206 protein-coding genes, 2 tRNA genes and 7 pseudogenes (1 of these 215 cut by a window edge) are annotated in these 216067 nt (G+C 37.2%); 37 read left to right on the top strand and 178 right to left on the bottom strand.

The features are described from left to right. Window positions 1-634: 634 nt before the first annotated feature. From GCWU000282_RS12710 to GCWU000282_RS12700, 3 genes are read left to right on the top strand one after another with little or no spacing between them, the layout of a single operon-like run. Window positions 635-2071, top strand: a complete 1437-nt coding sequence (locus tag GCWU000282_RS12710) for a sulfatase-like hydrolase/transferase (RefSeq protein WP_023355555.1) — start codon at window positions 635-637, stop codon at window positions 2069-2071. A 37-nt stretch (window positions 2072-2108) separates the two neighbouring features. Next, window positions 2109-3926: a sensor histidine kinase gene (locus GCWU000282_RS12705; protein WP_023355554.1), complete on the top strand. Its 1818-nt coding sequence runs from the start codon at window positions 2109-2111 to the stop codon at window positions 3924-3926. After that, on the top strand, window positions 3904-5445 hold the full coding sequence (locus GCWU000282_RS12700) for a response regulator transcription factor (RefSeq protein WP_023355553.1): 1542 nt from the start codon (window positions 3904-3906) through the stop codon (window positions 5443-5445). The genes GCWU000282_RS12705 and GCWU000282_RS12700 overlap by 23 nt, the downstream gene beginning before the upstream one ends. 176 nt (window positions 5446-5621) lie before the next feature. Here GCWU000282_RS12700 and GCWU000282_RS12695 read toward each other — a convergent pair. The 12 genes and pseudogenes from GCWU000282_RS12695 to GCWU000282_RS12640 all read right to left on the bottom strand — a co-directional run. Then, a pseudogene (locus tag GCWU000282_RS12695) lies at window positions 5622-5852 on the bottom strand (DEAD/DEAH box helicase family protein); the annotation flags it as partial. Between the two features lie 289 nt (window positions 5853-6141). Next, window positions 6142-8064 (bottom strand): hypothetical protein, encoded by a 1923-nt coding sequence (locus GCWU000282_RS12690; protein WP_023355551.1) that lies wholly within the window; start codon window positions 8062-8064, stop codon window positions 6142-6144. Window positions 8065-8140: 76 nt separating this feature from the next. Then, window positions 8141-8380, bottom strand: a complete 240-nt coding sequence (locus GCWU000282_RS12685; RefSeq protein ID WP_023355550.1) for a type II toxin-antitoxin system death-on-curing family toxin — start codon at window positions 8378-8380, stop codon at window positions 8141-8143. Further along, on the bottom strand, window positions 8377-8619 hold the full coding sequence (locus GCWU000282_RS12680; protein WP_023355549.1) for a prevent-host-death family protein: 243 nt from the start codon (window positions 8617-8619) through the stop codon (window positions 8377-8379). The genes GCWU000282_RS12685 and GCWU000282_RS12680 overlap by 4 nt, the downstream gene beginning before the upstream one ends. 74 nt (window positions 8620-8693) lie before the next feature. Next, complete coding sequence (locus tag GCWU000282_RS16690) at window positions 8694-8840, bottom strand: hypothetical protein (RefSeq protein WP_156913152.1); 147 nt, start codon at window positions 8838-8840, stop codon at window positions 8694-8696. A gap of 195 nt (window positions 8841-9035) precedes the next feature. Further along, window positions 9036-9392 carry a DUF1016 N-terminal domain-containing protein gene (locus GCWU000282_RS16685; RefSeq protein WP_242828961.1) on the bottom strand — a complete coding sequence of 119 codons (357 nt, stop codon included), beginning with the start codon at window positions 9390-9392 and terminating at the stop codon, window positions 9036-9038. A gap of 237 nt (window positions 9393-9629) precedes the next feature. Then, window positions 9630-10385, bottom strand: a pseudogene (locus GCWU000282_RS12670) (HsdM family class I SAM-dependent methyltransferase); the annotation flags it as partial. 476 nt (window positions 10386-10861) lie between these two features. After that, window positions 10862-11650: a GIY-YIG nuclease family protein gene (locus GCWU000282_RS16085; RefSeq protein ID WP_023355545.1), complete on the bottom strand. Its 789-nt coding sequence runs from the start codon at window positions 11648-11650 to the stop codon at window positions 10862-10864. A gap of 199 nt (window positions 11651-11849) precedes the next feature. Beyond that, window positions 11850-12197, bottom strand: coding sequence for a Fic family protein (locus GCWU000282_RS17710; RefSeq protein ID WP_023355544.1), 348 nt, complete (start codon window positions 12195-12197; stop codon window positions 11850-11852). Window positions 12198-12218: 21 nt separating this feature from the next. Next, window positions 12219-12620 (bottom strand): hypothetical protein, encoded by a 402-nt coding sequence (locus GCWU000282_RS17705; protein ID WP_023355543.1) that lies wholly within the window; start codon window positions 12618-12620, stop codon window positions 12219-12221. A gap of 254 nt (window positions 12621-12874) precedes the next feature. Continuing rightward, window positions 12875-12976, bottom strand: a pseudogene (locus tag GCWU000282_RS17575) (SEC-C metal-binding domain-containing protein); the annotation flags it as partial. Between the two features lie 1892 nt (window positions 12977-14868). Continuing rightward, window positions 14869-15144, bottom strand: a pseudogene (locus GCWU000282_RS12640) (type I restriction-modification system subunit M N-terminal domain-containing protein); the annotation flags it as partial. A 260-nt stretch (window positions 15145-15404) separates the two neighbouring features. Here GCWU000282_RS12640 and trhA point away from each other — a divergent pair. Then, window positions 15405-16115 (top strand): PAQR family membrane homeostasis protein TrhA, encoded by a 711-nt coding sequence (trhA, locus tag GCWU000282_RS12635; RefSeq protein WP_023355540.1) that lies wholly within the window; start codon window positions 15405-15407, stop codon window positions 16113-16115. A gap of 146 nt (window positions 16116-16261) precedes the next feature. On the opposite strand, the gene GCWU000282_RS12630 is transcribed toward trhA, so the two are convergent. The 12 genes from GCWU000282_RS12630 to GCWU000282_RS17165 all read right to left on the bottom strand — a co-directional run bounded on the left by GCWU000282_RS12630 (window position 16262) and on the right by GCWU000282_RS17165 (window position 31863). After that, window positions 16262-19927 (bottom strand): polysaccharide lyase 8 family protein, encoded by a 3666-nt coding sequence (locus GCWU000282_RS12630; protein WP_023355539.1) that lies wholly within the window; start codon window positions 19925-19927, stop codon window positions 16262-16264. A 53-nt stretch (window positions 19928-19980) separates the two neighbouring features. Continuing rightward, the gene (locus GCWU000282_RS12625) at window positions 19981-20784 is read right to left on the bottom strand and encodes a gluconate 5-dehydrogenase (protein ID WP_023355538.1); all 804 of its coding nucleotides are present in this window, start codon (window positions 20782-20784) and stop codon (window positions 19981-19983) included. 9 nt (window positions 20785-20793) lie between these two features. Further along, on the bottom strand, window positions 20794-21636 hold the full coding sequence (gene kduI / locus GCWU000282_RS12620) for a 5-dehydro-4-deoxy-D-glucuronate isomerase (protein WP_023355537.1): 843 nt from the start codon (window positions 21634-21636) through the stop codon (window positions 20794-20796). A 125-nt stretch (window positions 21637-21761) separates the two neighbouring features. Then, entirely contained in the window at window positions 21762-22550 is a 789-nt protein-coding gene (locus GCWU000282_RS12615; RefSeq protein WP_023355536.1) for a hypothetical protein, read from the bottom strand. Between the two features lie 21 nt (window positions 22551-22571). After that, entirely contained in the window at window positions 22572-23777 is a 1206-nt protein-coding gene (locus tag GCWU000282_RS12610; RefSeq protein WP_023355535.1) for a glycoside hydrolase family 88 protein, read from the bottom strand. An 88-nt stretch (window positions 23778-23865) separates the two neighbouring features. Next, window positions 23866-25872: a heparinase II/III family protein gene (locus GCWU000282_RS12605; protein WP_023355534.1), complete on the bottom strand. Its 2007-nt coding sequence runs from the start codon at window positions 25870-25872 to the stop codon at window positions 23866-23868. Then, window positions 25865-27277 carry a sulfatase family protein gene (locus tag GCWU000282_RS12600; RefSeq protein WP_023355533.1) on the bottom strand — a complete coding sequence of 471 codons (1413 nt, stop codon included), beginning with the start codon at window positions 27275-27277 and terminating at the stop codon, window positions 25865-25867. The genes GCWU000282_RS12605 and GCWU000282_RS12600 overlap by 8 nt, the downstream gene beginning before the upstream one ends. Window positions 27278-27358: 81 nt before the next feature. Next, entirely contained in the window at window positions 27359-28252 is an 894-nt protein-coding gene (locus GCWU000282_RS12595; protein WP_035040953.1) for a carbohydrate ABC transporter permease, read from the bottom strand. A 30-nt stretch (window positions 28253-28282) separates the two neighbouring features. Further along, window positions 28283-29191: a carbohydrate ABC transporter permease gene (locus GCWU000282_RS12590; protein WP_035040757.1), complete on the bottom strand. Its 909-nt coding sequence runs from the start codon at window positions 29189-29191 to the stop codon at window positions 28283-28285. Between the two features lie 151 nt (window positions 29192-29342). Further along, a complete protein-coding gene (locus tag GCWU000282_RS12585; RefSeq protein WP_023355530.1) occupies window positions 29343-30680 on the bottom strand; it encodes an ABC transporter substrate-binding protein in 1338 nt (445 codons plus the stop codon). A 105-nt stretch (window positions 30681-30785) separates the two neighbouring features. Further along, a complete protein-coding gene (locus GCWU000282_RS17170; RefSeq protein WP_242828959.1) occupies window positions 30786-31223 on the bottom strand; it encodes a sugar ABC transporter substrate-binding protein in 438 nt (145 codons plus the stop codon). Window positions 31224-31230: 7 nt separating this feature from the next. Beyond that, a complete protein-coding gene (locus GCWU000282_RS17165; RefSeq protein ID WP_242828958.1) occupies window positions 31231-31863 on the bottom strand; it encodes a LacI family DNA-binding transcriptional regulator in 633 nt (210 codons plus the stop codon). Between the two features lie 164 nt (window positions 31864-32027). On the opposite strand from GCWU000282_RS17165, the gene GCWU000282_RS12575 reads away from it, so the two are divergent. After that, complete coding sequence (locus GCWU000282_RS12575) at window positions 32028-32660, top strand: bifunctional 4-hydroxy-2-oxoglutarate aldolase/2-dehydro-3-deoxy-phosphogluconate aldolase (RefSeq protein ID WP_023355527.1); 633 nt, start codon at window positions 32028-32030, stop codon at window positions 32658-32660. 125 nt (window positions 32661-32785) lie between these two features. Beyond that, window positions 32786-33883 (top strand): sugar kinase, encoded by a 1098-nt coding sequence (locus tag GCWU000282_RS12570; RefSeq protein WP_035040754.1) that lies wholly within the window; start codon window positions 32786-32788, stop codon window positions 33881-33883. Window positions 33884-34040: 157 nt separating this feature from the next. Here the strand turns inward: GCWU000282_RS12570 and GCWU000282_RS12565 are convergent, their stop codons facing one another. From GCWU000282_RS12565 to GCWU000282_RS17290, 17 genes are all read right to left on the bottom strand, one after another. Beyond that, window positions 34041-35126 (bottom strand): glycoside hydrolase family 172 protein, encoded by a 1086-nt coding sequence (locus GCWU000282_RS12565; protein WP_023355525.1) that lies wholly within the window; start codon window positions 35124-35126, stop codon window positions 34041-34043. Between the two features lie 30 nt (window positions 35127-35156). After that, complete coding sequence (locus tag GCWU000282_RS12560; RefSeq protein WP_023355524.1) at window positions 35157-35972, bottom strand: carbohydrate ABC transporter permease; 816 nt, start codon at window positions 35970-35972, stop codon at window positions 35157-35159. After that, window positions 35969-36862, bottom strand: a complete 894-nt coding sequence (locus tag GCWU000282_RS12555) for a carbohydrate ABC transporter permease (protein WP_242828957.1) — start codon at window positions 36860-36862, stop codon at window positions 35969-35971. The genes GCWU000282_RS12560 and GCWU000282_RS12555 overlap by 4 nt, the downstream gene beginning before the upstream one ends. A 68-nt stretch (window positions 36863-36930) precedes the next feature. Then, window positions 36931-38304, bottom strand: a complete 1374-nt coding sequence (locus GCWU000282_RS12550; protein ID WP_023355522.1) for an ABC transporter substrate-binding protein — start codon at window positions 38302-38304, stop codon at window positions 36931-36933. Between the two features lie 263 nt (window positions 38305-38567). Further along, window positions 38568-39584: a LacI family DNA-binding transcriptional regulator gene (locus tag GCWU000282_RS12545; RefSeq protein WP_023355521.1), complete on the bottom strand. Its 1017-nt coding sequence runs from the start codon at window positions 39582-39584 to the stop codon at window positions 38568-38570. A gap of 155 nt (window positions 39585-39739) precedes the next feature. Continuing rightward, window positions 39740-41119 (bottom strand): aldehyde dehydrogenase, encoded by a 1380-nt coding sequence (locus GCWU000282_RS12540; RefSeq protein WP_023355520.1) that lies wholly within the window; start codon window positions 41117-41119, stop codon window positions 39740-39742. Window positions 41120-41191: 72 nt separating this feature from the next. After that, window positions 41192-42304 (bottom strand): DUF2804 domain-containing protein, encoded by a 1113-nt coding sequence (locus GCWU000282_RS12535; protein WP_023355519.1) that lies wholly within the window; start codon window positions 42302-42304, stop codon window positions 41192-41194. Between the two features lie 66 nt (window positions 42305-42370). After that, window positions 42371-43381, bottom strand: a complete 1011-nt coding sequence (locus GCWU000282_RS12530) for a hypothetical protein (RefSeq protein WP_023355518.1) — start codon at window positions 43379-43381, stop codon at window positions 42371-42373. A 72-nt stretch (window positions 43382-43453) separates the two neighbouring features. Beyond that, entirely contained in the window at window positions 43454-44668 is a 1215-nt protein-coding gene (locus tag GCWU000282_RS12525) for a HEPN-associated N-terminal domain-containing protein (RefSeq protein ID WP_023355517.1), read from the bottom strand. Window positions 44669-44869: 201 nt separating this feature from the next. Beyond that, window positions 44870-48169, bottom strand: a complete 3300-nt coding sequence (locus GCWU000282_RS17295; RefSeq protein WP_035040751.1) for a S8 family serine peptidase — start codon at window positions 48167-48169, stop codon at window positions 44870-44872. After that, a complete protein-coding gene (locus GCWU000282_RS12515) occupies window positions 48157-48480 on the bottom strand; it encodes a hypothetical protein (RefSeq protein ID WP_023355515.1) in 324 nt (107 codons plus the stop codon). The genes GCWU000282_RS17295 and GCWU000282_RS12515 overlap by 13 nt, the downstream gene beginning before the upstream one ends. Before the next feature lie 341 nt (window positions 48481-48821). Beyond that, the gene (locus GCWU000282_RS12510; protein WP_023355514.1) at window positions 48822-49043 is read right to left on the bottom strand and encodes a DUF1648 domain-containing protein; all 222 of its coding nucleotides are present in this window, start codon (window positions 49041-49043) and stop codon (window positions 48822-48824) included. 19 nt (window positions 49044-49062) lie between these two features. Further along, a complete protein-coding gene (locus GCWU000282_RS12505) occupies window positions 49063-50622 on the bottom strand; it encodes an ABC transporter permease (RefSeq protein ID WP_023355513.1) in 1560 nt (519 codons plus the stop codon). Further along, complete coding sequence (locus tag GCWU000282_RS12500; RefSeq protein ID WP_035040748.1) at window positions 50609-51325, bottom strand: ABC transporter ATP-binding protein; 717 nt, start codon at window positions 51323-51325, stop codon at window positions 50609-50611. Before GCWU000282_RS12500 ends, GCWU000282_RS12505 begins: the two co-directional genes overlap by 14 nt. A 98-nt stretch (window positions 51326-51423) precedes the next feature. After that, window positions 51424-52050: a TetR/AcrR family transcriptional regulator gene (locus tag GCWU000282_RS12495; protein ID WP_023355511.1), complete on the bottom strand. Its 627-nt coding sequence runs from the start codon at window positions 52048-52050 to the stop codon at window positions 51424-51426. A gap of 198 nt (window positions 52051-52248) precedes the next feature. Further along, window positions 52249-53043, bottom strand: a complete 795-nt coding sequence (locus tag GCWU000282_RS12490; protein WP_023355510.1) for a CPBP family glutamic-type intramembrane protease — start codon at window positions 53041-53043, stop codon at window positions 52249-52251. Window positions 53044-53091: 48 nt separating this feature from the next. Then, window positions 53092-53214, bottom strand: a complete 123-nt coding sequence (locus tag GCWU000282_RS17290) for a hypothetical protein (protein WP_023355509.1) — start codon at window positions 53212-53214, stop codon at window positions 53092-53094. A 133-nt stretch (window positions 53215-53347) separates the two neighbouring features. On the opposite strand from GCWU000282_RS17290, the gene GCWU000282_RS12485 reads away from it, so the two are divergent. Next, entirely contained in the window at window positions 53348-53893 is a 546-nt protein-coding gene (locus tag GCWU000282_RS12485) for a flavodoxin family protein (protein WP_023355508.1), read from the top strand. A gap of 4 nt (window positions 53894-53897) precedes the next feature. Here GCWU000282_RS12485 and GCWU000282_RS12480 read toward each other — a convergent pair whose 3' ends face one another. From GCWU000282_RS12480 to GCWU000282_RS12465, 4 genes are all read right to left on the bottom strand, one after another. Next, the gene (locus tag GCWU000282_RS12480) at window positions 53898-54440 is read right to left on the bottom strand and encodes a hypothetical protein (protein ID WP_023355507.1); all 543 of its coding nucleotides are present in this window, start codon (window positions 54438-54440) and stop codon (window positions 53898-53900) included. Continuing rightward, complete coding sequence (locus tag GCWU000282_RS16425; RefSeq protein WP_023355506.1) at window positions 54433-55191, bottom strand: ImmA/IrrE family metallo-endopeptidase; 759 nt, start codon at window positions 55189-55191, stop codon at window positions 54433-54435. The genes GCWU000282_RS12480 and GCWU000282_RS16425 overlap by 8 nt, the downstream gene beginning before the upstream one ends. Beyond that, the gene (locus GCWU000282_RS12470; protein ID WP_035040744.1) at window positions 55188-55529 is read right to left on the bottom strand and encodes a helix-turn-helix domain-containing protein; all 342 of its coding nucleotides are present in this window, start codon (window positions 55527-55529) and stop codon (window positions 55188-55190) included. The genes GCWU000282_RS16425 and GCWU000282_RS12470 overlap by 4 nt, the downstream gene beginning before the upstream one ends. Window positions 55530-55761: 232 nt before the next feature. Further along, window positions 55762-56019, bottom strand: coding sequence for a hypothetical protein (locus GCWU000282_RS12465; protein ID WP_035040741.1), 258 nt, complete (start codon window positions 56017-56019; stop codon window positions 55762-55764). Window positions 56020-56682: 663 nt separating this feature from the next. On the opposite strand from GCWU000282_RS12465, the gene garR reads away from it, so the two are divergent. Beyond that, window positions 56683-57609: a 2-hydroxy-3-oxopropionate reductase gene (garR, locus tag GCWU000282_RS12460; protein WP_023355502.1), complete on the top strand. Its 927-nt coding sequence runs from the start codon at window positions 56683-56685 to the stop codon at window positions 57607-57609. 175 nt (window positions 57610-57784) lie between these two features. Here garR and GCWU000282_RS12455 read toward each other — a convergent pair whose 3' ends face one another. Further along, window positions 57785-58885 carry a CdaR family transcriptional regulator gene (locus GCWU000282_RS12455; protein ID WP_023355501.1) on the bottom strand — a complete coding sequence of 367 codons (1101 nt, stop codon included), beginning with the start codon at window positions 58883-58885 and terminating at the stop codon, window positions 57785-57787. Between the two features lie 237 nt (window positions 58886-59122). Here GCWU000282_RS12455 and GCWU000282_RS12450 point away from each other — a divergent pair, with 237 nt between their 5' ends. Further along, window positions 59123-60265: a glycerate kinase family protein gene (locus GCWU000282_RS12450; protein ID WP_023355500.1), complete on the top strand. Its 1143-nt coding sequence runs from the start codon at window positions 59123-59125 to the stop codon at window positions 60263-60265. 153 nt (window positions 60266-60418) lie between these two features. Here the strand turns inward: GCWU000282_RS12450 and GCWU000282_RS12445 are convergent, their stop codons facing one another. The 9 genes from GCWU000282_RS12445 to GCWU000282_RS12405 form a co-directional block, all read right to left on the bottom strand. After that, entirely contained in the window at window positions 60419-61252 is an 834-nt protein-coding gene (locus tag GCWU000282_RS12445) for an SDR family NAD(P)-dependent oxidoreductase (RefSeq protein ID WP_023355499.1), read from the bottom strand. Between the two features lie 68 nt (window positions 61253-61320). Then, entirely contained in the window at window positions 61321-62349 is a 1029-nt protein-coding gene (locus GCWU000282_RS12440) for a substrate-binding domain-containing protein (RefSeq protein WP_023355498.1), read from the bottom strand. A 75-nt stretch (window positions 62350-62424) separates the two neighbouring features. Continuing rightward, on the bottom strand, window positions 62425-63390 hold the full coding sequence (locus tag GCWU000282_RS12435) for an ABC transporter permease (protein ID WP_051384190.1): 966 nt from the start codon (window positions 63388-63390) through the stop codon (window positions 62425-62427). A 19-nt stretch (window positions 63391-63409) separates the two neighbouring features. Further along, window positions 63410-64927, bottom strand: a complete 1518-nt coding sequence (locus GCWU000282_RS12430; protein WP_023355496.1) for a sugar ABC transporter ATP-binding protein — start codon at window positions 64925-64927, stop codon at window positions 63410-63412. Window positions 64928-64956: 29 nt separating this feature from the next. Then, a complete protein-coding gene (locus tag GCWU000282_RS12425; protein WP_023355495.1) occupies window positions 64957-65628 on the bottom strand; it encodes a cyclase family protein in 672 nt (223 codons plus the stop codon). 11 nt (window positions 65629-65639) lie between these two features. Next, entirely contained in the window at window positions 65640-66569 is a 930-nt protein-coding gene (locus tag GCWU000282_RS12420) for a transketolase family protein (RefSeq protein ID WP_023355494.1), read from the bottom strand. Window positions 66570-66573: 4 nt separating this feature from the next. Continuing rightward, window positions 66574-67407, bottom strand: coding sequence for a transketolase (locus tag GCWU000282_RS12415; RefSeq protein WP_023355493.1), 834 nt, complete (start codon window positions 67405-67407; stop codon window positions 66574-66576). 36 nt (window positions 67408-67443) lie between these two features. Further along, window positions 67444-68247: a sugar phosphate isomerase/epimerase family protein gene (locus tag GCWU000282_RS12410; protein ID WP_035040737.1), complete on the bottom strand. Its 804-nt coding sequence runs from the start codon at window positions 68245-68247 to the stop codon at window positions 67444-67446. 170 nt (window positions 68248-68417) lie between these two features. Then, window positions 68418-69458 (bottom strand): zinc-dependent alcohol dehydrogenase, encoded by a 1041-nt coding sequence (locus GCWU000282_RS12405; RefSeq protein WP_023355491.1) that lies wholly within the window; start codon window positions 69456-69458, stop codon window positions 68418-68420. A gap of 468 nt (window positions 69459-69926) precedes the next feature. On the opposite strand from GCWU000282_RS12405, the gene GCWU000282_RS12400 reads away from it, so the two are divergent. Then, window positions 69927-70646 carry a FadR/GntR family transcriptional regulator gene (locus GCWU000282_RS12400; RefSeq protein WP_023355490.1) on the top strand — a complete coding sequence of 240 codons (720 nt, stop codon included), beginning with the start codon at window positions 69927-69929 and terminating at the stop codon, window positions 70644-70646. 592 nt (window positions 70647-71238) lie between these two features. Here GCWU000282_RS12400 and GCWU000282_RS12395 read toward each other — a convergent pair. The 5 genes from GCWU000282_RS12395 to GCWU000282_RS12375 all read right to left on the bottom strand — a co-directional run bounded on the left by GCWU000282_RS12395 (window position 71239) and on the right by GCWU000282_RS12375 (window position 77694). After that, window positions 71239-72987 carry an ABC transporter ATP-binding protein gene (locus tag GCWU000282_RS12395; protein ID WP_023355488.1) on the bottom strand — a complete coding sequence of 583 codons (1749 nt, stop codon included), beginning with the start codon at window positions 72985-72987 and terminating at the stop codon, window positions 71239-71241. Window positions 72988-72992: 5 nt separating this feature from the next. Then, complete coding sequence (locus tag GCWU000282_RS12390; RefSeq protein WP_023355487.1) at window positions 72993-74741, bottom strand: ABC transporter ATP-binding protein; 1749 nt, start codon at window positions 74739-74741, stop codon at window positions 72993-72995. Between the two features lie 160 nt (window positions 74742-74901). Continuing rightward, the gene (locus GCWU000282_RS12385; RefSeq protein ID WP_023355486.1) at window positions 74902-75486 is read right to left on the bottom strand and encodes an MptD family putative ECF transporter S component; all 585 of its coding nucleotides are present in this window, start codon (window positions 75484-75486) and stop codon (window positions 74902-74904) included. A 12-nt stretch (window positions 75487-75498) separates the two neighbouring features. Continuing rightward, window positions 75499-76965, bottom strand: coding sequence for an ABC transporter ATP-binding protein (locus GCWU000282_RS12380; RefSeq protein WP_023355485.1), 1467 nt, complete (start codon window positions 76963-76965; stop codon window positions 75499-75501). A 6-nt stretch (window positions 76966-76971) separates the two neighbouring features. Beyond that, window positions 76972-77694 (bottom strand): energy-coupling factor transporter transmembrane component T, encoded by a 723-nt coding sequence (locus tag GCWU000282_RS12375; RefSeq protein ID WP_023355484.1) that lies wholly within the window; start codon window positions 77692-77694, stop codon window positions 76972-76974. 359 nt (window positions 77695-78053) lie between these two features. Between GCWU000282_RS12375 and GCWU000282_RS12370 the strand changes: the two genes are divergently transcribed. After that, window positions 78054-79001, top strand: coding sequence for a helix-turn-helix domain-containing protein (locus GCWU000282_RS12370; protein WP_023355483.1), 948 nt, complete (start codon window positions 78054-78056; stop codon window positions 78999-79001). Between the two features lie 170 nt (window positions 79002-79171). On the opposite strand, the pseudogene GCWU000282_RS17570 reads toward GCWU000282_RS12370, so the two are convergent. The 8 genes and pseudogenes from GCWU000282_RS17570 to GCWU000282_RS12330 all read right to left on the bottom strand — a co-directional run. Continuing rightward, window positions 79172-79502, bottom strand: a pseudogene (locus GCWU000282_RS17570) (IS1634 family transposase); the annotation flags it as partial. 353 nt (window positions 79503-79855) lie between these two features. Next, window positions 79856-80899, bottom strand: a complete 1044-nt coding sequence (locus tag GCWU000282_RS12360) for an ORF6N domain-containing protein (RefSeq protein WP_035040735.1) — start codon at window positions 80897-80899, stop codon at window positions 79856-79858. A 712-nt stretch (window positions 80900-81611) separates the two neighbouring features. Further along, on the bottom strand, window positions 81612-82319 hold the full coding sequence (locus GCWU000282_RS12355; RefSeq protein ID WP_035040733.1) for an ABC transporter ATP-binding protein: 708 nt from the start codon (window positions 82317-82319) through the stop codon (window positions 81612-81614). A gap of 36 nt (window positions 82320-82355) precedes the next feature. Next, window positions 82356-84239, bottom strand: a complete 1884-nt coding sequence (locus GCWU000282_RS12350; protein ID WP_023355480.1) for an FtsX-like permease family protein — start codon at window positions 84237-84239, stop codon at window positions 82356-82358. Window positions 84240-84383: 144 nt separating this feature from the next. Continuing rightward, window positions 84384-86213: a helix-turn-helix domain-containing protein gene (locus GCWU000282_RS12345; protein ID WP_023355479.1), complete on the bottom strand. Its 1830-nt coding sequence runs from the start codon at window positions 86211-86213 to the stop codon at window positions 84384-84386. Window positions 86214-86391: 178 nt separating this feature from the next. Beyond that, on the bottom strand, window positions 86392-87444 hold the full coding sequence (locus GCWU000282_RS12340; RefSeq protein WP_023355478.1) for an alpha/beta fold hydrolase: 1053 nt from the start codon (window positions 87442-87444) through the stop codon (window positions 86392-86394). Between the two features lie 248 nt (window positions 87445-87692). Further along, entirely contained in the window at window positions 87693-88436 is a 744-nt protein-coding gene (locus GCWU000282_RS12335) for a DNA alkylation repair protein (protein WP_023355477.1), read from the bottom strand. Between the two features lie 58 nt (window positions 88437-88494). Continuing rightward, window positions 88495-89040: a DUF1697 domain-containing protein gene (locus GCWU000282_RS12330; protein ID WP_035040729.1), complete on the bottom strand. Its 546-nt coding sequence runs from the start codon at window positions 89038-89040 to the stop codon at window positions 88495-88497. A 362-nt stretch (window positions 89041-89402) separates the two neighbouring features. Here GCWU000282_RS12330 and GCWU000282_RS12325 point away from each other — a divergent pair, with 362 nt between their 5' ends. The 7 genes from GCWU000282_RS12325 to GCWU000282_RS16075 all read left to right on the top strand — a co-directional run bounded on the left by GCWU000282_RS12325 (window position 89403) and on the right by GCWU000282_RS16075 (window position 96052). Continuing rightward, complete coding sequence (locus tag GCWU000282_RS12325; protein WP_023355474.1) at window positions 89403-90023, top strand: TetR/AcrR family transcriptional regulator; 621 nt, start codon at window positions 89403-89405, stop codon at window positions 90021-90023. 178 nt (window positions 90024-90201) lie between these two features. Beyond that, a complete protein-coding gene (locus tag GCWU000282_RS12320; RefSeq protein ID WP_035040726.1) occupies window positions 90202-90786 on the top strand; it encodes an MptD family putative ECF transporter S component in 585 nt (194 codons plus the stop codon). Further along, window positions 90787-91518, top strand: a complete 732-nt coding sequence (locus GCWU000282_RS12315) for an energy-coupling factor transporter transmembrane component T (RefSeq protein WP_023355472.1) — start codon at window positions 90787-90789, stop codon at window positions 91516-91518. A 3-nt stretch (window positions 91519-91521) separates the two neighbouring features. After that, complete coding sequence (locus tag GCWU000282_RS12310; protein WP_023355471.1) at window positions 91522-92982, top strand: ABC transporter ATP-binding protein; 1461 nt, start codon at window positions 91522-91524, stop codon at window positions 92980-92982. A 186-nt stretch (window positions 92983-93168) separates the two neighbouring features. Beyond that, the gene (locus tag GCWU000282_RS12305; protein ID WP_023355470.1) at window positions 93169-93474 is read left to right on the top strand and encodes a hypothetical protein; all 306 of its coding nucleotides are present in this window, start codon (window positions 93169-93171) and stop codon (window positions 93472-93474) included. Between the two features lie 183 nt (window positions 93475-93657). Next, window positions 93658-94947: an MFS transporter gene (locus GCWU000282_RS12300; protein WP_023355469.1), complete on the top strand. Its 1290-nt coding sequence runs from the start codon at window positions 93658-93660 to the stop codon at window positions 94945-94947. Beyond that, the gene (locus tag GCWU000282_RS16075) at window positions 94937-96052 is read left to right on the top strand and encodes a helix-turn-helix domain-containing protein (protein WP_023355468.1); all 1116 of its coding nucleotides are present in this window, start codon (window positions 94937-94939) and stop codon (window positions 96050-96052) included. The genes GCWU000282_RS12300 and GCWU000282_RS16075 overlap by 11 nt, the downstream gene beginning before the upstream one ends. 217 nt (window positions 96053-96269) lie before the next feature. Here GCWU000282_RS16075 and GCWU000282_RS12290 read toward each other — a convergent pair whose 3' ends face one another. From GCWU000282_RS12290 to GCWU000282_RS12250, 9 genes are all read right to left on the bottom strand, one after another. After that, complete coding sequence (locus GCWU000282_RS12290; RefSeq protein WP_023355467.1) at window positions 96270-97565, bottom strand: ATP-binding protein; 1296 nt, start codon at window positions 97563-97565, stop codon at window positions 96270-96272. A 222-nt stretch (window positions 97566-97787) separates the two neighbouring features. Further along, a complete protein-coding gene (locus GCWU000282_RS12285) occupies window positions 97788-98300 on the bottom strand; it encodes a hypothetical protein (protein WP_023355466.1) in 513 nt (170 codons plus the stop codon). Between the two features lie 224 nt (window positions 98301-98524). Next, the gene (locus GCWU000282_RS12280) at window positions 98525-98878 is read right to left on the bottom strand and encodes a hypothetical protein (RefSeq protein ID WP_023355465.1); all 354 of its coding nucleotides are present in this window, start codon (window positions 98876-98878) and stop codon (window positions 98525-98527) included. A 350-nt stretch (window positions 98879-99228) separates the two neighbouring features. Continuing rightward, window positions 99229-99471: a hypothetical protein gene (locus GCWU000282_RS12275; RefSeq protein ID WP_035040723.1), complete on the bottom strand. Its 243-nt coding sequence runs from the start codon at window positions 99469-99471 to the stop codon at window positions 99229-99231. A 119-nt stretch (window positions 99472-99590) separates the two neighbouring features. Further along, window positions 99591-99818, bottom strand: a complete 228-nt coding sequence (locus GCWU000282_RS12270; RefSeq protein WP_023355463.1) for a GHKL domain-containing protein — start codon at window positions 99816-99818, stop codon at window positions 99591-99593. A gap of 22 nt (window positions 99819-99840) precedes the next feature. Further along, the gene (locus tag GCWU000282_RS12265; RefSeq protein ID WP_023355462.1) at window positions 99841-100518 is read right to left on the bottom strand and encodes a LytR/AlgR family response regulator transcription factor; all 678 of its coding nucleotides are present in this window, start codon (window positions 100516-100518) and stop codon (window positions 99841-99843) included. A gap of 52 nt (window positions 100519-100570) precedes the next feature. Continuing rightward, a complete protein-coding gene (locus GCWU000282_RS12260; protein ID WP_023355461.1) occupies window positions 100571-100858 on the bottom strand; it encodes a hypothetical protein in 288 nt (95 codons plus the stop codon). Between the two features lie 444 nt (window positions 100859-101302). Beyond that, window positions 101303-101917 (bottom strand): superoxide dismutase, encoded by a 615-nt coding sequence (locus GCWU000282_RS12255; protein ID WP_023355460.1) that lies wholly within the window; start codon window positions 101915-101917, stop codon window positions 101303-101305. 36 nt (window positions 101918-101953) lie between these two features. Beyond that, window positions 101954-102157, bottom strand: coding sequence for a CsbD family protein (locus GCWU000282_RS12250; protein ID WP_023355459.1), 204 nt, complete (start codon window positions 102155-102157; stop codon window positions 101954-101956). Window positions 102158-102872: 715 nt separating this feature from the next. On the opposite strand from GCWU000282_RS12250, the gene GCWU000282_RS12245 reads away from it, so the two are divergent. The 5 genes from GCWU000282_RS12245 (at window position 102873) to GCWU000282_RS12225 (ending at window position 107711) form a co-directional block, all read left to right on the top strand. Beyond that, window positions 102873-103277 carry a YbgA family protein gene (locus GCWU000282_RS12245; RefSeq protein WP_023355458.1) on the top strand — a complete coding sequence of 135 codons (405 nt, stop codon included), beginning with the start codon at window positions 102873-102875 and terminating at the stop codon, window positions 103275-103277. Beyond that, window positions 103261-103629, top strand: coding sequence for a TIGR02328 family protein (locus GCWU000282_RS12240; protein WP_023355457.1), 369 nt, complete (start codon window positions 103261-103263; stop codon window positions 103627-103629). Before GCWU000282_RS12245 ends, GCWU000282_RS12240 begins: the two co-directional genes overlap by 17 nt. A gap of 112 nt (window positions 103630-103741) precedes the next feature. Continuing rightward, window positions 103742-105250: a phytoene desaturase family protein gene (locus GCWU000282_RS12235; protein WP_023355456.1), complete on the top strand. Its 1509-nt coding sequence runs from the start codon at window positions 103742-103744 to the stop codon at window positions 105248-105250. Further along, on the top strand, window positions 105247-106212 hold the full coding sequence (locus GCWU000282_RS16070; RefSeq protein WP_023355455.1) for a phytoene/squalene synthase family protein: 966 nt from the start codon (window positions 105247-105249) through the stop codon (window positions 106210-106212). The genes GCWU000282_RS12235 and GCWU000282_RS16070 overlap by 4 nt, the downstream gene beginning before the upstream one ends. Window positions 106213-106259: 47 nt before the next feature. Next, window positions 106260-107711 (top strand): DUF92 domain-containing protein, encoded by a 1452-nt coding sequence (locus GCWU000282_RS12225; RefSeq protein WP_023355454.1) that lies wholly within the window; start codon window positions 106260-106262, stop codon window positions 107709-107711. Between the two features lie 58 nt (window positions 107712-107769). On the opposite strand, the gene GCWU000282_RS12220 is transcribed toward GCWU000282_RS12225, so the two are convergent. From GCWU000282_RS12220 to GCWU000282_RS16055, 15 genes are all read right to left on the bottom strand, one after another. Continuing rightward, the gene (locus GCWU000282_RS12220; RefSeq protein WP_084295392.1) at window positions 107770-108018 is read right to left on the bottom strand and encodes a methyltransferase; all 249 of its coding nucleotides are present in this window, start codon (window positions 108016-108018) and stop codon (window positions 107770-107772) included. Window positions 108019-108361: 343 nt separating this feature from the next. Further along, the gene (locus tag GCWU000282_RS16065) at window positions 108362-108727 is read right to left on the bottom strand and encodes a hypothetical protein (RefSeq protein ID WP_051384189.1); all 366 of its coding nucleotides are present in this window, start codon (window positions 108725-108727) and stop codon (window positions 108362-108364) included. A gap of 41 nt (window positions 108728-108768) precedes the next feature. Further along, window positions 108769-109377, bottom strand: coding sequence for a helix-turn-helix domain-containing protein (locus tag GCWU000282_RS12210; RefSeq protein ID WP_023355451.1), 609 nt, complete (start codon window positions 109375-109377; stop codon window positions 108769-108771). Between the two features lie 431 nt (window positions 109378-109808). Beyond that, the gene (locus GCWU000282_RS12205) at window positions 109809-111569 is read right to left on the bottom strand and encodes an ABC transporter ATP-binding protein (protein ID WP_023355449.1); all 1761 of its coding nucleotides are present in this window, start codon (window positions 111567-111569) and stop codon (window positions 109809-109811) included. Continuing rightward, a complete protein-coding gene (locus GCWU000282_RS12200; protein WP_023355448.1) occupies window positions 111562-113349 on the bottom strand; it encodes an ABC transporter ATP-binding protein in 1788 nt (595 codons plus the stop codon). Before GCWU000282_RS12200 ends, GCWU000282_RS12205 begins: the two co-directional genes overlap by 8 nt. Then, complete coding sequence (locus GCWU000282_RS12195) at window positions 113309-114739, bottom strand: ABC transporter ATP-binding protein (protein WP_023355447.1); 1431 nt, start codon at window positions 114737-114739, stop codon at window positions 113309-113311. The genes GCWU000282_RS12200 and GCWU000282_RS12195 overlap by 41 nt, the downstream gene beginning before the upstream one ends. 1 nt (window position 114740) lies before the next feature. After that, window positions 114741-115412, bottom strand: coding sequence for an energy-coupling factor transporter transmembrane component T (locus GCWU000282_RS12190; protein WP_023355446.1), 672 nt, complete (start codon window positions 115410-115412; stop codon window positions 114741-114743). Next, window positions 115413-116009, bottom strand: a complete 597-nt coding sequence (locus tag GCWU000282_RS12185; protein WP_035040717.1) for an MptD family putative ECF transporter S component — start codon at window positions 116007-116009, stop codon at window positions 115413-115415. Between the two features lie 94 nt (window positions 116010-116103). Next, entirely contained in the window at window positions 116104-117087 is a 984-nt protein-coding gene (locus GCWU000282_RS12180) for a helix-turn-helix domain-containing protein (RefSeq protein ID WP_051384188.1), read from the bottom strand. Window positions 117088-117512: 425 nt separating this feature from the next. Continuing rightward, the gene (locus GCWU000282_RS16060) at window positions 117513-119105 is read right to left on the bottom strand and encodes a M28 family peptidase (RefSeq protein ID WP_023355442.1); all 1593 of its coding nucleotides are present in this window, start codon (window positions 119103-119105) and stop codon (window positions 117513-117515) included. A 322-nt stretch (window positions 119106-119427) separates the two neighbouring features. Next, window positions 119428-120453 carry a PDDEXK nuclease domain-containing protein gene (locus tag GCWU000282_RS12170; protein ID WP_023355441.1) on the bottom strand — a complete coding sequence of 342 codons (1026 nt, stop codon included), beginning with the start codon at window positions 120451-120453 and terminating at the stop codon, window positions 119428-119430. Window positions 120454-120804: 351 nt separating this feature from the next. Further along, window positions 120805-121260, bottom strand: a complete 456-nt coding sequence (locus GCWU000282_RS12165; protein ID WP_023355440.1) for an ATP-binding protein — start codon at window positions 121258-121260, stop codon at window positions 120805-120807. A 978-nt stretch (window positions 121261-122238) separates the two neighbouring features. Continuing rightward, window positions 122239-122469 (bottom strand): winged helix-turn-helix transcriptional regulator, encoded by a 231-nt coding sequence (locus tag GCWU000282_RS17670; RefSeq protein ID WP_023355437.1) that lies wholly within the window; start codon window positions 122467-122469, stop codon window positions 122239-122241. Between the two features lie 431 nt (window positions 122470-122900). Further along, window positions 122901-123212 carry a hypothetical protein gene (locus tag GCWU000282_RS12155; RefSeq protein ID WP_023355436.1) on the bottom strand — a complete coding sequence of 104 codons (312 nt, stop codon included), beginning with the start codon at window positions 123210-123212 and terminating at the stop codon, window positions 122901-122903. Further along, on the bottom strand, window positions 123209-123613 hold the full coding sequence (locus tag GCWU000282_RS16055; RefSeq protein WP_023355435.1) for a MerR family transcriptional regulator: 405 nt from the start codon (window positions 123611-123613) through the stop codon (window positions 123209-123211). The genes GCWU000282_RS12155 and GCWU000282_RS16055 overlap by 4 nt, the downstream gene beginning before the upstream one ends. Window positions 123614-124206: 593 nt before the next feature. Between GCWU000282_RS16055 and GCWU000282_RS12140 the strand changes: the two genes are divergently transcribed. Genes GCWU000282_RS12140 through GCWU000282_RS12130 form a run of 3 tightly spaced genes read left to right on the top strand, consistent with a single transcriptional unit; the run spans window position 124207 to window position 125487 of the window. After that, window positions 124207-124761 carry a hypothetical protein gene (locus tag GCWU000282_RS12140; RefSeq protein ID WP_156913151.1) on the top strand — a complete coding sequence of 185 codons (555 nt, stop codon included), beginning with the start codon at window positions 124207-124209 and terminating at the stop codon, window positions 124759-124761. Then, window positions 124758-125267: a nucleotidyl transferase AbiEii/AbiGii toxin family protein gene (locus tag GCWU000282_RS16050; RefSeq protein ID WP_023355432.1), complete on the top strand. Its 510-nt coding sequence runs from the start codon at window positions 124758-124760 to the stop codon at window positions 125265-125267. Before GCWU000282_RS12140 ends, GCWU000282_RS16050 begins: the two co-directional genes overlap by 4 nt. Next, window positions 125218-125487 (top strand): hypothetical protein, encoded by a 270-nt coding sequence (locus GCWU000282_RS12130; RefSeq protein WP_156913150.1) that lies wholly within the window; start codon window positions 125218-125220, stop codon window positions 125485-125487. The genes GCWU000282_RS16050 and GCWU000282_RS12130 overlap by 50 nt, the downstream gene beginning before the upstream one ends. 247 nt (window positions 125488-125734) lie before the next feature. Here the strand turns inward: GCWU000282_RS12130 and GCWU000282_RS12125 are convergent, their stop codons facing one another. The 6 genes from GCWU000282_RS12125 to GCWU000282_RS16840 all read right to left on the bottom strand — a co-directional run bounded on the left by GCWU000282_RS12125 (window position 125735) and on the right by GCWU000282_RS16840 (window position 130408). After that, window positions 125735-126766 carry a DUF4179 domain-containing protein gene (locus GCWU000282_RS12125; RefSeq protein WP_023355430.1) on the bottom strand — a complete coding sequence of 344 codons (1032 nt, stop codon included), beginning with the start codon at window positions 126764-126766 and terminating at the stop codon, window positions 125735-125737. Then, complete coding sequence (locus tag GCWU000282_RS12120; protein ID WP_023355429.1) at window positions 126759-127328, bottom strand: RNA polymerase sigma factor; 570 nt, start codon at window positions 127326-127328, stop codon at window positions 126759-126761. Before GCWU000282_RS12120 ends, GCWU000282_RS12125 begins: the two co-directional genes overlap by 8 nt. A gap of 263 nt (window positions 127329-127591) precedes the next feature. Further along, complete coding sequence (locus GCWU000282_RS12115) at window positions 127592-128098, bottom strand: DUF2004 domain-containing protein (protein ID WP_023355428.1); 507 nt, start codon at window positions 128096-128098, stop codon at window positions 127592-127594. After that, a complete protein-coding gene (locus tag GCWU000282_RS12110; protein WP_156913149.1) occupies window positions 128095-128328 on the bottom strand; it encodes a hypothetical protein in 234 nt (77 codons plus the stop codon). The genes GCWU000282_RS12115 and GCWU000282_RS12110 overlap by 4 nt, the downstream gene beginning before the upstream one ends. Window positions 128329-128751: 423 nt before the next feature. Next, the gene (locus GCWU000282_RS12105; protein WP_035040703.1) at window positions 128752-130164 is read right to left on the bottom strand and encodes an ATP-binding protein; all 1413 of its coding nucleotides are present in this window, start codon (window positions 130162-130164) and stop codon (window positions 128752-128754) included. Between the two features lie 79 nt (window positions 130165-130243). Continuing rightward, window positions 130244-130408, bottom strand: coding sequence for a hypothetical protein (locus GCWU000282_RS16840; RefSeq protein WP_023355424.1), 165 nt, complete (start codon window positions 130406-130408; stop codon window positions 130244-130246). 282 nt (window positions 130409-130690) lie between these two features. On the opposite strand from GCWU000282_RS16840, the gene GCWU000282_RS12100 reads away from it, so the two are divergent. Continuing rightward, window positions 130691-131131: a S24 family peptidase gene (locus GCWU000282_RS12100; protein ID WP_023355423.1), complete on the top strand. Its 441-nt coding sequence runs from the start codon at window positions 130691-130693 to the stop codon at window positions 131129-131131. Between the two features lie 24 nt (window positions 131132-131155). Further along, on the top strand, window positions 131156-131377 hold the full coding sequence (locus GCWU000282_RS12095) for a helix-turn-helix transcriptional regulator (protein WP_023355422.1): 222 nt from the start codon (window positions 131156-131158) through the stop codon (window positions 131375-131377). 28 nt (window positions 131378-131405) lie between these two features. Here the strand turns inward: GCWU000282_RS12095 and GCWU000282_RS12090 are convergent, their stop codons facing one another. From GCWU000282_RS12090 to GCWU000282_RS12070, 5 genes and pseudogenes are all read right to left on the bottom strand, one after another. Continuing rightward, window positions 131406-132974 (bottom strand): ATP-binding cassette domain-containing protein, encoded by a 1569-nt coding sequence (locus tag GCWU000282_RS12090; protein ID WP_023355421.1) that lies wholly within the window; start codon window positions 132972-132974, stop codon window positions 131406-131408. A 127-nt stretch (window positions 132975-133101) separates the two neighbouring features. Next, window positions 133102-133407 (bottom strand): hypothetical protein, encoded by a 306-nt coding sequence (locus GCWU000282_RS12085; protein WP_023355420.1) that lies wholly within the window; start codon window positions 133405-133407, stop codon window positions 133102-133104. A gap of 201 nt (window positions 133408-133608) precedes the next feature. Further along, the gene (locus GCWU000282_RS12080; protein WP_023355418.1) at window positions 133609-135435 is read right to left on the bottom strand and encodes a helix-turn-helix transcriptional regulator; all 1827 of its coding nucleotides are present in this window, start codon (window positions 135433-135435) and stop codon (window positions 133609-133611) included. 116 nt (window positions 135436-135551) lie between these two features. Then, window positions 135552-136258, bottom strand: a pseudogene (locus tag GCWU000282_RS12075) (DNA-binding protein). 126 nt (window positions 136259-136384) lie between these two features. Next, window positions 136385-136456, bottom strand: a tRNA-Arg gene (locus tag GCWU000282_RS12070). 661 nt (window positions 136457-137117) lie between these two features. Here GCWU000282_RS12070 and GCWU000282_RS12065 point away from each other — a divergent pair. Both GCWU000282_RS12065 and GCWU000282_RS12060 read left to right on the top strand, forming a co-directional pair. Next, window positions 137118-137774 (top strand): hypothetical protein, encoded by a 657-nt coding sequence (locus GCWU000282_RS12065; RefSeq protein ID WP_023355414.1) that lies wholly within the window; start codon window positions 137118-137120, stop codon window positions 137772-137774. After that, window positions 137771-138751 carry a nucleotidyl transferase AbiEii/AbiGii toxin family protein gene (locus GCWU000282_RS12060; RefSeq protein WP_023355413.1) on the top strand — a complete coding sequence of 327 codons (981 nt, stop codon included), beginning with the start codon at window positions 137771-137773 and terminating at the stop codon, window positions 138749-138751. Before GCWU000282_RS12065 ends, GCWU000282_RS12060 begins: the two co-directional genes overlap by 4 nt. Window positions 138752-138918: 167 nt before the next feature. On the opposite strand, the gene GCWU000282_RS12055 is transcribed toward GCWU000282_RS12060, so the two are convergent. The 8 genes from GCWU000282_RS12055 to dinB form a co-directional block, all read right to left on the bottom strand. Further along, on the bottom strand, window positions 138919-140319 hold the full coding sequence (locus GCWU000282_RS12055) for a site-specific integrase (RefSeq protein WP_023355412.1): 1401 nt from the start codon (window positions 140317-140319) through the stop codon (window positions 138919-138921). Window position 140320: 1 nt separating this feature from the next. Continuing rightward, window positions 140321-141199: a helix-turn-helix domain-containing protein gene (locus tag GCWU000282_RS12050; protein ID WP_156913148.1), complete on the bottom strand. Its 879-nt coding sequence runs from the start codon at window positions 141197-141199 to the stop codon at window positions 140321-140323. A 62-nt stretch (window positions 141200-141261) separates the two neighbouring features. Continuing rightward, on the bottom strand, window positions 141262-141441 hold the full coding sequence (locus GCWU000282_RS12045; RefSeq protein ID WP_035040899.1) for a helix-turn-helix domain-containing protein: 180 nt from the start codon (window positions 141439-141441) through the stop codon (window positions 141262-141264). Between the two features lie 8 nt (window positions 141442-141449). Beyond that, the gene (locus GCWU000282_RS12040; protein ID WP_023355409.1) at window positions 141450-142016 is read right to left on the bottom strand and encodes a sigma-70 RNA polymerase sigma factor region 4 domain-containing protein; all 567 of its coding nucleotides are present in this window, start codon (window positions 142014-142016) and stop codon (window positions 141450-141452) included. A 139-nt stretch (window positions 142017-142155) separates the two neighbouring features. Further along, entirely contained in the window at window positions 142156-142473 is a 318-nt protein-coding gene (locus GCWU000282_RS12035) for a helix-turn-helix transcriptional regulator (protein WP_035040700.1), read from the bottom strand. A gap of 231 nt (window positions 142474-142704) precedes the next feature. After that, the gene (locus GCWU000282_RS12030) at window positions 142705-142971 is read right to left on the bottom strand and encodes a hypothetical protein (RefSeq protein WP_035040695.1); all 267 of its coding nucleotides are present in this window, start codon (window positions 142969-142971) and stop codon (window positions 142705-142707) included. 156 nt (window positions 142972-143127) lie between these two features. Further along, entirely contained in the window at window positions 143128-143370 is a 243-nt protein-coding gene (locus tag GCWU000282_RS12025) for a hypothetical protein (RefSeq protein WP_035040693.1), read from the bottom strand. A gap of 19 nt (window positions 143371-143389) precedes the next feature. Beyond that, window positions 143390-144679, bottom strand: a complete 1290-nt coding sequence (dinB, locus tag GCWU000282_RS12020) for a DNA polymerase IV (RefSeq protein WP_035040690.1) — start codon at window positions 144677-144679, stop codon at window positions 143390-143392. A 399-nt stretch (window positions 144680-145078) separates the two neighbouring features. On the opposite strand from dinB, the gene GCWU000282_RS12015 reads away from it, so the two are divergent. Next, a complete protein-coding gene (locus tag GCWU000282_RS12015) occupies window positions 145079-145774 on the top strand; it encodes an XRE family transcriptional regulator (protein ID WP_023355403.1) in 696 nt (231 codons plus the stop codon). Between the two features lie 40 nt (window positions 145775-145814). Beyond that, window positions 145815-146021 carry a helix-turn-helix transcriptional regulator gene (locus GCWU000282_RS16835; RefSeq protein ID WP_035040688.1) on the top strand — a complete coding sequence of 69 codons (207 nt, stop codon included), beginning with the start codon at window positions 145815-145817 and terminating at the stop codon, window positions 146019-146021. Between the two features lie 4 nt (window positions 146022-146025). Here GCWU000282_RS16835 and GCWU000282_RS12005 read toward each other — a convergent pair whose 3' ends face one another. The 64 genes and pseudogenes from GCWU000282_RS12005 to GCWU000282_RS11705 all read right to left on the bottom strand — a co-directional run bounded on the left by GCWU000282_RS12005 (window position 146026) and on the right by GCWU000282_RS11705 (window position 204212). Further along, window positions 146026-146775: an MFS transporter gene (locus GCWU000282_RS12005; protein WP_156913146.1), complete on the bottom strand. Its 750-nt coding sequence runs from the start codon at window positions 146773-146775 to the stop codon at window positions 146026-146028. A 12-nt stretch (window positions 146776-146787) separates the two neighbouring features. Then, the gene (locus tag GCWU000282_RS12000; RefSeq protein WP_023355400.1) at window positions 146788-147294 is read right to left on the bottom strand and encodes an MFS transporter; all 507 of its coding nucleotides are present in this window, start codon (window positions 147292-147294) and stop codon (window positions 146788-146790) included. Continuing rightward, a complete protein-coding gene (locus GCWU000282_RS11995) occupies window positions 147281-149035 on the bottom strand; it encodes an ABC transporter ATP-binding protein (RefSeq protein ID WP_035040895.1) in 1755 nt (584 codons plus the stop codon). The genes GCWU000282_RS12000 and GCWU000282_RS11995 overlap by 14 nt, the downstream gene beginning before the upstream one ends. Before the next feature lie 2 nt (window positions 149036-149037). Continuing rightward, window positions 149038-150756, bottom strand: a complete 1719-nt coding sequence (locus GCWU000282_RS11990) for an ABC transporter ATP-binding protein/permease (RefSeq protein ID WP_330365894.1) — start codon at window positions 150754-150756, stop codon at window positions 149038-149040. A gap of 77 nt (window positions 150757-150833) precedes the next feature. Beyond that, entirely contained in the window at window positions 150834-151607 is a 774-nt protein-coding gene (locus GCWU000282_RS11985; RefSeq protein ID WP_023355397.1) for an ABC transporter ATP-binding protein, read from the bottom strand. 3 nt (window positions 151608-151610) lie between these two features. Beyond that, window positions 151611-152624: a FecCD family ABC transporter permease gene (locus GCWU000282_RS11980; RefSeq protein WP_051384187.1), complete on the bottom strand. Its 1014-nt coding sequence runs from the start codon at window positions 152622-152624 to the stop codon at window positions 151611-151613. 23 nt (window positions 152625-152647) lie between these two features. Continuing rightward, window positions 152648-153676 (bottom strand): ABC transporter substrate-binding protein, encoded by a 1029-nt coding sequence (locus GCWU000282_RS11975; RefSeq protein WP_023355395.1) that lies wholly within the window; start codon window positions 153674-153676, stop codon window positions 152648-152650. A 53-nt stretch (window positions 153677-153729) separates the two neighbouring features. Next, window positions 153730-154017, bottom strand: a complete 288-nt coding sequence (locus GCWU000282_RS11970) for a hypothetical protein (protein WP_156913145.1) — start codon at window positions 154015-154017, stop codon at window positions 153730-153732. A 58-nt stretch (window positions 154018-154075) separates the two neighbouring features. Then, window positions 154076-154336 carry a YcaO-like family protein gene (locus GCWU000282_RS17665; protein ID WP_084295382.1) on the bottom strand — a complete coding sequence of 87 codons (261 nt, stop codon included), beginning with the start codon at window positions 154334-154336 and terminating at the stop codon, window positions 154076-154078. A gap of 318 nt (window positions 154337-154654) precedes the next feature. Beyond that, a complete protein-coding gene (locus GCWU000282_RS11965) occupies window positions 154655-155380 on the bottom strand; it encodes a hypothetical protein (RefSeq protein ID WP_023355393.1) in 726 nt (241 codons plus the stop codon). Between the two features lie 288 nt (window positions 155381-155668). After that, on the bottom strand, window positions 155669-157093 hold the full coding sequence (locus GCWU000282_RS11960) for a relaxase/mobilization nuclease domain-containing protein (RefSeq protein WP_023355392.1): 1425 nt from the start codon (window positions 157091-157093) through the stop codon (window positions 155669-155671). A 13-nt stretch (window positions 157094-157106) separates the two neighbouring features. Then, on the bottom strand, window positions 157107-157439 hold the full coding sequence (locus tag GCWU000282_RS11955) for a plasmid mobilization protein (RefSeq protein ID WP_023355391.1): 333 nt from the start codon (window positions 157437-157439) through the stop codon (window positions 157107-157109). Continuing rightward, window positions 157433-157810 (bottom strand): DUF4316 domain-containing protein, encoded by a 378-nt coding sequence (locus GCWU000282_RS11950; protein WP_023355390.1) that lies wholly within the window; start codon window positions 157808-157810, stop codon window positions 157433-157435. The genes GCWU000282_RS11955 and GCWU000282_RS11950 overlap by 7 nt, the downstream gene beginning before the upstream one ends. A gap of 61 nt (window positions 157811-157871) precedes the next feature. After that, window positions 157872-158282 (bottom strand): dUTP diphosphatase, encoded by a 411-nt coding sequence (locus GCWU000282_RS11945; protein ID WP_023355389.1) that lies wholly within the window; start codon window positions 158280-158282, stop codon window positions 157872-157874. Continuing rightward, a complete protein-coding gene (locus GCWU000282_RS11940) occupies window positions 158257-159045 on the bottom strand; it encodes an FAD-dependent thymidylate synthase (protein WP_023355388.1) in 789 nt (262 codons plus the stop codon). The genes GCWU000282_RS11945 and GCWU000282_RS11940 overlap by 26 nt, the downstream gene beginning before the upstream one ends. After that, window positions 159032-159352 (bottom strand): hypothetical protein, encoded by a 321-nt coding sequence (locus GCWU000282_RS11935; RefSeq protein ID WP_023355387.1) that lies wholly within the window; start codon window positions 159350-159352, stop codon window positions 159032-159034. Before GCWU000282_RS11935 ends, GCWU000282_RS11940 begins: the two co-directional genes overlap by 14 nt. 33 nt (window positions 159353-159385) lie before the next feature. Then, window positions 159386-160330: a JAB domain-containing protein gene (locus tag GCWU000282_RS16045; RefSeq protein ID WP_023355386.1), complete on the bottom strand. Its 945-nt coding sequence runs from the start codon at window positions 160328-160330 to the stop codon at window positions 159386-159388. Then, window positions 160320-160490, bottom strand: coding sequence for a hypothetical protein (locus tag GCWU000282_RS16680; RefSeq protein ID WP_156913144.1), 171 nt, complete (start codon window positions 160488-160490; stop codon window positions 160320-160322). The genes GCWU000282_RS16045 and GCWU000282_RS16680 overlap by 11 nt, the downstream gene beginning before the upstream one ends. Window position 160491: 1 nt before the next feature. Then, complete coding sequence (locus tag GCWU000282_RS11925; RefSeq protein ID WP_023355384.1) at window positions 160492-161388, bottom strand: DUF4366 domain-containing protein; 897 nt, start codon at window positions 161386-161388, stop codon at window positions 160492-160494. Further along, the gene (locus tag GCWU000282_RS16405; RefSeq protein WP_023355383.1) at window positions 161372-161719 is read right to left on the bottom strand and encodes a DUF4315 family protein; all 348 of its coding nucleotides are present in this window, start codon (window positions 161717-161719) and stop codon (window positions 161372-161374) included. The genes GCWU000282_RS11925 and GCWU000282_RS16405 overlap by 17 nt, the downstream gene beginning before the upstream one ends. A gap of 62 nt (window positions 161720-161781) precedes the next feature. Beyond that, window positions 161782-163419 carry a C40 family peptidase gene (locus GCWU000282_RS11915; RefSeq protein WP_023355382.1) on the bottom strand — a complete coding sequence of 546 codons (1638 nt, stop codon included), beginning with the start codon at window positions 163417-163419 and terminating at the stop codon, window positions 161782-161784. Between the two features lie 27 nt (window positions 163420-163446). Next, window positions 163447-165843, bottom strand: a complete 2397-nt coding sequence (locus tag GCWU000282_RS11910) for a VirB4-like conjugal transfer ATPase, CD1110 family (RefSeq protein WP_035040684.1) — start codon at window positions 165841-165843, stop codon at window positions 163447-163449. Beyond that, the gene (locus GCWU000282_RS11905) at window positions 165773-166249 is read right to left on the bottom strand and encodes a PrgI family protein (RefSeq protein ID WP_035040681.1); all 477 of its coding nucleotides are present in this window, start codon (window positions 166247-166249) and stop codon (window positions 165773-165775) included. The genes GCWU000282_RS11910 and GCWU000282_RS11905 overlap by 71 nt, the downstream gene beginning before the upstream one ends. Before the next feature lie 10 nt (window positions 166250-166259). Then, the gene (locus GCWU000282_RS11900) at window positions 166260-167126 is read right to left on the bottom strand and encodes a VirB6/TrbL-like conjugal transfer protein, CD1112 family (RefSeq protein WP_023355379.1); all 867 of its coding nucleotides are present in this window, start codon (window positions 167124-167126) and stop codon (window positions 166260-166262) included. Between the two features lie 54 nt (window positions 167127-167180). Beyond that, window positions 167181-167342, bottom strand: a complete 162-nt coding sequence (locus tag GCWU000282_RS17660; RefSeq protein ID WP_023355378.1) for a Maff2 family mobile element protein — start codon at window positions 167340-167342, stop codon at window positions 167181-167183. Between the two features lie 21 nt (window positions 167343-167363). Continuing rightward, window positions 167364-168974 carry a recombinase family protein gene (locus tag GCWU000282_RS11895; protein ID WP_002605633.1) on the bottom strand — a complete coding sequence of 537 codons (1611 nt, stop codon included), beginning with the start codon at window positions 168972-168974 and terminating at the stop codon, window positions 167364-167366. Between the two features lie 100 nt (window positions 168975-169074). Next, window positions 169075-169257 (bottom strand): transposon-encoded TnpW family protein, encoded by a 183-nt coding sequence (locus GCWU000282_RS11890; protein WP_002605634.1) that lies wholly within the window; start codon window positions 169255-169257, stop codon window positions 169075-169077. After that, window positions 169254-170111: an ATP-binding protein gene (locus GCWU000282_RS11885; protein WP_002605635.1), complete on the bottom strand. Its 858-nt coding sequence runs from the start codon at window positions 170109-170111 to the stop codon at window positions 169254-169256. The genes GCWU000282_RS11890 and GCWU000282_RS11885 overlap by 4 nt, the downstream gene beginning before the upstream one ends. Then, window positions 170108-170866 (bottom strand): phage replisome organizer N-terminal domain-containing protein, encoded by a 759-nt coding sequence (locus tag GCWU000282_RS11880; protein WP_002605636.1) that lies wholly within the window; start codon window positions 170864-170866, stop codon window positions 170108-170110. The genes GCWU000282_RS11885 and GCWU000282_RS11880 overlap by 4 nt, the downstream gene beginning before the upstream one ends. Beyond that, window positions 170856-171047: a hypothetical protein gene (locus GCWU000282_RS16935; RefSeq protein WP_006058351.1), complete on the bottom strand. Its 192-nt coding sequence runs from the start codon at window positions 171045-171047 to the stop codon at window positions 170856-170858. The genes GCWU000282_RS11880 and GCWU000282_RS16935 overlap by 11 nt, the downstream gene beginning before the upstream one ends. A 186-nt stretch (window positions 171048-171233) precedes the next feature. Continuing rightward, on the bottom strand, window positions 171234-172856 hold the full coding sequence (locus GCWU000282_RS11875; RefSeq protein ID WP_002602093.1) for a relaxase/mobilization nuclease domain-containing protein: 1623 nt from the start codon (window positions 172854-172856) through the stop codon (window positions 171234-171236). Next, window positions 172828-173226 (bottom strand): plasmid mobilization protein, encoded by a 399-nt coding sequence (locus tag GCWU000282_RS11870; protein ID WP_002602094.1) that lies wholly within the window; start codon window positions 173224-173226, stop codon window positions 172828-172830. The genes GCWU000282_RS11875 and GCWU000282_RS11870 overlap by 29 nt, the downstream gene beginning before the upstream one ends. Before the next feature lie 533 nt (window positions 173227-173759). Beyond that, window positions 173760-173963 carry a helix-turn-helix domain-containing protein gene (locus GCWU000282_RS11865; protein WP_002602095.1) on the bottom strand — a complete coding sequence of 68 codons (204 nt, stop codon included), beginning with the start codon at window positions 173961-173963 and terminating at the stop codon, window positions 173760-173762. After that, the gene (locus GCWU000282_RS11860) at window positions 173953-174399 is read right to left on the bottom strand and encodes an RNA polymerase sigma factor (RefSeq protein WP_002602096.1); all 447 of its coding nucleotides are present in this window, start codon (window positions 174397-174399) and stop codon (window positions 173953-173955) included. The genes GCWU000282_RS11865 and GCWU000282_RS11860 overlap by 11 nt, the downstream gene beginning before the upstream one ends. A 204-nt stretch (window positions 174400-174603) precedes the next feature. Continuing rightward, window positions 174604-175371: a class I SAM-dependent methyltransferase gene (locus GCWU000282_RS11855; protein WP_002602097.1), complete on the bottom strand. Its 768-nt coding sequence runs from the start codon at window positions 175369-175371 to the stop codon at window positions 174604-174606. A 213-nt stretch (window positions 175372-175584) separates the two neighbouring features. Further along, a pseudogene (locus GCWU000282_RS11850) lies at window positions 175585-176039 on the bottom strand (helix-turn-helix domain-containing protein). An 81-nt stretch (window positions 176040-176120) separates the two neighbouring features. Then, window positions 176121-178040 carry a tetracycline resistance ribosomal protection protein Tet(32) gene (gene tet(32), locus GCWU000282_RS11845; RefSeq protein ID WP_002602099.1) on the bottom strand — a complete coding sequence of 640 codons (1920 nt, stop codon included), beginning with the start codon at window positions 178038-178040 and terminating at the stop codon, window positions 176121-176123. 835 nt (window positions 178041-178875) lie between these two features. After that, complete coding sequence (locus GCWU000282_RS16380) at window positions 178876-179016, bottom strand: Maff2 family mobile element protein (RefSeq protein ID WP_023355375.1); 141 nt, start codon at window positions 179014-179016, stop codon at window positions 178876-178878. A 223-nt stretch (window positions 179017-179239) separates the two neighbouring features. Beyond that, entirely contained in the window at window positions 179240-181000 is a 1761-nt protein-coding gene (locus GCWU000282_RS11830) for a VirD4-like conjugal transfer protein, CD1115 family (protein ID WP_023355374.1), read from the bottom strand. Then, on the bottom strand, window positions 180997-181527 hold the full coding sequence (locus tag GCWU000282_RS16040) for a PcfB family protein (protein ID WP_023355373.1): 531 nt from the start codon (window positions 181525-181527) through the stop codon (window positions 180997-180999). Before GCWU000282_RS16040 ends, GCWU000282_RS11830 begins: the two co-directional genes overlap by 4 nt. 66 nt (window positions 181528-181593) lie before the next feature. Beyond that, window positions 181594-182010, bottom strand: a complete 417-nt coding sequence (locus tag GCWU000282_RS11820) for a hypothetical protein (protein ID WP_023355372.1) — start codon at window positions 182008-182010, stop codon at window positions 181594-181596. After that, window positions 182001-182879 (bottom strand): DUF6017 domain-containing protein, encoded by an 879-nt coding sequence (locus GCWU000282_RS11815; RefSeq protein WP_035040670.1) that lies wholly within the window; start codon window positions 182877-182879, stop codon window positions 182001-182003. The genes GCWU000282_RS11820 and GCWU000282_RS11815 overlap by 10 nt, the downstream gene beginning before the upstream one ends. Then, window positions 182869-183066: a hypothetical protein gene (locus GCWU000282_RS11810; RefSeq protein ID WP_023355370.1), complete on the bottom strand. Its 198-nt coding sequence runs from the start codon at window positions 183064-183066 to the stop codon at window positions 182869-182871. The genes GCWU000282_RS11815 and GCWU000282_RS11810 overlap by 11 nt, the downstream gene beginning before the upstream one ends. 90 nt (window positions 183067-183156) lie before the next feature. Continuing rightward, window positions 183157-184923 (bottom strand): DUF5688 family protein, encoded by a 1767-nt coding sequence (locus GCWU000282_RS16035; protein WP_023355369.1) that lies wholly within the window; start codon window positions 184921-184923, stop codon window positions 183157-183159. Continuing rightward, window positions 184920-185045, bottom strand: a complete 126-nt coding sequence (locus tag GCWU000282_RS17285; RefSeq protein ID WP_023355368.1) for a hypothetical protein — start codon at window positions 185043-185045, stop codon at window positions 184920-184922. The genes GCWU000282_RS16035 and GCWU000282_RS17285 overlap by 4 nt, the downstream gene beginning before the upstream one ends. 230 nt (window positions 185046-185275) lie before the next feature. Beyond that, on the bottom strand, window positions 185276-186619 hold the full coding sequence (locus GCWU000282_RS11795; RefSeq protein WP_023355367.1) for a CHAT domain-containing protein: 1344 nt from the start codon (window positions 186617-186619) through the stop codon (window positions 185276-185278). Window positions 186620-186659: 40 nt separating this feature from the next. Beyond that, window positions 186660-187358, bottom strand: a complete 699-nt coding sequence (locus GCWU000282_RS11790) for a hypothetical protein (protein ID WP_023355366.1) — start codon at window positions 187356-187358, stop codon at window positions 186660-186662. Between the two features lie 115 nt (window positions 187359-187473). Then, window positions 187474-187767: a hypothetical protein gene (locus GCWU000282_RS11785; RefSeq protein ID WP_023355365.1), complete on the bottom strand. Its 294-nt coding sequence runs from the start codon at window positions 187765-187767 to the stop codon at window positions 187474-187476. Window positions 187768-187770: 3 nt separating this feature from the next. Next, a complete protein-coding gene (locus GCWU000282_RS11780; protein WP_023355364.1) occupies window positions 187771-188043 on the bottom strand; it encodes a helix-turn-helix domain-containing protein in 273 nt (90 codons plus the stop codon). Between the two features lie 77 nt (window positions 188044-188120). After that, on the bottom strand, window positions 188121-189080 hold the full coding sequence (locus GCWU000282_RS11775; RefSeq protein WP_035040867.1) for a DUF6017 domain-containing protein: 960 nt from the start codon (window positions 189078-189080) through the stop codon (window positions 188121-188123). A 58-nt stretch (window positions 189081-189138) separates the two neighbouring features. Next, the gene (locus tag GCWU000282_RS11770; RefSeq protein ID WP_023355362.1) at window positions 189139-190059 is read right to left on the bottom strand and encodes a ParB/RepB/Spo0J family partition protein; all 921 of its coding nucleotides are present in this window, start codon (window positions 190057-190059) and stop codon (window positions 189139-189141) included. A gap of 3 nt (window positions 190060-190062) precedes the next feature. Continuing rightward, a complete protein-coding gene (locus GCWU000282_RS11765) occupies window positions 190063-190845 on the bottom strand; it encodes a ParA family protein (protein WP_023355361.1) in 783 nt (260 codons plus the stop codon). Between the two features lie 14 nt (window positions 190846-190859). Next, on the bottom strand, window positions 190860-191726 hold the full coding sequence (locus GCWU000282_RS11760; RefSeq protein WP_035040666.1) for a ParB/RepB/Spo0J family partition protein: 867 nt from the start codon (window positions 191724-191726) through the stop codon (window positions 190860-190862). Window positions 191727-192057: 331 nt separating this feature from the next. Then, window positions 192058-192129: transfer RNA gene (locus GCWU000282_RS11755), tRNA-Arg, on the bottom strand. 786 nt (window positions 192130-192915) lie between these two features. Next, window positions 192916-193776 (bottom strand): PfkB family carbohydrate kinase, encoded by an 861-nt coding sequence (locus GCWU000282_RS11750; RefSeq protein WP_023355359.1) that lies wholly within the window; start codon window positions 193774-193776, stop codon window positions 192916-192918. An 11-nt stretch (window positions 193777-193787) separates the two neighbouring features. Beyond that, a complete protein-coding gene (locus GCWU000282_RS11745; protein ID WP_023355358.1) occupies window positions 193788-194756 on the bottom strand; it encodes an SIS domain-containing protein in 969 nt (322 codons plus the stop codon). A gap of 36 nt (window positions 194757-194792) precedes the next feature. Beyond that, window positions 194793-196208, bottom strand: a complete 1416-nt coding sequence (locus GCWU000282_RS11740; protein WP_023355357.1) for a YfcC family protein — start codon at window positions 196206-196208, stop codon at window positions 194793-194795. 363 nt (window positions 196209-196571) lie between these two features. Then, the gene (locus GCWU000282_RS11735; protein ID WP_023355356.1) at window positions 196572-197297 is read right to left on the bottom strand and encodes a GntR family transcriptional regulator; all 726 of its coding nucleotides are present in this window, start codon (window positions 197295-197297) and stop codon (window positions 196572-196574) included. A 170-nt stretch (window positions 197298-197467) separates the two neighbouring features. Then, entirely contained in the window at window positions 197468-198628 is a 1161-nt protein-coding gene (locus GCWU000282_RS11730; protein ID WP_023355355.1) for a glycerate kinase family protein, read from the bottom strand. 264 nt (window positions 198629-198892) lie between these two features. Beyond that, window positions 198893-199444: a 6-phospho-3-hexuloisomerase gene (hxlB, locus tag GCWU000282_RS11725; RefSeq protein ID WP_156913143.1), complete on the bottom strand. Its 552-nt coding sequence runs from the start codon at window positions 199442-199444 to the stop codon at window positions 198893-198895. A gap of 57 nt (window positions 199445-199501) precedes the next feature. Then, entirely contained in the window at window positions 199502-200500 is a 999-nt protein-coding gene (locus GCWU000282_RS11720) for an ABC transporter permease (protein ID WP_023355353.1), read from the bottom strand. A 21-nt stretch (window positions 200501-200521) separates the two neighbouring features. After that, window positions 200522-201523 (bottom strand): ABC transporter permease, encoded by a 1002-nt coding sequence (locus tag GCWU000282_RS11715; RefSeq protein ID WP_023355352.1) that lies wholly within the window; start codon window positions 201521-201523, stop codon window positions 200522-200524. Between the two features lie 12 nt (window positions 201524-201535). Beyond that, window positions 201536-203038 carry a sugar ABC transporter ATP-binding protein gene (locus GCWU000282_RS11710; protein ID WP_023355351.1) on the bottom strand — a complete coding sequence of 501 codons (1503 nt, stop codon included), beginning with the start codon at window positions 203036-203038 and terminating at the stop codon, window positions 201536-201538. Window positions 203039-203114: 76 nt separating this feature from the next. Beyond that, window positions 203115-204212, bottom strand: a complete 1098-nt coding sequence (locus tag GCWU000282_RS11705; protein WP_035040659.1) for an autoinducer 2 ABC transporter substrate-binding protein — start codon at window positions 204210-204212, stop codon at window positions 203115-203117. 265 nt (window positions 204213-204477) lie between these two features. On the opposite strand from GCWU000282_RS11705, the gene GCWU000282_RS11700 reads away from it, so the two are divergent. Next, window positions 204478-206238, top strand: a complete 1761-nt coding sequence (locus tag GCWU000282_RS11700; RefSeq protein ID WP_023355349.1) for a sensor histidine kinase — start codon at window positions 204478-204480, stop codon at window positions 206236-206238. Continuing rightward, entirely contained in the window at window positions 206235-207776 is a 1542-nt protein-coding gene (locus tag GCWU000282_RS11695; protein ID WP_023355348.1) for a response regulator transcription factor, read from the top strand. The genes GCWU000282_RS11700 and GCWU000282_RS11695 overlap by 4 nt, the downstream gene beginning before the upstream one ends. A gap of 160 nt (window positions 207777-207936) precedes the next feature. On the opposite strand, the gene GCWU000282_RS11690 is transcribed toward GCWU000282_RS11695, so the two are convergent. The 3 genes from GCWU000282_RS11690 to GCWU000282_RS16030 form a co-directional block, all read right to left on the bottom strand. Further along, window positions 207937-209823 (bottom strand): heavy metal translocating P-type ATPase, encoded by a 1887-nt coding sequence (locus GCWU000282_RS11690; protein WP_023355347.1) that lies wholly within the window; start codon window positions 209821-209823, stop codon window positions 207937-207939. A 45-nt stretch (window positions 209824-209868) separates the two neighbouring features. Continuing rightward, entirely contained in the window at window positions 209869-210087 is a 219-nt protein-coding gene (locus GCWU000282_RS11685; protein WP_023355346.1) for a cation transporter, read from the bottom strand. A 271-nt stretch (window positions 210088-210358) separates the two neighbouring features. Beyond that, window positions 210359-212506, bottom strand: a complete 2148-nt coding sequence (locus tag GCWU000282_RS16030) for a discoidin domain-containing protein (RefSeq protein WP_156913142.1) — start codon at window positions 212504-212506, stop codon at window positions 210359-210361. A 261-nt stretch (window positions 212507-212767) separates the two neighbouring features. Here GCWU000282_RS16030 and GCWU000282_RS16025 point away from each other — a divergent pair, with 261 nt between their 5' ends. From GCWU000282_RS16025 to GCWU000282_RS11665, 3 genes are all read left to right on the top strand, one after another. Next, window positions 212768-214540, top strand: coding sequence for a sensor histidine kinase (locus tag GCWU000282_RS16025; protein WP_156913141.1), 1773 nt, complete (start codon window positions 212768-212770; stop codon window positions 214538-214540). A gap of 2 nt (window positions 214541-214542) precedes the next feature. Next, window positions 214543-215658 (top strand): response regulator, encoded by a 1116-nt coding sequence (locus GCWU000282_RS11670; RefSeq protein WP_023355342.1) that lies wholly within the window; start codon window positions 214543-214545, stop codon window positions 215656-215658. A gap of 137 nt (window positions 215659-215795) precedes the next feature. Further along, a protein-coding gene (locus GCWU000282_RS11665; protein ID WP_035040655.1) for an ABC transporter substrate-binding protein crosses the window boundary here: on the top strand, window positions 215796-216067 show its start. Its footprint extends 1039 nt past the window's final position; the window shows 272 of its 1311 coding nt (coding positions 1-272); its start codon is at window positions 215796-215798; its stop codon lies beyond the right edge, outside the window.

Here is a 216067-nt window from a genome sequence, read left to right as displayed (position 1 = left end):
ATGCAGAATATGCAGATTGCAAATATATCCGACATGGCATATGTGTCACAATATACCGGTTCCAAAGCACTGACAGCACTGGAAGGAGTTTTCGCCCTTGGTCTTGACCGTAAAAATTTTCTACCGAAAGACCTTAATAAAAAATGTCGTAAAAAATTTTAAGATAAGCTTTGGATACAACATTTTTACAGCACTTAAAAAGGCGTAATATCCTTTAATTTTCAAGGGTTTACGCCTTTTAATATTTTTTAACTGTCGAAAACGGGATTATAATAAAATTTCTAAAAACTTTGTTTACGATTATTTTACTTTTCTTTCAAATTATTTTGTTTCTGAAATTTAATTTAGATTTTTCTATAAATATTTTGACATTTCTTTCACTTATTTGTGTTTTTTCACACACTATTGACAACAAAAACCGCCTATTATATGATAATTTAGTATAAAGATACAAGTGTCAAAAGTATAAAAATTCGATGCAAGCTTGCTTGCAAGAGAATTTATTATCTTTTGACATCGTATAAAACATTTGCAAAACATCAAGTAATCACATAATTAAATCGCCTGTCCGGGAAATCTGTGGTATATGGCATGAATAATTAGAATCTGGTACAGGCAAAGAAGGAGAACTGATATGAATACAGAACGCCCAAACATTGTTTTTATTTTATCCGATGACCAGGGAATGTGGTCTATGGGTTGTGCGGGAAATGATGAAATAATAACTCCGAATATGGACAGGCTGGCAAAGGAAGGAATGTTGTTTAACAACTTCTTCTGTGCCTCCCCTGTCTGCTCACCTGCAAGAGCTTCTTTACTTACGGGAAGAATCCCGTCTCAACATGGGGTGCATGACTGGCTTAGAGATGATAATAAAAAGCAGGGAGATATTGAATACTTAAAAGGTATGAAGGCATATACAGAAGTTTTGGCAGAAAACGGCTATGTATGCGGTCTATCAGGTAAATGGCATATGGGCAACAGTGCTGTACCTCAAAAAGGCTTCTCTCACTGGTTTGCTCACAAGTCAGGAGGAGGTCCTTATTATAATGCTCCGCTTATTAAAAACGGAGAGCTTTACAGGGAACCACGCTATGTAACCGATGTAATAACAGATGATGCGATAGAGTTTATAGAAGAACAGGCGGGCAAACAGCCATTTTATCTGACTGTGGGCTATACAGCGCCGCATTCTCCATGGCTAAATAACCATCCGAAGGAATATACTGATTTGTATAAAGACTGCCCTTTTAATTCCATTCCAAAGGAAAAAGAACATCCTGACAGCATTTATTTAACCAAAGAAGTATCAAAAGATGTGCGTGCCAACCTGATAGGATATTTTGCCGCAGTTACTGCTATGGATGCAAACATAGGAAGAATAATAGATAAGATTGAAGATTTAGGTATCAGAGAAAATACCCTGATAATATTTACAAGTGATAACGGCTTTAGCTGTGGGCATCATGGCTTCTGGGGTAAGGGAAACGGTACTTTTCCGATTAATATGTATGACAGCTCTGTTAAAGTGCCTTTCATAGCCTCACAGCCGGGTGTTATTCCTGAAAATAAAGTATGTGATTCTCTTGTTTCAGCCTATGATTTTATGCCTACCTTATTAAACTATATAGGAATCAAAGATTATGAAGATGACAGTCTTCCGGGAAGAAGCTTTGCAAATGCCTTGAAAGGTCTTCTATATGAGCAGGATGATAAAATCGTAGTGCTTGACGAATATGGTCCAAACCGTATGATACGAAGTAAAGAATTTAAGTACATCAAACGCTATCCTTACGGACCTGACGAAATGTATGACTTGATAAATGATCCTGATGAACGAAACAACCTGCTCTTACAGGATAATCACAGTGAAAAAGCCGCTGAACTAAGATATGAGCTTGAAACTTGGTTTAATAAATATGTTAATCCTGAGATTGATGGTGCAAAGGAAGCGGTTTACGGTTCCGGACAGATTAATCTTGCCGGGCTTTGGGCAAAGGGGGAAGTATCTCATAGTTGTGATGATTATATTAAAGAATCTCCAAATTATAAGCCCTATAAGTTAACCTAGATTCCTCATAAAATTTAGGGCTTAAAGCAGGTTATTTATGAAAAATATAAAACTTAAAAAGATATTTCCAAATAAAATCAGGAATCAGTTATTTGCAGTATATATTTTAACAATTACTGCGATAATTATAATTATTTCAACAGTCTTGATAGCACTTTTAAGCAATCTTATGATAGATAAGATTGGTGCTTCAAGACTGGATCTTTTAAAACAGATCGGAGAAAGAGCCAATGCCATTAAAAACAGCAGTATTACCATTTCCAATCTTTACAAGCTAAATACCTCACTTATCTCTGCACTGGATGGCAGGCTTGATGACAGGGAAGAGAAAAAGCTCAAAGTAAAGCTTGATGATATGAAGAAAAATCTTGATGTGGTATTCAGCGAAGTAGGTATAGCATTTGATGTGGTAGTAATCGGAGATAACGGTTTTTCATATTCCTCACAGGCAGGAGATAATTACGATTTTGCTTCTCTTAAAAATCAATTATGGTATAAGACGATTTATGGCAAAGATGATGATATAACCTTTATCAGCAGCTTTAAGGATAATTTCGGTTCAAAAAAGAAACAGTATGTTTTCAGTGCTTCCAGACGAATTTTAGATGCTGAAGGACATGAAATAGCCACTTTATTAATAAATATTGACGAGGTCTATCTCTCTGATATCTACAAGTCTGCATTGAACGGTACTAATATCATCTATATAATTGACATTAACGGTAATATCATATCGCATACAGATAAAAATATGAGGGGAATGAATTTCATCAATGTAGAAAATTTTAAAAAACTTTATGGTGAAAATGAGTTCCGAATTACCAAAAAGTCTAGCGGTAAATACCTTATTTCAAACTATCATGATACACAGACAGGTTGGACAATAATAGAAGAAATGCCTGCCTCCTTTGTATTTTCTGATGTTTACAGAGCCTATATTATTATATTTATAATAATGGGAATTTGCTTTTTCATTGCACTCATTATCTCTTACCTTGTTGCAAGGAAGGTATCAAAGCCTTTACTTAAGCTATGTGACTCTCTAAATCAGGTAAAAGAAGGAAATTTTGATGTTGTAAGCGATGTAAAAGGCTATGATGAGATTAATCTGCTTAAAAATAGTTTTAACAGCATGGCGCAGGAAATAAAAAAATTACTGGAAGACATAAAAATTAAAGAGGCGTATAAACGCCGTATAGAAAATGATTTGTTAAAAGCACAGATTAACCCTCATTTTTTATACAATACCTTGTTTTCTATCAAATGCCTTGTAGAAACCGGACAGCCCGAAGATGTAATCAAGATGATAAGTGCATTTATAGACTTCCTTAAAATGACATTAAGGCAGGATGCAGACCTTATATACCTAAGTGAAGAATTTGCAATTACGGAAAAATATTTAATTTTACAGCAAATCCGCTATGGAGATATGCTAAGTTTTGAATTTGAACCTGATGAGGAAACCAGGGATTGTATGGTTCCTGCTCTGATTCTTCAACCTATAGTTGAAAACGCAATTTTTCATGGCATAGAAGCTAAAAATGAAATGGGAATCATCATAATTACTTCTAAAATACAAAATGAAAAGCTGATTATCTCTGTCAGTGATGATGGCATAGGTATGAACAGTGAAGTCTTGGAACAGGTTATTAGTAAGTGCAATAAAAAAGAATATACAAGAAATGAATCCATTGGAATCGCCAATGTTTCAGGTCGTATCAAAGTTGACTTTGGTGATGAATACGGACTAAATATAGAAAGTGAACCTGATATCGGTACCACAGTCACTCTGGAACTGCCGGCTATCAGTAAAAAGACAAGGATTAGTGACAATGAAAATTTTAATTGCAGATGATGAAAGATTGATTTGTGAATGGTTGCAGTTTTGCATTAAAGAAAACCCCGAATATGAGATTGTCGGAGTTGCAAACAACGGAGAACAGGCATTAAAAATATACAAAGAAACAGAGCCTGATCTGGTACTTACCGATATTAAAATGCCGGTTATGGACGGTCTTAGGCTATTAAAAGAAATTAAGAAAATTAATAGCTCTACCTTTGTAATACTCTTAACCGCATTTTCTGAATTTGATTATGTGCGTGAGGCAATGCGTGAAAATGCTGATGAATACATTTTAAAAACTGAGATAAGCAAACAGTCCTTTCAGGAAATGCTTGCCGCTACCGCTGCTAAAATAAAAGAAAAAAACAGGCAAAACGAAGATGATATGTCCTACAACGGGCACAAACACTCTATTGTAAGAAATATACTGATTAGCGGAAAGCCAATTACAGAAGATGATATCAGCCTCCTAAGAGAGTATAACATAAAATGGCGTGATTCCGGATTGTTTGCTCTAGCTGTATGGAAAAGAAAACTCTTTGATAATTTTACAGTACCAAAACAGGAAAATATAGTGCATGTAATAGGCATAGAATATGATGAGTTTGTCTACGTTTTAATCGGTAATCTTTCAAGAAATCTAAGTGAACTTGAAAAGCTGAACTGCCTGCAGGAATACGCTAATAAAATTATAAACGAAAATAATTGTATGGCAGGTATCAGCAATATTACAGAGAGTTTAGTTAATGTAAGTGAAGCGGCAGAAGAAGCTGTAAATGCCTTATCTCTTGGCTTCTATAAAGAACAGGTAAAGCTGTACCGCCCACTTCTTTCCAATAAGCAACAAGGCGAAGAGAACGAAAAATCTGGCATGGAATTAAAACAGATTTATCAGGACTTTTATTCAGCCTCAGGAAAAGAGCAATATCTACAACTTGAAAAAATCTTAGATTATATTGAATCAAACAACGTTCTACAAATTAAATATATAAAAATGCTCTGCAAAGAATGTCTTGATGTAATATATTTACGATATGTAAATGATAATACTGCATTTACTAAAGACGCTTTAAATCAGGCAAAATCAGGCATTGATGAAACAGTGCACTTTTCTAAAATGAAGCGTATCTCTTTAGAATACGCCGGTGCAAATATACCCGACAATGAAATTAACGAAAAGGAGCTTTCCCAAAGAATATTTAAAGCTGTAGTGTTTATCCAACAGCATTATAATGAGCCAATCAGCTTAGAGCAGATTGCTCAGGAGGCTAATTTAAACCCTGAATACCTTTCCAGAGTGTTTAAAGAGGAAACCGGCTACAATTACAGTGCGTTTTTATCTAATATAAGATTAAAAAAGGCTGAATATTTATTGATTAATACTGTTGAAAAAGTCCAAAATATAGCTGAAATGGTGGGATATTCCAATGTCAGTTATTTTTCCACGATATTTAAGAAGAAGTATGGAGTAAATCCTTACGAATTCAGGCGTAATAATGCAGGGAAGTATGCTGGTGGGGAAAGAAAATAGGTTGAAAAGAAAAGGAGCATTTAGATTATAATATCATAATGCTCCTATCTAAACATGTGGATTTTATTTATTTTCTTTGCTAATCTGAAGGTTATTTTAATAATTTTTTCCTACGCAGCCGCATCCTTATTTACTTTCTCAATAGCCTGTCTTATCCCCTGCCATAAACTCAAATCAGCAAAAATATCCCTGTATTTATTATAAATAGACCTATGGGCTTCATCACAGATCACCAAGTCGAAATGTCCACAGGTAAATAACTTGACTTCATTATCCTTTACTTCATCAATGCAGTTCATCATTGTCTGGTAGGTAGAGAAAGCACAGTGTGCAGTGTAATTATCTTTTTCTTCTACAAGATTAGTACAGGATAAATTTGGCAACATATTTACAAAATTCTTTTTTATATTATTTACAACAAATTTCTGCAAGAGATAACTTATACTAGATTCCATATCTATTTTTGATGTTCAATAACCCAATCCAGCAATTCTTCATAGTTCTTTTTACCAGCTACCACATCAAGAATTGTCTCGTATAACTCTTTTTGAGTATACGAAAACTCTATCCATTTAATGCAAGAAAAACCAGCATTGTATGAACTCCTATCCTTTTATTACCACTCTTGTGTCAAGTATGGGATACATTTTTCGTAAGCACCTCATAAAAAGGAGTCTTATAAGCATACTAAGTCTATTATAAATATACACCTTTCCATATAAAGTAAGGATTTTTCAGAAAATCTACTAATTCCTCAGGTGATACTTTATCATTTTTTCTAAGATATTTGATAATATCTTTTTCTCCATCCCTTATTGTAATTTTTCCATAATTGAATAATACATTTAATGCGCTCATATCTGTAATATAAATATTTTCAATACATTCTCCTGAACGATAAAAACTGTTTGATACATAAAATTTAATTATTTTATATTTACTTAAATCCTCTATTTCGTAAAACTCTAATACCTTTTGTGGATTTTGTTCAAAGTATTCTTCTACATATTTCAACTGCTTTAACACCTTATTTAACTTTCTGTCATAATTCACATACTCTCTCTTTTCTAAAGGCATTGATTTATTTTTTAATTGTGCACAAAAAATATATTTGCCTTTAATTGCCAATATATCTATATCACCTATATGTCCTTCAGCCGTTGTAAAATTCAACTGAGCTTTTCTTGGATTATATACTTTAAAATCATGTTTCTCAAGCATCAACTTTAAATTATCTTCAAAAATATCACCTTGTTTAAAATCTATCTCTAATTTATTTATATGTTCAATAAATACTCTTCCAAAATTTGTTGACATTATAAGCGAAGGCGAGATTGTATAAGTATCACGAATTTTTATAAGAGGACAACAAAATATATCTTTAACTTCATATGAACCAAAAGTATAAAAGTCAATTATTTCATCAATCACATCACTTACAATCACTTTATCAAAACAATAAAAACAAATAGCTTTAATAATTGTATTTAACTCTTTTTTATCTATGTTTATAGCAGATGTAATTGAATGCTTTTGCTTTTGGGCAAAAAATAATTCTTCTCCTAGATAATAATAATTAGCTAATCCCAAAATTGCCATACGAAAATAAAGCAAATCTTTAAAAGTAAATTTCATTTTTTTCCCATATATCACAACATTATCTATAAGTTTATTCACATCAATATAATTGTCTAACAGAATATGTTCTGTAAAGTTCAAAGAATCAGTTATAATAGTTTTGATAATAGTTAGAAATTCTTTTGATAAAAGATCCATTTTAATTTTAAAAGCATTATCACCAAATTCAATATAACAACTAATGCTTTCTTTTTGCAAGATTGTGAGATTTTCTAAATTATTTTTTATATTTTTAAATAACTGATTATGATCATACTTCCTTTGTCTTAATTTCGGCAAATCAAATTTAACTACTCTATCATACGGATATTTTATATGAAACTCTTCTGTTTTAAAATTGTAGTCAATAACATTTACTTCTTTAGACCTCACCATTTCCAATAAATCATCTGTACAATTTAATTTACACATAACATTAATAAAATCGCACTTACTTAATTTTTCAATAACTTTTATATAATCTAGCGTCTTCAGAACATCAGAAAATTCATGTTTTTCAGTATAAATTTTTGCCATAACTCTATTTAAACTATTTATCGCCATTTCTATGTTAGTCTGATTAACAATCACTATCTTTTCCATTATTTTTTTGTCTGTATGTTCCGTTAACCTTTTGTTTAAATCATGTATAAAATTTTCATATTGGCACACAATTCCAAATACCACACATACTATACTTTCTTCTTTACAAATCTTAAAATCTCTTTCCTCCTTTTCCAACAGAGACGCAAAAACTTCATTTATAATACTAATTTGATATATATAGCTTTCTAACTCCGGAAAAGACTCTGCTATCCTTTTAGATAAGGGCTTAATAAATTTTTCATTGTATTCTTTATCCGAGGTTTTACATACTAGAATGTCTTTATATAAAACCAAATTTTCAATTTTTTCTCTTTCGAAACTATATAGTTTTTTCATGACGGTCTCGATACTGTCATCATAATTTTTATTCGATATAATCTCGTCCAAATTCAACATACAATACACCTCCTACATAAAAGCAGATATCCAATACTTAATTCGCGTGCAATATTCTTATGTTCATAATTTATATTTATACCCCCTTCATCACGAGAAACTCCTCAAACATACAATGATTTTTTATAAGCCCATACCCTAGTCTTGCAGCTTTTGCTTGAATTGTAGGATACAACTCATCTCCTCCAAAGGATTGAAAAGGAGCTTCAAGTGCTGATTCTAAAAGGCTGAAATCTCTAACTCCATCTTTACCGCCGGTTTCTTGTATAAGTTGAGAATGTAGCATAAGAATCTGCTCCTTACTTAGTTTTCTCATTTAGCCAATACCGCATACGCTTCCTTATTCTGTGCTATAAGCTTCTTTGAGATACTGAGTACATCATCATCAGATGCAATAATATCAACGTTAGCTTTACTGAAATCAATAATAAGATATCTTGGTACATTGTTTTTTAATATTACAGCTGAACCCTTCTCGTCTACAAGTCTCGCTACTTTTGAAAAATTCTGATTCGCTTCAGAAATGGAAACCATTGTATTTGTATCTATAGTCATGTATAAACCTCCCTCTTTTTCTATAGTATATATAAATATTAGGATAATTTCAACCTAATTATGAGTTCACTTATTCAAGGCATATACTTCTGATGTGCAGTTTTTACATTATTCTGATTTACCATAGACAATACACTCCCTGCCTTCAAAATCAATATCATCTGAGTAATCGGTAAATACTCAGACATTTCATTCAATACAACTACTATTTTTTCTTCCATGCTGGTATCTCCTTCATCTACCAACATCCTTCAACCATAATTTTTTTATAAGAACTTTCTTACCAATTTAGACACTTCTTCTTTATTTTTACTTGATAACAATCTTTCATAGAAAAAACTGTTTATTTGTCTGTCAAGTTGCCTTGTACTCCAATTAGATTTTATAGCTTCTTCTAAATAAAAGTTTCTTGCCTTTTAATTTTCCACACGCATCAAACTGCGGTAATATGTCCAACTCAATTCGCTACGCAGTGCGTAGCCATTTGGGAAAATAATATAAAATTGTCTCATATTCTTAAGATTTGCAACTGTAAAGCCTTTCCCAAAATCTTTAGTCATCTGTTTAGATAACTCTTCAAGCAATCCCTGTCCATATTCTGCTGTATCTTTACCGCCTTGTTCTTCAATAATCTTCTTACCTATATTCCAATATGCCTGAACCATTGCAAAATTAGCGGTATTATAAACTTTATTCCTTGCGTTTACTAAAATACTTTTTATCTCATTATAAAAATCATTTTTTATCCCCTCACCTCCCCGGTTTATCGTCAAAATTCTTTCTATCATAGATAATCTATGCAAAATATTTTTGCATTAATGAGTCAAATAAAACCTGTGTTTCATCAAGTGCTTTCTGCACTGCAACTTTGAATTTGCAAATAACAAAGCTGATATTTTAATATGATTTTTCAATTTACAGCTTCGAATGATTGATTTCTAAGCGAGCGCATTAGGTTTTTCGCAGAAAAACCGGAGCGAATCTGAAATGCTATCATTCGAAGCGTTAACTTTGTTAAATTGCAAATCCACAATTTCCTTCTTAGGAACCATAAATGACTTGTCTGTACGTTTTCTGTCTGACTCTTTATCTAAATTTTTAAATCTCTGAATTATATCAGGAATATCATTATCTGCTACAGGAGAACGCTTATCATCCAAGCTGAAACCATCTGCTGTCATATCATAAAACCATAGATTATCCGTGCCACCATGTTCTGTCTTGGTAAAGATAAGAATAGCTGTTGAAACTCCTGTATATAGCTTAAACACACCGGAAGGCATAGAAATAACAGCAACCAACCTTTGATTTTCCACAATTTCTTTTCTTATATCCTTATGTGCCTTAGATGAGCCAAAAAGTACTCCGTCAGGTACAATACAGGCACAACGCTCGCCTATCTTATGCATACGGATAAATAAAGTTAAAAACAAAAGCTCTGTTTTCTTTGTTTTACATACTTTCAGCAAATCCCCCGAAACCGAATCTGCATCAAGACTTCCCTTAAATGGCGGATTGGCAAGCACCAGCGAATATTTGTCTTTATCAGAGTTCCTGTCTGACAAACTATCCCTATATTCAATAAACGGATTATCAATTCCATGTGTCATCATATTCATCGCATCGATACGGAGCATGGTTCTGTCCATATCATAACCATAAAACATATGATTCATATAATGCTCTTTTTTCTGCCTGTTATAGAAAATTTCTTCCTTCCTGTTTTCTTTTAAATATTCTCCGGCTGCAACCAAAAATCCTGATGTTTCCTCGCGTGTCAATCTAATGACACTATTTTCTTTGGAATTATCTGGATACATTTCTGTTACCTCTTAGGATTCCCTCTCAGCGATCCCTTTCTGTGCATTTTTTTGCTTTAGCCAAACTTCGATGATATCCCTTTCTACTAAGGTTAAGTGTTTGCCTTTTTCTTTCTCTATTATAATTAGTTTGCATCGGTTACCTTCCGTTATTATTGTTTTGTAGCAAATCCAATTATAGCACAGACAATAACTCGATACTTTTTTATTATCTTTTAAGTGTACACTTTATTTTTAACTTATAATCCTTTTTGCTCCCTATAATGCAATCTTCTCCGTCCCGCTTTTCTGAACTTGTAGAGAGAAAACCGAGAAAAGAGTACTGCCTCTAAACTCCATCCGATCAGGCAAGAAGATCATCAAATTCGCACACTCAATTCATGACATCTGTTCCGTTGTCATTTCAATCCGGCATTTTTGTATCAATTATCCTTTACATTATATGGAGTGTAGATCTTGTTCAATAATTCCGACTCGACTCGTTTATAATCTGTTGTCTGATAGAAATAGAGGCTGACAATCTTACCTCTTTCAAAGAGCCCAAGGACAGCTTTATTCATCTTGCAGTTTGTACTCTGTCCACCTACATAGCAGTTACGAGGTGAGATATTTCCATATCCGGCATTAAAACGTTGTCTTAAATTGGCAGTTTCTCCGATATAGATAATCTGACCGTCCACAACCCATAGATAAACACCTGCGCCGCCATCCGCTTCAATGCGGAATCGACAAAAATTACCTTTTCCATAATGTAGTAATTCCACGCTTCCTTTGTTTTCATACGCATCTTGTGGTCTGTACTTTATCACATTGCCATCCTTATTGCGATCAGGGATCAGATCCTGAATAAATGTAAAGGTGTATCCGCAAACATTCATTGTGCTTTCGGCGGATACGGCTTTTCCATAAACCTTTCCATCATTAACGAACACACCGCAAACTTCAGCGGAAAGAGCTTTCTTTGCTGCCGACTTCCCCTTTTTTGAAAAGACAGCTATGTCTGCACCGAGGTTTACCTCTTCAACTTTATATCCTGCATCCAGCCACGCATATGCTTGTGAGTGTCCTCCGTTTGCCCACCATTCCTTATATGTATAAGCACTGTGAGGCAAAGTCTGCCCCAATAGATTTTCAATCTCTGAAAAAGTAAGTCGAACGAAGTCTTTCTCCGAAGAAACCAGAAATTGATTCAGCGGATCGTATTTTCCCATTTTTATTCTCCTTCGCATATTAAAAAATATTGTCCATCTATATTCTTTATTTTTTTCAGCCCAAGTAAGTATTTGTCATAATCAGACATAAACAATTTATTTTGACTCACTAACTATATTTCAATGCTCGTTTTTCAATCTTAATGTCCCTTTAGAAGTTCGCTTACCCGTTCAGTTTTATCAATTCAATGTCCGCTTATCAGTCTTCAATGTTCATTTTTTTATATTTCTGCATCCTACTGTTCGGCTTAGCAGGTATCGTCATTTCAATCTTCCCTGCCTCAAGCAAAGGCTTAATATATTTTTCTGAAAAGTTTCTCCTACCGGCCAGTCCCATAAATTCTTGCATTTCTTTCCTGCTACGAGGTATGGAACAAAATTGAATAAGATCTTGTATCGTGACTTGCTCCTTTACTTGCTCCTTATCTTGTTCCCTTGAATCAACTTCTATAGTCGGCCAAATCGTAGCTGTTGCAGCTTCGGATAGAGAAAAAATAGTCGTAAAGACATCCGCCTTTATAAAGACAGGCTCTCCACCGGAGTACATCTTCGTCTATTTGTTGCTGTTTCACATGCTGCTTCCAAGCTCGTCAGCAAGTCCGATTTCTCGGAACACTTTTGATATCGGCGGATTTTTTGCGAATGATCTGAATGTTTTCAGATTCAGGTTTCCGTGCCCGTGCGCAAGATTCGCATTTTCTGTTGTGATCTTATCTCGCTCAATGACGAGTTTCGGTACATACCCGCTAGAAAAATCACGGTGTATGAGCAGGTTTGAAATGATTTCACGCAGAATTTTATCTCTGGCACTTACCCTCTGGACACCATCCAGTGTAAACACATCATTCAGATGCTTCTTCCCAAATTCCATCAGACGGTCATAGCTTTCAATCAGATTTGTGATCACCACATCCCTGTCATCATAACGATCAATATTGAACACTCTGAAAATAACTTCACTTAATGACATCTATCTCGGTAACTCAACTATCACACTATTTGATCCCAGCCACCATAGATAAGTTACAGCAGCGTGATTATCCACTCTACCTCTTGAAACTGCCTAAAGCAGAAAAACGCCTGAAATCAAGAGCTTTCGTATCTATCACCCTTTGACCCTTGGCATCAATACCACCGTCTCAACATGGCTCGTTGGTAAAGCCGAGGTAATATAGCAGTTGGCTATAACAGGTAACTATGCCGTTTTTATGATTATTCAATTAACTAATCATAAATCCCTTTTCCCAAGCAACACTTTTTATATTTTTTACCACTGCCGCAGGGACAAGAATCATTTCTACCAATTTTCTTTTTTTTATGAATCGTTTGGGTATTTGTAGGAAAATTGTAAGGAATTCCATGTTTTTCAAAATACACCTTATCTACAAGGCTAGGACCATCCGGTGCAAAAAATAACATTGTGTCTTTCTTTCTCGGTATATTGTTCATCAAAAATGACTCAAAAATATCTAGTTCGTCAGATGACATCATTTTAGAATGATTATCGATTCGCCATACTATATAGTCCAAAAAATCTTTATGTGTCTTATTTAAATAAGTTAAAACTTCATATATGTTATCTAAATCATGCCAATTACAAACCCAAGGAAACGGTTGATTATCCTCTTTAACCAAAAGTTCACTAGTATTTACAGCAATATCACCAAATTGATTTAATGTTAACACTAAAGGCAAAATCTTTTTCTTTTGAGTATCAATGATTTTAAACTTTTTGTTCTTATTTTCAAAAAGTTCTATATCACCACGATTTTCAATTAGTTTTTTCAAGATAATCGCCTGTTCATATGCACCACCTATACCCGCATCCGAGTCGAAATGATTTTTTATCCTCCTAAAGCTTTTTTCAGGATTAAAAAAAGGCTCTCTAACCTTAGAAGCTTTCACTTCTGCAATCAATATATAATCATCTATTTCAACTAATAAATCATGTTCTTTTGTTCCTCGTTCTTCACATACACTTTGATGTATCTTAGCTTTATCTCCAAATATTTTTTCAAAAAGTTCACAAAATAATTTTTCAACTACTTCTGCTTTTTTCTTTTTGTATTTGTCAGCAAACGAATTCGTATTCTTTTCCAAGATATCAGTTACATAAGCAAATATAGCGTTAAGCACAAAATTGGGAAGTACAACAAATAGTAATGCATTTTTCTCAATACGGCACAATGGTTTTTCTTCAAAAGGATTATTACCATTATAATAAGAAAAATCCCTTTCTTCTCGTTGTAAACTAAATGTATCAACAAGAATCTGTGCTTTCGTTTCTCCAAATATTTCACAAACACTTTCAATCGAAATAGAATTTAAGTTATCTGCAGCACTCTGTAATTTCTGACTTACCTCTCCTCTCCCATATTCAAGCATTCTGGCATATTCTTCTTCGATATTCGGCGAATTAGGATTTAATGATTGCAAAAAATTCTCTATCTCTTCGTATATTTTTGAAGTAGCATTTTTTGAATTTTCAACCTCATCATATACTAGTTGATAAAAAGAAATGTAATCTTCTAATTCCAGCCCTGTAAGTTTCTGTAATTCGCCATTAAAGTCACCATACAATTTTCTCATCAGTTCTATCGTCTGTTCAGGATATCTTAAAATTCCCATGTCAAAATACGACGTAAAAGCTTTCATAGAAACCATGCTTTGATGAGCCAGTTCACTCTCAGCGTGCATTCCCGCCTCAAAGAAATTCTTAAAATAATCAAATGTTATATTTTGAATATCACTCTCAATACTCTCAAACCATTTTTCATCATGTTTGTTCCCAGTGCTTTTATCCTCTGTACTCATAAGTAATCCAGCAAGATAGATTAGCTGTCTTTGTGGAGACATTAATTCTGTCTTTGCAAATATATCTGCTTGTCTCGCAATATCCGCCCCATTCTGCCCAAATACCAAAAAGCGAGTACTAATCATCCTCAAAAGGTCTATAGTATCAATTTTTTCTAATTTTAATTTTAAATCTTTTATTTTTGCTTCCATTATCACACCCCACTTAGTTTATTTTGCAGGTTCCACTATTCTCGCGCCTGCTTTCTTACTGTTGAAAAGGCATAAGTATTGAATATATTATCAATTTTTTTATCTTTATCTCGATTCACCCTATTATGAAGCTAACACTCAAAATTATGCAAGTCAGCACATTACTCAATGGGATGCTGTTAAGCCTTTACCCCACAAGCTGGATCACAGATTACCTCATCAGCAGAAAAATCATTGAATACTGACCATTTTAGCTGAGAACCGGCAATAATTCGGTCTCCGATTTTTATTTCATCTGAAAATATGCTCTGATAGGGCAACCCAAGCATTTCACTCTCTTTTGCCTTTAAATTATCCGACTCATCTAAATCTTGAATAAACATAAGATAAGTAATCTGTTCAATTACCTCTAAAGGATTAACCAAGCCACCTGCAGCAAATATATCCCATAGGCTGTCAATTTTATTTTTCAATTTTCCTGCAATTATCTGATTCTCTTCTTTCCACACATATTTACTAAATACATATTTGCTTCAGCTTAGCTTCTCGCAATTTTCTAAAAAATATCAGTTCTTGCTATTTTACTAAAGTTTAATTTCATCGTCAACGGTTTGAATCTAGCCATTTATACGTCTATGACTAAATTAAAATCATCCTACACACTTTTAAACTTGAAATCTCCTTAAAAATGATGTAGTATTGTATAACACATCATGTAGTTTTGAAAACTACATTAAGGAGGTAAACTATGAAGGTAAAAAATAGAGAAAAAACCAGATTCGGTGTACTGCCGGGAACTATCTCCATTCAGATACGGGAACCCGGCTCTGCCCTTACACATTTTTTTGGCTTGATTCTTTTATGGATTGGAGCCGGTCCGCTTCTGCAAAGGTCTCTGGAACATGGAAGTACTGCCACAGCTTTGTCAATGTTTGTTTTTATTTTGTCTGCCAGTCTGCTCTACGCAGCCAGTACCTTGTATCACTCTGTGGTTTTAGACCTTAAAAAAACGTTAATCTTCCGTAAAATAGACCATATTATGATATCTGTGCTAATTGCGGGAACATATACACCTGTATGCCTTACTGCACTTAAAGGCCCGGTAGGTTATCTTTTGCTGGGAAGTATATGGACATTGGCTCTGGGAGGAATTTTATTAAAAATCTTTTTTGTACATTGCCCTAAATGGCTTTCCTCCACACTTTATGTAGTGATGGGCTGGCTCTGTGTCTTCGCCATGAAACCTTTGTACAGAATTTTACCTCTCTCCGCTTTTTTATGGCTGTTATTCGGTGGCATTGCCTATACCGTAGGTGCAGTTATCTATGCTTTTAAGTTAAAAGCTTTTAACGAAAAACATATTTACTTCGGTTCCCATGAAATCTTTCACGTTTTCATTATGATAGGAACTTTCTGCCATTATATGGTGCTTTATGGTACTTTGGCTTTTTATGTATAATTTACCTCATTTAAAAAGATAGCCCGTACATAATGTAACGAGCTATCTTTCTCTTTAATTAAAAACAGCTTTTCAGTTATTCAATCCCAAATCAGGATTAGTTTCTAACCTTGAAATCACAGACATTTGCTGCATTAGTGATACTATTAGTTTTTATCTAATTTTTCAGGTAGTACCACATAATCGGAGCCATGTGCTATCTTAAACTCCAGTACGCCTTTCTTTAGGATTTTTCCTCCATCATAATTAGTTTCTTCCAATCTGTTCTTCTTCTCATTGTAATAATATACATAGAGTTTTTTATTCTTAGGATAATTAAATCTTTTAGCATCATAGATTTTTATTGTTGCTGCTGTCGGAAGTTTTCCCTTATATGCGAACGAAACCAAAGTTCCATTTTTACCTTTAAGCAATGACTTCAAGGCTTTTACCTTACTTGACGAAACTACCTTTAATGATAAATTTATATCATTAAACTTACTCTTTGATTTTTGCAAATCCTTTCCCGTAAACGACCAGGAATATAGCACTTTCTTATTTTCATCTCTCACTGAAAGGATTACATCAGTTGACTTCTTTGCCGCTTCCTTCAATACAGATTTTTTAACCAATATCTTTGAGAGGGTTGCAAGACCTTTCTTTAACTCATCCTTTTTAATATTGAAGTTAAGCTTTATCTTTTTAATTGAATCAGTCTTCTTTGCCTCATTTGAGTTCTTTTCTGTATTATTCTGTTCTTTTGCCTGGCCTTCAGGAGTCTTATCTTCAGGAATCTGTACTCCCGGAGCCGGAGCTACAGGATTACTTGGATAACTTGGAGGTGTGGCTGTTTTTAATTTTACCTCAGCCACAGAAGTGTCACCGTTTGTACCTTTAGTATTTACAACAAGGTGAATCTTGCCGTTCTTTTCAGAAACAGCTACATTAGTGTCTGCACTTACAAGCTTACCAAATTCTTTGTCTATTTCTACTTCGATTGTTTCAGTGTTCTTCATTGTTGGATCAGATACACCGATTTCTAAGTTATCTCCTGTCTGCTTTACAATTACAGATGCCTTCTTATTACAGGTTATTCCGCTTACGCTAACTGTTTTATCCTGCCAGAAGTTTGCACCGATTACATTCTTACTCTTATACCTTACAGCCTGTACATCGGTGGTATTCGCTAAGATTTCCACAGTTGGATTCTTCTCGTATTCCTTCATCTCTTCCACAGTCTTGCCCGGAAGCATAACATAAGAATACTCTGCATTCTGAGGATTCTTGCCATGGTCAAACCATAATTCAAAATAGTTCTTCACTACATCTGTAGAAGATGTAATATTAATATTTCCCCAGTTACCTGTACTTGCCACCTTTCTTGCCTTTAGCTGTCCTGATTCCTTTGGAAAATAGTACCCAACAGCTTCCCCTGTGACATTTCCTTCAACATGAATCCATTTTGCGTTATTAACAGCACTTCCTTCCATGGATCCGGTTCCGCCACCTAAACCTTCACTGTTTACTATTTCTGCTACATTTACAGGAACAGTCTGAAGTTCAAGATTATTTCCATTTAAGGTAATCTGATTCGAAGCATCTGCATTCAACTTCCTGTTTTCAACAGTAGTCTCTGTAATGAAATTACTTTCGCTGTCATTAATTCCTGAACCTAAGCATACTACTTCATTATCAAACATAAAGTATGACTTTAATGCTCTAAGATTAGGTGCATATATGGTTTTAGTTCCACAGTCTCCCGAAAGTGACATACCGTTTACACCGTAGCCTTTAAGCTCACTTCCGCCAACCCAAGCCTCTTTTGAAGTATAATCACCTTCCTGATAGAAGTTACTGCTGTCTTTATCACCGTTACCAATGTTCTTTGATACGGTGGTTGTTCCCGGTAAGCGGAACGGATTAATGGTATTCCAGTAATTATCGTTATAGTAAGCCGTATCCTTTCCATAAAGGTAAGTCATACCGTCACCCTGATGCCATCCATACAGATTCTCACCGTTCATAATTTCGGTATTTAAAATTCTTTCGGAAAACATACTTAGGGCGAAAAGCCAGTTGTCTGCTCTGTGAATTGCTCTGTCCATAAGCGGATAATTTTTATGAACGCTTGGAACAACACCTGATATTCCTGCATTTCCAATTATTTCCTGAGCTTTTTGCTTTACAACTATTTCATTCAGTTCTTTTAAGGTGCCGATAAATTCAGGTTCTGCGGTCAACCAGTTCTTAAGATAGCTCAATAAGGTCTGCCTTCCGGCTTCACTGACAGAGTCCAATGACTTAATAATATATGTCATCACTTGGCGGCCGATTGATTTGTCAGTAACCTTTTCTCTTGAAACAGCTCTGCCTCGGAGGGTATCCAGCATTAAACCGTTGTAAACGCCTAATCCATAAGTATTTACAAATATATCTTCCAATATCTTAGCCTTTTCCGGACTAAACTGCCAAGGAGAATTACTCAAAATAGCAGAGATATTCACTATACCCTCTAACACAACTATTCCGTATGAACCCGCATAAGGTGTACGTGAATGGTCTATATAAGAACCGTCTTTATAATATCCGTTTGGATAACCTTTTTCTGCAAGAGTGGTACTATCAGCTACCGATACAAATTCAAGCACGGAAGATGAAGCTAAGCTTGCAAGATGTACAAACTCATTGTCTTCAAGCAATAATCCGAGTCCCAATGCAGTCATTGAATTATCAACTCTGTTGGCTGCATACTGCATACGATATCCCAGTACATGAGTGGAACCTGTACCTATAGCACCTCCGTGAAAAGGATCAGGCTGGAAAAATCTCACTCCCTCAGTAAATTTTATCTTCTGCTCCGGTGTCAATTTATCAGACAGAAGAATAAGCGTAGGAATTATATCTTTTGGAATACCTATCTCCCATGTCCACCAGTTATCCGTCTGTGACTGTGGACGGTAGCAGTTAGCAGTCAGCCATTCAAGGATATTTATCATATCCTTCAATAATTCAGGATTTTTATATAATGCACCATGTTCTAATCGATATGCCTTTGCCATTAGAAGTACATTCTTAAATGTCTGCCTGAATTCAACCGCATCTCTGGTAAACTCAATTGCTTTATTTCCCTTTTTCCCGATTTCCTCAGGCCAAGGTACATCTGTGCAGGCAGGCTGTCCCTTATAACTGTATTTATCCCATACTGCCTGAGCCTGCGCATTTAGACTGTTAATTGTCTCCATAATGGCAGCATCGCTCTTATCCGGATTCTCACCAACCAACTGTGCTGTCCATTTTCCTATAAGTCTCTTGTAATCTTCAGAAGAAACAGTTGGAAGATTTTCTTTTGCCGTATATAATACATTAACCTTCCATTCTTTGGTCTTACCATCTTTATCAACTGCCTTAGCGTAAACCATTCCCTTTTCATACGCTGTTAAGAGGCCGCCTTCCGCAGTCTTCTCTATCTTTGCAATGTGATCTGTCTTTGCAATCCCCTCAGTACGATCTCCGTCTACATCCCCTTCTTTTAATTCATCCTTTTTCTTCTTGCTTCCCACATTTTTGATTGGATTTCCGTCTGCGTTTTTAAACAGTGTAGTCCAGGTGATTGGCTCTGCAAATCCTTCAGGCGTCTGAATTACGGCAGTATTACCTCTGACAACATCAATGTTTGTTATTTCACTTTCTGCAGTGCTGCTTGAATCCAACTTTGCCGCCTCCTCAACCAAAGATGCCTTTGCAATCAACGGAGTTTTTGGAATTATCATTTGTGTGCATAAAATTGCTGTCATCATAAGACTTACTGTTTTTGTTATCCTTCTAAGCTTCATAAGTTACCCCCATAAGTTTGTCTTTTACCTTCTGTCTGTTTAAGAGTATATTATCAAGGCTGCTTTCCTATGTATGCAAGGATTCCTCCGTCTACATAAAGAATATGGCCATTTACAAAATTAGATGCATCCGATGCCAAAAATACTGCAGGACCTGCCAAATCCTCAGGCTCACCCCAACGTGCCGCAGGAGTTTTGGCTATAATAAATGAATCAAAAGGATGTCTTGAACCGTCAGCCTGCTTTTCTCTTAGAGGAGCAGTCTGAGGTGTTGCAATATAGCCCGGTCCTATTCCGTTACACTGGATATTATGCTCACCGAACTCAGATGCAATATTCTTTGTAAGCATTTTAAGACCACCCTTTGCTGCAGCGTATGCACTTACTGTTTCTCTTCCAAGCTCACTCATCATAGAGCAGATATTTATAATCTTCCCATGTCCCTTTTTAATCATGCCAGGAATTGCAGCCTTAGACATTATAAATGGTGCATTGAGGTCTACGTCTATTACCTCTCTGAACTCTGCTGCCTTCATCTCGCACATAGGTATACGCTTAATAATACCTGCGTTATTTACGAGTATGTCAACCACACCCACTTCATTTTCTATTTTCTTTATAAGCTCTTCTACTGCATCCTCATCAGTTACGTCACAAACATAACCATAAGCTTTAATGCCCTCTTCTTTGTAAGCCTCAATGCCTTTTTCCACAAGTTCTTCTTTTCTGTCGTTAAACACTATAGTTGCACCTGCGGAAGCAAGTCCCTTTGCAATAGCAAAGCCTATACCGTAAGAAGCACCTGTAACAAGCGCTACCTTTCCGGTCAAATCATACTGCTTCATTATGTTTTCCATATTTTTCTCCTATCTCAAATCTGTTGTTGCTATATTGTCCATATCATCAAATGCCTGATTTTCTCCGCCCATTGCCCATATAAAGGTGTAGTTTGAAGTTCCAGCACCTGAATGAATACTCCAGGATGGTGAAATAACAGCCTGTTCATTCTGCATAACGATATGTCTTGTTTCTGTACCCTCTCCCATCATATGGAATACCACCTGATTTTCAGGCACTTCAAAGTACATATATACTTCCATTCTGCGTTCATGTGTGTGTGCAGGCATGGTGTTCCATACGCTTCCCGGCTCTAATACAGTCATTCCCATTGAAAGCTGGCAGGTTTTAAGCACATCCGGATGTATGAACTGGTTAATAACTCTTTTATTTGAAGTTTCCATACTTCCGAGAGGTTTTTTGGCTGCCTTTTCTATAGGTATAAAGGTAGTCTTGTAGGAAGTGTGGGCAGGTGCACTTACCATATAAAATTTAGCAGGTGCATCAGGAGAGTTACTTTCAAATGTTACTTCCTTTGTACCCTTTGTAATATAAAGGCAGTCCTTATAGCCCATTTCAAAAACTTCGCCGTCAGCCTTTATCTTACCTGCTCCGCCTATATTGAAAATACCGATTTCACGTCTTTCAAGGAAATAGTCAGTACCGAAGTTTGCCCAGACATCAATTCCCTTACTGATGGAAACTGCTTCTTCCACAGGCATACATCCAAGAGTTACCATTCTGTCCACATGAGAATATACTGCTACTACTTCATCCTTCTTGTATAAATTCTCAATCAGAAATTCTCCTCTGATTTCCTCTGTAGTGTAGCGTTTAAAATCTCTCTGATTTGCTGAATATCTTATATCCATTTCGTCCTCCTTCTATAAATGAAAATTTAACTCAAAGTATTCACACCATAGTTAATAGACTTCTTATTCCACATCAATATATTTAGGATAAACTGTTTTAGGTCTGTGACTATGGGGTGATATTACTATGCTTCAACTCCCCAGGCTTCAATCTGTGTAAGTGCAGGGAAGGGAGATTCGCCCTCTGCCTTTATGAGCTTGTCAAGGACAAAGCTCTTAACCTTCCTTTCCTTTATCTTAAAGCACTGTGGTTTTTCTGATTTTTCAAGCTTTAATACCTCTTTGCTTCCATCATCAAAGCTAACCGTTGCACTTACCCAGTAATTATCGTGAGGATAATCCGCCCTAAGTGTAAGCCTTAGTTCATTGATAAGCACCTCTCTTCCAAAATCTATGGTAAGAGCGGCATTTGGATCTCTGTTGATGCCCCAGCTCTGATATGGGTATCTTCCATGTGAAGAATTGGAATACATTCCGTCTACGGCATTTCTTGCCGCAAACACCGCCTCTCCTCTGGTTTCCACATTTGCTGATGCATGAGGATAAAATGTAGCATTTTCATGCTGATCATATACATTTAATGCCAGGTTTTTTACCTTGCTTATTTCCTCATCCGTTGCATAGCGTGCTTCGATATAGTGCATTGCTCCTGTAAAACTTTTAGGAGAATAATTAGGTCTGTTGTTTGCAGGCGGTATAAAGAATGCCACATTTCTTCCCGGTACATATATAAATGCCTCTCTCATACTGTCTTCAAAACGAACCACACAGTATCTTCCACATCTATCCGTATCAAGCACTATTCTGTCTCCGTCAAGATATTCACTGCAGTACACAAGCTCCGCCTTATCATCTCCTTCAAATCCACAGGCTTTTTCTCTTTCATCTTTACCTACTATTTTTAATTTAATCATCTTTCTACTCCTGTAGTTGATTTACCAGTACATTTCCCAATCCGATCTTACCAGCCTTGTAAGAGCCTCCATAAAGAAGTAATCCCCCCAGATAACACATTCGTTCACACCTCTGTTTTTACAGGTATTATATGGTGTCTTCTTTGCATAGGTTCCATGCAGAAGCTGACCGTTTGATATACTCTTATCCTTTACCTGATAATTCTCTATAAGAGAGTGCATAAGTTTTCTTGCAACTGATGTATAATATGCCGCCTTCTCCTCATCAAGATACTTGCTCATTTCCAAGAAACCGCAGATTGCGATTGCTGCTGATGAAGAGTCTCTTGGCTGCTCAGCCTCATCCCCGTCTCCAAAACTTAAATCCCAGTATGGGCAAAGGTCTTTTGGAAGATGATTGAGAAAATATTTTGATACCCTTTCAAAATACTTAATATATTCTTTATCGCCTGTATTCTTATATGCAATAGCTGTACCATAAATTCCCCAGGCCTGCCCTCTTGCCCAGGCCGAAGCATCCTTATATCCCTGGCAGGTAGCACCATGAGAAAATTCACCACTGTCCGGATCAAAGAATATTGTATGCCAGGTGGAGTCATCATCCCTTATTACATACTTCATTGTTGTAAGGATATGGTTTTTGGCTATATCTGCATAATGTCCGTCCTTTGTTACCTCACTTGCCCAGTATAACAACGGAACATTAAGCATACAGTCTATAATAAGTCTTGCATTATCCCTTGCCCACATTTCTCCCCAGGCCTGAATGTACTTTCCTTCAGGGCGGTATCTGCTTACAAGCTGGTCAGCAGCCTTTATAGCCGCCTCCTTTCCATTCTCATAAGAAAGCAGCTTATATGCGGCAACACAGGACGGTATATATAAAAATCCCATATCGTGGTGGTCTATATAATGCCTTATATTGATTCTCTCTAAAAATGAATCTGCCTGCTTCTTACCTGCTGTTTCAAACAATGCTTTGTCCTCTGCATTTGCGGCATTTTCATAGGCAAGCCATACCTCTCCTGTCCAAAAACCGCTGGTCCAGTCTGTATTAATGTCCTGTTTATAAAAATTTCCTTCACTGTTTGCAGGAGGAAAATGCTCCTCAAATTCAGGAAGATTGTTCTTCACCTGTTTTGTACAGGTATCAAGAGCATTTTTCACCATCTCATCCGAAGCTTCCGGATAATTCTTTAATAAATCAACATCAATCCATTTATCCACTTAACTAATCTCCTTTTATCTTACTAACACAGGTAACATGGCTTCTTATCCCTTTGTTAGCTGTAATCTAAACAAAATACCATATTAACTACCACCTAAGCACTGTCATATACTCAGGCTTTCTATGAAATGCACAAACCATAGTCTGTCCAAGTCCGTATACTCCTTTTATACCGTTTAAGTCTCTTCCGTTTCCCACATCGTTTCTGAGAAGTACTATACCGTATTGCTCTTCTTTCCTTGTAATTAAATATCCCTGTGCTTCATCTTTTCTTAGTACAGCATCATAGGCATAATTATATACTTCCTCTTCTGAAATACCTGCTTTTTCACCCATTACGGTTTTCGCAATTATGGTAGTTAAAAAATATGAGCCTTCCGTATTTATTTTAAGGGCTTCACTTTCTTCTATCTGATTATAATGCCTTGATACCGGAGATTTGACTATATCCTGTGTTACCTCTCCCTTTTCATCAAAGCTTTTTATTATAAATTCACATTTATCCCCTTTGCCTATTATCATGTTACTTTCTCTTCTAAGGCTTATATTTTCAGCAAAGGCAAAGTGCTGTGACAATATATTATCCTTGTTTCCGATAATTTCATCACTGATAATAATTATATCAGACCTTGGTGCTACAACCCTTCTTCTAAGCAGCACTCCCGATTCCATGTACCCACAGTGAACACCTTCAAATAACAAGAAATCACCCTTTTTAGTAAAAATGTTGCCCAGTGAAGGCGGCAGCTTTTTATAAATCCAGGAATCCGCACTAGGTGAGTATTCACTATTATTTATAAGAGGTACATTGTGAGCCTTTGCACCCTTTAGTATGTATCTTTCTTCTACGTCTTTATACGTATATCGTCCACCATCTCTAAGTATCTGCTCTCCGTTAAACCACAGTTCTATATGAAGCTTATCCTGATGTCCATGACCTCCTCCGAGACTGCCGTTTCTAAAATACAGAAAATCTGAATCTTCATTATAGGAATTTCTACAGATTGCTTCACCGCTTTCCGGTAAGGACACAAGTCCTGCTGGAATTTCTAATGCTTCCAGCTTTTCATAATCTTCTATTCCCTTCACTCCGAAAAGCCAGGCTCCTTCAAAATCGAGGTGTGTAAAGCCTGCAAATTTAAGTACCTTATCACCAAATATAACCGCCGCCTGACTTAACAAATCCCTTACATCGGTATCATCTGAATCCCCTGTCATAAGCTGATGATGGTTAGGATAGGTTCTCTTAAAAGTAGCATGAGCCATATTTCTAATAATCTGCTTCTCTACTTCCGTAAACGGCTCATCCCCGTAAAGCTTAGCTACTCTTAAAACTTCAAGGTAAGCAGCCAGTACCTCATTATGATACATAGGAGAGGCTTCCCACTGCATTCCGTCGTCATGTATCTGTGTATGTAATGCCAGTTTTAAGAAATGAACAGAAGTTTCTCTGTACTCTGAATTTTTCAGTATATGGGAGAGTACATACAGTCCTGTGTACTCCATTACACCCCAGTTACTTTTGATTGAAAAGCCCTTTTTAGGATTTTCTGCCAAATGCTTTGCATGTACGGATAAAGCAGAGAAAAACTTTTCCTTTACATCCCCGGTAATAAAGGGACTGTCTGCAAAAAGAGCCATTGCGCGTACCCAATAATCAGTACGCAGTCCTGCCTCAAGGGTTCTCCAAAGCATTTTATCAGTTGTTTCTATCTCAATATTTTCACTTATCCAGTCAAGTAACTGCTCTGTAAATGCTTTTACATACTTATCATCTGAGTAAAGCCTGTAAGCCTGTCCCAGACATATAAAATATCTATGCCTGTTAAGCTGAAAAATAAATTCCTCATCTTCGTTAAGGCAGTAATTCCATTTTATTTTCCCGGCAAAATGTACTGCTTCACTTGTTGCTTCCATATCCCATGGAAGCCTGAATAAGAAGGTATGCTCTGCCGTTTCATCCGCTGTTTTTACAGCTATATCCTTCATTTCTTTGCAGTTTTTATTACAAAAATCTGCAATTTTTAAGTAGTTCTCTTTTTTATATACGAAATGTTTGCAAAAATCATTCCATAACAATTCTGTATTATTCATTATCTGCTTCCTTAAGCCAGTTATCAAGAAAACTGTCATTTTGACGCTTCATCCAGCCTATAACCTCTGCTTCGAGCTTTTTTGCAATCTCTTTATTTTCTTCATCCTCTAAATCAAGCAGATTTTTCTGCTCCGGATCTTTTAATATATCATAAAGATATCTCTTAGGCTTACAAATCACATCATAGCCAAGTTCTAATACAAAGGTATATCTTTTAGTCCTTACTCCGCGCCAGCCATAGGCTGCAGGGTTTTTGCCCGCTTTCTTAAATTTTTCAACAAAATCCGCTCTTCCCGGAGAGGCACAGATAAAGCTTACCCTGTCCTCATCTTCTTCGCCCTTTATAAATCTTGAGCAGTCTTCGCCCTCTACCGTATCAGGTATAGGACAATTTAAGAGCCCTAAGACAGTAGGCATCATATCCTGACTTCCTATACAGGTACAGCATTTTTTATTGTCATTACCCGGCATATGTACTACAAACGGTATTCTGATTGATTCTTCATACCACACATGTTTTCCCATAAGGCCATGCGAACCCATCATATCTCCATGATCCGCAGATAAAATAATAAGGGTATCATCATATAAGTTATTTTCTTTAAGATAATCAATCAATCGTCCAAACTGCCTGTCAAGACCGCTTACAGCCGCATAATACTGCTTCGTTGTAAGAATCATTTCTTCCTCTGTCCTTGCAGCATTTTCTCCCGTATGATGATGTATATCTTTTAAGTTTACATTGCTTTTTAGCTCTACTTTATCATAGAGATTCAGATACTCCTCAGGAACCTCACTGTAAACGCTGTGCGGAGGGTTCCAGGACATATAGAGGGCAAACGGCTTTGATTTATCTCTTTTTTCTGACAGATATTCTATAGCCTTATCGGTTTCATGTTCGGGAGACCACTGTTTTACCTTAATCATCTCATCTGTGTCCTGCCAGTAATGAGGTGATAAATGTGTATCACAGGTTCCATAGGAATACCAGTAGTCAAAGCCATGTCTTCTTACTCCCGGAGGAGTGTATGCATCCCAGTCCCTTGCACCTGACTTTGGCTCCTCACAGTGGTTCTGTTCAGGCTCGTCCAAATGCCATTTTCCTATATAGGCTGTATCATAGCCCGCCTCTTTAAGCACCTGTCCCACACAAATCTCGTCATCACCAAGTCTTAAAGGTAAGCCTCTTTTACAATTTGTAAAAAATCCTGCCGACAGCGGATATTTTCCGGTCATAAGACTTGCCCTATGAGGTGAGCAGACAGGAAATGTACTGAAAGCATGATCACAATAGGTTGACTCTGAACAAAATCTGTCCATCAGAGGAGTTAACACAGGATCTTCATTAGCATAGCCCATGGCTCCGGCTCTCCATTGATCCGCAAAAACAAATAGCAAATTCATATTCTCTACTTCACTCTCCTTTTACCCGGCTCATTACAATAATCTCTAAGCCACTAAACGCATAGCTTGCAAATTACTTTTTTATCCCTTAACTCCTCCTGTTATTCCGCCTATAATCTTCTTAGACAATCCCAGATAAAGCACAAAAGTAGGAATAAATACAATTATTACCGAAGCAAATAAGCCTGACCAGTCTCCGCTGTACTTCATACCGTTAATCATTGAGAACAGTCCTAAGGCTACAGGTCTTAACTTCTCTGAGTTTACGAATAACAGCGAGAGAAAATACTCGTTCCATATTGCTATGAAATTAAAAATTGTTACTGTTACAACACCGCCCTGAGCGAGTGGGAATACTATCTTCCAGAAAGCCTTTACAGGGTGGCAGCCATCAATTGCCGCAGCTTCTTCATAAGCTTTGGAAATATTTGCAAAATATGCCATAAGGAAAGTTGTTGTATATGGTACTTTTACTGCTACAAAAAGAATTATAAGTACAATTCTGTTTGAGAAAGCATTACCGAGTACACCCGTTCTTGCAACCCAGGTATAAAGCGGAATTATAACCATAATAATAGGAATTCCCATAGTTCCCGCTAAAGCAGAGGTAATGGTTTTCCTGCCAAAAAATTCATATCTCTGCAAAACATACGCATAAGGTGCGCAGATAATAATAAGAAATAAACAGGATAAAACGGCATAAATCAACGAATTGGTAAAAAATACCGAAACGTTTGATGATACCCATGCCTTTACGTAGTTTTCAAAATGGATTCCGGTCTTAAAGCTCAAAATATCTCCGGAAAATATATCAGCAGTTGTAGATAAACTTGCTGCTACTACCCAGCCCAAAAGCACTACTGTAAAAAGAATCCATGCAATAATAATTATATACCCCGGCAGAAGCTTAATTTCCTTAGATAAGTTAAAAGGTACAGTATTTTTACTATTTTTTGCAGTTTTTAACTTTTTCATAATCAAACCTTTCATAACTAAATTTAACTTTTAAAATTCCAAATCATCATCCTTAAGAACTTTGTTTGAAATTTTAAATATAAGTAACACTAAAACACAAAGAATTATACCTATTGCCGCACCTGCTCCGGCATCACGAGAAATTATATCTGCAGTTTCCGCTCCAAATACCTTGGTGTACATATATACCATAGGAACTACAGTAGAAGTATCTGCTGTAAGAGGTGAGAAAAGCTGTGACCATATAAAGAAACCTGCTATTCTTATAGACCACATAATAATATTTGTTCTTAAAATACCTCTTAAAAGAGGAAGAGTGACATGAAAAAACTGCTGAACCTTATTTGCCCCATCTATGCCTGAGGCCTCATAATATTCCTTACTTATTCTCTCTATACCGCTTATCCATATGAGCATATGATGCCCTATCATTCCAAAACAGTAGGAAATAAGAAGTGCCCAAAATTTATGTTCTTCATCAAGCCATTGTATCTTTGCAAGGCTTTCTAAACCTAACATTCTAAAAAATGTTGTTAAAAATCCGTAAGAAGAATTAAATACATACTGAATCCACATTGTAGCCATAGCTACCGCACTTATTACGTTTGGCAGATAAATTGCCGCCTGAAAAAATGCTTTTCCTCTTATACCGCTGGTTAAGATAATGGCTAACATCAATGATATTGCGAGTGTAATTATGCCACCTATGGTCCATATCTTACCTATATTAACAAGTGACTGTCTAAATAACGGTGTATTAAACAAGTCCAGATAGTTCCCAAATCCTCTGAATTCCCATTTGTTGACAGGATCCGTAATTTCCACAATCCTAAAAAAGCTCATAATTACGGTTCTTATTATTGGATAGACAAATACTCCAAAAAACAATAATGTTCCGGGAAGAGTAAATGCTAAGATCATACTTTTATTGCGTTTCATAAATATTTTCCCTTCTGATACAGACCACTGTTTTATATACATAATTTACAAAAATGGGCAGGTCAAATAACGTTTGTTACCTGCCTGCCCTATTATGCATATTTACAAGTTCTGCTGCAAATTACATATTATCACAAATAAGGCCTATAGTTTATTTTCCTGCTGCCTTTTTCATGTTTTCAACAAACTCTGCGCCTGTAATTTTTCCGGAGTAAAGCTTAATTAAGTTTTCCTTTAATGCAGGTGTAATTTCAGGATTACTTTCTGCATTACCCATAATCTCCTTGCAATTGTCAAAGTAAGGCTTTACATCCGCAAGCTGCTCAGGCCAATTTTTATTTTCGGTATCGGCAGAAATGCTTATACTTTCTCTGGCCAACTTCGCATCAAATTCTCCTCTTGTCATCTTCTCGATAAATCCAAAAGCAGCTTCCTTATTCTGGCACTTTGATGTGATGGCAAAACTCTGCCCACCTATAACCATTGTTTCTGTTCCGTTAACACCATTATTTACCGCAGGATATGAGAAGAATCCCCATTCGAAATCAGGACCGGTAATATTTTTAACTTCGTTAACCATATATGTTCCTACACAGTACATAGCAACCTTACCTGTTGCAAACTCTGTATTCTGTCCTGTAGGGTATACGTTTGAAGCTACAAGCTCTGAGAAATATCCCTTGGCTGCAAGATCTGCAAGGTCATTAGCTGTCTGTAAAACTTCAGGTCTGTCCCAACCATTTCCGTTTATGATTTCCTTTAAGCCCTTAACTCCGGCAAGTCTTCCAAGGTGCATACCAAATGCCTGAGGTACGTATGCATCATCTGTAGTAATAGGAGTTATTCCTGCATCTTTAAGTTTCTGACAAGCAGTTAAAAACTCATCCCAGTTAGCAGGCGCCTTCTCAATACCTGCCTGTTTGAAAAGCTTTTTGTTGTAAAGGTAAGCATTGGCCCTAAACTGGAAAGGTATCTCTTTCAGTACACCATCATGATAGCTTCTGAAAAGAGCTATCATTGTCGGATTGGTACGAGGCTCATAATTATGCTCCTTAACTAAGTCTTCAAGATTTATAATACGATCACCATAATTGCTCTTATTTCCCTGACCATCAAAGAAGTCTACCTGCTGGTTTGCGTCAAGTGCAGGGATTAAGCCCTCTTTAATACCTTTGCGTCCTTTAAACTCAAGCTCAATGTCAACACCTGTTTCTTTTTCATAAGCCTCAACAGCCTCTGCAACAACCATTCCCTGAGGTTCTGTAGCTTCCCAGCTTGACCAGTATACAAGCTTTACTCCGCTGAACTTCTTTGCATCAGAACCTGTTGCAGCACTGCTTGTCCCTGATTTAGTTGATGCTGATTTAGCTGTGCTGACGGTAGAAGACTTGTCTGTTTTTGCATTATTTCCACATCCTGCCAATGCTGATACCACCATAGCCCCGGAAATTACTGCAACCCCAATTCTCTGTAAAAATTTCTTTTTCATAAAACAATCCTCCTTTTTTGGATATAAAATTATATATATGAGTTTTTTTGCACATCCTTATCAGTCGAAAAAATATGTACAAAACCTTTCATAATCAAACATTAACTATTGTACATTGTAAAGTTCCGCATTATTTTCAAGAACAATATCAATTTTGCAAAACATCACATCCGGTACAGGCAGATTTTTAATAAGACAGTCAACCATGGCATTAAAAGCAATATATCCCTTTTTATAAGGATTTTGGTCTATAACCGCCACCATTTTCTTCTGCTTGAGAAATTCTAAAGTTTCCTCATTTAAGTCTGTACCGATTATGTTTACTTTATTATTCCCTTTCCTTCTTTCAACCGCTTCTACAAAAGCCACATTGTCATGTGAAGTAAGGGCATACATCAGACAAACATCATCATACTTATCAAGTGCTTCACAGGTGTTTTGATAAAGTTCACCCTTAGGATTCATTTTTCTTGTGTAACCTTTTACGAACTCTAATACCAATCCCGGCTTATGTTCTTTTATATAGTTACAAAAGCTGTTCAAACGACCTTCATGTATTTTTGTAATCAGCGCGACCGCTCGATACCAGTATTCTTCCTTTTTCAGGAGTTATAAGCGTAGCAAGCTCAGCCGCTACCTTTCCTACCTGTACTTCTCTCGGATGAATACAGATAAGCCCTTCGGGAATTTCAATATGATCGTCTATAACTAAAACCCTTATATTCTGTGCCAATAATCTCTGCAACTGCATAAGTACTTCAGGGGCTCTGGTAAATGAGATTGTTATAACTCCGCCATATTCACCGGAACCTGCTTCAGCTATTTCTTTAAGCTGTGCAAGCTGTTGATCTTCGTCATCACATACAAAGGGTATGGTTTCCACATTTAACCCCTTCAATTCCTTCGCACTTTTTTTAATTCCAAGCCAAATATAGTCGAAGTACATTTTTTTCTCCCATTTACCTTTCGGGAGAACTACGGCTATTCTCTCAGTCTTTCTTTTAATCGAAGCTGCCGCATAATTTTCCACATACCCCATTTCCTTTGATGTTTTCAGAATCTTGGCACGAAGTTCATCACTTATTCCTTCTTTGCCCTTAAGTGCTCTGTGAACAGAAACCGAAGATATCCCTAATTTTTTTGATATATCCTTTATAGTAACTGTACCTAAAGCGTTCTTCATAAAATCATCCATCTCCAAACTATAGACTTAAAGTAAACTCTTCGTTCAAACAAATTAATGATTAACGTTTACGTAACCGTTTACTTATATCATATTTTATGCTATAATGGCTTCGATGTCAATATCATTTAGTAATTTTTTATAAAAATATTTAGGAGGCGCTTATGTCATTGTACAAAATTATTGAAAACTGTGGGGTAATTCCGGTAGTAGTACTGGAGGATACGGCTAATGCTGTTCCTCTTGCGAAGGCTTTGCTTGCCGGAGGAATTAATATCTGTGAAATTACATTTAGAACTGCTGCTGCTGAGGAAGCTATCAGACAGATAGCCTTAAACGTGCCTGATATGATAGTGGGAGCAGGCACTGTAATTACAAAAGAGCAGGCAAAGGCAGCAACTGATGCAGGAGCAAAATTCATCGTTTCTCCGGGAAGTGACCTTGAAGTAATCAGATATGCCAAAGAACTTGGTGTATATATGCTTCCGGGTGCTGTTACTCCTACAGAAGTAATGCAGCTTATTAAAGAAGATATTAAGGTTATTAAATTCTTCCCTGCTGAAAACTACGGAGGACTTAAAACCATTAAGGCTATTTCCGCTCCTTTCCCTAATCTCAAATTCGTGCCTACCGGCGGAGTTAGTCTGTCTAACCTCACCGCTTATCTTGAATTTGACAAGATTGCAGCTGTCGGTGGCTCTTGGCTTTGTACAAAGGATCTTATAAAAGACGGAAAATGGGATGAAATAACTAGGCTTTCAAAAGAGGCTATGGATATTTTTAAAAGCGTACGTTAATTTTTACTAAATCAGCCAGACGTTAACAAATAAACATAATTATTAAAAACTAAAATCTAAGCTTAAGTGCTCAAATCAAAGATTTTATTACAATTCCAAGTTTGGGGTATATGAATGGAGGACATATGAATTTACAAATTAAAAGTAAAAGTGAATGCACCTATGATGAGGTGTCAATGGGAGAGGTAATGCTGCGCCTTGATCCGGGCGAGGGCAGAATAAGAACCGCAAGAAGCTTCAACGCTTATGAGGGTGGCGGGGAGTACAACGTAGCAAGAGGACTTGCTAAATGCTTCGGACTTAAAACAGCAGTTATAACCTCACTTGCCAAAAATGATGTAGGCTACCTCATAGAAGAAATGATAGATGCCGGCAAGGTAGACTCTGATTTTATCGTATGGAAAGATTTTGACGGTATAGGAAGAGCAGTACGAAACGGACTTAATTTTACCGAAAGAGGATATGGCGCAAGAGGTGCACTCGGCATATCTGACAGAGCAAACACCGCTGCAAGCCAGCTTAAACCGGGAGATTTTGATTTTGACCACCTCTTTGGTAAACTCGGTGTAAGATGGTTTCATACAGGCGGTATTTTTGCAGCTCTTTCTGAAAGCACCGCAGAGTTTACTATAGGAGCTGTTAAAAAGGCTAAAGAGTACGGCACTATTGTAAGTTATGATTTGAACTACCGCCCTTCTCTGTGGAAGCATATAGGCGGTCTGGAAAAGTGCAGGGAAGTTAACCGCGAAATAGCAAAATATGTGGATGTAATGATAGGAAATGAAGAAGATTATACCGCCTGCCTCGGCTTTGAAGTTCCGGGAAATGCTGAAGATTTAACTTCTCTTAATTTAGACGGCTATAAGCTTATGTTAAATGAAGCTACAAAGGTGTATACCAACTGGAAGGCAGCAGGAACTACGCTTCGTGAAGTTAAAACCGCTACTGTAAATGACTGGTCTGCAATGCTTTATGTAGATGGTAAAATATACCACGCTAACGAATATAAAGGGCTTGAAATTCTTGACAGAGTAGGAGGTGGCGACAGCTTTGCTTCCGGTTTAATCTATGGTCTTATGGAAACAGGCGATCCGGCCAAGGCTGTCAACTACGGCGCAGCACATGGTGCACTTGCAATGACTACACCGGGCGATACCTCAATGGCAAGAAAACCTGAGGTTGAAGCCTTGATGTCAGGCCAGTCTGCAAGGGTTAAGAGATAAAACGGATAAGTACTTTGTGTCTATAATTGTTTATAGTAATATCAGATAAAATATCCATACCAAATTCAAATTTTCTCTACTTGATTTTGGTATGGATAATCTACAAAATATATCCCAAATGATTGGCATATGTCTGTCCAATATATAAGTATTTTACCTATTCATCCCATCTCCAACTTTCCTCATCTATAGGAAGTCTTTTTTCAACAGGAAGCAGCTTCGGAAACTTCATATGAGGTTCACTTTGATACCAATATGCTGTGGAACTGATGTCATCACTTCTATTATTATTATGTCCATGTTCAAAAGTCGCTTTAATAGATTTATCGAATACAATCGGATCTTGTATATGATATCTGTAATACGTAATTTTACCCTTCCAATTATCTTCTCCGCCTAATATTAATCCATGATATGGCGCACTATAATTCTGTGTAGGACACCATGCCATGTTTACATAATCTTCCGTTCCTGTACCATGTAGTCTCGGTGGCCAAGGCTCCCCATCAATGAAGAACATGTCATCACCTTCTCCCGGCCAATCCCATAGAGCTGTTTTATTCAAATTATGTATATTTATATTAGCACCTACATAATGCCCATTCCCTTTTGCTTCCATAAGTACGTAATTTTCTTTACCATCAGTATTATTTCCTTCAAAACAGAATGCACGATGTGAGCTGAATTTTTTTGGATTTTTACCTTTGGTTGGATTTTCCCTACGCCATTGTGCATGAAAAGTGAGGACATCTTCAGGCAACTCTTCAACAATTTCATAATCAATATAATAATACAATATTAAGTCCGTGTCACACTCATTTTCTACGGTAATCTGTCCATGTTTTTTAAATGGCATCGGAAACCAACAGTTAAATGCCTGTCCATCTTCCGGGCTCATCTGCAATGGTGCGGAAACAAAATTGCGCGTCATTGCATGGCCCATACCAAAAAAATCACCTATAGGCACTTCCACACTTGGCTCTTTCTCATTATCCCAATACGCTCTTAGAACAGCTTTCCTTAAATTATATTTTTCCTGTATAAATCCCTCATTAGCTAAAGTCATCCATATATGAGTAATAATACCCGGTCCGGTAATGTCCGCAATTGTAGCTATACTTCCCGGTTTTATATAGATTCTGTCATCATTGCCCCCGGTCCGGTCATACGATGACTCTCTCATTCTTTTAACTTCTCTTCTTAAAAATATATTTGACAAATTACTTGTCTGATATTTATACATAATCAGATGCCCCTATTCTTTAAAATATTATTATTTAATTCCACTCATCTTAACACCGTCAACAATTCTTTTTTGTAGGAAAAAGAATATGATGATTACCGGAAGTACCGATGTCACACCTGATGCCATTACCGTATTCCAAGGCGTATCAAGGCGCCCCACAAAATTAGAAAGTGCAACCTGCAGTACCCACATTTCTTTCTTCTGACTTACTATCAGAGGCCAAAGATAATTGTTCCAATTTGCTATAAAAAATGCCACAGCCAGCGTTACAATTATAGGTGACGAAAGCGGCAAATAAATTCGCCTAAATATTCCAAATGCTGAACATCCGTCAATCGCCGCCGCTTCTTCCAAATCGTCAGGAAGTGTCATAAAAAACTGTCTGAATAAGAATATTCCATATGCATGTGGAATAGCCGGAATAATCAATCCTGCATAAGTATTAATCCAACTGAATTCTTTCATCATAATAAACAAAGGAATCATAATAACTGCAAAAGGTACCATCAATGTACTTAATATCCAAAGAAAAATTGTCTGACGTCCCTTAAACTCGACTCTTGCAAGTACATATCCTGCCATAGCATGAAAAATCAATGCAACAACCGTGACGGTCAATGACACAATCAATGAATTTAGGAAATATCTTCCAAAACCCTGCTCCAATACCTTCTGATAACCTTCGAGCGTAATTCTGCGCGGTAATAAGCGCATATCAAATACATCCTTTGATGGTTTAAAAGATGAAATTATCATCAGTATAACAGGAAAAACCATTCCAAAAGATAATATTGATGCAGTAATAATTTTAATTCCCTGAGATAACCCTGTTTGTTTTTTCATTTTTTTGCAACCTCACCTGTCAGTCGTAACTGTATCAGACTAAACAACATAATAAGCACAAAGAGAACAAATGCCATTGCTGAAGAATATCCTAATTTAGTAAAGTCAAACGCATTTTGATATATATAAAATACTGAAACTGTTGTACTTTGTGCAGGGCCTCCGTTTGTCAGTATTTTTACGAGATCAAAAACCTGAAATGATGAAATAGTTGTTACAACAATAACAAACACACTCACTTCTTTTAATAACGGAAAAGTAATATAGAAAAAAGTCTGCAATTCATCAGCTCCATCCAAACAGGCAGCCTCATAGTAGCTTTTCGGAATATCCTTAATTCCTGCCAAAAATATTATTGCATAATAACCGCACAACATCCATACCGAGATAACTGCTATACATAATAATGCCTGTTTGGGATTTCCCAAAAAACCTTGTATCGGTATATGAAAAAATCTAAGTATCTGATTAAAAAATCCATTACGCGGATCCAGCATAAAGCGCCAAATTAGTGCCGCCACCACTGTAGAAACTGAGTATGGCAAAAATAGAACAGTTCGAAATATATGTTGGACTTTGCCTTTAATTGACTGTATTAAAAGCGCTAAACCTAAAGATACACAATACAATAAAGGGACAAATAAAGCTGTATAGCAAACAGTAATCAGCAAAGATTTTTGCCAATCTGTATCTTGCAACATAGCCTTGTAGTTATCCAGTCCTACAAATCTCATTGGTTCAAGCGCATTCCACTCATGAAAGCTTACATAAAGCGCTATCAGAATCGGAATAAATATGAATAAGGCAATGCCCAACATATCAGGCAACAGCATCAGATAAGCAAAAATATTGTTTTTTACCTTTCTGGACAAAAACGATTTATTCTTCATGTCGCCTCTTCTTTCTACTCTATTGTTATGCATACATTACCAATGTCTAAAACAATTAGCAAAACGGATTACATTCCTCCATTAAATTTTTTAAGGAATTCTTCAATTTTACGGTTAGCCTTTTCAGCTTCTTCTTTAGGGTTTCCGCCTGCAAGCATAACATTTTGCAATGCATCTCCGACTGCATTTACTATTTCGGCAGGATATCTTGGTTCTCCTATAGCAGAATCGTATATTTCTTCAGTAAATATTTTTCTAAGTCCCTTACCATAAATATCTTTACCCGCTTCAACTACTGACTTTCTTGGTGAGTAAGCAAATTTTACTTTGGTACACCATTCAAGCGGAATATCCGTATTTTCAGCAAAAGCCCACATAACAAATTTTGCTGCTTCTTCAGCATATTTGCTGTTATTGTTTACCATCATTTTCCATCCGCCTGCACAGGTAGCAGCTTTTCCTCCTTCCGGTACAGGTAGGGGGACAAGACCAATTTGCGAATCCGGATACTGACTTTCTATGGCTGCAATAGCCCATGTCCCGCATTCTTGCATTGCTGTTTCACCATTACCAAGCGGAGTTATATCAGTTGATAGCGGTATCGACAGTTTAGTTGGCGCGCCGGCTTCAACTAAATCATGCCAGAGTTGTAATGCCTTCTCTACACCATCTCCTTTGAATGTAGCTGTTTTTGTCTCAGCATTCAAAACATTGGCGCCGGTCTGCCAAAGGAAAGGATACCACGCAAAGTTTTGATAATATCCTTTGCTTGGTTCAATGGTAAGTCCGCTCACTTCATCGGTAGTTAATTCTTTGGTACATTTTTTGAATTCTTCCCAAGTTTTAGGTGGCGTAAGACCTGCCGATTCAAACATGTCTTTTCTATAGTACAATCCTAACAGTTCCACTTCAAAAGGAACGGCAAGAATTTTATTATCCACTTTTACCGCATCTATAGAACTTGGCAAAAAATCATCAAGCATTTCTTTGGTAAAATAAGGTGTCAAATCTTTAGCCACACCACTATTGGCATATTTAAGAAAATCTCCCGGACTCATAACAAAAACATCAGGTCCTTCCCCGGCAGCAAATGCAGTTGTAAGTTTTGTACTCATATAATCGGATTCAGGGATACTTTCATACACTATTTCTATATTTGGATTAACCTCTGCATATCGCTTACCCAATGATTCCATGAATTCACGCTCGGCATTTGTATGGAAAGTCCAAAAGTGAAGGGTAACCTTTTCTCCGTTTTTATCCGTGCCTGAACTTCCCGTTTGTTTTGAATCAGTGTTCTGCTCCATGCTTGTTTTACTCTTTGTGAGTGAATCGGTTCCCTGTGAAGTTTTTGCACCTGAACATGCAGATACTGAAAATACTGCTGCTAATACCAGGGCTAAAACCATGTTCTTAATACTTTTTTGTTTTAATACTTTCATCAAAATAACTCCTCCTTCCTATGTATCAAACTTTTACGTACTCAACACTGAAGATAACAATATATCCGTATAAATATATTTTTCGTAACATTTTATGACATCGATGTCACACAAATATATAACCTATACCTTGTTTTATCTTCTATGATTCAGAATATATACCATATTGCACAAAAAGTCAATAGTTATTTTATAATATTCAGCCAGTTTATACTATATTTTATGTGATACCGTTTTCACAATATGTATAAAATCATAATTAATTATTTTCGGTGTAGCTCCTTAACTGAGTCCCGTACCACAAGTTCCGGCGAGAGTACTAAAGTCTGTTTATATCTTCTCTCTTTATTAATCTGTTGCAACATACATTGTGCCGCACAAATTCCTATTTGATTTTGCATCATATCAACAGACGTAAGTCTTGGTGTAGTACAGAGACAATAGTCAGTATTATCAAGAGTAACCAACGAAATATCATCCGGTACTTTTTTCCCTTGTTCACGGCAAACATTCATACAGGCAATTCCCATCAAATCATTACAACTAATTACCGCAGAAAAAGAAGTCTCTGATTTGAGTGCAGTTTCAAAGGCTCTCTTTCCTCCTTCTATAGTATAATCCGCTTCTAATACAAGTGATTGATTAAATTTCAATCCTGCTGCACTTAAAGCCGTTTCATATCCCGATAAACGTTCTATACAAGTTTGTTCTTTTTTATTCGCTCCAAGAAATAAAATTTCCTTATGTCCCTTCTTAATACAATATTCAGTAGCAATTTGTGTTGCCTTTTTGTGGTCAATATATACACAGTCAAATACTCCGGCAAAATCCGGATAGTTATAATGATTAAGTAAAACCACCGGCATTTCCAATTCTTTCATCGCATTAAGCAGTTTCTCATTAAAATCAAAAGAAACCATAATCAATCCATCAACATAACGTTCTTTCAATGATTCCATAAGCGAAAGCTCTTTTAACGCATTATGATGAGTATAGGTTAAAATTGTTCTGTATCCGCCATTTTCCATCACATCACAAACATTGCTTATAATATTAAAGTAGTATGGATTTGTAATATCCGGTATACACATCATAATAGTATTGGTTATTTTACTTTTTAATGCCTTAGCTGCATGTATAGGTGTATATTTAAGCTCATCAGCCGCTGACATGACCTTTTCTTTAGCAGCATTGCTGGAATAGCCCCTACCACTTAACACTCTTGCAACAGTTGATGGAGACAGTCCCACTTTCTTAGCAATATCATAAATTGTGCTCATAATTTCAGTAACACTTTCTATTATTTCTATATTATTTCTACGGACAACGAGTCATATTAACAGACTCGCTTACCTGCATGCAACCACAGTAAGACTTGACCTTTTAACAATTCTCTATAATTAAACCCAATTATTTGAGATAAAGTTATATACTATTACTTCAAAAACAACTTCAAAAACTTCTCCTTAATCCCCGTGTAAGGCTGGTAGCGTACAGGCATATCCATCCAGGTTTTCTTGTCTACTATGCTTCTTATATGGCTGAATTCCTCAAAGCCCGCTTTGCCATGGTAACAGCCCATTCCGCTTTCTCCCACTCCGCCAAATGGCATTTCGCTTGTAGCCAGGTGAATTACCACGTCATTTATACAGCCTCCGCCAAATCTGCATTTTTTCAATATACCCTCTTTAACCCTCTTATTCTCAGTAAAGCAATATAATGCCAGAGGGTGTGGGTGGCTTTCAATAACAGAAACAGCCTCGACTAAGGTTTTATAGGTAAGTACCGGAAGCAGAGGTCCAAATATCTCCTCACCCATAACGGCATCCTCCCAGGTTATGTCCGTCATTACTGTAGGCTCTATTCTTTCCATCTCTTCGTCACAAGTTCCGCCACAAACCGTCTTTTCCGGATTAATAAGCCCTTTTAATCTGTTAAAATGCTTCTTGTTAATTATTTTCGCGTAATCAGGATTCTCAAGTGGTTTTTCCCCAAACTGCTTTGCTATTTCCTTTTTGATTGCCGATACAAGCCTGTCCCTTATACTCTCATCACATAAAATATAATCAGGTGCAACACAGGTCTGTCCACAGTTTAAAAATTTCCCGAAGACTATTCTTTTTGCAGCCAGATTTATTTTAGCACTTTTCTCCACTATGCAGGGACTCTTACCGCCAAGTTCAAGAGTTACAGGGGTTAAATACTCTGCGGCACTGCGCATGACTTCCCTGCCCACGTCTTTACTGCCTGTAAAAAATATCTTATCGAATTTCTGTCTTAAAAGTGCCTGATTTTCTGCCCTGCCTCCGGTGACAACAGATACAAGCTCCGATTTAAAACATTCTTTTAACATTCTGCATAATACTTTTGAAGTTTCCGGAGCATAGGCACTTGGCTTTAATACAGCTGTATTCCCTGCCGCAAGTGCATCTGCAAGAGGCTCCAGTGTAAGCAGCACAGGATAATTCCAAGGGCTTATTATAAGCACTGTCCCATAAGGTGACGGGCTTCTGAAGCTTTTAGCCGCAAACTGAGCAAGCGGAGTATGTACTCGCTTTTTCCACATAAGTCCTTTTAAGTGTTTTACAAGCCAGCTTATTTCCGACAGGGTAAGCCCTATTTCACACATAAACGCTTCCGCCCTGCTCTTACCCAAATCTTTCTTTAACGCCTTACACAGTTCATCCTCATTCTTCTCTATTGCTTTTTTCAGGGTTTTAAGCGAAGTCAGCCTCGACTCAAAACTCTTTGTAAGTCCTGAGTTAAAATATTCTTTTTGTCCCTTAAGCAACCTAACTATATCCTGTTCAGTCATTTTAATATCCCCTTCCGCAAAAGCAGATTATACTACAACTGTAGTGCAGTTGTAGATATTACTGTGTTCTTATCAAAACTTATTGTATATATGTTCCGCAGAGCAAAGCACATCCTTAAGCTCTATCTTCCTGCCGTCATCAAGAATGGCTGTACCGCTCATTTTTCCGAATACCTGATGTTGATCCGAGCAAATAAGTTTTAGGTCAATGTTTGCCTTCCTGTCAATAATCGGCTCAAATTCCATCTCAAACCGTCCGTCTGAAGATATGTACTTCCATTTCTCCATATAGTCAATTACCCGTTTGCGGTCTCTGCCACCCGGTTTAACTTCTTCTCCCTTATCCTTAATCGGATCCGGTCCATTGTCACCCGGTATCACAAACATTATATCATCCAGCTTATGGCCTACTCCGTCATAAAACAGGATATTCTCACTTGCGGCCGTTGTATTGCCAAAACCATAGCCTATATTAAAGCCAAAGCTGTGTCCGTCCAAGTCACAGCTGCAGGTTCCCCAGTACCAGGTATTTTCGTAAGTCCATACCCCACGTCCCCAGTCTAAGGTGCCGAAGTCTGTCTGAGGGTTAAATCTATAGATTTTATCATCAAACTGTACTTCTCCCGAAGCTCTCATGCAATTTATTTTTTGGTTATAATAAAAAGCGTGTTTTTTATTCCATGGCGTAGCTATTACCAGGCTGTCCATCTCAGGTTCATCAAGGACTATGTTGCATTTGAAAGGCTTTCCCTTATAAAAGTTTTTAAAATTGCAGATTATATGCCTTTTTCTGCCTTTTCCCGAAGGATTCGGAATAATCTCATAGGACAGAGTCAGCCTTTTATCTTTATAGAAACAGTTTCCTTTAGAGCTTGTTTCCGGCATTTTAAGCTTACCCATAGGAAACGGATTTAAAATCGTTTCCGTATGTTCAAAAGGCTCTCCTGTAAACTTAAGAAAACTTACAGACTGCAAGCCCAGATAACCATTATCAGACATGGTAAGGGCTATGCCGAAATCCTTATTTAATATAAGGTAATAGTCCCATTCTTTAATCCTTGATGCCGGAGCTTTTATATCCTTCCTCCTATACCTCTGGAACTGTTTTCTTGACCATCCGGGCTCGGCAACATTCCCGTTTTTGTCCAAAAGATTTTGTGACCTCGTAATTTCATGATTTCTCATATAGTTTCACCCCCTAAACTTATTACGACAATAAAGTCAGTTTTATACCCCTTTTCACCTCAAGGCTTACTCTCTTGCAATCTCTCCAAACAGTTCAAAGAAAGTCATATGATCCTCCTTATCAAAGCATATTGTTGCATAATACTCATTCCAAAACAGATAACTACTATTGTTTCCCCATTTCAATCCATAGAACATCTGGGTCATATCTGCCTTATTGTCTGGAACCGACCATAAGTGCTCACCGAATTTCTTTTTCAATTTTTCTTTTTTCAGAACAGACAGCAAATCCATACCATTTAATTTATATGAGATTGAGTTTTCTTTTGCAATAGCTATACAATCTTCATCAAGTATGAAGCTAAGAATTTTACAGTCCTCTAATACCATATCTTTCGCCTCATCACCATATAACTGCATGCTTCCAAGAATAACCCCATTTCGGGCAATAATATTAGGATATGGTATAGAGCTATTAGATCGGCGAATGCCTTTTTCAACCATTACACTGCGATTCGCCGGATATTTCTCATAACTTCCCGAAGAAATCAGCTCCTTATACTCCACGTCAGGATTGTCTGTACGCTTGATATAGATATCAAAACCACTATTCAGCAAGTCGGTAACAGTTGTTTTTGTTACTGATATCGGCACATTATTTATAGTCAGTACAGGTGGTTTTTGAGGCAGTCCGATAAGGAGATTTGCCATCATCAAAAACAATGCAATCATAAATGATATTACCAGAGCAAGCATAGCTTTGCCTGTGCGCTTTCTTGCGTTAAAAAGTGCCATAACTGCCGGCAGAAGAATCGCTTTTGCAAGGATGGCAGAACCGCTTCCTCCTTCTTGCATAACAGAAATTGCAAGCAGGGCTGCAATAACAATCAGAGAAACATATACCAACAATTCTCCGATTCCCATTTTATCCGTTCTTGTCTGTTCATTTACAGGCTGGTCTATTATTGGGTGTCCATCAACCATAGTCCGTTTCATCCAATAATACATCCCAAACCCGATACCGATGCAGGCTATTGCAAAAAATGCAAGCAAACCTATGAAAATCATTCTTGCCATCTGTCTTTGTTTCCTCCTGTAAAATAAAACAGACCAAAGTCCTCTGTCAGGGATTTCAATCTATGTAAGTTTTCAAATCCAGCTTATATTATAATTATTATTTTCAATTTCTTTATATGTTTTTGGTTCGGCATATTTATCTTTTATAAGCTGGACTCTTTCCATTGCCACGGAATCACTCTTTTCTATGCAGTCATTTGTATCTACAAAGAGAACTGTATTGAAAGCCGCCCTGGCTTTGGAACTGCCGTATCTGATACCTTTAATGTAGTCTGTTCTTTGAAAGTATTTTGTCAGTACCTGAGTAGGCCTGTATACACTTGATTCACTTTGAGGTTTGGATATTTCTCTGCTGAATTTCTTCATAAAAAGACAGACTTCTCTTTGTTCGGCATTCTCCAAATCAAACAGGCTCGGTACTTTCATCAAATTGACTTTTCGGTACAGGTCTAAAACCTTAATTTTTTTATTTACATGAAATTTTCCGATTGTATACTGTTTTCCTTTATTAATATTCTCAATTTTATTGGCATTGGCTTCAAGCAATATTGTCTTAATATTTCCTGAACCGTAAAACATAGAATCTCCTGCCTCATTCATCCTGTTATCCTTTGAATAAGTCGGTAGCGAAGTCCCTATAAATGATGCCGGAATATAGTCAATACCATATACATCTGAAAAATCACTTCCGATATAATCAACACATTTATAAATACTTTCATCCGGCTTAAAATCTTCAATCAAGTCCAATCGCCTGCAATAATCATAAATATCATCCAGAAACTCGCATATTTTTCTAACCGGATGTTCAAGGGGAACGTGATTTCTGACCGCTATTATCTGTTCGGCTGACAGTCTGGATTTTTCAAGCAGCGAACAATATTCATCCCATTTTGAAAAGCGTTCACTCCTGTCCATTTCCGCAAAAATATTCGACCAGTAGCGGTTTTCCAGTTTTGAATATACTGAGTTTAATACTTTTTCATCCTCAATCCCTGCTTCATACGCGATTTCTTCATGCACCAAATCGTATGTATCAATGGGCTTCGGTCCAAATCCAACCTCTTCTTCACTGTCCGGCGGAAGACTGTTCTCTGCATAATCATATTCTTTTCTGATGCCTCTCATTATTACATCAACAATGCAATCGATACTCACTACTTTCCTTCTCATTAGGCTGAAAGAACAGGTTCCGAATATTCCGTTTTCGTAAATGTATTTTTTTAAGTAATCATCTTCAAAAAAATCCGCACTTATCATTTCATCTGATATATGTTGTATTGCCACTTTTCTGTTTCCCCTCTACTATTAAGTAACTGATTAAATAAAACATACCACAATTTATGGACTATTGCAACTTTGGATAATCTTACGGTTGATTACAAAAAACTATCCTCCACCCAATTTCTCAGGCAGAGGATAGTTATAAATTAACCTCAAGCTACCACACTATTATCTTAGACCTCTTAAACAGTATGATATAACCAATTATTTCTTTTTAGTCTTTTTTCTTAAAACAGCATAATCTCCAGATTTATCTGTCTTAAATACAAGTTCCTTTGTCTTCTTATCATAGGTTGCTTTGTAACGTTTTCCGGTTTTTACATCCGTTGCATAGAATACGTAGCCTTTTACCGCTTTCTTGTATGGAAGTCTTATTTCTATCTTCTCCTTACCTTCGGATACAAGCAATTTAACCTTATAAGCATCCTTTGTGAAAAGAGCCTTAAATTTAGCAGCGATTTTTGCCAATGTACCTTTTGCCTTAATCTTTGTGATTTTGAACTTCTTTTTGGTGCTTTCCGGCTTGGAATCCTTTCCTGTTGCATCACCCTGAGGAGTTTTGTCAGCATCTATATCAAGCTTTTCATCAGTAGGTGTTGGCTTAGGTGTAGGCAGTTCAGAAATCGGCGTTGAAGGTCCCGGTGTTGAAGGTCCCGGATTTGAAGGTACTACAGGTGGGTTTACAGGAGGGTTGGTACCCGGCTGTGGCTTTTCTTTAATTGAATCTGAAAGAGGCGCATCATATGCATTTCCTGCCCAATCCACTATGTACAGATAAATATCTTTAAGTTCCTTGCCTTCACCGGCCGTAGAAGTATCGATTATATATTCTTCTTTATCTTTTTTAACATCCAGATATTTTTCTTTACCATTTTCTTCAACGTATGCCAGTACCTCTTTCACTCCTGCAAGCTCTTCTTTAATCTTGCTGAGTTTAAATTCTCCCTTATTCTTATCATAAGAAGAAAGCTCTACCTCAGGCTTAACCCTGTCTACTATAAAATTATAGGACTTTGTCTGCAAGTCTGCTCCGTCTATAAGAGGACGAACACTTACTTCAAGCACATACTTTCCGTCAGGAGCATCGGCATCACCATTTTTACCTTTCCATACCCAGTCAGAACCTGTTGATACTTTTTCCAAAATGTCTTCATCTTTAACAATAGCATCTCCATGATAATTTTTTACACCTTCTGTATCTTCTTTACTTGTGTAAATTACATCATTGGTTTTTGTATCTTTTATCTTCATTGTCATATCCCTGAAGCCTCTGAGGAAGGTTCCGAAGAATCTGACATAATCATTTACTCCATCTCCGTTAGGTGAAATTGCCAAATGTTCATCGGTGTAAGTTGAATTCTGCGCATCTATTTCCACTTCACCTAAAACAACCGCGTACTTGCCTACAGCACTGCCTAAGTGGGTAAATGTACCGTACGGACTATAGTGTACAGGTCTTTTTCCTGCCTTTTCCAAGGTATATATGTCATCCTCAAGTACAGCGAGATTAGCCCAGTCACCTACGAAACCTGAAACAGGTATGCTTATTTCCACATCTGTATCAGAAGAAAATACTATAAAACCATCCAAATAATTTCCGTTTGGAGCCTCAGGGAAGGTATACTGTGAAACATCTACCGTTGCCTGAACCTTTGTGCTCTTTCCCGCTTCTACGGTAAAACTTCCGATATCGATTGCACCCAAAGTTACAGGCTCAAGCGAAAAATACTTTCCGTTCTTTCCGGCCTCTACTCCGTCTGTAGTAAGATAGAGCTTTGCATTATAGGTAATACTGCTGCCTGTTATATTTTCCAATGTAACATTGATATCAGCTTTTCCGCCTTTTTCTATACTTCCGAGATTTACACTCGATACATGGTCTGCTCCGTACGCAACCGCAGGTGCATAAATAGCATTGTAGAGATTTAATACTCCGGCTCCCTGCTGTCTAGGAGAAGTAAATTCTCCGCTTTTTTCGTTCTTATTAGGTATAGCAGAGCTCATAAGCAGATTCTTTGTAAGTACCTGCTTTGCATCATCTGTAAGATTAGGGAAATCCTTGTTTATTCTCTGCATAATAACGGCAACCGCTCCCGCAACATGAGGAGAAGCCATACTTGTACCGGACATATTGACATATGAGCCGTCATTTACCGTAGAATAAATATTTCCTCCCGGAGCGGTTATATCAGGTTTGAATCCTCCGTCAGATGTAAGTCCCCAGCTACTGAAATCAGACATTCTTCCTGCATTGGCATTCTTTGTGTTCACTGTTTTCTTTGCAAGACGAAGCTTTGATGATAAATTATCTTTTAAATAAAGTCCGTCATCATAAGAAATCATAGTTGTAACCACATCTTTATTATTTGTCAACATGCCTATAAGGTTTGATCCGCCTGCCTTGCTGTTAAAAATGATTACAAACTTGGCCCCATGGGCCTTCGCATTCTTAACCTTTTCTTCAAAAGTGATTTCTCCTCTTCCAATAAGCACAATTTTCCCGGCTAAACTATCTTCACCGTCATTTGCAAAATCATCTTTTTTTCCAAGTCCTCTGTACACAATTTCCATGTAATTATTGTACAGCTCATCTTTATTAGGATAAGCATCTATATTCATAAGGGTTGAATGTATAATTTGCTTACCGGAATTTTCTATTTCCAGATAATTTCTTCTTATTATAGTATTCTCTATAGATGCAACCGTAAGAGCCTCAGGTACTATACCCGGAGAAGCAGCAAGACCGTAATCAGGATAGTTTACATCCGGTTTTGATGTTCCTTTTCCAAAGTATCCGTCATTTCCTTCAGCTATTGCTACGGTTATACCTGCAGCCTTTGCTTTATTTATTACATCGGAAACAGCCGGATCCTGGAATTTTATGGAACCCGCACCTGATCCGAGACTCATGTTGGCTGCATTTACACCCAAAGAAATACAATCCTTCAGAGCGTTTATATAATCTCTTGAACGCGCTCCCTTTGAATTGTCACCAAAAACTTTCATTATAACAAGCTGGGCATTAGGGGCCACACCTTCTACTTCATTTTCTGTAGGATCAACAGGGTTAGCCGCGGTAATACCCGCTACGTGCATACCATGTGACTCTTTATCAGGTTCTTTTACATCATTGTTCCTATCAGCATAATCATAAATAAAAGGAATCTTCTGGTTTACATATTCTCCTTTATTACTGCCCGCTATAAATCCTTTTGCCTTATCTTCACTTATCTTCCCGGTTACCCCTTCATCCAAACGGAAATCCGGACTTTTTACATCAGCTCCAGAGTCGATAATGGCTACAGCCATTCCTCTACCGTCATATTCTGCAGGAACCTTATCTTTTACCATTTGGATATTGCTTGCGATATAGTTCCTGATGCCTGCTCTTCCTGCATCTTCCTTAGGCATTATAACTTTTTTGTAGATTTTTTCCTTGCTTATACTTTCAATCTCAGGCAGAGCGGCAAGTTTAAGTGCATCAGCTTTTGTTATCTTAAGCACGGCTCCCGCGAATTCGGTATTGAAAACCTCTTCGACTTCCCTTCAACTCCAAGGCTCTTTACCTTGTCTGTAAAAGCTGTAACTGCTGCGGCAGGGTTACCGTTATCCTTTAACATAACGATAAAGGAGCCTTTTCCTTCCTCTTCGCCCTTAAGCTGTACTTCCCAGCCGGCAACCGGCGAACTTACAGCATTCCGGTTCGATGTGGCAGTCTTTCCGCCATTTTCATTTGCTAAGGCAACACCCGCCTGAAAAGACGATAAGCTTGTAGCCAAAGCCAGGGTAAGACATAAAACTTTTTTTGAAACCATTACCTTTTCTCCTCCCTAATAATGTGATTTAGAATCATCCTCATAACATAACCCAAACTATTCACGAAACATTAAAAGGTCTGTGACCTAAGGCGTGAATAATTGGAGTTTAATATAGTATAATTATTCATAATAATAGCTATATCAATTTGTTATATAATATTCAGACAACTCTATGCAAGCCAGATTAAATGATGTTAACCTGATAACATATTATACATAATAATTTTATAATTGTCTATAAATATTCATATTTTCTTAATATTTCTCTGTTTTCTTTAAAATGTAACCGGTTTTGGAAGAGATTACCAACAGATGACAGATATATGTTTATTAAGTATTCATTTCATCTTTTTATTTTTCCTTCCTCGCACGAATTTCCAATATATAGAGTACGGAATGACTGTAGCAAACAGAAGATAATTTTTATTAGCAAACATATCCGGGGCTCCTTTTATATTGAAATGGACAGGAATTTCCTCCGGAAGAAATAAGCAAGCAGCAAATATTACAACCATCATGACCAGCAGCACCAAAACATCTTTTAACAGTCCATCTTTCATACAATTTTTCCTCCCGAAATTAAATAAAATTTGACTTACCGGTTTTTATATAAACTCCGCTTGAAATAACAAGCAAAATAACTGATACTATCTGCAAAACAGGTGTTATGTGAATATTAAAAAACCAATTAAGAAGAATCGGAGTAATAAGTACAATTATTCCGATAAGCCCGGATACAATAACAGGCATACTCTGCTTTACTACCATCATCTCACTTTCCCATTCATAGTTAGGATATTTTTTATTTAATGAAACTCCTATCACTGTTATAAAAAGTGAATAACATACAGGAACAATTATCAAGTTAATAACTTGAACAGGGTTCATATCAAGTTTTAGAACAAATACAAGTATGGAAATCAGGTATCCAATCAAATGAAGTGTAAGGTTTACAGCTATCTTTGAATTTAAAATCGTTTTTACCTCAACAGGAGAACTTTGCAAAATCCAAATATTTTTTCCTTCTAAAGATATTGCCGAAGCTGCCGGACAACTAAGCGAGAGCATTGATGCAATAAAAATCGGAGCTAAATTTGAAAGATATTCGTTAATATTTTCAATTCCCGAATATTCCTCTATTTTTTGTAAAGAATTAAAAAGTAAAAACACACTGAAAACACATAAAAGTATCACGCCAAGTCCTGCGTTCAATACTGCCATATATGAGCTTAAAAAACGCCCCATTTCCTTTTTATATAAGGCAAAAAATACCGATTTTCTACTATAAGAACTTTTGTTGTCAGAATATCTTGATGTTGTTTTAGCAAGAGAATTAAGCAATCCATACTTTAATGAAACAATTTTTACAAATATATAAAAAACCACTGTTGAGAGGATAATAAATAATCCCACACCAATATAAGCCGGAACATTATTGTTTTGCATAAATAGCTTAGATAGCGGGTACAGCCCTGTAATTTGCTTAGCAAGGATAATGCCGGCACTGTTTTCATTACCTGATTTCATAGCTGACACTGCAACATATCCGATTATCCCAAGCATCACAAAAGAAAAGATTAAAGCAATAACATTTTTTCTTTTAAAAAAAGATGAAGCGACGACAATAACGATACCCATACAGGCTGCTATGCACATTGGTATCAACGGAACAAAAATTATTGAAAGAAAAAACAGCATAATCTGTAATGCGTTTAAACTTCCATTTAATACCCAAACAATTCCTCCCGGAAGCATAAACATCAATCCTATTAGAAAATTCAATAAATACATAAACATAAACTTGCTACTTATAATATCTGAGCTTTTTAAAGGAAGAGATAAAAGAGTTTCCATGTCATGACTTCCAAACAAAATTCCGTTAGAATAAAATATTGTCAAAAATAAGATTGCAAAGCCGGATACCGCTACCATATATGCCGGTATCAACTCCTGCAGTCCCACTTGCACCAAAGTTTTTGCTGTCATAATATTATAGGCACAAAAGAATATAGCAAGAGTTATTATTCCAAAGCTTGTAATAGCAATAGAACTTTGTTTTTTATTTCCCGGTTCTCTAATTTCGTTGATTGGGAAGAAATTTATCAATTGTGCTCTAATTAATATCCTAATTTTGCTCATTATCCTGTACCTCCATGAAAAAAGTTTCCAAAGATTTATCACCTTTTACTTCTTCTGTATTTCCGCTTGCGATTAACTTCCCATTTTTTATAATGGCAATCTTATTACATAATTTTTCTGCAACATCCAATACATGTGTTGAAAAGAAAATAGCGCCCCCATCTGATACACATTCATGCATTATTTTCTTTAATAAAAAAGCTGCTTTCGGATCAAGCCCGACAAAAGGCTCATCTAAAACCATTAGCTTCGGTGCATGTACCAGTGCTGAAATAATAGCTGTTCTCTGCTTCATGCCATGTGAGTACGAAGATATCATCCTTGAAAGATGCTCAGTCATTTCAAATAAATCGCTGTATTTCCTAATTCTTTCTTTGCGTATTTCAGTGGAAACTTCAAATAAATCCGCAATAAAATTGATGTACTGAAATCCTGTCATATATTCATATAAGTCCGGATTATCCGGAATATAGGCCATCATTTTTTTACAAATAACAGGCTCTGCCTTAATGGAATGCCCATCAACAGTTATACTTCCGTTCTCAAAATCATGGATACCGACTACCGCTTTTATCGTTGTAGTCTTCCCCGCGCCGTTCGCTCCAATAAAACCGTAAACGTCTCCGGACTGCACTGAAATGGACAGTTCATCAACAACCTTTTTGTCTCCGTAAAATTTGCTAAAATTCTTTATCTCCAACATACGTTTTACCTCCATTGACACTTTGTCAGTTATTCTTTGAAATAATACCGATAGCCTAGGTAGCAGCTATCGGCGCATTATTTTTTATTACAAACATTCTACTCTTTTTGATTGCTGAAGAGTTTTTTTGTATTTAAGCTTTGCTCAAGCATTATCTTAAATGCGTTTAAATAATCATTAGCAGGTTCTTTTTCTGAATATCTTATCTTTATGTTATTTGAAACAAAAACATAAGCTGTCATAAGAAATTCCGCTATTTCTACCGGATATTTTACAGAAAAAACTTTTTCTGATATCCCCTGATTTATTATCCTCTCAAAATATATTGTCAGTTTTTCAATAAGCTTATGGGATAACTTATCTATCATATATCTATTTTCTTCAAGATCAACTGTTTTTTGTAATTCACTTTCCTCATCTGTAACACTTTCAGAAGAAATAATGGTTTCGTCAATAAAAGCTCTGATTTTTTCTATTGCATTTTTTTCTTCATCATAAGCAATCAAATGAATACGCCTCAGTAACTTATCTGAATATTGTTCCACAAGACAATATAAAATATCCTCTTTATTTTTGAAATGATAATACAACAGTCCCCTTGATATATTTACTTTATCAACTATATCCTGTGTTGTTGTATTTAAGTATCCTTTCTCCATAAATAACAGCATTGCAGCATTGATAATCTCAGCACGGCGCATTTCAGGTTCTTTAACATCTCGCATTTTACACCTCCCGGTATCTATACTACATCTGAGCTGACAATTTGTCAATCAGTTTTAAATATCCTTATTTTCATTACTTTCTCTTTAACTTTAGTCATCAAAAAAGGAAGTATCGGCTATTTGCTTTTACTTCCTTTTAGCAGTTTTATTAAATTGTTTTACTTTGACAAATTCGAAGTTGCTAATTTTTTTATTATATCACTTTTTCAATAAGGACATAGATATCACATCATAAATAAAATGAACCCCCATGGCAGTAAATAAATCCCGTTTCCAGGCCAAGATAGTGATAGGCGCAGCTACCAAACAGACCTGTATTAAAGCGGGTAAAGAGTGGAAAAATCCATAAACAACTACCTCATCAATAACATGAAGCAGGGCAAAAGGTATAACCATGATCAAAAAAGCCAAAAGTTTTGGCGGCTCTTTCCCCTTGCACATATACACTATAACAGAGAATATAAATAAGCGGAAAATAACTTCCTCTGATACACCGGCTCCAAGAGCTCTAAAAATTGATAAAATATCAAAACTAAATCTAAGCGGATTCTGTCCAAGCCATTCCATAAATATAAAAATACAGCCTATGAATATAATAATAGCAATACTTTTCATAATATCTTTAACTTCACCGAAACGAAGCAAAAGCATTATACTTTCATAATTACAGTTTAATGTTACACTTCCCAAATATGCAAAGAATGCACATATGCCTGAAATAATCCCCATATAATTAACAGGGCTTGTTACACCGATAGACAATAAGCCTAAACATAACGCGATAATATAATCTTTTTTTGCTAATTTTTCAAAGTCAATGATTACCACGGAACAAAGTATAATAAAGGTGTAAATGATGCCGAATAAATGAAAGGTATACGGTTTATATTGAATATTTTTAGTAGGAACGGTTATACAATAAATAGAAATAAGACACACGCAAAGCACAAGAAACATAGCCAGCTTTATTGTTATCGCTCTCCTGTTTTTCATTTGAACCCCTCTTATATAATATTTTCTTAGCGGTTATGTCTAAATGACTTAAAGTCTATTTTTATCGCCCCATTCACACATTCCATCTAAAATCGGAATAAGCGACAATGATAATGTATAACCAAAGCCGGTAGAATTTATACACTCGGCAGAAATACATTTTTCATACATTTTACACTCTCCTATAGGTTAGTATTGAACCTGACTGAAAGTATTGCACTTCAATGTACGTACTTGTTACAAATCTAATTCTAGGCATAATTATAGTATAAGTATTTGGAAAGGTCAATTTTAAGGGATTATTATGAATAAGAAAATTGTGGTTATTACCGGCAGTCCGAGAAAAAACGGAAACAGTCTTACTATGACTAAAGCTTTTATTAAAGTCGCTGCAGACAAAGGGCATTGTGTTACCGTATTTGATGCTACTCAGCTGAATATTGGCGGTTGTCAGGCTTGCGAAACCTGTTTTAAGAGGGGTAAGGCCTGTTCATTTGATGATGACTTCAACTCTATTGCTCCCGCAATCTTAGAAGCAGATATCATCATTTACACAATGCCTGTGTATTGGTACTCTATTCCCGCTAAAATCAAGGCAGTTATCGACAAAACATTTCCTTTCGGTATGGATGATGAGAATGTGGCCGGTAAGGGCTGTGGATTAATATTCTGCTGTGCAGATGACGATATTTCTGTTATGGATGGAGTACGAATTCCGATTGAGCGTACTGCTGCCCTGTTAAAATGGCATATGATAGGCGAGGTTTTAATACCGGGAGTACAAAATCCGGGAGAAATCGAAAAAACTGACGGCTGTGAGCAGGCTATAGCGCTTGCGGAAAGAATATGATTTATTATCTTATCATAATGACTTTACTTTCTTGGAGAAATTCTGTAAATGAATTTGCTCCTATTTTCCTTTTCTTCTTTAACATATTTGCCCAAATAGTATTGCCCTCCTGTTCTGTAATAAGTCCATTTTGGAAAGCTTCAACCAGTATGTCACCTGTTGTAACATGTTTTAATGAATACTTGTTTACATAATAACCAACATCTCTAAGGTTATTACTTCCTAAAACTCCGTTATGCTTTTTAGCAAGAGATATTGACGCAGCTTCTCCACTGCCAATCAATTTATTCCCGGAAAAAGTTGTCAGTTCTCTGTATAGAGAATATTCTTCCGAGTTAATATCCATACTCATAACAATAGCTGAACCATTAGCTATAAGTTGATCTATTCGAGCTTTTAAATGAGGGATCGTTGGTCTGTCAATTTCATTATACACTTCTTTGGGAATAACGATTTTACCTGAATACATTTTTTCTAACAAGCTTTCTTCATTGATCCATAAAAATGCACAGATGCAGTCAGTATCAAAAAATAAGGAATCAGTCAAGAGTTATATCCTCCTCTCCGGCAATTCCATATACTATATCATCTCTGAAAGCATCTAATAACAAACTTTCATATTTGCCTTGTGATATTAGTTCTTCCTCCAATAGCTTTTCAGAAGATGCGATATAATGACCAAGCACAATACCTTTTCTATTTTCAGGTAACGAACGATAAAGGCTTATATCATATCCTAATTTTGCCGCAGTCTCTATAATACCAACTTCCATACCTTTGATTTGTTCACTTTTAAGATAACCCTCATTTAATAATCTATATAACATAGCTTTATGACTTACACCATAATACTGTTCAATTCTTATTACATCTTCAAGTGTAAGACATTCTTTATTCCCGTTTTCTCTTATATCTTCGATCATATCATATAGAGATGAAGAAGGAATTAAAAAATACGAGGCAAATTGGTCTGCCTTTTTTTCGTTCTCATCATTGCTTCCAATCATAATAGGGCTAACTGCATTTACGGCAGAGTCATCAAAATACAAATGATACAACTCATGTGCTAAAGAGAATCTTTGTCTTCCAATAGACATATCTGAGTTTATGGCTATAACATTGGAAGTTTCTCCCTTATAACTTACACCACTGATATTAGTCCCAAGCGGATAAAAAATGAGGGTAAAATTGTCTATTTTTTGAACTAACTTAAAAATATCAACAGGTGTTTCTCCATCCTCTCCAAATCTTTTTCTAAGGTTAGAGGCTTTGTTACTCAAGTCCATTTTATCAATCATTTGTGTACCTCCAACATTTTATCCATTTCAAATTGATTCAACACTATTTTATTGATGATAGCTAAAGCCTTGAGATCATCAGATGTCAAATTATTTGTTCTAAATGAAACTGTACACTTCTGTTCCTGATTTTCTCCAAATAAAAGATAATCTACCGTACAACAAAACAAAGCAGATAATTTTTCAATTACATCCGAAGTTATATTTCTCTCTCCTTTTTCTATTTTTGCAATCATACTTTGATCTAATGATAAGTATTCTGAGAGCTTAGTTTGAGTAAGCTTGGATTCATATCTAAGGGATCTGATTCTTTTTCCAATTTCAACTAAATTCATCATATCCATTACCTCCTACACTTTTATTCACTCATATTATAACAAATTTTTGTCATAAAGTAAATGATTATTCGAAGTATTTTTATGACAGATCTGAATTAGGATAAAAATAGAGAGGAATATTCCTCTCTGCACATTTTAATGTCCGCCATTATTCTAAATTAGCAAAGCTAGTGCAAATAAGGATTTATCCGATATCGCCTCAGGGTTCGCATTGTGCGGTTAGCAGATCTATTTAACATATCATAAATCGATACTCCCATTTCTTCATTAATGACTTTGCAGTAAGTCGAACTTCATCTATAAAAAGATAATACTTTTCATCTTTATTTCCGTATAAAATAGTCTCCACACACTCACATATGTTTATTGGATTTCTGAACTTGTAATTTTTTCTCTGATCCGGTTCAATCTTTATAATATTATCTTCACTTACATTCTCTGAAAGAAGATAATTATAAAAAAGGTCAAAAGCAAAATCGATTTTCCACATCTTCGAATACCGATAATTACCTTGACCTATCCATTCCACGTATTGTGTACAATACGTTTTAAATAAGAATCTTGTTTTATTATGAATTCAGCTTAAATCTGTGACATTTTTATTGCTACTTTTATATATAACATAACATGTTTTCTCAAAACTTCAAGTGAATATTTGGAATATTGCAATGAATTTACCACAATTATATTTATTTTTACAGGTAAGAAATCTAAAATGAACTTTAATAAATAACTTAGAAATTAGCGACAATCAGGCAAATTATTCAGTCACATAGATTGGAGACGACGGCAGAACAGGGCTTCAAGAAGTACCCGCATTTTAACCGTCTTGACGTGAATTTGATAAAAAGACTGCATTTCTACGATGTGTAGCCTTTTATTCAGTTTTAAAGTATCAAAAATTCGTTTAATAATTTTGGTATCTATAACACTCTTATTTACCATAACTCCCAATTATTTATTATCCGTACTATAGAAAAGAAGATTGTAAACATTTATTATGAAATATATAACTATGGTTTGATGCTGATTTTTGGTAGAATTTTAAGTCCGTTTCAAAAAACTTGCTATTTTAAATAAGCACACGTTGACAAGTAAACCTATAAACGTATCCCTGGTTAGTGATATTCGGCTCAACATAAAAAACATAAAGATGCACAATAAAATCATCAAAATACAGGAGGAAAAAGAAATGAAGGTAGGGTTTGTGGGATTAGGAATAATGGGACAGCCGATGGCTAGAAACGTTATGAAAGCCGGTTATGATTTAACCGTATATACGCTTATTCCTGAAACAATCGAACAATTTAAGAAAGAGGGCGCCAGAGGGGCTGCTAATGGTAAAGAACTCGCTGAGAATGTGGATGTGGTTATACTTATGCTTCCAAACTCTCCAGACGTAGATGAGGCTCTTTTCTGCAAAAATGGCTTAGTTGAGGGACTTTCAAGTGGAAAAGCAGTAATAGACATGAGCTCTATAAATCCGGTAGAGTCAAAGAGATTTGCAAAAGTTTTGGCTGAAAAGGGAGTAGATTTTCTTGATGCACCTGTTTCCGGTGGAGAGCCTAAGGCCATAGACGGAACCATTTCCGTTATGGTAGGAGGTAAAGAAGATGTTTATAGCAAGTATTATGACCTTATAAAATCTATGGCAGGGAGTGTTGTAAGGGTAGGAGATGTCGGTGCCGGAAATACTACAAAACTCGCAAACCAGATAGTTGTTGCTCTCAATATCGCTGCGGTAAGCGAGGCATTTACTCTGGCAAAGAAAGCAGGTGTTGATCCTAATCTAGTCTATCAGGCAATCAGGGGCGGTCTTGCCGGCTCCACGGTAATGGATGCCAAGGGTCCTATGATGCTTGAAAAAAGATTTGATCCCGGCTTTAGAATCGATTTACATATCAAGGATTTACAGAATGCGCTTGATACCGCTCATTCCGTGGAAGTTTCACTCCCTCTTACAGCAGGGATTATGGAAATATTACAGGCACTGAGAATAGACGGTCACGGAAAAGAAGATCATTCTGCTATAGTTAAGTATTACGAAAACATTAACAAATTGATTGTTGGTGATAATTAATGCGTAATATTGGAAGTAAAATTTAGGCAAGTTAAGGGCGGTTTGGGTACTGATGTATATGCGTCGCGGATCTAAACCGTCTTTTTTAGTTGCTTCGAATTATTTCGTCCATAAAATCGTAGTGAAAAAAGCCCGCTTCCATATTTTTTTTAATATAAAACTTCAAAAAATATGATTATCGTGCGACATAGGACAATTGTTCTAGCTTCAATGCCATATATAGCACATTTGCCTCTGTAAAAATTCTCGGATTGCAACCGGTAAGTCTTGCAATTTTATCAAGCTTGTACTGCAACGTGTTCTTGTGGATATAAAGCTTTTCACTGGTTTCTTTTAAGGACATATTACTTCCAAAATATATTTTTAATAGACTTCTGTCCTCCTCGTCAAGTGCGGAGAGATTTCTTTTTACAAATAAACTTCCGGCTTCCTCAGATATATTTCCAAGCAGAATTTCAAGATTTAAATCGTCATAAATTGCCAGAGTTTCATCCCCCATCATACAGTTTATAGCAAGCCTCGCATTTTTGTAGGAGCGGTACTGCTTCAATATGGGATAACTGTTTCCTATGCCGACTTTGACTATTGGTTCATATCTGTTTGCGAGACGGGTAAAAAGCCCTATGTAATTCTTTATTTTTATGCTTTCAAGAAGAATTACAAACTCGTTTGATAAATTTGATATAAAGAGTCTTGAGCCAGTTTGCTCAAAGCAGGAATAAACCGCATTTTCGATAAGAGAAATATTTTCCGGATTGTATTTTGTATCAATCTTCACAACTATAGTATTATATTCTACACAATCTGATATTTTTTCTTTCTTAAGTATAGATTCAAGATACTCCTGATTAATATGTTCTTTATGGATTATAGCCCTAATAAGCTGATTTAATTGAGTTTTTTGTATCTGTTCTATCCGTTCAAGCTCGTTCTCTCTTAAAATAATTCCTGAAATTCTTTGTGCAAGATAGGCAAACTTTCTTACTTCATCCGGTATTCCTGAAATCCCTATTACGGCGATAACCTCTCCATGGAAAATAAATGGTATATTGACACCGGGTTTGCTCCCTGAAAAATTATCCGAGGGCTCGACCTCTATTGTTTTTCCCGTTGCCGCAGCCTGTTTTCCTATCTCATGATAATCTCCAACCCTATTTTTGTCGGTACTTGCAAAAATTATCCCCTTCGGATTTATAAAATTTATGTCGTGATTGCATACGTCCTTTACCGCAAGAACTATTTCATCGGCCAATATCCCACTTATTATTTCTGTCATAATTTTTTCCTCTCTGAACGGATGTATTATATAACATATTTTAACATAAAAATAGAACTAAATGTAGTATGGATAACATACATTGAATAAATATTTTTTATTATAATAAAATAAACCCCAATTATTTGGGATAAGCCGTATAGTTACGGAACGTTTTAAAAACCCAGATCAGATCAGACCATACTCTACGGCTTACTGTGGAGTATTTGACTTTAAGCCACAGAAAAGGAGTTTTGTATGAAAGTGACAGTCGCTGTAGATTCTTTTAAAGGAAGCTTAAGTTCCCTAAAAGCAGGTGAAGCCATAAAAAAAGGAATTCTTATATCAATGCCTGAGGTAATGGTAACTGTGAGACCACTTGCAGACGGTGGAGAGGGAACGGTGGAAGCACTTATCTTTGCCATAGGGGGGATTATCGATAATGTTAAGGTCATGGGACCACTCGGAGAAAAAATCGAAGCTCGCTACGGTATAATAAAAGAGAGCAAAACCGCCGTGATAGAAATGTCAGAAGCAGCTGGAATTACACTTATTTCCGAAGAAAAGAGGAACCCCCTTAATACGACGACTTATGGGGTTGGAGAACTTATAAAAGCTGCTGTAAATAAAGGATGCAGAAATTTTATAGTGGGCATAGGAGGAAGTTCTACCAATGACGGCGGAGCAGGAATGCTTCAGGCATTAGGCTTTGGATTGCTTAATAATGACGGAAATCAGATACCCTTAGGGGCTAAAGGGCTTAAAGATTTAGTTATGATAACTGACAATGATGTCTTGCCGGAGCTAAAAGAGTGTAATTTTAAAATTGCCTGCGACGTCACCAATCAACTTTGCGGCAAAAGTGGCTGCAGTACCGTTTTTGGACCTCAAAAGGGAGCAACTTCCGAAATGATAAAGGATATGGACAGTTGGCTTAAGCGATTTGCAAGGCTTACAAAAAATAAATACGCTTCGTCCGATGCAAAACTTCCGGGTACGGGAGCCGCAGGAGGACTCGGATTCGCCTTTTTATCATATACAAATTCTTCTCTCAAATCAGGTATAGACATTGTTATAGAAGAAACAAGACTTGAAGATTATATAAAAGAAGCCGATATTGTAATAACAGGTGAAGGCCGCCTTGATGGACAAACAGTTTTCGGAAAAGCACCTGTGGGAGTGGCGAAGCTTGCAAAAAAATATGAAAAAAAAGTGATTGCCTTTGCAGGCTCGGTCACAAAGGATGCCATCGTTTGTAATGATTACGGAATAGATGCCTTTTTCCCTGTATTGAGGAGAATAACCAGCCTAAAAGAGGCTATGAAATCCGAAAATGCAGCTGAAAATCTCTCCGATACGGTTACTCAGGTATTTAATCTGATCAAAATGAGTACTGATTAAAATCTAAATAAGAATCGCCGAAAGGAACAATTACACGCCATAACATTGTCGCACATAAAAACAGCCGATAGCTTGTTTATGCCTTAGTACGGTTTGTTGCACAAGTATCGGCTATTTTCTTAGTCTCTTATTATGTCAGCTCAGTCTGTTACCTTAAATCTCCCACGGCTGTCCTCCTGCAAGACAACCTCCATCCACAACACAAAGTTGCCCCGACATATATGATGAGGCATCCGAGGCTATAAGCACAGCCATTCCTATCATATCTTCAGGATACCCGGGACGAGCCATTGCTATCCTATCCAGCATATACTTACTGTAGTACGGATCATCCCACAATTGAGCAGTCAACTTCGTACTTATGTGCCCCGGTGTCAGGGCATTAGACCTGAAACCATACTTTGCCCACTCTATTGCCTGGCTGCGTGTCATCGCAGCAATTCCGCTCTTACTCATACCATAAACGGAATTCCCTCCTAGCATCATAACGCTGTTATATGAGGCAACATTCATAATGGACAAATGTATCCTTTCGTTTTCTGCTAATTCCTCGTTTCTCTTAATCATTTCCTTTGCCACTTTTATAGACATCAAATAAGCACCTCTCAAATTTACGCCTATAATCTTGTCAAAAGTATCTTCTGAACCATTAGTCATAAGCAGTCTTTTATTAATTCCCGCAATATTTGCAAGTACATCTATCTTACCGTATTTTTCCATTACGATATCTACAGTCTTGTAAATATCCTCTTTATTCATAAGATTTAGCGATAGTGTCATGCACTCCCCATTATCTTCTTTAATTTGACTTTCCACTTCTTTTAATGCTTCTTCATCTATATCAGCGATTACAACCTTTGCGCCTAACCCGGCGTAAGCTTTGGCGATTACACTGCCGATTTGTCCGGCACCGCCTGTCATCAGTATTACCTTATTTTCCAGCGAAAATAATTTGCACAGGTTTTCCCCTATTTCATTTTTACACATTTTACTATTATGCCTTTCCGTAATATCCAAACATCTTTGTAACCCACAAAGTATTTTTAAATCTTGCTTTACTTATCCGTCAACGCAACTTCTACCAATTTATCGTACACATCATTGATATTATCCTGCGTTACCAAGAGCGTATCAACGGATATCTCTTTTTCAGGTGTTCCACCATCAAGATGAGTCTTTAGGCAGTCAACAGCGGTGCGTCCCATAAAAACCGGTTGCTGTGCCGCAGTCGCTAAAATATCTCCACTTTTTATTGCTTCAACCACTTCCGGAGAACAATCAAAACCGACAATTTTACATTTGTCATTATTTATTTCTTTAAGTGCCGTAACAGCACCCATGCTCGGATCCTCCGAATGACAGAATATACACTTCAGGTTGGGATAAGATGTAATCAAGTCTTGCGTATAACGCACACCCTCATCACGGTTTACCTTTTCCATTTGCCTAAAATCAACTTCTTTTAGCTTTTCCTTTATTCCCTCTTCAAATCCTTCTTTGCGCAGCACACCATTCTTTCTTGCCTGATTTAGGGCTATTTGCGCTATTTCATCTCCTTTATTCAGTTTATCTGCCACATATTCACCCAGTTTTTTTGCGCCTCCTGAATTATCCGTTGAAATAAACGAAACGTATTCACCCGAATCTGTTCCTATATCACAGATTACAACCGGTATTCCCGCCTCTTCCGCAGCAGATAGAACCGCTATGCAAGACGCTGAATCTGTCGGGGAAATAACAATACCGTCTACTTTATTGGTAATAGCGTCCTGCACATTTGCAAGCTGTGTATTTGCATTATCTTTAGAATCATATACTGTAACTTTGACTCCGGGCATTGTATTTTTTGCCTGATCTTCAATTCCATGTTTCATATAGCACCAAAACGGAACATCTAAAGATGGTGTCAGATATGCTATAGATTTGCCCTTGTAATTTCCTGACGACGCGCCGCTTTTTTCAGCAGAAGCATTTTTAGATGTTTTCTCCTGTGAAGCAGAGTCTTTATTACCGCTTCCACAGGCAGCAAGCTGTACTGCTATCGCAAATACAATACCCCATAGTAACACTTTGTTCTTTTTCATACTTTTTCTCCTCCTTGTTCGCTTTTTACAGTTGTCTTAGTTTCATATAATACACAGCGGGTATAAAAAGTAATTTCACGCTTTTTTATGCCTCATACGGGAAATTCGTTCCGCCAGTACCGCAACCACTATTACCGCTCCCAGAGCGCTTCCCTGCCAATATGGGTTGATTCCAAGAAGATTTAGTGCATTTCTTAAAAAACCCACCAAAAATATTCCTACTACCGTACCGCCTATTGTTCCTTTACCTCCGCTCATACTCGTACCGCCTATAACCGCAGCGGCAATAGCATCCATTTCAGCAATGCTTCCATAGGTAGGATCGCAAGCCATCATCCTTGAAGTCATAATCCATGCCGCAATACCGCACATAAATCCGCAAACGATATATGCCGCACACACATTCCATCTTACATTGATTCCCGAAAGCTTGGCTGCATCCGCATTTGAACCGCATGCATATAAAAAACGTCCAAACTTCGTTTTCTGAAGAATAAAAGCAAAAATAATAAAAACAATTACCATAAGAATCAAATACATAGGAATACCCATAACACGTTGCTTACCTATAAATTGCCAGCTTTGGGGAAATCCCGATTGAGTATTTGCATCGGAAATGACATAGTCCAAACTCCTGCAGATATTCATCATACCGAGGGTTACAATAAATGCCGGCATTTTAATATATCCTATCAAAATTCCATTTATCAGTCCACAAATCAAAGCCACTGCCATAATAGTAATAAATCCTACTACTGAGTTCTTTGTCTGCACCATCAGTATTGACCCTATCATTCCTGACAATCCTAAAATTCCACCCACAGATAAATCAATTCCACCTGTAATAATAACGAGTGTCATCCCAACACTAAGCATCGCGTTCGCCGACACCTGTGAGGCAACATTAAGCATGTTCTGTGAGGACAGGAAGTTAGGAGATACAATACTCATAACAGCGAAAAATACACAAAAAACACCGAGCATTGTCAATTCTGTCTTATAATTCTGTACAGCCCGCTTCATTCTGCTTTGCTTGTTCATATATGCCTCCTGTATTGATTTATCCCATTGTAGAAAAATAGCCAATTCTTTCTTCGCTTATCTCGGATGCACTAAGTGAACCGGTAATTCGACCTTCACGCATAACATAAATAGTATTGCATAATCCCATAACTTCAGGCATTTCAGAAGAAATCACCACCACTCCCACTCCTTCTTTTGCAAGATCGTACAGAATCTGATAAATATCCGCCTTTGCCCCTATATCAACCCCTCTGGTAGGTTCGTCAACTATCAATAGTTTAGGTTTCAGCATTAACCATTTTGCTAATAAAACCTTTTGTTGATTTCCACCTGAAAGTGATTGAACCGCGACATCAGGGCTAGTCATTTTAATCCGCAATCCGGAAGCCATCTTTTCGCATAATTCCTGCTCCTTTTTATCACTTATGTAAGCCCCTCCATGTACTGTCAGTTCTTCAATATTAATATTGATACCTATGCTTAATTCCTGGAATAACCCGTCATGTTTTCGATCCTCGGAAACATAGCCGATACCTTCTCTCATTGCGGTTCTGATACTGTTAGGTTTAACTTCCTTACCCAATATCATAACCTTACTGTCTCGACTTCGATTATATGCTCCGAATATGCATTTGGCCATTTCCGTTCTTCCTGCGCCCAAAAGTCCCGAAAACCCTACAATCTCGCCTCTGCGAACCGAAAAGTTGACATTTTTCACAAAGCCTACCGTATCACTTAAGTTTTTTACTTCCAAAACTATTTCTTCTTTATCAAATTCTTTTGAACCGCTTTTCTCTGCTCCGTACAGATTCTCTACTTCTCTGCCGACCATAGCCTTTATCAACGATCTTTCATCAAGTTCCTTTGTTTTTGCGTTCCCCAAAACCTGCTTCCCATCGCGTAATACGGTAATTCTGTCGGAAATCTCATAAATTTCATTTAACTTATGGGATACTATAATAAAGCTTGTTCCTTTCTTTTTCATGTTTCTGATTAAATCAAATAAAAGACTTATCTCTCGTTTAGTTAAAGACGCAGTAGGTTCATCCAAAATTAGGATACTCGCATCTTTTGAAACCGCTTTAATAATTTCAACAATCTGCATCTGCGCAATTGAAAGATTTTCGACCCTCTCATATGGATCAATATAATCTTCCATATTAAAAAGTTTCAGTAATTCCCACGTTTTTTTAACCATCGATTTCTTATCCGAAAAAAATCCCGCCTTATAATAACCCGGAGAAGTAAGGAAAATATTCTCTGCAACGGAAAAATCTTTCATCAAAGAAAATTCCTGCGTAACCATGGCTATTCCTTTTTCATTAGCCTGTCTTACACTACTAAAACTGCATAGCTCGCCACGAATATACATTTCCCCTAAATCTGCCCGATGAATTCCCGTTATTACTTTTGAGAGTGTAGATTTTCCGGCACCGTTCTCTCCCATAAGCGCATGTATTTCTCCCTCCAGCAACTCAAAGGAAACACCTTGTAGTGCCGGTACTCCATAGAAATATTTGGTAATATTTTTCATTTCAACTATAACTTTTGCCATCTTGAAAAATCACCACCCCACTTCAATATTCACTCTACTGCAACTACCGAAGCAACTGCTCTTGCCGGAGCCCCCGAAAATCCCTGTAACTTAATCGGATAAGCACAAAAGTCACATACCTTATAATCCATTAATTCATCTGGAAACAATAACTCCTCCAATGCCCAAATCCCATTTCCCAAAAGAATCTCATGACAAGGTCTACCAGTTCCTTCATGCCAACCGCCGATACTCAGACAATCTATTCCGCAACCTTTTATTCTTTTTTTTGTAAAATATTCAGCCAGCTCACCGGTAATATACGGCCAGTCACGACAGTATTCAGTATCCCAAGCCTTTCTTTTCTGTCCCCAGCCTGTATTTAGCAAAACAATTGATTCCTCTCGAATTAAATCGTCATACTCTTGCAAATTTTCAGAATGTATTCCTTGTGCACATTCAAGTTTACCTCGTAGATCCACAATAACCGCTTCTCCTTGCCAATCCTCAACCGGGATCTCATCTACGGTCTTTCCGTCCGGAAAAAAATGAAATGGTGCATCTACATGTGTTCCGGTATGAGCATTCATATTAATGCGTTCCGCATTGAAACCATTATTCGTATAATTCGCTTCATATGTTACTTTTGTCATCTCATATGTAGGCCACCCCGGACAATTGTGATATACCGGTTGAGATAAATCATAAAATCGTTTTCTCATAGCTGGTCTCCTTACATACCATATATTTTTTCAATAGCATCCGCTATATGATCAGCAGTAAGTCCTAAATTCTCTAAAATATCCTCGTAACTGTGCGCAGATGACCCAAATGTGTCTTCTACTCCTACAAATTCTATTGGCTTGTTATCCTTACACAGTGCCTGTGCTATCGCGCTTCCCAGCCCTCCGATTACACTATGCTCCTCCGCAGTTACAACGCCTTTCATATCTCTTGTAAGTTCCTTGATTTTCTCTGTATTAAGAGGTTTTAATGTACTCACATTCACTACACGTACAGATATTTTCCCTTTTAACAGTTCAGCTGCCTCTACGGCCTTTAATACCATAATTCCGCATGCAAATACCACTACATCTTTTCCCTCTTCTATAATTGTCGGGGTATTAAATGCAAACTCTGTTCCTTCTTTTGTCACATTTTCATAATCATTTCGATTTAACCGCATATACATAGGTCCTTGGTGCTTTGCCATATATTTGGTAGCTGCTTCAGTCTCATTTGCATCTGCCGGTACAATTACCGTCATACCCGGAATAACCCTCATATACGCAAGATCATCAATCGACTGATGTGTAGCTCCGTCACCAAAATCCGAACACCCTGCGGAAGAACCGCAAATCTTCACATTTAAGTGACCGATGGCAATACTTTGGCGTATCTGGTCATAAGCACGGCCTGCAACAAAAACCGCAAATGAATTAGCAAAAGGAATTTTGCCTACTCTTGCAAGCCCTCCTGCTACAGAAGCCATGTTTGCCTCGGCAATTCCCATCTCCAGATGTTGCTTAGGATTATCAGTTTGGACCATTTTTCCCATTGTAGAGCCACCAAGATCTGCGTCTAAAACGATTATGTCTTTATTCTCTCTACAAAGCTTAACTAACGTTTTTCCATATGCTTTTCTCTGGTTTGTTTCCACCATTTCCTCACCTCCCTGAAGAAAGTTCTGTCAATGCCTGATTATACTGTTCCTCTGTTAATGCCTTATTATGAAATCCTACCTGATTTTCTGCAAAACTTATTCCCTTGCCCTTGATAGTATGTGCAATTATTGCGGTAGGTTTATCATTCACCTGTTCCGCTGCATCAAGCGCTTCCACAATTTGTTCCATGTTATGACCATCAATTTCAATAGTATGCCATCCAAATGCCTGCCACTTCTCGGCAACAGGCTCACTGTCCATACAGTCTTTTGTTGTCCCCTGTGCTTGCAACCCGTTACAATCAATAATTGCACACAAACTGTCCACTTTTTTTGCTCCAGCTGCCATGGCCGCCTCCCAGATTTGGCCTTCATCCATCTCCCCGTCTCCTACCAGTACATAAACCCGGTTAGATTTTTGATCCATCCTAAGCCCTAGAGCAATGCCCAGTCCAAGACTTAATCCCTGCCCCAATGAACCTGTGCCGATCTCGATACCCGGTGTCCCAAGATGCGGATGCCCTTGTAAATAGAATCCGATATCTTTGCAATGTTGTAAATCTTCAACAGGGAAAAAACCTGCTTCTGCAAGTGCCGAATACTGTAAAATCGCAACGTGTCCTTTTGATAAAAGAAAATAGTCTCTATCTTCCCAGTCTGGATTTTTAGGATCATATTTCATTTTATAAAAGTATAAAGCGGCCATAAGATCGGCACTTGAACAACTTCCTCCTACATGACCGGCAACGCCCACTCCTATGCACAAGATGCAGTCCTTTCTTAAAAGCTGTCCCTTTTTTCTAAGCATTTCAATAAGCTCTTTACTATACTCACTCATCTGTATCCTCCTATATCTACCCTGTTTTAAACTTAACTATACAAAGTATTTGTGGAAAAACTCAACGGCAGCCGGTGCATCCTTATCAAATCCATTCGGTGAATAAGCCTCACAACTGATTCGGGCATCATATCCGACAGTATGAAGGGCTTCGATAAAAGGACCGTAATCCGCCTCGGTAAATACCTTCGGATATACTCTTCCCACAGGGTTTGCAATATGTACATGACGAAGGAACTCCCTACCATCTTTCACTATATGACTAACAGACTCTTTTTCCTCTGTGAGATGGTAAAAATCAATCAATACTTTCACATTTTCTTCATTGACTGCCTTTGCAAGTTCAACACCTTCCTCAAAAGTATTTATCAGATTACACTCCTCTTTTCTGAGGGGCTCAATCACAATACCGATACCGTTTTTTTGTGCAATTCCCGCAATTTCATGGAGCATGCTCACCACTTGCGATAAACCTTTTTCTTTAGGAAATCCGTCAGGAACATTTTTAGCCGGTCCGCTTCCAAAAACGCAATATTCCACTCCAAGAGAAGCTTCCTTAAAAAAAGCCTTCTCCGCATATTCTTTGATTGTTTCAATATTTGTATCCGGTCCTGTCAAACGCATTGTTACTGGAAAAAGATTGTTGCCGGTTTCACATTGAATCCCGGTTGCCTTCAATCTTTTTTTTAGCGTTTCAAAATCTCCATCCGAAAGTTCCATAAGTTGTGCAATAGGTAATTCGGCATAATCAAAACCATATTCTGCCAATTTCTCAATCCATTCCATTCCTGTTTTATCAGGCTTTGTAGCTACCATATTCAAGCAACATCCAAATCTCATAATATCCTCACTTTATTTTTACCGTTATTTTACCCAAATTATTCGCGAAATGCCTCTCATAGTCACAGGCCGAAGCTGTTTCTACTATCATACTATGCAGAATAAGAGGTCTTTAACTTAGGCGTAAATAATTCCGGTTTTATTATTATCTTTCCTTATCATTCTTGGCTTTAGGCATCCTTATTTTTTGTCGGATCAATAATAATCTTAAGATATTTACCCGGAGTACTTAATAACTCCTCGAAAGCATCAGGTGCTTCCTCCAAAGAAATAACCTTTGAAATCATTTTATCAGCATCAAGTTTACCCGTTCCCAAAAGCTCCACAACTTCTCCGAACTCTGCATGTGTGTAGTTAAAGGAGCCCAGAATATTTCTGGCAGAACAAACGACATCCTGCATATTTAAAGTCATTTCCTTTTGGTGCATGCCCAACCAAACCGCCGTTCCTGCTATATACAATGCTTTAACGGAAAGATTAGCTGTTTCTTCTACCCCTACCGCCTCAAATGATATGTCTATCATATGTCCGTCAGTAAGTTCTCTTATCTTCTCTAATGCATCGGTTTCAGCCGTATTTATTGTATAATCCGCTCCAAACTCTTCAGCCAGTTTTAGACGCTGCTCTGATACATCGGCTACGATAACCATTTTCGGACGATCTGTCAAAATTAACTGCAATAAACAGTCCCCTATTGTACCCGCTCCTATAATCAAAACAATCTTATCCTTAAGATCTCCTGCTTTTTTATATGCGCCGTAAGTTACGGCATATGGCTCAGTTAATGCCCCCCGATAAAAAGTAGTATTTTCAGGTATGCGATATAATAATTTTTCAGGAACCGATACATACTCCGCCATTCCACCGTCAGTCGTCAATACCCCGAAAAAGCTTTTATCCTCACACAACATAGTCAGGCCTCTCCTGCAATTTTCACAATATCCGCAAAAATTAATCGGCTGTGCAATAACCCGATCTCCCAGTCTAAAATTTTTAACCTTACTTCCAATTTCCACTATCTCTCCGCAAAATTCATGACCCATGGTCATCGGGGGTATTCTTCGTCCTGATGTGCCGGTATAACCCGCAGGATCACTTCCGCATATTCCACAGGCTTTCACTTTCAAAAGGCAGGCATCTTCGGCAGGTACCGGCATCGGAACTTCTTGTACTTCCAGATGATATGCTTCCAGAAATCTTAATGCTTTCATTTCATTTCCTCACATTTTTATTATAGTACAGCTATAATACATCTACATATTACTTATTTAGATATATGCTGTCTACTTGTATTACAGATTCTGATTAAAAGTATATATCCAATTCTTTTTTTTGTCAATATCTTTTTGGTGCTTTTGTTAATATTGTTCAATCAATAATTATATTTATGTGCAATTCTTACAGGTACTTTGAATTGCTTAGTTACAATCCGAGTACCTCTATCATATTAAATATGATATAATCAGTATAATATGACAAATATGTAAATACGGTAACAATTAAATTTCTTCACTTGTTAAAGTATTTTCTTAATGTTATATTCTATTATAGAAAAATCACTTCAAAATACTAAGCAGATACATGTATCCCGAGTTCCGATTGTTTTTATATGTACTTAAAAGGATATCATAAAGAGATTTGCGAAAATTAAAACCTAAAATATAACAGGAGAATATAAAATGGGACTTCATACGATAAAAAAAGAAAGTGTAGCGAACCAGGTTTTCGAACAGCTTAAGGGGCAAATATTAAATCAATCATGGCTTCCGGGAAATAAGTTGCCATCCGAAACTGAATTATCATCTATTCTCGGAGTAAGCCGTGTTTCTATTCGCAATGCCCTCCAACGCTTAAATACTCTCGGGTTAATCGAAACACGTTTAGGGGACGGGTCATATGTAAAAGAGGCAAACATCGGAGATCAAATCAAAGCAGCCCTGATTCCGAATATTTATCTCCAAGCTCACAGCGTCAAAGAGGTTTTACAATTCCGCAGTGTAATCGAGGTAGAAACCGCTGCTTTGGCAGCAAGAAACGCTTCGGCACAAAATATTCAAAAAATGAAATCTATCTTTCAAAAACAGCTTAATCACGATAAACAGGATGTTGCTTTTGCCAAATATGATCTTGATTTTCATTTCGCCATTGCCGAAAGCACTGAAAACTCCCTTATTATTGCCATGTATGAAATTTTGAGAGACATTTTAACCAAGACCATGCTAAGAACCGTCAGCTCCATCGGTACGGAAATTGCTCTTCCTTATCATCGCCGACTTATTGAAGCAATTGAGGCCGGTGACGAATTACTTGCCGCTCAAGCAATGAAAGAGCATATGGCCGCTACCTATGAGCAGTTTTCTAAAATCATTGATATAGACGGTAACTGCGAAACCGTTTGAGTTCAATGCCCGACACCATCCTGTATGTATTGCGATTCGAAAAATACGTCGTTTCATTGTTCCGTCAATATATGTGAAGACGTAAAAAACACGTGGATAATGATAAATTTCAACAAATAATCTCGATTTTGCATCAGCTATCGCTAACATTATTCAGTATAGATAATATAATTGCCGGAAATATTATAGTGATTCTGTAGTACCGGCGATAAATCAATCACTGTTTTCTTCACTATATCACGTTCCAATTGATTGTCAGAAGTATGATTCCGGAATGTGTTAAAGCCATGGTAAAACTTTTGAAATCACGTTAATATACGAATAATAGTGTGATGTTTATAAAGTGCGGGAAGCATATCTTCATAATGTGTTAATTCATGAGCACTCATTAAATACCACAACTGTTATTTTGCTAAAAAAAGGCGGTAATGATTTTCTCGTCATTACCGCTTAAACAGGATATTCTTTGCAAAAACAACAGCCGGTTTACAACCAAAAAGTTCATATTGTACCAAATGTCGATTTGCAGATAGCTGATATCCAAATGAAAAGCATAGTATTCGGTTTAAACATAATTCAGACTTTGAAAACTTTATAATTTCCACTGACCGGTACGGTACTGCATATCCCATAATTTTTTATACAGACCTTCTTCTCTGACTAATTCTTTGTGGGTTCCTCTCTGACTGATTCTGCCATCTTTAATAACAAGAATTTGGTCGGAATTCTGCACTGTTGATAATTTATGAGCAATCATAATAACTGTCTTATTTTTTAGAAGTTCCCTCATTGCAGCTTGAATTTTAACTTCATTCTCTACATCCACATTGGCAGTTACCTCATCTAAAAGTACAATCGGAGCATCCTTTATCAGTGCTCTTGCTATTGAAATTCTCTGTTTCTCTCCACCGGAAAGCTTTGCTCCGCCTTCACCTAATATCGTATCATAACCTTCAGGGAGATTCATAATGAAATCGTGACAACCGGCTCTTTTTGCAGCATTGATTACTTCATCTAAGGTGTCATCAGGTTTTCCTATTCTTATATTTCCGGCTACGGAATCTTCAAATAGTACAACATCCTGAAACACAAAGCTTAACTTGCTTAGTAAATATTCATATGACAGGTTTTTAATTTCTATTCCCCCTATTTTTATTTTTCCCTGCTTCACATCCCAAAATCTTCCAAGGAGATTGATAATAGTAGTCTTATCGCTGCCGGATAGTCCTACCAATGCTGTGGTTGTACCTTCCGGAACATTAAAAGATATTCCCTTCAGTACAGGAATGCTGTTATATGCAAAGCTTACGTTTTCATATGAAATATCAGTTTTGTCTGTTTTTTCTGTCCCGGAAATATCTGACATTGGTGGAATATTGTCAATGATATCCATTCGTGAGATGGACTGTTCAGTCATCTTTGCAAATATGCTGAAAATCCCCATAGCTTCTACTCCTTGGAATAGGGCTAAAGATGAAATTGTTAATAAAAATAATTTCATAAAATCTATTTCATTTCCAAGAAACAGCACTCCTGAAAATAAAATAATGCCGGTAGTTATTAAACGAAAACAAAATTGGAAGGAAGCAAGCGGAAAAAGATGTGAAAGTTCATTTCGGATAGATTCTTCCCTGAGCTTTTCAAACATCTGTATGATTTTTGTTCGTTGTGTTTTTTCTGTTTGAAATGATTTCAATACGTGAATACCATGAACAAACTCAAGCGTCTTTTCCGTAACTCTTCCTATCAGTTCCTGTCTGTTTATATCTAAGCGGTCTTGTACAGTAGCAAGGCGGCGATAGAAGATCCAAACAGGTATGAACAAAAAAACGGAAAATAAAAATATCTTGTAATCTATAAAAAATAAAAATAATAATCCAATAACCAGTGCAGGAATTCCAACTGCAGCTTTTTCAATTACAGCTATTCCTTCTATTTCAAGATAAGCAGCATCAGAGGTTATAGTTGAAATAAGATCACCTTGATTCTTTTTGCTAAAGAAGCCTAAAGATGCCTGTTTTAGATGAGAACCTAAAGAAATACGTTTTTCACATAATGCCTCGTAGCCTGCACCTGAGCGCAAATGCATGGTAGCATAACGCAGAATTATTCGAAAAACTATAATTACAGCCATGACTGATATATAAAGCATAACAGTTTGTTCATCAAGTCTTTTTAATGAATTCTGATTAAATTCCGGCATAGCCGCCACCATATAATATGTTAAAATCAAGGGCAGCATAATGAGAATTCCATCTACAAAGTTCAAAAAGAATGACAGATAAAGTTTATTTCTCCGCCCTTTCATTAGATTTAAAAAATTATTTACTGTATTTAACATGCTGTCTATTCACCCTCCTTCTCCTGAATTGCCGGGATTTCAGATAAATAAATCTCCCACATTTTTTTGTATAAGGCGGAATTTCTTAACAATTCATCATGTGTACCCACTGAGTCGAGCTTTCCGGAATCAAGCACAACAATCTTGTCACAGTTAGTAACTGTTGTAAGTCGGTGTGCTATAATAATCAAGGTTTTATTTTTACATAATGACATCAAAGATTCTTGAATTTTATTTTGATTTTCCATGTCGGTATATGCAGTTGCTTCATCAAGAATCAAAATGGGTGCATTTTTTAAAATTGCCCTTGCAATAATAATCCTCTGTCTCTGCCCTCCTGAAAGCTTTGTGCCATCATTACCGACAATAGTATTATAACCCTGCTCCAGTTCTTTGATAAAATCATCACACTGAGCTTTAGCGGCAGCAGCCTTTACTTCTTCATCAGTTGCAGACAGGTTTCCAAGACGAATATTTTCCATAATAGAGGTATTAAACAAAAAAGTATCTTGTGTTACATAACTGATTTTACTCGTTAAGTATGATAATGGAAGATTTTTGTAGTTAACGCCGCCAATTGTAATACTCCCTTTGGTAACATCCCAAAATCTTGCAAGCAGATTGGCTATCGTGGTCTTTCCTGCACCTGACGGACCGACAATTGCTACTTTGCTATTTTCTTCAATCACCAATGAAATATCCTGCAGAACATTTTCCTTTTCATAGGCAAAGGAAATATTATGCAACTCAATACTGTTGTTAAGTATATTATTTTCAGAATCCATCTCTTCTAATTCAGGCGCTGAAAGAATTTCATTAATTAGATTTTTACCATTTCTTATATGATAGAAATTGTCCATGAACTCAGTAAATTTGAGTAAGGATGATCCAATTCCCATAGAAAGCAATGCTGAAAAAAGAAAAACTTGTCCTGAAATATCTTTATGTGCATAAAGATATCCGCCAACACATAAAACACTTATAAGAATAGAAGAAAGAAAAACCATTGCAGGAGCAGAAACAATATACATTTTATAATACAATTTTAAGGTAGAATCTTTATAATCAGTAATTGACTTCTCATACTTAGAATAGGCTCTGCTTTCCTGTCCAAAGATTTTTATTTCTTTATTTCCTCTGATATACTCTATAACCCGCCCGTTCATGCGTTCCAATGACAGATAATAAAAATTTGCAAATTCATTCATAATCCCTACATACATCGGAAGATAAAAAAGCAGTGTGAGCACAGCAGGCAGAAGTACTGCCAATCCCAAATAAAAATTGGTAGTAAACAACAGTCCTATAATACCGATTGGTATTAAAATATTTGATGTTGTTTCAGGTATTGCATGGGCTAATGGAAATTCAAGTCTTTCTGTTCCGTCAATCAGCATATGCTGGAAGTGACCGGTTCCTCTCATCTGAATATAGCCTAATGGCAGCCTTAACATCTTGTTTGTAATGGCAATGCGTATCTGACCTAATATCTTAAAAGCAGTTTTATGGGAAATTGCCGTTGAAAGACTATGACAGACAAGCTGTAAAGTGAATGCAATAAGAATAAAAAGTGAGCCTGTTATAATATTTTTATAGGTAAATTCGGACAAAACTCCAACCAATAGATTATAAAGAATATAATATGGAGCAAGTCCAAAAAATACACTGAAAATCGCCATTATGACAGAAGCTATATATGAAGCTTTATATGGTTTTAAGAAGTCTGAAAATCTTTGCTCATTGCTCTGATACATAATACCTCCTGCTTTTTATATTTCAAATTTATCTGTATCATACAGCCACAGCCATAATAAGATTACTGCTATATTTTCCTAAAATGCAAAGTGAAAATCATAGCAAACCAGACACATGATAGTCGGCTGTGGCTGCCAAATATTTAACCAAATTACTCTATTAAATATTTTTAAAATGCTTTTTCAATATTGTTTTTCCGATATAGACTCCAATGATTCCACATATAATTGAGCTGATTGTACCTAATGCTGCAAATCCACCTGTAAAGTATTTTACATAACCATAGATTTCCTCTTCTCCTAATCCCATTTCCATCCAAGCCTGTACTTCTCTTTCCAAAAAGAAAATGAAAGGAAAACAACCACCGAAAAAGTAAGCGGCTTGTGAAAAACCAAAACCAATACCGATGGCAAGTGTATTAAATTTTGTCTTAAAAATAATAATATCTGCAACGAAGCTTACAATAACAACAAAAATCAGACAGGTAATGCTTCCCATACCGGTAAGGGTGAAAAGAGCAGTTCCTAGACTGACAAGCAATGTAAATGCTCCAAATTTCTCGGTTTTCTTTACAACAAATAAAATAATACTTCCCATGATCAAAGCTGTAATACCGGTAGCAAATACATGCATAATTGGAATCATTATGGCGGTAAGCATCCCGACTCCATATATTACCGCCGCATGAACAGCGGCTAACAAACCGATTAATACAAAATCACTAACTTTCCATTTTTTACACATTTTAATTTTCTCCTATAAATTTTCTTTAAAAATAAAATTAAGCTGTTCAGTATCTTTTAAAGGAAAATCTTTTACTATTTTCCCATTTTCTAAAAGAATTACACGATTACAAACCGATACTATGAATTCATAATCATGTGTAATTATTATTGAGGCATTGCTATTTCCTGTGGCAGCATCAATAAAATCACTGACCTTCTGCATACTATCATAGTCCAAGCCGCTTGTAGGTTCATCAAACACATTAAGTACCTTGTTCTGCAAATAAGATGCAGCCAGAACAAGTCGCTGCTTCTGACCTACTGACAGAGTTGTCGGATGCTGTTCTTTCATATCGGCAAGGTGCAGGATAGAAAGGATTTTCTCTATCTTATTTTCGATATCAGGCACATCCTCATTCCCAAGAAGCAAATCACTATATACACTATAACCAAAAAGCTGAAAATCAACATTCTGCATTACATAACCCACTGTCCTGCTTCGTGACTTTGGAAGCACTTCTTCACCGTTAAGCCTGATACTACCTTTCTGCTCTTTTCTTAAACCACAAAGAAGCTTTGCAAGAGTAGTTTTTCCACATCCGTTTCTTCCAAGCAGGGCTATCTTATCACCGGGGAAAACCGAAAAAGAAATTCCATTTAAGATATCAGCGCCTGTTTTGTACCTGAATGTAATATCTTTTACTTCAAATAGTGGTTTATTAAGCTTTTCTTTTGGAGGATCTCTGACTACGCTTTGAAACAAATGAATCCCACGCAATCCAATTTCATGAAACCTATCGTTATTCATTGCACTTAGTTCTGATTTTTCATATATACAGCTTATTTTGCCCTGCTCCATTACAAGTAATTTGTCACAAAGTTTTTCAAGATAGAAAAGGCGATGTTCAATCACAAGTATGGTATAACCGCTATTTTTGAGCTTTCCCAGCATTTCTGCTAATAAGATAATGGATTGATAGTCCAAATTAGCTGAGGGTTCATCCAAAAGCAGAATATCCGTCTTAAGCATTAAAGCACCGGCAATAGCAACCTTTTGCTTTTCACCCCCTGATAACTCAGATAATTTTTTGCCCAACATCTTATCTATGGACAGCATAGAAACAATTTCTTCCAGACGCTGTTTAATTTCCTGTCTGTTAATTTCATAATTTTCGCAGGCATAGACAAGATCAGATAGTACATCTTCAGTAAAAAACTGATTTTCAGGAGTCTGAAATACAGATGCTGCAATTTGAGATATGTCACATATCCGAAGTGAACTAATGTCTTTATTATCTAAATAAACATTTCCGGACTTTTCACCTTCAAAAAATAGTGGACAAAGCCCATTGATTAAGCGGAATATAGTAGATTTTCCACATCCGCTTCTTCCTGTAAGAACAGTCAGCTCTCCTTTTTGAATGGAAAGGCAGGCATCTTTTATTGTCAGAAATTCATTATCTTTATACCTATAATTAACTTTTTCTAATTGAATCATTAAGGTTTACCTCGTATACAATTTCAGTTTCATGCCTGCTATAAGCATTGCAACGGCAATTACTGAAATAATGATGTCTTTTTTCCGTATTCTGACATCAAAATATGAACTTCGCCTGTTTTTATTCTCTATACCTTTTACAAGTGCCGCACAGGAAAATTCTTCTGCCGTACGCAGACTGCGAAACAGCATAGGCACAAATATATACTCCAACAGACGGAGAGGATGACACACTATTCCTTTACGGGATGTGTCTATTCCCTTCAGCTTCATCGCATCGGATATTGTAAAAAAATCTTCCTTTAAGGATGCAAAATTGCGAAACATTACTGAAATGCTAAGAATTATTCCTTTGGGAAGTCTGCACCTTTCAAGCGCCGTTGTAATCTCAGACAGATTCTTTTGCTTCCTGATAGCCGTACCTAACATCAGAAAAGGAATAATTCTTTGAATTATAAATGCAATGATTCCTAATACAATAAAGATTGGATTACGTAAAAAAGGTATTTTGGCATAAGTTATTATATGATAGTAAAAATAAAGCCCAATAAAAATTACTCCATAACGCTTTAGGGAAATGTATTGTCCTCCTACAGCCAATACTATTGAAGCTATAAAAAAGGATGATAATACTACTTCCGGCCTTCCTGAAAGCAACATGAATATCATAATTATTAAATCCAAAAACAGAATTGTCCTAAAATCAAAAGTATTATGCATATTTTTCATGGTAAATACTCCGAATTTCACTACTTTTTTAATAAATTTTATGATATAATGTGAACACTTAGCGAAATCAAGCCGATAGGCGAAGATTGAGCTTAGTGAGAGCGGTATCTAAGCACTTAGTGAAAACAAGCTTGAAAAGCGAAGTTTGAACTTAGTACTTATGATATAATATCATGATTGTAGTTAGAAATCTCTAACTTTTATGAACTATTGGCTTTAAGCCATATATTTTGGCTTTTTTAATAATTTGTAAATAAAACAGGAAGTATCATTTGTTAGTCGAATTTACCTATACACAAGTTACTTTCGATATATGTATTAATAGCAGATTACTTTAATTGTTAGCTTATGAGGTTTATATGAAAAAAGGTTATCAGAGTTTTATAGAACATACAGACAGTAAATTATCAAAGAATAAGATGTCGGAGAATGCCTTCTTCAAAACATATCAATTTTCATCAGATTTTGGAAAAGGCTATACTTCTATATATGACTTGGATTCTTATGCAAGTATTTGTATTGCAGAGCATTCATATAGCCAGGATTTTGAGTATGCAATTATGTCAGATGAAGGAGTATCCATACAACAGTATGATTCTATTGATTCAGACCGCAGTTATCCAAATGGAGATGTTTATTCAGGATTACAGTATATTGACTATACGACTGAAAATGAAATGCAAAGATATATTATTAAAAAAGATACTCCTGCAAAAGTTATTGGTATTCAGTTAATGCCGGAGTATTATGAAGTATATCTCAAAAAAGAATTTGGTGTACAAGATATTGACCTGAAAAATTTATTGCAAGCCTTCCCAAAAGGAATTAATATCCCGGAAATATCATATATTTTTAACCAGATTCGCAATTTCAAGGGAAATGAAATTAGCACAAAGTTATTTTTTAAAAGCAAAATAGATGAGCTTACAGCAATTATTATACAAAAAGCTGAGGATTTAATTCATCTGTCTGCAAGAGTTTCTCAGGCAGACAGAAACACTATTGCTGAGATTGTAGGGGATGTAGCAGAGAATCTTACTAAAAATTTTTCATTATCTGATTTAGCCACAGCTTCTTACATGAGTGTATCAAAATTCAAATATGTATTTAAAGCTGTGACAGGACAGACATTTTCAGAATATCTTATTCAGAAGAGAATGGAATATGCCTGCGAGCTATTGATTCATAGCAACCTATATGCAGCAGAAATAGCTAATCTTGTCGGATATAAAAATGAAGGGAGCTTTTCAGCTCAGTTTAAAAAATATATGGGTATGCTACCACGAGAATATCGGGTATTAACTTGACCTCTTCATTCCGTTTATTTTGTATAATACCATCTTTGACACTTTTATAATCAAAAATCGTTGTAAACCCTTGTATATAGTGGGTTACACCGATTTTTATCTTTGTCACGGTTTTTAGTATTTTATTACTGTTCTTTGCTTTTACCATACTTTTTGTTTCCTTCTTCCTATTCGTTTTCAAAGTAATAGTCAGAGCAATCATAATAAAGAACCCTATCATTTCTGTTTCCTAAAAAAATGGCTGTTTTTATAAACCTCAGCTTGAATCAGGTCACATTTAGAACCTAAAACACCAAGTGACCTTTAAATATCATGAAGTTCATAAGAGGGTTTTTCTAAAAATTCAGATGTAGTCTTAAAAGATGAGCGTTTACTTGCCGATTCCAAAACTCTGGCGTAAATCAGGTCTGCAAGAATCTTATTTATGTCATATCAAAATTTATGCTTAAGTTTTAATTTACGGCAGATTTTATTCATTCTGAGTTGATAATATAAGGACTCAGTTTTTTATTATGCAACTGTCAAAGCCCCGAGTTTTCCAACAGATTGCAGATATATGTTTATTAAGTATTCATTTCATCTTTTTATTTTTCCTTCCTCGTACAAATTTTCAATATAAGTCAGTTATCGACAAAACATTTCCTTTCGGTATGGATAACGATAATGTTGCAGGGAAGTGCTACGGATTAATGTGCTGCTGTGCAGAAGATGATTTATTATCTTATTTTAATGACTATTGTCTCTTTCTGTAAGCTTTGCTGACGAGGTATCCGATGTTAAATTACAATTAAAAATTCCACCCTTGTGTCAAGTATTGGATACATATTTTTTCAAATTCCCAATCTGCTTTACTTCTATCTTAACTTCAACACCGGATTTTTCAAGAGATTATTGATAATGTCAGTATAAATCATCTGATCAACCACTTCCGTTATGCTTGTGATTCTCTGCCCTGCATCTTTGGAAGATGCTCCACAATGATAGATTCTCTGATGTTCGGTATTCCAATCAATAATAATGTACCTGTCATGAAACTCTCCACCGGATTTTTGGAATGTTATCTTTCTAAACGGATATTCCCTACAGAAATCCTGATATTCAAGGGTATGAAGTCCTTTCCCGATGTTATCGCTGAATATAATGACCTCTACCGATGAAGGGACATCTTTTAACAAGACCAAGGTTTTCACTCCGATGTAGTTATCGACGATATAAATACTCTTTTTCGCTATACTGTAAATATCCTTATAAGCAAGATTTGCTTCGATCGGTTGTCCGTTCAAGAGTAAAAATCCGTATTTGAGTTGCGGATTGCTGAGATCAAGGATCAAATCAGATAGTTCGGATTTATGCACCACATTATTTAAGGTGTCCATCACTTCCGCCACCTGTTCTTCCACATCTCTTAAATCTCGTCTTAAATCCTGCATTTCCACGACATTACTTGTAATCTGCATCGAAAGCTGCAAAAACTCTCTTTTTCCAATCAACCCTTGGTTTTCTACGATATAGTCTTTCATCTTCTTAAAGGTATGAATCAGAGCTTTACTCTGCTTGACCGCAAGCTCTCCTTTGAGAACTGTCATCAGCATATAGATTCCCTGCTCGGTAAAAGCATGAGGATTGTACTTAATATTACTACCTCTTCCTGCACTCTTGTTCAAGGTCACATTTTGTGACCTTGAAAGTTCAGATACTTCCTCGTCAGTTAATCGGAACATAAAATCTTCATCAAATTTCTCAATATTCCTTTTTACTTGCTGATTAAAAGCTTTTGTTTCATACCCATAAATCTCTGCCAGTTCAAAATCAAGCATAACCTTTTGTCCCCTAATAACATAAATCTTTTTTACAAGGGATTCATGATTTACAATCATCATTTCATCTTTTTTATCCATTTCTTTGTCCTCTTTATTCAAATTTCCAAACAATTCATTTTATAGAGCATATTGTGTCATAAATAAAATGTCATTCATCATAAAAACTTTAAAAATTAAAAACTTATATGTATCCCTATCCGACCACAAGACCAAAGCTCTCAAACTTAAGTTTTGAATTAAAACAAACCGTGTTAGTTTTACACCATTTTGAATTAACAAAGCGAGTGCAAATAAGGATTTATCCGATATCGCCTCAGGGTCCGCATTGTGCGGTTAAAAGATCTATTTAATAGGTCTTTTTTTATTTATTTTCAAAACCTTAACACGCTCGAGGAAAAACTAATCAAATTACAACGAAACATCCCATTCTCATTATAAAGTTGTGCGGAGTATTCCCCCTACGAACAAAAACAATTATAAAAGAGGTCAAAAAGTAAAGCCGATTTTCCACATTATCGAATACCGGCGATTACCTTGACCTCTACTCTCAATATATTTTGCATAATGATATTTAAATAACAATTTTGTTTCTTCATAATCTTGCCCAAAACTTGTAATGTTTTTGTTGCTTCTTTTATATATAATATAGCATACTTTCTCAAAACTTCAAGTGAAGTTTTAAAACATCACAATAAAGTTATGACATTTGCGTCATAACTTTGAGGTAAGTTACTTTTAGAGCACTTAGTAATGTCTCCCCTCCCACTTTCATGCATTCTCCTTTATTCCCCTAAACAGTGCGGGCATCAAAAACCGGCTGTTCCCTCTGTTCCTCGTGTAATTCTCCGTCGACGATTGTTATCTTATGATCGCCATGACAGAGTACTCTCGAATCGTGTGTCACTATCACAAAGGTGGAGTCCATTTCTTTCCTTATGTTTTCCAAAGTTTCCATAAAAAGTGCAACATTTTCACTGTCAAGACTCGCTGTAGGCTCATCGCAAAGGATAACCTTCGGATGACCTATCAAAGCTCTGATTATGGCTACTCTTTGCTGTTCTCCTCCCGACAGAGTCTGAATGGATTTATCCTGAATCTGACCCAGTTTCATAAGGTCAAGATAATATTTGATTCTTTCCTTAACCTCCTTATCAATACCTTTACCCGTAAGATAAAGAGGAACCAGTATATTGTCTTCCACATTCATAAAGCTGAACAGATTCAGATTTTGAAAAATCAGACTCATATTGTTCAAGCGATAATCATTTTTCTTTCTGCTGCTAAGACCGGTTATATCCGTTCCGTCAACGACAATACTTCCCTCCACATCATCCAATAAGCCTGCAATAGCGTACAACAGGGTAGTTTTGCCGGAACCGGAAGGCCCCGAAATTATGGATATTTTGCCTTTTTCAAGACTTCCTGTAATATTCTTTAAAAGAGTTCTTTTCTTTCCTCCCTCTTCAATCGAATATGAAACATTTTTCATTTCTATCATACTGTTCTCCGTTTCTTTTAGTTTTTTCATCTGCCGTTATCGGTTCATATCCCTGATAACATTTATATATTCTTTGGAACCGGCCATATTTTTTATGGCTATAATCTGAACTGTGTATGAAACACTGAAAAATGCAACAGCCAGTATAATCATAAGTTCCGGTGTTAAAATAAACGGTCTGAGATAATAAGCCGCATCAAATACCATTGTGCATCCGATTTTGGCAAAAAGTATTGAAGCAGGTATAGCCGCAGCAACAGACCAAAATACGGACAGAACCGCATATGTGCCATATATTTTATATATTTCACTTTTGGAAATTCCCATTCCCCTAAGCTTCGCAATATCTCTTGTGTCCTCTTTTGACGATATCATAATAAAGTTAACCAGCGAAAAAATTGCCGCTAAAATTACAACAACCGATACCATTTCTACCAGTGCCGTACCGCTCACCGCTTTTTCATAACTTTCCATCCTTATATCATCAAAGGTTTCAGTTGTTGTGCCGGCGGTTTCTTTAAGTTGCTCCGCATCGGATTCGTTTTTGAAGTAAGTTATGTTAAAGTCATTCGCATCATATCCAAGCATATTTCTTAAATATTTTCCGCTTACAAGAAAACTCAAATGCGCAAAATTATTGCTGTAGCACGCCCCCGCCACATGAAATCTGATATCTTTTCCGTCTATATTAACCGTTACTTCCTTTCCGATATCACCCTTCTGCAGGTACATATTCGGCATGATGATTCCGTCCCAACCTGAATCATCAAGATATCCCGCAAGGTTATCGGCAATTGCCGCATACTTTTCATCAATTATTACGTCTTCATAATTTGATACGAAACCGGAATCTACCCCATTGATATACCAGGTGGATTCACCTTTCTTACACTTAAATTTTAATGCATTATAGTGTGAATCAGTCATATTCTCCGTTTTTTGAGACTTGTCATACCATACTGTCGCAGCATAATGAACTCTTGCTTCTACTGTATCAGCCCCGGCAAATCTCACATTTCTATAGAGCATCTGAAGTCCGAGAAACATCATAGTACTGAACAGAACCATCGAACATACAACAGAGCTCTTTTTTATATATCCCAGAGTAACAGATTCTGCAAAAACCACTGCTTTGGCTCCTGCTTTTTTTGCTGCTTTTAAGACAGTACTGTGAAGCAGCAGCATCAAAGGATCAAGTACAATAAATATAGCTATCAGTTCACCGAAATACCCGTATGACTGAACATCACCTCCATCCCCACCCATAAGGCTTGCACCGAAAGAGATAATAAATAATACTGTACCGAACACCAGACAAACTCTGTTTTTTTTCGTTAATACCGCAAGTGTCTGATTCGACTCTTTTCCTCTTATTTCATATACAACGCTTCTCTTTATCATCTTAAAATAGGTCAGGGCTACCGAAAGAGATATTACTGTTATATGAATAAACACTGAAACAATAATCTGCGGTAATCCTATGTATCTTTGTCCGCCTCCGAATATTCCCGACAGAATATAGTAAATCGCCTCCGCCGACACAATTCCGCAAATTAACACCGGTGGCTGCATCGAAATCATTTCTCTGATATATACTTTAAGAAGAAAACTTTCGGGAGCTCCCATCAGTCTTATATTGTTGTTGAACTGTTGTCTGCTCATAAATAATGCCCGAAACTGCATAGATACAATCCACTGGAAGAAGGCAACGGCAAGTATCGATACCAGTATGACCGATGACAGAATACTTTCTATCTGTTTAAGATCGTTGCTGTTAAGTGTTTCATTTGTTATATTCTTTATTCCGGTCGCAATCATGAGTAGAATACTTATTACTATGATATTTGCCAGATAAGAGAAATACAGAAAAAATTTTTCTCTGCACTTCAGCTTTAAAATTTTCCTTGCTATTTGTTCCATTTTCAGTTCTCCTAATTAAATCTAAATTATTCACGCCATACGTCACAGTCCTTCTTTTTCCCTTACTTTCTAATTCTATCAGTGTAAATATTAAAAGACTATACCAAAACCGGTCACTTTTCCTGACCGGGTTTTAGTATAGCCTTAGATGTTTAATTCTATTTCTTCACCGTACCACTTTTTAAAAGCCTTCATTATGGGGGCTTTTTGCATTTCACTTTCTTTCATTAATTTTCTGATATAGTAGCTTTGCCTGTACTTTTGCTTACTGCCACTATTGTCACCCGTCTTTCTGTCAGTGGTATAAGTTCTCTCTTCCAACAAAAATCCCAGAAAAGTCCCTCTGAGGCATTCTATTGAATACCTTATGGTTTTATCCGTAAGTGACAAAGCTTTGTCAAATTGGTCTGTCTCTTCATAATAGACACATAGGCTACAATATATTAAGTTCAAAGGAACACAGCGGTATTTGAGTTCTATTTTACTGTTTTCATACGACATTATAAGCTTTTCCAATACTTCTATACTTTTTTTCAGCATACCGTTTCTCTTATAACAGACCGCTATATTGTTTATTATTAATGCTTCCGTCCTGCTCGGAACAAATTCACCAAGTTTGTTAAACCCACTGCGCCCTCTGGTTATGTTAAATGCCTTAATCAGTTTACTAATGGTCTGCTCCGGTCCGCATCTGTTCAACTCAATATCGAATAATGCATCCATAAACTCTACATATTGACTGTTTTTCTTGTATTCAAGCGAAAGTTTTGATTTCAATTCTTTATATAGGAGCTCTGCCTCGTCATTAATATGATATGTCATAAGCTTTGCCACTTCTCTTTCCAATTCGAGCAAATGGAAATCATTTGTTATTATCCTGCTCTCCGCCACCTCTTTCTCTTCATCAAAATATGTCAGTACTCTCTCTAATGTACCTTTTTTCGGCAACACTTTACCGCTTTCAATCCTCGATACGGTTTTAATGTCTATATCCAGGTCTTCAGACAGTTTTTGTTGGGAAAGTCCTCTCAGTATTCTTTCCTGTTTCACAAATTCTGACATAATATTCATGCTTTTCTGCATATATCCGCTGATTAAGCTTATTTTTTCTGTTTCCCATTTTATGCCATACTCTTCGTACAGATCTTTTAAGGCATCTCTCATTTTCTTAAAATCATCATATATTGCCGCCTGCCTATTTTCAGAGAGAAAAAGGATTCTGTCCAGTATCTGTGTGATATTCAGCAAAAGCCCGTTATCTGTCAGCATATCTTCTGCCTCTAAGGTTATTGCCAACGCTTCTTTATATTTATCGTTCTTTATAAAACTGTCACCTATAATCCAGGCAACTCTTCCATAAAGGTTACACTTAATTTCATCATCCTGAAATCGTTTATTTATGTATCCCAATATGGTTTTACCGTATTCAACCAGATAGTTTCTGTCAAATTGCTCTTTATTTCTTAGATACAGCAAGATAATTATAATCTCGTCTTCTCCCATTAGATATTCTTCCATATTCTCTATGGAAAAATTCGGCAATGTCAGATTTACCGCATCAGAAAAAATCTCATCCGCCTTATGATAATCACCAAACTTCTCCGAATACAGCATACCTTTAACAGTTTTAATGTACTGTAATTGTAAAGCATTATTTATATCCGCAATTTTTTCATATTCCACCAATGATTTTTCCACTTTACCGTACTTATTCTCTCTCAGGTCTTCATTCATTATCTCTCTTAATAAGAATAACCTATAGTCATTTTCATCCTGAATGGTCTCAAGTTTATTGCACGATTTCCCAAGACGGCTTATAAGTCTTTCCAGAATGAAGAAATCTCCGCATCTTTCTCCTGACTCTATTCTCCTCAAAACAATTTCAGAACATATTCCTTCTGTTAACTTTTCTCTGCTTATATTCTGTTTACATCGTTCATAATTAATAAGCGACCCTATTGCTGCAACATTCATATATATCTCCCCCAAGCCGATAAAACTAATTATTAAACTCTTTGTTTCTTTTCGTTTAATAATACATTATTGCAGGGATAAAATCAACAAACCTGTAAATGAAGCTGCTGTTTTTGCTTGAAAAAACGGCAATGACTTTATCGTCATTACCGCTCAAATTTACTTCTCAGTGTTTGGTTTATTTATTTCTCGTCCACTCCTCCAAAGTCTTCAATAAGATTTGGTCACTATCGATCTTCGCTGCTTCATTAGCCTCATATTCGCCGCCTACAGACATATTTGACAGTACCGGCGGTCCAAAGAAGATATGCCCCGCTTTTTCGTAAGTAACCAGCTTTTTCTCCGCCGGGTATCTTTTAATGATCTCCTCAGCCATATCGGCCGATGGCCACATTTTATCTTCCTTACCGGCAAAAATCAAGAGGTTTGCTTTTGCCTTACTTACATCAATCTGTGCAGCTTCTTTGTTTTCTGCATTTTCCGTCACCGAGCGATAAATCGGCTCATACTCTATAGGTGCATTTAAGAATATCCGCAACATAAACATACTGTAAGTCGAACCTGATGCTGCCGTAAGATGCAGATAGTCCAATTCCTTTCCCTGAAAGCTCCAGGATGAGCTGACGCTGGAATAATCATATGAAAGTCCCTGGAAGACATAGTTAGACGGTGCGTATAAAACAACGTTATCTACCAGTTCAGGATATTTTCCTGACAAAAGCAGGCACAGCTCTGCCCCCTTAGAACCGCCCAATATAGTCAGCGGTCTGGCTGATACTGCATTTTTTTCAACCTCAGCATAAACCTCCGTGAAAAAGTCTAACGGCACTTTCACCAGTTCTTTTTGCTGATTGTCACGACCGAAAAAGTAGAGGGAATAAACCTCATAGCCCTCCTTAGCCAGCTTTACCGCCATGTTTATATTGCTGCTGCCCTCGCTGCCGCCAAAGGTAATTACAGTTCCCCGGTGAGTAATCTTCTCAGGAATCAAATGATATCCGTTTAAGTAATTGCCCTTAACCACGCTAATCTCTACCCCGGTCAGCTTTGACTTTTCCGGCTCTTCCTGATTGATTTCACGATAGGCAGAATTAGCCTCTAATGTACTTTCCCTGATTTTCTCCTTACCCTTGGTAATTTGACCATTAATCAACCTCACTGCAATCAGCAGAATAAATAGCACTGCTATTGTAATAAAAATGCCTTTAAGTACTTTCCATAATTTCTTCATATTGTCTTCTCCTATCCGAGGCTTGCACTAAATATTATGCTATATATTGTTATTTAAACATAATATTCCTCAGCCTCAGTATGCTGTGTTTCCGCCTACACATTCACCAAAAAATCAATGTAAATGCTACCTAATATAGTACAATATTTTGATTTTTATGTCAATAAAAGTACTTTGTTACTTCATATTTACTGTTAATAAGTATAAAATCCAACAAATTTTTGATATATATTACTCAAGCTTACAAATTATTTTTTATCAGCAGTCCTTGAACCATGTTTTATAACCCATTCACACTCTTTACTTATATTTTTTTCAGTCTTCCAGGTGTTAATTATAAAATTAAATTTGTCTTTATCTTCCTTATATAAATCATTTAAGTTATTTGCTACACTTTTTTGTATATACTTATCCTTATCATCTTTTAAGTTACTCAGTATTTCAAAATACTCATCAAAATACTCTAAAGCAGTAAAGAGTTTTTTTGACCAGGGCAACCTTATTCTCAAGCACTCACTCGAAAGCCTTCTTACTCTCTCGTGTTCGTCCCTGCTCCAATTCTTTAATATTTTTAAGGATTTCTCAGGATATTTTTTAATCAAAGGTCGCATACAGTATTCTGAAGTAAATCTTTTGGTAAGCTCTTTACTGAAATTAATACTCTCATCAAAATACTCATCACCATAAATCTCAACATATCTTCCGACCGGCCAAAGCCACCAGCCTTCTGTAAATGCTCCGCTGTTACCTCTTAATTCTTTTCCTAAAATTTTACTGAAAATTTTAAGAACATTCTCATAATCTACATCAAAGGCTTTATTCAGTGCCTGAGCTACCAGTTCCTGCCTTTGATTGAATTCCAAATCTTCTATCTTGTCTTTAGTTTCTTTTAAAAAAATCTCTTTATTAAAATTACTTGTCACAACCATAATTTTACCGGCAAGTTCTTCTAAATAAGGAACATCATAATAATCTTTTACTTTCTTAGCCATTATCTCTAACTCCTTCTAACATTTACCTCGTGAATTCAAATTTTCCCCAAATCGGAGATTACTTTTCGTTCTCAAGAATTTCCGCTATCTTTTCAAATGTGTTTCCGTTTCTGATTGTGATTTTCTTATAAAAATCCTGTTTCATTAATTTTTTATGGTAGGTAGATTTCAGGAATTCAGCTTCATCATATTTACCCCAAAATACCGCCTGTCTCCCAACATACACTATTTCATTATAAAATTCGGATTTATCTATAAAGTCCGTAACCTCTGATTTATCCAAGTTACACGAAAAAAATAAAACATCTCTTCTCGCCAGCTTTTCCTCCCACCAGTCAGGCAATTCCGCTCTTTCTTTTAAATACTCTTCTTTGGTGACTAAAGCAAAAGGGATAGGAAAGTCATAGTTACTTTCTAACACATTTGTTATCTTTGAAATGCAGATTTCACGATTTTCATCACTACCGAAAAACAAATTTCCACTGTTGATATAGGAAGAAATATCCTCAAATCCTGCATTTAACAATAATTCTTTTAATTCACTCATAGACACCTTATTTTTGCCTCCCACATTTACTCCACGCAATAATAGTATATATCTCAACTAATTAACCTCCATAATTCTGAATTGTTTCACTCAGTTTATTTCCCGAATCTTGAAAACTAAGGCAGTCCCCAAAGCAAGCCGGTATCCCTGATTAATATCATCAGGATAAGAATCTTCGGCAATCCCTCCTTCATATGCTAAGTACAATTTTAACACATAAAGCTTGCATATCAAAGAAATTTTAGTTATAGTTTTATAATGATACTATATTCATTTGGAAATCTGTCACCAAAACCTCTGTTTTTACTCAAAGAATGAATTTAGCAAACAATTCTTCAATTTGTTTACTATTAAGCTACAGTTATTGACAACTAACTTCAACAAATATATAATGATAGCAAAGTTATCAAAGGAAAAATATGGCAACTGAAAAATATAAAATTACACACGATAATATACTGGAAAGTGCTAAAAGACTTTTTTTAAAAAATGGCTATGAACGGACAAATCTTAGAGAAATATGCAAATTTGCCGGTGTTACAACAGGTGCCTTTTATCGGCATTTTGAAGATAAGGCGGCTATTTTTGAGGCTCTTGTGGATGAAGCGGCAAACGGTCTTCTTTCAAGATTTGATATGGCTGAGAAAGAATGCTTTGACTACATTAATGCAGGAAACACAGATGAAATCTGGAAGATTTCACTGGATACTATAGCCGAATTTATTCACTATATTTACAGGTATTTTGATTCATTTAAGCTAATTCTCTGTTCTTCTGACGGAACAAAATACAGTGACTATATTGACAGACTTGTTGAGCGCGATTTGCGAAGCACCTACCGAATGTTTGATGTGTTAGATACAAAAGGAATTTCATATCATCGCGCTACCGACAATGAGCTCCACATGATTTTGCATGCCTATTATGCCTGTATTTTTGAAACAATATTACATGACTTCAGTGAAGAAACAGCTTTAGATTCTATTCAGAGTCTTGCAGAATTTTTCTCTGCAGGTTGGAGAAAATTATTCATGCTATGATATCGCCGCAATAATGCGGCATATTTTGTGAAGCAAAAGATAACTAAGTAATCATTTTGAACTATGTCTGAATTAATATAAAGAGATAGTGCTATGACTACAAAAAAGAAAACTTATAATTATGTTTTGTATCCCTTGGGGTTCAAATAAATTTCATATTTTTAGGAGGTATTTTGTAATGCAAAGTAACAAGTTAAATGCAAAGGATCTGATTAATGTCGGAATTTATACCGCTATATATTTAGTGGTGTTTTTCGTGATAGGTATGTTAAATGCCATTCCTGTCCTATATCCGCTTACGTATTTTATAGCACCTGTTGTAACCGGCATACCATTTATGTTGTTTCTAACTAAGGTAGACAAATTTGGCATGGTTTCTATCATGGGAGTTATTCTTGCTGTATTCTGGTATCTTATGGGCTACACCTATATACCTACGATTACATATATTTTGGCAGGAGTGCTGTCGGATCTGATCTTCAGTTTTGGAAAATACAAGAGCTTCAAGTTTGATGTGATTGGATACTGGATTTTCTCCTGTGGAATGATAGGCTGTGCTGCTCCTATGTGGCTTATGACAGCTACTTATATGGAGCAGGTAAGAGTTGCCATGGGAGATGAGTATGTAGCAGGGATTGCTAAGTACATGCCATCCTGGATGGGCTTTGCAGGCATAGGCATCATCTTAGTTTCTTCTATAATTGGCGCATTTCTTGGAAGAAAGATGCTTAAAAAGCACTTTGAAAGGGCAGGAATTGCATAAATGAAAGAAAATGTATATCATCCGCCAAAACATAGGGGAATTTATCTTGATCCACGCACAAAGGTTCTTTTTATGTTTGTACTTGCAACATTGATATTTTTTGTTCAGGAGAACTTACTCTTGAACTCTGTACTTGTATTTATTCCAATACTTTTACTGCTGTCAGACCATAGATATCATCCGGCTTTTATTTACGGAAGCTTATTTGCAGTTGCAATATTTGCAAAGGTGTGCGCCGGGAAGGCAGAATTTCCATACCTGATTGCTATGATATTAGGCTTGATTGTTGAACTCATATTTCGTTTCTTTCCGGTATTTATGTTTGGTTACTACATTATCAAATCGACAAAGCCGAATGAATTCATATCTGCAATGAACCTGTTGCATGTTCCGGAGGCCTTTATTATTCCGGTTTCCGTAGTTTTTAGATTTGTACCTACCCTGAGTGAGGAAAGCAAATCCATAGGTAATGCGATGAAAATGAGAGATATAAGATTCGGAACTCCTAAGTTTTTTAAAAATCCTGCAATGATTTTGGAATATAGAGTAATTCCTCTAATGATGTCCATAGCAAAAATAGGAGAAGAACTTTCAGCCGCAGCAATCTCAAGAGGACTTGGGGGGCTAAAAAAACGAAGCTCGCTGGTAGAACTTAGGTTTGGAATTTATGACTTAGGAATAGCGGTTTTAACCATTATTTTAGTCACTTGGACAATACTGGGGAGAATATAAGTTATGATTGAATTAAAAAATGTATCCTTTTCTTATCATACCGAGGAGCTTAACTCAGGTGTTTATAATATAAATTTAACAATCTCCTCAGGGCAGACAGTATTACTTTGCGGAGCTTCAGGCTGTGGAAAAACCACAATCACAAGGCTGATTAACGGACTTGCCCCTGTCTACTATCAGGGAGAGTTGAAAGGAGAAATATTAATTGATGGAATAGATTCATCTAAAGTTACTTTATATGAACTGTCTAAGAAAATAGGTTCTGTTTTCCAAAATCCCCGTTCCCAGTTTTTCAGTGTGGATTCTACAAGTGAAATTGCTTTTGGCTGTGAAAATACAGGTATTCCAAGAGAAGAAATGTATAGGAGGATAGGACAGGTAGCCGGTGACCTTAACATAGAATCTCTGCTTGATCGCAATCTTTTTGCCTTATCAGGCGGAGAAAAACAAAAAATTGCCTGTGCCTCCGTTTCTGCAATGCAGCCTGAAATCTTAGTCCTTGATGAGCCTTCATCCAATCTGGATTTGCATACAATTTCTGACTTGAAAGAAGTTATCCGAAAATGGAAGGAACAAGGCAAGACAGTAATCATTGCTGAACACCGCCTATATTATCTGATGGAGCTTGCTGACCGGATAGTATATATGGAAGATGGGAAAATAGTTAAGGATTTATACATAGACGAATTTAGGAAAATTGAGGAAGAAGAACTACATCAGATGGGGCTTCGCTCCGGAGAGCCGGTGAAATTTGAGGAAAAAGAAAGTAAATGTAATCGTGAGACTTTCTGTTTTAGCAATCTCTCCTTTTCCTATGGTAAACAAAAATTTTTGGATATACCTGAAATACAGATACCTTATGGAGCGATTGTCGGTATCTTGGGCTATAACGGAGCCGGAAAGTCAACTCTTGCAAAATCAATCTGTGGGCTTGAAAATAAGACAAAAGGCAGTCTTAATTATAAAGGAAATACCATTTCTGCCAAAAACCTGCGAAGTAAAAGTTATATGGTTATGCAGGATGTCAACCACCAGTTATTTACAGAAAGTGTGCTGGATGAGATTCTTCTAAGTATGGATGAGGATGACGAGAATGCTAAAGAAAAGGCAAAGGAAATTCTTAAAGATCTAAATCTTATTAAGTTTCAGAAATTACACCCACTCTCCCTATCAGGCGGTCAGAAGCAGAGAGTGGCGATAGGCAGTGCCATTGCATGTAACAAAGAACTCTTAATCTTTGATGAACCCACAAGCGGACTTGATTACAGACATATGTTAGGTGTTTCAGAGCTTTTAAAGAAGTTAAGTAAGGAGGGAAGAACTCTGTTTATCATAACACATGATCCGGAACTTTTGAAAGAGTGCTGTGATTATCTGATTTTTTTAGAAAACGGAAAACTTGCCTGGAGCGGAGGCTGGACAAGGTTAAATACTGAGAAGTTGAACTCATTTTTTGAAACTTAGAAATAATAGGAAACAACTATCTACCGTTAATACCTTAATTTTTACATACAAATGGGCTGCCATGCCGTGCAGCCCTATTACATAGATCTTACAATCTCATATTCTCAAAATTCTCTTGACATAAAATCCGGTTTTAACTTACAATATCACTCAATCTAAATCATAATTTTACCTGATAGGAGGCTAATGAAAACTATAATAGAAAAATTTAAGAAATTCCTCCTTTCTATATGGAAGGAATTAAAAGACCTGAAAACTCTTGCACTATTTTTCGTTGTTGTACTCGTCATCTATTCTCCGGTTTGGGGCGGATACCTGATATATGCCATCTTCCGCTTTCCTTGGAGCTTAACAATGGCAACAGTCTGCCTTGCTTTTTGGGCGGGGCCTTTTACACCCTTCTTTCCGATTTGTATAGCTGTTACGCTTGCAATCAAAAGAGGTGTGAAAAGAATTCGAAGAATAAAACAAAAGAAGCAGGATAAGAAGTAAAAATCTCTGCGGATGCGACAAAAAGATACCCCACCAATCACAGCCCTCCCTAAATAATATTATAAAAATATTCCTATAAGGAAAGTTTTTATTTCCTAATACATACAAATAGTGTATTATATTATCAGTAGTTTTTCATTAAAATGAAGCCATAAATAAGTTATCAAACAAGGAGGCTTCACAATGAAAGATACTGAGAACAGAGGTAATTATTTAAAAATATTAAAAGAAAGTGAATATAGAAAGCTACTGTTTTCGAATTTAATTACCAGATTCGGGGATTCTGTGGAATCAATTGCATTCACTTGGGTTGTATATCAGATAACCAACAGTGCCGCCTGGTCAGCTATAGTTTTTGCTCTCAACATGCTTCCAAACGTTATAGTTCAGCCGTTTGCCGGTGCAATTGTGGAGAAAATGAACAAAAAACGAGTGGTAATTGCCACCCATTTTTTGAGGGCATTACTTATAACTTTATTTATTATATTATTTGAACTTGGTTATGTTAATCCGCTGATTCTATCCTGTTTTACTTTAATTATTACCACGGCGGAATCCTTTAATCTTCCGGCCGGCACCGCATTTACCGCTCAGGTAATAAAGAGGGAAGATATAAATGCGGGAATGAGTCTTAATTCTGTATTTACCAATGCTGCCTCACTTGTCGGAAGCGGAGCTGCAGGCTTCATTATTGCAAAGCTCGGTGTTGAGGCTGCGATGTTTATAGATGTATCAACCTTCATAATTTCGGCTATTCTTATCGGACTGATTAAAGAAGCCTCTAACGCTGTTTCGAATAATACAGACAGTACAAAAAATAATTCTTCGGGATATATAAAAATGCTCAAAGAAGGGATTGTTTATGTATTTAAAACTCCCGTAGTGAGAAATTTCTGTGTAATATGTATTGTCCTCAATTGTATGTTGATTCCGCTTAACGCACTTCAGGCACCGATAGCGGATGATATTTTCGGGATGGGGAGTGAGCTTTTAAGCTTTGCCGGGATTTTTGCTTCTATCGGAGGCATTGTGGGAGCGGTTCTTTTACCTTATATCGCTAAAATATTATCTCCGCTCAAAATTACAATTCTGGGAACATTTCTGTTAATTATCGGAATGGCTTGTATACCTGCGGGAAAGCTTGTTAAAGGCAATGCACTTCTTTCATACATATTGATCAGTGCCTCTTTTTTTATAATGGTATCAGCGTCATCGCTGGTTATTGGGATAATTAACATACAGTTTATGAAGTGTGTAGATCATAACTACATGGCACGGGCGGCTGCGTTTTTTAATTCTTCTGTGGTAGCCTCTATGCCAATCGGTTCTTTTATTGTGAGTGCATTTATTTCACATATCAGTGTGATATATATGCTTATCGGAAGTACTGCAGTGTCAATAGTAATCCTTGTACTTATTATGATTTTGAGACCTATTTTAGAGAAACCGGAGGAAATGACTAATGAAGCTTAAGCTAAGTGAAAATATCAAGAAATATCGAAAAGAAATGAATCTGACTCAGGAAGGGTTAGCGGAGGCTTTCGGAGTTACTGTCGGTGCCGTATCAAAATGGGAAAGCGGAAGCACCGTACCTGATATTATGACCATGATGGAATTGGCAGACTTTTTTAATATTTCAATGGACATTCTTCTTGGTTACAATATATCATCAAAAACTATTGAAGATATATCCGGCAGAATTATCAGACTGGCAGAAAATCAAAAGTATACAGAGGCTGTGTCTGAAGCAGAAAAAGCCTTGGTTCGCTATCCTGTAAGTTTTAAGATAGTAAGAGCCTGTGCTTCTTTGTATGCAATTCTGTACACAGTTAACGGTAAAGAAGAAGATGCTAAAAAATCGGTGGCTTTACACGAAAAAGCCTTAACCCTTCTTTCTCAAAATGATGATCCGGATTTTAATGAGTTTACTATAAGGATGAATATAGCAAAACTGAAAATCGTCATTGATCCCGATGGTGCACTTGCAGAGTTTAATAAGATAAATTACCTCGGAATTGCCGATACAGATATAGCTCGCCTATTACACAAAAAAGGAGAAACTGATGAGGCTTTAGAGCGGTATACAAAAGCTTTATTCTATAATCTCATGAGGGACTTGGATTTATCACTGAATATGTCTTTGGCAATTGCATCTCGCGGGACTAAAAAAGACTTCAGAGAAGCCTGTGACTTAATAGATAGGAGTATAGCTTATTCAGATTCCGCCAGTTTGGGAAAAAACTGTTACACTTCAAAGCTCAAAGTTATCCTTCTTATAACAAAAGCTTTGGCTCTGTCTTGCTTAAATGAATATGAAAGTATGAAAAGTACGATTGACGAGGCATATGCTTTGGCTAAAAAATATGATGACAACCCTAATAATTCTTTTCGCAACTTCATAAAATTTTGGCATGCCAAAGAAGATTTTAAGCCATTTGCAAGTGATGATTTGGGACAGAGCGCTGTCTGCAGCATAGATAATTTTTTTGCAACCGGACTGTATACTGTACAAAAGGAATTAGAGGAAAATATCTTTGAAGCCAAAAAATATTGGGAAAGTATCAGGAAGCTATTATAGGTCGAACTATGTAACAAAGATTGATAAGGCTGTATACACTCAATCAGAAGTTCATAGTTTTTATTAAAATCATCCCAATTTTAAAGAGATAGTGTTGTTCTTAGAAGATAGCGGCGATGACCCTCTATTATGGCGAAATATACCGGGAAAAAGGAATACCTGCACAGCCGATTTATCCTTTGGTAACAGCTTTGTGAAGTGAAGTAAAGGACATATGCTAAATACAGAATGCAGCATAAAGCGGAACAATTTTTTTGTTATCTTCAAAAGCAAAATTTTTGGCTGAAAGCTTGATAGCATACTCGGGTTTATAGGCATCCATATATACCTTAAGGCTTTTTGCTTTAGTATTATCCGCAGATTTGACTTCAATTGGTATGATTTTGCCCTCCCTCTGTATAATGAAATCTACTTCTGCTCCCCTCTCAGACTCCCAATAATAAGTTTTATATTCATTGATTAACAGTTGTATATTCACATAATTTTCAGCCATGCCACCCTTAAAATCATTTAACTCATCTGACATATATAAAATATCACTTGCCCGTAAATCTTTTTTGGCACATAGTAAACCTGTATCTGAGACATAAATCTTAAATGAATCAATATCACGATAGTTTTCAAGGGGCTTTTTAATTTGCAGAACCTTATACACTTGAGAGGCTATCCCTGATAAGCAAAGCCACTCTATGGTATTTTCAAATTCAGAAGCTCTTCCCCCCTTTTTTACAAGCTTATATTGAAATCTTGTATTTTTCTTCGATAACTGAACTGTTATATTGTCATATGTAAGCCTTGTTTTCTTAATTTCATTTAGATTATTATACTTACTCATATCATTTAAATAACTTGCAAGCAATGTTTCTTGAGTGTGCCTTACAAGAATATAATCTTTTGTTTCAGCGTATTGGAGTACACATTCAGGCATACCGCCAACAACCAGATACTGCCTGTAAAGTTCCATTGCGCTATCGTGTAAAGCTGATGGCATGGCCGTATTATCAGCAAAACATTTTTTAATTTGTTCAACGAGTTTAGCCTCCCCCAGTGCAAGCATAAACTCTTCTATATCCATAGGATAAAGCGTTTTCATATCAACTTTTCCAACAGGAAATGAAAATTTTTCTCTGTTTACTGCAACTCCAAGCAAACTTCCTGCTGCAATTATATGGTATTCAGGCGCATCTTCACAAAAATACTTAAGTGAAGTTAATGCCCTCTCACAAAGCTGTACCTCATCAAACACAATCAGAGTTTTGCCCTTCACAATAGTTTGGTTTGAAATATGTGATAAAATCGGAATAAGATAATCCGGTGCTATATTTTCTTCAAATGTTTTATTTAGCTTTGGGTTCGTTTCAAAATTGAAATATACAACATTTTCATAATAATTTCGTCCAAACTCCAAAATAGAATACGTTTTTCCTACCTGCCTTGCTCCCTGTAAAATCAATGGTTTACGATGAAAACTTTCTTTCCATTTTTTTAAGTAATTTATAATTTTTCTGTCCATAATCACCCCTCCGCTTTATTCACTGATTTTAGTATAACAAATATTCGTGTAAATATAAAGGGGTGCTTTTATATTTTTTACAGTATTTGACAGGAATAATTCACAAAAAATTACGTTATTTAACATGAATATAGCAAGCAATCTGCTGTGTGCTATGAAACTTGCCAAGTTTCCGGGAATGAGGGTGGAAGAGGTGTTTGAATACAGATGAGTTTGTTTTATCTAATGAAACTCCACACTCTTTAGCATGTTAGAGATATCATCTTTATATTTCTCATAAGCACTTTCATCATTAAAAATAATATCTCCGCCATCCGTGGGAGGCTCACTGTTGTCATAGTATATAAACTGATAGCTGATTTTGTTCCCGGTATCAAGCTTTCCGATACGAAGTTTCATCCCGTTATTTGCTGTTATCTCCTCTATATCTGTTACATCTTCTGGGAAAAAGAGCTCCGGAATGCTTCTGTAAATGCTTATTACATTATTGTCGTTCTTATAATATAGCCTTACACCTACAGTCGGAGAATATTCTCTATCGGGGCCTCCCTCCCAACCTTGATCTTCTTCCAAGGTGAAATCAGTATTGTATTTTAGCTTAATGGTGAAATTCCTAGCATCCGACTTAAAGGTATATTCCTTGTATTCCTTACGGAAATATCTTAGATAAATAGCAACAGTTGCCCCTGCGGCGATGACTAAAAGCAGAATCCATATTTTTTTTGAAATTTTCATGTTTCTCCCTTTCTACTTTTTTTGTAAATGGCATATATTTATCTTTTGCAATACTGTCGTAGGTAAAAATTACTTCTCTGGCTTTCATAGGCGTTTGTTCGTATGCTATCACTTCTGTATCTTGGCATACTGTTTTTCATCAGCCGATACTGATAAGTAAAGTCCATTAGCTATTGACGATTCAGTGATTATCGCAAATTGCTACTAACATATTCGTATCAAACTTAATTTATATCTTCTCCATACCATTCTTTATAAGCCCTCTTAAGTGGGGCTTTTTCGTTTTCTCCCGCTTTCATTAATTCAAACAGCTGATAACTCTGCCTATATTTTTCTATACTTTTCGCATTGTTCCCTGTCATCCTGTCAGTTGTATAAGTCTTCTCTTCTACCAAAAATCCAAGTTCATCCCCTCTCTTACAGCTTATAAGGTTTTTAATAACTTTATCTGTTAAATGGATAGAGTCTTCAAATCTATCTATCTCTTCATATCTTGCACATAAATTGACAGATAACAATATAAAAGGAATCTCGTACCTTTTTACATCTATTTTACTTCTTTCATATCCCTTTATCACTTTTTCAAGTATTTCTACACTCTTCCAGAACCTTAAAGAAATTCTTTACACAATCCCCTCTTAAGTTCTTATATTGTAAAAAGATTATTTATATACTTATCTTTAAACTCCTTAACCCGGCAGTTTTCATAGATAATTGATATATGAAATATATTGTACACTATCTAATAATAAAAATCAAACAAGATTTTCTGACAATTTTCTTAAGAATTAGTTTTTTTACAATAATTAATATTAAAAATGATATATTTAGCTTAAAATAACAAGGAGCAATATGTAACCTAATTGTTTTTATTCCGACTGTACTGCATTTAATATTTTATCTTAAGTGAAATAAAAACCATTGATAATTATGTTAAAACGACAAACCACAGGTTATTGTCTTCATAATACAGGTGGCTCCCCTGTCCATCTACTATACAGGTATAACGTATGCCTACGCCTCCTGCCTTAAGGCTTGCCGCCCTCCGTATGTCAGTCACTTTCTGAATCTCATAAATATGGCCGTCTTTCCATATAAAACTCTTTGGAAGCAACCTGCCATCCTTGGTAAACTCTGCCATGACATTTACATAAACTTTACTGTGTTCCATTAAATCCATCCCCTCCCATTAAGTTAGGTATAGCAACCTTTATTAGGAAAACAATACCTATTGCAGAAATCGCCCTTATTTTGCAGAAAACGGCAAAAAAGTGACTTGCAACTTACAAATCACTTTTCTGCTCTATATATTAGTATTGAAAAATAGAATTCTTCCTTATCATTTTGTATGGTGTATGAATCTTGATATTTTTCTATGACATCAATAATATTTTTTATCCCAATTCCAGGTTCATCGCTCTCATATAATTTTGATGTCTGTATTTCTCCATCCTTGATTTCAAGTTTGCCATTATAAGTGTTTTTAACAGATATAATAATATTATCTCCCTCTTGCACAAACTTTAATTTTATAACTTTTTTATCTGTCTTTTGAAATTTTTAACTTGATACCGTTATTCAACACCGCTTTATACCTATATATACTCACTATATGTTTCATATTAATCAGATAACGGTGTATTCGCAAGAAAGCTTTATCTTCCAGTTCTTTTTCAAATTCATCCAATTTTCCATATAGCGAGTATGTATTTAGCTTATCTTCCATGATATGGAAATTCAGCTTATGCAGCTTGCTCTCAATATACAACAATAATTCTAACGAAATATTCTTTACACCTTCACTAAACTTAAATTCTTTCTTTTTTACAGAATAGTTCATTTTTTTGCTTATTGCATCAATACACTCAAATATTAACTCTGCGAAATTTTCATTATTCTTCAAAATATACCTTATGGCATTTACGCTATATCCCTCTACTGCATAGCTAATAAATGCTGTCACAAAAACTATAAAAATATCATTACTGACTTTTCGTATTTCCTGTGCGGTTTCTATTCCGTCAATCTCATCCATATTTATATCAAGAAAAACAATATCATACTTCGTCATATTTATACCCAAATTTATAAACTCATTTCCTGACTCGAATTCATCAATTTCACATGGACAGCCATTCTCATCCATGTATTTCATTATAATTTTATAAATATTTTTTCTAAAGATTTCTTCATCATCACATACAGCAATCTTAAACATTTTCTATACCCCCTACAAAATCAGCATATATCTAACTGAACTTTGCCAACTTTTATAGTTCTAGTTTTATACCTTTTTTTCGCAAGTTCTCTATACACTCAATCAGATATTCCGCATTATGCTCTTTGTAAATTGGGCTTTCTATAATTTTTTCTTCAAGATTACTTTCTTTTATATCCCTTACTTTTTGTATTTTTTCGTGCAGAGATAATATATCTACTTCCATTTCTTTCAAATACTCTCTTATATCCAGATATGCCTTATGCGATTTGCTCAGCACATAATATTTATTTTTTGCCCATAACTCTTCACATTCTTTTTTTATATTCTTGTGCTTCACTTTACGCCTTCTTTCAAAATATTCTAAGCATCAATCTATGAAATACCTCAGTACTTTATACATATTCAAACTTGCTCTAAATCTATATTTTTATCATGCTACCATATATAGCCGTATTAATCTACTCATAACTTAAAATAGTTATTTTTATTATATAATTTCATCACTCCTCAACTTTTGGTTTAACCTTCTCGTTTGAACCTCGTTTAAATTTCACTTACTTTGTTTAATTTTATCTGTCAACACTGTTTACTTCCTTCTTCTCCCACTAAAATTTTTTTCTGTATTTTTTTGTCCTGTATACCTAAAATCTCTTTTGCATAATATTTAATACAACCATATACGTATTGTTTACATGAAAAAAATGTAGCTCCAAAACATAGACAGATGTCCGGTTTCAGAGCTACACTTCAAATAACAATAAATATTTTAGCGATGTTCATATTATTTACGATTTTCGTAATTTTCGCTTACCTTCTCCCAATCCAGAACCTCAAAGAAATTCTTTACATAATCTCCTCTTAAGTTCTTATATTGTAGATAGTAGGCATGCTCCCATACATCAATACCTAGGATAGGAGTATGTTTCCCCTCTTCCATAAAGGGATTATTCTGGTTTGCTGCCTTTGTGGCATAGAGTTTCCCTTCCTCATCTGCAGAAAGAAATGCCCATCCGGAACCAAACTGTCCCAAAGCCAGATTCTGCAAAGTCTCTATCAACTTATCCATAGAACCGAAGTCTTTCTTTATAGCCTCTTCCAAAGCCGCACTAGGTTTCGTCTTCTTCTTTGGACTCATAACAGAAAAATACAGATTATGGTTATAATATCCGCCACCATTATTCTGTAAAGCACTCCTTAAGGCTTCATCGGACACTGAAGACAGCGAAGAAAGAATTTCCTCCACAGATTTGTTCGAAAGTCCTGCCTTCTCAACCGCCTCGTTAAAATTCTTAGTATAAGTAGCATGATGCTTTCCATAATGGGTTTCCATGGTTAGGGTATCAATATGGGGTTCTAAAGCATTAAAATCATAGTCTAATTTTACTTGTTCAAACATAGATTTCCTCCTTGATTAATACTATCCATGTTAAATTTATTCTTTATCTTTATTTATTACATTTTTAACACCTTCAATTGTTCCTTCTATAGCATCTTTAACATCTTCCGCAACTTCTTTGACTTTTGCTGCCGCTTTTTCTGCAGCACCTTCTTTTTCTATTTTTTTGTCGCCGGTTAACTTACCTACACCTTCTTTTACTGCGCCTTTAGCCTGGTCGATTTTCTCTTCAATTGACATAATTATGACTCCTTTACATTAAATTTATATATTTATCTTTAACTCCCTTAACCCAACAGTTTTTATAGATAATTAATATATATGTAATATATTGTACACTATCTAATTACAAAAATCAAACATTTTTTCTGACAATATCCTTTAGAATTAGTTTTTTTGCAATAATTAGCATTTAAATTGATATATTTAGTTTAAAATCACAAAGAACAATATTTGAATCTAATTATTTTTTATTCCGACTGTACTGCCTTTAATATCTATCTTGAGTTGTGTCATGCTTTTGCTCTTAAAAATCGTTTGCGTTCATCAACAACTCTAATATGTTGCTCTTAAACATATTTTTCATACTCAGCTGAATGTGCAGGTTGTTTATAATAAGCTAACCGAATAAGTTGAACGAGTGCTCCACATCCCAATCCACAACCTCCTGCAAAACAAGTGTAGAATAGTAATCAGTTTTCAAGACAAATATCTGAGATATTATATTTCAAATACAATCTCAGCTAAAGGCAATCTAAGAATACCAAGTGAACACCATTGTACTAATACTACATACTACTAATGTTTGTATAATAATTTTATTTATGAGTGGATTAATAAGGCTATATATGGTAGTATGGTTAAAAGATATAGATTTAGAGCAAGTTTGAATATGTATAAAATGCTGAGATATTGCACAGACTGATAATTTGAATATTTTGAAAGAAGGCGTAGGGTGAAGCACAAGAATATAAAAAAAGAATGTGAAGAGTTATGGGCAAAAAATAAATATTATGTGCTGAGCAAATCGCATAAGGCATATCTGGATATAAGAGAGTATTTGAAAGAAAAGGAAGTAGATATATTATCTCTGCATGAAAAAATACAAAATGTAAGGGATGTAGAAGAAAGTAAAAAAGATTTTAGTAATGCCATTCTTCATGTATGGGGATATTTCAAAAAAGAGGCAAGTGAAATTGAAAAACAGGGATTGCTTAATATACTGGAAGAATATATGGAAGGAAAAAACAATCAGCAATCTGTAATTGAATATATCAATACTTTACTAAAGAAGTATCCAAATAAATATTTACAGGAATCTACTTTATTAACAGGAGAAAAAGATGAGACTATGGCATGAACAAATGATTCCCCTATTGCCTAAAAATCAGCTACTGGGTCAACATAGAGAATGTTGTGCGCTTCGGGGAAATGGATGGATGAAGAAACATAAGACAGTAGATTATGTATTTTTATATTCTCCGTATCACTTATTTATTTATCATTCATTAGTTATGGATGAAATGGAAAAAAGGGGGTATAAGGTTTCTGTAGAATGGAGAGATAAGAATTATAGAGGAAAGAAAGCAGAGAATTACTATGATCTTGAAGAAAAAATTATAGAAAGCCCAATTTACAAAGAGCATAATGCGGAATATCTGATTGAGTGTATAGAGAACTTGCAAAGAAAAGGTATAAAATTAGAACTATAAAAGTTTTAATTGTTTATACTACTACAACTCATTGTCCCCAAAGGGGAGAGACGAGCCAATGATTCTTGTAGTAATTTTTTAAGCGGACAAAAACCGCTGTTAAAGGAGGATTATGAAAAGAGTATTGGTTATAGGTGCCGGAATAGGTGGACTTTCTGCAGCAATTCGTCTTCAAAATGCAGGATATCAGGTTGAAATTTATGAGAAAAATGCTGTCCCGGGTGGAAAGATGCATCGATTGGAATTTGACGGACACTCTTTCGATGTGGGACCAACCTTGGTGATGATGCCGTCCATTTATCGTGAAATTTTTGAAATCGCCGGGCGTAATCCGGACGATTATATTCCCATGGTAAAATTGAAGCCGATGTATGATGTATATTTCAATTCGTCTCCTTTAAGATCCTATTCTATTTCAAATGATCTGGAAGAACTGCATAAAATTTTTGAAGATAAGGGTTTTGAAAATTCGATGGGATTATATGATTATCTCAGCTCGATTTACAAGCGTTATCAGATTGCTTTGGAGCATTTTATTACGAAACCCTTCAGATATAAGCGTGACTTTTACAATCCGAAGGTTCTTTGGAATGCCTTGAAATTAAAAACTTTTGACAGTGCGGATCAAATGATGTCAAAATTCATACCGGATAAAGATTTCCAACAGATGCTCAGCTTTCAAACTTTATATATCGGGGTTTCTCCGAAAAAGGGGCCTTCATTATACAATATAATTCCTATGATTGAGTTGCTTTACGGAGTTTGGTTTATAAAAGGCGGAATGTTTACAATGGCCGGTCAGATGGCTAAGCTTTTTGAAGAACTTGGCGGGGTAATTCATTACGAGATGCCTGTAGAAGAAATTATTACGAAGAATAATAAGGTGAGAGGTATTTCGGTTTTGGGAAAAGAAATTTTGGCAGATTCTGTGATTTGTAATGCCGATTTCCCATACGCAATGAAAAATCTGATTCGGAATGATTCCGACAAAGGAAAATATAATGCCGCTAAGATAGATTCTATGGACTACTCCTGCTCCTGTCTCGTATTTTATTGGGGTGTTGAAGGAGTCTATCCGGAGCTTGCTGCCCATACTTTTGTTGTCGCAGATGATTTGGATTCAAATTTGACGAGTATTTTTGACGGAAGCAAAATCAAAGAGCCTTCTGTATATCTTCATATTCCTTCAAATGTGGATTCAACAATGGCACCTGAGGGAAAATCTTCTTTTTATCTTCTGATTCCGGTCTCCGACGTGGAGGCATCGCAGTACGAATGGGATGATGAGACGGTTAATTATTACAGAGAGCATGCCATTTCTACATTGGAGAAGTTGCCTTCTCTGAAAAATTTGAGAGATAAAATCTCTTCCGAGCGCTATTTTACGCCCCGTGATTTCATGAATTCTTTCAATGCCTATCGAGGTGCAACTTTTGGGTTACAGCCGACTTTAACTCAGAGTAATCATCTTAGACCTCAGGCAAAATGTCTTTCCTGCGAAGGGTTATATTTTGCGGGCAGCAGTACACATCCGGGAGCCGGAGTGCCTATTGTTATGCAGAGTGGCAAGATATGTGCCGAAGAACTTCGCCGCGATATGGAAGGAGCGGATTTCTCATGAATTTAGAAGCATCATATCGAGCTGCCAAAAAAGTTATGCGAAAAAATGCATCAAGTTTCTATGCTGCCTTTGAAAAAATTGAAAGGGCAAAGTTTTTAGATATAGCGGCAGTCTATGCTTTTTGCCGATATGCGGATGATTTGGCAGATACAGAATCGCAGAGTAAGGCGATGCGGCTTCAACTCTTAAACCTTTTGGAAGAAGATGTGAAGTCTTTGTACAATAGCAGCAGTCAGAGTGAAAATTATGAAAAATATGCCTGGTGGACTGCTTTTGAGAATACAATTCGAATTCGTAAAATTCCACTTGAAGCATTGCTTGGACAAATAGATGGACAGAGAAGCGATATTAATTTTAAAATTATTGAGAACAAAGATGATTTAATCATATACTGTAAAAAAGTAGCCGGTACGGTAGGGTTAATGCTGGCACCGATGCTCCGGGGGGATAAAGCAGATGAGAGATATGAACTTATTTGTGAAGACTTGGGAGTTGCTATGCAGATTACAAATATTCTAAGAGATGTCGGAGAGGATTTGAGAAACAGAAACAGAATCTATATTCCGCAAACTTTTATGAAAAAATATGATGTTACAAGAGAAGAATTAGAAAATCTTTCTACTTCACAACCCTCCGGGAAAAGTTTGCATTCCTTTTTTCAACCGAATTTTAAAGTGGAGGACAAATTTGTCCATCTATGGGAGGACATGGCTCTGCTCTCAGAGTATTACTACGATGGATTTTATAAGCATTTGTACATGTTTAATTCAGATGCACTCTTTCCGGTGACTGCTGCTGCTGTATTCTATCAGGCAATTTTGGACGAGGTAAGAAAAAATAATTATAATTGTTTTACCAAAAGATGTTATACGAGCACTAAGAGAAAGAGTGAGCTGTTGAAAATAGTGGTTAGCAGAGTTGAAGATGTTAAGAGGAAGAACTTTAATTGTAACGAAGAATAAGAGGGAAAAGGAAAGGTGAACTGACGAGTTCAAGATAAGGAAAATCTATGAATATTTTGTTGATAGGAATATCTTTTGTATATATCTTTGCTATAATTGGTTTTTCGACAATTTTTTTTAAGAAGAATCAAGGAGAGCTGAGCCGTAAATTTATTCATATTATGGTAGGAAATTGGGTTTTTATTTCTGTTTTTTTTACTGAGGTAAAGGCGGCGATCTTCGTTCCGGCAGTATTTATAATTATCAATGCATTGAGTCGAAAATACAATTTGATTTCTTCCATGGAAAGACAGGACGATAGTTTGGGAACGGTATATTATTCCATTAGTCTTTGCGTTACGGTCGCGATTCGTTTTGCTACCGGATGGAACATGTTTCCTATAATCGGAATACTGATTATGGCTTATGGTGATGGTTTGGCTGCGCTCATTGGAGCAAAATTTGGAAAGAGAAAGCCATATTATTTTGCACCGAATAAAACTTTGGCAGGAAGTGTGACAGTCTTTGCTGTAGCGACAGCGGTTACCGCCATCACTCTGCTGACTGTTGGAGAGACTGAACATATCCTGCGAGTTGGCATAGGTATGATTGTTCTAATTTCTCTTTGCAACGGTTTTTTGTCTGCATTTATCGAAGCAGCCGGAATAAAAGGCTCGGATAATTTGACGCTGCCAATAGGTTCGGCACTATTTGCAACTTTGTCATTTTATTATGGTGATATTTACTTTTTCATCTACCTGGCATTCTCAATTTGTGTTCTTTTGATGAGTCTAAAGCTTAGATTGCTTACCGCAGATGGTGTTGTAGCTGCTATCTTGACGGCTATAACACTTTATCTCTTAGGTGGTGTTTGGATTGCTTTGAGTCTATATGCTTTTTATTTTCTGGGAAGCAGTGTCAGCAAAATTAAGAATGAACGAAAGTTAGAGGCAGATCGATTTCAAGAATCTAATGGTGCAAGAACATGGCGTCAGGTAGTATGCAATTCTTTACCGGCTTGCATACTGGTATTTTGCAAATATTATTCACCAAGTAATACGGTGTTTTCCTTACTGAGCTTTGCCGTTTTTGCAGCAGCAACAGCGGATACATTTTCTTCAGAGATTGGTGTACTAGGTAAAGGAAGGGTTTTTAGCATTATCACAGGGAAAAATGTTCAGAGAGGTGTTTCCGGTGGAATAAGTTGGCTTGGATTATTGGCAGGATTGACAGGAGGATTTTTATCGGCTTGGCTGGCTTTTCCGCAGTTTGGATATAAGGGCATTGCATTCGTAACACTTATGGCTTTTGCCGGAACTTTGTTTGACAGCGTTTTGGGAGCATTGTTTCAACGAAAATATTTAACGAATGAAGGTCTTTTTAGCGATAAAAAAGTATATGAGGAGCAAAATCCTGTTCAGGGTTTATCATGGATGTCCAATAATGCAGTGAATCTAATCAGTTTGTTTATTGTCGTTATCGTGGGGCATTTCGTAAATTTAATTTGGAAAATATTTTAAATATTACAATAAAAGGAAGTAAAGCTAATAGCCGGACTTCCTTTTATTATCTCTGTTTCTATAATTTAACTGATTTTGTTGCAATATATGTTTTAATATTCAGTTCATGAAGCCTTCCAAAGCCATTCGTATCTTCATATATATCAAGCAGAGTAAAGCCTGCCTTTAACTGTCCACCTATCTGCTCTGTCATATTGTGAGAAAACTGCATTCCTGCATTTTCTTTAATCATATAATCTTTAGCTGCCTTATCTTTTAATGGACTAAAAGGCATTTTCCAAATAATTTCTTTTTCCTCACTATCCACAATATCTTTCATTATCAAAAGGCAAAGTTTTTGTCATATCACCTTCAATTGCTTTGATATTGTAGCCTTCTCTTTCAGCAATTAAAAATTCGCTTTCTATTTGTTTTGAAGAATAAATATGTTTTCATTATTTAGCTTACCTCCTTAACAACCTTCAATTTGACCAAAAATCCGGGAACCTTTAATGCCCCTTATACTTTTCTTTTTTCTTTTGCTGTTTCAGTTCAAACGTTGTCTGTTCTTCTGTCTCTTTTTTCTTATGAACGCTTTTTTAGAATGGACAGCTCCATACACTATTTGCGTATAAACTTTTAGTAAATTGTACACTTTCTGCTTCCATCCTTCAGCTAATAATAAAGGGAGTCATATAAAGCGGTTTCTTTTTCAGTGTTTTCTCTGCACCGACATCTTTTCCCGATAACAGGTAAAGACCGGTAATACAGTTCCCTGCCAGTGGCATACCACCCACAGCCATATAGACTCTAAGGTCTCTCATCAGTTTTCTGTTTGTGTCCTGTCCTATAGCTTTCCCGGTTTCATAAACTTGCTTTAGCAGTGAATAATTAAAACCTGTTGCATCACAGAACTCTTCATAATCCATAGGATTAATCTGCAATTTCATTTCTTCAATGTTTGTTATACAGTTTTTATACATTTCTTCAAAGTTTATTTTTCTAAAAATATACATTTCTTCAAAGTTTTGGTTCAAAATACACTTCTCTTTTTCTATTCAAATAAAATATTATCTCATTATTTTTCTATTTCCCTTGGAAAATAATAGCTCACAATAACAATTATTGAAAATGGCACAAAAAATATTGCACCCAAAATTATATCATCAGGGTAAGGACCGCTCCAACCAAATCCTAATATTCTTCTTGACAAATATCCCACTATCATAGAAGCCGGCATAAAAGTAAGGCCTATAATATTAGCCCATTTCATCCAAAGTGAAGCTTTTTCTCTTGATATATATTTTCCTATAAAATAAATCATTACTCCTATAGCTTGAATTATCATGGCACCCCATATATCCTCTATTCTCTGGTATTCATGCCATCGTCCAATACCTGTAAATAAGCCTGTAAAAGTAAAAAATGTTGCTATTACATATAAAATCTTACTTATTAACCCTTTATCAGTACCATTTTTCTTTACAGGCTCAATTCCTTTTAGAATATAGTCTGTTGTAACTTCAAAATATTCACTTAATAAAATAACTTTCTCCAAGTCAGGTATACTTTGCCCATTTTCCCATTTTGAAACAGCCTGCCTGGATACATCTATTTTATCTGCAAGTTCTTCTTGTGATATTCCTTTCGCTTTTCTTAATTCCTGAATACGTTCTGAAATGTTCATCTTTTACTCTGCCTTTCTTTTATTTTATTATTCAATAAGAATATCAAAAGCAGCAGTTGCATACTATCATTTATGTATGTCAAACTGTCAACTGTTGGTTGCAATCAGCTAAAATATCGGCTTCCTTTGAAAGTATAAGCTCAAATACCTCACTTCTTTTCCATATTGCAATCACTCCTTCGTATGCTAAGTACAATTTTAACACATAAAGCTTACATATCAAAGAAATTTTGATTAATTTAAGCCAATTCTCTGTTCTTCTGGCGGAATAAAATACTAAAGACCATGACAAAGATAAAAATCGTTGTAACCCACTATACACAAGGAATTACAACGATTTTTGATTATAAAAGTGTCAAAGACAGGAATATATAGATTGCTTTTAAGTAATCCTCTCCGAATGTTTAGAATTTCATGACTAAACCTCTCTTTCAGACAATCGACCATCCCTCAGCCTGCTTGCGAAGTTTGATAAAACGCTGATAAAGCCCCTCCTGCCCGGCCAATTGCCTGTGCGTGCCTTTCTGAACAATGTGCCCATCGTTAATTACAAGGATCTGATCAGCGTTCTCAATCGTTGCCAGCCGATGGGCAATCACAATCACTGTCTTCCCAACCGTCAGTTCTGTCAATGCCTCCTGTATCAGATGCTCATTTTCAGGATCAAGGCTCGCAGTAGCCTCGTCAAGTATAACAACAGGGGCATTCTTCAAAATGGCTCGGGCGATGGAAATGCGCTGGTTTTCTCCGCCGGAAAGTGTGGAGCCTCCCTCCTCTATTACGGTATCATACCCCTCCGGAAGAGCCATAATAAAGTCGTGGCAGCGTGCCTGCTTTGCAGCACGGATCATCTCTTCCTCGGATGCCTGCTCTGTCCCAAAGCAGATATTTGTCCTGACAGTGTCGTGAAACAGGTAAACGTTCTGGAACACCATGGAGATATTAGACAACAGGCTGTCACAGGTAAATTCCTTTAGATTATGTCCACCGAGAGTAATCCTTCCTCCGTTCACATCGTAGAAGCGCGCCAAAAGCCTGCAAAGCGTTGTCTTTCCGCTCCCGGACGGTCCGACAATTGCCGTTGTCGTTCCTTCTTCGGCTTTAAAACTTACATCTTTAATCACATTCCTTTTTTCATTCCCCTTGTCATAAGAAAATCTCACCTGTTCAAAATGAATGTCATATCTCGAAAGTGAAATGACCTTCCCATCCTCATCAATATAGTTGTCGGGAGACAGAGCTTCTATCTGATCCATGGCATTATTGATAAGGGAAAGGATATGCGCACTGTCTGCAATCGGCTCAAGCGAATTAAATACTGTCAGGGAAAGCAGGGAGAATGCCAAAACCATAGGCAGGGAAAGATTACCGGAGAGCCCGGCTGTCATAACGGAAATAATCATAACAATACCGGCTGCCTTTAGTGCAAGCAGATGTAAGCAGTTAAATGGAATAAAGCCCCATTCGATTTTCAGGGCAATCTTTCTTGCTTCTATACAGGCCTTTCGAAATGCGGAAAAAGACGCTCCCTCCATACCGAACGATTTCACCATGGGCAACCCTCTGGTATATTCGACTGCCGCTCTTGTCAGTTTTTCATTCACTCCGGTCTGGACAAGTGTATTTCTTTTGCTGTACCTTGAAATAAGAGATAAGCAGAGAAATGACAGTAGGACACCCGCCAAGCAAATCAATGCGCCAAAGGGGTGTATGACAAAAAGCAGGATAAAAATACAAAAAAAGCTCAAATATCCTCCGACAAAGCTATCTATCATCCGCATTCCCATATTTTCCAGAGTATAAAGTCCTGTGGTAATGGAATTGAGTACAGTGCCTGTGTCTTTCTCCTGAAAATACCCCAGAGAAACCCTCTTCAACGCTGTCCCTATTGCCAAGCGATCTCTTGCAACCAGCTCATAGCTTATGGTTTCCTGAAACCTTGCTTTCATATAGTCGAGCAGAAACCGCAGCAGAATTGTAGCAAAAATCACACCCAGACTCTGTAGCCAAAGTCCGGACGGTACACTGAAATCTCCGGCTCGCCACTGCACAACATTTCCAATAATATAACCGGTATATATGGCAGGAGCGGCGGCAGATAAGCCGGAAAGGAATGAGAAGAAGAAGCTTATATAGAGCCGTTTCCTGAAATCCCCACACCAGCGGATGATTCGTCTTATCGTTCTAAACATTGGCTTTGCCCTCCTTTCCTTGCAGTGTCCAACCCTTTGCTCCAATGTGCGCACTCCACATTTTCTCATAGAGTGGCGAACCTTTCAAAAGTTCCTCATGGGTACCTATGGCTTCTACCATGCCACCATTTAAAACAACAATCTTATCTGCGTCTTTCACCGTGGACAGCCGGTGCGCAATGACAAGAAGGGTCTTTCCTTTTGTGAGCTCCGAAATTGACTGTTGAATTAAGTGCTCATTTTCCGGATCGGTAAAAGCGGTGGCTTCATCCAAAATAACAATCGGTGCGTTTTTCAGCATAATACGTGCAATGGCTATGCGCTGCTTTTCTCCGCCTGAAAGTTTTTTTCCTGCTTCACCTGCAGATGTATCATATCCGTTCGGCAGCTTTGAAATAAACTCATCACAGCAGGCTTTCTTTGCCGCAGCTATCACCTCTTCATCCGTTGCTAAAGGGTTGCCAATGCGGATGTTCTCTTTAAGTGAAGTCTGAAACAGAAAATTATCCTGCGTAACAAAACTCACCAGCTCTGATAGTTGTGCGATAGGAATGTTTCGTATGTCTACTCCCCCTATTTCGATGCTTCCGTCACAAACATCCCAAAACCTCGCAATCAGTCTTGCCAAGGTGGATTTCCCCCCTCCGCTTGGACCGACCAGAGCGGTATAGCTCCCCTCAGAAAGTGTGAGATTAATTCCGTGTAGGATTTCTCCGCTCTTTGCTGAGTAGGAAAAGCGGACATTTTTCAGGTGTACATCCCCGCCCTCCAGTGTCGCTTCAGATTTCGGTTCGGACAATCTTGTCATGTTAAGGAAAGCTTCCATCTGATCTACAGTATATTTCATCTGCCGTATACTATTGGCGAAAATTTCCAATTTTGCAAAACTTACGACCATAGACAGGGCTAACATAACAGCAAGTGTCATCTCAGATACTGAAAGGCTGCCACGGGAAACCAGATAGAGGCTGATAGGAACAACACCGAAAAGTGTAGCTGGCATGAAGACAAACGCGAGCTTCATTGTCACCCAGGTGTTCCTCATCCAATCGATTACAAATCCTTTGTATTCAAGGACAGTGTCGGCATATTTTTTATAACTGCTGCCGGCCTTCCCAAAAGCCCTGATTACCTCGATTCCCTCAATGTATTCGACAATCACACTGTTCAAACGCTCATTGGATTCCATATACTTTTTCATGCTCTTTCCACTGATTGCAAAGGTAATCAGCATAAACACAAAGCCAATGGGAAGAGATAGCAGGGAACCAAATGCCACCCTGAAATCAATGAAGAACAACGCAATCAGACTAACTGCCGGAAGTACAAGATGTCCGCTGCCCTCCGGGATCATGTGAGCTAAAGGCGGCTCAATCTCCTCTATTCTGTCTACAATCACATTTTTAATCTCCCCTATTGAATGCGCCTGCACCTCTCCAATAGGAGCTTTCAAAAAAGCCTCTGCTATTTTAAGCCGCAAACCCTCCAAAACATAGTACGCAACATAGTGTGAAAGGCCTGTTGAAAAGCCAAAACAAACTACTTTGACCGTATAGGCGAGAGCGCCGATTGCTCCCCAAAAGATAATGACTGAGTTTTCAAGCGACCCTGCAATGTAGGCATAAACCATCCGGTAAACACAGTAAAAAGGAATTAGTCCGCTCACAATGCTGACAATCGATAGGATAACTGAAAGCCACATCCTGTGCTCCCTTCCATCTGCATAAGACAGCAGTGTCCTAAACCAGTTTTTTCTCTTTTTCTTCCATTTCTTCTTCACTCTGCATCCCCCCTTTCACAGCACCTTGCCCACCTAATTGAATCACACTGTGACAGACCAGGTTCAGGAATTCATAATCATGTGTAATTACCAGAACTATATATCCCTCGTGGGACAGCTTCTGAATGATCTCACCTGTCTGCATCATGTGCGTATAGTCTAACCCACTTGTCGGCTCATCGAATATCACTACCTTTTTTCCCGACAGCACTGTCTGGCATACTGCCAGCCGTTGACGTTGACCTCCTGACAGGACAGCAGGATGCACCTCCTTATAGGGAAGCAGATCAGATCCTTGTAGAAGTTTATCGATCTTTTCTTTCGACGCGTCCGGTGCCGCCAGCTCACATTCGTCTACAACACTATCTGTAAATAACTGATGGTTTACATCCTGCATGACCATGGCGCAGAGCCTCTGTCTTTGCCTCCTTGTCAACTTTTTCCCCTGATAGCTGACTGTGCCTGATTGCTCCTTTAACAACCCGCAGATTATCTTGCACAGTGTTGTTTTTCCTGCTCCATTCCTTCCCACAATTCCAATCACATCTCCTGCAGAAGCCCCGAAGCTGATTTCCTGTTTCGTGTAACGGCTGATAATCCTTTCGATACAAAGTTCCCCTTTGACGGCTGTGCATTCAGGGATTGTGATTCGTGTTTCTTTTAAGGTGCGAAGTCCCATCGAAATCCGCTCTCTTTCGGATAGTGCAAGAAACTGCGCCGCAGTAAATTCCTGCATAATCCGTCCGTCTTTTAGATATACGACTCTGTCCATGGCAGACCTAAGATAATTCAGCCGATGCTCCGCAATAATCACGGTTTTCCCCTGCGCCTTAATATAGTGAAGCAGTTCCTTCAATCGCTCAACAGATGCGTTGTCCAGATTGGAGGACGGTTCGTCGAGTACATAAATTTCCGGCTCTGCAGCATATGCCGAAGCAAGTGCGATAATCTGCTTTTCTCCACCTGAGAGTTTGAAAATATTACGCCCAAGCAGATTTTCAATTCCTAATTCATTCGCTGTTGTCACAATCCTCTGCCGAATCTTTTCCGGCGGAACACCGCGGTTTTCCAGTCCGAATGCAATTTCAGCAGAGGAATCCGTATAAAAAAATTGCGATTTAGGGTTTTGGAATACACTTCCTATTTTTTCCGCCAGCTTATACATCTCAGTTTCCGCCACTAAAACTCCCTGAACAAATACACCTCCGCCAAGCAGCCCATTGGAATAGAAATGAGGAATCAATCCATTAATAAGTTTCGTTAAGGTCGTCTTGCCACTGCCACTTTCTCCTGCAAGGAGGATACATTCACCCTTGTGTATTTTCAAGTTTATTCCTATCAAAATCGCATATTCGGCCACTCTATAATTCACATCAATAAGCTCAATCATTTTATCCTTTCACAAATATCAAGATAAGAACCACTCCTACGACAACAAACAACATACAGAAAATATCTGTCAAGCTGAAACCGATTTCTACCGCACAGGTCTTTTTTTTCGGACTGTCAATCCCCCTAACTGATGCCGCCGCAGAGAGTTCTTCTGCGGTTTTTGTTGCAGAAAGCATGATTGGTACCAGATAACACTCTATTTTTCTTCCTACCGGAATCCGCTGAAGCTTCATTGCATCCTTAATGTGACGAACCTCTTCTGAAATAGCCGGAAAGTAACGAACCGTGACAGCCATGGCAGTAATAAGATTTTTAGGGAGATGCATTTTTCGCAAGGCGGCAACAAACTCATGGACGCTGCACTTCTTAACTAACAATGCCCCTGTCAGAAGACAGGGCAGCATCCGTCTTGTCATATTCACAAATACTGAAAACAGGGCAGTAAAAGCTATAGGCAATGCAGGAAGCACAAAGGTCTGCAGACAATATAACAGCACCAGAAATCCTGCTCCACCTACCGCAATTTTAGAGCAGCCATACATAATGAGAACTACGATAATTACCCCCGTCAAAGCATTTCCCTGCCTGCCGATTCTTTCTAAGAACATCCCTATGTTGGCAAGCAGGAGAATGAAAAGGCCGGCGCGAGGGTCAGGCTTCCTATAGCTCATTTAGACGATACCGGCTTTCTTAAAATGTTTTTTGAATATCCCTCCTGCAATCAGCGCACCAAAGAACCCGCCGGCAATCGGGGAAACCAACAAAAGGATCAACATAGGTGTGGTGATATAGGAAGAAATTGCTACAACGTATTCTTGACTCATAGTCTCACTAATCTGCGCCAGAAAGCTCTCACGATACACAAATAAAGCAAGCGGTGACCCTGCCATACCGTAGCCAAACAAGATGAAAGCGACCGCAAGATTACTGAATTTAAGATTATATTTCGTTATGTACCTGTAGGCTTCTGAAACAACACAGGCGATTAACATCGTAATCAGGATGAGGACGGTAAACTGCCCTGTAACAAAATACAAAAAAGCAGTGATGAGACCCATGATTAGGACAGCTCCTGGCTTAGGAACTTTTACCACCATCAGCAAAAATGGAATGCCTGTGAGTATTGCCACAGTTCCGGGAAGTAAAATCCAGAGTATGGGAATTAATCCCGTCATCATTGCCGCAAAATTCATCACAAAGTAGATTGCGGAATAGATACCGATTGTGATTACATCTTTTCCTGTCAGTTTTCGATTTTGGTTCATCATTTCTTTAGCCTCCTATATATTGATGTGGGCGTCAAAAGTATTTGACACCCATTGATACAGGATTGCTACAGCTGCGCTTTTCACAATCCTTGTATCATATATTGATCAAATTGTCTGCTGGCTTTGTACGGTACTTACGGTAGTTTAAAGGCGTGGTACCGATGATTTGCCGAAATGCTGCAGCAAATTTCCCTGTTGTCTCATATCCGACAAGATGTGCAATCTCAGATACGCTCAAGTTCGGATTTTTTATCAGCAGAGAAGCCGCAGTATTCATACGACACCTTTTTAAGTAAGAATAGATGGAATCCCCATACATCTCCTTAAAGCTGATTTTGAGTTCTGTCTGCGGGATGTCATATTCTTCAGATAATTCCCTGATTGTAAAATGTACTGATAGATTTTCTGTAATCTGTGTGTGAATCTCCCGAAGCTTGTCGGCATGGCTGCGGAAAAAGCAGATTTCTTTTTGGTTTCCTTCCTGTATCTCCACCGCATCAAGATATAGAATCAGTTCAAGTATTTTAAGTCTATAGTAATCAGAACCAATATTGGTGGGAGGGTTATATAAGCACGCCATAATGCTTTCCACCACCACATCGTCTTTTAGAATACTTGGAACACCTTCTTTGCAGAACTTACTTTTAAGCTGGTGAATATTGGCAGAGAATTGCGGCATAAACGCAGTAATTCCCTGTGGCGCAAGATCAACATTCAAATAAATACTGATACCATGGAAATGGTTGAGCGGCATAAATACTTGCCCGCTATGATACCTGCGGTCATCAATCCTAAGCTGTTTTTCCTGAAGTACACTGTAACTGCCCTCCGAAGTCTCCAATTCAATCCGCCCCTCCTTGCAGTAATCAAAACAGATGACATTTGCATTTTCCTCCAAAAGAAAGCCCGATTTGCAACGTTGCATATGCATATCACAAATATTTATATATACTCCCGCAAAGGGTGTATATATCGTCATGACACCCTCCCCGGTATCATCTTTAACTTCAAGAATGGCATGGCTCTTGTCCCGTGCCAGAACCTTTACGTTATCGCCCAAAGTCCTGATTGAATTCATTCCGGTACCTCCGGTCATAAATTGATAGTTAGTATTAGCTAACTTATATTTATATTACTTCCTTTAGAACAAAAAATCAAAGTCCATTTAGACATTTTCATTCCATTTAGTTGTTATTAACCACCCTTTAATTTTGTACATTTTTTATATCGTTCCCTAAACTTTGAAAATGCAAAGTTCTCTGCCTTATACGTTGAAATCTGTGAGTCATAGGATGTATTCTTGCCACTTATCATTTCTATATACATCCTCATAAGATATTGTTTTCGTACAGTCGTGCTTCTCTGCCCGATAATAAATTTTTTTGATTTTTGCAAAAGAAAACAGTAAACCAATTTGATTTACTGTTTTACAAAGTTTTTCTATATATTCTTCTACTAAAAATGAGTGGGAATAATCTATAATAATATCTTTTGATTTATTTCTTAGCGCTCTGTAGTACCTATTTTAAATTTTATTATTTCACCAAATTTCTCATCAAGCACATATACATATGAATTTTTGATATTCTCGCCAAATTTCAAAACCACAAAATTATTCTTATACTTTATTGGAATATCACAGTTTCCTATAGCAGTACATATCTTTTCATATTCTCCCTGATCAAGTTCTTTATATAAAACCGCTTTCATATTAACCTTTGTAATATCGTCAATCTTAGAAAGAGCATTCTCTTTAAATGAATATACATATCCATTCCTTGCACCGGCTTTATAAAGTATCAGATAATTATTATCAGTCTTTTCAAGTATCGCCTCATCTCCCTGAGTTCGACTAAAGCCCAATCCGGCAGTATTCAGCACTGTATGCAGTTTCCCATTGTTTCTGTCAAAAATGAGAATTCCTTTCAAGCAAAGAACTCCTATGTATTTATCATTCACAAATAATATTGTCGGAGTATTCGCTCCCGGCTCAGACTCCAGAACTTTGTCCTGTAATTTATTATCAATATATACATTCAACGAAGAATCGCTCACAAATTGATAGGCATCATTTAATTTTCCTGCTTTAGCATTACCAATCTTAAGCATATACGCATAGGTTGTTATAAATGCCGTATCATAAACAAGAGTATCCATATCTACCAAGGAAGTATCCTTTTCCTTTACATAGTTCTCAGCCTTTATATCTTTTGAAGAGGAGAAGATATCATAGGTAAAATAGCATAGTGTCGGAATTTTTTCAGCCATAAATGTAGAGGCATCTGTTTCAGTACTTTTATAATTTATTATTCCCGGAAAATACTTTTTGCACTGCTTTTTAAGCTCACTCTTATCTTCTTTAGATGCAAAGAACATCTGCTTTCTCTGCTTTTTATTTCCTATGGAATTGATATTAACTACTCCGTAAAGATTTTCTTTTTCCTCTTTTGACAGGCTTGCAATATAGTGTCTGGAGCCTCGTCTAAGGTGTTCTGAGTCAAAGAATACAAATTCAGGATTGTATGGGAGCTCTGTATCTGCAAGAACCCTTGCCATTTCCATTAACGCTGCCACTCCTCCGGCATTGTCAAGTGCACCTACACTGTCTTTATATGAATCATACCTTGCAGAAAATACAACTGTCTTAAGCTGCGGATTTACTTCTTTTCTTTTTACAATTATATTCCTTCCCTTAAAAAGTACCTTTTCCTTTTTTTGATTCTTATTTGTATTACCATGAATATCTGTTAATTTCTCATCATAGCCTATAAAATTTTGAAATTTTACATCATAGCCGTAACCCTTAACAGTATCAAAAATATACTTGCCTGCTGCCTTATTTGCTTTGGTTCCCCTTACTCTTGTGGTCTTGGTAAGTCTTTCAAAGTTATCCTTTATATCACTGCTACTAATCAGACTCTCTACCTTCTTATAAGCTTTGCCGGCTTCTTTGGAGAATTTAACCTCTGACTTTTTCACCGCAGCCTCTGTAGTATAACGATGAAACTGTCCCACATTACCGGAAAATAATGCAAGAGAGGTTGCAAAAATAACCCCCAAACCAACTAATCTTTGAAATGCTTTCCTGTGTTTCATAAAATTTACCTCCAATTCAGCCTAATTTAATGATTACAAATTCCCTGCTACTTCAAATTATAATATTTTTTATTCTAAAAACAATACCCATTGCAGAAATCGCCCTTATTTTGCATAAAATGGCAAAAATACCCCATTGCAAACTACTAACTTACACATTGAAAAAGCATATTCATTTTATCTTTTTTTTGTAATTTTATATATTTTTTGGTAAAAAGGTCTTCCAAGCAATAAAAAAGTACATAATTGTATAATTAAGCATAATAAAAAATTCACTATTGTCACCTTTACTTTTCTAAAAATATTTTGGTAACTTTAACTTTTATTTTTTCTTGTATTTCTTTACTACTCTTTCAACCTGTTCCTCTAATTGTTCTCTATCAGGAATATATAGCGTGTACTTAGAAGCAAATATTTGGTTAGATAAGCTACCAAGTGCATATTCTGCCTGTATACTATCCTTGTTCGCACAGAGGATAATCCCGATAGGTTCATTATCAATTTCGTCATTAACTTCAGTTTTATAGTAGTTAAGATACATATTAAGCTGTCCTACTGCTTCCGGCATTAGCTTTCCTGTTTTTAATTCAATCAAAACATAGCTTCTGAGTATCTTGTTGTAAAATACCATATCAACATAATAATGGGTATTTCCAAGTGTTACCCTTTGCTGTGAACCTACATACATAAAGCCTTTGCCAAGTTCAAGTAAGAATTTTTCTATATGAGTTACAAGTGCTTTTTCTAAATCACTTTCCATAATTGGTTTTTCTTCAGGTAATCCTAAAAATTCAAATACATAAGGATCTTTTATTATATCATTTGGAGTAGCTATTTCATTTCCCTTTAGAGCTAAATCTAATACTTTTTCTTTATTTTCATCCCCACTTGATAGCAATAATCTCTCAAATAACGATGTATTTATTTGTCTTTTTAATTCCCTTACAGACCAATTTGCATTGACAGTTTCTTTTTCATAAAAGCTACACTTATTCTTATCATCAATAGATAGAAGTTCTAAATAATGCGACCAACTCAATTTTCCAGACAGTGTTTGGAAAATTGGATATGTCAAATAAAAGCTTCTCATATAGAACAAGTTTGACTTTGAAAATCCCTTACCATATTCTTTTGTAAGTTTCTTAGATAAATCTGCTATTAAGCTCTTGCCATACTCAGCTCTATCTGAATGACCTTGCTCATCTTCTACAATAATTCTCCCTATTTCCCAATAGGTTTTTACTAATATATTATTAACTTGCTTCGCTACATCAGTTCGTGCGTTCTCCATTAGCCTTTTAATATTTGCATAAACATCGGTATGAAGATTATCAACTAAATTATTCATAGGCTTACTCCTCAATTCATCATACTGTATTGTTAATTAAATATTGACTATATTCAATTTATGTTTGAATTTCTATCTTGTTTTAGAGATTTGGTTATTTCATTCCGTCCCAACGATTTTTTCATATCCATGGCTACCATTCGCTTTTTAACGCAGTAATGATAACACTATTTTCTTATTAGATTAAATACATTATAGCGTGTACCAGGTCAGATGTCTATGTGGTTTTGACTGCTATTTTTATTATATAATTTCACCACTCCCCAACTTTTGGTTTAACCTTCTCGTTTAAATTTCTTTATTTTTTACATACTGGTCTTTCTATCAAATAGTTGCCGATTTATCCTCAATTTAATCTATAATCTCCCAATGACCACTATATCCACTTCCAATATAATGAACATTATCCATTTCTTTTATGCGCCGTTTTATAGTTTTAGAGCTCACGCCAAGTAACATAGCCATGCTATCTGTACTTATTTTGTTATTTTCGCGCATTAGTTTCAAAATCTGTACATCCAAATTGTCTTGAGGGACACCTTGATGGACATCTTGAGGGACATCCTGAGTGCCATAATTCAGATTAGGCATTATCACAGTGAATTGGTACCTGTCTGAACGAAATGTCGGCTTCTTACTCTCAGTATAATTTTTCTGAAACTCATATCCGCTTATTATTTTACCAAATCCACTTCCCTTACGCTCCATATAACCAAGCCTGTTAAGTACATCAGCAAGCACGGGATTTCTTCTGGTTGATGGCACTGTAAGCGGATCTCTGTCCTGAATTATGGAGCCATCAGGCATTTCTTCTCTTGAATTTGCAGTTTTTCTCTACATCATCTTAGCATTACGCTGCTTTTCGTTGGCAAACCTGTCACTGAAAATGCTGTTTTTGCATGAAAAAACGGCAATGATTTTATCTTCATTACCGCTTAAAATGCATGTTCCCTGCGGGAATCGAACCCCGGGCTACAGCTTAGGAGCTAAGGTTTGTACTGTAATTTACTAATATTATCTGTCAACATAAGTCAATGAAAGTAGCTTGTTTTCTAACTTTCCTGTAAATCTGTGTCAAAATAAGACAACCTGTTTTATTCCTTGTAAAAGTACCTAATGGTGCTTGTTCGGTGCCCAAAGCACCGAAAGGATATAACCATTCAGTTCCATGGAGTTCATACCTATGGCTACCATTGTCAAAAAGCTTGCAACAATGATTGCTCTGTTTTCTTATTAGATTAAATATATTATAGCGTTAATTAGGTCGGATGTCGATAGTGATTTGACCATTATTTTTATTATATAATTTCACCACTCCTCAACTTTTGGTTTAACTTTCTCGTTTAAATTCTCGTTTAAATTTCTTTGTTTTGCTGTAGTTAAACAAGAAAAAATTCCCATTCTTTCGGGCTTTATATGATTTTTAGTTTTCTTTTCTCGTTTAAACCTTGTTTAATTTTATCTGTCAAAATCCAAGAAGATTTTTGTTGATTACCAGAATCAGCCCTACAACTATAATGATAAAACCCTCAACTTTTTACTGTTGAGAGCTCTTGGTATGCTTAAATATAAATCTATTTCATAATCTGCCAGTGACCATAGCGCTTGCCACCTATTTCTGATATTTCTTTCTGAGAAATTGCAGGGTTGGATTTCAGTTCTTCAATTATTCTTTGCACCAAAGCGTCAGATATATGGCGCTTTGGTGCTTTGGAACTTTCTATTAGTGCACTCTTTAGTGCCTTGAAATGCACACTGATTCCATTAAATTTTCTTCTGTCTGTCCTACCTTATTACATCCCAAGTTGAATTTCGTTTTGCTCCAATTCGCTTTATATAGCCTTTTTCTGTCAGCGATACTAAAGCCCGTTGTACAGTTCTTATTGTTTTAGATATCTTACTAGCTATTTCATCTCTTGAAATCTCAGAGTTTTCTTTTAAAATTGCAAGTACGTACCTTTCGGTCGAATTTAACTCATTTCCATAAGTGACATCATAAGTGACATTTTTTGTCACTTATAAAATGTACTATTTAAAGCATTATTTAAATCCCAATCCAAATAAGATTTTTGAACACTTATTTTCATCATTTCTCCCCCCTATCAATTGTCAAATTGTTTATGGCAAGTCAAACTCTTCTCTAGCCATTATAAATTATTCATTTTAACCATTTTACCAAGTCACTTTCTAACATACTATATACTACTCACATAAAAGCGCCATACCCACCACCATTTAGTGATAGGCTGACGCCTGATTCTTTGCCTTTATTCTTTTGCAAAAGAGGACTGCTTGAGATTTGTTATTTCATTTATCTATCATAATAATATCACACCTTGAAATGGAAAAAAGAGATGCACGGTTAGTCTTTGATTAGCCTGCGGTTAGTTCTTGGTTATCATTTTGTATTTTATGAGGCAATTTTGTGATAAGCCGGGGCTGCAACTTTAAGATTTTATTCGAAGGAACATCAATACCAACGTCAGGGAAACAGCTGCTCTTACTATATGATGAGATAAGTGGAAACCATTTATCTGACCGGCAATAATAGCTGCAATATGCATACAAGCCAATCCCGCTATTAAAAGCACAAGTAAATGAGAAGTTTTTAAGAATGCTACGACAACAAGCATTGCGCATCCTATAAAAAAGAATAAATGAGCAAGATTGAATGGATTAACACTCAAATCTGATATTACCACTAACAGGGTTAGAATTGCATATATACTCAATAACGCTTTAAAAAGTATTTTCTTCATTTGTTATATCCCTCCATTTTCCCACTTTGAAGTGCATCCACTAACTTGGAGTGCATTTTCTCCAGAGTTTTAACGCTTTCCTGCATTCGGCCTATTTTTTCACGAGTCATGTTAAACTTAGTAAAGATAAGATCTTTTACACCCGTTAAAACCTGTTTATCCTTTGAGCTCAAGCACAAGGGACTTTCGATGACATCATCAAACGTAAACAAAAAAACAATTTCTTTGAGCAGAAAACCCGCCTCTTTCAGTCGTGAAATCAAGTGAATTTGCTCTAAATTTTTCTCCGAAAAGGAACGTACACCATTTTTTCTTTCAATTTGCAATATACCTATTTTTTCATAGTAACGTAATGTATCAGCTGTGGTTCCGGTTAATTCAACGACGTCTTTGATTTTCAAATAAAGTACCTCCCTTCAAAAATAATGAATAAATACCTGAAGTATTTAACCGTAGTATATACCTTGGAGCTAACTCCAAGTCAAGGAGAATTTTAAATCATTTTTATAATGTTCCGAAAGTCTAAAGTGATATCTATGAATGTTTATAATAAATCTTTTCCAGGTACTCTCTTGTAGCTGAAACTCCCACGGTCTTTTTAAAGTTATCGGGATTTTGACCATTATTTTTATTATATAATTTCACCACTCCTCAACTTTTGGCTTAACCTTCTCGTTTAAATTTCACTTACCTTGTTTAATTTTATATGTCAAAATAAAAGATGATTTTTGTTGATTACCAGAATCAGTCCTAAAACCATAATGATAAAAGCCCTCAACTTTTCTTCAATTATCCTTTGTACCAAAGCGTCATCCAAAGCGCCAGATATATGGTGCTTTGGTTCTTTGAAATCTTTTATTAGCACACTCTTTAGCGCCTTGAAATGCACATTAATTTCATAAAATTTTCTTCTACCTGTGCTATCTTATTATTTTCCAATGAAATGCCAATATATACAAAGATAATTGCTGCTTCATTAGCAGAAAAATTTAATTTGAAAGATAAAGATGCTGTAGCAGCTGCTGCTGTGGCAATGAAACGCATCATGGATTCTAAAACAATTCCTGAACTCAGATTTTACCAGAAAGGGATTTATTTCAGAACAGTTACCACTCCGTTTGGAGAAAGAGGAATCAACAAAGAGAACCTGATAGCTGATAAGTATTTGCTACCAGACAAAGGATATGAGACCGGCTTTGCCCTTCTTCATGATATAGGGCTTGCAACACAAATGCCAAAAGAGCGTGTTATTGCCACTAATATGGCAAAAGATTGTACTCGCATGGATAAGAAATTGGGCGTAACAATCCGTCCTCCAAAAGCAGAGATTACTGCTGAGAATAAATCATATTTGCAGATGCTTGACGTACTTGAACTTTTGGATAAAGCTCCCATTGATGCAGAGCATCCGTATTCTGTTATTGCTAACCACATACACAAACTTAAACTGCAATATGAAAAGCTTCTGTTCTTAGCAGACCGTTACTACAATAAAAACACAGTAATTCAGCTTGCACATACAGCAGGAGAAGGAGGTTATGCACTATGAAACTCCATCTTGATAAAGAAGCCTTTCGTGTGCTTATTGACACTATTCATACACAAACCGGATATCGAAGTGATGTCCTTGAAAAAGATTATTATGTGTCATTAATACTCAAAGAACTTGCAGAAAAGCAAAGTAATGGACTTCCTGCATATTTCAAAGGAGGAACAGCTCTATATAAAGCATTAAAGACTACAAACCGTTTTTCTGAAGATATAGACCTGTCAGTTGATACAAGGAACTGCAGCCGTACACAAAATGACAGGAGATTAGAATATGATGTGGGACCATTTTCCATTATGACAATTTCCATGGAAAGGGTATTTATAGATAAACTTTTTGCTGCAGAAGCTTATGTTCGTAAGGCTTCTGAACCACACAGGGCATTTGAGGCGGCAAAACATATTTATGACCTTGTCGTTATTTATAAACACAAAACTGCTTTCAGATACCGGACTGATGAAAAAATTGCTGGACATTCGTATTGCCGAGGAACGCAATCGTCTTGACGGCATTCCTGATGTATTGCCTTCAGATTTTGTTTTCTTTACAAATTCAATGAATAACAAGGATGTCCGCAAGGCATATGAAATTATGCAGAACCAATATGTTCTTCGTGACTGTGACAGAATTGATTATGATAAAGCAATGGAAGCCCTTACAGATATTTACAAAAATCTTCTAAAGAATACTTCATGGGTAAAATATCAATTTTATAAAACCTGGTAATTTTACGTCTTGAAATATTCATATAATAAATATATACCCGGTATAATAGCTTATTAAAGCCTACTATACCGGGTATATTACTTTATCTACCATAAGTTTATTATATTTTATTGAATATGATTAATATGGCCTGTTCCTGCTATTGTTGTATTACTATCCATCCTCTTTTTCAGATTTACAGAATTGAAATAGTCGGATGAATTATCAGTATTAGCAGGTAATTCGTATTACATTCATTTACAATCCTCTATTTATCTATAGTAATATCAGCTGAAACTATGGCATGTTCTTTTGATACCTTTTGTGTCCCGCAGGATAAACCGTCCTCACCTAAAGTAGGGCTGTTTACCACATATATATGCAGGTCATTATTCACGCGGATTCTTGGAATCTGGGTGATACCGGAAGTACGACCATATTCTCCCTGACTTGATATATCTTCATCAGCATATCCATCTGTATAAGCCCGGACTTCATAACTTGTTGTGTCACCATAAATATCAGGATAAGAAGTGTATATTGTTACATAGATTGGAGTTACAACAACCTTATCAATAGTATGACCTTTTGCCTCTTTATTAATTTCATAAGTTACAACATCACCCGAATTTACATTTATTGACGGAGCAAAATGCCAATCCCCTTTTACATACTCTGTGTCGGCCTTTCCGGTAATTAAGCTTACAGAGTTTATTTTCATATCAAGCATAAACTTATCCGGAAAAACAGCCCCACTTAACGAAAAAGATTTTACACCCACAAAAGTAAAAGCATCTGTAAACTTGCCTTCCAAACCGGTTAAACCGGAATCATTCAGTGGCTTTCGTCCCTCACTGCTTTCAATATACATTGTTCCATCATAGTTTAACTGGCTTTTTATATATTCATCTGTTATCCATGTATCAAAAGCAGTTCCACTTTCTATAACAAAGCTTACATATAAATTAACACCATCGCAGTATGCTTCCGACATTGTAATAGTTAGACCATTATCGGTAACTTTGTCTCCTATCTTAAAGGCATAGTTCGAGTATGCACCACCTGTATGAAGCCTGTCTTGGATAAAAGCAAACGCATTTCCGACAAAAGGAAGATTTCTTGCATATATCGGCATAAACACATTAAGTGATAGTCCTGTAATAATTATTGCTAACAAAATAGCTGCAGCTGCTTTGCTAAAATTTTTAACCATCTTTTTTCTTTCACAATAAGACAATGCCTCCAATAAATATTCATCACTGATATTTCCCACAGCATTGAGAAATTTATGTTCATTCATGATAAAACTTCCTTTCTATCAACCAGTTCCTTAATTGCTTTCTGATTCTGCAAAGTATAGTTTCTACCTGACTTTTTGACATTCCGCACTCTTCTGTAATTTCTTTTACACTCATCAACTGCCAGTACCTTAAAACAAAGATTATCTTCTTTTTCTTATCAAGCCTGTGAAGAAACTCATCTATACATTGTGACAAATCAGATTCTTTGTCATCACTTAGATGAAGTTCTAAATCAGAAACTTCATTTAATACATCCTCATAATATATTGTTTTAGCAAAGTCCCGCTTCTCTGCCCGATAATAATCAAGTTTTTTTATGGCAAGGTTTCTTGTTATCTTAAGACAAAATGCTTTAAAGTTTTTAGGTTCTGCAGGCGGTATTGACTTCCATAATCCTAAGTAGGTGTCATTCTCACATTCTTCTGCATCAGAATTATTCTTAAGAAGGTCATGTGCAACAGAATAAATAAGCCTTCCATACATACTTTTTGTTTCAGAAATTGCAATTTCAGATCTGGATTGATATAGTGCAATCAACTTGCTATCTGACTTCTTTTCCATACACTAATCACTCCTTCATATACTAAGTACGATTTTAACACTTAAAGCTTGCAGGTCAAAATTTTTTTGCCTTTCGTAATTCAATATGATACAATTTTACCCAGTGCAAGCCGGTAATTCAGCAATTATGGGTATGGGTATTAAGTTATGCTATTGTTCATGTACTTTCTTTTCTGTTTTTTTGCAACAAAAAACAGTAAACCAATTTGATTTACTGTTTTTTGAAATATTATATGATGACTGTTATCTATTTTTTATTTAGATCAGCTTTCATGTGTTACATAAAATACCTGTTTTTCTAAATTAAAATAAATAACCATCAGTTCATCTGTTAATTCCGGATTAAAGCTTAAATCCATAATAAAAGCTTGCTGGTTTGTTTTATTATCAATTAAGCTACCAAAACGTATCATTTTTAAAAAATCTACCATTTCTATAAATGTTATTGTATCAACATTACTTGAAGGAAACAGCTCCAATACCGTATCAGCATCCATTTCATCTCTATGAAATTCCATAAAATATGCAACAGTGCCATAGTATTCATTTTCCTCATTCGATAATGTATTTTTCAAAAAATCTTTAGCTGCTTCTACTAATGTATCCACTTCATCTATCATAGAGGCTACAATCGCCATAGCTTCATCATTTGAGGTTAATTCCTCTTCAACATCAAAGTAAAAAGAACTATTAATTTCCTCTGGTGACAAAAAAATTTCTTCTCCTTTTTCATATTCAATGGTTGGATAATTATTACTTTTTAAATTCATCTCAATCTCCTTGTTTTTATAAGTATATTTTTGATTTTATAATTTTCATTGCTTATCATAAGGATTTTTACGATTTTGTCTTTATAGGTTAAAATAATATCATCACCATAAAGCTTATCATTGTTTTCCATTTTAATAGCAATTCTTTTACCACTAACTTTACAACAACCTGTTGCAAAGTTTAAACTATTCATCATAACTGTATCAAAATACCTTCTCTTGGTGGACACCTTGAGGGACATCCGGCTGTCATTCCAGGTGCCAGCCGAAGTGCTAAATCATAAATATAAGTTTTTGCATGAAAAAACGGTAATAACCTTATCGTCATTACCGCTTAAAATGTATGTTCCCTGCGGGAATCGAACCCCGGGCTAAGCTTAGGAGCTAAAGTTGGTACTGTAATTTGCTAAAATTATCTGTCAACATAAGTGGGTGAAAGTAGCTTGTTTTCTAACTTTCCTGTCATTCTCTGTCAAAATAAAAAAACCTGTTTTATTCCTTGTAAAAGTGCCTGACGGTGCTTGTCCGGTGCCCGAAGCACCCGGAGGATATAACTATTCAGTAACATAGAGTTCATACCTATGGCTACCATTGTCAAAAAGCTTGCAACAATGATTGCTCTGTTTTCTTATTAGATTAAATACATTATAGCGTTAATCAGGTCGGATGTCGATAGGGGTTTGACCATTATTTTTTTCTATAATCTCCCAATGACCATTAGAGCCTCGGCCAATAAACTTAACATTGTTCAATTCTTTTATGCGGCGTTTAACAGTTCTTATACTGATTCCCAATTGTTCAGCAATCTTTTCTGTACTAATTTTACTATCATTTCGTATTAGCTCTATTATCCGTGTCCCTTCATTTTTCTGAGTGCCATCCTGAGTGCCATCCTGAGTGCCATCCTGAGTGTCATAATTCAAATTAGGCATTATCACAGTGAATTGGTATCTGTCTGAACGAAATGTCGGCTTCTTGTTCTCTGTATAATTTTTCTGAAACTCATATCCGCTTATTATTTTACCAAATCCACTTCCCTTACGCTCCATATAACCAAGCCTGTTAAGTACATCAGCAAGTACAGGATTTCTTCGGGTTGATGGCACCGTAAGTGGATCTCTTTCTTGAATTATGGAGCCATCTGGCATTCCTCCCGGCGAATAAATCTCCATCCGGTCATCATAAATATCAATATGTACTTCACTTCCGTTTATTAAGTAATCTCTGTGTCCAAGCCCATTGATCAATGCCTCGTGATAACTTCGTTCTACATATTCAGGCATTTCTTCTCTAGAATTTGCAGTTTTTCTCCACATCATCTTAGAATTACGCTTTATGAAATTCTCGCCATTTTCAATAAGAGATATAATGCTCCCTTCGTACTCTGCATCATCCAGAGCATCAATTGTGCCACCGCTTTTATTTAGTCCGTTCCATCTTGTGCAAAATAGCCTGGAACAGCGGATAGGACATTCATCAGCAATCAAAGCGCCGGTATTAGTAAGGTATCCGCGCTCATCAGCCAACCCAAATGAAACAAGTTCTTTATCATCAAAGCTGTTGCCTGTCCATTTTTTATATCTTTCTCTAAGCTTTGAAAATGCAAAGTCATCAACTCTATATGCTGAAATTTGTGAATCATAAGACGTATTCTTTCCACGCATAACTAGGCGTTTTAACTCCGTAGATGTTGCTTTAACACTTTCATTTCCCATGCGTACATATGCTTCAAGCACACCATCACCTGAATAATAATATGGAGTATCTTCTCCTTTGAAAATATCCAAGACTATGAGCGTTTTACCCTTTTCATTATGAAACTGCAGTTTAAATTCCGGAATAGGATCTAACCTGCTTTTTATAGTTTCACTAATCCTTTCGGCATCTCCCTCGGCATCATCTAAGCCTAAAACTTCTCCACTGTCAGAAATGCCAAAAATCAATGAACCGCCAAGAGTATTTGCAAATGCACTTACACTTTTACACCAGCTTTTAGGCTTCTTTACTTCAAGCTGTTGTTTCTTGTCATATTCTGTTGCTTCTCCTATTAAGTCTTTTATTTCCATAATAACCATCTTTCTGTTATATTATAATTATCTTCTAATCAGATTATCAATTTCTAAATTCATTGCATTATTTAGCATTTTACCATAAAACCCTTAAATATAACAGATGCATCACCTGCATAGTCTTAGCAAGGCTTGTAATCAGGGCTGCCATTTCCGGGTTGCCAAGTACCTTCATCAGAAGTTTCGCATCCACTCCTTCAGGAATTGTTACCTTATTTTCATTCTCTTTGATTTCTCCCATCTATTCCTTCATATCCGGATTGATGTTTTTCTTATTATAAAAGGCATCCTCTATCAGCTGTGTACATTTAGGGATTATAAACCATCCCACTGACTTTTTATATTCAATTTCCTTTTTTCTTGCTTCTGCCTCTTTTAAGGTATTAAAACCTTCTGATTTCTGTCACTTAGTTCCATTATCACACTTTACTCTATATATAACACTGAATTTCTTGTCACACTTACTTATAAATGCCATCCCGCACCAGCTTTTCCACAGCCTGAATAAAGAAGTAAAGAAGGCGTGGATAAGGTACTTGAATATACCCGCCTACTTGAAAAGAGCAGTGATTACAGGATGGGAGAGGTTATTCCGATTAATGTCATAAGGGAGAGAAAGGTATATTATGAAGCCGTATCCGCAGGTAACGGTTCTTTTTTAGACAGTGAAGACTATGAAATGTACTCATCTGCCGATATTCCTGAAAAGGCTGACTTTGGGGTATATATAAGCGGAGACAGTATGGAACCCCTTTACCATAACAGGGAGCTTATATGGATTGAGCAGACTGAATGGCTTGAAAATGGCGAGATAGGCATCTTTTATTTTGATGGAAATGCTTATGTGAAAAAATTTCAGAATAACAGGAGAGGAGCCTACCTTGTTTCGCTTAATAAGGATTATCCTCCTATACCCATTACGGAAAGCTGCTCTTTTAAGATTTTTGGAAGGGTTTTATCATAATAAGGGCAGGAGAGCAGTGTATGAATGGAGAATATGGTTATTAATACAGAAACAGTTGTATGCAGACTAAAAGAAGTACGGATAGGTCTCGGTTTGACTCAGCGGCAGGTCGCTGAAGGAGCCGATATAAATGTCCGTACTCTGATAAATATTGAAAAAGGCAGGGCTATTCCCAATCTGCTGTATGCTATGAAGATTGCTAAGTTTCTTGGGATGAGAGTGGAGGAGGTGTTTGAATACAGATGAATCTTCATATAGAAAATTCTATACAATATTATCCTAATTCAAGTATAGTATCAAATCTTGCCCTTACTTCATCTGGGATGTGATGTGCTACTTCTACAACTGTCTTATTAAGACTCATAATGGTTTCATGTATTTTATCAGCTGTATTCTTATCAAGGGCTGAAGTTCCCTCATCTACAAGAAGCACCGAGCAGTTATAGAGCAGGGCTCTTGCTATTTCTATTCTCTGTTTCTGACCTCCTGAAATATTGCCGCCCTCATCTTCAATTGCATAGTCAAGACCATTTTCACGAGTAAATTCTGCAAGCCCTGCCTGTTCTATAGCTTTATTTATTTCTGCCTCAGTAAAGTCTTTTCCAAGAGTAATATTATATCTTAGAGTTTCATTAAATACCGCAGGATTTTGTGATATAAAGCCAAGTCTTCTGTACTTTAACTCTTTGTCATTTAACAGCACCTTTCCTGAGTCAGGTTTAAGTTCTCCGCTTATAAGCTTAAGTATGGTACTCTTGCCGCTTCCACTCTCACCCTGTATAAGAATTTTACTGCCGTTTTCCGCCTTAAAAGAAAATTTCTTAAGTATCTCTTTGTCCTCATTATAAGCGAAATCCACCTCTTTAAATTCAATTTTCTTTACATCCTCAGCTTCATTTTCATTTACTACATCAACATCACTAAACTTCATTATATTTTCTCTGATTGGCTCAGTTGATTTAAGCACAGCCATAAGACCTGCTATCTGTCCCAAAGAGCCCACTATCCAGCCGCTTGAATACTGAACCGCAATAAAGGCTGGTATAGTAATATAGCCTTTAATTCCCATATATATACCTATTGCAATAGGAATAATATTCACCACAATATACACAATGTTCATATAAAGGCCGGTAAATTCCATCTCATTGTTTCTATCTGCAAAGTCCTTCTCACTCTTTGATATTGAGGCAAAAAGTTTTTTAACAGTGTCTGCAATTCTGTTATAATTAATTATAGTTCCACTGTTTTTGATCACATCTTTTATAAGCACCGTAGTTTTGCTTATACTCTCAGTATACTGGTTTGTCATCTCCGCAGTCTTTCTTCCCAATATGCTGCCAAGCCCCATTGGAAGCAGGCCTATTACAAGGTAAATAAGTGCAAATATCCAGTTGCTGCTAAAGGTAAGTATGATGGTAAATACTACCACGGCAGAACTTTTTGTTATTTTTATTATATTGTCAAAATAGTTTGCCATAACAAGCTTTAAGTCATTGTCTATAAATGAAATAGCCGTACCGGAGTCAACTCCTTCTGCAATTGCGTTTTTAACACAGGCCATTTTAATATCAGTTATTACCTGTGCCTTATAATTATTTGCAGCCTTAATCGCCTGCTTGCCTATCCATAAAAGAATTGCATATGATGCCACATAGATACCGACAAACGGAAGCAGCCACTCTAACCTCTGTTCCTGTATCAGCCAGAAGAACAGAGCGTAGGTTCCTGTGTTAAATGGGGTTTCAAGCCCTGAAAGAATTGTCAGAATGATAGCTTTCCACCATTTTGAGCCTTTCTTGTACATTTTTAAGCTTAAATTATTATTTGCTTCATTTTTCATTGGCTATATCCTCACTTATTTTATAATATATTCGGTATATAGTATTGGATAAACAGCTTATATACTAAATTGATATAAGTATTCTATCAGATAGTTACATTAAACGACATACCAAAAACTGATTTTGCTAAATTGTTTTTCTCTGTATTGAAGCTGATTCCGATTCTTTACCGGTAAGAATTCCATAAAATGGTATATACTCTTCATAAATATCATTTTGTTTCATTATTGGCAACCAAAAATTAAAATTCATTTGTTTTACTGGTCTGTTATAAACATTTACAGCAGAATTATTTATACACACTTCTTGAGCAAGAAAGCCAATATATTGTATCAGTTCAGCATAGTTAACAAACATTCCTTTTTCCCATTTATAGAGGAATGCTGTTATTTGAGACATAGTTCTCGCATTCAAATAATTGTATTCTTTCATAAATATGATTTCCTCATCAAATTTATGGAGATTTTCATTATGAAAAAAAAATTTTAGAAATGTTGTTTTAACTTTAATGTTGTTCGGATTTTTGTCAAGTACCGTTGGTTTTAATCTAAAAACTAAAATAAATAAATCTTATATGAAAACATATTTCAAGCCATTTTCTATACCTGATGCACTAAAAGATACTAATGTATATTAATTCTTACATATTTCTTCTCCGTACCATTTCATATAAGCCCTCTTAACTGGGGCTTTTTCTTTTTCTCCAGCCTTCATTAGCTCAAATAGCTGATAACTTTGCTTATATTTTTCCTTACTATTTTCATTATTTCCTGTCATTCTATCAGTTGTATAAGTCTTCTCTTCAACCAAAAATCCCAGTTCATCCCCTCTTTGACAGCTAATAAGGTTTTTAATAGTTTTATCAGCTATACTGATTGATTCTTCAAATCTACCAATTTCCTCATAATTCCCACATAAGTTAGTACATAACAATACAAAAGGAATTTCATGCCTTTTTTCATCTATTTTACTTCTCTCATACCCTTTTATCGCATTTTCCAGTAATTCAACACTCTTGTTTATATTACCAATCTGTTTATAACATATAGACATCATATTTACTATCTTAGCCTCTAAATCTGTAGTTACAAATTTCCCCAGATTCTCAAGATGTTTATCCGTTCTTGTTATTAAAAATGCCTTTTCTAAATTAGCTAATACCTCTTCTGTAGGCTTTCTTTTTAATACATTATCAAAAAGTTCCTCCATAAATGCCACATACTGCCTGTTTATCCTACTCTCCATAGAAAGCTGTTTCTTTAAAGACTTAAACAGACTTTCAGCTTCTTCATATCTGTGTTTAGATGATAACCTCGAGATATCTCTTTCCATTTCAAGTAAAGATAAATTATCAACTGTAAGCCTTGTCTGAAAGCTTTCTATCTCAATATCAAAGTGCTCTTTTATGGATGTAAATGTGCCTTTTTTAGGGGTTGACTTACCATTTTCTATCCTAGATATGGTTTTAATATCTATTCCTACGGCTTCTGCAAGTTCTTCTTGGGTATACTCAGCCAAATCTCTTTCATCTTTTAAAAATTCTGATATCAGATATACGCTGTTTTGTCTATAAGTTTCCCAAAGCCTAATATCTTCTGCCTCCCACGGCTCATTATATTCTAAATAAAGTTCCTTTAGGGCATCTCTTTTTTTCTTCCACGACCTGTACATATTCTCATCCCTGTCCTTTGTCAGGAATAAAAGTCTGTCTAAGAATTGTGGCAAATGCAGCAGTAAACCGTTATCTGTCAAAGCATCAATTCCGTTTAGGGTAAATTCCAAAGCATCTTCGTACTTTTTATTTCTTATAGCACTTTCACCCATTATCCATGCCAGTTTGCTGTAAATATTTGTTTTTACTTCTTCATCCTCGAACTGTTTTTCTACATAATCTAATAACTGCCTCGCATAAATGCTTATATTTTTATTCTTAACCTTCATTTCTTCATTAAGTATAAGCATCAGCAATATTATTTCCTCTTCACCCAGCACAAACTCATGCAGCTTATCCATTTCAAATTTACCCAATATGATCTTTTGAGCTTTATTAAACAGCTCCAAAGCTTCATCATGTTTTTCATAGCATTCAAGCTGAATTACTCCCTCTGCCTCAATGACATACTGTAACTGAAGCGGATTGCTTAAATCAGCAATTTCTTTATATTCTGTTAAGATAAATTCTGCTTTAGTATAGGCTCTATCAGCTAATAGTTTGCTTATCATTTCCCTCATAATGAATAATCTGTCATCATTTTCATTATGTAAAAGAGAAACCTTGTTTACGGACACACCCAGCCTCTCCAATATTCTTTCAACCAGAAAAAAGCTTTGTCTGGTATCTCCATTAATAAGACGTTTAAGTGATGTAGTAGAGCATAGACCTTCAACCAGCTTATCAATACTTACACTTTTTTTCTTTGTCTGATACTCTATAAGATCTCCAATTGTGAATTCCTTCATTGAAATCCCCCTATGTTTGAAGTACTTTTCCAAGTAGTTATATTATCCTAAGAATATCATCATCTCATTTTTATTGTCAAGCAATCAATTACTGTATATAAGTTGACTGTGATTAACTAATCAATAAGATATTTATCTTTCATTTCCTTTATTATTTCTTTCCTGGACTGTGGCATTCCATTATCTTTACCCTTATACTTCTTAATAGCATCTTTTACAGACTCTCTCTCTGTTTTTTCCCTTCCCATAATGCCATTATTAAGCTTCTCTTTTTCTGATATAGCAGTTATCTCCTTATTTTGTTCCTTAGCCTTTAAGAGCTTTAATGAAAGTATATTTACATTCCTATGTTCCTTTCCATTACCATCAACAGAAATCCTGACTTGACCGAATAGCTTTACAAAATCTCCCGGCTTAAAGTATTTAGGAATATCTCCCTTTTCTCCATAAGCAGAACAATTGTGATATATTTTATTGCCTAGACTATCATTTGATACAACAGAGAAATTTACAACCTTGAATGTTTCCCCTTTTTTATTTTCTCTTTCAACTACATTAACCTTGCCTGCAATATTGCCTACTATATTTACAGACTCATCGATTTCTTTCCTAGCATAAGGCAAATCGTTTCTCTGTCCCTGTTTTCTTAAGCCATCAATTATTATGTCAAATTCCTCATGTAACAAACTTACAGAATCATTTTTCATATAGGAATCATATAGCTTGTCTAAAGCTTTCTCATCATTAATACCTTTTTCATATTTATTACTGCTTTAACGAAATCCCTGTTGGTGACAGTTTGAAAAATTTGGTCTGATGACAAGTCATTATTTTCGCTGACAAAATCATTCTGGTATTCTGCTTCTCGCTGACAAACCTGTCATCGAAAATGCTGTTTTTGCATGAAAAAAACGGCAATGATTTTATCTTCATTACCGCTTAAAATGGATGTTCCCTGCGGGAATCGAACCCACAACTACAGCTTAGGAGGCTATTGTTATATCCATTTAACTAAGGGAACAAATGCCGTATTTTCAGGCTTTTCAGAGCCTTTTATACGTTTGCCACATCTATGAATCCAATCACTCTCGTGATGAATTTCCGTATCATCTTATTTTGACTTTTCGATTGATTTCCAGTTACAATCGAACTCTGACTTACCACTTTTTAACTTCCTTGGGGTTTAACTATGATTAAACCTTAGGAGTTCAAGTCCTGCCTGAAAATACGGGTTAAGAACTGTAAATATAAGTCAATGAAAGTAGCTTGTTTTCTAACTTTCCTGTCATTCTCTGTCAAAATAAGAAAACTTAAAATCATTAAAGTTAAATGGCTTTCGCTGACAAAATGATGACACTGTCACCCTGAGGGTTTAACCATTCCGTTCCAACGATTTTTTCATATCCGTGGCTACCATTTGCTTTTTAATGCAGTAATGATAACACTATTTTCTTATTAGATTAAATACATTATAGCGTGTAACAGGTCGGATGTCTATGGGGTTTTGACCATTATTTAAATATTTTAAATAGCATTATCTTATTCTGATAAGTGACATCATAAGTGACATTTCGTGTCACTTATGAAATTCATTGTTGAAATATCTTGTCATTGTGATATAATATTTACATATTATATTGCTATATCTCGCATTAAACATATCAAAACAGGGTGGATAATTTATGACTTATACAGACTATATTCGTGAGCTTTTATTGCAAAAGCCGATTGGAATGCCAATATATACAAAGATAATTGCTGCTTCATTAGCAGAAAAATTTAATTTGAAAGATAAAGATGCTGTAGCAGCAACTGCTGTGGCAATGAAACGCATTATGGATTCTAAAGTGATTCCTGAGCTCAGATTCTACCAGAAAGGAATTTATTTCAGAACAGTTACTACTCCGTTTGGAGAAAGAGGAATCAACAAAGAGAACCTGATAGCTGATAAGTATTTGCTACCAGACAAAGGATATGAGACCGGCTTTGCCCTTCTTCATGATATAGGGCTTGCAACACAAATGCCAAAAGAGCGTGTTATTGCCACTAATATGGCAAAAGATTGTACTCGCATGGATAAGAAATTGGGCGTAACAATCCGTCCTCCAAAAGCAGAGATTACTGCTGAGAATAAATCATATTTGCAGATGCTTGACGTACTTGAACTTTTGGATAAAGCTCCCATTGATGCAGAGCATCCGTATTCTGTTATTGCTAACCACATACACAAACTTAAACTGCAATATGAAAAGCTTCTGTTCTTAGCAGACCGTTACTACAATAAAAACACAGTAATTCAGCTTGCACATACAGCAGGAGAAGGAGGTTATGCACTATGAAACTCCATCTTGATAAAGAAGCCTTTCGTGTGCTTATTGACACTATTCATACACAAACCGGATATCGAAGTGATGTCCTTGAAAAAGATTATTATGTGTCATTAATACTCAAAGAACTTGCAGAAAAGCAAAGTAATGGACTTCCTGCATATTTCAAAGGAGGAACAGCTCTATATAAAGCATTAAAGACTACAAACCGTTTTTCTGAAGATATAGACCTGTCAGTTGATACAAGGAACTGCAGCCGGACACAGAATGACAGGAGATTAGAGCAGGCGACAAAAAAATATACTTCACTTCTTCGAGATTCATCGCTGGGAAAAACAAACCGCTCAGAAGTTGTTGCTGTGTATTCATATGAGCCTTTGACTGCTTTTGATGTAAATGATGCGTTGCAAAGATTTGGAAGGGTAAAAGTTGAAGCAACCTCATTTACCATCAGTGAGCCTGTTGAGTGCCTTGAAATTGCTGCTATGCTATATGAGCTTGCCTCTAATGAACAGAAGCAGATACTTGAATCAGAATATGATGTTGGACCATTTTCCATTATGACAATTTCCATAGAAAGGGTATTTATAGATAAACTTTTTGCTGCAGAAGCTTATGTTCGTAAGGCTTATGAGCCACACAGGGCATTTGAGGCAGCAAAACATATTTATGACCTTGCCGTTATTTATAAACACAAAACTGTTTCAAAACTGCTTTCAGATACCGGACTGATGAAAAAACTGCTGGATATTCGTATTGCTGAGGAAATCAATCGTCTTGACGGAATCCCTAATGTACTGCCTTCAGATTTTATATTCTTTACAAATTCAATGAATAACAAGGATATACGCAAGGCATATGAAATTATGCAGAACCAATATGTTCTTCGTGACTGTGACAGAATTGATTATGACAAAGCAATGGACGCCCTTACAGATATTTATAAAAGTCTTCTAAATAATACTTCATGGGTAAAATATCAATTTTAGTAAAAGAACAGAAAATCTGTCTTAAATTTAAACAAGCTTTCCTTTGCATACTCAGTATTATTGATATTTTGCCTGTATTTTGAAACATAATAAAATGTCAATGTATGATATACACCAGCAAGGACGATACCGCATAGATTCCCATCCATACAGTATCGTCCTTTTCCCTATTCATGCTCTTTCATAGTCTTAGCAAGACTTGTAAGCAATGCTGCCATTTCAGGATTGCCCAGCACCTTCATCAGAAGCTCTGCATCCACTCCTTCAGGCACTGCAATCGTATTAGCACTTCCTTCGGTTCCTCCCACCTGTGGGCTTAGTCTTTCCTGTCTATAGAAGGCATTCTCCATCATCTCCGCATTCTTTCTTCTGTCCTCATCTATGATATGTCCGTAAACCTCTGTTACCATATCAGCCTGTGCGTGTCCGGAATCTCCCTGAACTGATTTTATGTCCCCGCCACTCAGCTTCAGCTTGTATGTAACACTGGTATGACGCAGGCTGTGGAAGACCACATCAGGAAGTCCAAGCTTATCTATTATATCCTGCATCTTTGTCCTAAGGTAGCTGTCTCCTATTGGAAGGCCGAATGTCGTTGCCATTACCAGGTTGTAGTCCTGATATTCATTTCCCAAGGCTTCCTTAATCTCATCCTGTTCTAATTTCAGTTCTGCAAGATAGCCTGCTACAGTCCTTGGAATGAATACTTTGCGTGTACTACTTTCTGTCTTTGGTGTCTTTAGCACCCTTACAGTCTTATTGTTTTTCTTTGTTGAAGGAAATGTCAGGATAATTTCCTTAGCGTTTAATGCCTCAACTGCATCCCTTGAAACTCTTTCAACCTGTTTGCTTATTATAACATAAGCCCTGTTGCCTGCTATAGCTTCTTCCGAAATATCCATCTCATCCCAGGTAAGCCCCAGCAGCTCCCCTATGCGGAGAGTAGCAGTAAAAGCAAGGTGAAATGCTATCTTAAGCATTTTGTTGTCACAGGCAGCAAGTGCCTTCATCAGCATATCTGCTGTCCAGATTTCACGCTCTTTTCTTTTTGTCTTTGGAACAGTTGCAAGGGTTGCCGGATTCTTCTCCATCAGCTCCCATTTTACTGCCTGTCTGAATGCGCTCCTTAGAATCTTATGTATTTCATTTACCGTAGCTTCCGTAACTGTTCCTGAACCATCAATATTCCTGGTGCTCTTTACGGCTGACATAGCTAAAAGGCTCTTATAATATTTTTCCATAAAATGGGTATTAATGCCTGTAAGTTTTGTTTTTCCGATTGTAGGTATTATATAGTTATTGATTAGAGACAGATTCCCGGCATAGGTTGAAACTCCCCATTTATCGTGGCCATAGATTCTTACATACTCTTCAATAAGTTCCTCAAGGGTAGTGCACTTTGGAGCTTCAAACCTGCCTACCGCCATCTTATACTCAATTTCTTTCTTACGCTTTTCAGCATCTTTCTGCGTCGCAAATGTTTCTGAAGTCTGGCGTTCCTTTCCTTCATCATCCTTAACCCTGTATATTACAGAAAATTTCTTACCACGCTTTCTTATAAATGCCATTTCACATCCTCACTTTCCGGCTTTCATTTAACCAAGCCAAAAAATCTGCCCGTTTAATCCTGAGTACTTTCCCTGTACCTACACAGGGAAATGCCTCAGCCTGTATCCATTTTGTAATTGTGGATGCTTTTACTCCTGCAAGCTCAGCCGCTTCATTCCTTGAAATATATTCTTGGGTTTCTATAATCAAATTATCTGATGAAGTATTTTCATCATTATCAGTTATCCTATATTCATTCTGAGCGTTAAGAAATAACCTGAAACTCTTTTTTGATATCCACTTCTTATTATCAAATACCCTTACTTCAAAAAATGTCTTATATTTGCTTGTTCTTATCAATTTAAGCATTGTATCTTCCTGAATGTTCAACAGTCTTGCTGTTTCTTCAAACCTGATATAGCCTTTTTCCATATCGCTAATGGTAGGTATCCTGTCTGATTTTTTGTACACAGTCTGCTCAGAAAACCATTTCTTAAACTCTTCCTTCGGAATACGCTTTACAAAGTCAACCTTTATGGTCTTTCTTTCTTCTCTTTTCCATATTTCATACAGACAGGCACTATTTACTCCCAAAAGGTTTGCAGCATCCTGAAAGGAATATGAACCCTTAATCAGCTCGCTGCCCGGCTCTTCTCCATCTACCTTTTTATGCTTCACCTGATTTGCATACCATTTTTCAAAGCTTTCAATATCAACACGCATCATTCCGCCTATGATTTCTGTCTTGAAAAATTCTCTGTGTACCAGCCAGTATCCCTCGGTCTTTTTTAATCCTAACAGTTTTCGCATTTCAGAAACGGACATGGTTTTCTGCAAGGCAGGTTCTTTAATTAAGCCGTGATTCTTTATCTCTGTACTTATTTTATATTGTTCCTTCATCCTGTTTTCCTCCTTCTCCCACAATATAACATGCCCATCCCAAAAAGCTTTAGAAGGTAAATTTAATTTGATTTCATATGCTGATCGAGCCATTCATCAAAGCTCTTTTTAGAAATTCGATAGCTGGTTCCAATCTGAAGCCATCTAAACTCATTTTTCTTTAACAGGTCATATACTGTAGGTCTGCTTACACCGAGTATTTCCTGTAACTCCTTTACCGTATAACAGCGTTTTTCTTTAATATTTTCCATTATGTAATATCCTCCAGTTTTCCATCCATAAATTTGATCACCTGTTCTTTTAGCCTTCTTCTAATCTTGTGGACTTTCTGCTGTGCTGATTCATAAGTAATGCTTTGCTCTTCGGCAATATCCGTCAACGTCTTTTGTCCACAGAGATATTTCTCGAAAATCTCTTTATCTTTTCCAAGACAGCACAGTTGATTTTGAAAATGCTCATAGTCCCTTCTCATATCTTTAAGAAGTTTTGCACTCCTCATATACTTATCAGCTTCTTCAACACCTTCCATTATTCCTCCGGAAAAGTCACATTGGATAATAGCATTTTTTAGCTCTAAGGCATCATTTACCTTTTTTGCTGTTGGATCACTATGTATTCCACTATTTTGCACCTTTATGCCAAGTTCTCCCATACTTTGTCGTTTATAACTTTCCTTTTCACTTTCAATCCTGTAAAAGAGACCATTTATGTATCCGTCTACAACACCCATAAAGTCAGTATAATGTTTTATTATTATATTCACCCGTTTTGAGGATGTTGCATTCATATATAACTTAATAATATCGTTCCCTGCCATTATTAGCTTCCTCCTGATTATGTTAAAATCACTTTGGTTTACTCTTGTTCACATGAATTATTTTAGATTAACCAAGAGGAAAAATCGTTCCCCAATTACCGAACAAAGTACGGTAGGAGCGTACTTTTAAAACAGAACTCTATTCCATTTCAGCCAGTATCATTACCTGCTTTATTGCCGCCTTTCTTAATTCCTTGCTTTTAATCTGCTTTAACGCCATTGCCATCTGCATTATCTCATCATCAGTATCTGCGTTCTGTTCACAGAGGAAACAGAAGAGTGGCATGCCAAGTATTTTTGCTATTTCCCTCAAAATGCTTATTTTAATGTCAATCTTATCGTTCTCATAATCTGAAATTGTTGATTTCCTTGAAAACAGCCTCTCTGCCAGCTCTTCCTGTGTCATACCTCTTTTAAGCCTGTATTCTTTAATTTTCTTTCCTAATGTTATTTCCATCTTTCTCTCCATTTCCGGGGCTAAAACGGAAATAAGCGCAAAAAAGAAACCGACAAAACGATTGCTAATAAAACCGGTGGTTTTTATGCCACCCGGCGTTATTTCCGTTTTGTCGGCTCTTTATAGTTCTATGCTAAATCCAGCTCGTTACAAACTCTTGATATGCAGACTCCGCCTCTGATGGTTCCTGCCAAATCTGGCGGTTATCCTGCTATCTCAGTTATTCAATTTTTAACCATTTACTGCTATTTTTTTCTGCTCTATGAGGCGTGAATTCTTTGCCTTACTGACACTTATTCTCACCTGTCCTTCCTTATCATTCTTTCCGGGACTCCTCCTGTTTTCAAGAACCATTACCCTGTTATTATCTATAACTACAACAATGTCACTGCCACATTTTCCACATGTAATATCTATACTGCATTGTCCATCACATTTCATTAAAAGCCTTCCGCATACCGGACAGCTTACATATCGTTTGTCTTTTCTTTCTATCATCAATATCATCCTCCTTGCAAATTTATTTCATTCAACAGATAAGTGAAATAAAACCATTGATGATTATGTTAAAAGGACAAATGAGTTCCGATGTGCCGAAGTCCGCACCATCCATCCTGCTACCTTCTTGCTGAACTTTTTCAGTAAATATTCCTATTACCTCTCCTCCATAAACCACAGGTTATTATCTTCATAATACAGATGGCTCTCAAGTCCATCTACTATACAGGTGTAACGTATGCCTACACCTCCTGCCTTCAGGCTTGCCGCCCTCCGTATGTCTTTCACTTTCTGAATCTCATAAATATGGCCGTCTTTCCATACAAAACTCTTTGGAAGCAACCTGCCATCCTTGGTAAACTCTGCCATTACATCCACATAAACTTTACTGCTTTCCATTAAATCCATCCCCTCCCATCTATCTGAAATATCCAATAGGATGTACAGTATGGTCTTCTTTTGCATTGCAGGCTGATAATATTGTATCCCTGTACATAAGCCCCCTTTGAATGCTGTAAAAACCAAACCTTTTCCTTATGGTGTCAACTGTAATATCCATCTTCATCTGCTTCTCTCTTAGCCTAGGATTCATAAATATATCCATCTGCTCCCAGTAATAATCCGTTACAAGGTCAGTCCCGCAGATTCCTATGCTTCTTAAAGGTTTCTGATAAAATTCAGGTATGGAATTCTTCAGTTCCTCTTCATCTGCAGGTAGCCTGTAGTTCTTTTTATAGAGCAGATAGGCAGCTTCTGCAATCTCAGCCGTAATATTGCTGGCATTTTTTAATTTTACCTGCTTTGAAAAATGAAACAGCTCCTTATCCCGAAGGCTTATTTCCACAGTCCTGCACCTGAAACCATTTTCACGAAGCCTTGCAGCCACACTTTCTGCAAGGATATATAATACAATCTTTACATCCTCATCCGTTTTCATGTCTTTTGGTGTAGTGGTACTGTTGCCAACCGACTTAACAGGTGCAGAGGTGTTTTCAAGCTTTACCGGTGAGTCATCATATCCGTTTGCAAATGCATGTAAAACGCTTCCTATCTTGCCAAGCTTTTTAATCAGTATGCCTTCATCCATAGTTGCCAGATCTCCGATGGTTTTTATTCCCATGTCTGCAAATTTCCTGCTTGTTGCCCTGCCCACATACAGAAGATTCGCTACAGGAAGCGGCCAGGCTTTTGCCTTGTATTCGTCTTTACCCATTGTAGTAATGGCATCAGGCTTCTTATAATCAGAGCCCAGCTTAGCAAATATCTTATTGAATGACACACCTATACTGACCGTAATGCCAAGTTCCTTCTTCATCCGCTCACTTATTTCCTTGGCAATAGCATAACCGTCACCCTTTATGCCGGCACTCTCAGAAACATCGAGCCATGACTCGTCAATTCCGAACGGTTCTATTTTATCCGTATACTCCGAATATATCTCCTGTGCCATCCTTGAAAAACGCAAGTACAAGTCCATCCTTGGCGGAAGAAAGATGATATCCGGACAGACCTGTTTTGCCTGCCAGAGTGCCATTCCTGTCTTAACTCCATAACGCTTTGCCGTATAATCTGCCGTAAGCACTATTCCATGCCTTGCTTCAGGATTTCCCCCTACAGCAACAGGCTTGCCCCTAAGCTCAGGATGGTGTAAAAGTTCAACAGATGCATAAAAACAGTTACAGTCACTGTGAAGTATAGTCCTGTTCATATTTCTGCCTTTCTTTCTTTTGTAAATTCTTTCGTAAGATACGTGTACTGTCATCACAAGAACTAATATAACTCTATTTTAGATGATATTCAAGTGAAATATATTTCACCTTATTCAACTACATTGATATTGCTCTTGAAAATCTGACTTTCTTATGCTATAGTAAGTATCAGGGCTGAATTGAAATCCGAAGTTCCAGTTTGCAAGTTTTACTTCCAGTTCAGCAAATTTCTTGCAAAAGTAAATTCCATAATATCAATAATAAGTATGATTTCCGGAACTTAATTTTGCAAAGCTCCTTAGAACTGGAATTTACTTTTAGAAACAGGTTGATATATGGACTGATATATGTTCATAGAGGAATATTTAATAACCATAAATTTAGAAAGGTGATTCAATATGAAAGATTTAGGAAAGACCATTGCCGGACACAGAAAAGCATATAAGCTGACACAGTGCCAGCTTGCCAAAAAGCTTACAGAATATGACATATATGTAAAGCCAAATAGCGTAAGTTCCTGGGAATCAGGGATTTCACTGCCAAGCTCAAGGCAGTTCCTTGCCATATGTGAAATTTTAAATATATATGACATATACACAGAGTTTATAGGAACCAATCCTGACAACCCTTTCCGCAACCTGAACAAAGAAGGCGTAGATAAGGTAATGGAATATACCCGCCTGCTTGAAAAGAGCGGTGATTACAGGATAGCAGAGATTATCCCTCTCCATGTGATAAGGGAGAGGAAGGTATACTATACAGCAGTATCTGCCGGTAACGGCTCTTTCTTAGATGGGGAAGATTATGAAATGTACTCATCTGCTGATATTCCTGAAAAGGCTGACTTTGGAGTACATATAAGCGGAGACAGTATGGAACCTGTTTATCATGACAGAGAGCTTATATGGATTGAACAGACTGAACAGCTTGAAGATGGTGAAATAGGTATCTTTTATCTTGATGGAAATGCTTATGTGAAGCAATTTCAGAATAATAGAAAAGGTGCTTATCTTGTTTCTCTTAATAAGGCATATGAGCCTATGCCTATTACTGAAAGCAGCTCATTTAAGATTTTTGGGCGTGTTTTATCCTGATAAAGCAATAGAAGAATGGGAAGATAGGAGAGTAGCGGCTATGGGTGAAGATACAGTTGTATGCAGGTTAAAAGAAAGACGGACAAGCCTCGGCTTCACCCAGCGCCAGGTGGCTGAGGGAACCGAGATGAATGTCCGTACTGTCATAAATATTGAGAAGGGAAAAACCATCCCCAATCTGCTTTATGCTATGAAACTTGCTAAGTTTTTGGGGGTGAGGGTGGAAGAGGTGTTTGAATATAAGTAATGATTTATGCCTCTTCTCCTCTTGACATATATACTATCATTGGATATGAAATAAATACAGCCAGTCCTGCTATGAAAACACAGGCATATGCCGGTAGGATATCTGCCAGAAAGCCGTAGAACATATTACCAAGTGGTATAGATGATAAAGCTAGCATACTAAATACAGACATAATCCTGCTCTTATACTCATTTTTGATATTCTTCTGAAAAAATACCTGAGTTGCTATATTTAACGGCATTACCGAAGTAATAATCAAGCAGTCTAAAACTGTAATCAGGCATACTGTAACAAAAACGTTGCCTCCATTTGTTCCAAAATACACACAGCCGCCTATCAGAAAGAGAATAGCCGAGATGGATATGGCACTGTATTTTAACAGGGTTAAAGGCTTAAATTTTTTGATTACACGCAGTATTAAAAACGGAAGGACTATGCTGACTCCTGCTGTTGCCATCCTATAAATTCCATATACATAATCACTTATCTTAAGAATCTCCAAGAATACATAGGTTATTACTACGCTGAATACAGCTGAAAACGAAAAATTGATAAGTGGTGCTATAAAGACGAAAATCTTGGTAAATTTATCTTTTTTTATCTCTAAGATGCCTTCCTTAAACTCTTTTACATATCCCTTAAAGCCCTTTTCTTTTTCTTTCTTTATCTCAGCAACATGAGGCGTACCTATACAGAATGTTAATATCAGAGTCAATATTAACAGTGCTGAAATAAGTATGAAGGTTCCTGCAATCCCAAATTCATTTTATACAAAGGCGGCCGCTACAGGTGTAGTTACAAATACAATACCGTCATCTACCCTTGAAAGGGTAACAGCCTCTTCCATCAGGTCTTTGTCTATTATTTCTGATAAAATTGAGCTTTCGGCTGTGTTATAAAACACTTCTATCATTTCAAGCAGGACAACAAGGGCATACACAGAGACAAGCGAAATGTCTCTGCATATATCTGAATAAACCGCATAAAATAGCATAATAATCACCTGAAACAAGTTCAGGGTTTTCATTATATTTATCCTTTTAAGCCTGTCACCCAGCACTCCACTTATAGGAGTCAACATCACTCTCGGTATAATTATTATTGAAAGAATGGACGCATATACCAAAGGAGAGCCTGTTATTTCCAAAATATACAAGGCTAATGTAAATTGGAGTATATTGCTTGAACCCATTGAGAATGCTGTAGCTAAAAAGTAGCTTATGTAATTTTTATCTTTTAATAATTTTTTACTGGCTCTTTCATACACTCTCATATCCTTCCCCTAAAACTCTCCTAAAATTCTCATTACCCTCATAAATCTCAGCAAATGTCCCAAAAGCTTCACAAACTCCGTCCTTTATGAAGGCTACATAGTCTGCACTCTTAATTGTAGAGAGTCTGTGGGCTATCATAAGAGCAATCTTTCCTTTCTTTAGCTCCTTTAGTGACTCATTTATGGCTCTTTCATTTTCATAATCCAGATTAGCTGTAATTTCATCCATAATTAAAATAGGTGAATCCTTAAGGAAGGCTTGGGCTATGGATATTCTCTGTTTTTCACCACCTGAAAGAGCAGCGCCTCTTTCCCCTATGACTGTCTTGCTTCCATTTGGAAGCCTGTTTACTAAATCCATAATATGGGCATTTTTAAGGGCTGTCTCTATCTCACCTTCGCTTGCACCTTCTTTTGCAAGCCTCAGGTTATCTTCTATGCTCTTATTAAATAAATATACATCCTGCGGAATGGCAGATATTAGCTTTCTAAGTTCCTCTATCTTTATGTCCTTTATATTCACTCCATTTATTAAAATACTTCCTCCATCCACATCCCAGAACCTCTGTAAAAGCTTGATTAATGTGGATTTGCCTGAGCCTGAAGTGCCTACTAAAACGACAGTCTTTCCTTCTTCTGTCGTTAATGAAACATCCTTAATTACTTCATTTTTATCGCCTGTCACCTTGTCTTTGTAAGAAAATCTTACTGAATTAAACTCTAACTTCTTATCTGTACTTCCCATTACATCTTTAAAAGTTTTAGTGCCGCTGTTTATTACAGGCTCATCTTCATTAAGGAAGTCAAACACTCTCCTTGCTGCCGCAAATATTCTTCCATAATTGCTTTTCATCATCAGCATTTCACTGAGAGGGCTGTAAACCATACTTGAAATTGCAATGAGAGGGAGCACAAATTCGACAGAATATTCCCCTCTTGCAGCAAAATACACGCTTGCAATAGCTGAAATCACTGACGATATGCCTATAATTAAGTTCGTATTGGTAACTTCTTTTACTGCTTCCTTTGCATAGTTAAAATAAGCCTCATTATAAGCATCATTGTACTTATACATCTTGTTAAAATATCCCTTATGCCCGCCAAAGGTAATGATTTCCTTTAAGCCCTGTATTCCATCTATAATAACAGCATTTAATTCGCCAAGCTTTGACTGGGTTTTGCTTCCATACTCATCAGCCTTTTCATTCTTCTTACTAGAAACAAGGAGGATGATGGCTGAAAATATAATTAAAATTAATGAAAGGCCTGGCGAGAAGAATCCTATTGCAATAAATGAGATGATGGGCAGGACTGCCGCCACAAATATCTGTATTAAAGAATGGGCATAGAACCACTCTAAGATTTCCACATCTTCAAGTACCACGCTCATTATGTCTCCGCTTTTCTCCCCTTCAAGCCCTGCAGGCGCAAGGTTTGCTATTTTTTCATAAGATATTCCCCTAAGTGCTGTAAGTATCCTGTAAGCCACATCATGTGCCACATAGATATCCAGATAATTTAACACAGCCATGCTTACAACCATTGCAAGTACAGTTAAAAAATGTGTCTGAGGGTTAGTTAAAGTGCCCGAGATTCCCTTTGATACAATTAAAGCTGTTTCAAAGCTTAAGAGTATAGGCACTACCTTGTATAAAGCATGAACAATTATGCTGAAAATTACGCTCAATCTGTAATTTTTGATATATTTTGAAAGTAAAAGCACATATTTTATCTTACCCATAATCATTCCACTCCCTTTATCAGCCTTCTGTAAATCTCACAGTTTTCTTCTAAGTAAGAACTGCTGCCTCTGTCTGCAATACAACCGTTTTCTACCACTAAGATTTCATCAGCCATACTGATAGTAGACAGCCTGTGTGCTATCATAAGCATTGCCTTATCAGGCTTTAGTTTACTAAGCGTTTCGCCTATGTATTTTTCATTTTCCCTGTCTAGGGCAGAGGTTGCCTCATCAAAAATAATTATAGGCGCATCTTTAAGTAAAGCCCTTGCAATAGCTATCCTCTGTCTTTCTCCTGTTGAAAATCTGCTGCCAAGCTCATCTACACTTGTATCGTAGCCATTTGGAAGTGACATAATCAGGTCATAAATCATCGCTTTTTTAGAAGCTTCAAATATTTCTTCGTCTGTGGCAGAAGGCTTGCCCATCTTTATATTGTCATAGATGCTTCCATAGAATAAATGGTTGTCCTGCCACACTGCCGATATATTGTCATTAAAAAACGCTGCTGTCTCGTTGCCCATCTTCACATCATTTAATGTAACTTCTCCACTGTCAGCCCTGTAAAAGCCCATAAGAAGCCCTGCTATGGTTGACTTGCCTCCGCCTGACGGCCCTACCAGAGCTATAGCCTTGCCTTTATGAAGTTCAAACGAGATATTTTTTAAAGTGTCTTTATTAGCTCCCTTATATCTGAAATTTACCTTGTCAAAGCTTAGTTTCACATCATTAATTTTATTCTCCTTAACAGCACTTCTATTTAAGGAAGCTTCCAGTTCCTTCCTGTTTTTAAGCTCATTTTTAATAAGGTCATTTTCCATAAGATTATCGCTTTTCGTTTCCAAGAATTCACTTAAAGAATACGAGCCTGAAACTCCCTGAAAGCCCAAATGCCATGCATTTATAAGGCTCAGCATTGGCGAAAATGTAGCTCCTATGATAAAAAAGGCGTAAATAAGGAAACTTTTATCTATATAGCCATAAGCACATCTAAGCCCCATTATGGCTATAGTAAGGGCTGTGCCGACCCTTAAGAAAAACTCTGAAAAAGTGCCTTCTATAATAGTTACCTTGAGGTGATCCATAACTGCTTTTCTAAAATTTTCTCCATGGGCTTTAACATCTCTTACATATTTTGCATCAGCATTAAATGCCTTTAAGCTGACCATCCCCTGAATGCCATCTAAGCATTCACTATAGTAGTTAGCATGCTCTTCCCATTCTTTCTTTCCCTTTTCCTTCATAAGTTTGAAAAACACCATAGGAATTAAGAGCATCATTATTACTGAAATGAGAGAAACAAGTCCAACATATATGTCCATATAAAATAAAATCATAATGAAGATTCCTGCATTTAAGACAGCGCTCACTATGACCGGCAGATATCTTGTATAGTAGTTCATAAGCCATTCTACTCTGGCTGTAAATGTAGATGTGAGCGTGCCTGTGCGGATGGTATCTGCATACTCAGGCCCAAGCAGGAAAAGCTTTGTAAGTATCTTTGTCCTTACATTGTCCTTAATGCTGATTCCTGCTTCATTTACTATCTTAACATTCAGTTTGTATAAGAGTTTGATTCCTATAAGCAAAAATATTATTAAAGCTATGAAGTAAAATCCAGGAACAGCTGTAATCTGCATAGATTTTAACATTTCATTTATTAAAATGCTTAAGCAGACTGAAACTACTGATGAAAATAAGGTAATTATCAGCTGAAGCAAGATGGCTTTTTTTACTTTACTCTCTGAACCTTTTAAAAATGCAATTAATGCTTTATTGATAAAAATAAAATCACCCCCTAATAGCAGGAACTTATATAGTCTACTACAGTCTTTTCTTCATCACTTATAATTTTAGCATTTATTTTAAATATATCTTTCAATATTTTTTCTGTTATTATTTCCTTAGGGCTACCTGCTACAAGGATTTCTCCTTTATTTATAAGAACTACTTCATCACAAAATTTCATAGCTAAGTTAAGATCATGAATTGCTGCTATTATAGTTAGTCCCAATCCTCTTAATATTTCTAGTATTTTGTACTGATATCCTATATCCAAATGATTAGTAACCTCATCTAAAATAAGAATATTGCTTTTAGTAATCAAGGCTCTTGCAAGTAATACTCTTTGTTTTTCTCCTCCTGACAATGTCCTGAAAATCCTTTTCTCACTGCCAGTTAATCCAACGAGGCTAATGCATTCTTTTAATAACTTATAGTCTTCTTCATATAAACTATTTGTGTTAAATATATTATGATAAGGAAATCTGCCCATCAATATTACATCAGCAACAGTATAGTCAAAATCACTATTATTTTCCTGTGGTAATACAGCAATCATTTTTGCAAATTCCTTAGGATTTATATTATCTATGTTAATATTTTTAAGATAGATTGTACCAATATTTGGTTCTAATACCCTATATATTTGTTTAAGTAATGTGCTTTTACCACTTCCATTGGGACCAATTATTCCTGTAAACTTATTTTCATTAAAACTTATACTTATATTCTTACATATTTTGGCTTCCCCTATATAATAAGATAAATCTCTTATATCAATAACTCCCATAAATCACCTTATTTCTTTCTTCATAATGTATAAGAAAAATGGAACTCCTATAAGAGAAGTAAGCACTCCTATTGCAAGCTCTCTTGGTGCAAATATCACTCTTGACACTGTATCTGCCCAAAGAAGAAAAAAAGCTCCCAGCAACGAAGTTACAGGAAGCAACGCTTTATGGTTTGCTCCTGTAATTTTTCTTGTTATATGCGGTATTATAAGACCTACAAAACCAATACTTCCACTTATTGATACAAGCACTCCAACAACCATAGAAACTGTAATTAACAGTATCTTATCTAATCGCTTTACTTTAACTCCTAATATGACCGCTGTTTCTTTACCCATTGAAATGATATTTAACTGTTCTGCAAGAATAATGGCAACAATGAATCCAATAATAACCGCAATCACAGCGAAAGGTACATCTTCCCAATGCACTCCTCCAAGTCCCCCCATCATCCAAAAAACAATCCCACGAACCTTTGAATTATCCGGTGCAAATGATATTATAAGCTGTGTAATAGCACTACATAGCATTGAAATTGATATTCCTGTCAGAACAAGTTTTGAATTAGAATATCCCCTTTCTTTAGAAGCTATAAAATATACTATGATCATAGAGAGCATTGCACCGATAAATGCCATCAAATTGGTACTTAATGTACTAAGAATTGGTATTTTACCCCAAAATGCTATGGAAAAAGCTGCAAACATACCCGCTCCGGATTGTATTCCCAATGTGTATGGTTCAGCCATAATATTTCCTGTAATCGCCTGCATGATAGAACCTGTCATAGCCAAACCGCCGCCAACAGCTATGGCTACAAGTATTCTTGGCAGTCTTACATTCCAAACTATGCTGTTTAAGCTCATATCTTCTAAAGTTGCCGAAAAAAAATGATATTTATATACTTCTATCACCTCTCTAAAACCTAAATCTGCTGAGCCTAAGAATGTAGACAAAGGGATAGATATAATTATCAACACAAATATCACTAAAGAAACTTTTTTATAATTTTTCAAATATCTATCCCCCAAAAAACAGTTTATTTTGAAAATTCAATTATCTTTTTACTAAGTCTTTCTGCTGCATCAAAAATCTGCAATCCCGGAAAAACCTCAACAAGCTTAACTACAACAAAATTATTATTTTTGATTGCAGTTACATTTTCAAGTGCCGGATTTTTCTTAAGGCTTTCTATCTTTTCTTCTGTGGTTCCTGTCGTGTTACCAACATCATAGCTATGAATTATAATGATATCCGGATTTCTTTTAGCAACTTCTTCAAAACTTACTTCTTCAAATGCGTTATTAAGGTCACCAAATATATTTTTACCCCCTGCAAGCTTTATCATTTCATCTTCAATTCCCTTTCCTGATGTCAAAGCTGCCTTATCTCCACTATCAAAAGCCATAATTTTAACATCAGTTTGCTTTACATCCGCTTTAAGAGCTTCTTCTCTTGCTTTTAGATCTTTTATTAATTTAGCAGCTTCATCTTCTTTTCTGAAAATTCTGCCTAAGTCTTCTATATCCTTATGTATATCAGAAAATTTAGGTTCCGCAGAATATGTTCCATTTATACAATAAAAATTGATTTTTTCCTTCTGAAAATCTTCTACCGGAGCTACTCCATATTTCCCAAAACTGTATACTGTGGCATAAACAAAATCCGGCTTTTCTGCCAATAAAACTTCAAATGTGGGAGTCCCTTCCACAATCACTTTTAACTTAGAAAGTTTATCCCTGTATTCCGGTAAGCAGTCTTCGTAGCTTCCTTCAGCTGTTGCAACACCAACTATTTTATCCTCTAATCCAAGTGCCACAAGAATCTGGGCGGCATCATAGCTAAGAGGAACTATTCTCTCCGGCACCTTATCATAAGTAGTTGTCACACCAAAGTTCTCTATGACTACATTTTTTTCATTATCATTACTTGTTTTACTCATGACCATATTGCTTTTAGATGAAGACATGGTGCTTTTATCATTATTTTTCACATTAGAACAACCTGATATAGTTAATGATAATGCTAATAAAGACATAATGCTTATAACTTTCATATTAATTTTCATGACATATCCTCCAATGATTTATAAATTATTATTTTTCTCTCAGCTTATATTTCTTAGTGTGGGTATATCCCCATATACAAATCCTCATATTTTTTAATCATATCAGAATAGCCGTTTAATTTTTCAAAACTAAATAGTCTATCACTAGCCACAATCAATGGGGCTGGTATTGATTGAAGATGTGGCGTTGTTATAATTCTAACTGTTGGAATAGAAAGATGTTCTTTTGTCAAATTAACATATATCAAGTCAAAATCATCTCCTAACTGTTTTAGTTTATTTAAAGTTGAAGAAAAAACGGTATTCAAATTACTACAATCATTATTCTTGTATTTTGCCAAATCAACTACAGTTTCACCAGCACTACGCTTTATATCTTTTTCAATAAAGTAGTTCATATTATAAATAAAAGTAGTTCATATTATAAATAGATGTAGGAATTTGCATTAAATATTCTGCATTACCTCTACAATACTTATGACTAACAATATCTTTACTATAAAATGCTGACTGAACAGCCTCTGTGACTGATCGCTCAAGTGCTATTTCAGGATTTAGTGATGCGCCAAAACCATTTGTTGCGTAATTTTCGTATTCTCCTGAAACTATCCATGTCCTAAAAACGGGTATGCCCAATTCCGTTGTATAATCTCTAGTTATTACCTTTACATTGAACCATTAATTCTCTAATGTAGTATGTGTTGTTGTATGATGATGAGAATAAACCTGTGTATCTTTTACATTTTCTGATACTACTGTAATCTTCATATTGTGCATCCTCCTTTCCTTGTTACTCGAGTATATATTTTATCTAAAATAATAAAAATATAGCATAATCAATAATGATTGTCAATATCATTTACTAAATATTGGCGAGATTGCTGGCATTATTATAAAAAATATTCCAGTTTTTATGATAACTGTGTATTTTATAATATTCATAGGTAAAAAATAGTTTTTAATTTTAATCTTATAATACTAATCAATAAAATATTTTTCTTTCATTTCTTTTATTATCTCTTTTTTAGGTTTTGCAGTTTCTTTATTTTCATCTTTATATTTATTAATAGTCTTTCTGACAGATTCTTTCTCAGCCTTTTTGCTATCTTTCATATCCTTTTCAAACGTTGCAGTTTCTTGTGAATTGGATACTTCATTCCTCTGCTCCTTAGCCTTTAAGAGCTTTGATGAAAGTATATTTACATTTCTATATTCCTTTCCATTGCCATCAGCAGAAATTCTGACCTGACCGAATATCTTTACAAAATCCCCTTGCTTAAAATTTTTAGGTATATCGCCTTTTTCTCCATAAGCAGAGCAGTTGTGATATACTTTATTGCCCAGACTGTCATTTGATACAACAGAGAAATTTACAACTTTAAATGATTCTCCTTTTTTATTTTCTCTTTCAACCACATCAACCTTGCCTGCAATATTTCCTACTATATCCACAAGTTCATCTTTTTCTTTCCTAATATAGGGAATATCTTTTATCTGTCCCTGCTCTCTTAACTCTTCAATCATTACATCAAATTCCTCATTAAGCAGATTAGCTGAATCATTTTCCATATAAAAATCATAAAGCCTGTCTAAAGCATCTTCATCATTGATGCCTTTTTCCATGCTTATTATGGCCTTAACAAAATCTCTGTGGTTATCGTTTACCATATCTTCAATTTTATCCCTGATTATTTCGTAATTCATATCCGATTTTTCCTTTCAATTTATAATCTATGTCTTACTTCTTATCTTAACAAATCCATCTTTTTATAAGTCCTGCATCTAAGTCTTGGTACAAGTTCGCAAGCAGTGCCCTCGTACACACACGAGCGCATTTTTGCTTGTTGGGGAACATCCCCAATCCCCTTAAAATGACATCGTTGATGTCAAGCTGCGCCCTCACTTTGTGAGCGCTGAAACATTCCTTACAGGCAGAAAATGTAAAAGAAGAGGGCAGTCACCGTTTTATATTCTGATGATTGCCCTGCCTGTTTATCTCTGTGTCTGCCTCTTTTTCTTCAGTTCTTCCTCAACCCTGAGGCTCTTTTCATTTGCATAGAATGTATCTACATTTTGTTTTGCTATCTGATAATCCCTCATTTCTTTTTTCATTTTCTTGTATTCGCTATAGGCTTCTTTTTTCTCTAAAAGCAGCCTGTTAAATTCTTCATTAAGGTCTTTGACTTTAGGGATTTTACCCTTAGGAAATTTTGAAAATGTTTCTTTGGCTACCTTGTGGAGCGTAATCTCATCCCTGTGTGCCTCATAAAATTTCTTGCTGTATCCTGATTTCCTGTAAGCAATGTAGGTGTCTCTTGTCTTTGAGTAGTTGATGATACTGGTTTTTATTATTTTATTCTCAGCCATTTTTTCTTCTGCATTTTTAATTGTCTTAAGCAGTTCATTGTACTTAGCAGAGATTTCATCAACCATTCTGTTAAGTGTTTCTAAGTCCCTGATGTTATGCTGCTGTAAGAAAAGTATGGACTCAGCAAACTGTTTTACATTATATTTTTTAGCCCACCAGATATAACCTCCATTCTTTCCCTCTGCCATCTTTTTCTGAATGTCAACTATCAGGTCAAGCTTTCGCTCTGCTGTCTGTGGTGCATTTTTATCAGATGTATTTTCATTTATCTCAGATAAGCCTTTTCCTCCGGCAATCACTTTTTTCAGGTTTTCTTCTGAAAAGTCTTCTCCAAGTGAGCGAAACCTTATAAAGCGTTTCTGTTCTTTCCCTCGGATTGCTGTATGCTTTCCCTGTTTGATTACATATCCTTCTTCACTAAGAAGCCTTAACAGTTTTTCAAAATCATCAGGATTATGCCTGAGGCATTTTAATATATCCTCACGGATTATGTCCCTCAGGCTGATTCTTTTTGGATATTTTATCCTCCGCTTTCTCTCGTCCGGCTTATCTTTTTGGATGACGGAAAGTCCACGCTCTATGCAGATAATGTCGCTAAGCCTCTGCAATGCAAGCCCTGAAAACCAGAAGTCCCTAAATTTCCTGTCGCAGTTTATGGCTGTGGAATTAAAAATGATGTGGTTATGTATATGGGCTCTGTCTGTGTGGGTGGCAACAATGAAAGCATGTCTTCCTTTAGTAAAACGCATTCCTGTTTCATAGCCTACTTCATTTGCTTCTTCAGGAGTAACTTCTCCGGGCTTGAAGGACTGGCGGATCTGATAGGCAATCACATCACCATTAGGTCTCCGGCCTGTTTTATGTAAATATTCTTTCTTTGACTGGGCAAATTCCAGGTCTGCAAGTTCAGGAGTGCATTCGTATGAAGAAATATATCTGCCCTCATCCGTCTTTGCTCCGTTCATTGCATAATCAGTTCTGTCCTTTAGACACTGCAATATGCTCCTGCCTTTATTCTGATGCATTGCTATCAGTCTTGTTGCCGCCATTTTACCACCTGCCTTACAAAATCGCTGTCAGTTTATCCAACACCTTTCTCATTTCTATCAAAATTTCTTTCTGGCTTTTCTTTAATTCGTCAATGTCACTTTTAAAAATACTGCCTGTTGTATTTGCCATTTTAGCATACTGGTTTAGGTTGTTTCCTGATATCCTAAGCAGCCTTAAAATCTCTTTTAAGTCAGAAAAATCCGGCACAATCACATATCCGTTAACTGCCATCTTTACCATATAAGATGTAAGGCTTGATACCCCTGCCTCTTCCATACGCTTATGGATAAGGTTAAGTTCTTTTGCCGTGACTCTGAGGTCAATTCTTTTTGTCCTGTTTACCATTCCCTGTTTCCTCTATAGGGGCATAATTCCTTAAATGGTTTACTTTCAGGTATACTTTCCGGCATGGATTTTGGCTGCTTAATGTGTTTGCTCTGTTCTTTTAATTTTCCAAGCACAGACTTCTTGTCATCATCTGAAAGTTCTAACCTCACTGTATCTGCTTCAGATTTAACATTGTTTATTATTCCGTCAAAGTTGTTGTCATTTTGTTCAACCATATCTTCAATGCCACGCATCGGATTTCTGCTGATTGAAGGACCTGCACCGGCTGTTTCATCAGGAGCATAGACGATTCCATCAGATATTTCTATTTCAGTTTCGCCATTAACTTCATCCCATTTTTTAATTTTCCTTGTCTTTGCTTTTTCCATTTTTTGCTTTTCCTTTCTTAAAAGGCAATTTAAACATTTAGTCCAAATGATACATTTTTACTTATCTGCCTGTTGAACCAAAGGCATCAGTTCCTCTTTTCTCCAAAGTTTCAAATGTAAACTCAGGTATCAGCACCGGCATGATGACAAGCTGTCCGATCTTATAGCCTGCCTTAATCTGATATTCACAGTTTCCCACATTTGAAATAATTGCGTGGACTTCCCCTGTATAGCCTGAATCAATTGGAGGCAGTTCACAAACTATTCCCTTAGTGCTTAGTCCGCTTCTTGGAAATATATATCCTGCAAAACCATCCGGTATATTAAGCCCAAACCCCAAAGGAATCTTAAGTACCTCTCCTTGAGATATAGTTTCATCATTAGGAGCAAATACATCAGCACCGGCATCATTGTCATGAGCCCTCTCAGGCATCCTTCCACCAAAATCAATGAGCTGTATTTTCATCTTCATCACCTTCTTCCAGAATTATATTTTGAGACAGTTTCGGAAAATCTATTCTGATTATTTCAGCAGGAGAGAGCCCGGCAGGGATGCTTTTACCACAGGTCATCCTGCCTTCCTCGCATCCGCTGCTCATACAGAATGGCCCGCAGTCATAGAAGAGTTCAGCATTCTGGATGATTAACTGTTCCCATATTTTTAGCATCACATACCTTGTCTCTTTTGTATTTCTCCTGCATATCCTCTGGTGTATCATATGTTTCCACTGGTAAGGAGTCGCACTTATAAGCAGGATGTTCCTCATTCCCATTGGGGCACAGTAGCCTGCCGAATCATTATCAACCCCGGCATTAATCAGTTCCTGATATTCTTTCATTGACCGGCTGCACTGCTTTAAGTATTCAGCTTCCTTGCCTGTTCCCATAAGGTCATACGGTATTACAAAGTCCTCTACTTCTGAATAATCGCTGTACTGCAAGCTTCCTGACATATACTTTACTTCATTCTGATGCCTTGTAATCTGTGTGAGGAACCTTCTTGAAGCACCTACCACCACAATGTTTATTATCCCAAACTTCTGTATCGTGGTATGTGGAAGCTTCACAAGGTTAGCAACTGTCTGCCTCTTATATGGCTTTTCATAAAGCTTAATAAAGTCATCAAGGCAGGAAATCTGATGTCCTCTCTGGGTAAGCCTTGCAGCACATACCATCAGTTTCTCTGCCTGGTCTATTGACTCTTTGTTTAATATCTTTACTTCAATCCTGTTCAATCTGTTCCTCCTCAACTATTGCAGCAAGAATCAGGAGATAATTTATGCTGTCCGTTATTTTCTCACTCCAGACTTCTTTAGGGTGTTTTCTTTTATCCAGGCACATATCAGAGAGTGATATCAGGTGCTTTGAAAGCATTCCAAAGAGTGCTGCCTTTGGTGTGGACTCCATAACAGCGGCAGCCTTCTTAAAATGTAAAAGTCTGTCATTTCCAACTGTGGCATATTCATTACCCTTATTAAAAAGTGTTTCCCAGCATTTCTTCATCTGATTTGTAACAATATTGTTAAATTCTTCCTGTAACATTTTCTTATTCTCCTCTCAAGATATTTATGTATCTTATCTTAATTTCTGTTTTTTAGCCTCTTTGGAACGTTTTGCCTTTGGCTTGTTTATCTTTAGGCTATTTTCTTTCTGCCTGTGTTGTATCTTTTCGATGACAGAATCCTTCTTTGGGGCTTCCCTTGCCTTAGGAAGTAGTTCCTGCTTTACCTTAAAGGCAATCAATTCCAGCACATACTTTGGCATCGAACTTTTTCCTAACTCCCAGTCCTGCATAGTCCTGTATGGAATATTAAGATACTCTGCAAACTCCTTTCGGTTCATTCCTGACGATTCCCTTATTTTTATGAACTGCTCGCTTAATGTTAGTTCTGATTGTTCTATACCGGGTGTTTGCTCTGTAATTGTGGAATTCTGTTTTAAAACATCTTTAACCTCATTCACGCCCTGTTCAGCAACCTTCACTCCTACAAGATGAAGATCTTCTGAATTAGTTTTAACCTTTAATGAAGACACCGGCATCTTGCACTCTGCATGAAACGAATAAAATTCATCACCCGGACCGATTATTATATGATCCCACAGCTTTATCCCAATCAGGTTGCAGATATCATTCATTTTGTTTGTTATAATAAAGTCTTCCCTGCTCGGATTAAGGTTTCCCGAAGGATGGTTGTGAAAGAGCATAACCGCAAAGGCATTTGAAAGTACCATACTTTTTAGTATCTCCCTCGGATTGGTTAAAGAGCTGTCAAGCGTTCCAATGCTGACAATGTTCATATTTATAGGCTGGCCATTAGTCCTAAGGTTCACAACTGCAAATACTTCCCTGTCATAATCTTTTAGCAGGTCTGCCATCGCCTTTGCTGCTTCTTCCGGTCCGTCAAAGGGTATGTCACTTAAAAGAGGCGGCATTTCCACCATTCGGATTGCCACCTCTCTAAGACTGAAAGTTTCATTATCTTTATAGCTTGATTTATCCTGCTTTCTGCTATTTTTCATCCGCAGCCCCTTCTTTTATGGGTATAAGCAGGTTAAATTCCTTTCCCTTAAGGCTTTTTAGCTTTGTAAGTATAGACTCCTTTGTGGATACATTTTTCCTTAAAGCCCTTATGCCTTTCATTTCTTTGGCATACTCCATATATCTGTGGTTTGCTGCCATTTTATTCTCCTTTCGGATCATCCTGATATTCCGGCTCATCATTTATGTCATCATCTGTGTTGCTTTCATTTTCTTCAGTTCCATCTTCTTCAATATCCATATCAGTTAGATAGTCTTCCTCATCATCCTCATAAGGGTAATCTGCGTCCGGATCAGGCAGAGCATTCTTTTTCTTTCCCTTATTAAACTTAAAGTATATAAAGCCACCTATACCTCCTAATGTAAGGATGAATATTATTGCCATTATCCCTGTTATATTCTTGCTTTTTTCTTCAGGCGCTGGTTCTAAAGCTTCTGAATCATCACTTTCATCTGTCATTTTGTCAGCATCTTTAATCCCCTTTTTGTCTATTTCTGTTTCTAAGTCTTCAGGCTTTTCTGTTACTTCATCCTGCTTATTTACATCTGTCATTCCTTTTGAATTCATATACAATTTAACTTCCTCATCTTTCATAAGAGAGAGCAGGTCAGCTTCGTCCACAAGGTTTAGGAAATGGACTGTTTCAGTTCCCTTGTCATCACGGTCAATGATTAGGTAAAAATAATTGCCTGATTTTGTAGTTACCGTAATAAACTGCTTTCCTGCAGGTTTGGCTGAACCGTAATCATCCACTATGTTCATATTGCCATTAGGAGTAAGTGGTTCTAAGTGCTCTTCCTCAGCTTTTTTCTGCAGTTCATTTTCTTTTGTCTTAGTTTCTTTCATTTTAGAGCCTTTTGTATCAATATCCTTAATTACACTTTCTTTTACTTCTTTAATCTCACTTTCTGTGGCAGTTTCACCACTCTGTGCAAAAGCTTTTACAGGGAATGCTCCTGAAAAAATTAAGGTGCCTATCATTAAGGCACCCACAAGTTTTGCTACAACCTTATTCTTGTTATCAGTCATTTTCTTCATCTAAAATATCCTCCTCATTATAAAAACTGTCTTCTTTTTCCATATCATTGTTTGGTTTTTCATCATCAATATTTGACTTATCCGTTTCTATGCTAACAGGCATAGGTACATTTCCGTTTAGCATCTCCTGCAGCTTCCCATCCTTAACCAGTTTAAGAAACTCTGCCAGCTCTTCAGGGGACATATTATAGGAAGCAACATTGCAGACTATCTGCCTGTTTTCCTCTTCCTTCAGCTTTGCTTCTATCTGCTTTACCTTTTCTTCAGCTGCATCCCTCTTTATAACTGCCTTCTTAAGTTCTGCCCTCAACCTGTCTAATCTTGCATACATATATTCCCTCCTGTATTTCTTTGCAAAAAAGCCACCCTGAGGTGACTTTTCTATATTTATGTTTACTTAATCCTGCCATAGCAGTATGCATGAGCCCTCCAGTATGGGGTGTCATAGGAAGCATACTGTATGGGGTTTCCGCAATGAATCATGGTTTTCTTTTTTGGATCTACCACAATCCCGACATGGGAAGCACCGGCTGTGCTGTATGTCCCCTGGAAGAATACCAGGTCGCCTGCCTTCACATCAGCCTCTGATACCCTTAAAGTTGCATTCTTCCATCCGTTTGCAGTAAGCCTCCCATAATTCCATCCATTACCGCTGTGGTTTATCACATAGCTTACAAAGCCTGAACAGTCAAAGCTTGTGGCAGGGGAGGCTCCACCCCAAACATAAGGATATCCGAGATATTTTTTTGCTTCATTATGGAGCTTTGCAAACTGGCTGTCTGTAAGGTATTCTCCCGGAACTGCATAGCTTTCATATTCCTTAGATACTTCAGGATTTGCATAAACATTTCCTTCAAAAATCTCAGGTTTGTTTCCCCTTGTTTCCATAAGGATGTTATATCTTTCCATCTGACTCTTATTAAGGTTTAAAGCATTGATTGCTGCTGATATGCCATTATTCTCCAGGGTTACATTAAGGATGTGGTAATCATACTCAACTTCAACATCATATTCATATGATTCCGTATGTCCTGTTTCCTTTCCATCCACCACTCCGTCAGATACCCACCGCTCACCGGTTCTGGTCTCAGTCTTAGTCCTTTTTTCAGTCTTTTCCTTTAGTTCAAGCTTGTACTGATAATCAAAAACCGTAGTTAACATAGACTGTACTTCATCAGGAGTATAACTCTCATACAGTACGGTAAGAAGGGCTGCAAGCTCAAATGGATTATGTGATATTTCTGAAAGTGAATAGTTATACTCATCATAGCCGGGATTATCCGCTTCAATCCTGTTTACTCTCTCCTGTAGCTCTTTTTCAAGTGAAATGTAGTCGTTTTCAACCTCTTTTATGTCATTATCCTTTGCAGTAAATGAAGTTGCAACCGTACCGCTTTTAATGCCTCCTCCAAAAGCGGAGCAGGATGTGAACGCTCCTGAAACCACGATGACCGATAGGAGTGTAGTGGCAGCCAATATTAGAATGAGAGGATTTTCTTCAAGGAATTTCTGCCCCATTTTTGCAACGCTTCCTAAAATATCATTTGTCTTATCTGCAATCTTTTTTCCTGTATTCCCTGCCTTTCGTGCATTCTCCCTTGTCTTTTTAGAAGATTCCTTATAAAAATTCACTGTCATCTGTTTCTTTCTTGCTGCTTTTACATTTTCAGACTGTGTTTTTTCATCAGCCTTTTCTAAGTTTCTTTTATCTTTGGTATTCCTATAAGCCTTTTTGTAACTGTCCTTTTTATGAAACTTATCAGAATATTTTTTAGGTTTTCTGCTTATCCTTAGCTTACTTACCGTGGATTCTGCCAAAGACAGCCCTGTACTAAGACTGTCTGTTCCGCTGTTGTTATCTTCGTTTCTTATTACTGACTTTCTCACGGTTTCTGATACTGCAGTATAACCTACTATTTTTATCTTACTCTCTTTTTTAGTTCTTCTTTGTTTTTTATTTCCATCAGGGTTAAAGCTTTTCTTTCCATTCCTGATTTTTCTATAAAAACTTTTACTTTTATTAGCATTCATAAGTTATCCTTCCTAAAGGGCAGTCCATTATGCTGTCTGCCCCTTGTTTATCTCTGATGCCTCAAGAAGTTTTGTTGTCATAATGCGGTAGAGTTCCGTATTAGTAGGAAATCTGTCTACAAACGGAAGAATGACATTTCCGTAAAACAAAAGCCCTTCACCTTCTCCCGAATGTGTAACATAGGAGAGCTGGTGTGGGCTTATATTTAACTGCTTTGCAAGAATCTGCCTGTCGCCTGATGCCTGGTTTAACATATAGATAAAGTCGGAGTTTTCAAATATGTTCTCCACTTCTTTTGAAGAGAGAAGATCCTTCACATTCTGGGTAATTCCCGTAGGAATCCCTCCCCATTTCCTGAAACGCTTCCAGATTTCAACCGTATATGCCGCAGTCTGCTCTTCACGAAGAAGAAGGTGCATTTCATCCATATAGTATCTTGTGGATTTCCCCCTGCTCCTGTTCTCAGTAACCCTGCCCCATACCTGGTCCTGGACTATCAGCATGCCTATCTTTTTAAGCTGCTTGCCAAGTTCCTTTATGTCATAACACACAAGGCGGTTAGTAAGCTCAACATTTGTCCTGTGGTTAAACACATTTAATGAGCCTGAAACATAGATTTCAAGTGCAGTTGCTACCTGCCTTGCCTCAGGTTCGTTCTGCTCTAAAAGCTCCCTGTACAAGTCTTCTAATATAGGCATATTTTCAGGCAATGGATTCTCAAAATATTTACGGTAAATCTTTCTTATGCACCTGTCGATTACTGTTTTTTCCACAGGTCTCAGTCCGTCCTTGTTTCCCACAATCAGTTCACAGAGGGATAGTATGAAGTCTGCCTTTAAGGCAACCGGATTATCATCTTCAGAATAGTTCATATTTATATCCATAGGGTTAATATAATGCTCCGATGCAGGGCTTATCTTAATTACCTGACCTCCAAACCTTGATGTTAAGGCTGAATACTCTGACTCAGGATCTGATATTATTATGTCATCATCTGTCACAAGGAAACTGTTTGCTATCTCCCTTTTGGCTGAAAATGACTTTCCTGAACCGGGTGTTCCAAGAATAAGTGCATTTGGATTCTTAAGCTTTTTCCTGTCAACCATAATCATGTTGTTTGAAAGGGCATTAAGGCCGTAATAAAGTGCCTCATCCCCACTCTGGAAGAGTTCCTGTGTGGTAAAAGGCACGAATATAGCCGTACTTGAAGTTGTCATTCCTCTTTCAATCTCTATAAAACTTTCTGCAAGCGGAAGGGTGCTCATAAGTCCCTGCTCCTGCCTGTAATCAAGTCTTATCAGGTTGCAGTTATGCTTCTGCGCTATTGAAGCCGCCTGAAAGATATTGTTTTCAAGTTCCTGCTTAGTCTTTCCTGTGTTCATCACTATAAATGTGAGAAGGAACATCCTCTCATTCTGTGACTGCAACTCCTTTAATAGAGCCTTCGCATCCTTTCCGTAGGTTGCAAGGTCTGATGGAATTATATCCATGTCATATCCTGACCTTACAGCCTTCTTCTGTTCTTCAATCTTTGAACGGTCAAGTTCGGTTATTGTATGTTTTATCGTCTTTATAGCCTCATTCTGGTCAACCGGCCTTATATGCATTGTCACCACCTGGCTTGATTCCATTGACAGAAAGTCTGCAAGCAGCCTGTCACTTAAATCTGATGCATCTATTGAAAGAAAACTCAAGCCACCATACAAATCACCAATTTTGAAATACCTGCCTGTAGGAAATGCAAAACTGCTTGGTGCAATAAAATCCTTTACTGAAAGCCCTGAACCTGTAAGATACTTCCAGTCAAAATGAAACTTTGCATCATCACCTATATGAAGCTGTCTGTGCATGACGGCAAGTCTCTCACAGCCGTTTAAGCTCTTTGCCTGCACTCCGAGCCGCTTAAAGTTATTAAGTATGTCTGTTTCAATGTGTATAAGCCTTGGTTTTGCAGTCTTTACCGACTCTGCATTTATACCAAATGTCAGGTATTTGGTCTTTGTAAGCCCGTTGTTTCCTGCCTCCATCTGATGGAGCAGGATTTCGGAATACTCATCCCTAACATCATCAAATCCATCTTTTTTATGTGAAATTGCTATGCTTTTTTCAAAATCGGAAACATCTGTTGCCATGTTGCAGAATGAAATCTGGAACCTTACCGAGCTGTCAAAAAAGTTAAGGAAGGAGCACCATTCTTCAAATATCTCAGTTTTATCTTCCTGTTCTGCTAACTGATAGTTTATGTCCTGAAACTGTATTGTCTTTGTATAGTAATCAGCTCCGCTCCTGCATATTCCGTCAGGAAACATTCTCTCAAAGGGAATGCTCTGCTGTGCAGTTCTTGGCATTCCGTCATCTTTCCTGTTTCTCCTTAAGATTTCCATTACCGCCTTTTTTTCTGCCGGACTTAATCCCTCCGGCATAACAAACTTCTTTTCTGTGCTTTTTTTCTTTCCCAGAAAGCCTAACAATTCTTTCTACCTCCCTTTCAGCCTCAGCCTGCCTTATAAGTGCCGAGTAATAATTATCCGTAACATACGGGCGTATTTTAGGTCTTATGAATACTGTCTCAATTATGTGAATGAGGATTACTTCAAGGGGCTGCCCGTTTTTCTCATACATTGCAAGAAAAAAGAAGGGCATCATTACTGCCATCATTCCCATAACTGCCGCATTCACACCTGTAGCCGCCTTCAATAAAAAGAATGACGGTACTCCTATAAGAACCGCCATTCCAAAACATATTAACTGTCTTTTTGTAAGGTTAAACATAACCTTGCTTTTTACTTTTGTCAGATCCCTGGGGATACTGATATAAGATGCTGCCATCTTCTCCTCCTTAATTTGCGTGTAATATTCCCTTTGCAACCGATCCCGTCTTAAACAGGGTAAATGCAAGGAGGATAGTAAATCCCATTACTTTCCACATCGAAGCAACGATGTCGCTACTTAATGCAACAGACTGTATCATTACCGCATATATTCCTACGCATACCATGATTAGGAACCCCTGAAATCCGAGGGCAAAGATACTCTTTAAGTAATTCTGTCCCATCTGGCTCTGTTCTTTGCTTCCAAATGATGCAAACGGAATCGGTGCAAGACTTACCATAAGGTAAATCTCAACCATCCTGCCGTTAATTATTACAAAGATTAAGGCAGCCATTACATACATAAGAAACCTGATGATTAGTGTCTGTAAGAAAATCCCAAACAGACTTCCCACTTCCATTGCCTCAAGTTCTGACTGCATTGAAGAAAGTGAGCCTGTATCAACTGCCGTACTTCCCTGTATTATTCCTCCTGCCTGCCTTACTATATGCTGTGACACATCAAAGACTGCCATTGTAATATTAAATGTGTTTGTAATCAGCTCTACGGCAATAAAGGTCTTAAATATCCATTTCCATATGAACCAGGTCTCAAAGTTTGCCAGGTTATTATGGCTGATGATAAGCTCTATAAGCTCGTAGCAGGCTATGAAGGTTAAAAGTATTCCTGCCACCGGCATAATTACTGATTCCGACAGGTTTTTAACCATGTTAAAGACTGCCGGCAGAAAGTTTCCCGGTGTCTGTCCAACATCAGCTGCAATCTGTCCTACCTGCTCATTCATAGCCGTAAATGTGCCCGTCAGGCTGTCCATAATTCCTGACACAAGGATTTCCTTAATCCAGTCAGAAATCTGCTGAATTATGATGTCCAACTGTTTCCTCCTTTCAATGCGGGACAGGGACTGCCCCTGCCCCTATAAATGTCTTTAGCCGAACAGTCCCTTAAGAAGGGGCACAAGTGTTGTACCTATAAGGGCAACACCACCACCTGCCATAAGCTGCTTCATTCCCTGGCTCTTTGCTGATGTGTGATAAAGAAGTAGTAGAAGTGTAAAAAATTTTGCCGTTCCTATCCGGCGTTTGCGCATTGCGCCGGATAGGTCGGGCGGTCATTCGGGCAGGTCTACCTTGCCAACGAAAGAGTAATAAATATCAATGTCCTGTCTGCGTGTGCCGTTCTCGTCATAGCTGCACTCATGCACAACGATTTTCTCCACAAACTCACGCAAAAGGGTAGGGGTAAGTTCTTCAAAGCTGGTGTACTTGCGGACAACATTCATAAACTTTTCTGCGTTTACCGTGGCTTCCTGCGCTTTGGAAAGCTCTGCCCGGATAGCGGCGGCTCTCTCTTTCAGTTCTTTCTGCTCGGCTTCATAGTCTGCCGACAGCTCCGTGAAACGCTCGTCTGAAATGCGCCCGGTCACGCTGTCCTCATACAGCCGCTTGAAGATAGCGGATAACTCGCTGATACGCTTCTCGGCGGCTTCCAGCTCCTTTTTCCTTGCGGCGTTCCTGCGCTTGCCCCCGTCCTCGTTCTGCTCGATCAGCAGCTTCATAAACCGGGCTTCGTGCTTCGCTGCATAGCTGGTGACTTTCCGCAGATTGTCGGTCACTCCGGCGGTCAACAGGTCGGTGCGGATAAAGTGCGCCGTACAGTCACGGGTACGCTTCTTGTAGCTCCCGCAGATATAACAATCCTGCTTGCGGGTGGCGTTCTGGTAACGCTGCTGGTAAAGGACGCTGCCGCAGTCGGCACAAAAGAGTATGCCGGAGAATAAGCCCACTTCATCATAGCGGTTCGGGCGTTTGCGCTGCTTGCGTAACTCCTGCACACGCTCCCACATCTGGGTGTCAATGATAGGCTCATGGTGGTTCTCGAAAATCGCCTGTTTCTCAATGGGGTTCTCTACGCTGTGCTTGGTCTTGTAGGACGGCTTCTCCGTCTTGAAGTTTACCAGACAGCCCGTGTACTCCCTGTTTTCAAGGATATGTACCACGGTATTGGTCGCCCACTTGCACTCATAGCCGGGGTGGTAGCGGCGGGTGCTTCCCGTCCGACGGTATTCCAGCGTTCCCGGCGTGGGGATCTCCTGCTCTGTGAGCATACGGGCTATCTTGGTCGGCCCGTTCCCGGCAAGGCACAAGCTGTAAATCTGCCGCACAACAGGGGCGGCTTCCCCGTCAATGATAAAATTTTCGTCCTCGTCCATAAAGTAGCCGTATACGGGTTTGCTCGTGACGGGCTTCCCGCTCATACCCTTAGACCGTTTTACTGCTTTGATTTTCTTGCTCGTATCTCTCACCAGCCATTCGTTAAAAATGTTCCGCAGAGGGGCAAAATCATTGTCGCCCTGTGCGCTGTCCACTCCGTCATTGATAGCGATAAAGCGGACGCCTTTCTGTGGGAAAATCATTTCCGTATACATTCCCACTTGCAGATAGTTTCGCCCTAACCGTGACATATCCTTGACGATAACGGTGCCGACTTTTCCGGCTTCAATGTCCGCAAGCATGGCTTGAAAACCGGGTCTTTGGAAGTTCGCCCCAGAATAACCGTCATCTGTGTACCATTGCAGATTGGAAAAGCCGTTCTGCTTCGCATAGGTTTCAAGAATACGCTTCTGGTTTGAAATAGAATTGCTCTCACCTTGCAGCTCGTCCTCGTGGGATAATCTCGGATAAAGGGCGGTAATAAGGTTTCGGGTGGTCTGTCTTAACATAGTGTCCTCCATTTCCGACAGCCAGCCCCACTATTCCGTATGACTATCATACCACACGCCGGGGCTGGCTGTACAGTCCTTTCTGCTTCTTTACGTCCCGTCAAATTGCCGATTTTTGTGTAGCAGCTTCCGCTTCCAGCACTTTCAGCATTTTATCGGCGGCGGTGGCGGTGGTGTCCTGCTTGAAATAGCCGGAAACGACAAGGACAGAATTACCTATGCGGATTTCCGTCACGCAATCCGGGCGGCGGGTGCTGCGGTCATTCTTTGGGGTGTTGGTCATAGGCGGCTCTCCTTTCTGTTCATCAGCTTTTTCAGTTGTCCCATTTTCTCCTGCGCCGTGGCTTTTCGGAAGTTGCTCCCGGTAAAGCGGACAGGAGAACACATTTCAATCAGACGGTCATAAATGCGGGCGTGGGCGGTGTCCTCCGGGTGCTGCAAGTCCTCCAGCGTGAGATTAGTCGTGACGATCAGCGGCCTGCCGCTGCGGTAACGGCTGTCAATCACGTTGTAGACCTGCTCTAAGCCGTATTCCGTTCCCCGTTCCATTCCAAAATCGTCAAGGATAAGCAGCGGGAAGCTGCAAAGTCGGGAGATATATTCATTCCTGCCCTCAAAGCTGGCGGCAAGGTCACCCAATATCAATGCAAAGTTTGTCATGCACACGGGGATTTCACGCTCCATAAGGGCATTTGCGATACAGCCCGCAAAATAGCTCTTGCCTGTGCCAACGCCGCCCCATAGCAGATAGCCAATGTTGCGCTCTTTCATGGTTTCCCAGTTCTCCACATAGAAATGGGCGTGTTCCATTTGCGGGCACTTGCCGTTGTCGTTCTCAAACGTCCAGCCCTGCATAGCCGGGTCTGTAAAGCCCCGCCGCTTCAACCGCTCGACAGTTTCAAGGTGACTGCGCTGTTTCTCTGCGGCTTCCCGTTCCTCACGCTCTGCCCGCTGGCAGTCACATTCTGCCGGGTGGCGGTCACGCCCCAGCCATGCGGCGGTTTCTTTGGGGAAATAGCCCTCTTTGGGCTTGTGGCACTTCCCGCAGTATAAAAGCCCGTCCTCGCCGGTGTAGTCCTCCGGCTCCGGCGTGGTGTCGGTCATATTCAAAATCATTTCATCAAATCCATTCGTCATAAGCTCTCGCCCTCCTTACAGGTATAATCGGGTATGCCCTTTTTCGGGGCTTTCTTGGCTGCGTCCTCCTGCGCCCACTTGAAAATCGTGGCTGCATGGCTCTTGTATTTCCTCCCGCTGGAAGCGATATGGCAGGATAGGCGGTCAATGTAATACTCCCACTTGCCGGGAAGCTCTGTTTTCAGCCCGTCAAGCTCCGTATCGGAAAGAATGACATTGTGGTATCTGCCATAGGCGGCGGGGGCGGGGTGTCCCGTTTCTAACTCTCTCTCTTTTTCTATTTCTATATCTATCTCTTTCTCTATCTCTATCTCTGGTGGACAAATGTCCGCTCGATATGGTGGACATTTGTCCGCCCCTGTCTGCGGCAGGGCTTTTTGTTCCTGCAAAGCCAGCCGCGCCCTGCGCTTGCGCTCCCCCTCGGTAGAGGACTGGCCGATTAAAAGCTCAATGTTGCTCATGTAGAGTGCGCCGCTTGGCAAAGGCTCCACAAGCCCCAGCTTCATAAAGATTTTCAAAGCTCTCTCTACGGTACCTACCTGCTGGCGGGTAATGGTCGCAATCATCTGGGCGGTGTAGGGGATATTCTCGTCAAGCTGCAATTTCCCGCCGTTTTTCAGCGATTTCAAGTACAGCTTCAAGAGAATGTTGGAATAGATAACGCCGTCCTGCATACTTTCCAGCAGAACGATTGCATCATCGTCAAAATAGCTCTCTTTCAGCTTGAGGTAGTAATATTTGCGGTTATCTGCCATAGGCTGCGTCCTCCTTTTTCCAGCGTTTGGAATAATAGCGAGGGCATAGTATGATAACCGCCCGGAAGCTCTGTTTGCAGTCACGGGTGCAGCCCCGGCATAGGTCGTTGTAAGTGATACGGTTGCGGTGGTTGAGGAAGAAAGACCATTCCAGCCGCCGCTTCTTGCTCATTCTCGGCAATGGTAAGCTCCTTTCTGCCGTTCCTATCGGTGTAGCGGGATAGGGGGCATTTTCTGTATGTTCTCGGTATCATTTTCGGGCTTTTTCTGCCCTGTAAGCCCCGTTTGGAAGTCGGGGAGTATTGCGGTAAGGGTTCATATCATACCTGTATTTTTGTAGGGTTTCGGTATCATTTCGGGGCGGTCTTTAACGCTCCTGTTCACGCTTTTTCTGCTGGCTCGGTGCGCCCCTTAAAATCTGGTCGATATTGCGTCTGACTGTCTGAAGCTCCTGCGCCCGCTGGCGTTTCTCCCGGTAGTCGTTATATCCGGCGTTCTTCTGGACGGTAAGCTGCTCAATCTCCCTTTGCAGGGCTTTGCTGGCTGGCAGCTTGGTTATTCCATGCTCCCGGAAATAACGGGCGGCTGTGTCCGCTATGATAAAATCGCTTTCGTGCTGTTCCCGGTAGGCTCTCCGGGCTTTCTCCGATTTCTGCGCTTTCAGACCGTCACGGGCGGGCTTCGTGCCGATATAGCCCAAAAGGTTGCGCTGCAATTCCTTTTTCTCCCGGATAGCGGCTTCCAGCCCTTTCAGTCCGGCAAGGCTCTCCTGCGTGGCGGTGTTGGCTGCGGAAATGGCAGCGTCCAGCTCGTCCGGGGAAGAAAAGCCATACTGCTGGTAGAGCATGAGGGTAGCCGACATCTGTTTGAGGTTGTGCATGGTCGCCCACTTCTCATAGCCCCGTCCTTTCCCCTCGGCTCGCTTGGCGGCTATGTCTACCATGCGCTGTACAGCGTCATTGTTCGGGGCGTTTTTCGCTTCTTTTTTCGTCCGTAAGCGGTCTTTGATACTGCCGGGGTATTCCGCTATGGCTGCGGGTTTTTCGGCGGCTCTGGCGGCGTTCTGCTCCAAAACGGAGAGGACAGCAGCCCGGTCAAAATCGTCCCCCAGCTTCCGGGCGGTAATTGGCTTCGTCCTGTCCGGCGTGAGGTAACTTAGCCGCCCCCGGCTCTCCTTGACGGTCACACCATGCCGGAGAAGCAGGGCGGCAAACTCATCAAAGCCGGAAGCAGCGGCAAGGGCTTCCCGGATAGTCCGGCGCAGCTTCGCCTTATCCGTTTCAAACTTGGTCTGCCGGGGCGCGATACCGTCCGCAGCAATAGGGGCGTTGGCTCTGTCAAGGGCAGCCTGTCCTTTCTTCTGCGCCCAATACTCACGCTCGGTAATGCGTTCTTTGCTGCCGTTCAAAAGGTCTATCTGGTAAAGCCCCTCGCTGTGGCACATCTCCATGACTTCGGCTTTCAGATAGTTCATAGCTGCGTCCGTACAGCGGTGCTTGCAGCCTGCTTTCCTGTCCGCTGGCCTGTCCATGTGGGGCAGCATGGGAACCTCCGCAATCCGCAGACTGTTAATGACGATATGCACATGGATATTTTCGGTGTGGCTGTGTCCGTCCGGGTGGGTGCAGACAAGGGCCTGGTGTCCGGGGAAATGCTCGGCGCAGAACTTCTCGCCCAGCTCCTGCGCCCGATCAACGGTCAAGCCGTTGTCCGGGCCGTCCCGTGGGTCAAAGCTGATGATGTAGTGGTGGCTCTTTACGTCCTCCCGTTTCTGGTTCTTGCCGTAGCGGAGATTGGAGCGCATACAGGCAACGGCAAAATCCTCCCCGCCACAATTCAGAGAGGATATGCGGTAGTCTACCCTCGGTATGAGCCGCCCGTCTGCGTCAAGGGTGGGCTTCATGGTAAACTCGTCATGCTCGAATGTGAGGTATTTTTCAGCGTCCCCGTAGTTGGCATTTTTAGAGCTGATATGTTTGAGTATCGCCAACGGCTTCACCTACTTTCTGCAAGACTTCAAACTTCAAGGCGGCAAGGTCGGCGGCGGCTCCCCGCACTTCCTTTTCCAGCCCCCGGTAGGGGCTTCCGTATTCGTTCAGGCTCCGGGCAATCTGGTTTAAGTTGCCGCCGATTTTCCCGTACTCTGCCGTGAGCTTGGAGAGGGCGGCAAGCAGCCCGTCATTGACCGGGGAAACGGTGACAATGGGGCGTATGGTCGCTTTCCGTATGGCTTGCCGGATAAACTCGGACTGGCTGATTTCATAAGCCGCCAGCCGCCCGGTGAAGTCGGCGTATTCTTCATCGGTCATGCGGGTCTTTACCACATGACGGCGGTGGGGCGTATTGTATTTCTTTCGCATGGTCTGTGACCTCCTTTCTCGCCCGACAGGGCGCATAGCAGGGTTTGGGGAAGGCACTCCCCAACAAGATTCCCGCAGGGGCAAAAATAAGCGGAGAGCGAATTTTGGCACCTCGGTAGAATCTTGCTCTGAAAAACTCCGGCGTTCCCCGGCTCCCGTCCTTTCCGCTAACAAAACGTTTCAAAAGGGCTTTGCTACCCGCTATTCCGGCTTATCTTGAAAATTTTCCTTTCACTACCTACAACACCACGCAAAGCAAAATGGACGGAGATTTTTAGAATTTCCCCTCTATTCCCTACAACACCACGCAAGCCGGAATAGGCGGACAATGGCAGTATTTTTTTCTTTGATACCCTCTACGGATAAGTAAGGGATTTTGCCAACTGCGGCGGCTATTTTCCCTTTTGTTTTTTCATACTGGGGATTTTCAAAAATGCCAAACAGGAACGAAAAAAAGCAGCAAATCTGTTGAATAGATTTACTGCTTTCTGGTTGCCGGCGAAGCGGCGGTTATTCAGTTGTAGGCGGTAGGGCTATCTCCCAAAGCGGAACTTGAAAATAGCTGTGAGAAGCGTCTGGGTGATGTAGTCCTCTGTATCTTGGTCTACCCGTCCATTCACACGGGCGGCACATTGTATGCGGCGGCGGTAATACTGCAATACAGTTCCCACCGCTTCCGGCTCCCCGCTGGCGGCTTGGACGATTGTTTCATAGGGGAGAAGCCTATTATTTCTCATATGCCATTCCCTCCATTTCCGCTTGGAGCTGCCGTAGGGCTTTTCGGATATGGTAGCCCGCTGTGCTGCGGCTGCGCCCGTACTGTCTGCCAATTTCGTGCTGTGGAATACGCTTGAAAAAGGACAGGTAAATCATTTCCCGCTCCCGTTCGTCCAGCCGTGACAGGGCTTCCGCAAGTAAACCGCTGCTGAAAATGACCGTATCGCCGCAAAGGGTAAGTATGTATTCCTCGTCCGGCTCCGGGGCTTGGAAATATTCATCTGTCGTGCCTAAAGGGTAGTGCTTTTCGTCTGTGAGGTATTCAAGGGATATTTCTCTTTTGTGCTTCCTGCTCCGTGTCCTCGCTGCGTTGATCGTTGCATTTCGGATAACGACTTTGCAAAAGGCATGGAAAGTGTACTCGATATGTTCCCGATATTCTTCTGTACAGGTCATGGAAAATCCCCCTTTCCTCCCAAAAGGGCTGTGGCTGGTTAGTAGTTGCTTTTTATGATAGTAAGGGGCGGCAGCACTTTAGGCTGTCGCTCCTTGACTGCCTAACTGCAAAACCGGGCGGGGCTGTCAACGGCGGGCGAAGCCCGTTCATCTTGACCGTTGACTGGCTCGGCCGGGTTTGCTATTTATCCGGCAAACTTGAATTTATTTTAAGCTATCACGTTTTACCTTTTTAAGCCTTACTATCATTACCATAGGAATTTCTTTATTGTTTTTGAAACATTCTTCATAAAATCCATCAATGACAAATCCAGCTCTGAAACAAAGGTTAAAAATATCTTGTATGGAACGATGATAATAAATCTGCTCCTCCGGCTGCCCTTCGATCGCTATATCATAGTAACTGTGCGGTGTCATATATTTTTCAGTCAATGTGATAAAACAAGGGTGCTGCGTTGCAAAGACAAAAATCCCGTTTTCCTCCAATAGTTCATAAACAGCCATAAAAAGCGGTTCAATATCCGTAATATCCATAATTGCCATATTAGAAACTGCTTTCGTAAAGGCTCGATTTCTTTTTAATCCTAATAAGCTTTCTCTATTGGTCGCATCCGCTACGCAAAACTCAATTTGTTTTGCATATTGTGATCGCCGTCTTTTAGCCAATTCTATCATTTTTTTGCTGTAATCAAAAGCGACGACCGAAGCGCCTCTCTGTGCAAGATACGAAGAATAATTTCCATTGCCGCACGCAATATCCAAAATGTAATCCGAAGGATCAGGAGAGAGAAGTTCCGTTACTTTGGGACGTACTACCTCTCTGTGAAATTCATTGGATTCGTCACCCATTGCATCATCCCAAAATTGTGCGTTTTTCTCCCAGATCTTTTTGCTTTCCTCTGTTCCCATGTTCTCTCCCACTCCCAAAATTTGCCTTTTTGCTTCCATTAAATCTTCCTTACTATATTCCATTGTTACCCTCCATAACTTCTGATTGTTGCCGTCTTGACTATTATGTATCTTTTCTTTCCAAAATGGTATAGGCTTTTATTTTTATAATGCTGCAAAACTTTTCTTCTGTAAGGTATTCAAAGGATATTTCCCTTTGCCGCCGCTATTGGAAAGCCAAAAGCAGCGGCTTTTTTACGCGATATGACCGAAAAGACTAGAAAGCAGGATATGTCATCATTTGTCATTTCTTCTCAATGTAATAACTGCATGGCATATCAAGCCAAATACAAGAGAAAAACAGCCACCGCCAAATAGTGATGCTCCCCACCCTGCACCCGACATTGTCATAAAACCGCCAACAAAGAAAATACCAATGCCAAGAAATATCCCGACACCATAAAAAAGTCCAATTGCCATATCATACTTATTAAATTGTCGTTTCTCTTTTTTTCACATGTTTCCATTTTTGTTATTACCTCCTTCGCAAAATCGTCCATGTGGACTCCAAAAAGAAAACAAATTTTTTTCAACGTATTTAAATCGGGTTCATTAACATCTCTCTCCCAATTCGATAGCGCCTGCCGGGTAACATTCAATTTCCCAGCCAGTTCTTCCTGTGTCATTCCCGATTGTGTTCGCAGATGACGTATTTGCTTTCCTGTTGTAATATCCGTCTGTTTCTGGTTCAAAATGGTTCCTCCTCTCTGATGCTGATTTTATCAATGATATTTCGCAATAGCCAGCAATGAACGTTTGCATTGCGCAAGATGTTACATTATCTTCTGAAACATATGCCGGATCTTGTCTAAACGGCTGTTCGGGCGGCGTGGCTGAAACACAGGCTCGCCGGAAGTTTCCTGATACCCTTTTAATTCTGTAATGCAGACACTTCTTCCATTTGTATAAAAATTCAAATCATTTCTATATTCACCAATACAACGGGCAGGGATTTCCCCCTTAAAAATAACTTCATCTTTTTCAAGTCTGGTTGATTCAATGATTGCGCAATACTTTGGTGCGTCATTATAAGCCCGTGAAAGATATTCCTGCGGTGCAAAAAGGGTAAAGGAAAGGTATGGTTCCAACAGTTGTGTTCCTGCTTTTTTCAATGCCTGCTCCAACACGACAGGCGCAAGAAAACGAAAATCAGCGGGGGTGCTGACCGGGCTGTAATAAACTCCATAATCAAAACAAATTTGGCAGTCTGTCACTCCCCAGCCATATAAGCCCTGCTCCATTCCATAACGCACACCCTCCATGACGGCATTTTGAAAACTTTGGTTTAAATAGCCGAGAGATACCTCGCTTTTATATTGTGTTCCGCTTCCAACAGGAAGCGGTGTTACAGTCAAACCAATAGATGCCCAAAACGGATTCGGCGGCACTTCAATATGAATCGTGTAGCTCGCTTTTTTTTGCGGTCTTTCCAGATAAATAACCGAAGGCTCTTTCATAGCCACGCCCACATGATATTTTTCTTCTAATAGCGAACAAATAACTTCTAACTGTACTTTTCCCAAAAAAGATAATATAATCTCATGTGTAACAGTATCAATGTCAAAATGCAAAAGAGGGTCTGTATCAGCAATCTCTGTGAGGGCATTTAACAGGGCTTCCCTTTGCTCCGGCTTTTGCGGCTCTACCGTTGTCCGAAGTAATGGCATGGGATTATCAATCCGTGTTTTGTGAGGCAGGAGTTTTTCATTTCCCAGAATGTCGTTCAGTTTCAAAGTATCATCAGCTAAAATAACAATTTCTCCCGGACAGGCATGGTCAACCGGGACGATTTCACCATTTGACGGAATACACATTTCTGTAATCTTTATTTTTTCCTTTTTTGACAGCAGCAGGGTATCCCGTAAATGGAGCGTCCCATGATACAGGCGTAAATAAGAAAGCCGTTTTTTCCGCTCTGTATACTCAACCTTAAAAACATATCCACATAATTCAGACTGAATATCGTCTGTTTCTGTAATGAAAGTTTCTGTAATCGCTTCAATCAGTTTTTCTGTTCCTAAATTGTCTTTTGCACTCCCATGATAAACAGGAAACAAAGAGCAGCATCTGGTTCTTTTGCACTTTTCATATTGTAATTCCTGTATATCCAAAGAATCCTCTGCAACATATCGTTCTAATAGTTCATCGCTTCCGGAAATAATCATATCCCATTTGTCCAAATCAGAAATATCGGTCATGGTTATCTTTGGCGACAGGGAAACCTCCTGCATGACAATCATATCACTGGTAAGTTTATCTTTAATGCTTTGGTAAACACGCCGCAGGTCGATCCCATTTTGGTCTATCTTATTTATAAAGATAATTGTCGGAATGTCCATTTTCTGAAGCGCATGGAATAATATACGGGTTTGTGCCTGTACGCCGTCTTTTGCCGAAATGACTAAAACAGCTCCGTCAAGGACAGATAAAGAGCGGTATGCTTCGGTTAAAAAATCCATATGACCGGGAGTGTCCACGATATTGATTTTATAATCATTCCAGCAAAAAGAAGTAACCGCTGTCTGAATGGTAATTCCGCGCTGCCGTTCCAAAATCATAGTGTCTGTTCTTGTAGTTCCTTTATCCACGTTTCCTTGTTCCGCAATCGCTCCACTGGTGTACAGCAGGCTTTCCGTCAATGTTGTTTTTCCTGCGTCTACATGGGCGAGAATTCCAATATTGATTATTTTCATGTGATTGTCCTCCTTTTACAGCCCCAAAAGGGCATAAAAATCCCCAGCAGTAAAATACTTTTACCACTGGGGATTATAATTTGCGGACATACACATATACAGCATACACCTGTTTGTGATTGCTGTTTTTCGGATATGTCAAAATTGATAAGGCAAAAGTATTCTTAAATTGGGTACAAAAAACCAAGCCCCCACAAAAGGGACTATCATAATCCTTTGTTCCCACTATTTGATTATAGTTTTATTTAAGAATACCTTGCCGCATATTTTTTACTCCTTTTTTGGAATGATGCTATTATATCACATTAGTTTTAGGAAAGAAAGTACCTAAAAGAAATTTTTCTTCCCCTTATATGTAACAATCATACCGACTTTCTGGCGTTCAGAATGGTTTCTGCTGTCTGCTGTGGTGTTTGGTTGGAATTGTCCAGCCAAAAGCCGATCCGTGGTGTTGTCTGCATAAATGTATCGTATAAGGTTTCAACCGTAAAGCCGGAATAGCCTGTTTTCTCCCTGTATCGTTCCCTTCCTTTTATTGTTTCCACATCTGGACAAAGAACGACAACCTCAACAGGGTATTTATGCGGCACAAAAAATATGTACATGTAACTAATTCAACACATTTATAATTTGAATAGGGACATTATAGCATTTACTAAATACAAATTCAATGTATACGGAAATAAAGATATAAGGAGTGGGAAGGATTCCGCCGTAGTCGGCATTGTAGGAAAATCCAAAAGTTTAGATTTTCCCACAATGCTTATCTTTTGGTCTTTGGTTCGGAATAGTGTAGTGCTGGCGGTCTATCTCTTGTTTTCGGTTGCTTGCTTCCTTACCGTACATGAGCATTAGCGCCGGGATTGTCGTTCCCATATCCTTCCAAAAGGTTGATTGCACCCCAGATTCCAAGGCCTGCACCGAGTGCCACTACAAGTGTCTGTAAAGTTCCTACTGCACTGTTAAAAAATGCCATAATATTATTCCTCCTAAAATAAAATTTCCTGTGTTCGTCCTACACAGGGTTTAGTATGTGTGATGTAAATGTCCTCCAACCGTAAAGCGGAGCAGTTATTATTTTATCTGCCTGAACTCCTGCAGAAGTTCAGGCTATGCGCGCATATATTCCCCAAAAATTAGGGAATTTATAGTAAAAGCCCTTACTCCCACGCCTTTATCGCATAGGATGTAAGAGCTTTTTACCCTGTCATGTCGATGACTTCATATTCATCATCTGCTTTTAGTACAAGACTGTGGTCAAGGAACTTAACCACATCAAAGAAGTTCTTCCTGTCATAATCTGCCGTAAGCTTAAAGTTCGGATGACTATCCAGGTCATACTTTTCTGAAAGAAACGGCCTTACGCCACGGATCTGCACTATGCACTTTGCACCGTCCATGACCGCCAGTTCATCCATTGTCATAAGGTCTTTGCCAAGCTTCTGGTAGTTCAGGCTGTGGCTCTCCTGTGAGCCTTTTGACTGCCCCGTGTTATACATGTCTATGGTTTCCTTGCCTAGGATTGCATTAAGGTCTTTTAAGGTTGTCTGTTCAGTACCGCCAAGGAAAATCTGTGAATCCATATTTCCTATTATTGTGTCAGCATTGTCCTTATATATAGCCTTCAGCTGTGATTTTGCCTGCAGTACAAGACAGGCCGATATTTCTCGGCTTCTTATTGTAGCCACAAGCTTTTCAAGGTTTGGAATCTGCCCTATGTTTGCAGCCTCATCAATAAGGCAGCGTACATGCACAGGGAGCCTTCCTCCGTACACATCATCAGCCTTCTCGCATAAGAGATTGAACATCTGTGTGTAAACCATTGATATAAGAAAGTTAAATGTGCTGTCCGTATCTGACATAATTAAAAATAATGCTGTCTTTTCATCCCCTAATGTATCAAGCTCCAGCTCGTCATGGGAAGTAATATCCCTCAGCTCCTTAATGTCAAATGGGGCAAGCCTTGCACCGCAGCTTACGAGTATGCTTTTTGCAGTCTTGCCGGCAGCAAGCTTATACTTTGCATACTGCCTTACTGCAAAGTGTTCAGGCTCTTTTGCTGCAAGCTCGTCAAACATCATGTCCACCGGGTTCTTAAACTCCTCATCATCTTCCCTTACTTCCATTGCATTTATCATTTCAAGCAGGGTGGAAAAGTTCTGCTCTTCCTCAGGTGCCTCATAGTGTATGTAGCCTATAAGCGCCGTATAGAGAAGGGTTTCTGCTTTAAGCCAGAATTCGTCGCCGCCCTTTCCTTCGCCTTTTGTATTGGCAATCAAGGTAGTAACCAGTTTTAGTATGTCCTTTTCTGAATGGATGTAGGCAAACGGATTATAGTGCATGGATTTTGTGAAATTTATTGTATTAAATACCTTAATCCGGTATCCGTTCTTATAAAGTGCATTTCCGACTTCACCTATAAGGCTGCCCTTAGGATCAGTAACCACATAGCTTGAATGCATCTGCAAAATATTTGGCTTTATAAAATACCTGGTCTTTCCTGAGCCTGAACCGCCTACCACAAGCACATTTTTATTTCTTGCATATTGGGGTACCTTTGGCCTTGAATTCATTGTAATACGCTCAGTCTGTGACAGGATTACATTGTTTGCAGACACCGGATCTTCAAAAGGTTCAATGTCAGAGTGCCTTCCCCATCTTGCTGAGCCATATTCCTCATTATGCCTGAATTTCTTGGCATTCCTGCTTCTAATGTACACTGCCATCCTTAAAAGAACTCCGCATACAGCACCTATTAATAAATCAGCAGAATGAAGGCTTGGAAGAGGATCCGAAAATGCTCCGGCAAGCACCCCTCCTGTTACAAGGCTCTGTACTTTTTCTGCAATGTTTAATCCGTAAGCAGTCCTCCAGGCTTCTCCGAGATTTGTTGCAAGCAGTCCTATAATGATATATGGGAGATTTAGTATTATCAGCTTTTTCAAATATTTAGTATTCATCTTGAAATCTCCTTCTTTTTCTCCACTGACTTTTTAGGCATTGCAGCTATAATCTCCTTAAATTTCTTTAGTTTCTCAAGGATGCTTATCTTTTTAGATGAAGGCTTAACTATCTGTTTGTCTGAATAATCCTTTAGAATCCTTGTAACAGCATCTGTATCCTTAGCCTTAAAGAAGACTGTATAAATGGGCGGTGACTCTGCCTTATCCTTAACAACTGCAAAATCAACACCGTATTTCTTTGCAATCTTCTGAAAGTCCTTTAATCCCTCATCTGCAAGTGGAACGGAAGTGACTCCCTGCCCCTGCCTTATAAGCGTTTTTACTGACTGTTTTCCCTCAGTCGGATGGATTTTCTGTCCTATTCCATGAGCCACCTTTTTTCCCAGTGCCTTTACAGGCTTACCCGGAAATACCTTCAATGCTTTTATAAATAACTTAACTGTAGGTACCCCCACAAACTTGTAAGCGGCATATACCGCCTTATCCTTGACCTCCCTGTTTACCTCTTCATTTATCAGTTTCATCACCTCTTTCAGTTAAAAATACAGTAACTAAGCTTTCCCTGAGAAAAATGTAAAGTCAAATTCCCCCTAATCAAGCGGATATGCCTGTATCCTGTATTTCCCAAGTGCAATCATTTTTATCCTGCTGCTTAAAGCCTCAGTAACAGTTTCAATGTCATCCTCATCAAGCTCCATAAGTCCATAGCAGGACTTCATTACCACATAGCCTGACGGTATGTATGCTTCACCGCCAATCACTATTTTCTCCCTTGAATCATAGATAAGGATGTAGTCCGTACTGCCAATCATCACGGATTCCCTGTATTTGCCAAATCCATCAGTTATTTCAAGTGCCCTGTTCTTGCTTATACAGCTTACTTCCCGGCTATCATTTACAAAAATTGCTCCTTTTAATGGTTCACTGTCACACTCTATCAGAGACACAAGCCCTTCAAGGTTTTCGGCTATGTTCTCTGCATAGTCTAAGATTTTTTTCATATCCATTTTTCTTCTCCTTTTATAAATCTTCCTTCTGCCATATCGTGGTTTACTTCTGCCTGATAGTAGCTCTCCATTGTAGCCGGAGCATTATATAATGCCGTAAGAAGATACTGCTTTATGCTCCTTATCTTTGTTTTATTTCCACGCATACAGTCAATCACATACTTTATATGCTCCATTTTTAACTTCATAAATCTACTCTTTACTACGGTTGTAGGTTTTTCATCCCCTGCGATTACTATGGTTTCACGCTTTGAGCAGAGTATATCAAGAATAAGTTCCTTAATTCCTTCTATTACTTCACTGTCTAAAGGATAATCTTTTTTAAGAATCTCTAACTCAAGACTATCGTTTAGATATTTATCAAATCTCATCCTTTCATCATCCGGTAAGATAGGATTAGTATCATTAATATCAGTATTATTATAATTAGTATAATTAGGCTGTAGATTATACAGGTCTGTAACTGTATTTTTTACAGGTGATGAACTGTAATTATTACAGGTCTCTTCCTGTACATTTTGGCTGTCTGAAAAGTTTTTCACATAGATAAGGGCAGGCTTACCAAACCCCTGCCTTTTTCTTTCTATAAGCCCAAACTCTTGAATTTCAGCCAGATATTTTATGGCAGACTTCTCGGAACAGCCTAAAGACTCTTTTATTGCTTCAAGCGTAAAAATGATGTACACCCTTTTATTTTCATCTATCCAGCCGTTATCCCTTGATAATGAAACCCTGTCAAGGAAAAGTCCGTAAAGTACCTTACCTTCCATAGACAGCTCCTTAAATCTCAAATTGGTAAACAGAATCTTCGGTATTCTGTAAAAGGAAAACTTCTCTGCCTCTTCCTCATAAAAGTAATCAAATCCCATTTTTTTCTTTCCTTTTCTCACGCATTTCTTTCAGAATCTTTTTATAGCAGGGGAAGCATAATGGTCTGTCAAAACCATAAGGGCATTCATGTTCGCAGTTTTGCGGATGGTCTACAGGTGTTCCATTCCTTGTTTTGTTATGGTTTACTACTGATTTTTTTGATGGATTTTTATGTAAATCTTTCATCTAATCAACCTGCCTCTCCATAAAAATATGCCGGCAGGATGGCAGATGCCACAGGCCGACATATAATTATATTTTTACCGTTTTTTATCTTTATAAAGCTTCTCCGCCCTTTGATTTTGCTGCCTTTTCAGGTGCGGATTTTATGGGTATTTTGGAAACTTCCTTCTGTTTGCTCTTCATATCCTTAATCACAGAATCCCTGCCATCAGCCTTCATTTCAATATCTGTCATCTTTTCTTTCTGCCTTGCTTCAAACTTCTCTGCCAGCTCAAAGATATGTTCCTTTGAATCATAGTGGTAAACATTATCTGAGAGTATTTCCTCAGGCCTTAGTTCAGTTTTATTTATATGCTTAACCATATTTCTAAGCTCGTCCGCCATTCTGTCTCCTGTATCTTTAACTAAAAGAATCTCGTGGATGGAAGATGGGAGTATGAAAAAATCACCCCCTACTCTTGCAGCTGCTTTGTCCATAAAATCCTGATATGCAAGTATGCCTGCACCGGAATCCTTTCCTGGTACTGTCGCTACAAACATCTTTTCATCAGCATCATCCTTACCGTATGCACGCTCATAGGCTTCTTTGCCCATCATATCTTTTATTAGCTCACTCATCCCCGTAATGACTGCAGGCCTTATCTTAGGTGCATTGCGCAGGGCATCGTTTTTTAGCTGTTCATGGGTAATTCCCATCACGTCAATCATTCTATTGGTAATAAGTATTGAAGCAGCCATGCCTTTCCCCATTTCTCCACTATTAAGTGCAAAACGGTATACTGCAGCAAGGTCTTCAATCCTGTCATGAGGAATGCCTGTAAGCAATTCCTTATTTATTTCTGCAGATATTACCTCAACTGAAAGCTTATCTTTCATTGTCTCATAGTTAAAAAGTGTAGGTATTTCAGCCTTTGGAGTAAGGTCAAAACCATCTGCAATAAAATAGGCAGTGCTTCTAAGAACTCCGTTATAGTCACCGGAATGCTCGTATTTCGCAAATTTTTCTTCGAGATTGAAGTTTACTCCCATAATCTCCCCTTCAGGTACTACACTCATGGACTCATAATGTCCGTTTACCTTTCTTATATCGCTAATTATTACTGTCACATCACCATAACCTATATCATAAAGCTTTTCCTTTATGTCTTCAGAAAACTCCTTCTTAAATGTTTCATAATCCATATTTTCCATTCCTTTCTCAGATATTTCCATAAAGTTCATAACCCTGTATTCCTCCGGTATGCTTTCAATGGTACCGTCATAATATTCCTCAAATGAGTCACCATTGTCCCTTACATACCCGTTTTCTGTAAACTGTCCGTTTTCATCAAGTGCAATGTCCCTGCCATAGGATTCATAGTCAATGTAGTATCTCAGTTCATCAGGCACCTTCACCGGTTCTAGTTCATCAACATAATATATACCCAAGTCCTCACAGTTCTTAACATCCGGGTAAATATCATATTTATCAAGGTTGTCTGTAAGGTTGATTACATCCTTGACACTTCCCGTATAGTCACTGACCTCTAAGACTGCTTGGAATTTCTCTAGTTCATAAGAATTAAGTTCACCTATCTTTGAAGCCAGGTAATTTAATTCATCAAGATTTTCATACTCTCCGAAATTTATGTTCTTAACAAGGGCGTCAAGATTGCAGTTGTAATCAGTAATGAACCATTCTTCATATGCATTGCCAAACTCATCCTTTGTACCTATTCCGATTTTTTCAAATGCTTTCTGAATCTCTTCCGATGTAGCAGGAAACTTTACCCATTCGCCAATCAAAGTACCTTCATTGTATTTCCCAAGGTTTGTGATAAATGCCTCATATATGCCTTCTCTGTCATAATCATCACTCATGCCTGTTTTTCCTCCTTTGTTATTTCAAGCCGTCGCCTGATTTTATACATAAGAAAAGCACCATACCCATCACCGTTAAGTGAGAGGCTGGTGCCTGATTCTTTACCTGTATTCTTTTGCAAAAGAGGACTGCCTGAGATTTGCTATCTCATTTGTCCATCATAATGATATCATAGGTTGAAATGGAAAAAAAGAGACACACGGTTAGTCTTTGGTTAGCTTTTGGTTAGCCTGCGGTTAGTTTTTGGTTACTATTTTGGATTTTATGAGGTAGTTTTGTGATAAGCTGGTGCTCAAACTGAAATCTATCAAGACATTAATTATCTTATCCACATAAATAAAAAATGAAAAATCATAAAAGTTTTTTGTTGTATGCTTCTTCAAAAATATCATTATATAAAAAAATATTTTCTGGATATCCAATAAATTGATAAAAGAATGATTCTGGGAAAAAATCTTGTGTACTAAGTATATTTCCAAACTTCCCTTCCATCCCTTCTTCCACTAACATTTCTTTAATTATTTTTATAGTATCTGAGTAAATATGTGTTGACCGTAACTTTCCAACGCATCTTTCTAATTGAAATTCAATTATTCTCGACTTTCCTTTACTATTTGTATCATGCATCCACTTATTAAAACTTTTTGATTCAGACATTAATTCATGTATAGCATTCGTCGCAACTACGCCACACCATGCGTCACTTAATGTCTTATATTGTCTACTTTTATGTTGAGCCTCAACAATATATGTAAACAATCTTGTCATTAAAATCAAATTTCTATGTGCATCTACCGGAATAAATGTTCCCAAAACTGAAATAGCCCCATTACGAATAAACATATCTGCTATGTTAACAGCACCCATTCCTCTTGGGTTAGAATGACACGCACTTAATATCACTATTGGAGGCACCTTGATATCCTCAGAAGCCATCCAAAATTCTTCACCAACCATTATTCCAGCCATATTTTGTTTGATATTATAATATCCATGTGCTGAAATGTATAATATATCTGCATCCTGATTGTTCTTAATAAATTTAAGTATACTTTCAACACTATAAGTTTGTTGATAAGTAACCGAGAAACCTTCATATTCTTTTTCCATGTCAATCAACGTACTACGCACTAAATCACTCATTGGATATACATATTTATTCTCATCATTATTGATAATACATTCCGCTATAGCAACTTTACATTTTTTTCCTAAATAAACTTGTGTTTCTTTAAGTAATTCCATTTGCAATTGTCTAGTTAATGGGGTCAATGGTCTATAAGAAATATTTTTATAACACTGCAATGGAACTTCATCATTTTCTAAAATTGCTAATCCTATTGGAAAATCAGAAAATATAGTAATATCTTTTGCTCTTTTTAGCACTTCTATTTGAAAACTATTAAAACAACTACCAAGTAACTTTCCTAAATCGCTAAATGTTTTCCAAATATATCTATTATTTGTTCCATCCTTACATCTTTGTTCAAGTTCTCCATATTTTTGATATAACTCTTCTGTTACACATGGTAATTCCATTAAAATTCCACCACGTGCAATTGCTCTATGCACTCCTATTATCCTAATAGCTCGTTTTTCATTTTCAGATAATAAACTAGCAGATAAGCCATACTTTTTTTGTGATTTAGGAATACCAGGGAATGTTATCACAACACTAATATCAAATTTTTGCATTTGATTAACAATCTCATCATCATATACTTTATCAGCCTTATCATCCCAACAAGTTATGCCCTTTTTTTTTCATTGAAATCAAGGTGTTAAGGTGCGATATATTTTTCCATTGTATGTCAATACATGTTTTCTCTACCTCATTACAATTGAATATCTTTGACAACAAGTCATTTGTTTTTCCAAATTGTCGGCTAATATAAAGAGCTGGTAATGCTTTTAGTTTTTCTCCTTCTAACTTAAAGTGACTGTTAATATCCTTAACCACATCAAATTCAAAATCATTTTTTGTTTTTGATAGCCAAATTTTTTCCCACTGCTTTTTGATCAATTCTTGGTCTAACTCATGGGTATAGTATGTTCCTAGCAATGGATTTCTTTTCTCACAGTTACTTTTTATATCTTTATTGCAATCTTCAGTTAATATGAACATAGTGGGAACAATGTTATCTATATTCTGATTAATAAGTACATAATCTGGAACAAGAACAATTTGATGCGGTGTATCATATGATGATTCCATAAATTCTTCATCTAAATCATATATGTCAAATTCATTTCTAGGTAAATGCATTATATACTCTATTGCATCTAATGTTCCATTCAGATCATCATCTAACAGATGCATTGTCCCACTTTTATGCTTTTTTACTGATTCTGAATTACTAAATAAAACTATAGGTTCCCTAAACCCATTATCATTACTTTTGAACACTATAAAATATGTAAAATAATATTCCATTTATATCCACCACATTTCTATACTTCAAATGTCACAAATCCGAATTTGTCTTTCATTATACTCCATAAAAACATAAATTTAAATCCTTTTTTGCCTACCAAACAAATATGAAGCATCACGCAAAAAGCACATCCGTAAACACCTCTCTGATTTTTGCAATAAACAAGATGACAACTCCCCATGCATCCAGCATAAGGTAGCTAACAACAAGAATTGATATTGTAATGCCTAACTGCAGCCAATCCCGTGAAAAGAGGAACATAATTACTCCTACCATAGCAATAAAATTAACGAGTGCGGCAGCAAGACCGTATATTCTGGCAAATATACAAACAATATAGAATAGGATAGTGGTTGCAAGAATCATAGGAATTGCAATTATTTTCCCCAATAACTTTAATATAAACATAGTCTATATCTTCCCTTCTTTCTTCTCATTTCTAACCTTATACTCAATTAACTCAAGAACATATGGTGGCATTGACCTTCGCCCTAATTCCCACTCCTGCATTGTCCTGTACGGAATGTTAAGCCACTCTGAAAATTCTTTTCGGCTCATTCCCGATTCTTCACGAATTATTCTGAAAGCATAGTCTGTAAGCCTGCGTGCTTTTCTCTCTTTGTCTTCAGGCTTATCAATATCTATATTGATTCCATCTGAAGTTATTAAACTTATATCACTCATAAAATCCCTTTCTATGTAGTCAATGCGTATAGTTTCTTGTTTGTATTATATGTCGGCATTGACTACATGTCAAGTCATTATTTGCTATTTACAGTCAATTGCTGATAATCGTGGTTAACTTCTGCCTGGTAATACCCGCTGATTGTGCTTGGGGCATTAAAGAGTATGGTTAACATATATTTTTTAATGTTATGCACCTTGGTAGTGTTTTTAGCCATACAGTGCAGAGCATAGTTTATGTGCATATAGTTCAGTTTCAGAAATTTATCCCTTACCAGTTCTGCCGGATATTTGTTTGATGCTATCAGAATAGTATCATTTTTATTTAGCACCGTCTCCAGGATAAGGTCAAAGATGCCATCAAGAAGTTCAAGTTCATGAGGGTAATTTTCTTTCAGCAGTTCAAGCTCTATGTTCTCACGGATTATTTTGGTGTATTTATCCACATCATATCCCATCCCATCATCTGATATGATAAGATTAGATTCAGTATAACTAATATCAGTATAATTAATATTAGTATTATTAGGCTGTAATTTTTTCACTTCTTGAGATGTAATTTCTTCACCTCTTGAACTGTAATTTTTACACTTCAAGAGATGTAATTTCTTCACTTCTGAAATCTCTGTTTTTTCTCCAGAAGTGTCATTTTTACACTTCTGAACATTCTGTATCATAAACTGTTTCAGGTAAATCATTGCAGGTTTTCCCTGCCCCTGGCGTTTCCTTTCTATAAGACCTATGCCTATATCTGTATCAAGCTCTTTCATTATCGCAATAGCTTTCTTATTGCTGCAACCAAGAGCCTCCATAATGTCATCTAAAGAATAGTATATATAGGCCCGTCCCTCTTCATCTAACCACTGGTTTTTCACAGACAGGGACATCCTGTCTAACATCAGCCCATACAGAACCTTTGCTTCAACTGACAAAGCCTTAAAATATTTATCTGTAAACAGGAGCTTTGGTATCTTATAAAATGAAAACTGCTCAGCTTCTTTTCCATAAAAGTAGGAGAGTTTTATTCTTTCTTCCATACTTGTCCTTTCCGTTTCAGAAGTGCCGTTTTTACACTTCTGAAACATCATATTATATTTATTGTGTCTGCCTCTGTTCTATACTCCATTGTTCCAAAAGCCTGATTATTACATCTTCCCTTTCCTTTGCAGAAAAATTTGGTGGAAAATATTTATCCAGTTTCTTTTCTGAGAAAGATATCTTTGCACCTGTACTTTTTTGAGGCAAAGCTTCATTCAGAATAGAAATAACTTTGAACTGATTGATGTTTGATATGGCAGGAGAGTTCTTCAGGGCTTCTACCTGCAATGGTTTCAAAAATCCGTTATCTCTGTAATACTCATATACCCATTGCTGTATCTGTTTGTCTAAGTAAGAAATATCTACTCCCATAGCTATTGTTATTTTTTTCAAATCTATAAAATCAATTATTTCTGGGATTAAATCTGTTAATCTAATGTATTTATGAACTTGCCGTGCTTTTAGACCAACTTGATCGCCAACTATTGCAGCTGTCTTTTTTCCTAACTTGTCGCACTCAGTGCAACAAGTTCCATCAATATCAATTCTTGCTCCCTGTCTTCTCATTGCATCCATTTTCATTTTTAGACTAAAGGCCCTTTCACTAGGCAGTATTTCTTCCCTCTGAATATTTGCATCCACCATCTTGATTATGGCTTCATCATCTGACATTTCTTTTACTATTGCCGGTATTTTATCAAGACCAACAATCCCTGCCGCGTGGAGCCTGCGGTGTCCGGATATCATTTCATAATCACCATTCTTATCAGGCCTCACAATTACCGGATTCAGTATTCCATTTTCCCTTATGCTGTCTATAAGGGTATTCATTCTGTCATCATCCACTACCTTAAAAGGGTGGTTTGGAAATGAATGGATCCTTCTTACATCTATTTCCTGAGTGCCTGCAATCTCAGGTACTCCCAAAAGTTCATCAACTGACTGTAATTTTATCTTTCCTGCAACTCTGTTTGCCATACTTTATTCCTCCTTCAATACTTCATTTGTTAATGCCCGGTATGCTAACGCTGCCTTACCTTTCGGATCATAAGAATAAATGCTTCCTCCCTCTACGCTTACCTCGGATGCCCTTACCGACATAGGTATCTCTGTTCCAAAGACTTTGATGGAAGCTGAGTAGGTGTCATATACCATCATAGATATATCCCTTGCATAGTTTGTCCTGTTGTCTACCATTGTTAAAAGTATTCCCTCTATGCTAAGCTTTGGGTTAAGCTGCTTCTTTACCCTGCCTATAGTCTTTATTAACTGCTGTAATCCCTTGATTGGAAGGTATGCAGCCTGAACAGGTATTAAGACAGAGTCTGAACATGCAAGGGCATTTATTGTCATCATCCCAAGTGAAGGCATACAGTCAATGATGATGTAATCATAAAAAGTTCTCAGCTTATCAACTAATGCTTTTAATATAAGCTCCCTGCTCATTGCATTTACTAAAGATACTTCTATTCCTGAAAGCTCTATGTTTGAAGGAATTAAGTCAACTTCTTCTTTGTGGTGGAGTATTGTCTTTTGGGTATCCAGCTTTTCATCATTCACTATATTTAGCATTAAAGTTGCAAGTGAGTATTCCATTTCATCAGGCTCTTCATATCCAAGACTGATAGTAAGGCTTCCCTGTGGATCTGCATCTATCAGAAGTACCTTTTTGCCTGCCTGTGCTAAACCTATCCCTAAGTTCACACAGGAGACTGTCTTGCCCACTCCGCCTTTCTGGTTTGATACTGCTATTACTTTACACATAATCTGTTTCTCCTTTATTCATCCAAATATTTATTCATATTTTTCTTCAGCATTTCTAATATTTCACGCTTCATCTGTTCCGGCGTAAAACTTGTAGGAAAGAATCTGTGCAGTTGCTCATTCTTAAAAACAACACGCTCAATTTCTTTCTGTTTAACCTCGCTTAAGATATCTTCCATGCCCCTGGCTGTCAGTTTTCCATCTGCACTAAGTTTTTTTATCCTAAGTGCCTGCGATAATGATGGTGTACACCCTGCATAATCCATTGCTGTAAGCATTTCTTCCTGTTCTTTCCTGCTTAGAAATGAAAGCTGGACTGCCGGCGTAAATCCCATACTCCCATCATCTACTTTTTCAAGCATTTCCGGTATAAGGTCTGTTATCTTGATGTATCTCTGAACTTGCTTTGGGCTGTCGCCACATTCTTCTCCGATTATTTCAAGACTCTTCTTACCCTTATTGTGGTCCACCTGTCCACATTTCCTTCTGCCTGCCTTTCTCTTAATAGCTTCGTATTTCATCTTGTAGGCAAAGGCCTTTTCGCTCGGACTAAGCATTTCTCTCTGTAAATTTGAATCAACCATTGATACCACGGCATCATCATCTTTCAGTACACGGATTATTACAGGCACTTTATGATAGCCAATCTTCTCAGCAGCAAATTTTCGCCTGTGGCCGGATATGATTTCATAAGTACCATCCTTTCTTGGCCTTACAATCAGAGGGTTCAGTATCCCATACTTTTTTACACTTTCCTGCAGTTCAAGCATCTGGCTGTCTGCCCTTAGTTTGAATGGATGGTTTTCAAATGCCCTGAGTCTTTCTGTTTCAATTTCCACTACTTTTTCTTCTGCCGGTTCCATTTTTTTCTCTTCTGCCATAGGCAACTTCCTTTCCCTGAACGCGAAAAAGCCCGTCCAGAATAGATTGTTTTTCTCTAATCTGAACGGACTCTTCCGACAGGCCATTTCTCAGGCAAGACTATAGTGTTTGTTTTATTTTTGCTTGTTTTTACATCCCAAATCTCATCCTACTTTATGCTTAATCCCTGTGGGTGACAGTTTGAAAAATTTGGTCTGATGACAAGGTATCATTTTCGCTGACAAAATCATTTCTGTATTCTATGTTTCGCTGACAAATCTGTCACCGAAAATGCTATTTTTGCATGAAAAAAACGGTAATGATTTTGTCGTCATTACCGCTTAAAATGGATGTTCCCTGCGGGAATCGAACCCACAACTACAGCTTAGGAGGCTATTGTTATATCCATTTAACTAAGGGAACAAATGCCGTATTTTCAGGCTTTTCAGAGCCTTTCTATACGCTTGCCACATCTATGAATCCAATCACTCTCGTGATGAATTTCCGTCTCATCTTATTTTGACTTTTCGTCCAAATTCCAGTTCCATTCGAACTCTTACTTACCACTTTCTAACTTCCTTGGGGTTTAACTATGATTAAACCTTAGGAGGCTATTGTTATATCCATTTAACTAAGGGAACAAATGCCGTATTTTCAGGCTTTTCAGAGCCTTTTATACGTTTGCCACATCTATGAATCCAATCACTCTCGTGATGAATTTCCGTATCATCTTATTTTGACTTTTCGATTGATTTCCAGTTACAATCGAACTCTGACTTACCACTTTTTAACTTCCTTGGGGTTTAACTATGATTAAACCTTAGGAGGCTATTGTTATATCCATTTAACTAAGGGAACAAATGGCTTTGCCACCGAAACCTATTATAATAAGGTGCGGTGGCAAAGTCAAGAGAATTTATAACGAGCTTTATTTATATTCCAAGTTAAATTTCATAAAATAACCATTCTCCGGTTTCCTTTACTCAAACAACGACGGATTTAGGCATTCATCATAACTAATGGTAAAACCACCCTTATACTTAATTGACATATACAAAGTTTTATCTTCTCTGATAAGCTTTAGGCAACAGATATTGTCATTAAATTTATCTGTTATATTGATTTTCTGATCAAATAAAACCTCATAATTAAAGGACAGCCATCAATTTGACAGCTGTCCCAAATTTTTGTATTATTTACAAAATATCCTCAATCCTTATAAGGTATCCCATAACCAAAAGCACCGTCTATACGGCAAATTTCTGCTGCGAACTCTGCAGCGTCTTGAAGAGCCCTTGTGATTGCATCCGATTTTTCTATATCATTATGCAATCCGTCTATATAGCTATCCATAAAAATTGCAAGGAAAGAATCCCCTGCTCCCATTGTATCAACAACATTGTCAATCAATTTCGCAGGCTGTACATAAAACTGATTCCCGTCATACATCATACAGCCTTTGGAACCCCTTGTAACAGAAGCCAGTTCAGGCCCCAAAGAAAGAATAAATTTTAAATGTTCCTCTGCTTCTTTATCTGTGCCATCAAATGAGCAGAATGCATAATCTACATATTGAGCATATTGTTCATAATACTCCTTAGATGAATCATCCGAAAAATCAAATGAAATTTTTATTCCGGCAGCCTTCATCTTAGAAAGCTGTGATTCAGTATAGCAGTAATTTCCAGAGTGAACAAAATCAAACTCTTTCATATATGTAAGGTCAAAACGGTCAAGTATATACGGTGTCTTTCCTCTTATTCCTCCCTGATTATAGTCACCAAATACCCTATCGCCATCCTTTAATGTACATTTTGACCAGCCGCTTTCCCCTTCAAGCTGCTTACATTTTATCATCTCAATTCCCAGTTTATCCATAACAGAAATTATATATTCAGCAATATCATCGTCTCCAAAATACCCCATATATGCAGTTCGCTCTACCCCATACATCTTAGAATATACGCTTAAGTTTACACAGTTACCTCCTGGGTACATTATATGGGAGTGTTCATACATATCTACCACATTATCACCAAATCCCAAAACTTTAACTTTATGCTCTGTCATGCATTTCCCTCCTAGTATTTAACAACTCCCATATATCTTCTCATATCAAGCGGATGCTGACGCTTATTCTGTAAAGCAGTACGATAAGCCACTGTCATATTATAAAAAAGCATTGGGCAAAAATACTCATTTACACTCTCATCAATTTCTTCTATTCCAAGCTCTTTTGCATCTATAATCTCATATTTCTTGCCATACTTCTTAAGGAATTCAAGGCATCTTTCATCCATTTCCCTTGCAGCACCTGTACCCATAAGCAATATATACAAATGGTCTTCATCAGTGCATTCAAACGGTCCATGAAAATATTCTCCACTATGTAAATAGCAACAATCCATCCACTGCATTTCCTGAAGCGAGCAGATTGCAAAGCCATAGGCCTGGGAATAAGAAGCTCCCGAACCCATAATATACATGAATTTTTCATTATGATATTTCTCTGCAAACAGCCAGGTACGGTTCTGAACCCTTGCAACCGCCTTTCTGACTATAGTGTCTGCTTTTTCAAGCCCCTCCAAAATTATATCATACTTCTTATATCCCGACTCCTGTGCTCTTATTACCTCATTTAAAATATACATCACAATCCCCTGAGGCTTGTCTTTCTCATCTGTTTCAGGTTCCCAATTATATATAATCGAGTTAAATTCCTTTGCGCATACAGAGTCAGGATTATGTGTCATTGTAATTACTGCCGCTCCTCTTTCTGTTGCAATTCTTGCCGCAGCAACAGCTTCATTTGTGCTTCCGCCATGGGAACAAATCAACACAAGTGCATTTTCATTTAAAAATTTAGATGGTGACACCACCAGTTCTTTAGCTGTAAGCCAGTGCGGATGCAAAGTTTCTGACTCTGCATTTACAAAATAATACCCCGGATACAGATCCACCAATGAGCCTCCGCAAGCTACAAAAAATACATCCTTTATCGTCCTTGTCTCCAGTATATTTTTGATTATTTCTTCCACTCTTCCATTCATTGTTATTTCCTCCTGAATTTTACTGATTATTATCTTTTACATCCCTGCTGAGACAGTACAAAAAACTAATATAACCACTGTAAGAACCAGCCAGCATTTCCAAAATATTTTCCACCACTTTCCAAATGAAATCTTACAGATAGCCAAGCCTGCAACCGTTGTTCCCGCAACCGGACTCATAATATTTGTCATCTGATTTGCATATTGCAAAACTGTCACAGATGCTTCCGGATTTACACTATGTAAATCACAAAGTGAAGACATTATTGGAATGGAAAGTGCTGCCTGCCCTGATGAAGATGGTACCAGAAGCGCCAGTAAGCTTTGTACAACATACATACATCCTACAAATACGAAGTTGGTCGCTCCTTCTAAAATATTTGCCATTGCATTTAATATTGTGTCGATAATCATACCGTCCTGTGCAACAATCATAATTCCGTTACAAAAACCGATTACTATGGCTGCAAATGAGATTCCTTTTACTCCCTCAATAAACTCTTCGGCTATCTGTCTTTCATTCAGCCCTCCAATAATTCCCATGGCAATTCCCATTCCAAGGAATACCATGGAAAGTTCATTCATATACCATCCAAAGTTAATCAGTCCAAAGATTACCAGTGCAAGCCCGGCTATAAATACAAGTAAAACACCCTTTTGTTTTCCTGTAAACACTTCATTATCTACAGAAATATTCGCATTCATTGCAGCCCTTCTAATCCGATCATTTTCAAATGTCACCGATTTTTCCGGATGTTTCTTAATTCTGTTTGCGCGAAACATTGTGAATCCGATTATGATTGCCATAATAATCACAAATTGTATCATACGGAAGATCAGCTGTGGATTTCCTTGAATTCCTGCAACTCCCTGTGCAATAAGTACGCTGAACGGATTAATGGTTGAAGCTGCATATCCCATCGTTGCTCCACCGCATACAATCAAAAATACAGTTACTGAATCATAACCCATTGATAGGATAATCGGCATAAGAATAAGGTAAAACGGTGCCAGCTCATCTGACATACCAAAGGTAGAACCACCAAGTCCAAACAAAAACATAAGAATTGGAATCAAAATAATTCCTTTATTGCCAAGTTTCTTAACTAACTTCTTGAGACCAACTGTCATTGCTCCGGTTTTATCCATAATTGCAAATACCCCACCAATTATGAATACAAATGCGATTACTTCTATTCCCCTCTGTATTCCTTTACCGGGAGCCTGAAGAACCTGGGATAATCCCTGCCTTAAATCTCCGTCCTCAGTTACCTTTTCCACGGTATGATAAGTTCCTGACACAGCGACTTCTCTTTCTCCTGCAGCTGTATCCACAATTGTTCTTTCAAACGAGCCACTTGGAAGAATCCAGGTCATAATAGCCACAAATACTATTAAAACAAAAATCAATGTAATTACATGTGGCAGATGCAATTTCTTTTTTTCGTTCATATGCCATTTACCCCCTAATCTTTTTTGAAAACATTTCTATTCATCACGGTCAGAAATAATTTTATATGAGTACAATTTCTTCGTAATCCTCCAATTTTTGTTTAGTTTTTACATATCATTATATAACGTTATATTTATTGCTCTAACTATATCATTATATAACGTTATATGCAAGTGTATTTTGTCAGTTTTAACAATTCAGTAATTATATACAATTTTGCTTCTTTGTATTTGTACATATTGCTATGCAAAAACTATTTTAAGGTTAAAATTATAATTCTGCCTCCAAAGCATATAAAAAGAACCTACAATACAGCATTTTATGCTACATCGCAGATTCTGCTCAATTAATTTCAGTAATAATTATATGGTTATACGATACCGGTTTCCCACAATATTCTCATAACCTATGTATAAGGGGTTTCCCTCAGTATCGCTCCAATAAGTCGTCATGTTAAGCACTGCATCCCCGGGATTAATCTTTAAAATCCTGCTAAGCTCCATACCTGCATTTATTGCCTCAATTCCTGAAACACCGACCGGTGGGGCTTTAAGTTTCAAGTCCTCCATAATTGCTTTGAATAATGATCCATCCTCTAATCTCGAAACATCAAATCCCGCAAATAACTTTTCCGGGAGGTACAACTCTTCTTGAATAATGGGTATTTGTTCCACAAGCCTCAATCTTTTTATATAAATTACCCGGTCTTCCTCATTAAGTTTTAAAAACTCCCTCTTTCCTTTATCAGCAGTAATAATCTTTGTTTCCAAAATATGTGACTGTGCCTTAACATTGGCACTCTGACAGGTTTTTGAAAAGCTTTGAGACTTGCGCATTTCAATCTTGCGATGAATCTTGGGTGATTTTACAAATGTCCCCTTACCCTGTTTTTTTTCCAGATAACCTAGTTTGCACAATTCCTCCACAGTCTTCCTTATAGTAATACGGCTCACATTATAAATTTTCCCCAATTCTACTTCTGTCGGAATCTTATCTCCTGCCACATAGTACCCTGACTCAATCTGAGCCTTAATTTCAAACATCAGTTGCATATATAGTGATTGCTCTGCATCCTTTTTAAGCTTCATTTACACATTAACCTCCAAGTTCAAATATGGCTATGTATCATTTTCCAAATTTATAACATATCAAATTTAGTATATCATAAATCAGAGCAAAATAAAAAGCCCGATTTCAATCACTGCCACAATAGTACTTGTAAGTCAATCTAAAGCCCCTATCGTTGTAAAATTGTATGTCATTTCTTATTCATAAGACGAATCAGGCGAAATGCCTGCTCTGCCGTAGCTGCCATATTTTTGGCGGCATTTTTCGTATCCATAGCTTCTGAAAGTGAAACAACTTCTCTTAGTATTGGGAAAAATGCATCTATCCCATGTTCATTGCAGGCTATGGCATCTTCTGTCACACAGCCTGAGAATGCAATTACTTTCTTACCATATTTTTTAGCAATGGCCGCAACGCCGACAGGGGCTTTGCCCATGACTGTCTGTCCGTCAAGCCTCCCTTCTCCGGTAACTACTATATCTGCATCTTTTACATATTTTTCAAGCTCAGTCTCTTCCAATACAATTTTAATTCCTGATTCAAGCACAGCATTTGTATATGTTAAAAATGCAAATCCCATTCCGCCTGCTGCACCTGTTCCCGCCTGATTCATATTTGCGTTTGGATATTTTTCTCCGGATAATGCTGCATAGTTGGCAAGCCATTTATCCATCTGCATTATCATAGTAGGTGTTGCTCCTTTTTGCGGTCCGTAAATAGCACTCGCTCCCTGCTCTCCACAAAGAGTGTTTGTCACATCACAGGCAATTCTAAAAGTACAGTTTTTCAGTTCAGGAAGTACAAACTCATCTGATATAGTCTCTAGCTCGCTAAGTCCCCTTGCTCCAAATGCAACCTGTTTACCGTTCTTATCCAAAATGCCAAACCCAAGTGCCTGCAACATACCTATTCCGCCATCGTTGGTAGCACTTCCGCCTATGCCTACAATGAAATGCCTGCAGCCTTTTGCTATTGCGTCCTTTATCATTTCACCCACACCATAGGTTGTCGTCTCAAGAGGATTTCTGTCTTTTTCATCGACCAGAGTAATTCCTGCTGCCGCTGATATTTCAATAATTGCAGTCTTTACCTTATGTGTTTCTGAAGGCTCTAATATTCCATACTCAGCCTCGACTTCTTTTCCCAAAGGACCTGTCACCTTTACTTTTTCAAGCTTTCCGTTCATTCCGAGAGTCAATGCCACAGCTGTGCCTTCACCACCGTCAGCCACCGGACGGATTACAACCTCCGCCTCCTTATAGACCTTCATGATACCTTTTTTTATGGCTTCACCTGCTTCAAGTGAAGTCAGGCTACCTTTTAATGAATCAATCGCAATAACAGCTTTCATAGTAAATGTCTCCTTTGTGTAAGATACTATTGGCTTGATTTAATTTTCTTTATGACCATATGATATCAGGTTTAAATATTAAAATATAGGCTTAAAACTGATAGACTATAATCCATGCGTGTTTAGTGGTGCTGTAAGGCTTTTTCTGGCGATTTTGCTATGAAAAATAATAATAATTAGTTTAGGTAGTTATGAAACAAGACTGTTCATATTTAAACCCGCTGTAAAATAATATCTCTACAGTGGGTTTACTCTTTTTATAAATTATTCTAAATTCCTGTGGTTCTTTTCCATTTCCGACTTTGAAATATTTATTTTTTTTGTCAGCTCCATTATAATTATATCAAACAAAATCCATATGCTTTGCTCAAATAGATTCCCCATTGGCTGGATAGATGTAACCACATCCGCAGTGCCAAGGTAGACAGAGGCCGGAACGAAAAGCACTGTATCTGCCAGAGGTACGGTCTTTTTATATGGATCACCGGTAACTAATGCCACTCTGGCTCCATTTTTTTTAGCTTTTTCAACTACGTAGTGAATATGTCCAATCTCTCCACATCCTGATGTCGCAATTAATAAATCCCCTTTTCCTAATGAAGGAGTTGTTTCATCCCAAATCCAATGTACATTAAGTCCTAAATGCATAAGACGCATAGTAAAAGATTTCGTTGAAAGCCCTTCTCGTCCTACCCCGATTAAAATAATTTTTTTTGCTTTTAATATTTCTTCCATAAATACTTTTACTTGTGTCTCATCTACCCTTTCAAAAACATCGGAAAGTTCACTTAATATTTTCTTTGCTATATCTTTCATAAAAATTTCTCCCATACCTATCTTATTGTTAATATTTAGTTGCATAAGAACGCTATATCACGAAGCTTTTAAATATTTTTTAATTGAAAATCTGCCTATGAAATAGTTCATACCTAATACTATAATAAGCATAGAGCCCCATATCAATTTTTTAGTATATGGCGACAGTGACATAATGGTAAAAGCACTCGACATAATCTGCATTAAAATAATTGCAATCATTACACCTTTTACTTTTCCTTTTCCCCCGGCAGGATGAATACCTCCTATTACACATACAATCATTGTCTGTAGCAAATAAGAATCACCATACCCCACTTTTGCAGAATTTACTCTACTTAAAATAATAATACCTGCAATTCCTGCAAAAAAACCGGTCAGCATAAATACTCCTCTGCACATTTTCTCATTAGGAATAGCGCTAAATCTTGACGCAATAGGATTCTCACCATATAAATACAGCTTTCTTCCAAAACTCGTATAATCCATTATAATTCCAAGAAGCAGAGAAATAATTAAAAATAGCCAGAATATTATCGGTATATTAAATAACTTTGCTTCCCCTAAAGTAGCAAAAGCAGGAGTAATGTCTCCTACACTTGAACCACCTGTCAAGGCCATTCCAATCCCCCTAAATAACGTCATTGTTCCAAGTGTGGCAATCAAAGAAGGTGCAGAAGTTTTAGAAATCAACAAGCCGTTAAATAATCCGAATAAAATGCTTGTGGCAAACGCAACAAATAGTGCTATCAATATTTGTGCTGTTCCTGTTGTTCCAAATGACCACTTCCCATTAAGTACATAGGCCGTAAAAATTGCTACTGTATTAGCCCCTGCTATAATCGACAAATCAATCCCCCCGATTAAGTTAGAAAGCATCATTGCAAGGCAAAAAAAGCCAAACTCCGGAATTTGAAAAGCCATTGCTTGTATATTAGCTATAGAAAACATGGTATTTCCAAGAAAAATCCCTGACAATACCAAGGTAAGTATTGTTATTCCTATCAGTATTGTAAAATTTATATCATCCCAAATAACTCTTTTTATTTTTCCCATTTTTGCCTCCCTGCCGAATATTTACTCTGTAAATATCAGATTTTTTCTATTTCTAATTCTTTCCTGATAAGAGCTTACGGCAATGGATATAACCAATATGGCTCCTACAAATAAGTTGTTCCATGAAGATGATAACCCTATAAGGATTAAGGTTGAATTTAAAAGATAAATAATTACAACTCCCAGTACAGCTCCAAATATTTTACCTAACCCTCCTGTAATCTTGGTACCTCCGATTACTGCCGCTGCCACAATCATCAATTCGTCACCCACCAATTTATTCGGATACAGCGCATTTACCTGTGACACATAGACAATTCCCATAATACCTGCTAACACTCCCGAATATCCGTATACAAACAAACGAATTCGCGCCGGATTAAATCCTGCTCTTCTTGCGGATTCTTCACTATTTCCTATTGCTACAATTCCTCTTCCGGTCATTGTCTTATATAATATAAACCAACTTACAATTCCTACAATAATCACCGGAATAAATGAGACTGTAAGACCGATTTTTCCGCTTGATGCATTGATGTCTAAAATAGTTGCCTGTCCGAATTCATGCAAACAAGATGGGAGTACACCCGCACCAAATGATTTATCTCCTATAAAAGTAGTCATAATACCGTGAAATAAATTCTGTGTACCCAAAGTTATAATAAAAGGTGGTAGCTTTAACCAATTTATAAGAACGGCATTTACCAATCCAAGCATACAGCCTACTGTCATAGAAATAAGAAAGGCAAACAATAAATTATCTATTCCTAAAGCAATCATAATATTTATACCGGTATAGCTTCCAAATAAAGCAATAGCCATAAAAGAAACATCAATACCGCCGGAAATCATAATAAGCAATAAACCAATTACAACAATCATTGTCGTTGACGAAGTTCTGATTATATCAAATAAAGTCCCTAAGCTTAAAAACGCAGGATTCATAACTCCGACAAAAATACTGTACGCAACAATAATAATAATTAAAATTTTCTGGTACTGATCTATTTTTTTTGTCTTCATTAAATCACCTCTCTATGTTAATACTTCTTCACTAATAAGTTCTGCAATCATCTTTTCAGCTCCGGGCAGCTTCAACTCTTCTTCAAGAATTTTTACACATCTTCCTCCTGACATAATCATGACTCTGTTGCAATTTGCTAGTATTTCAGGTACTTCATCTGAAATAAGAATAATAGCCATCCCCTCATCCGCAAATTTGTGTATTTGCTCATAAATTTCTGCTTTTGACCCGATATCAATTCCCACAGTAGGCGTATCCATTATAAATATTCTGGGTGTATTGGCAATCCACTTTCCTATTACTACCTTCTGTTGGTTTCCGCCGGACAAGGTTTTTACAATCGTATTGATGGATGGTGTTCTTACTTTCAATTCTTCTACATACTTTTGCGCAATAATATCCTCTTTCTTTTTATCTAACATTTTATTACTTAAAATTTTATCTAAGATTGCTGAGGTTATATTTTCTTTTATTTTCTTTTCTATGAAAAGCCCTTGTGTAAACCTATCCTCCGGTAACAAAGCTATTCCATATTGCTTTGCTATCATAGGCGATGATATTTTAACTTCTTTTCCATCTATCTTTATAATGCCTGACTGTGTAGGATTTAGCCCAAATAAAGACATTGCAAGTTCTGTTCTGCCTGAGCCCAACAAACCTGTTAATCCAATAATGTCTCCCGGTCTGACTGTTAGGTTTATATCATCATATTGATTCTGCCTCGTTAGGTGGCTTATCTCTAAAACCGGTGTATTATTCTTACATTTTCTGTTATATCTGGGATATTCAACTTCTCGTCCTGTCATATAAAAAGACAATTTTTTTTCATCAAGCTCTTCCTTCTTAAAATCACCTATTTTATTACCATTTCTAAAAATACTGATTATATCAGCTACAGAAAAAACTTCGTCAAGTTTATGACTGATGAAAACAATAGCTAATCCTTTTTTCTTTAATTCCAAAATTACATTTAATAAGTGTGAAACTTCTTTTTTTGTCAACGCTGTTGTAGGCTCATCCATAAACAAAATCTTAGCATCTTGGGCTAATGCTCTACATATTGCTGTGATCTGACGATTTGCTAAAGAAGTTTCTTCCACAGTCTGATTTAGATCTATTGTTACTCCAATTTTTTTTAACTGCTTTTCTGCAATTTCTTTAATCTCTTTCCAGTTTACTACTTTTCTATTTTCAAACCGTAGTTTACCTATCGCTATATTTTCAGCAATTGTCATATGGCTAAACAAGGACAAATCCTGATAAATTACCTGTACCCCTTCTTTCATTGCTTGTATTGGAGTTAAAGAAGAGTAGGTATGCCCATTTAAGATAACCTCTCCTGAGTCCGGAACATATACACCCGATATACACTTAATCAGAGTGGATTTTCCGCATCCATTCTCTCCTGCCAGACAATGTATTTCACCGGGTTTTATTAAAACATCAATATTTTTTAATGCTTGAACTCCGGTAAAAGATTTATTTAAGTTACGGACAGCTAAAATTGCTTCCATATACTACCTCCAGCCTTTAATTATATGAGGTGAGGATGTCGTAAACACGGTATCCTCACCTCATTGTTATTTTTACTTAGAATCCATAATCGTCAATATTATCCGCCGTAAATTCTAATGGAGCATTCCCATAGGCAATATTTCCATCCACCTTTATATTATCATATCCGGTGATTTTTAAATCTGTTCCCGTACTTACACCCTGACCTGATGCAAGTAAGTATGCTGCATAGCAGGTTGCGTACCCGGCATCTGCCGGTCTCCAAGCCTGTCCGTGTGACATAGAGCCATCTTTTAAGTAAGTTGCTGACATTGATGGGAGTGCCAATGATACAACCTTTATATCCCCGGCTTTTCCTTTTTCTTGAAGAGCTTGACAAATACCTCCACCATGTGCTGAACAATCAAAAAATCCTTTAATATCCGGATAAGCTTTTAATATCTCTAAAGTTTTATTATATGCACCATCTACACTATTGCCGTCTTCATAAGGTTCTTTCGTTAAACATTTCATTTCAGGATACTTCTCGGATATATATGCAATAGCTGCATTGTACCACTTCATATGAGTCTCCATAGTGAGTCCGCCAACAAATCCAACAAATTCACCTTTGCCGCCCATTGCTTTCGCTAAGTTTTCCCCAAATAATTTGCCGAATTCTTCATTGACAAATGCCTCAACATCAAGGTCAACATTAGCTGCAATTCCCGGAGCTTCATGTGTTACAACTACAATACCCGCTTTACGGGCCTTTTCTATTGTTGGTATTAATGCTTCCGGATCATTCGGCACAACACAAATTGCATTCACACCTTGAGCTATCAAATTTTCCATAATAGAAATTTGACTTGCTGCATCTCCGGTTTCAGGCACCTGTACAGATACATTTAATCCTGTATCTTTTTTTAATTGCTCTACGCCTGTAGACATATCATCAAACCAAGAGTCACTTTGTTTTACAATCATTACCACTTTATAGTCCGCAGGATCTGCAGAAGTGCTTGAAGCTGTTTTTGTACTGTTGGTTCCGGATGTTACATTAGATTTAGACTCTGTCCCATTAGTTCCTGTACTACCCGATGTCTTAGTATTTTTAGTATCATTCGATCCACAACCGGCTAAAAGAGATACTGATAATACTATACAAGAAATTACCGCAAATAACTTTTTCATAGCAAACCTCCTCATTTTATATTATTGTTTAGCAAACTTTGCTGACAATCTATAGTTTTATTTTATATCATTTAACAACTTAATAAAATTCAATATTCCGATATGATATAATAAAAAACCGACTATTTGAGCAAAAAACCGTCCTTATACATCTATTGCTTGTCTTTTAGATTAAATTTGTTATAATTTAATCTAAATTATGTGCTAAATTTATAACATTAAGCAAATAATTTGTATTTTGTCCTTAAGGGAAGGAGAATATATTGTGAAACTTTCTAATATAAAGAAACATTTAAATAATTACTCGTTAAAAACTAAAATTATGTCATTAATTTTTAGCATCATAATTTTAACAACTGCAGCTTCTTATGTAAGTGTACAAATTATTTCTGTTTCTAATAATAGATTGCTTTACAAAGCTTTAGCCGGCTCTCTTTCCTATAGCGCACAAGATATATCTACAAAGCTTTCTAATATTGAAGCTATGTCAAGTACAATCATTTCTAACAAAGATATCAGAAAAAACCTTATATCACTTACCGATGACACAAATCCAATACATCTTCATAACACAAAAAGCACTTTAGATTATTTATTATTTGATTATTATCAGAATAATCGAATAAACTCAATAAGTTATATTAACCTCTATAATTCCAACTATGTAACGCACAGTAATGAGACGCAAAGCCATTCTACACCTGATTGGATTTTACAGGATATAATAAAAAAATCTAATCAAAAAGAAGGTTATCCTTGTTGGGTTACCGATTATTGCAATGAACAGGGATTATTTTTGGGTAGAGATTGCAGACGAGTAAACAAAATGAATTATGAAACTTTAGGAACATTAGTAGTCAAGGTTGATTTAGAAAAACTGGTTAGCACCTCTACCCGTTCTGTATTACTATCACCATCAGTTCAGTATATAATATATAATGACAATGATATTATTTTTCATTCTGATGAACTAACTGAAGGTTCTGCAACTTATATAAATAATAGCCTGACAAAGGAGTATGATGTATTAAAATGTGACAGAGAGGAATTTTTCTGTATTCGTGGAACTTTTGCAAATATGAATTGGAAATATATCTGTCTCATACCCTATAGTAATATTGCTTATACCCTAAATGTTTCGAGAATTTTGTCACTTTTGGTTGTCCTAGCCATTGTTATTATTTCTCTCATCTTTTCCAATTTAATAATAAATTCCATTACCATGCATTTTCATGGCTTACTGTCCAAAATGGATAAATTCGGTAAAAACGAAAATCTTGTACCTACAAATAATCATATTTATGATAACCGAAAAGATGAAATCGGAATTCTGCATAATCAGTTTGATAAAATGGTATTAAAAATACAACAACTGATTGAAGAAAATTATGTAAATGAAATACTAGCAAAAGATGCCCAAATTAAATCTCTGGAAAATAAAATCAACCCACACTTTTTATATAATACACTTGAAACCATCAATTGGCGGGCGAAGGCTATCGGCGAAAAAGATATATCATCCATGGTAGAAGCTTTGGGGGCTCTACTTCGCATTACTCTTAGTCAAAAAGAGACTACAACAACATTAGAGCATGAATTACAAATCGTTCGAAATTATATTACAATTCAGAAAATCCGCTTTGAAGAGCGATTATTCTATACAGAAAATGTTGACGAAAATCTTTTACAGATAGAACTGCCCCAGCTTACAATACAACCTTTGGTAGAAAACGCTATTAACTATGTTTTAGAAGAATTTATAGATACCTGTTGTATTGCTGTCACTACGGAAATCCGTGAAAACACTGTATATATACGGGTAACAAACAATGATTCGCAATTTGAAGAAAACTTGCTTAAAAAACTTCAAAATAGTGAAATTAAACCTCATGGGTTTGGAATTGGTTTACTGAATATTCATAAGCGTTTACAACTTATATTTGGAGTGAATTATGGTCTGGAACTATACAATCCGGACGAAAGCCATGCAGTTGCCCAAATAACTATTCCAAGGAGGCTATTATGATAAAATTGCTAATTGTAGATGACGAAAGAATTATTAGAGAAACTATTTCCACACTTATTGATTGGGATAGCCTGGGAATTCATTTAATCGGACTGGCACAAAATGGTTTCGAAGCCTATAATATAATCTTAGATGAAAGTCCTGATATCGTTCTTACTGACATAAAAATGCCCGGGCTTACAGGTTTAGAGTTAATTCAAAAAATATACGAAATCAATAAAAAAACACAGTTTATTATTTTATCAGGGTATGGTGAATTCGAATATGCAAAAACAGCTATGGAGTATGGAGTCAGGCATTATCTTTTAAAACCCTGTAATGAAGAACAAATTATTCGTAGTATTAACGAAATTTTGGCGAAAATTTCCAAGCAGACTGCCTTTGAAAAAATTGAGGAAGAAAAAAAACATCTTTTATCCAATATGTATCGTAATTATCTGCTTAATATTATAAATGATAGTTTGGTATCTGATTGTACTGACAAGGAAGCAATGTACCAATCTATCTATAAAAGATATAGTAAGTTTTTGGACTTTAACTATTCACCCTATAAAATTTTTTATATTTACTATTTGGAAATTGATTATTTAAATGAAACAATTAATAAGCTGGAGAGTTTTCGTCAAAATTATTCTCCGGGGATTTTATTTAGCTATATCTACGTACAAAATACATTAATACTTTTTTTCAACTCCTATACGACTAATTATGACGAACTCATTTCCTTTTTACAGGAACTTTCCTTTATTAATCAAAAAGTAGAGGTTACTATTAAACATACCAGCTTCAAGAACTTAAGTGATTTATTAAATCAGCTGCTCTTCAAGATAACCAGATATGAGATAATTTATTATTCTGATGGTGCTTCAATAACTACTATATGCAATTACAAGAATATTATATCAGATGTCAAAGTTTGCTCAGTAAAGATATTTTATGATAATAAAGAAGAGGCTGAAATTGCTTATTCTTCTATATTAAAGATACTTGCATCTGTTACAGATATTAATCTTTTAAAGCAGTTGATATCCTCAGTTATTATTTACTCTGCCTCAAAAAGTATGCTATACAGCTCTATTTCCGCCACTGAGTTTATGATTAAAGTAGGCAAATCAGAATCCTGTGAAGATGCCCTAAATTTGCTTACTTCAGAATTAAAAAAGATTTTTACAGATTATCATTGCTCTGAAATTATAGATACTTTAAGCCTAAAGATAATGGACTATGTTGAAGAACACATCTCCGACTCAGGGATGTCATTAAAGTCTATCGCAGAAAATTATCTTTACATGAATGAAGATTATGTAAGCAAAAAATTTTTGAAAGAAACCAGTCAAAAATTCTCCAATTATTTAACCGGAATTAGAATTAAAAAGGCAAAAGAATTATTAGCCAATATCAACCCCGGCAAAATCCAGTATGTCGCAGAAATGGTAGGATATGGGAATAATCCACAATATTTCAGCCTTTTATTTAAAAAGAATACCGGTTATTCCCCAAGTGCTTATATTAAACTAATAGGGAACAATAATGAATAATATATATATATCACTATTAATATTCTATTCATAAAGAAACTTGTAAAGTCTTGTAATTGTTATACAGATTTAGGACAACACAAAGCACCGGAAGATTAAAACAGGACTCCTCTCCGCAACCTTACCCGGATAGAAGTCCTTTATGTTTATTTCCTATATTCTACAAATCCTTCACCCTCAATGCCCTGATAGCATTTAACACCGCAACTATCATTACTCCCACATCTGCGAAAATTGCAAGCCACATATTGGCTAAGCCGACTGCTCCGAGGAAGAGACAGCCAAACTTTATAACAAGTGCAAAAACTATATTCTGATACACAATTCCGAGGCATTTTCGGGAAATTTTAATTGCCTTTGCTATCTGCAGAGGGTTGTCATCCATCAGCACAATGTCTGCTGCCTCTATAGCAGCATCCGAGCCCATAGCCCCCATAGCAATTCCGATATCTGCTCTTGTAAGCACAGGTGCATCATTTATTCCGTCACCCACAAAGGCAAGCTTTGCTTTCTCTGATTTGGCATTTAATAATTCCTCAACCTTTGTTACCTTATCAGCAGGAAGCAACTCACAATAAAATTCATCCACATTAAGTGAAGCCGCAACCTGTTCAGCCGCCTTCTTCCTGTCACCTGTAAGCATGATAGTTTTGGTAATTCCAGCCTTCTTTAATTCCTTTATCGCTCTTTCAGCATTTGGTTTTACTATATCAGAAATCACAATATGTCCTGCATATTCACCGTCAATCGCCATATGAACTATACTTCCTGCAGAACGGCATTCATGATATGGGATGTTTAATCTCTGCATCAGTTTCCCGTTTCCTGCTGCCACAGCGCTTCCATCAACCTTTGATATAACACCCTCTCCGCTGATTTCTTCTATATCATTTACACGATTTCTGTCAATTTCTTTGCCATAAGCCTCACGCAGGCTTTTACTGATAGGGTGGGAAGAAGCACATTCTGCAAGAGCTGCATACTCTATCAGTTTCTCCTCAGCCATTTCACTGTGATGAACTGCGCTTACTTCAAATACTCCCTTAGTAAGTGTCCCTGTCTTGTCAAATACAACAAATTTTGTCTCAGAAAGGGTTTCAAGATAATTTGAACCTTTTATGAGTATGCCCTCTTTGCTTGCTCCTCCGATTCCTGCAAAGAAACTGAGCGGTACACTTATTACCAAAGCACAGGGACAACTGATTACAAGGAAGGTAAGTGCTCTATACACCCAGACATCCCAGTCCGGAGTAAGATGTAATAATAACATTCTTATCAAAGGCGGCAAAAATGCAAGTGCAAGTGCACTGTAACATACAAACGGGGTATATACCTTTGCAAATTTTGAAATGAATTTCTCTGATTTTGACTTCCTTGCACCGGAATTTTCCACAAGCTCCAATATCTTTGAAACTGTGGACTCGCCAAATTCCTTGGTGGTTCTTATTTTTAGCACTCCGTTTATATTAATACAGCCGCTGACAATCTCATCACCCTCTTTAGCATCTCTTGGCAGGCTTTCTCCTGTGAGTGCGCTGGTATTAAGAGTTGAATTTCCTTCTGTAATAATTCCATCAAGAGGAACTTTTTCTCCCGGCTGTACTATGATAATGCTTCCTACAGCTACTTCATCCGGAGATACCTTTTCAAGTTTTCCATCTTGTTCTATATTGGCGTAATCAGGGCGGATATCCATAAGCTCGCTGATATTTTTACGGCTCTTTCCTACTGCATAGCTCTGGAACAGCTCTCCTATCTGGTAAAAAAGCATAACTGCAATCGCCTCATTATAATCACCGCTTTGTTCATAAATGGCAAGAGCAAAGGCTCCTACTGTAGCTATAGCCATCAGAAAGTTTTCATCAAAAACACGTCTGTTTAAGATACCCTTTCCGGCTTTTCTCAAAATATCATAGCCTATTACCAGATATGTCACAAGATAAAGCCCTAAGTTTACAAGACCTTTTAAATGCACAAGATTCAATGCCACAAGCAATACTATGGTAATAAGTATTCTTATGAGCATTTTTTTCTGTTTTTTATTCATATCAGCCTCTTTTCTCCAAAATGGGGCATCATTCCAAAACCGGAATTAAAGCTCTATCTCACAGTCAGGCTCTACCTTCTTACAGGCTTTTAATACCTCTTTCATAACAGCCTTTTCATTCTGGCCTTCTTCAAACTCCACAACCATCTTCTGTGCCATAAAGTTTACCGCAGCATCCTTTACACCTGCTGTTTTCCTGGTTACATCCTCCATAAGATTTGCACAGTTTGCACAGTCAACTTCAATTTCATAAGTTTTTTTCATAATGATTACTTCCTTTCTGTATTAGTTTTATTAAACGATTAAGCATTTATTTAATTGTTTAACATAATAGTAGCACCTTTGCGCTCTGATGTCAAGAAGGACATATAAGACTTTAGATTATGCAAAGGTGCTTTTTCTATAAATTTTAATTTTATTCCGGCTTCACCACGGATATACATGCTTTGTCGAATTGGACGGCTAAAGTGTTGAGAGAGAATAGTCTTTTATCATATAAAGCCTCTATACAAAAGAGTAAGGTCAAATTATTCTCTCAGCCATTTACATTTCGCCATAGTATATTTAATTCACGTATTGACCACCAGTTGTTAATAGGATGAGAACCAGTCAGACTAATCTTTACATACTTTGCTGTCTGAGGCGTACTTGGAAGCAATACCATCTTAGGACCAAACCCTATGTGTACGTTGTTCAACTCAACTTGTGTGAATGTCACACCATCTCGTGAAATTTCAACCTTATAGGAGCCCGGATAATCACTTGCATCATGTTCTAAGACTATCTTGTCAAAGTTCTCCTGCTGTCCAAAATCAACTAATACATACTGTCCCTCCGCTTGTGCCATACCGGTACTCCATCTTGTGAAACGATTTCCGTCTGTCATATAAGATATAGGATTATAAGGAGAATTTGAAAAACTGCTTGCGTTAACAGTCCAGTTGCTGCGATTCAATGGAACATATGGATAATTTGTACTTCCATCCGCTCTTGCTGAAACAATATTTATCAGACCATTGTTGGTTTGATAATGTTCATCTGTCCGTGTGGCTTTCCATATGGTTTCAATTTCAGTATCCGCATCATGCATCAAATCAGGATCATTTCCATCCCATGTATTGTAATAACCCCAATTTCCTCCGCCACTCTCATATATAGTTCCTCTGACCTTGTAATTCCAGTTAGTCCAAGATATATGATTTCTGTTTAAATCTGAAAGAAAATCATCCCATACATCCGAAAAATAGTACAGGCAGAATTCCCCTACTATCAGAGGAATATTCCATCTCTTTTGTATCTGCGACATTGTCGAAACTGTAGAATTCGCCAAATTCTTCTGCGAATCCCATGATAATCTATTAGGCATATCATAAGGATGTTTTTCAAACATATAATTTTTCCATTTTGCTCTCTCCGGGCGATTCTCTGCAACTTTCCAATCCATAAATTCTTCAAATATAACAATATGATTGGTATCTATAGCTCTAACAGCATCGTAAATTTTGTCATAAAATCCATATTTGAGATTTTCATACGCAGGATTAGCATTAAAATTCAGAACCGGTTCGTTCAGAAGGCCATATGCAGCAACTGTAGAATTATCCTTATATCTGTTTGCCAAAGCCCTCCAAATGTTCAAAACAACAGATTGATTCCATGCAACCGTAGAAGGATTACCGGCATAAAGTTCTGTAGGAATTGTACTTGCCTGTCCACAGCTTGCCCAACAGTTTACTCCTCCCGGTGCACCATGAAAGTCTATTAAAACATATATTCCTTTTTCTCTGCAAACTTCAAGTAGCCAATCCAATTTTGCAAATCCGCTGTTTGGATCGGTTCTTAATGTTCCGTCATGCAAAGCAAAATCCATCCAATATACGGGTACTCGAATAAGATTCATATTCATATTTGCTATATTTTGAATGTCCGATTCTGTTATATATGAATTCTGAAATGCTGCAATCATTTCATTAGTTCGTGTTTCTCCAAAGCGTCTGATTAAGTGATTTCTTACAGTATATTCATCAGCCATACATAAACTGATATTGGCAACCGTCCAAAATTGACCGTTTTCAGATGCTCTTCCGGGGCGGAGTGCTATATATTTTGCAAATTGTTCTCCTGTCCGTACTGTGATAATACCTTCAGATACTTTACTCTCATCAACTGTTATATTATCAGCCGAAAACCAGTCTTTCCAGTTATTACTCATCCAAACGACTGCACCTCGCAGATAATCTCCCGTATGATCAGGACCTGTTTCCACAACTATTCTGTCAAAACATCTTGTTTTGTCTAATTCTATAAGAATTTCTGCACTGTTCTTTTTCTGAGCAGTTTGTGACTGCCAGTATGTACTCATATTATTTACCATAATTCCATTATTAGTTATTGTGTCAATAGCATGTTCAGGAATATGTCCTTCATTGGATACGGATGTTGTAATTTTAGTAATAAAGCTATGATCAATTTCTCCTGCTCCCAAAGGAGTCATCCATCCCTCCTGCATGAGCCAACCACCAAGATTTGTCCCTCTCAATGTAATCTGTGTTCCGTATGCATTCACTATTTTATTTCCATCGGTACGAAGCATAGATAACCTCTCCGCAGCATTGGTTCTGTATGAAGTAAATAAAGTCATACATAAAGTAATTATTAGTAATAAACTGATTCTTCTTTTCATATACATCTTATCTCCTTTCCTAATAAAACTAACAGTTATTGCAACATGCTACGAGTTTAGTATAGTATATAAAAAAACAAATTTCATTGTATTAATTTATCCTGAGTAATTGTCATTTTAAAAGCATATGTATACAATACTTTTGACTCTGGTATCACATTGTGATACAATATAACGTATTAGCATTAAATAATCAGTAATCTTTATAAGAATTTTGTTGTCTGCCACAGGTAACGAATAAAAAATGAGAGGTGATTGGATGTGGTAAGAATATTTCAAAACATTTCCATCCGTAAAAAGCTTCTAGTCTCTATGCTTACATTCACTCTTCTTCCTATTTTATTTGTCTGCACAGTAACCACTACAATGGCATACAGAGCTATGCGTAATCAGTTGATTTATGATTACCGAATGAGCAGCAGATGGTTACAAAACAGACTTGAATTGGAAAATGACAGTATAATAGCTCACTTTTATAAATTTGATATAGATAAAAATATACGAAGTGATATTTTTCGTTGGTGTTTATATAACGAGGAACTATATTACTCTGCCCGCTGGCGTATCATTACAGTCATGAATACCATTATGAATATGAACAGCAGTATTCATTCTGTTGAACTGTTTAATTTGGAAAAAAATGAAGTGTTGATTGCAGAGCGTTCCGGTGCTCGCATTGATAAAACAGACATCAAAAACGAAGTGTTGACATATTGGAGTACGCGTAATTCCTCTCTTCAGTCAAATCTGGTATTTTTGCGTACTGATAAAGAACTGTTGGCATATCACCTGATTCATCATTTTGACAATAAACACCCTGTTGCTCTGATTGTATTTCATTTCCTTCCATATCATATACAGGATATTCTTTACGAAATCAGAACCGTCCCTGAAGAAACCATACTAATTTTGAATGATCAAAATGATTTAATAGCTGAAAATTATGGTACGGATTGGAAATTGAACGAAAAAACAGTAGAAAATATTAGACGAGAACTTGCCGAAAACAAACATCAGGAAACTTTTCGAGATGGGCAGTTCTGGTTCTATCGTCCTGTAAACAGCGGAAAAATACAACTTATATTATCTCTACCGAACCAAACTATTATAAATGCGTTACTTCCTACCATAACAGTAAGTATCGCAGCAGCCGTACTTGCAATACTGTCAAGCATATTCTGCTCCATTACATATTCCAAGTCGGTAAGCAAGCCAATACAGGCATTATCAAATGAAATGAAAACTCTTACATTAAATGAATATCATATAATGCCTCATGAAAACAGACAGGATGAAATCGGAATACTTCAGGACAGTTTTCACTACATGATTGCAAGAAACAAAGAATTAATCACTCAGCAATACCAAGCAAAGTTGGAAAAACGAAATGCTCAGCTGAGGGCTCTGCAATCCCAGATAAATCCTCATTTTATGTACAATACCTTACAGGTAATTGGTGGAATGGCTTTGGAAAAAGAAGCTCCCGAAATATATTCTGTTACTATTGCTCTAAGTGATATTTTGCGCTATTCTCTTAATTTTTCACAAAAAATGGTATCTTTAGAAGAGGAGATTGAATATCTTAAGAGCTATATCATGATTCAAAACGAACGCTTTGGTGGAAGGATTCAGTTAGATTTCAGACTTGCCCCGACAACTGTAGAATGTCTGATTCCTAAACTGATTCTTCAGCCAATAGCTGAAAACAGCTTTGAACATGGACTTCCTAATAAACCCGGTACATGGATTCTTACTATAGAGAGTGAAATAACAGAGAATAACGATTTACTTGTTCGCATCAAAGATAACGGCACAGGCATTGAACCCGATCGACTTTCACAAATAAAAAAGATGATTGATGGAGATGCTTCCAAAGTCTTAATTACAGACTCTCACATAGGTTTACTTAATGTACATATGCGAGTAAAATTACTCAGTTCTAACGAAAACCACGGCATATCAATTATCAGTACACCTGAGACGGGAACGACAGTAAATATTTGCATGCCGGTTTCCTGGAGAAACGGAGGATAATTATGATTCGAAAAGTGATTATTATAGATGATGAGCCTTGGACCAGAGGCGTTATAATGAAACTGGCTCATTGGAACAGATTAGGTCTGGAAGCGGTAGGTGAAGCCGCCGACGGAGAAGCGGGGTTGGAGCTGATTCACAGGGTTTCTCCCGATATTGTAATTACTGATGTCCGCATGCCGAGAATCAACGGCATTGAACTGGTCAGAGCCCTACGCACGGAGGGATTTAGAATCCCAATACTAATCATCAGCGGTTACGATGACTTTTCCTACGTGCGAAGTGCTTTACAGCTTGATGTCACAGATTATCTGCTCAAACCGATTAAAGGCATAGAGCTTAATCAGCAATTAGAGCGATGCGTCAAGGAGTTAGAGCAAGACTCCCTTCATATTTATCCTCCAATTACAACAGAAGGCTTTTTTGTAGACGGATGGGAAAATATTTTTTCCGATATTAGACAAAAGCTAATGATTGCATTACATGCCGGCAACTATTTTTCCATCGAGCAATCCTTCGACCACCTGTATGGAGAAGTCTGCCGTCATGAAGGTGAGCAGCCTCATATCGCAATTATGATAGGTATATATTATTCCTTACTATTTACTCTGCAACAATATATTGAAACCATTGGTGCAAATCGTAACGAAATATTCGGTTCAAATACCCCCTCTTTTGTATTTAGCCACGATAACACGCTGCAGCAAACTATTGATTTTATTAAAGAGCTCTATACTAATACCATTCGACAATCGGAAAAGTTACACCGTCAACACTCACGGATTGATATAGAAAAGGTTTCTAAATATCTACAGGACAACTATACCCGTGGAGTAACGCTGGAACAAACAGCAGATATTTTTCATGTGACCAAGGAGTATCTTAGCAAGGCATTCAAGCTACACTGTGGAGAAGGCTTTACAGAATATGTTACCGCTCTTCGTATGAAACGCGCTCACGAACTTATTACCGAACACCAAGTTCCGTTAAAGGAAGTCGCTTATATGGTGGGCTATTTGGATTTGGCGCATTTTTATAAAACATTTAAAAAATTTTTCGGTAAAACTCCCGGAGATGTTCGCGAAATGTTAAAAAGTGACAATACAATATCCCTATAATTGAAAATGTCATTTTTATTTCTTGCCGCTATAATGAAATTACAATAGATTAAATGCTTGTTGGTATGAACAGGCTATACGAATCTTTGAATTTTCTTATGTAAAAGTCCGCTTATGCGGCAGAATGGGAGGAAATTATGAAAAAGCTGTCTGCAATTATCACAATGTTATGTATGATTCTTACCTTGTGCTCCTGCGGGAACCCGTCAAATCAAAATACCGCTTCAAAAACTTCAAATGTCCCATCGGCCTCTAAAGCTTCCGATTCCTCGACACAAAATCCAAGAGAAGCAGAATTAAACATCATGATGAGTTTCCCTCAGTATATGGAACAATGGGAAAACTACACAAAACAGTTTGAAAAAAAGATGTTGAGTGAAGAAAATATTAATGTTCATGTCCATCTGGA

It is taken from the genome of Catonella morbi ATCC 51271 (assembly GCF_000160035.2).
In the GTDB taxonomy this organism is placed as follows: domain Bacteria; phylum Bacillota; class Clostridia; order Lachnospirales; family Lachnospiraceae; genus Catonella; species Catonella morbi.
Note: the sequence above shows the minus strand (reverse complement) of the source record. Positions and strands in the feature narration are given on the sequence as shown.

What these genes read in the sequence shown, in the direction of transcription:
- GCWU000282_RS11750 (WP_023355359.1), bottom strand. Translation starts at nt 193,776, where the DNA reads ATGACAGAGCATAAAGTTAAAGTTTTGGGATTTGGTGATAATGTGGTA.
- GCWU000282_RS12325 (WP_023355474.1), top strand. Translation starts at nt 89,403, where the DNA reads ATGGCAACTGAAAAATATAAAATTACACACGATAATATACTGGAAAGT.
- GCWU000282_RS12255 (WP_023355460.1), bottom strand. Translation starts at nt 101,917, where the DNA reads ATGTTTGAACAAGTAAAATTAGACTATGATTTTAATGCTTTAGAACCC.
- GCWU000282_RS12155 (WP_023355436.1), bottom strand. Translation starts at nt 123,212, where the DNA reads ATGAAGAAAATACTTTTTAAAGCGTTATTGAGTATATATGCAATTCTA.
- GCWU000282_RS12560 (WP_023355524.1), bottom strand. Translation starts at nt 35,972, where the DNA reads ATGAAAAAACAAACAGGGTTATCTCAGGGAATTAAAATTATTACTGCA.
- GCWU000282_RS11765 (WP_023355361.1), bottom strand. Translation starts at nt 190,845, where the DNA reads ATGTGTAAAGTAATAGCAGTATCAAACCAGAAAGGCGGAGTGGGCAAG.
- GCWU000282_RS12545 (WP_023355521.1), bottom strand. Translation starts at nt 39,584, where the DNA reads ATGAGCACAATTTATGATATTGCTAAGAAAGTGGGACTGTCTCCATCA.
- GCWU000282_RS12090 (WP_023355421.1), bottom strand. Translation starts at nt 132,974, where the DNA reads ATGAAAAATGAAGCAAATAATAATTTAAGCTTAAAAATGTACAAGAAA.
- GCWU000282_RS12380 (WP_023355485.1), bottom strand. Translation starts at nt 76,965, where the DNA reads ATGATTCAATTAGAAAAAGTTAATTATAGGTATAAAGATAATGAATTT.
- GCWU000282_RS12050 (WP_156913148.1), bottom strand. Translation starts at nt 141,199, where the DNA reads ATGAAGGAACAATATAAAATAAGTACAGAGATAAAGAATCACGGCTTA.
- GCWU000282_RS12015 (WP_023355403.1), top strand. Translation starts at nt 145,079, where the DNA reads ATGAAAGATTTAGGAAAGACCATTGCCGGACACAGAAAAGCATATAAG.
- GCWU000282_RS12595 (WP_035040953.1), bottom strand. Translation starts at nt 28,252, where the DNA reads ATGAAAAAGTTAAAAACTGCAAAAAATAGTAAAAATACTGTACCTTTT.
- GCWU000282_RS16030 (WP_156913142.1), bottom strand. Translation starts at nt 212,506, where the DNA reads ATGAAAAGAAGAATCAGTTTATTACTAATAATTACTTTATGTATGACT.
- GCWU000282_RS12710 (WP_023355555.1), top strand. Translation starts at nt 635, where the DNA reads ATGAATACAGAACGCCCAAACATTGTTTTTATTTTATCCGATGACCAG.
- GCWU000282_RS11995 (WP_035040895.1), bottom strand. Translation starts at nt 149,035, where the DNA reads ATGGGTAAGATAAAATATGTGCTTTTACTTTCAAAATATATCAAAAAT.
- GCWU000282_RS11965 (WP_023355393.1), bottom strand. Translation starts at nt 155,380, where the DNA reads ATGAATTACGAAATAATCAGGGATAAAATTGAAGATATGGTAAACGAT.
- GCWU000282_RS12530 (WP_023355518.1), bottom strand. Translation starts at nt 43,381, where the DNA reads ATGGCAAGAATGATTTTCATAGGTTTGCTTGCATTTTTTGCAATAGCC.
- GCWU000282_RS16040 (WP_023355373.1), bottom strand. Translation starts at nt 181,527, where the DNA reads ATGAAACTGATAAATGAAGAGGTAAACAGGGAGGTCAAGGATAAGGCG.
- GCWU000282_RS16380 (WP_023355375.1), bottom strand. Translation starts at nt 179,016, where the DNA reads ATGGCATTTTTTAACAGTGCAGTAGGAACTTTACAGACACTTGTAGTG.
- GCWU000282_RS16840 (WP_023355424.1), bottom strand. Translation starts at nt 130,408, where the DNA reads ATGGGAGAAATCAAAGAGAATGAAAATAAGGTAACAATTCCTGAAGGA.
- GCWU000282_RS11955 (WP_023355391.1), bottom strand. Translation starts at nt 157,439, where the DNA reads ATGGTAAACAGGACAAAAAGAATTGACCTCAGAGTCACGGCAAAAGAA.
- GCWU000282_RS12290 (WP_023355467.1), bottom strand. Translation starts at nt 97,565, where the DNA reads ATGGACAGAAAAATTATAAATTACTTAAAAAAATGGAAAGAAAGTTTT.
- GCWU000282_RS12120 (WP_023355429.1), bottom strand. Translation starts at nt 127,328, where the DNA reads ATGGAAAAGAAGTCAGATAGCAAGTTGATTGCACTATATCAATCCAGA.
- GCWU000282_RS12115 (WP_023355428.1), bottom strand. Translation starts at nt 128,098, where the DNA reads ATGAATTTAAAAAGTAATAATTATCCAACCATTGAATATGAAAAAGGA.
- GCWU000282_RS12470 (WP_035040744.1), bottom strand. Translation starts at nt 55,529, where the DNA reads ATGATGAATTTAGTTGAAATTGGAAAAAGAATCAGATCCCTTAGATAT.
- GCWU000282_RS12440 (WP_023355498.1), bottom strand. Translation starts at nt 62,349, where the DNA reads ATGAAAAAGAACAAAGTGTTACTATGGGGTATTGTATTTGCGATAGCA.
- GCWU000282_RS12485 (WP_023355508.1), top strand. Translation starts at nt 53,348, where the DNA reads ATGAATAAGAAAATTGTGGTTATTACCGGCAGTCCGAGAAAAAACGGA.
- GCWU000282_RS11985 (WP_023355397.1), bottom strand. Translation starts at nt 151,607, where the DNA reads ATGGGAGTTATTGATATAAGAGATTTATCTTATTATATAGGGGAAGCC.
- GCWU000282_RS11695 (WP_023355348.1), top strand. Translation starts at nt 206,235, where the DNA reads ATGATAAAATTGCTAATTGTAGATGACGAAAGAATTATTAGAGAAACT.
- GCWU000282_RS12130 (WP_156913150.1), top strand. Translation starts at nt 125,218, where the DNA reads ATGAAAAAATTGCTGGACATTCGTATTGCCGAGGAACGCAATCGTCTT.
- GCWU000282_RS12425 (WP_023355495.1), bottom strand. Translation starts at nt 65,628, where the DNA reads ATGAGAAAACGATTTTATGATTTATCTCAACCGGTATATCACAATTGT.
- GCWU000282_RS11950 (WP_023355390.1), bottom strand. Translation starts at nt 157,810, where the DNA reads ATGGAAAAAGCAAAGACAAGGAAAATTAAAAAATGGGATGAAGTTAAT.
- GCWU000282_RS12555 (WP_242828957.1), bottom strand. Translation starts at nt 36,862, where the DNA reads ATGAAGAATAAATCGTTTTTGTCCAGAAAGGTAAAAAACAATATTTTT.
- GCWU000282_RS12590 (WP_035040757.1), bottom strand. Translation starts at nt 29,191, where the DNA reads ATGAAACGCAATAAAAGTATGATCTTAGCATTTACTCTTCCCGGAACA.
- GCWU000282_RS11745 (WP_023355358.1), bottom strand. Translation starts at nt 194,756, where the DNA reads ATGAATGGAAGAGTGGAAGAAATAATCAAAAATATACTGGAGACAAGG.
- GCWU000282_RS11945 (WP_023355389.1), bottom strand. Translation starts at nt 158,282, where the DNA reads ATGAAGATGAAAATACAGCTCATTGATTTTGGTGGAAGGATGCCTGAG.
- GCWU000282_RS11910 (WP_035040684.1), bottom strand. Translation starts at nt 165,843, where the DNA reads ATGCCGGAGGGATTAAGTCCGGCAGAAAAAAAGGCGGTAATGGAAATC.
- GCWU000282_RS12300 (WP_023355469.1), top strand. Translation starts at nt 93,658, where the DNA reads ATGAAAGATACTGAGAACAGAGGTAATTATTTAAAAATATTAAAAGAA.
- GCWU000282_RS12125 (WP_023355430.1), bottom strand. Translation starts at nt 126,766, where the DNA reads ATGAATGAACATAAATTTCTCAATGCTGTGGGAAATATCAGTGATGAA.
- hxlB (WP_156913143.1), bottom strand. Translation starts at nt 199,444, where the DNA reads ATGAAAGATATAGCAAAGAAAATATTAAGTGAACTTTCCGATGTTTTT.
- GCWU000282_RS16060 (WP_023355442.1), bottom strand. Translation starts at nt 119,105, where the DNA reads ATGAAACACAGGAAAGCATTTCAAAGATTAGTTGGTTTGGGGGTTATT.
- GCWU000282_RS12450 (WP_023355500.1), top strand. Translation starts at nt 59,123, where the DNA reads ATGAAAGTGACAGTCGCTGTAGATTCTTTTAAAGGAAGCTTAAGTTCC.
- GCWU000282_RS16405 (WP_023355383.1), bottom strand. Translation starts at nt 161,719, where the DNA reads ATGTATGCAAGATTAGACAGGTTGAGGGCAGAACTTAAGAAGGCAGTT.
- GCWU000282_RS12385 (WP_023355486.1), bottom strand. Translation starts at nt 75,486, where the DNA reads ATGTGTAAAAAATGGAAAGTTAGTGATTTTGTATTAATCGGTTTGTTA.
- GCWU000282_RS12550 (WP_023355522.1), bottom strand. Translation starts at nt 38,304, where the DNA reads ATGAAAGTATTAAAACAAAAAAGTATTAAGAACATGGTTTTAGCCCTG.
- GCWU000282_RS16075 (WP_023355468.1), top strand. Translation starts at nt 94,937, where the DNA reads ATGAAGCTTAAGCTAAGTGAAAATATCAAGAAATATCGAAAAGAAATG.
- GCWU000282_RS11740 (WP_023355357.1), bottom strand. Translation starts at nt 196,208, where the DNA reads ATGAACGAAAAAAAGAAATTGCATCTGCCACATGTAATTACATTGATT.
- GCWU000282_RS12495 (WP_023355511.1), bottom strand. Translation starts at nt 52,050, where the DNA reads ATGCGAGATGTTAAAGAACCTGAAATGCGCCGTGCTGAGATTATCAAT.
- GCWU000282_RS11960 (WP_023355392.1), bottom strand. Translation starts at nt 157,093, where the DNA reads ATGGCGGCAACAAGACTGATAGCAATGCATCAGAATAAAGGCAGGAGC.
- GCWU000282_RS12235 (WP_023355456.1), top strand. Translation starts at nt 103,742, where the DNA reads ATGAAAAGAGTATTGGTTATAGGTGCCGGAATAGGTGGACTTTCTGCA.
- GCWU000282_RS11670 (WP_023355342.1), top strand. Translation starts at nt 214,543, where the DNA reads ATGATTCGAAAAGTGATTATTATAGATGATGAGCCTTGGACCAGAGGC.
- GCWU000282_RS12180 (WP_051384188.1), bottom strand. Translation starts at nt 117,087, where the DNA reads ATGAATTCAATCAGGACTTTGGGCGATAACGTAAAGGTTCTGGCACGG.
- GCWU000282_RS12370 (WP_023355483.1), top strand. Translation starts at nt 78,054, where the DNA reads ATGAAAAAAGGTTATCAGAGTTTTATAGAACATACAGACAGTAAATTA.
- GCWU000282_RS12600 (WP_023355533.1), bottom strand. Translation starts at nt 27,277, where the DNA reads ATGAATTTGCTATTTGTTTTTGCGGATCAATGGAGAGCCGGAGCCATG.
- GCWU000282_RS12625 (WP_023355538.1), bottom strand. Translation starts at nt 20,784, where the DNA reads ATGGAAAACATAATGAAGCAGTATGATTTGACCGGAAAGGTAGCGCTT.
- GCWU000282_RS12685 (WP_023355550.1), bottom strand. Translation starts at nt 8,380, where the DNA reads ATGAGAAAACTAAGTAAGGAGCAGATTCTTATGCTACATTCTCAACTT.
- GCWU000282_RS12310 (WP_023355471.1), top strand. Translation starts at nt 91,522, where the DNA reads ATGATTGAATTAAAAAATGTATCCTTTTCTTATCATACCGAGGAGCTT.
- GCWU000282_RS11705 (WP_035040659.1), bottom strand. Translation starts at nt 204,212, where the DNA reads ATGAAAAAGTTATTTGCGGTAATTTCTTGTATAGTATTATCAGTATCT.
- GCWU000282_RS11935 (WP_023355387.1), bottom strand. Translation starts at nt 159,352, where the DNA reads ATGTTACAGGAAGAATTTAACAATATTGTTACAAATCAGATGAAGAAA.
- GCWU000282_RS12705 (WP_023355554.1), top strand. Translation starts at nt 2,109, where the DNA reads ATGAAAAATATAAAACTTAAAAAGATATTTCCAAATAAAATCAGGAAT.
- GCWU000282_RS17710 (WP_023355544.1), bottom strand. Translation starts at nt 12,197, where the DNA reads ATGTACTCCGGTGGAGAGCCTGTCTTTATAAAGGCGGATGTCTTTACG.
- trhA (WP_023355540.1), top strand. Translation starts at nt 15,405, where the DNA reads ATGAAGGTAAAAAATAGAGAAAAAACCAGATTCGGTGTACTGCCGGGA.
- GCWU000282_RS12275 (WP_035040723.1), bottom strand. Translation starts at nt 99,471, where the DNA reads ATGGAACACAGTAAAGTTTATGTAAATGTCATGGCAGAGTTTACCAAG.
- GCWU000282_RS12615 (WP_023355536.1), bottom strand. Translation starts at nt 22,550, where the DNA reads ATGATTAAATTAAAAATAGTAGGTAAAGATGAAAGAGAAAAAGCCTGT.
- GCWU000282_RS12000 (WP_023355400.1), bottom strand. Translation starts at nt 147,294, where the DNA reads ATGAGAGTGTATGAAAGAGCCAGTAAAAAATTATTAAAAGATAAAAAT.
- GCWU000282_RS12415 (WP_023355493.1), bottom strand. Translation starts at nt 67,407, where the DNA reads ATGAGTGAGTATAGTAAAGAGCTTATTGAAATGCTTAGAAAAAAGGGA.
- GCWU000282_RS12265 (WP_023355462.1), bottom strand. Translation starts at nt 100,518, where the DNA reads ATGTTTAAGATTGCTGTATGTGATGATGAAGAAATCTTTAGAAAAAAT.
- GCWU000282_RS12515 (WP_023355515.1), bottom strand. Translation starts at nt 48,480, where the DNA reads ATGGTTTCAAAAAAAGTTTTATGTCTTACCCTGGCTTTGGCTACAAGC.
- GCWU000282_RS11790 (WP_023355366.1), bottom strand. Translation starts at nt 187,358, where the DNA reads ATGGAATATTATTTTACATATTTTATAGTGTTCAAAAGTAATGATAAT.
- GCWU000282_RS12240 (WP_023355457.1), top strand. Translation starts at nt 103,261, where the DNA reads ATGAGACTATGGCATGAACAAATGATTCCCCTATTGCCTAAAAATCAG.
- GCWU000282_RS12335 (WP_023355477.1), bottom strand. Translation starts at nt 88,436, where the DNA reads ATGGCTAAGAAAGTAAAAGATTATTATGATGTTCCTTATTTAGAAGAA.
- GCWU000282_RS11885 (WP_002605635.1), bottom strand. Translation starts at nt 170,111, where the DNA reads ATGACGAATGGATTTGATGAAATGATTTTGAATATGACCGACACCACG.
- GCWU000282_RS12565 (WP_023355525.1), bottom strand. Translation starts at nt 35,126, where the DNA reads ATGTATAAATATCAGACAAGTAATTTGTCAAATATATTTTTAAGAAGA.
- GCWU000282_RS12030 (WP_035040695.1), bottom strand. Translation starts at nt 142,971, where the DNA reads ATGATAGAAAGAAAAGACAAACGATATGTAAGCTGTCCGGTATGCGGA.
- GCWU000282_RS16035 (WP_023355369.1), bottom strand. Translation starts at nt 184,923, where the DNA reads ATGAGTGATGATTATGACAGAGAAGGCATATATGAGGCATTTATCACA.
- GCWU000282_RS11830 (WP_023355374.1), bottom strand. Translation starts at nt 181,000, where the DNA reads ATGAATACTAAATATTTGAAAAAGCTGATAATACTAAATCTCCCATAT.
- GCWU000282_RS12360 (WP_035040735.1), bottom strand. Translation starts at nt 80,899, where the DNA reads ATGGATAAAAAAGATGAAATGATGATTGTAAATCATGAATCCCTTGTA.
- GCWU000282_RS16690 (WP_156913152.1), bottom strand. Translation starts at nt 8,840, where the DNA reads ATGGAAGAAAAAATAGTAGTTGTATTGAATGAAATGTCTGAGTATTTA.
- GCWU000282_RS12345 (WP_023355479.1), bottom strand. Translation starts at nt 86,213, where the DNA reads ATGAATGTTGCAGCAATAGGGTCGCTTATTAATTATGAACGATGTAAA.
- GCWU000282_RS12165 (WP_023355440.1), bottom strand. Translation starts at nt 121,260, where the DNA reads ATGCCTGATGGCTCCATAATTCAGGACAGAGATCCGCTTACAGTGCCA.
- GCWU000282_RS12350 (WP_023355480.1), bottom strand. Translation starts at nt 84,239, where the DNA reads ATGGAACAAATAGCAAGGAAAATTTTAAAGCTGAAGTGCAGAGAAAAA.
- GCWU000282_RS12700 (WP_023355553.1), top strand. Translation starts at nt 3,904, where the DNA reads ATGAAAATTTTAATTGCAGATGATGAAAGATTGATTTGTGAATGGTTG.
- GCWU000282_RS11795 (WP_023355367.1), bottom strand. Translation starts at nt 186,619, where the DNA reads ATGCAAAAATTTGATATTAGTGTTGTGATAACATTCCCTGGTATTCCT.
- GCWU000282_RS12430 (WP_023355496.1), bottom strand. Translation starts at nt 64,927, where the DNA reads ATGGCAAAAGTTATAGTTGAAATGAAAAATATTACCAAATATTTCTAT.
- GCWU000282_RS12210 (WP_023355451.1), bottom strand. Translation starts at nt 109,377, where the DNA reads ATGAACATTTCAGAACGTATTCAGGAATTAAGAAAAGCGAAAGGAATA.
- GCWU000282_RS12320 (WP_035040726.1), top strand. Translation starts at nt 90,202, where the DNA reads ATGCAAAGTAACAAGTTAAATGCAAAGGATCTGATTAATGTCGGAATT.
- GCWU000282_RS11880 (WP_002605636.1), bottom strand. Translation starts at nt 170,866, where the DNA reads ATGGCAGATAACCGCAAATATTACTACCTCAAGCTGAAAGAGAGCTAT.
- GCWU000282_RS11760 (WP_035040666.1), bottom strand. Translation starts at nt 191,726, where the DNA reads ATGGCAGAAGAGAAAAAAATGGAACCGGCAGAAGAAAAAGTAGTGGAA.
- GCWU000282_RS12500 (WP_035040748.1), bottom strand. Translation starts at nt 51,325, where the DNA reads ATGTTGGAGATAAAGAATTTTAGCAAATTTTACGGAGACAAAAAGGTT.
- GCWU000282_RS12435 (WP_051384190.1), bottom strand. Translation starts at nt 63,390, where the DNA reads ATGAACAAGCAAAGCAGAATGAAGCGGGCTGTACAGAATTATAAGACA.
- GCWU000282_RS11690 (WP_023355347.1), bottom strand. Translation starts at nt 209,823, where the DNA reads ATGAATAAAAAACAGAAAAAAATGCTCATAAGAATACTTATTACCATA.
- GCWU000282_RS16835 (WP_035040688.1), top strand. Translation starts at nt 145,815, where the DNA reads ATGGGTGAAGATACAGTTGTATGCAGGTTAAAAGAAAGACGGACAAGC.
- GCWU000282_RS16425 (WP_023355506.1), bottom strand. Translation starts at nt 55,191, where the DNA reads ATGATTGATAAAATGGACTTGAGTAACAAAGCCTCTAACCTTAGAAAA.
- GCWU000282_RS12690 (WP_023355551.1), bottom strand. Translation starts at nt 8,064, where the DNA reads ATGTTGAATTTGGACGAGATTATATCGAATAAAAATTATGATGACAGT.
- GCWU000282_RS12455 (WP_023355501.1), bottom strand. Translation starts at nt 58,885, where the DNA reads ATGACAGAAATAATAAGTGGGATATTGGCCGATGAAATAGTTCTTGCG.
- GCWU000282_RS16085 (WP_023355545.1), bottom strand. Translation starts at nt 11,650, where the DNA reads ATGGGAAAATACGATCCGCTGAATCAATTTCTGGTTTCTTCGGAGAAA.
- GCWU000282_RS12095 (WP_023355422.1), top strand. Translation starts at nt 131,156, where the DNA reads ATGGAGAATATGGTTATTAATACAGAAACAGTTGTATGCAGACTAAAA.
- GCWU000282_RS12305 (WP_023355470.1), top strand. Translation starts at nt 93,169, where the DNA reads ATGAAAACTATAATAGAAAAATTTAAGAAATTCCTCCTTTCTATATGG.
- GCWU000282_RS11735 (WP_023355356.1), bottom strand. Translation starts at nt 197,297, where the DNA reads ATGAAGCTTAAAAAGGATGCAGAGCAATCACTATATATGCAACTGATG.
- GCWU000282_RS12035 (WP_035040700.1), bottom strand. Translation starts at nt 142,473, where the DNA reads ATGGAAATAACATTAGGAAAGAAAATTAAAGAATACAGGCTTAAAAGA.
- GCWU000282_RS11785 (WP_023355365.1), bottom strand. Translation starts at nt 187,767, where the DNA reads ATGTTTATATTAAAGTTATTGGGGAAAATAATTGCAATTCCTATGATT.
- GCWU000282_RS12505 (WP_023355513.1), bottom strand. Translation starts at nt 50,622, where the DNA reads ATGAGCAAAATTAGGATATTAATTAGAGCACAATTGATAAATTTCTTC.
- GCWU000282_RS12375 (WP_023355484.1), bottom strand. Translation starts at nt 77,694, where the DNA reads ATGAAAAATATGCATAATACTTTTGATTTTAGGACAATTCTGTTTTTG.
- GCWU000282_RS16045 (WP_023355386.1), bottom strand. Translation starts at nt 160,330, where the DNA reads ATGAAAAATAGCAGAAAGCAGGATAAATCAAGCTATAAAGATAATGAA.
- GCWU000282_RS12065 (WP_023355414.1), top strand. Translation starts at nt 137,118, where the DNA reads ATGACTTATACAGACTATATTCGTGAGCTTTTATTGCAAAAGCCGATT.
- GCWU000282_RS12540 (WP_023355520.1), bottom strand. Translation starts at nt 41,119, where the DNA reads ATGACTGAACAGGATATAGTTAGGTTGCTTAAGGGACAAAAAGAATAT.
- GCWU000282_RS11720 (WP_023355353.1), bottom strand. Translation starts at nt 200,500, where the DNA reads ATGGGAAAAATAAAAAGAGTTATTTGGGATGATATAAATTTTACAATA.
- GCWU000282_RS12250 (WP_023355459.1), bottom strand. Translation starts at nt 102,157, where the DNA reads ATGTCAATTGAAGAGAAAATCGACCAGGCTAAAGGCGCAGTAAAAGAA.
- GCWU000282_RS12630 (WP_023355539.1), bottom strand. Translation starts at nt 19,927, where the DNA reads ATGAAGCTTAGAAGGATAACAAAAACAGTAAGTCTTATGATGACAGCA.
- GCWU000282_RS12490 (WP_023355510.1), bottom strand. Translation starts at nt 53,043, where the DNA reads ATGAAAAACAGGAGAGCGATAACAATAAAGCTGGCTATGTTTCTTGTG.
- GCWU000282_RS11855 (WP_002602097.1), bottom strand. Translation starts at nt 175,371, where the DNA reads ATGGAATATAGTAAGGAAGATTTAATGGAAGCAAAAAGGCAAATTTTG.
- GCWU000282_RS12025 (WP_035040693.1), bottom strand. Translation starts at nt 143,370, where the DNA reads ATGGAAAGCAGTAAAGTTTATGTGGATGTAATGGCAGAGTTTACCAAG.
- GCWU000282_RS12040 (WP_023355409.1), bottom strand. Translation starts at nt 142,016, where the DNA reads ATGGCAGGGAACGATATTATTAAGTTATATATGAATGCAACATCCTCA.
- dinB (WP_035040690.1), bottom strand. Translation starts at nt 144,679, where the DNA reads ATGAACAGGACTATACTTCACAGTGACTGTAACTGTTTTTATGCATCT.
- GCWU000282_RS11685 (WP_023355346.1), bottom strand. Translation starts at nt 210,087, where the DNA reads ATGAAAAAAACTTATGAAATTGAAGTTGACTGTGCAAACTGTGCAAAT.
- GCWU000282_RS12570 (WP_035040754.1), top strand. Translation starts at nt 32,786, where the DNA reads ATGAATTTACAAATTAAAAGTAAAAGTGAATGCACCTATGATGAGGTG.
- GCWU000282_RS12195 (WP_023355447.1), bottom strand. Translation starts at nt 114,739, where the DNA reads ATGATTGAGCTTATTGATGTGAATTATAGAGTGGCCGAATATGCGATT.
- GCWU000282_RS11895 (WP_002605633.1), bottom strand. Translation starts at nt 168,974, where the DNA reads ATGTTAAGACAGACCACCCGAAACCTTATTACCGCCCTTTATCCGAGA.
- GCWU000282_RS11730 (WP_023355355.1), bottom strand. Translation starts at nt 198,628, where the DNA reads ATGAAAGCTGTTATTGCGATTGATTCATTAAAAGGTAGCCTGACTTCA.
- GCWU000282_RS12400 (WP_023355490.1), top strand. Translation starts at nt 69,927, where the DNA reads ATGGGACTTCATACGATAAAAAAAGAAAGTGTAGCGAACCAGGTTTTC.
- GCWU000282_RS11710 (WP_023355351.1), bottom strand. Translation starts at nt 203,038, where the DNA reads ATGGAAGCAATTTTAGCTGTCCGTAACTTAAATAAATCTTTTACCGGA.
- GCWU000282_RS17165 (WP_242828958.1), bottom strand. Translation starts at nt 31,863, where the DNA reads ATGAAGAACGCTTTAGGTACAGTTACTATAAAGGATATATCAAAAAAA.
- GCWU000282_RS11925 (WP_023355384.1), bottom strand. Translation starts at nt 161,388, where the DNA reads ATGAAGAAAATGACTGATAACAAGAATAAGGTTGTAGCAAAACTTGTG.
- GCWU000282_RS12605 (WP_023355534.1), bottom strand. Translation starts at nt 25,872, where the DNA reads ATGAATAATACAGAATTGTTATGGAATGATTTTTGCAAACATTTCGTA.
- GCWU000282_RS12340 (WP_023355478.1), bottom strand. Translation starts at nt 87,444, where the DNA reads ATGAAGAAATTATGGAAAGTACTTAAAGGCATTTTTATTACAATAGCA.
- GCWU000282_RS17705 (WP_023355543.1), bottom strand. Translation starts at nt 12,620, where the DNA reads ATGTCATTAAGTGAAGTTATTTTCAGAGTGTTCAATATTGATCGTTAT.
- GCWU000282_RS17290 (WP_023355509.1), bottom strand. Translation starts at nt 53,214, where the DNA reads ATGTATGAAAAATGTATTTCTGCCGAGTGTATAAATTCTACCGGCTTT.
- GCWU000282_RS11975 (WP_023355395.1), bottom strand. Translation starts at nt 153,676, where the DNA reads ATGAAAATTAATATGAAAGTTATAAGCATTATGTCTTTATTAGCATTA.
- GCWU000282_RS11815 (WP_035040670.1), bottom strand. Translation starts at nt 182,879, where the DNA reads ATGGGATTTGATTACTTTTATGAGGAAGAGGCAGAGAAGTTTTCCTTT.
- GCWU000282_RS12390 (WP_023355487.1), bottom strand. Translation starts at nt 74,741, where the DNA reads ATGTATCAGAGCAATGAGCAAAGATTTTCAGACTTCTTAAAACCATAT.
- GCWU000282_RS12535 (WP_023355519.1), bottom strand. Translation starts at nt 42,304, where the DNA reads ATGAGAAATCATGAAATTACGAGGTCACAAAATCTTTTGGACAAAAAC.
- GCWU000282_RS12190 (WP_023355446.1), bottom strand. Translation starts at nt 115,412, where the DNA reads ATGAGCTATAGGAAGCCTGACCCTCGCGCCGGCCTTTTCATTCTCCTG.
- GCWU000282_RS17660 (WP_023355378.1), bottom strand. Translation starts at nt 167,342, where the DNA reads ATGCGCAAACGCCGGATAGGAACGGCAAAATTTTTTACACTTCTACTA.
- GCWU000282_RS12055 (WP_023355412.1), bottom strand. Translation starts at nt 140,319, where the DNA reads ATGGCATTTATAAGAAAGCGTGGTAAGAAATTTTCTGTAATATACAGG.
- GCWU000282_RS11770 (WP_023355362.1), bottom strand. Translation starts at nt 190,059, where the DNA reads ATGGCAAACAGAGTTGCAGGAAAGATAAAATTACAGTCAGTTGATGAA.
- GCWU000282_RS11890 (WP_002605634.1), bottom strand. Translation starts at nt 169,257, where the DNA reads ATGACCAACACCCCAAAGAATGACCGCAGCACCCGCCGCCCGGATTGC.
- GCWU000282_RS12085 (WP_023355420.1), bottom strand. Translation starts at nt 133,407, where the DNA reads ATGAAAGAATACAATTATTTGAATGCGAGAACTATGTCTCAAATAACA.
- GCWU000282_RS12060 (WP_023355413.1), top strand. Translation starts at nt 137,771, where the DNA reads ATGAAACTCCATCTTGATAAAGAAGCCTTTCGTGTGCTTATTGACACT.
- GCWU000282_RS12170 (WP_023355441.1), bottom strand. Translation starts at nt 120,453, where the DNA reads ATGAATAATTTAGTTGATAATCTTCATACCGATGTTTATGCAAATATT.
- GCWU000282_RS12585 (WP_023355530.1), bottom strand. Translation starts at nt 30,680, where the DNA reads ATGAAAAAGAAATTTTTACAGAGAATTGGGGTTGCAGTAATTTCCGGG.
- GCWU000282_RS11915 (WP_023355382.1), bottom strand. Translation starts at nt 163,419, where the DNA reads ATGAATGCTAATAAAAGTAAAAGTTTTTATAGAAAAATCAGGAATGGA.
- GCWU000282_RS11715 (WP_023355352.1), bottom strand. Translation starts at nt 201,523, where the DNA reads ATGAAGACAAAAAAAATAGATCAGTACCAGAAAATTTTAATTATTATT.
- GCWU000282_RS12405 (WP_023355491.1), bottom strand. Translation starts at nt 69,458, where the DNA reads ATGAAAGCATTAAGATTTCTGGAAGCATATCATCTGGAAGTACAAGAA.
- kduI (WP_023355537.1), bottom strand. Translation starts at nt 21,636, where the DNA reads ATGGATATAAGATATTCAGCAAATCAGAGAGATTTTAAACGCTACACT.
- GCWU000282_RS12185 (WP_035040717.1), bottom strand. Translation starts at nt 116,009, where the DNA reads ATGATGAACCAAAATCGAAAACTGACAGGAAAAGATGTAATCACAATC.
- GCWU000282_RS12285 (WP_023355466.1), bottom strand. Translation starts at nt 98,300, where the DNA reads ATGAAAATTTCAAAAAAAATATGGATTCTGCTTTTAGTCATCGCCGCA.
- GCWU000282_RS12080 (WP_023355418.1), bottom strand. Translation starts at nt 135,435, where the DNA reads ATGAAGGAATTCACAATTGGAGATCTTATAGAGTATCAGACAAAGAAA.
- garR (WP_023355502.1), top strand. Translation starts at nt 56,683, where the DNA reads ATGCACAATAAAATCATCAAAATACAGGAGGAAAAAGAAATGAAGGTA.
- GCWU000282_RS12465 (WP_035040741.1), bottom strand. Translation starts at nt 56,019, where the DNA reads ATGTGGAAAATCGATTTTGCTTTTGACCTTTTTTATAATTATCTTCTT.
- GCWU000282_RS11870 (WP_002602094.1), bottom strand. Translation starts at nt 173,226, where the DNA reads ATGCGAAAGAAATACAATACGCCCCACCGCCGTCATGTGGTAAAGACC.
- GCWU000282_RS11780 (WP_023355364.1), bottom strand. Translation starts at nt 188,043, where the DNA reads ATGAGTGATATAAGTTTAATAACTTCAGATGGAATCAATATAGATATT.
- GCWU000282_RS11860 (WP_002602096.1), bottom strand. Translation starts at nt 174,399, where the DNA reads ATGACCTGTACAGAAGAATATCGGGAACATATCGAGTACACTTTCCAT.
- GCWU000282_RS12575 (WP_023355527.1), top strand. Translation starts at nt 32,028, where the DNA reads ATGTCATTGTACAAAATTATTGAAAACTGTGGGGTAATTCCGGTAGTA.
- GCWU000282_RS16050 (WP_023355432.1), top strand. Translation starts at nt 124,758, where the DNA reads ATGAAACTCCATCTTGATAAAGAAGCCTTTCGTGTGCTTATTGACACT.
- GCWU000282_RS12105 (WP_035040703.1), bottom strand. Translation starts at nt 130,164, where the DNA reads ATGGAAATAAAAGACTTAATAGGAGAAGCAACAGAATATGACAAGAAA.
- GCWU000282_RS12510 (WP_023355514.1), bottom strand. Translation starts at nt 49,043, where the DNA reads ATGAAAGATGGACTGTTAAAAGATGTTTTGGTGCTGCTGGTCATGATG.
- GCWU000282_RS11810 (WP_023355370.1), bottom strand. Translation starts at nt 183,066, where the DNA reads ATGAAAGATTTACATAAAAATCCATCAAAAAAATCAGTAGTAAACCAT.
- GCWU000282_RS12315 (WP_023355472.1), top strand. Translation starts at nt 90,787, where the DNA reads ATGAAAGAAAATGTATATCATCCGCCAAAACATAGGGGAATTTATCTT.
- GCWU000282_RS16680 (WP_156913144.1), bottom strand. Translation starts at nt 160,490, where the DNA reads ATGGCAGCAAACCACAGATATATGGAGTATGCCAAAGAAATGAAAGGC.
- GCWU000282_RS12225 (WP_023355454.1), top strand. Translation starts at nt 106,260, where the DNA reads ATGAATATTTTGTTGATAGGAATATCTTTTGTATATATCTTTGCTATA.
- GCWU000282_RS12395 (WP_023355488.1), bottom strand. Translation starts at nt 72,987, where the DNA reads ATGTTAAATACAGTAAATAATTTTTTAAATCTAATGAAAGGGCGGAGA.
- GCWU000282_RS12205 (WP_023355449.1), bottom strand. Translation starts at nt 111,569, where the DNA reads ATGTTTAGAACGATAAGACGAATCATCCGCTGGTGTGGGGATTTCAGG.
- GCWU000282_RS11775 (WP_035040867.1), bottom strand. Translation starts at nt 189,080, where the DNA reads ATGGAAGAAAGAATAAAACTCTCCTACTTTTATGGAAAAGAAGCTGAG.
- GCWU000282_RS12680 (WP_023355549.1), bottom strand. Translation starts at nt 8,619, where the DNA reads ATGACTATAGATACAAATACAATGGTTTCCATTTCTGAAGCGAATCAG.
- GCWU000282_RS16070 (WP_023355455.1), top strand. Translation starts at nt 105,247, where the DNA reads ATGAATTTAGAAGCATCATATCGAGCTGCCAAAAAAGTTATGCGAAAA.
- GCWU000282_RS11865 (WP_002602095.1), bottom strand. Translation starts at nt 173,963, where the DNA reads ATGAGAAATAATAGGCTTCTCCCCTATGAAACAATCGTCCAAGCCGCC.
- GCWU000282_RS11820 (WP_023355372.1), bottom strand. Translation starts at nt 182,010, where the DNA reads ATGGATATGAAAAAAATCTTAGACTATGCAGAGAACATAGCCGAAAAC.
- GCWU000282_RS12355 (WP_035040733.1), bottom strand. Translation starts at nt 82,319, where the DNA reads ATGATAGAAATGAAAAATGTTTCATATTCGATTGAAGAGGGAGGAAAG.
- GCWU000282_RS12445 (WP_023355499.1), bottom strand. Translation starts at nt 61,252, where the DNA reads ATGTGTAAAAATGAAATAGGGGAAAACCTGTGCAAATTATTTTCGCTG.
- GCWU000282_RS12420 (WP_023355494.1), bottom strand. Translation starts at nt 66,569, where the DNA reads ATGGTGGAAACAAACCAGAGAAAAGCATATGGAAAAACGTTAGTTAAG.
- GCWU000282_RS12410 (WP_035040737.1), bottom strand. Translation starts at nt 68,247, where the DNA reads ATGAGATTTGGATGTTGCTTGAATATGGTAGCTACAAAGCCTGATAAA.
- GCWU000282_RS11905 (WP_035040681.1), bottom strand. Translation starts at nt 166,249, where the DNA reads ATGGCAGCATCTTATATCAGTATCCCCAGGGATCTGACAAAAGTAAAA.